This is a genomic window from Flavobacterium zhairuonense, from assembly GCF_004352915.1.
In the GTDB taxonomy this organism is placed as follows: Bacteria; Bacteroidota; Bacteroidia; order Flavobacteriales; family Flavobacteriaceae; genus Flavobacterium; species Flavobacterium zhairuonense.
Map to the genome: position 1 here is coordinate 1 of NZ_SJSY01000075.1, position 230,686 is coordinate 230,686.

The 230,686-nt window shown below is 33.6% G+C and carries 190 protein-coding genes, 4 tRNA genes and 1 pseudogene (1 of these 195 cut by a window edge); 90 read left to right on the forward strand and 105 right to left on the reverse strand.

What is annotated here, in order from left to right; translation table 11 throughout:
* Nucleotides 1-4,635: pseudogene (locus EYY60_RS16655) on the reverse strand (hypothetical protein); the annotation flags it as partial.
* 160 nt (nucleotides 4,636-4,795) lie between these two features.
* Nucleotides 4,796-10,921, reverse strand: a complete 6,126-nt coding sequence (locus EYY60_RS16660) for a leucine-rich repeat domain-containing protein (protein ID WP_132990446.1) — start codon at nucleotides 10,919-10,921, stop codon at nucleotides 4,796-4,798.
* A gap of 293 nt (nucleotides 10,922-11,214) precedes the next feature.
* Here EYY60_RS16660 and EYY60_RS16665 point away from each other — a divergent pair, with 293 nt between their 5' ends.
* From EYY60_RS16665 to EYY60_RS16680, 4 genes are all read left to right on the forward strand, one after another.
* Nucleotides 11,215-12,849: a S8 family peptidase gene (locus EYY60_RS16665; protein ID WP_132990447.1), complete on the forward strand. Its 1,635-nt coding sequence runs from the start codon at nucleotides 11,215-11,217 to the stop codon at nucleotides 12,847-12,849.
* A 62-nt stretch (nucleotides 12,850-12,911) separates the two neighbouring features.
* A complete protein-coding gene (locus tag EYY60_RS16670; RefSeq protein ID WP_132990448.1) occupies nucleotides 12,912-14,792 on the forward strand; it encodes a M1 family metallopeptidase in 1,881 nt (626 codons plus the stop codon).
* A gap of 131 nt (nucleotides 14,793-14,923) precedes the next feature.
* Nucleotides 14,924-15,508: a Crp/Fnr family transcriptional regulator gene (locus EYY60_RS16675; protein WP_132990449.1), complete on the forward strand. Its 585-nt coding sequence runs from the start codon at nucleotides 14,924-14,926 to the stop codon at nucleotides 15,506-15,508.
* A 94-nt stretch (nucleotides 15,509-15,602) separates the two neighbouring features.
* The gene (locus tag EYY60_RS16680; protein WP_132990450.1) at nucleotides 15,603-16,661 is read left to right on the forward strand and encodes an SDR family oxidoreductase; all 1,059 of its coding nucleotides are present in this window, start codon (nucleotides 15,603-15,605) and stop codon (nucleotides 16,659-16,661) included.
* A gap of 73 nt (nucleotides 16,662-16,734) precedes the next feature.
* On the opposite strand, the gene EYY60_RS16685 is transcribed toward EYY60_RS16680, so the two are convergent.
* A complete protein-coding gene (locus tag EYY60_RS16685; protein ID WP_132990451.1) occupies nucleotides 16,735-17,673 on the reverse strand; it encodes an L-threonine 3-dehydrogenase in 939 nt (312 codons plus the stop codon).
* A 345-nt stretch (nucleotides 17,674-18,018) separates the two neighbouring features.
* On the opposite strand from EYY60_RS16685, the gene EYY60_RS16690 reads away from it, so the two are divergent.
* The 13 genes from EYY60_RS16690 to EYY60_RS16750 all read left to right on the forward strand — a co-directional run bounded on the left by EYY60_RS16690 (nucleotide 18,019) and on the right by EYY60_RS16750 (nucleotide 31,126).
* Nucleotides 18,019-18,645 carry a hypothetical protein gene (locus EYY60_RS16690; RefSeq protein WP_132990452.1) on the forward strand — a complete coding sequence of 209 codons (627 nt, stop codon included), beginning with the start codon at nucleotides 18,019-18,021 and terminating at the stop codon, nucleotides 18,643-18,645.
* Complete coding sequence (gene mfd / locus EYY60_RS16695) at nucleotides 18,638-22,003, forward strand: transcription-repair coupling factor (RefSeq protein WP_132990453.1); 3,366 nt, start codon at nucleotides 18,638-18,640, stop codon at nucleotides 22,001-22,003. The genes EYY60_RS16690 and mfd overlap by 8 nt, the downstream gene beginning before the upstream one ends.
* 162 nt (nucleotides 22,004-22,165) lie before the next feature.
* Complete coding sequence (gene tssD, locus EYY60_RS16700; RefSeq protein WP_132990454.1) at nucleotides 22,166-22,558, forward strand: type VI secretion system tube protein TssD; 393 nt, start codon at nucleotides 22,166-22,168, stop codon at nucleotides 22,556-22,558.
* 11 nt (nucleotides 22,559-22,569) lie between these two features.
* Nucleotides 22,570-23,214 (forward strand): hypothetical protein, encoded by a 645-nt coding sequence (locus EYY60_RS16705; RefSeq protein WP_132990455.1) that lies wholly within the window; start codon nucleotides 22,570-22,572, stop codon nucleotides 23,212-23,214.
* Nucleotides 23,211-23,588, forward strand: coding sequence for a hypothetical protein (locus EYY60_RS16710; RefSeq protein WP_132990456.1), 378 nt, complete (start codon nucleotides 23,211-23,213; stop codon nucleotides 23,586-23,588). Before EYY60_RS16705 ends, EYY60_RS16710 begins: the two co-directional genes overlap by 4 nt.
* A gap of 21 nt (nucleotides 23,589-23,609) precedes the next feature.
* The gene (locus tag EYY60_RS16715) at nucleotides 23,610-23,963 is read left to right on the forward strand and encodes a hypothetical protein (RefSeq protein ID WP_132990457.1); all 354 of its coding nucleotides are present in this window, start codon (nucleotides 23,610-23,612) and stop codon (nucleotides 23,961-23,963) included.
* Nucleotides 23,964-24,482: 519 nt separating this feature from the next.
* Complete coding sequence (locus EYY60_RS16720; RefSeq protein ID WP_132990458.1) at nucleotides 24,483-26,327, forward strand: phage baseplate assembly protein V; 1,845 nt, start codon at nucleotides 24,483-24,485, stop codon at nucleotides 26,325-26,327.
* Nucleotides 26,328-26,381: 54 nt separating this feature from the next.
* Nucleotides 26,382-27,455 (forward strand): LysM peptidoglycan-binding domain-containing protein, encoded by a 1,074-nt coding sequence (locus tag EYY60_RS16725; RefSeq protein ID WP_132990459.1) that lies wholly within the window; start codon nucleotides 26,382-26,384, stop codon nucleotides 27,453-27,455.
* Complete coding sequence (locus EYY60_RS16730; RefSeq protein ID WP_132990460.1) at nucleotides 27,455-28,567, forward strand: PAAR-like protein; 1,113 nt, start codon at nucleotides 27,455-27,457, stop codon at nucleotides 28,565-28,567. The genes EYY60_RS16725 and EYY60_RS16730 overlap by 1 nt, the downstream gene beginning before the upstream one ends.
* A 2-nt stretch (nucleotides 28,568-28,569) precedes the next feature.
* Nucleotides 28,570-29,172 carry a hypothetical protein gene (locus EYY60_RS16735; RefSeq protein ID WP_132990461.1) on the forward strand — a complete coding sequence of 201 codons (603 nt, stop codon included), beginning with the start codon at nucleotides 28,570-28,572 and terminating at the stop codon, nucleotides 29,170-29,172.
* Complete coding sequence (locus EYY60_RS16740; RefSeq protein WP_132990462.1) at nucleotides 29,172-29,774, forward strand: hypothetical protein; 603 nt, start codon at nucleotides 29,172-29,174, stop codon at nucleotides 29,772-29,774. The genes EYY60_RS16735 and EYY60_RS16740 overlap by 1 nt, the downstream gene beginning before the upstream one ends.
* Nucleotides 29,775-29,789: 15 nt before the next feature.
* The gene (locus EYY60_RS16745) at nucleotides 29,790-30,557 is read left to right on the forward strand and encodes a hypothetical protein (protein ID WP_132990463.1); all 768 of its coding nucleotides are present in this window, start codon (nucleotides 29,790-29,792) and stop codon (nucleotides 30,555-30,557) included.
* 35 nt (nucleotides 30,558-30,592) lie between these two features.
* Nucleotides 30,593-31,126, forward strand: coding sequence for a hypothetical protein (locus EYY60_RS16750; protein WP_132990464.1), 534 nt, complete (start codon nucleotides 30,593-30,595; stop codon nucleotides 31,124-31,126).
* Between the two features lie 52 nt (nucleotides 31,127-31,178).
* Here the strand turns inward: EYY60_RS16750 and EYY60_RS22465 are convergent, their stop codons facing one another.
* From EYY60_RS22465 to EYY60_RS16815, 12 genes are all read right to left on the reverse strand, one after another.
* A complete protein-coding gene (locus tag EYY60_RS22465; RefSeq protein WP_235832350.1) occupies nucleotides 31,179-34,550 on the reverse strand; it encodes an Ig-like domain-containing protein in 3,372 nt (1,123 codons plus the stop codon).
* A gap of 252 nt (nucleotides 34,551-34,802) precedes the next feature.
* Entirely contained in the window at nucleotides 34,803-36,983 is a 2,181-nt protein-coding gene (locus EYY60_RS16765) for a glycoside hydrolase family 97 protein (protein WP_235832351.1), read from the reverse strand.
* Nucleotides 36,984-37,026: 43 nt separating this feature from the next.
* Nucleotides 37,027-38,421 (reverse strand): alpha-amylase family glycosyl hydrolase, encoded by a 1,395-nt coding sequence (locus EYY60_RS16770; protein ID WP_132990465.1) that lies wholly within the window; start codon nucleotides 38,419-38,421, stop codon nucleotides 37,027-37,029.
* A 123-nt stretch (nucleotides 38,422-38,544) separates the two neighbouring features.
* Nucleotides 38,545-39,621 (reverse strand): SusE domain-containing protein, encoded by a 1,077-nt coding sequence (locus EYY60_RS16775; RefSeq protein WP_132990466.1) that lies wholly within the window; start codon nucleotides 39,619-39,621, stop codon nucleotides 38,545-38,547.
* 15 nt (nucleotides 39,622-39,636) lie between these two features.
* Nucleotides 39,637-41,130: a RagB/SusD family nutrient uptake outer membrane protein gene (locus EYY60_RS16780; RefSeq protein ID WP_132990467.1), complete on the reverse strand. Its 1,494-nt coding sequence runs from the start codon at nucleotides 41,128-41,130 to the stop codon at nucleotides 39,637-39,639.
* 8 nt (nucleotides 41,131-41,138) lie between these two features.
* Entirely contained in the window at nucleotides 41,139-44,414 is a 3,276-nt protein-coding gene (locus EYY60_RS16785) for a TonB-dependent receptor (RefSeq protein ID WP_132990468.1), read from the reverse strand.
* Nucleotides 44,415-44,546: 132 nt separating this feature from the next.
* Complete coding sequence (locus EYY60_RS16790; protein ID WP_132990469.1) at nucleotides 44,547-45,734, reverse strand: FecR family protein; 1,188 nt, start codon at nucleotides 45,732-45,734, stop codon at nucleotides 44,547-44,549.
* A 370-nt stretch (nucleotides 45,735-46,104) separates the two neighbouring features.
* On the reverse strand, nucleotides 46,105-46,668 hold the full coding sequence (locus EYY60_RS16795) for an RNA polymerase sigma factor (RefSeq protein ID WP_132990470.1): 564 nt from the start codon (nucleotides 46,666-46,668) through the stop codon (nucleotides 46,105-46,107).
* Nucleotides 46,669-47,065: 397 nt separating this feature from the next.
* Nucleotides 47,066-47,722 (reverse strand): hypothetical protein, encoded by a 657-nt coding sequence (locus EYY60_RS16800; RefSeq protein ID WP_008466087.1) that lies wholly within the window; start codon nucleotides 47,720-47,722, stop codon nucleotides 47,066-47,068.
* A gap of 120 nt (nucleotides 47,723-47,842) precedes the next feature.
* Complete coding sequence (locus EYY60_RS16805; protein WP_132990471.1) at nucleotides 47,843-48,214, reverse strand: YraN family protein; 372 nt, start codon at nucleotides 48,212-48,214, stop codon at nucleotides 47,843-47,845.
* Nucleotides 48,215-48,368: 154 nt separating this feature from the next.
* Entirely contained in the window at nucleotides 48,369-49,268 is a 900-nt protein-coding gene (locus EYY60_RS16810) for a S66 peptidase family protein (RefSeq protein ID WP_132990472.1), read from the reverse strand.
* Nucleotides 49,269-49,422: 154 nt separating this feature from the next.
* Nucleotides 49,423-50,499, reverse strand: a complete 1,077-nt coding sequence (locus tag EYY60_RS16815) for a serine hydrolase domain-containing protein (RefSeq protein ID WP_132990473.1) — start codon at nucleotides 50,497-50,499, stop codon at nucleotides 49,423-49,425.
* Nucleotides 50,500-50,640: 141 nt separating this feature from the next.
* Here EYY60_RS16815 and EYY60_RS16820 point away from each other — a divergent pair, with 141 nt between their 5' ends.
* From EYY60_RS16820 to EYY60_RS16830, 3 genes are all read left to right on the forward strand, one after another.
* On the forward strand, nucleotides 50,641-51,735 hold the full coding sequence (locus tag EYY60_RS16820) for an endonuclease/exonuclease/phosphatase family protein (protein WP_132990474.1): 1,095 nt from the start codon (nucleotides 50,641-50,643) through the stop codon (nucleotides 51,733-51,735).
* An 87-nt stretch (nucleotides 51,736-51,822) separates the two neighbouring features.
* Nucleotides 51,823-52,362 (forward strand): 3-hydroxyanthranilate 3,4-dioxygenase, encoded by a 540-nt coding sequence (locus tag EYY60_RS16825; RefSeq protein WP_132990475.1) that lies wholly within the window; start codon nucleotides 51,823-51,825, stop codon nucleotides 52,360-52,362.
* 129 nt (nucleotides 52,363-52,491) lie between these two features.
* Entirely contained in the window at nucleotides 52,492-52,803 is a 312-nt protein-coding gene (locus EYY60_RS16830; protein ID WP_132990476.1) for a hypothetical protein, read from the forward strand.
* Here the strand turns inward: EYY60_RS16830 and EYY60_RS16835 are convergent.
* Nucleotides 52,796-53,083, reverse strand: coding sequence for a type II toxin-antitoxin system RelE/ParE family toxin (locus EYY60_RS16835; protein WP_132990477.1), 288 nt, complete (start codon nucleotides 53,081-53,083; stop codon nucleotides 52,796-52,798). The two genes, EYY60_RS16830 and EYY60_RS16835, sit on opposite strands and share 8 nt — an antisense overlap.
* Nucleotides 53,084-53,139: 56 nt before the next feature.
* Entirely contained in the window at nucleotides 53,140-54,096 is a 957-nt protein-coding gene (locus EYY60_RS16840; protein WP_132990478.1) for an MBL fold metallo-hydrolase, read from the reverse strand.
* Nucleotides 54,097-54,277: 181 nt separating this feature from the next.
* Between EYY60_RS16840 and amaB the strand changes: the two genes are divergently transcribed.
* Both amaB and EYY60_RS16850 read left to right on the forward strand, forming a co-directional pair.
* On the forward strand, nucleotides 54,278-55,831 hold the full coding sequence (amaB, locus tag EYY60_RS16845) for an L-piperidine-6-carboxylate dehydrogenase (RefSeq protein ID WP_132990479.1): 1,554 nt from the start codon (nucleotides 54,278-54,280) through the stop codon (nucleotides 55,829-55,831).
* Nucleotides 55,832-55,943: 112 nt separating this feature from the next.
* Nucleotides 55,944-56,696, forward strand: coding sequence for a hypothetical protein (locus EYY60_RS16850; protein WP_132990480.1), 753 nt, complete (start codon nucleotides 55,944-55,946; stop codon nucleotides 56,694-56,696).
* 67 nt (nucleotides 56,697-56,763) lie between these two features.
* On the opposite strand, the gene EYY60_RS16855 is transcribed toward EYY60_RS16850, so the two are convergent.
* The 18 genes from EYY60_RS16855 to aspS form a co-directional block, all read right to left on the reverse strand.
* Complete coding sequence (locus tag EYY60_RS16855; RefSeq protein WP_132990481.1) at nucleotides 56,764-59,610, reverse strand: pectate lyase family protein; 2,847 nt, start codon at nucleotides 59,608-59,610, stop codon at nucleotides 56,764-56,766.
* A gap of 559 nt (nucleotides 59,611-60,169) precedes the next feature.
* On the reverse strand, nucleotides 60,170-60,940 hold the full coding sequence (locus tag EYY60_RS16860) for a Bax inhibitor-1/YccA family protein (RefSeq protein ID WP_132990482.1): 771 nt from the start codon (nucleotides 60,938-60,940) through the stop codon (nucleotides 60,170-60,172).
* Between the two features lie 161 nt (nucleotides 60,941-61,101).
* Entirely contained in the window at nucleotides 61,102-62,493 is a 1,392-nt protein-coding gene (locus tag EYY60_RS16865) for an NADH-quinone oxidoreductase subunit N (protein ID WP_132990483.1), read from the reverse strand.
* 138 nt (nucleotides 62,494-62,631) lie between these two features.
* The gene (locus EYY60_RS16870; protein ID WP_132990484.1) at nucleotides 62,632-64,071 is read right to left on the reverse strand and encodes a complex I subunit 4 family protein; all 1,440 of its coding nucleotides are present in this window, start codon (nucleotides 64,069-64,071) and stop codon (nucleotides 62,632-62,634) included.
* Between the two features lie 10 nt (nucleotides 64,072-64,081).
* Entirely contained in the window at nucleotides 64,082-65,965 is a 1,884-nt protein-coding gene (gene nuoL / locus EYY60_RS16875) for an NADH-quinone oxidoreductase subunit L (RefSeq protein WP_132990485.1), read from the reverse strand.
* Nucleotides 65,966-65,971: 6 nt separating this feature from the next.
* Nucleotides 65,972-66,292: an NADH-quinone oxidoreductase subunit NuoK gene (gene nuoK / locus EYY60_RS16880; RefSeq protein ID WP_012023318.1), complete on the reverse strand. Its 321-nt coding sequence runs from the start codon at nucleotides 66,290-66,292 to the stop codon at nucleotides 65,972-65,974.
* Entirely contained in the window at nucleotides 66,292-66,831 is a 540-nt protein-coding gene (locus EYY60_RS16885) for an NADH-quinone oxidoreductase subunit J family protein (RefSeq protein WP_035108238.1), read from the reverse strand. Before EYY60_RS16885 ends, nuoK begins: the two co-directional genes overlap by 1 nt.
* Nucleotides 66,831-67,376 carry a NuoI/complex I 23 kDa subunit family protein gene (locus tag EYY60_RS16890; protein ID WP_132990486.1) on the reverse strand — a complete coding sequence of 182 codons (546 nt, stop codon included), beginning with the start codon at nucleotides 67,374-67,376 and terminating at the stop codon, nucleotides 66,831-66,833. The genes EYY60_RS16885 and EYY60_RS16890 overlap by 1 nt, the downstream gene beginning before the upstream one ends.
* A gap of 84 nt (nucleotides 67,377-67,460) precedes the next feature.
* Entirely contained in the window at nucleotides 67,461-68,513 is a 1,053-nt protein-coding gene (gene nuoH / locus EYY60_RS16895; RefSeq protein WP_132990487.1) for an NADH-quinone oxidoreductase subunit NuoH, read from the reverse strand.
* Nucleotides 68,514-68,519: 6 nt separating this feature from the next.
* Nucleotides 68,520-69,548 carry a 2Fe-2S iron-sulfur cluster-binding protein gene (locus tag EYY60_RS16900; RefSeq protein WP_132990488.1) on the reverse strand — a complete coding sequence of 343 codons (1,029 nt, stop codon included), beginning with the start codon at nucleotides 69,546-69,548 and terminating at the stop codon, nucleotides 68,520-68,522.
* Nucleotides 69,549-69,719: 171 nt separating this feature from the next.
* Nucleotides 69,720-71,090, reverse strand: coding sequence for an NADH-quinone oxidoreductase subunit NuoF (gene nuoF, locus EYY60_RS16905; protein ID WP_026727112.1), 1,371 nt, complete (start codon nucleotides 71,088-71,090; stop codon nucleotides 69,720-69,722).
* Between the two features lies 1 nt (nucleotide 71,091).
* Entirely contained in the window at nucleotides 71,092-71,622 is a 531-nt protein-coding gene (locus tag EYY60_RS16910; RefSeq protein WP_132990489.1) for a complex I 24 kDa subunit family protein, read from the reverse strand.
* A 146-nt stretch (nucleotides 71,623-71,768) separates the two neighbouring features.
* Nucleotides 71,769-73,007: an NADH-quinone oxidoreductase subunit D gene (locus EYY60_RS16915; protein WP_132990490.1), complete on the reverse strand. Its 1,239-nt coding sequence runs from the start codon at nucleotides 73,005-73,007 to the stop codon at nucleotides 71,769-71,771.
* 18 nt (nucleotides 73,008-73,025) lie between these two features.
* Nucleotides 73,026-73,547: an NADH-quinone oxidoreductase subunit C gene (locus tag EYY60_RS16920; protein WP_132990491.1), complete on the reverse strand. Its 522-nt coding sequence runs from the start codon at nucleotides 73,545-73,547 to the stop codon at nucleotides 73,026-73,028.
* A gap of 1 nt (nucleotide 73,548) precedes the next feature.
* Complete coding sequence (locus tag EYY60_RS16925; RefSeq protein WP_026727108.1) at nucleotides 73,549-74,097, reverse strand: NADH-quinone oxidoreductase subunit B; 549 nt, start codon at nucleotides 74,095-74,097, stop codon at nucleotides 73,549-73,551.
* Between the two features lie 156 nt (nucleotides 74,098-74,253).
* Complete coding sequence (locus EYY60_RS16930) at nucleotides 74,254-74,619, reverse strand: NADH-quinone oxidoreductase subunit A (RefSeq protein WP_026727107.1); 366 nt, start codon at nucleotides 74,617-74,619, stop codon at nucleotides 74,254-74,256.
* 241 nt (nucleotides 74,620-74,860) lie between these two features.
* Nucleotides 74,861-75,055, reverse strand: a complete 195-nt coding sequence (locus EYY60_RS16935; protein ID WP_007137066.1) for a cold-shock protein — start codon at nucleotides 75,053-75,055, stop codon at nucleotides 74,861-74,863.
* 309 nt (nucleotides 75,056-75,364) lie between these two features.
* Nucleotides 75,365-77,116 (reverse strand): aspartate--tRNA ligase, encoded by a 1,752-nt coding sequence (gene aspS, locus EYY60_RS16940; RefSeq protein ID WP_132990492.1) that lies wholly within the window; start codon nucleotides 77,114-77,116, stop codon nucleotides 75,365-75,367.
* Nucleotides 77,117-77,274: 158 nt separating this feature from the next.
* On the opposite strand from aspS, the gene EYY60_RS16945 reads away from it, so the two are divergent.
* Together EYY60_RS16945 and EYY60_RS16950 are read left to right on the forward strand one after the other, a co-directional pair.
* A complete protein-coding gene (locus EYY60_RS16945) occupies nucleotides 77,275-78,270 on the forward strand; it encodes a TlpA family protein disulfide reductase (RefSeq protein ID WP_132990493.1) in 996 nt (331 codons plus the stop codon).
* Between the two features lie 210 nt (nucleotides 78,271-78,480).
* Nucleotides 78,481-78,828 (forward strand): toxin-antitoxin system YwqK family antitoxin, encoded by a 348-nt coding sequence (locus tag EYY60_RS16950; RefSeq protein ID WP_132990494.1) that lies wholly within the window; start codon nucleotides 78,481-78,483, stop codon nucleotides 78,826-78,828.
* A 37-nt stretch (nucleotides 78,829-78,865) separates the two neighbouring features.
* Here the strand turns inward: EYY60_RS16950 and EYY60_RS16955 are convergent, their stop codons facing one another.
* The 8 genes from EYY60_RS16955 to EYY60_RS16990 form a co-directional block, all read right to left on the reverse strand.
* Nucleotides 78,866-79,993: a PepSY-associated TM helix domain-containing protein gene (locus tag EYY60_RS16955; RefSeq protein WP_132990495.1), complete on the reverse strand. Its 1,128-nt coding sequence runs from the start codon at nucleotides 79,991-79,993 to the stop codon at nucleotides 78,866-78,868.
* 218 nt (nucleotides 79,994-80,211) lie between these two features.
* Nucleotides 80,212-81,762 carry a PepSY-associated TM helix domain-containing protein gene (locus EYY60_RS16960; RefSeq protein ID WP_132990496.1) on the reverse strand — a complete coding sequence of 517 codons (1,551 nt, stop codon included), beginning with the start codon at nucleotides 81,760-81,762 and terminating at the stop codon, nucleotides 80,212-80,214.
* A 3-nt stretch (nucleotides 81,763-81,765) separates the two neighbouring features.
* The gene (locus EYY60_RS16965) at nucleotides 81,766-82,068 is read right to left on the reverse strand and encodes a hypothetical protein (protein WP_132990497.1); all 303 of its coding nucleotides are present in this window, start codon (nucleotides 82,066-82,068) and stop codon (nucleotides 81,766-81,768) included.
* Between the two features lie 15 nt (nucleotides 82,069-82,083).
* Nucleotides 82,084-82,416, reverse strand: coding sequence for a hypothetical protein (locus tag EYY60_RS16970; protein ID WP_132990498.1), 333 nt, complete (start codon nucleotides 82,414-82,416; stop codon nucleotides 82,084-82,086).
* Nucleotides 82,417-82,480: 64 nt separating this feature from the next.
* Nucleotides 82,481-84,931 (reverse strand): TonB-dependent receptor, encoded by a 2,451-nt coding sequence (locus EYY60_RS16975; protein WP_132990499.1) that lies wholly within the window; start codon nucleotides 84,929-84,931, stop codon nucleotides 82,481-82,483.
* A 217-nt stretch (nucleotides 84,932-85,148) separates the two neighbouring features.
* Entirely contained in the window at nucleotides 85,149-86,393 is a 1,245-nt protein-coding gene (gene odhB / locus EYY60_RS16980) for a 2-oxoglutarate dehydrogenase complex dihydrolipoyllysine-residue succinyltransferase (protein ID WP_132990862.1), read from the reverse strand.
* A gap of 71 nt (nucleotides 86,394-86,464) precedes the next feature.
* Complete coding sequence (locus EYY60_RS16985; RefSeq protein WP_132990500.1) at nucleotides 86,465-87,037, reverse strand: hypothetical protein; 573 nt, start codon at nucleotides 87,035-87,037, stop codon at nucleotides 86,465-86,467.
* 3 nt (nucleotides 87,038-87,040) lie between these two features.
* Nucleotides 87,041-89,815, reverse strand: a complete 2,775-nt coding sequence (locus EYY60_RS16990; RefSeq protein WP_132990501.1) for a 2-oxoglutarate dehydrogenase E1 component — start codon at nucleotides 89,813-89,815, stop codon at nucleotides 87,041-87,043.
* Between the two features lie 117 nt (nucleotides 89,816-89,932).
* Between EYY60_RS16990 and EYY60_RS16995 the strand changes: the two genes are divergently transcribed.
* A complete protein-coding gene (locus tag EYY60_RS16995; RefSeq protein WP_132990502.1) occupies nucleotides 89,933-90,484 on the forward strand; it encodes a hypothetical protein in 552 nt (183 codons plus the stop codon).
* A gap of 90 nt (nucleotides 90,485-90,574) precedes the next feature.
* Entirely contained in the window at nucleotides 90,575-91,141 is a 567-nt protein-coding gene (locus tag EYY60_RS17000) for a hypothetical protein (protein WP_132990503.1), read from the forward strand.
* 28 nt (nucleotides 91,142-91,169) lie between these two features.
* On the opposite strand, the gene EYY60_RS17005 is transcribed toward EYY60_RS17000, so the two are convergent.
* The 3 genes from EYY60_RS17005 to EYY60_RS17015 are packed head-to-tail and all read right to left on the reverse strand — an operon-like array spanning nucleotide 91,170 to nucleotide 93,293.
* Nucleotides 91,170-91,523: a hypothetical protein gene (locus tag EYY60_RS17005; protein WP_132990504.1), complete on the reverse strand. Its 354-nt coding sequence runs from the start codon at nucleotides 91,521-91,523 to the stop codon at nucleotides 91,170-91,172.
* A gap of 14 nt (nucleotides 91,524-91,537) precedes the next feature.
* Complete coding sequence (locus EYY60_RS17010) at nucleotides 91,538-92,305, reverse strand: hypothetical protein (RefSeq protein WP_132990505.1); 768 nt, start codon at nucleotides 92,303-92,305, stop codon at nucleotides 91,538-91,540.
* Nucleotides 92,306-92,318: 13 nt separating this feature from the next.
* The gene (locus EYY60_RS17015) at nucleotides 92,319-93,293 is read right to left on the reverse strand and encodes a polyprenyl synthetase family protein (RefSeq protein ID WP_132990506.1); all 975 of its coding nucleotides are present in this window, start codon (nucleotides 93,291-93,293) and stop codon (nucleotides 92,319-92,321) included.
* 260 nt (nucleotides 93,294-93,553) lie between these two features.
* Between EYY60_RS17015 and EYY60_RS17020 the strand changes: the two genes are divergently transcribed.
* From EYY60_RS17020 to EYY60_RS17045, 6 genes are all read left to right on the forward strand, one after another.
* Complete coding sequence (locus EYY60_RS17020) at nucleotides 93,554-94,075, forward strand: YceI family protein (protein WP_132990507.1); 522 nt, start codon at nucleotides 93,554-93,556, stop codon at nucleotides 94,073-94,075.
* Between the two features lie 105 nt (nucleotides 94,076-94,180).
* Nucleotides 94,181-94,780 (forward strand): TetR/AcrR family transcriptional regulator, encoded by a 600-nt coding sequence (locus tag EYY60_RS17025; protein ID WP_132990508.1) that lies wholly within the window; start codon nucleotides 94,181-94,183, stop codon nucleotides 94,778-94,780.
* Nucleotides 94,781-94,797: 17 nt separating this feature from the next.
* The gene (locus tag EYY60_RS17030) at nucleotides 94,798-96,129 is read left to right on the forward strand and encodes a TolC family protein (RefSeq protein WP_132990509.1); all 1,332 of its coding nucleotides are present in this window, start codon (nucleotides 94,798-94,800) and stop codon (nucleotides 96,127-96,129) included.
* Nucleotides 96,130-96,138: 9 nt separating this feature from the next.
* Complete coding sequence (locus tag EYY60_RS17035; protein ID WP_132990510.1) at nucleotides 96,139-97,206, forward strand: efflux RND transporter periplasmic adaptor subunit; 1,068 nt, start codon at nucleotides 96,139-96,141, stop codon at nucleotides 97,204-97,206.
* Nucleotides 97,207-97,357: 151 nt separating this feature from the next.
* Complete coding sequence (locus tag EYY60_RS17040) at nucleotides 97,358-100,534, forward strand: efflux RND transporter permease subunit (RefSeq protein ID WP_132990511.1); 3,177 nt, start codon at nucleotides 97,358-97,360, stop codon at nucleotides 100,532-100,534.
* A gap of 214 nt (nucleotides 100,535-100,748) precedes the next feature.
* Nucleotides 100,749-101,999: a TCR/Tet family MFS transporter gene (locus EYY60_RS17045; RefSeq protein ID WP_132990512.1), complete on the forward strand. Its 1,251-nt coding sequence runs from the start codon at nucleotides 100,749-100,751 to the stop codon at nucleotides 101,997-101,999.
* A 56-nt stretch (nucleotides 102,000-102,055) separates the two neighbouring features.
* On the opposite strand, the gene EYY60_RS17050 is transcribed toward EYY60_RS17045, so the two are convergent.
* The 6 genes from EYY60_RS17050 to EYY60_RS17075 all read right to left on the reverse strand — a co-directional run bounded on the left by EYY60_RS17050 (nucleotide 102,056) and on the right by EYY60_RS17075 (nucleotide 115,573).
* On the reverse strand, nucleotides 102,056-108,739 hold the full coding sequence (locus EYY60_RS17050; protein WP_132990513.1) for a T9SS type A sorting domain-containing protein: 6,684 nt from the start codon (nucleotides 108,737-108,739) through the stop codon (nucleotides 102,056-102,058).
* A 106-nt stretch (nucleotides 108,740-108,845) separates the two neighbouring features.
* A complete protein-coding gene (locus EYY60_RS17055) occupies nucleotides 108,846-109,283 on the reverse strand; it encodes a retropepsin-like aspartic protease (RefSeq protein ID WP_132990514.1) in 438 nt (145 codons plus the stop codon).
* Entirely contained in the window at nucleotides 109,235-111,883 is a 2,649-nt protein-coding gene (locus tag EYY60_RS17060) for a CHAT domain-containing protein (protein ID WP_132990515.1), read from the reverse strand. The genes EYY60_RS17055 and EYY60_RS17060 overlap by 49 nt, the downstream gene beginning before the upstream one ends.
* 151 nt (nucleotides 111,884-112,034) lie before the next feature.
* Nucleotides 112,035-113,987 (reverse strand): PKD domain-containing protein, encoded by a 1,953-nt coding sequence (locus EYY60_RS17065; RefSeq protein WP_132990516.1) that lies wholly within the window; start codon nucleotides 113,985-113,987, stop codon nucleotides 112,035-112,037.
* 111 nt (nucleotides 113,988-114,098) lie between these two features.
* Nucleotides 114,099-115,082, reverse strand: coding sequence for a hypothetical protein (locus tag EYY60_RS17070; protein WP_132990517.1), 984 nt, complete (start codon nucleotides 115,080-115,082; stop codon nucleotides 114,099-114,101).
* A gap of 191 nt (nucleotides 115,083-115,273) precedes the next feature.
* Complete coding sequence (locus EYY60_RS17075) at nucleotides 115,274-115,573, reverse strand: hypothetical protein (protein ID WP_132990518.1); 300 nt, start codon at nucleotides 115,571-115,573, stop codon at nucleotides 115,274-115,276.
* Nucleotides 115,574-115,699: 126 nt separating this feature from the next.
* Here EYY60_RS17075 and EYY60_RS17080 point away from each other — a divergent pair, with 126 nt between their 5' ends.
* From EYY60_RS17080 to EYY60_RS17105, 6 genes are all read left to right on the forward strand, one after another.
* Nucleotides 115,700-116,281: an RNA polymerase sigma factor gene (locus tag EYY60_RS17080; RefSeq protein ID WP_132990519.1), complete on the forward strand. Its 582-nt coding sequence runs from the start codon at nucleotides 115,700-115,702 to the stop codon at nucleotides 116,279-116,281.
* Nucleotides 116,282-116,287: 6 nt separating this feature from the next.
* Nucleotides 116,288-117,010 carry a tetratricopeptide repeat protein gene (locus EYY60_RS17085; RefSeq protein WP_132990520.1) on the forward strand — a complete coding sequence of 241 codons (723 nt, stop codon included), beginning with the start codon at nucleotides 116,288-116,290 and terminating at the stop codon, nucleotides 117,008-117,010.
* Between the two features lie 130 nt (nucleotides 117,011-117,140).
* Nucleotides 117,141-118,802, forward strand: a complete 1,662-nt coding sequence (locus EYY60_RS17090; protein WP_132990521.1) for a S41 family peptidase — start codon at nucleotides 117,141-117,143, stop codon at nucleotides 118,800-118,802.
* 255 nt (nucleotides 118,803-119,057) lie between these two features.
* On the forward strand, nucleotides 119,058-119,837 hold the full coding sequence (locus EYY60_RS17095) for a TatD family hydrolase (protein WP_132990522.1): 780 nt from the start codon (nucleotides 119,058-119,060) through the stop codon (nucleotides 119,835-119,837).
* 63 nt (nucleotides 119,838-119,900) lie between these two features.
* Nucleotides 119,901-121,037 (forward strand): 1-acyl-sn-glycerol-3-phosphate acyltransferase, encoded by a 1,137-nt coding sequence (locus EYY60_RS17100; RefSeq protein ID WP_132990523.1) that lies wholly within the window; start codon nucleotides 119,901-119,903, stop codon nucleotides 121,035-121,037.
* A complete protein-coding gene (locus tag EYY60_RS17105) occupies nucleotides 121,027-122,055 on the forward strand; it encodes an asparaginase (protein WP_132990524.1) in 1,029 nt (342 codons plus the stop codon). Before EYY60_RS17100 ends, EYY60_RS17105 begins: the two co-directional genes overlap by 11 nt.
* Nucleotides 122,056-122,235: 180 nt before the next feature.
* On the opposite strand, the gene EYY60_RS17110 is transcribed toward EYY60_RS17105, so the two are convergent.
* Nucleotides 122,236-123,477, reverse strand: coding sequence for an MFS transporter (locus EYY60_RS17110; RefSeq protein WP_132990525.1), 1,242 nt, complete (start codon nucleotides 123,475-123,477; stop codon nucleotides 122,236-122,238).
* A 90-nt stretch (nucleotides 123,478-123,567) separates the two neighbouring features.
* Between EYY60_RS17110 and EYY60_RS17115 the strand changes: the two genes are divergently transcribed.
* On the forward strand, nucleotides 123,568-124,437 hold the full coding sequence (locus EYY60_RS17115) for a LysR substrate-binding domain-containing protein (protein WP_132990526.1): 870 nt from the start codon (nucleotides 123,568-123,570) through the stop codon (nucleotides 124,435-124,437).
* Nucleotides 124,438-124,497: 60 nt separating this feature from the next.
* A tRNA-Ser gene (locus EYY60_RS17120) sits at nucleotides 124,498-124,584 on the forward strand.
* Nucleotides 124,585-124,638: 54 nt separating this feature from the next.
* Here EYY60_RS17120 and EYY60_RS17125 read toward each other — a convergent pair.
* Entirely contained in the window at nucleotides 124,639-125,598 is a 960-nt protein-coding gene (locus EYY60_RS17125; protein WP_132990527.1) for a nitrilase family protein, read from the reverse strand.
* 69 nt (nucleotides 125,599-125,667) lie between these two features.
* Entirely contained in the window at nucleotides 125,668-126,492 is an 825-nt protein-coding gene (locus EYY60_RS17130) for an AraC family transcriptional regulator (protein WP_132990528.1), read from the reverse strand.
* Nucleotides 126,493-126,824: 332 nt separating this feature from the next.
* On the opposite strand from EYY60_RS17130, the gene EYY60_RS17135 reads away from it, so the two are divergent.
* On the forward strand, nucleotides 126,825-127,106 hold the full coding sequence (locus EYY60_RS17135) for a hypothetical protein (RefSeq protein WP_132990529.1): 282 nt from the start codon (nucleotides 126,825-126,827) through the stop codon (nucleotides 127,104-127,106).
* A 159-nt stretch (nucleotides 127,107-127,265) separates the two neighbouring features.
* Here EYY60_RS17135 and EYY60_RS17140 read toward each other — a convergent pair whose 3' ends face one another.
* The 3 genes from EYY60_RS17140 to EYY60_RS17150 form a co-directional block, all read right to left on the reverse strand.
* Nucleotides 127,266-128,027, reverse strand: coding sequence for an SGNH/GDSL hydrolase family protein (locus tag EYY60_RS17140; RefSeq protein ID WP_132990530.1), 762 nt, complete (start codon nucleotides 128,025-128,027; stop codon nucleotides 127,266-127,268).
* Nucleotides 128,028-128,093: 66 nt separating this feature from the next.
* Entirely contained in the window at nucleotides 128,094-128,876 is a 783-nt protein-coding gene (locus EYY60_RS17145; RefSeq protein WP_132990531.1) for a DUF3050 domain-containing protein, read from the reverse strand.
* 85 nt (nucleotides 128,877-128,961) lie between these two features.
* Nucleotides 128,962-130,143 (reverse strand): acyl-CoA dehydrogenase family protein, encoded by a 1,182-nt coding sequence (locus tag EYY60_RS17150; protein ID WP_132990532.1) that lies wholly within the window; start codon nucleotides 130,141-130,143, stop codon nucleotides 128,962-128,964.
* 165 nt (nucleotides 130,144-130,308) lie between these two features.
* On the opposite strand from EYY60_RS17150, the gene EYY60_RS17155 reads away from it, so the two are divergent.
* Complete coding sequence (locus EYY60_RS17155) at nucleotides 130,309-132,054, forward strand: AraC family transcriptional regulator (RefSeq protein WP_132990533.1); 1,746 nt, start codon at nucleotides 130,309-130,311, stop codon at nucleotides 132,052-132,054.
* Nucleotides 132,055-132,173: 119 nt separating this feature from the next.
* Here the strand turns inward: EYY60_RS17155 and EYY60_RS17160 are convergent, their stop codons facing one another.
* Both EYY60_RS17160 and EYY60_RS17165 read right to left on the reverse strand, forming a co-directional pair.
* A complete protein-coding gene (locus tag EYY60_RS17160) occupies nucleotides 132,174-132,311 on the reverse strand; it encodes an rSAM-modified peptide (RefSeq protein WP_132990534.1) in 138 nt (45 codons plus the stop codon).
* A gap of 41 nt (nucleotides 132,312-132,352) precedes the next feature.
* A complete protein-coding gene (locus tag EYY60_RS17165; RefSeq protein WP_235832352.1) occupies nucleotides 132,353-132,481 on the reverse strand; it encodes an rSAM-modified peptide in 129 nt (42 codons plus the stop codon).
* Nucleotides 132,482-132,751: 270 nt separating this feature from the next.
* On the opposite strand from EYY60_RS17165, the gene EYY60_RS17170 reads away from it, so the two are divergent.
* The 7 genes from EYY60_RS17170 to EYY60_RS17185 all read left to right on the forward strand — a co-directional run bounded on the left by EYY60_RS17170 (nucleotide 132,752) and on the right by EYY60_RS17185 (nucleotide 136,388).
* Nucleotides 132,752-134,308, forward strand: a complete 1,557-nt coding sequence (locus EYY60_RS17170) for a vitamin K epoxide reductase family protein (protein ID WP_132990536.1) — start codon at nucleotides 132,752-132,754, stop codon at nucleotides 134,306-134,308.
* A 96-nt stretch (nucleotides 134,309-134,404) separates the two neighbouring features.
* A complete protein-coding gene (locus EYY60_RS22520) occupies nucleotides 134,405-134,539 on the forward strand; it encodes a hypothetical protein (RefSeq protein WP_262711222.1) in 135 nt (44 codons plus the stop codon).
* A gap of 219 nt (nucleotides 134,540-134,758) precedes the next feature.
* Nucleotides 134,759-134,890 (forward strand): hypothetical protein, encoded by a 132-nt coding sequence (locus EYY60_RS22525; RefSeq protein WP_262711223.1) that lies wholly within the window; start codon nucleotides 134,759-134,761, stop codon nucleotides 134,888-134,890.
* A 111-nt stretch (nucleotides 134,891-135,001) separates the two neighbouring features.
* Nucleotides 135,002-135,208 (forward strand): hypothetical protein, encoded by a 207-nt coding sequence (locus tag EYY60_RS17175; RefSeq protein ID WP_132990537.1) that lies wholly within the window; start codon nucleotides 135,002-135,004, stop codon nucleotides 135,206-135,208.
* A gap of 158 nt (nucleotides 135,209-135,366) precedes the next feature.
* Nucleotides 135,367-135,495 carry a hypothetical protein gene (locus EYY60_RS22530; protein WP_262711224.1) on the forward strand — a complete coding sequence of 43 codons (129 nt, stop codon included), beginning with the start codon at nucleotides 135,367-135,369 and terminating at the stop codon, nucleotides 135,493-135,495.
* Between the two features lie 366 nt (nucleotides 135,496-135,861).
* Nucleotides 135,862-136,044, forward strand: a complete 183-nt coding sequence (locus EYY60_RS17180; protein WP_132990538.1) for a hypothetical protein — start codon at nucleotides 135,862-135,864, stop codon at nucleotides 136,042-136,044.
* A gap of 149 nt (nucleotides 136,045-136,193) precedes the next feature.
* Nucleotides 136,194-136,388 (forward strand): hypothetical protein, encoded by a 195-nt coding sequence (locus tag EYY60_RS17185; RefSeq protein WP_132990539.1) that lies wholly within the window; start codon nucleotides 136,194-136,196, stop codon nucleotides 136,386-136,388.
* Between the two features lie 333 nt (nucleotides 136,389-136,721).
* Here EYY60_RS17185 and EYY60_RS17190 read toward each other — a convergent pair whose 3' ends face one another.
* Nucleotides 136,722-137,063 carry a helix-turn-helix transcriptional regulator gene (locus EYY60_RS17190; RefSeq protein ID WP_132990540.1) on the reverse strand — a complete coding sequence of 114 codons (342 nt, stop codon included), beginning with the start codon at nucleotides 137,061-137,063 and terminating at the stop codon, nucleotides 136,722-136,724.
* 212 nt (nucleotides 137,064-137,275) lie between these two features.
* Between EYY60_RS17190 and EYY60_RS17195 the strand changes: the two genes are divergently transcribed.
* From EYY60_RS17195 to EYY60_RS17215, 5 genes are all read left to right on the forward strand, one after another.
* On the forward strand, nucleotides 137,276-137,464 hold the full coding sequence (locus EYY60_RS17195) for a hypothetical protein (RefSeq protein ID WP_132990541.1): 189 nt from the start codon (nucleotides 137,276-137,278) through the stop codon (nucleotides 137,462-137,464).
* 77 nt (nucleotides 137,465-137,541) lie between these two features.
* Nucleotides 137,542-138,651: a TlpA family protein disulfide reductase gene (locus EYY60_RS17200; RefSeq protein WP_132990542.1), complete on the forward strand. Its 1,110-nt coding sequence runs from the start codon at nucleotides 137,542-137,544 to the stop codon at nucleotides 138,649-138,651.
* A 468-nt stretch (nucleotides 138,652-139,119) separates the two neighbouring features.
* Nucleotides 139,120-141,312 (forward strand): peptidase domain-containing ABC transporter, encoded by a 2,193-nt coding sequence (locus tag EYY60_RS17205; protein ID WP_132990543.1) that lies wholly within the window; start codon nucleotides 139,120-139,122, stop codon nucleotides 141,310-141,312.
* A 3-nt stretch (nucleotides 141,313-141,315) separates the two neighbouring features.
* Complete coding sequence (locus tag EYY60_RS17210; RefSeq protein ID WP_132990544.1) at nucleotides 141,316-142,608, forward strand: HlyD family secretion protein; 1,293 nt, start codon at nucleotides 141,316-141,318, stop codon at nucleotides 142,606-142,608.
* 57 nt (nucleotides 142,609-142,665) lie between these two features.
* Nucleotides 142,666-144,318 carry a S41 family peptidase gene (locus tag EYY60_RS17215; protein ID WP_132990545.1) on the forward strand — a complete coding sequence of 551 codons (1,653 nt, stop codon included), beginning with the start codon at nucleotides 142,666-142,668 and terminating at the stop codon, nucleotides 144,316-144,318.
* Between the two features lie 50 nt (nucleotides 144,319-144,368).
* Here the strand turns inward: EYY60_RS17215 and EYY60_RS17220 are convergent, their stop codons facing one another.
* From EYY60_RS17220 to EYY60_RS17230, 3 genes are all read right to left on the reverse strand, one after another.
* Complete coding sequence (locus EYY60_RS17220) at nucleotides 144,369-145,076, reverse strand: tRNA1(Val) (adenine(37)-N6)-methyltransferase (protein ID WP_132990546.1); 708 nt, start codon at nucleotides 145,074-145,076, stop codon at nucleotides 144,369-144,371.
* An 88-nt stretch (nucleotides 145,077-145,164) separates the two neighbouring features.
* The gene (gene rimM / locus EYY60_RS17225; protein ID WP_132990547.1) at nucleotides 145,165-145,689 is read right to left on the reverse strand and encodes a ribosome maturation factor RimM; all 525 of its coding nucleotides are present in this window, start codon (nucleotides 145,687-145,689) and stop codon (nucleotides 145,165-145,167) included.
* Between the two features lie 16 nt (nucleotides 145,690-145,705).
* On the reverse strand, nucleotides 145,706-146,266 hold the full coding sequence (locus tag EYY60_RS17230) for a 30S ribosomal protein S16 (RefSeq protein ID WP_132990548.1): 561 nt from the start codon (nucleotides 146,264-146,266) through the stop codon (nucleotides 145,706-145,708).
* A 195-nt stretch (nucleotides 146,267-146,461) separates the two neighbouring features.
* Here EYY60_RS17230 and EYY60_RS17235 point away from each other — a divergent pair, with 195 nt between their 5' ends.
* Together EYY60_RS17235 and EYY60_RS17240 are read left to right on the forward strand one after the other, a co-directional pair.
* Complete coding sequence (locus EYY60_RS17235; RefSeq protein WP_132990549.1) at nucleotides 146,462-146,947, forward strand: DUF6252 family protein; 486 nt, start codon at nucleotides 146,462-146,464, stop codon at nucleotides 146,945-146,947.
* A gap of 131 nt (nucleotides 146,948-147,078) precedes the next feature.
* A complete protein-coding gene (locus EYY60_RS17240; RefSeq protein ID WP_132990550.1) occupies nucleotides 147,079-147,426 on the forward strand; it encodes an RNA recognition motif domain-containing protein in 348 nt (115 codons plus the stop codon).
* Between the two features lie 134 nt (nucleotides 147,427-147,560).
* Here the strand turns inward: EYY60_RS17240 and leuB are convergent, their stop codons facing one another.
* The 7 genes from leuB to EYY60_RS17275 form a co-directional block, all read right to left on the reverse strand.
* Complete coding sequence (gene leuB, locus EYY60_RS17245; RefSeq protein ID WP_132990551.1) at nucleotides 147,561-148,616, reverse strand: 3-isopropylmalate dehydrogenase; 1,056 nt, start codon at nucleotides 148,614-148,616, stop codon at nucleotides 147,561-147,563.
* 113 nt (nucleotides 148,617-148,729) lie between these two features.
* Complete coding sequence (locus EYY60_RS17250; RefSeq protein WP_132990552.1) at nucleotides 148,730-150,250, reverse strand: alpha-isopropylmalate synthase regulatory domain-containing protein; 1,521 nt, start codon at nucleotides 150,248-150,250, stop codon at nucleotides 148,730-148,732.
* Between the two features lie 33 nt (nucleotides 150,251-150,283).
* Nucleotides 150,284-150,856 carry an O-methyltransferase gene (locus tag EYY60_RS17255; RefSeq protein ID WP_132990553.1) on the reverse strand — a complete coding sequence of 191 codons (573 nt, stop codon included), beginning with the start codon at nucleotides 150,854-150,856 and terminating at the stop codon, nucleotides 150,284-150,286.
* A gap of 122 nt (nucleotides 150,857-150,978) precedes the next feature.
* Nucleotides 150,979-151,575 carry a 3-isopropylmalate dehydratase small subunit gene (gene leuD, locus EYY60_RS17260; protein WP_026727052.1) on the reverse strand — a complete coding sequence of 199 codons (597 nt, stop codon included), beginning with the start codon at nucleotides 151,573-151,575 and terminating at the stop codon, nucleotides 150,979-150,981.
* Between the two features lie 170 nt (nucleotides 151,576-151,745).
* The gene (leuC, locus tag EYY60_RS17265; RefSeq protein WP_026727051.1) at nucleotides 151,746-153,140 is read right to left on the reverse strand and encodes a 3-isopropylmalate dehydratase large subunit; all 1,395 of its coding nucleotides are present in this window, start codon (nucleotides 153,138-153,140) and stop codon (nucleotides 151,746-151,748) included.
* A 518-nt stretch (nucleotides 153,141-153,658) separates the two neighbouring features.
* Nucleotides 153,659-154,579, reverse strand: a complete 921-nt coding sequence (locus EYY60_RS17270; RefSeq protein WP_132990554.1) for a helix-turn-helix domain-containing protein — start codon at nucleotides 154,577-154,579, stop codon at nucleotides 153,659-153,661.
* 249 nt (nucleotides 154,580-154,828) lie between these two features.
* Nucleotides 154,829-155,632 carry an SDR family oxidoreductase gene (locus tag EYY60_RS17275; protein ID WP_132990555.1) on the reverse strand — a complete coding sequence of 268 codons (804 nt, stop codon included), beginning with the start codon at nucleotides 155,630-155,632 and terminating at the stop codon, nucleotides 154,829-154,831.
* Nucleotides 155,633-156,111: 479 nt separating this feature from the next.
* Between EYY60_RS17275 and dnaE the strand changes: the two genes are divergently transcribed.
* A complete protein-coding gene (dnaE, locus tag EYY60_RS17280; RefSeq protein ID WP_132990556.1) occupies nucleotides 156,112-160,650 on the forward strand; it encodes a DNA polymerase III subunit alpha in 4,539 nt (1,512 codons plus the stop codon).
* 178 nt (nucleotides 160,651-160,828) lie between these two features.
* Nucleotides 160,829-161,800 carry an outer membrane beta-barrel protein gene (locus tag EYY60_RS17285; protein WP_132990557.1) on the forward strand — a complete coding sequence of 324 codons (972 nt, stop codon included), beginning with the start codon at nucleotides 160,829-160,831 and terminating at the stop codon, nucleotides 161,798-161,800.
* 192 nt (nucleotides 161,801-161,992) lie between these two features.
* Here EYY60_RS17285 and EYY60_RS17290 read toward each other — a convergent pair whose 3' ends face one another.
* The 4 genes from EYY60_RS17290 to EYY60_RS17305 form a co-directional block, all read right to left on the reverse strand.
* Nucleotides 161,993-162,988: a Gfo/Idh/MocA family protein gene (locus EYY60_RS17290; RefSeq protein ID WP_132990558.1), complete on the reverse strand. Its 996-nt coding sequence runs from the start codon at nucleotides 162,986-162,988 to the stop codon at nucleotides 161,993-161,995.
* A 247-nt stretch (nucleotides 162,989-163,235) separates the two neighbouring features.
* On the reverse strand, nucleotides 163,236-165,344 hold the full coding sequence (locus EYY60_RS17295; RefSeq protein WP_132990559.1) for a prolyl oligopeptidase family serine peptidase: 2,109 nt from the start codon (nucleotides 165,342-165,344) through the stop codon (nucleotides 163,236-163,238).
* Between the two features lie 244 nt (nucleotides 165,345-165,588).
* Nucleotides 165,589-167,796, reverse strand: coding sequence for a TonB-dependent receptor (locus EYY60_RS17300; RefSeq protein WP_132990560.1), 2,208 nt, complete (start codon nucleotides 167,794-167,796; stop codon nucleotides 165,589-165,591).
* Between the two features lie 161 nt (nucleotides 167,797-167,957).
* A complete protein-coding gene (locus EYY60_RS17305; protein ID WP_132990561.1) occupies nucleotides 167,958-168,311 on the reverse strand; it encodes a hypothetical protein in 354 nt (117 codons plus the stop codon).
* A 223-nt stretch (nucleotides 168,312-168,534) separates the two neighbouring features.
* Between EYY60_RS17305 and EYY60_RS17310 the strand changes: the two genes are divergently transcribed.
* Nucleotides 168,535-169,239, forward strand: a complete 705-nt coding sequence (locus EYY60_RS17310) for a porin family protein (RefSeq protein WP_132990562.1) — start codon at nucleotides 168,535-168,537, stop codon at nucleotides 169,237-169,239.
* Here the strand turns inward: EYY60_RS17310 and EYY60_RS17315 are convergent.
* Nucleotides 169,234-169,839, reverse strand: a complete 606-nt coding sequence (locus EYY60_RS17315; protein WP_235832353.1) for a hypothetical protein — start codon at nucleotides 169,837-169,839, stop codon at nucleotides 169,234-169,236. The genes EYY60_RS17310 and EYY60_RS17315 overlap by 6 nt on opposite strands.
* 251 nt (nucleotides 169,840-170,090) lie before the next feature.
* Between EYY60_RS17315 and EYY60_RS17320 the strand changes: the two genes are divergently transcribed.
* From EYY60_RS17320 to EYY60_RS17335, 4 genes are all read left to right on the forward strand, one after another.
* On the forward strand, nucleotides 170,091-172,562 hold the full coding sequence (locus EYY60_RS17320; RefSeq protein WP_132990563.1) for a bifunctional UDP-N-acetylmuramoyl-tripeptide:D-alanyl-D-alanine ligase/alanine racemase: 2,472 nt from the start codon (nucleotides 170,091-170,093) through the stop codon (nucleotides 172,560-172,562).
* A 68-nt stretch (nucleotides 172,563-172,630) separates the two neighbouring features.
* On the forward strand, nucleotides 172,631-173,005 hold the full coding sequence (mscL, locus tag EYY60_RS17325) for a large conductance mechanosensitive channel protein MscL (RefSeq protein WP_132990564.1): 375 nt from the start codon (nucleotides 172,631-172,633) through the stop codon (nucleotides 173,003-173,005).
* A gap of 175 nt (nucleotides 173,006-173,180) precedes the next feature.
* On the forward strand, nucleotides 173,181-174,170 hold the full coding sequence (locus EYY60_RS17330) for an aspartate-semialdehyde dehydrogenase (protein ID WP_132990565.1): 990 nt from the start codon (nucleotides 173,181-173,183) through the stop codon (nucleotides 174,168-174,170).
* Between the two features lie 178 nt (nucleotides 174,171-174,348).
* On the forward strand, nucleotides 174,349-175,029 hold the full coding sequence (locus EYY60_RS17335; RefSeq protein ID WP_132990566.1) for a DUF6058 family natural product biosynthesis protein: 681 nt from the start codon (nucleotides 174,349-174,351) through the stop codon (nucleotides 175,027-175,029).
* 46 nt (nucleotides 175,030-175,075) lie between these two features.
* Here EYY60_RS17335 and EYY60_RS17340 read toward each other — a convergent pair whose 3' ends face one another.
* The 7 genes from EYY60_RS17340 to EYY60_RS17370 form a co-directional block, all read right to left on the reverse strand.
* On the reverse strand, nucleotides 175,076-175,393 hold the full coding sequence (locus EYY60_RS17340) for a 2Fe-2S iron-sulfur cluster-binding family protein (protein ID WP_047777672.1): 318 nt from the start codon (nucleotides 175,391-175,393) through the stop codon (nucleotides 175,076-175,078).
* Between the two features lie 57 nt (nucleotides 175,394-175,450).
* Nucleotides 175,451-175,933: a hypothetical protein gene (locus EYY60_RS17345; RefSeq protein WP_132990567.1), complete on the reverse strand. Its 483-nt coding sequence runs from the start codon at nucleotides 175,931-175,933 to the stop codon at nucleotides 175,451-175,453.
* A 213-nt stretch (nucleotides 175,934-176,146) separates the two neighbouring features.
* A complete protein-coding gene (locus EYY60_RS17350) occupies nucleotides 176,147-176,386 on the reverse strand; it encodes a NifU family protein (RefSeq protein WP_026727037.1) in 240 nt (79 codons plus the stop codon).
* Nucleotides 176,387-176,467: 81 nt separating this feature from the next.
* Nucleotides 176,468-177,595, reverse strand: a complete 1,128-nt coding sequence (locus tag EYY60_RS17355) for an Mrp/NBP35 family ATP-binding protein (RefSeq protein WP_132990568.1) — start codon at nucleotides 177,593-177,595, stop codon at nucleotides 176,468-176,470.
* A 300-nt stretch (nucleotides 177,596-177,895) separates the two neighbouring features.
* Entirely contained in the window at nucleotides 177,896-180,328 is a 2,433-nt protein-coding gene (locus EYY60_RS17360; RefSeq protein ID WP_132990569.1) for an ABC transporter permease, read from the reverse strand.
* 126 nt (nucleotides 180,329-180,454) lie between these two features.
* Nucleotides 180,455-181,162 (reverse strand): ABC transporter ATP-binding protein, encoded by a 708-nt coding sequence (locus tag EYY60_RS17365; protein WP_026727034.1) that lies wholly within the window; start codon nucleotides 181,160-181,162, stop codon nucleotides 180,455-180,457.
* A gap of 144 nt (nucleotides 181,163-181,306) precedes the next feature.
* Nucleotides 181,307-182,554, reverse strand: coding sequence for an efflux RND transporter periplasmic adaptor subunit (locus EYY60_RS17370; RefSeq protein ID WP_132990570.1), 1,248 nt, complete (start codon nucleotides 182,552-182,554; stop codon nucleotides 181,307-181,309).
* Nucleotides 182,555-182,711: 157 nt separating this feature from the next.
* Between EYY60_RS17370 and EYY60_RS17375 the strand changes: the two genes are divergently transcribed.
* Both EYY60_RS17375 and EYY60_RS17380 read left to right on the forward strand, forming a co-directional pair.
* Nucleotides 182,712-184,067: a sigma-54-dependent transcriptional regulator gene (locus tag EYY60_RS17375; RefSeq protein ID WP_132990571.1), complete on the forward strand. Its 1,356-nt coding sequence runs from the start codon at nucleotides 182,712-182,714 to the stop codon at nucleotides 184,065-184,067.
* Nucleotides 184,068-184,225: 158 nt separating this feature from the next.
* A complete protein-coding gene (locus EYY60_RS17380; protein ID WP_132990572.1) occupies nucleotides 184,226-185,551 on the forward strand; it encodes a sensor histidine kinase in 1,326 nt (441 codons plus the stop codon).
* Nucleotides 185,552-185,818: 267 nt separating this feature from the next.
* On the opposite strand, the gene EYY60_RS17385 is transcribed toward EYY60_RS17380, so the two are convergent.
* The 5 genes from EYY60_RS17385 to EYY60_RS17405 all read right to left on the reverse strand — a co-directional run bounded on the left by EYY60_RS17385 (nucleotide 185,819) and on the right by EYY60_RS17405 (nucleotide 190,190).
* Complete coding sequence (locus EYY60_RS17385) at nucleotides 185,819-186,148, reverse strand: MGMT family protein (protein WP_132990573.1); 330 nt, start codon at nucleotides 186,146-186,148, stop codon at nucleotides 185,819-185,821.
* Nucleotides 186,149-186,301: 153 nt separating this feature from the next.
* Nucleotides 186,302-186,940 (reverse strand): LysE family transporter, encoded by a 639-nt coding sequence (locus EYY60_RS17390; RefSeq protein WP_132990574.1) that lies wholly within the window; start codon nucleotides 186,938-186,940, stop codon nucleotides 186,302-186,304.
* A 43-nt stretch (nucleotides 186,941-186,983) separates the two neighbouring features.
* Nucleotides 186,984-187,661 carry a tRNA (guanosine(46)-N7)-methyltransferase TrmB gene (trmB, locus tag EYY60_RS17395; RefSeq protein ID WP_073408106.1) on the reverse strand — a complete coding sequence of 226 codons (678 nt, stop codon included), beginning with the start codon at nucleotides 187,659-187,661 and terminating at the stop codon, nucleotides 186,984-186,986.
* Between the two features lie 395 nt (nucleotides 187,662-188,056).
* Nucleotides 188,057-189,439 (reverse strand): ammonium transporter, encoded by a 1,383-nt coding sequence (locus EYY60_RS17400; RefSeq protein ID WP_132990575.1) that lies wholly within the window; start codon nucleotides 189,437-189,439, stop codon nucleotides 188,057-188,059.
* Nucleotides 189,440-189,701: 262 nt separating this feature from the next.
* Nucleotides 189,702-190,190: a nuclear transport factor 2 family protein gene (locus EYY60_RS17405; RefSeq protein WP_132990576.1), complete on the reverse strand. Its 489-nt coding sequence runs from the start codon at nucleotides 190,188-190,190 to the stop codon at nucleotides 189,702-189,704.
* 188 nt (nucleotides 190,191-190,378) lie between these two features.
* Here EYY60_RS17405 and EYY60_RS17410 point away from each other — a divergent pair, with 188 nt between their 5' ends.
* Entirely contained in the window at nucleotides 190,379-191,038 is a 660-nt protein-coding gene (locus tag EYY60_RS17410) for a hypothetical protein (RefSeq protein WP_132990577.1), read from the forward strand.
* 97 nt (nucleotides 191,039-191,135) lie between these two features.
* Here EYY60_RS17410 and EYY60_RS17415 read toward each other — a convergent pair whose 3' ends face one another.
* The 3 genes from EYY60_RS17415 to EYY60_RS17425 all read right to left on the reverse strand — a co-directional run bounded on the left by EYY60_RS17415 (nucleotide 191,136) and on the right by EYY60_RS17425 (nucleotide 194,565).
* Nucleotides 191,136-191,450: an HPF/RaiA family ribosome-associated protein gene (locus EYY60_RS17415; RefSeq protein WP_132990578.1), complete on the reverse strand. Its 315-nt coding sequence runs from the start codon at nucleotides 191,448-191,450 to the stop codon at nucleotides 191,136-191,138.
* Between the two features lie 100 nt (nucleotides 191,451-191,550).
* A complete protein-coding gene (locus EYY60_RS17420; RefSeq protein WP_132990579.1) occupies nucleotides 191,551-191,997 on the reverse strand; it encodes a very short patch repair endonuclease in 447 nt (148 codons plus the stop codon).
* A gap of 102 nt (nucleotides 191,998-192,099) precedes the next feature.
* Nucleotides 192,100-194,565, reverse strand: a complete 2,466-nt coding sequence (locus tag EYY60_RS17425; protein ID WP_132990580.1) for an AsmA family protein — start codon at nucleotides 194,563-194,565, stop codon at nucleotides 192,100-192,102.
* 264 nt (nucleotides 194,566-194,829) lie between these two features.
* On the opposite strand from EYY60_RS17425, the gene trxA reads away from it, so the two are divergent.
* From trxA to EYY60_RS17480, 11 genes are all read left to right on the forward strand, one after another.
* A complete protein-coding gene (gene trxA / locus EYY60_RS17430) occupies nucleotides 194,830-195,147 on the forward strand; it encodes a thioredoxin (protein WP_008466289.1) in 318 nt (105 codons plus the stop codon).
* A 297-nt stretch (nucleotides 195,148-195,444) separates the two neighbouring features.
* Nucleotides 195,445-198,018, forward strand: a complete 2,574-nt coding sequence (locus EYY60_RS17435; RefSeq protein ID WP_132990581.1) for a M1 family metallopeptidase — start codon at nucleotides 195,445-195,447, stop codon at nucleotides 198,016-198,018.
* Entirely contained in the window at nucleotides 198,015-198,941 is a 927-nt protein-coding gene (locus EYY60_RS17440) for a DUF58 domain-containing protein (protein WP_132990582.1), read from the forward strand. The genes EYY60_RS17435 and EYY60_RS17440 overlap by 4 nt, the downstream gene beginning before the upstream one ends.
* Nucleotides 198,942-199,027: 86 nt before the next feature.
* Nucleotides 199,028-199,101: transfer RNA gene (locus EYY60_RS17445), tRNA-Asp, on the forward strand.
* 563 nt (nucleotides 199,102-199,664) lie between these two features.
* A tRNA-Asp gene (locus tag EYY60_RS17450) sits at nucleotides 199,665-199,738 on the forward strand.
* Nucleotides 199,739-199,802: 64 nt separating this feature from the next.
* Nucleotides 199,803-200,048 carry a GIY-YIG nuclease family protein gene (locus tag EYY60_RS17455; protein ID WP_132990583.1) on the forward strand — a complete coding sequence of 82 codons (246 nt, stop codon included), beginning with the start codon at nucleotides 199,803-199,805 and terminating at the stop codon, nucleotides 200,046-200,048.
* Nucleotides 200,049-200,355: 307 nt separating this feature from the next.
* On the forward strand, nucleotides 200,356-201,177 hold the full coding sequence (locus EYY60_RS17460) for an AraC family transcriptional regulator (protein ID WP_132990584.1): 822 nt from the start codon (nucleotides 200,356-200,358) through the stop codon (nucleotides 201,175-201,177).
* 435 nt (nucleotides 201,178-201,612) lie between these two features.
* Nucleotides 201,613-202,914 (forward strand): TolC family protein, encoded by a 1,302-nt coding sequence (locus EYY60_RS17465; RefSeq protein WP_235832354.1) that lies wholly within the window; start codon nucleotides 201,613-201,615, stop codon nucleotides 202,912-202,914.
* A 132-nt stretch (nucleotides 202,915-203,046) separates the two neighbouring features.
* Complete coding sequence (locus tag EYY60_RS17470; RefSeq protein WP_132990586.1) at nucleotides 203,047-204,099, forward strand: HlyD family secretion protein; 1,053 nt, start codon at nucleotides 203,047-203,049, stop codon at nucleotides 204,097-204,099.
* Between the two features lies 1 nt (nucleotide 204,100).
* Complete coding sequence (locus EYY60_RS17475; RefSeq protein ID WP_132990587.1) at nucleotides 204,101-205,684, forward strand: MFS transporter; 1,584 nt, start codon at nucleotides 204,101-204,103, stop codon at nucleotides 205,682-205,684.
* A 311-nt stretch (nucleotides 205,685-205,995) separates the two neighbouring features.
* Nucleotides 205,996-206,661 (forward strand): HAD family hydrolase, encoded by a 666-nt coding sequence (locus EYY60_RS17480; RefSeq protein ID WP_132990588.1) that lies wholly within the window; start codon nucleotides 205,996-205,998, stop codon nucleotides 206,659-206,661.
* Between the two features lie 208 nt (nucleotides 206,662-206,869).
* Here EYY60_RS17480 and EYY60_RS17485 read toward each other — a convergent pair whose 3' ends face one another.
* The 4 genes from EYY60_RS17485 to EYY60_RS17500 form a co-directional block, all read right to left on the reverse strand.
* The gene (locus EYY60_RS17485) at nucleotides 206,870-207,526 is read right to left on the reverse strand and encodes a 3-keto-disaccharide hydrolase (protein ID WP_132990589.1); all 657 of its coding nucleotides are present in this window, start codon (nucleotides 207,524-207,526) and stop codon (nucleotides 206,870-206,872) included.
* A 26-nt stretch (nucleotides 207,527-207,552) separates the two neighbouring features.
* Nucleotides 207,553-207,975, reverse strand: coding sequence for a hypothetical protein (locus tag EYY60_RS17490; RefSeq protein WP_132990590.1), 423 nt, complete (start codon nucleotides 207,973-207,975; stop codon nucleotides 207,553-207,555).
* Between the two features lie 466 nt (nucleotides 207,976-208,441).
* Nucleotides 208,442-208,915, reverse strand: a complete 474-nt coding sequence (locus EYY60_RS17495) for a YcxB family protein (RefSeq protein WP_132990591.1) — start codon at nucleotides 208,913-208,915, stop codon at nucleotides 208,442-208,444.
* Nucleotides 208,916-209,063: 148 nt separating this feature from the next.
* Nucleotides 209,064-209,145: transfer RNA gene (locus EYY60_RS17500), tRNA-Leu, on the reverse strand.
* 110 nt (nucleotides 209,146-209,255) lie between these two features.
* Between EYY60_RS17500 and EYY60_RS17505 the strand changes: the two genes are divergently transcribed.
* From EYY60_RS17505 to EYY60_RS17535, 7 genes are all read left to right on the forward strand, one after another.
* The gene (locus EYY60_RS17505) at nucleotides 209,256-210,644 is read left to right on the forward strand and encodes a dipeptidase (protein WP_132990592.1); all 1,389 of its coding nucleotides are present in this window, start codon (nucleotides 209,256-209,258) and stop codon (nucleotides 210,642-210,644) included.
* A gap of 4 nt (nucleotides 210,645-210,648) precedes the next feature.
* A complete protein-coding gene (locus EYY60_RS17510; protein ID WP_132990593.1) occupies nucleotides 210,649-211,257 on the forward strand; it encodes a hypothetical protein in 609 nt (202 codons plus the stop codon).
* Nucleotides 211,258-211,411: 154 nt separating this feature from the next.
* Nucleotides 211,412-212,125, forward strand: coding sequence for an energy transducer TonB (locus tag EYY60_RS17515; protein ID WP_132990594.1), 714 nt, complete (start codon nucleotides 211,412-211,414; stop codon nucleotides 212,123-212,125).
* A gap of 103 nt (nucleotides 212,126-212,228) precedes the next feature.
* Nucleotides 212,229-212,666, forward strand: a complete 438-nt coding sequence (locus tag EYY60_RS17520; RefSeq protein ID WP_132990595.1) for a toxin-antitoxin system YwqK family antitoxin — start codon at nucleotides 212,229-212,231, stop codon at nucleotides 212,664-212,666.
* Between the two features lie 3 nt (nucleotides 212,667-212,669).
* Nucleotides 212,670-213,632 carry a DUF6624 domain-containing protein gene (locus EYY60_RS17525; RefSeq protein ID WP_132990596.1) on the forward strand — a complete coding sequence of 321 codons (963 nt, stop codon included), beginning with the start codon at nucleotides 212,670-212,672 and terminating at the stop codon, nucleotides 213,630-213,632.
* 94 nt (nucleotides 213,633-213,726) lie between these two features.
* Nucleotides 213,727-214,098, forward strand: a complete 372-nt coding sequence (locus tag EYY60_RS17530) for a BlaI/MecI/CopY family transcriptional regulator (protein ID WP_026726910.1) — start codon at nucleotides 213,727-213,729, stop codon at nucleotides 214,096-214,098.
* The gene (locus tag EYY60_RS17535) at nucleotides 214,095-215,759 is read left to right on the forward strand and encodes a M56 family metallopeptidase (RefSeq protein WP_132990597.1); all 1,665 of its coding nucleotides are present in this window, start codon (nucleotides 214,095-214,097) and stop codon (nucleotides 215,757-215,759) included. Before EYY60_RS17530 ends, EYY60_RS17535 begins: the two co-directional genes overlap by 4 nt.
* A 210-nt stretch (nucleotides 215,760-215,969) precedes the next feature.
* Here EYY60_RS17535 and EYY60_RS17540 read toward each other — a convergent pair whose 3' ends face one another.
* Nucleotides 215,970-217,334, reverse strand: coding sequence for a saccharopine dehydrogenase family protein (locus tag EYY60_RS17540; protein ID WP_132990598.1), 1,365 nt, complete (start codon nucleotides 217,332-217,334; stop codon nucleotides 215,970-215,972).
* Nucleotides 217,335-217,525: 191 nt separating this feature from the next.
* Here EYY60_RS17540 and EYY60_RS17545 point away from each other — a divergent pair, with 191 nt between their 5' ends.
* Nucleotides 217,526-217,912: a DUF423 domain-containing protein gene (locus EYY60_RS17545; RefSeq protein WP_132990599.1), complete on the forward strand. Its 387-nt coding sequence runs from the start codon at nucleotides 217,526-217,528 to the stop codon at nucleotides 217,910-217,912.
* 300 nt (nucleotides 217,913-218,212) lie between these two features.
* The gene (gene pckA, locus EYY60_RS17550) at nucleotides 218,213-219,817 is read left to right on the forward strand and encodes a phosphoenolpyruvate carboxykinase (ATP) (RefSeq protein WP_132990600.1); all 1,605 of its coding nucleotides are present in this window, start codon (nucleotides 218,213-218,215) and stop codon (nucleotides 219,815-219,817) included.
* A gap of 38 nt (nucleotides 219,818-219,855) precedes the next feature.
* On the opposite strand, the gene EYY60_RS17555 is transcribed toward pckA, so the two are convergent.
* The gene (locus tag EYY60_RS17555; RefSeq protein ID WP_132990601.1) at nucleotides 219,856-220,182 is read right to left on the reverse strand and encodes a helix-turn-helix domain-containing protein; all 327 of its coding nucleotides are present in this window, start codon (nucleotides 220,180-220,182) and stop codon (nucleotides 219,856-219,858) included.
* Between the two features lie 121 nt (nucleotides 220,183-220,303).
* Between EYY60_RS17555 and EYY60_RS17560 the strand changes: the two genes are divergently transcribed.
* The 4 genes from EYY60_RS17560 to EYY60_RS17575 all read left to right on the forward strand — a co-directional run bounded on the left by EYY60_RS17560 (nucleotide 220,304) and on the right by EYY60_RS17575 (nucleotide 225,540).
* Nucleotides 220,304-220,528 (forward strand): hypothetical protein, encoded by a 225-nt coding sequence (locus EYY60_RS17560; protein WP_132990602.1) that lies wholly within the window; start codon nucleotides 220,304-220,306, stop codon nucleotides 220,526-220,528.
* Nucleotides 220,529-220,583: 55 nt separating this feature from the next.
* Nucleotides 220,584-221,321, forward strand: coding sequence for a GLPGLI family protein (locus tag EYY60_RS17565; RefSeq protein WP_132990603.1), 738 nt, complete (start codon nucleotides 220,584-220,586; stop codon nucleotides 221,319-221,321).
* A 50-nt stretch (nucleotides 221,322-221,371) separates the two neighbouring features.
* Nucleotides 221,372-224,032 carry a peptidase associated domain and porin domain-containing protein gene (locus tag EYY60_RS17570; RefSeq protein ID WP_132990604.1) on the forward strand — a complete coding sequence of 887 codons (2,661 nt, stop codon included), beginning with the start codon at nucleotides 221,372-221,374 and terminating at the stop codon, nucleotides 224,030-224,032.
* A 407-nt stretch (nucleotides 224,033-224,439) separates the two neighbouring features.
* Nucleotides 224,440-225,540 carry a DUF4407 domain-containing protein gene (locus EYY60_RS17575; protein ID WP_132990605.1) on the forward strand — a complete coding sequence of 367 codons (1,101 nt, stop codon included), beginning with the start codon at nucleotides 224,440-224,442 and terminating at the stop codon, nucleotides 225,538-225,540.
* A gap of 137 nt (nucleotides 225,541-225,677) precedes the next feature.
* Here the strand turns inward: EYY60_RS17575 and EYY60_RS17580 are convergent, their stop codons facing one another.
* The 8 genes from EYY60_RS17580 to EYY60_RS17615 form a co-directional block, all read right to left on the reverse strand.
* A complete protein-coding gene (locus EYY60_RS17580; protein ID WP_132990606.1) occupies nucleotides 225,678-226,394 on the reverse strand; it encodes a PH domain-containing protein in 717 nt (238 codons plus the stop codon).
* Between the two features lie 72 nt (nucleotides 226,395-226,466).
* Nucleotides 226,467-226,838, reverse strand: coding sequence for an MmcQ/YjbR family DNA-binding protein (locus EYY60_RS17585; protein ID WP_132990607.1), 372 nt, complete (start codon nucleotides 226,836-226,838; stop codon nucleotides 226,467-226,469).
* A gap of 6 nt (nucleotides 226,839-226,844) precedes the next feature.
* The gene (locus EYY60_RS17590; RefSeq protein ID WP_132990608.1) at nucleotides 226,845-227,195 is read right to left on the reverse strand and encodes a DUF4260 domain-containing protein; all 351 of its coding nucleotides are present in this window, start codon (nucleotides 227,193-227,195) and stop codon (nucleotides 226,845-226,847) included.
* Entirely contained in the window at nucleotides 227,192-227,593 is a 402-nt protein-coding gene (locus EYY60_RS17595; protein ID WP_132990609.1) for a GNAT family N-acetyltransferase, read from the reverse strand. The genes EYY60_RS17590 and EYY60_RS17595 overlap by 4 nt, the downstream gene beginning before the upstream one ends.
* Before the next feature lie 53 nt (nucleotides 227,594-227,646).
* Nucleotides 227,647-228,414, reverse strand: a complete 768-nt coding sequence (locus EYY60_RS17600) for a cyclase family protein (protein WP_132990610.1) — start codon at nucleotides 228,412-228,414, stop codon at nucleotides 227,647-227,649.
* An 87-nt stretch (nucleotides 228,415-228,501) separates the two neighbouring features.
* The gene (gene hemW, locus EYY60_RS17605) at nucleotides 228,502-229,638 is read right to left on the reverse strand and encodes a radical SAM family heme chaperone HemW (protein WP_132990611.1); all 1,137 of its coding nucleotides are present in this window, start codon (nucleotides 229,636-229,638) and stop codon (nucleotides 228,502-228,504) included.
* A gap of 87 nt (nucleotides 229,639-229,725) precedes the next feature.
* Entirely contained in the window at nucleotides 229,726-230,280 is a 555-nt protein-coding gene (gene ruvC / locus EYY60_RS17610; RefSeq protein ID WP_132990612.1) for a crossover junction endodeoxyribonuclease RuvC, read from the reverse strand.
* 5 nt (nucleotides 230,281-230,285) lie between these two features.
* A protein-coding gene (locus EYY60_RS17615) for a WG repeat-containing protein (protein ID WP_132990613.1) crosses the window boundary here: on the reverse strand, nucleotides 230,286-230,686 show its 3' portion. 1,282 nt of this gene lie beyond the right edge of the window; only the last 401 of its 1,683 coding nucleotides appear in the window; the start codon falls outside the window, past its right edge; its stop codon occupies nucleotides 230,286-230,288.

The following is a 230,686-nucleotide window of genomic DNA, read 5'->3' on the forward strand; positions in this document are numbered from 1 at the left end:
GATTTCAAAACTTCCAGATGTTGGATTCGGATAAGCCGCTAAAGTTCCAAAAAGATCCAACGTTGCAACTTTTTTAGAATAAACTCCTTCACAAGCTTTTGATGTAGCAACTTCTAATAAACCACCTTTTTCTAAATCTAAAGAGAAATTAGAATCGTTTGTCTGAAATTGAGCTTGACCGTCAACAAAAATGGTAAATGGAGCTGTTCCGTCAATAATTTCAACATTAACTTTTTTATCTGTTATAACAGATTTTCCAGTAATAGTTGTTGCTTTTGCAATTGTAATAGTAAAGCTTTGTTCGAATGTGCGACCAGCAACCGTAATAGATACCCCGTAAGTGCCCGGAGCTAAACCTGAAACTTTTAGGCTGTTATTTGTAAATTCATAAGTTTTACTATTTATTACTGCCGTATAGTTTTGAGCCGATTTTGCAGTAATATTTATTTCGCCATTATTCTCATTTGAGCAAGATTCACTCTTAGATTCAACAGTAAAATTATCAGTTGGTAAAGTTAGGATAGCGCCACAGCTAGTGTTATAAGTTGCTGTATCGTCTTTTCTCATTGACCAGTTTGTGTTGGCAGCTGTTACATCATCAACCTGAATACATGTTAAATCAGGATTTTTTCTAAAATCAAGTTGAAAGTCATAAAGGACAGTATTCAATTTTACATTATTGCCATTTTTGATGTTTAGATATGTCAGTTTATTATCAGAAACATTTAAAAAACCAACTTTTGAATTAGTTGAAATATCAATTGAGGTCAACTGATTTGATTGGCAATAAAACGTATAAAGATCTTTGTTCTTGGTCAAATCTAATTCTGTTAACTGATTATAACTACAAACGAAATGTTGTATATATACTTGTTTAGACATATCCAGCTTTTTCAGTTGATTGTTATTACATGTTAATTGTATTATGCTGTTGTTTGAAAAGTCTAAACTTGTAAGTTTGTTTACCTGACATTGCAGATAAGATAACCCTCTGTTTCCTGAAAGATCAAGAGTTGCTAATTGGTTATGGTCACAATTTAATAAACTCAAATTAGTGCTTTTTGTAACATTTAAATTGCGCAGTGCATTGTTGCTACAAATAATATCAGTTATCGCAGTATTGTTTGTAAAGTCTAATGAGGTTAATTGATTTTCAAAACAATAGATTAAACCTAGAGCGGTGTTTTTAGAAAGGTCTAATTCTGTCAAACGGTTATTATTGATATAAAGTTTTTTAAGCGCTGTGTTTTTTGAAAGATCTACTTTTGAAATATTATTATAAGCGAAACTTAATTGTTCCAGCGCAACAAAATCCTGAATTCCAGTTAAGTCCTTAATTGGATTTACCGGATTGTTAGACGTTTCACTTACATTAAGTTCTTTAAGTGTATTAATCCTTGAAGTAAGCACTCCTCCATTTACACCATCAGTATCAATTCCTAATGCAATTAATTTTTTCTCAAAATTAGCATCTGGAATAACTGTAAAAACAGCTGCAGTACACTCCAAAGAATAATTTGCATTAGCATCTTTTGCATTTGCCCAATTTGCAGTAGCATAATTTATATCATCAACCTGAATACATGTCAAAGAAGGATTGCTTTTGAAATTGCCCAAAGTCATGTTTGTTAAATTGGTGTTTTTACCATTCTTCAGATTTAGGCTGTATAAATTATTTGAAGAAGATTGTACTTGAGTAAGTTCTGTATTTGCCGAAAGATTTAAACTTAAGATTTTGTTTGAATTACAATTTAAAGTAGTCAGTTTAAGGTTTTTTGCCAAATTTATTTCTGCTAAAGAGTTCGAAGAAACGTTTAAGTCTTTCAAAGCAGTAAATCCTTCAATTCCTTTTAAGCTTGAAATATTGCTGTTTGAAACATCAAGAGTAGTTACAGAAGCAATGCTTGAATTCAATACTTTACCATTTTTGCCATCGGTATCTATTCCTAAAGAAATTAATTTGTCTTCAAAATTTGCATCAGGAATCGCTGTAAATGAGTTGCAAAGTTTATTGTAAGAAGCGGTTGCGTCTTTTAAGCTTGCCCAATTTGTATTAGAATAACTTTCATCATCTACTTGAATGCAGATCAAATTTGGATTATTCGTAAACAATGAAGTGTTTTTGTTTAATAAAGTATTTTTTCCGTTGTTTAAATCTAAACTTACAAGTTTATTTTTTGAACAATCTAATGAGCTTAGATTACTATTTTTAGTTAAATCTAAATAGATTAATTGATTGTTTTTACAGATCAAAGACTCTAAAGCAGTAAAATCCTGAATTCCAATTAAGCTGGCAATTGAACTGTCAGAAACATCCAAAGATTTTATATTTGCTATGCTTTCAGTCAATACTTTTCCGTTTACGCCATCAGTATCAATTTTAAGAGCAATTAATTTGTTTTCAAAATTAGCATCTGGAATTGTGGTGTAAGCTCGGCAATCTGTAGAGAAATTTGCCCATGAATCTTTATAACTGGCCCAATTTAAATTGGAATAATTAGCATCATCAACCAAAATACAAGACAAAGCATGATTATTGTTAAATCTTATGTATTGTGTGAAATTTTTGTTGTTTCCATTTTTCAGGTTTAGATCATAAAGCAAATTATTAACAGCATTTACGGTAGTTAGTAATTTGTTTTTTGAAAGATCAAGAGTAGTAAGCTTGTTTCTTTCAATATAAAAACTTTGCAAATTTAAATTAGCCGTAAGGTCAATATTTTCGATACTGTTATTATCAAGATCTAAGCCTTCTAATTTTAAATTTTTAGAGACATCAATCGCTGTAAGACTGTTTACATCACATCTTAAGTTTGTTAATAAAGTATTTTTTGTCACATCAAGAGTGTTTAATCTATTGTATCCTAAATCTAAAACTGTTAATTTTAAGTTTTTAGAAGGATCAAAGCTTGATATGCTATTAGAAAGACAGCTTAGATAAGTAAGTTCTTTATTTTCAGTAGTATTTAATTCTTTTAATTTATTACTTCCACATTCAAGTTTTTGCAATAATGCGCATTTGGTAATGTTGATGTTTGTTAACTGATTGTTGCTACAGGTAACAGTCTTTAAATTTACGTTTGCACTAAGATCTAAAGTCGTCAAAGTATTATTTTCACAATATAGATTCTCCAATGCTGTATTTTTAGAAAGATTTAAAGCTGTTAACTTATTTCCATTCAGTTTTACAATTTTTAATGAAGTGTTGTTGTCAAAATTTACACTCGTTAATTTATTGGCACCAAAGTCTACACTGGCTAATAATGTATTTTGAGATAAGTCGACAGGGTTTACGAAGTTATTATAATAACAATCAAGAAGAGTTAGGCTCTTATTGTTTGTTAGATTTAGAGTTTCAAGTGAATTACGCTGTAAAATTAACGTTGTAAGTTTAGTATTATTTGAAAGATCTAATTTTGTTAATGGATTACTGTTGATAGTTAAACTCTCCAGATTAACATTCTCCGAAAGGTCGATCGCTGTTAATTTATTACTTGAAAGGTCAAGAGTCTTCAGCATTACGTTTTTTGAAAGATCTATAGAAGTTAACCCAAACGTAGTTCCACCATAAGTCAGGCTTTCAAGAGCTGTAAAACCTTCTATTCCTGTTATGTCTTTAATGTTAACAGTAGTAAAATAAATTTTTAATGTTTTTACATTCGAAATTGAACTTGTAAGCACTTTTCCATTTACACCGTCTTTGTCGTAACCAAGACTAATTAACTGTCTTTCAAAATCAGCATCCGGAATTAAAGTGTATTGCTGATCATCGCATGAAATTGCATAATTTGGAGCCGCATCCTTAAGACTTGCCCAATTCAAATTAGAATAAGCAGCATTGTCTACTTGGATACAAGTCAAGTCTGGGTTGTTTTTAAAAGTTGAAGTAGTGGCCAAACGAGTGTTGTTGCCATTTTTTAAATTGATAGTAGTCAGCTTATTTGAAGAACAATCTAAAAACGTAAGACCAGGATTTTTAGAAACGTCCAATGTTTTTAAACTATTACCTTGACAATTTAAACTTTGCAAAGATTGATTAGATGAAACGTCAAGAGCAGTTAAGTTGCTGAAATTACAGTTTATAAAAGTTAATGCTGTATTGTTAGTTAAAACTATTCCGTTTGTAAAATCGTTGGCACTGCAATTAATTTCTTTCAGAAATAAATTTTTAGTAACATTTAAGTCCTTTAGTTTGTTGTCATAACAATTTAAGGTCGTTAAATTTAAATTAGTAGCTAAATCAAGGCTAGTAATTAAGTTGGTCGCACAATTTAGATTTGTCAGAGCAGTATTTTTGCTAACATTTAAACTTGTTAATTTATTCGAAAAACAGTTCAATGTAACCAGCGAAGTGTTGTTCGAAACATCAAGAGCTGTTAAATTGTTAAAAGAACAAATTAACTGAGTTAATGCTTTAAAATCCTGAATCCCGGTTAAGTCGTTAATATTTAGCCCATTGATGTTTAATGTTTTTAAGGAGGCAATGTTTGCCGTTAAAACCTGACCATCAGGAGTTCCAGAATCGTATTTTTCATTAATTAAGAATTTCTCAAAATTAAGATCCGGAATCGAGGTGTATTGCGCATAAAGAGAAAAATTTGCCAAAAACAGCAACAAGAGTAGTTTTGTTTTCATAGAATGAATTTAAAATTTTGTCAGCGCAATTATAGTTGGTTTAAAGGGAAATTCCTTACGGAAAAGCGTAATGGCGTGTTTTTTTTGAAAAAAGTTATGAATAAAAAATGCCCTATTTTCATTTTTAGAAAATAGGGCATTTAGTTTTTTTTTGAATTTATTACTCTACAACAATTTTCTTTGCTGAAGAAGCATCTTGATTAATTAAGTATAAATAATAAACACCTCTTGGCAATCCAGAAAGATCAATTTTAGTATTCGATTCATTTGAATTTAATTGGAATGATTTTACCAATTTGCCATTTGTATCATAAACGGCAACTTTTTCTACAGAAACATTTTGAATGTTAACTTCGCCTTTTGTTGGGTTTGGATAAACCGCGACTTGGTCAAAAACTGAATCTTCAAGGCCTAAAGATTTACATGTTGAAGAATAAGTTGCTGTTTGATCTTTGATCCCAGCCCAATTAGCGTTCGAAAATGCAACATCATCTACCTGAATACAGCTAAGTTTTAAATTATTTAAGAAACTAGTATAGATCGAAGCCGCTGTCTTTTTGCCAGTTTGAGTTGGTAAAATAAAGTTTTTATTATTGCCGTTTTTAACATTCAGTGACACTAAAGGATTAAACTCAACAAAAATAAGTTCTAATAGAGGATTATGAGAAATATCCAAAGTTGTTAACTGATTATTGCTGACATTCAATCTTTTTAGCAATGGATTTTTGCTCAGATCTAAAGTGGTTAAAGCATTATTATAGCAATACAAATTTTCCAATTTTGCATTGTTAGAAAGATCTAATGAAGCAATATTATTTTTTCCGCACACTAAATCAGTCAAATCTGGCATATTTGAAACGTTTATTTGAGTTAGCTTATTATCGCTACAATCAATTGATTTTAATGCTGTATTTGAAGTTAAATCAAAGTTCGTTAATAAATTAGAATTGACATCGACAAATAAGAGTGATTTATTTTGAGAAATATCCAGATTAGTAATTTGGTTTTTTCCTGCACTCAGATTTAGTAACTTAGTATTTTTAGAAACATCTAAACTTGTTAGTTGATTGTTGTATAAATCTAGTTTAGTCAGCAGAATATTTTTACTTACGTCTATTGTAGTTATGTTATTTGAAGAAAGATCCAAATAAGTTAAGGCAGTAAAATTTTCTATTCCTGATAAATCGGTAATATTAGAATTTGATAAATCCAGCGATGTAATAGCGCTAATATCAGAAGTCGCTATTTTTCCATTAAGACCATCTTTGTCAATACCCAAATCAATCAGCTTTTGTTCAAAATTAGAATCAGCAAGCAAAGTGTATGCTGTGCAATCTATATTGTAATTTGCAGAGCTGTCTTTAAAGTTTGACCAGTTTTGGTTTGAGTACGTTTGATCATCAACCTGAATACAGCTTAAATTTGGATTTTGCTTGAAGTTAGAATTGTTGTTAAAATTAGAATTGTTTCCGTTTTTTAAGTTTAGAGTTACTAATTTATTATTGCTACAATCTAAAGAATTCAATTTTTTATTTTGAGAAATATCTAAAGTTGATAATTGATTCCCGCTACAATTTAGAGTTTGCAAATTAGCAAAACCTTTAATTCCCGTTAAGTCTTTGATATTGCTTGAGAAAACATTTAATGATGTTACATTGACGATACTGCTATTTAAAACAGTTCCGTTTTTGCCATCTTTGTCAATGTTCAACTCTATCAATTTGTTTTCAAAAGCTGGATCAGGTATTGCTGTTATTTGAGAACAATCTACAATAGAATAGCTAGCTGAAGAATCTTTGAAGGTAGACCAGTTGGCATTAGCATTTAAAGCGTTATCAACCAAAATACATGTTAGCGATGGATTTTTTGTCAAGTCAATGCTTGTAGAAGTAATTGAACCATTGTTTCCATTTTTCAAATTTACATTTGTAAGCTGTTTGTTTTCAGTACAGAAAATAGCGCTTAAAGAAGTGTTTTCAGAAAGATCTAAATTTGTTATTGAAGTAGATGAACACCATAATGCCGCTAATGCTTTATTATTTGAAACATCTATCGCTGTTATTGGATTTGATGAACATGAAAAATATTGTAAACTAGGGTTATGTGAGACATCAATTTGAGTCAACTCATTGTTAAACGCTGAGAAATTGTCTAAAGCAATATTTTTTGAAACATCAATTGTTGTTAGTTTATTATAGGCAACATTTAAGTTTGTTAAAGCAATATTTTTTGAAACATTTATTGATTCCAATTTATTTGACATACAATTTAAATTGGTTAGTTCTTTAAAATTTTCTATTCCGGTTAAATCGTTAATATTTGTGCCATAAAGATCTAGTTCTGTAACCGAAGTAATATTTGAAGTCAAAACTTTTCCATCTGCAGTTCCAGAATCAATTCCTAATGCGATTAATTTATTTTCAAAATTAGCATCAGGAATTAAGGTGTATGTAGGCAAACAGTCCACTGAAAAGGAAGCTGTGTTATCTTTTTTTGATGCCCAATTTGCACTCGCATAAGCCACATCATCAACTTTTATACACGTTAGATCTGGATTGTTTTTTAGATCTAAAGAGGAGTCTAAAATGGTATTTTTTCCATTTCTCAAGTTTAGTTCAACCAATTTATTGTTTGATACGTTTAAAGTGGTTAATGCTGTGTTTTTTGAAAGATCAAGATTTGTTAACTGATTTCCAAAACCACTTACAAACCATAATAGAGTATTATGGCTCAGATCAATTTCTTTTAAATTGTTATTCTCAAAACCTAATCTTTGAAGATTTGTATTTTGGCTCAAATCTACAGTTGAAATATGATTCTTTGAAAGCTCAAGAGTATGAAGCTTGGTGTTTTTTGTTACATCTATACTTGTGAAAGCATTATCTAAAATACCAATATTTTCTAACATTAAATTTTTGCTAAAATCAGCAGTTGTCAGTTTATTACGGTCGCAGAAAAAGTATTTTAACGATGCAAAATCCTGTAATCCTGTTAAATCTGAAATATTGCTGTCGGCTACATCTAAAGAAATAATATAAGTAATAGAAGCTGTTGCGACTTTTCCGTCTGGAGTTCCTGAGTCAATTCCTAAATCAATTAATTTTTGCTCAAAATTTTGGTCTGGAATTAGTGTAAAAAATTCTGGACAATCTAAATTGTAATTCGCAGTTGTGTCTTTCTTGTTCGCCCAATTATTGTTTGAGTAATCAACATCATCTACTTCAATACAGGTTAATGCAGGATTGTTTGATAAAATAAGCGCCTGACTAAAGATTTTTGTGTTGTTTCCGTTTTTTAAATTTAAACTTTGTAATGGCGGATTATTTGAACAATTCAAAGTGGTCAAAGCCTTATTTTTACTAATGTCTAACATTTTTAATTCATTAGATCCACAAAATAACTGAGTTAGGTTTTTTTGATTTGAGATATCTATTGTTTTTATCTGATTACCGCTAAAATCTAATAAATCCAAAATAAGATTGTCTTTTACATCTAATGTTGTTAATTGGTTATTTTCAGCAGTTAAAGCAAGTAAATTTACGTTTTTGTCAAGTGATAAGTTAGTTAATTGGTTGTTGCTGCAATCTAAAATTTGCAACTTAGTGTTATTGCTTAAATCTAAAGATGTTAGAGAATTGTAAAAACACTGTATGAATTCTAATTCTGAGCATTTACTAATGTTTAAGCTCTTTAATTGATTTGATGAGCAAGTTAATTTTTTTAGCGCTATATTTTTATCTAAGTCTAAAGTTGTTAATTTATTTCCGCCACAATGTAGGTCTGTTAAAGATGTGTTTTTGCTTACGTTTATACTTTTTAGGTTATTTGAATCGCATGATAAATAGGTTAAAGAAGTAAAACCTTCAATCCCAGTTAAATCTGAAATAGAGCTTGAACTTATATTTAAATTGGTAACAGTAGCAATTTTTTCTGTCAAAACTTTTCCGTCTGCAACGCCAGAATCAAGATCTAAAGCGATTAATTTATTCTCAAAATTGACGTCGGGAATCAATGTGTATCCATCTGTGCAATAGGTATTAAAACTTGCTGTTGCATCTTTTTTTGCTGTCCAGTTTGTATTGGCATAAGCGACATCATCAACTTGAATACAAGTTAAATCTGGATTGTTTGTAAAACCAGAATTGTAAATATTTAAATTAGAATTATTGCCGTTTTTGACATTTAATGTAGTCAGTTTATTTTTATTACACGCCAATTTTGTCAAAGCTGTATTTTGCGATACATCTAAACTCGTTAGCTGATTTCCATAACACCAAAAAGTTGTTAGAGCCTTGTTTTTAGAAACATTTATTGTGCTCAATTGGTTTGTCTGGCAATATAAACTTGTTATTAAAGTGTTTTTAGTTATATCAAGATTTGTCAGATTGTTTTCATGGCAATGAAAAAAAGTTAGTGCTGTATTTTTAGAAACATCAATAGCAGTCAATTGGTTTGTAGAGCAGACAAATTCTTTTAAAGCTGTATATTTTGAAATATCAAGCGCAGTAAATTTGTTGCTGTTTAGATATAGTACTTCAAGTGTATTACTTTCAGGAAGCGTTATCGATGTTAATTGATTTTCTCCGCAGTGCAAGGTTTTTAAAGCTGTATTTTTAGAAACATCGAGAGATGTCAAGTTGTTCTTGTCAAGATCTACTCTGGTTAGTTTTGCGTTTTCGTAAAGATTTAAATTAGTAAGCAAGTTAGCATAACAATTTAAGTATGTTAAGGAGGTACATTTAGAAACATCAACAGAAGCAATATTATTCATTGCTAAGTCTAACTCCGTTAATTTTATATTGCTAGAAAGATCAAGACTTGTCAATTGATTTGATGCACAATATAAACTAGTTAAGTTTAAATTTTTAGAAACATCCAGAGAGGTTATTTTGTTATATGTACAGCTTAAACTAAGTAATTTTGTATTTTTAGATAGATCAAGGGATGTCAATGAATAATTCATATCACAGTTTAATGACCTTAAATTGATATTGTTTGAAACATCTAAAGTTGGGATATTAATTCCGCTTACATTTAATGTCGTCAATGTCGTGATTTGCGAAACATCGAATCCTGTTAATTTTGTATTTGAAATATCTAATATGTTTATATTGATGTTTTTAGAAACATCGATTGTAGTAATTGGATTGCTATTAACATCCAGTTTATATAAAGCTACGTTTTTAGATACATCTAGTAATACTATTTTGTTGCCCCCAGCAGTTAAAGATGTTAAAAATGTATTTTTTGAAACATCAAGGGTTGTTAGCTGATTTGCACTGCATTCTAAAGTCTTTAAGTTAAAGTTTTTCGAAAGATTTAGTGCGGTCAGTTTGCCATTGCCACCTTCAAATGGTATATATTGACTACCTCTGCAAATTAATGTCTCTAAAGCTGTAAAGCTTTCAATTCCTGTCAAGTCAGAGACTACCTTGGTATCGATTTCTAGCGATTTAACCGTTTTAAGATTATTTGTGAGTACCTTTCCATCAACTGCACCTGAATCAAGTCCTAATTCAATAAGCTTTTTCTCAAAATTAGAATCTGGAATTAGGGTGTAAAGATCCAATCTTTCAGGTGCATCAACGTACATACCCGAAATTTCTTGTGGCGTTAGTACACGATTCCAAATTCCAATATCATCGATAGTTCCTTTAAAAAACTCACTAGTTGTATCTCCTGAGATTCGTTTTCCTATTCTAAAAATATTGTTTAAAGTACTTAGGTTAGCAACTTTTTCAGATGCTAAAACTCCATTTACATACAACGATACTTTAGTTCCATTGTAGGTAAGTGTAAAAAAGTACCAGTCATTACTTAAGTAGTCAAAATTATTTACATAAAAATCATCACCTATAGCGTTTGGCCCAGTTGAAGTTTGAAGATAACCTTTTGAGTAAATAGTAAGCCCAAATTTTTGTAACCTTGATAAAGTACCATAATTAAAGATACATACATCTCCGTTTTCGCCAGAATTTGGCGTGTTTGTTTTAAACCAGCCAGAAATAGTTCTTGCCGCGTTGCCTTGAGGAATATTGGTAGTAGTAGCATCAATATAGCTGCTTACTCCGTTAAAACTATAAGCACTATTCAATTTTCCTGTTCTGTCTTCCGTCAATACAGCACCATTCACAGTACCATTATTAAGATTTCCGCTTATATCATTTGCATTATTGTCAAAAGGATAGTAGGCAATTAAGCCGCTTTTGGGTACATAAGCAGGTAAAGTTTGTGCAAAATTCGAGAAAGTAATAAAAGAAAATAACAAAAGTAGTTTTGTCTTCATAGGATTAAATTAGTGATAAGGTCGGGCAAGAATAAATATTTTTTACGGACATTCCTTACGGAAAACCGTAACAGTGTATCCAATATCCAATTTTTTACAAAACTCACAAAATATAAAACCTATAAAATTTTATAAGATTAGTTTTAAGTATTTGATACAAAGAGTCTTTTGTAACGTTTCTGTTTCCTTAAAGTAAATTTAAATAATCATAAGACAGTGTTAATCGTTAGTTTTTTGTAACAAAAAGTCCTAATTTAGGCGCATCTTTTAACTTTAACGATACATTTAATCACATGAGTCATATAAAACCATTAAAATTATCTGCTTTTGCTTTATTGGTTTTAGCAGGATGCGGGACCACTTTACAAGCGCAATCTGCTGCTTCTAAAGAATTTATAAAAGCACCTTTGGCTGTTGTGAAAAAAGCACCAGTCACAGAAAATGAACTAAAAAGATGGAGTCACCTAGATTTGGTAAAAGATTCTATCCCAGGAATGAGTGTTGATAGGGCTTACGCCGAATTATTGCAAGGAAAAACAGGCCAGAAAGTAATCGTTGGAATTGTAGATTCTGGTATTGATATCGAACACGAAGATTTGCAAGGAATGATTTGGACAAACCCAAAAGAAATTCCAGGCAACGGAATCGATGATGATAAAAACGGATTTATTGATGATGTTCACGGTTGGAATTTCCTTGGTAATGCAGTGCACGAAAATCTTGAATTGACACGAATTGTGAAAAAAGGCGATGATGGTTCTGCTCAATACAAAGCTGCTTTGGCAGAATACAATGATAAGTACGATGAAGCTTTAAAAAATAAACAGCAAGTAGATGCGTTGTTAAATATTCACAATACTATAAAAAAAGAGTTAGGGAAAACAACCTATAAACTCGAAGATTTAAGTACAATTAAATCAGCAGACCCCAAAGTTCTATATTGTAAAGACGCAATGACTCAGATTTTCACAAATGCAGGCCCGACTTTTGATCCTGAAGCTGATTTTGAAGAGTATAGAGAACAAGTTTACGATGATTTGAACTACAACTTAAATAAAGAATACGACGGAAGAAAAATCGTAGGCGACAATCCAGATGATATCAAAAACAATCATTACGGAAACAATATTGTTTTTGGTCCAGATAAAGAAAAAGCATTACACGGAACTCACGTTGCTGGAATTATTGGACAAGTTCGTGGCAATAATTTAGGAGGAGACGGAATCACAAACAACGTTGAAATTTTGACCGTAAGAGCAGTTCCAGACGGAGACGAATATGATAAAGATATTGCACTTGCCATTCGTTATGCAGTTGACAATGGAGCAAAAGTAATCAACGGAAGTTTTGGAAAAAGCTATTCGCCACATAAAGACTGGGTTTACGATGCTTTAAGTTACGCAGCTAAAAAGGATGTTTTGATCGTGCATGCAGCAGGTAATGACGGCTACAATATTGATGAAACTAAAAACATCAATTATCCAAATGACTCTAAAGACAACGTAAAAGAATTTACAAACAATGTGATTACTGTTGGCGCAATTAAGAAAGAATATGGCGAAAATGTAGTGGCAAGTTTCTCAAATTTTGGAAAAATAAACGTTGATGTTTTTGCTCCGGGAGAAGAAATTTATGCAACAGTTCCAAACAATAAATACAAATATCTGCAAGGAACTTCAATGGCATCGCCAAATGTTGCTGGTGTAGCAGCATTGATTCGTTCGTATTATCCAAAATTGAAAGCAGTTCAGGTAAAACAAATTTTAATGGATTCTGGAGTAGCACTTCCTTCAAAAGTAGTTTTAGGAGAAAATGAAGAAACAGGTGAAAAACCAGCAGCAGTTTCATCGACGGAATCCTCTAGAACAGCTAAAATGGTAAATGCTTACAATGCATTGCTTATGGCCGAAAAAATGTCTAAAAAATAACAAAACAGAATATATTAATCCGATGGAAGGGCGGCGGCTCTTCCATTTTCATTAAAATAACCATGCGAAAAATTGTACTATTATCCTTTCTGAGTTTAGGTTTAAACTCTGCTTTTGCTCAAAGCGCTCCTTATTGGCAACAACATGTCGATTATAAAATGGAAGTATCGATGGATGTAAAAACCTATCAATATAAAGGAAAACAAGAATTAGTTTATACAAACAATTCTCCTGATACTTTAAGAAAAGTTTTTTATCATTTATATCCAAATGCGTTTCAGCCAGGAAGCGAAATGGATGCACGTTTGCATTCTATAAAAGATCCAGATGCAAGAATGGTTAATAAAGTTAAAGATGCTGAAGGAAAAGAAATCAAACAAAGCCGAATTGAGACTTTGAAGCCAAATGAAATTGGTTTTCTGAAAATCAGCAATTTTAAGCAAGATGGCGTTGTTGCTCAAACAAGACTTTCATCTACAATTTTAGAAGTGACTTTGGCTAAGCCAATTTTGCCAAATTCAAAAACAACTTTCACATTAGATTTTGACGGACAAGTTCCGGTTCAAATTCGTCGTTCTGGACGAAACAATAAAGAAGGAGTTGAGCTTTCTATGTCACAATGGTACCCAAAATTAGCCGAATTTGATTTTGAAGGATGGCACGCAGATCCTTATATCGCTCGTGAATTTCACGGTGTTTGGGGAGATTTTGACGTAAAAATCACAATTGATAAAGATTATACAATCGGTGGTTCAGGATATTTGCAAGACAAAAATTCAATCGGACACGGTTATGAAGATGCTGGCGTAACAGTAACTTATCCTAAAAAAGCAAAAACATTAACTTGGCATTTTATCGCACCAAATGTTCACGATTTCACTTGGGCGGCTGATAAAGCTTACACGCATGATATTGTAAAAGGACCAAACGATGTTGATTTGCATTTCTTCTACAAAAATGACGAAAAAACAACTGCAAACTGGAAACAGCTTGAGCCTTTGATGGTAAAAGTTATGGATTATTACAACCACAGAGTTGGAGCTTATCCGTACAAACAATATTCATTTATTCAAGGAGGCGACGGTGGAATGGAGTACGCAATGTGTACTTTGATGCTTGGAAGCGGAACGCTTGAAGGAATTCTTGGAACTGCAACGCACGAGTTAGGACACTCTTGGTTCCAACATATTTTGGCTTCAAACGAATCTAAACATCCTTGGATGGACGAAGGTTTTACAACTTATATCGAAGACAGCGCTTTGAACGAATTAAAAGGAGATAAGAAAGAAGTAAATCCGTTTGAAGGAAATTATAAAGCTTATTACAGTTTAGTAAATTCTGGAAAAGAACAGCCACAAACTACGCACGGTGATCGTTATGACGAAAATCGTCCATACAGTATTTCATCTTATGTAAAAGGAAGCATTTTCCTTTCACAATTGGAATATGTAATCGGAAAAGAAAACCTTGACAAAACTTTGAAAAGATATTACAGCGATTTTAAATTCAAGCATCCAACTCCAAACGATATCAAAAGAACAGCGGAAAGAGTTTCTGGCGCTGAACTAGATTGGTATTTAATTGATTGGGCAGAAACTGCAAACACAATCGACTACGGAATTAAAGACGTTGCTGATAATGCAGGAAAAACAACTGTGACTTTAGAAAGAATTGGTAGAATGCCAATGCCAATCGACTTAAAAGTAGATTATACAGATGGAACTTCGGAGACATTTTATATTCCATTGAGAATGATGAATTTCATTAAGCCAAATCCAAATCCAAATGAGAAAAGAACGGTTCTTGAAGATTGGGCTTGGGCGCAGTCAAACTATAGTTTCTCAATTGATAAAAGCAAAACTGCAATCAAAAAAATCACTATTGATCCAAGCGGATTAATGGCTGATGTGAAACAAACAAATAATGTTTTTGAAGTGAAATAAAGATTATAAATTTTTAAATAATAAAATCCAAAGCTGATTTCTGGCTTTGGATTTTTTTTTAAATAAATTTAAAAGAATTGTAATTTTGATACAATAGGTAATCTAGTAGTTTGAAATTTTAAATAAAAAGAATGACAGTATATGAATCCTTAATAAAGCATTTGCAAGAACGAATAGAACTTTCTGAAGAAGAAGCCAATCAATTTGTTTCTCATTTTAAAATTAAAAACATAAAGAAACGACAGTTTATAGTGCAACCTGATTTTGTAGCTAAGTACAGAAGTTACGTGGTTGATGGCGCTTTAAGGGCTTATGTTGTAAATGATGAAGGCCAAGAACATACAATTGCTTTTGCTATTGAAGATTGGTGGATTTCAGACTACAATAGTTATATTTATCAACAGCCGGCTACGATGTTTGTTGTGGCTTTAGAGGATGCTGTCTTGTTGCAAATAGATTTTGAAACGGAAGCGAAATTAAGGATGGCTAACCCAAAATTTGAAACTTTTTTTCGAATTACGGCAGAACGTACCGCAGCATTTTTTCAAAGAAGAATTATTACAAACCTCACATCTTCGGCAGAAGAACGATATGACAAATTTATAACTCAATATCCTTTAATCGTAAATCGTGTACCGCAATATGCATTGGCTTCGTATTTAGGGATGACAACAGAATTTCTTTCGAAAATAAAAAATAATAAATTGAAAAAATAAACTTGAACTAGTTCAATCTTTTTTCATAATCTACTTCATTTTAAAACTTTTTAGGTTGTCTGAACTTTGTAAAACAATTTTAAATACAAAGAAAATGACAACAAATAGAAATACGGCACTTGTTGTGGGCGCAAATGGCGTTATAGGTGCAAATCTTATAGAATATCTTTTATCTACAAAAAACTGGGACATTATTGGATTGTCTAGAAAAGGAGGTGAAAATGTACCTAATTTAAAATACATATCAGTTGATTTACTGGATATTGAAAACAGTAAAAAACAGTTGGCAGACCTCAAAAACATTACCCATATATTTTATACCGCTTATCAGGATCGTCCATCATGGGCTGAGCTTGTTGAGCCTAATCTTAATATGCTTAAGAATGTAGTTGAGATAATTGAGCCAATAGCTAAAGATTTACAGCATGTTAGTTTGATGCAGGGATATAAAGTATATGGAGCTCATTTAGGACCGTTTAAAACTCCGGCCAAAGAAACAGATGCGGGACACATGCCTCCAGAATTTAACATTGACCAACAGCAATATCTAGAAAAAAAGAAAGAAGGGAAAAAGTGGAATTGGAGTGCCATTCGTCCATCAGTTGTTGGTGGTACAGCAATCGGAAATCCAATGAATCTGGCGCTTTTGATTGCTGTTTACGCATCAATTTCTAAAGAATTAAATCTTCCGCTTCGATTTCCCGGAAAAACAGGAGCGTATGATAAACTTATGGAAATGACGGATGCTGGTTTATTGGCGAAAGCCACAGTTTGGGCCGCAACAAATCCGCAATGTGCTAACCAAGCTTTTAATATTACAAATGGTGATTTATTTCGTTGGACAGAACTTTGGCCTAAAATTGCTTCTTATTTTGATATTCCTGTTGCACCACCACTTCAAATGGAATTAAAAACAGTAATGTCTGATAAAAAAGATTTATGGGAAAACATTCAGGAAAAATACAATTTAGAAAGACACGATTATCAAAAACTAGCCAGTTGGAATTTTGGAGATTTTGTATTTTCTTGGGATTATGATTTTTTTGCCGATGGATCAAAAGCTAGACGTTTAGGATTTCATGAATTTATAGATACAGAAGAAATGTTTTTTGGTCTTTTTGATCAATTACGTCAGAAAAAAATAATTCCTTAATTGTAATAAAATCAAATAAAAACTCCCGTTTAATAATTTAAACGGGAGTTTTTTATCTTAGAAAAATTGAGATTTAGCTCAAATGTTCAATCATATCTTTTGTCATTGATTCCAAATCAAAAGTATGTTTCCAGTTCCAGTCTTCTCTTGCAGACGAATCATCAATACTTGCTGGCCAGCTGTCCGCAATTTTTTGACGGAAATCTGGATTATAAGTAATCTCAAAATCTGGAATATGCTTTTTGATTTCGGCTGCAATTTCTGTTGGTGTAAAACTCATGGCAGCCAAATTGTATGAAGAATGAATTTTGATTTCTTCAGCCGGAGCTTTCATGATGTTGATTGTTGCATCGATTGCATCATCCATATACATCATCGGCATTTTAGTTTCTGATGATAAGAAGCATTCGTATTTTTTATCGGCAATAGCCTTATAGAAAATATCAACGGCATAATCTGTAGTTCCACCACCCGGAGGAGTTGACCAGCTGATTAAACCTGGATAACGAATACTGCGTACATCAACACCATAAATATTATGGTAGTATTCGCACCATCTTTCGCCTGCTTGTTTGCTGATTCCGTAAACCGTTGAAGGTTCCATTACAGTATATTGAGGCGTATTTTCTTTTGGAGTTGTAGGGCCAAAAACGGCAATGCTAGATGGCCAGAAAATCTTCTGAATTTTTTTTGCTTTCGCCAAATTCAAAACGTGAAAAAGCGAATTCATATTCAAGTCCCAAGCAAAAGCAGGATTTTTTTCGGCAGTTGCAGATAAAAGCGCTGCCATTAAATAAACATCAGTAATTTTATGTACTTCTACAAGATGTTCAATTTGGTTAAAATCTAAAGCATTGACTACTTCAAACGGGCCTGAATTAACAACATCAGTATTAAGTTTTCTAATATCAGAAGCGATTACATTTTCGGTTCCGTACAATTTACGCAGTTTTTGCGTCAGCTCTGTTCCAATTTGTCCACAGGCACCAATGATCAATATTTTTGGATTCATTTTTTAATGATTTAAGAGAAGGACAAATATAACGTTTTCGCAATTACATACGTTTTTTTGAATCATAAATTATAAATTCAATAATGAAAAAGTTTGTTCATTGGATTATTCTCTTTTACAGCGGTGTGTCTTTGTGCCTATAAGAGTGTGTCCGTGTGCCTTTGAAAAATCGTTCCTAAAAATCATTTTTATTGATGATAAGAGCTAAAAAAGTATCTTAATTTGTGATTCTAAACACTAATATAAGTGACCAAAAAATAACCTTGATTTATAGAATCTTTAGCAAAAAACAGCCTTCGTAATTGTAAATTTACTTCGTAACTTTGCCACTTAATGTTTTGCCAAATGAAATATAAAATAGCTCTCTTTTTACTTTTGACTTTTCTGCTGCAATCTTGTCAGGATGAAAATGCAAAACGTCTTGCCGAAAATCAAAAAGTAGCCAAAAAGAACGAGAAAATCTTCAATAATATTAATAAAGCCTGGACCTTTATCGACGAGCCAATTAATGAAGCCGCGGAAAAAAATGCGAGCACATGGAATGAATGGCGCGAATTTTTAAAAGAAATTGGAGAGAAACCAAGAAGAACAATTGGTGCATTTCAAAAAAAATCAAAAGCGATTGCAAAAAAAGCAATGGCGCTAAATAATAATATACCAACTGAATTAAATCAACCGGCCATAAAAAGCAGAATTTCTATTTTGATTACCAAAGTCAAAATGATGGATTTGTTTATCAATTTGAGTACAATTCCAGATGATAAAGTAACTTTTTTAATTGGCGAAATCAACAAGGAAATTATTTCATTGGAAAGACAAATGGATAAAATTGTCGAAAAAGCTAAAATTCCTAAAGAACAAGGAGAAGAAGATTTCTTGAGAATGTTAGATACAACGCGTGCGATTCCGAGTTCAGGAGCACCGCAGGTTCCATTACAAAAAACGGATCAAAACACACCAAAAGTTGAGTAAGAACGCCTTATATACCACATACGATAATCTGCCAAAAGCACAGCAGATTGCGACAAGTTTGCTGGAAGGGAATCAGATAAAAATGAATCTTAGTGGCTTGTTGGGATCAGCGGTTTCATTTATAATCCGTTCTGTTTTTAAGAAAACTGAACTGCCTTTTTTGATTGTGTTAGACAACAAAGAAGAAGCTGCATATTATTTGAACGATCTGGAACAAATGATCGGCGAGCAAGATGTTTTGTTTTATCCCGCTTCATTTCGTCGTCCATATCAAATTGATGAAACAGATAACGCCAATGTTCTGCTTCGTGCTGAGGTTTTAAACCGAATTAATTCAAGAAAAAAGCCAGCAGTAATTGTTACGTATCCAGAAGCACTTTTTGAAAAAGTAGTAACAAGAAGAGAACTCGATAAAAACACTTTAAAAGTGGCTTTGAACGATAAAATTTCGATTGATTTTATCAACGAAGTTTTGTTTGAATACGAATTCAAAAGAGTAGATTTTATTACCGAACCTGGAGAATTTTCGGTTCGTGGAGGAATTGTCGATGTCTTTTCTTTCTCAAACGATCACCCATACAGAATTGAGTTTTTTGGAAACGAAGTAGACAGCATCAGAACTTTTGATGTTGAAACGCAATTATCTGTTGAAACACATAAAAAAATCACGATTATTCCGAATGTCGAAAACAAACTTTTTCAGGAAAATCGTGAAAGCTTCTTAGATTATATTGCTGAAAAAACAGTTCTTTTTATTCAAAATACTGAGGGACTTTTTTCTCAGTTGGACAAACAGTTTGCAAGGGCAGAAGAAGCTTTTGAGAAACTTTCGAAAGAAATAAAACATGCCACGCCGGAGCAATTGTTCTTAAATCAGGCTTCATTTATAAAAAGATCTTTGGATTTTTCAGTTGTAGAATTGGCTTCAAGACCAGTTTATAAAACAACTAAAAAGTTTGAATTTCATATTCAGCCTCAGCCATCTTTCAATAAACAATTTGATTTATTGCTGAATAATCTGAGCGAAAATCATTTTAACGGATATGTGAATTATCTGTTTTGTTCGAATGATACTCAGGCAAAACGTTTTCATGATATTTTTGAATCTTTGGACGAGGCCAATTCAGAAAATATCAGAAAGCAGTATCATACGATTGTACTGCCTTTATACCAAGGTTTTATTGATGAAGAAAACCAAATAACGGCTTATACCGATCATCAGATTTTTGAGCGTTATCATAAATTCAATATCAAAAACGGGTATTCTAAAAAGCAGAATATTACTTTAAAAGAATTAACCGCACTTTCGGTTGGCGATTACGTAACACACATCGATCACGGAATTGGGAAGTTTGGCGGACTGCAGAAAATTCAGGTTGAAGGAAAAACGCAAGAAGCGATAAAATTGGTTTATGCCGATAATGATATTGTGTATGTGAGTATTCACTCGCTTCATAAAATCTCGAAATACAACGGAAAAGACGGAACACCTCCGAAAATTTATAAATTAGGATCGAACGCTTGGAAGGTTTTAAAACAGAAAACCAAAGCACGCGTCAAACATATTGCGTTCAATTTGATTCAGCTGTATGCAAAACGTCGTTTAGAAAAAGGTTTTCAGTTTGCGCCTGACAGTTATTTGCAGAACGAATTAGAAAGTTCGTTTATTTACGAAGATACGCCAGATCAAATGAAATCGACGGCAGAAGTTAAAGCCGACATGGAAAGTGATCGTCCAATGGATCGTTTGGTTTGCGGCGATGTTGGTTTTGGAAAAACAGAGGTTGCAATTCGTGCCGCTTTTAAAGCAGTTGACAATAGCAAACAAGTTGCCGTTTTAGTTCCGACTACGATTTTAGCTTATCAGCATTACAGAACTTTTTCGGAACGTTTAAAAGACATGCCCGTTTCTATTGGTTACTTAAACCGATTCAGAACGGCAAAACAAAAAACGCAGACTTTAAAAGATTTAGCCGAAGGGAAACTGGATATTGTAATTGGAACGCATCAATTGGTAAACAAAAATGTAGTTTTTAAAGACTTAGGTTTATTGATTGTTGATGAGGAACAAAAGTTTGGAGTTAACGTAAAAGATAAACTGAAAACTATTGCTGCCAATGTTGATACGCTGACATTGACTGCAACGCCAATTCCGAGAACGCTTCAGTTTTCATTAATGGCAGCGCGAGATTTATCGGTAATTACAACGCCTCCACCAAATCGTTATCCAATTGAAACAAATGTGGTTGGTTTTAATGAAGAAATTATCCGTGATGCGATTTCGTATGAAATTCAAAGAAACGGACAAGTTTTCTTTATCAATAATAGAATTGAAAATATAAAAGAAGTGGCAGGAATGATTCAGCGTTTGGTTCCAAATGCGAGAGTCGGAATTGGCCACGGACAAATGGACGGCGCCAAACTCGAAGAATTGATGTTGGGTTTCATGAACGGAGATTTTGATGTTTTGGTGGCAACCACAATCATCGAAAGCGGATTGGACGTTCCAAATGCAAATACGATTTTTATCAACAATGCTAATAATTTCGGATTATCAGATTTGCATCAAATGCGCGGTCGAGTAGGGCGAAGCAATAAAAAAGCATTCTGTTATTTCATTTGTCCGCCGTATTCATCGATGACAGAAGATGCCAGAAAACGTATTCAAGCTTTGGAACAATTCAGCGAATTAGGTAGCGGTTTCAATATTGCCATGAAAGATCTTGAGATTCGTGGTGCAGGAGATTTATTAGGCGGTGAACAAAGCGGTTTCATCAACGAAATTGGTTTTGATACGTACCAAAAAATCATGAACGAAGCGATTGAAGAATTGAAAGAAAACGAATTCAAAGATTTGTATCCTGAAGAAAATGATATCGATACGAAGGAATATGTAAAAGACATTCAGATCGATGCCGATTTCGAATTATTATTTCCAGATGAATATATCAATAACGTTTCAGAGCGTTTGGTTTTATACAATGAATTAGGCGCAATAAAAGACGAAGCTGGTTTACAGGAATTCGAAAAGAAACTTATTGACCGTTTCGGACCGTTGCCAAAACCTGCTGTTGCTTTATTAAACAGCATCAGAATAAAATGGATTGCAACAAAAGTAGGAATCGAAAAATTGGTTCTGAAACAAGGTAAAATGATAGGTTATTTTGTATCCGATCAACAATCAGATTATTATCAATCGGTGAAATTTAGAAATGTCTTGAATTTTGTTCAAAAGCATAGTAATCTTTGTAAAATGAAAGAAAAACAAACGGTAAACGGACTACGTTTGTTATTGACTTTTGAAAATGTGAAATCGATAAAACGTGCGCTGGAGTTGATGGAGTTGTTTGAGGAGTAATTTTTTGTTTATCTAAAATATAGAAAAGCTTTCGGTTTTAAATCGGGAGCTTTTTTTTATGTTTTTTTCTAAAAAATCACCAAAAGTGGGTATTGTATATTAAAAAACCGCTATTTAAATTGTAAGAAATTTACTTTAAATAATTTAACTAACAATTATAAGATGAGTTTTTTAGCAAAATTAGAATTAGACAATGAAATTTTTAATGTTTTAGAATTTGATGTTACATTTTCTCAAGGTACAGATAACAACGGCAAACCAGCCAATAAAGCAAAAGGCGGACAAGTACGATTAGTTGTTGAGAGTACAGGTACCGATTTGTTCTCAGATTGGATGGTTTCACACACCAGCACCAAAGATGGAAAAGTTATTTTTTATCGCAGAGACGCAATGAGTACCATGAAAAATGTAATTTTTAAAAAGGGATACTGTATTTCCTTTCACGAAAGTTTCCGCAGTGAAGGTTCTGTACCTATGAGAACCGAAATTTTGATTACAGCCAATGAGATCAAAATTGGCAATACTGCATTTGAGAATAACTGGAAGAATTCTTAGAAAGATTAGCTATGGGACATATTGTAAAAAAAACGCCTCGATTAGATATCGATATAAACATCGAAAGTAAAAATATTGTGGTAATCCAGAGGTGGAAGTATAATTGGATCGCAAATGGTTTTGGTGATTGGAATTATATTGAGAAAAAGAAAATTCATGAAGCTTTTGAAAAAGAGATGGATAGAGTGTGGAATCGAAAAGCAAGTTTAAAGGTAGTAGGTAGTTCAACATTTGCAATCGAACATAAGAATGATATTTTTAAATTATTTTTTGATATCAAATGGGCTGTTAATAATAGTCATTGGAATGTTGATGTAATTAAGGTTGCACCAACTAATTTTAGTAACAGACCTTTTGTAAATTGGAATACCCGTCAAATAAAATTATATACTGTTGATATTCAAAACATGACCAAAGTGGGAGCGCCTACGAATGTCTCTCAAAAAAATATTCCCCATGAATTTGGCCATGCAATTGGAAATAGTAGTTCAATTACAGGTATGCATGCGGATGAATATAATCCATCAAGCACCTTTTTTTCTGATAAAATTAGCATTATGAATGTAGGTATGGAGTTAAGAACTAGACATTTCGATTTTATTCTCCAAGAGATAAACACCATGATCGCTAATACAAATTTCAATGTATCGTTATGAAAAAAAAACATTCAATATTCTTCTTTTGCTTGGTATTTGTGATTATAAGCTGCCAAGTTAAACAAGAAAAACCTGTGAATAAAAAACAGGAATTGAAATTAGAGGTTATTTCAAAAATTTCATATGAAAAAGCAACGGCTTTTTATGGAAATCCAATTAAAACAGAAGTTTTTGATAATGCAAAGGAAAATGAAATTTTTCCAGGAATAAGAGCGGGAATTGGTAAATATTATAAGAGTGGAATTAAAATACAAATAAAAGAGGCTATTTGGAATAAAGATGATTCGATACAAATTGCGGTATGGTATACCAGAAAACAAAATCAATGGATACCTTTTGATAGTGTCGAATATAATAAGTATTCGGATTTTTAGCTACTAGGTAAAAGATATAGAATGACAAAAATGATCTCTTTAGTAATAATTAGTCTTCTGTTATTTTCTTGTACTAGTAAAGAAAAAAAGGTAGATGTCCTTTGGCAAAAAGTTTTACAAAGTAAAAATGCAAAAGAAGAAGAGAAAGCTTTACAAAATTTCTGGAGTGATTTTCATTATGAAAGAATTGGTGTTTCAATTTTTTATAAAAAAGAAAATGGTTCATATAAAGGATTAGAAAAATTATCGAAGGAAGATACAGTAAAATCTATAAAAGTAGAAATTAGTTTTGGCAACAATAATTTTCATTTAGTTAAGATAAACGAGAATCCTAAAGATCCAGAGAATTATTTTTTATTGTATAGAGATCATTAAACATTAATACAAAGATTTTTTTAAGATTAAATTACATAGGTTTTGATATGGCAGGATATAAATTTCAAGAGCAAATTGGAGGTTTTCTCTGGTGGTTATTAGTCAGATTTTGCAAAACAAAATTAGAAGATGAACAAACACGTGATAAAATGGCTAGAAATGTTTTTTTTACTTACATGTTATTAGTCATCATAATGTTTATTGATGTGAAATTCTTTTAAAATAAGATCTTAAAAAAACGCCACATAAATTTTAGAGCTATGAGATTTCGAATAGAGAGTGATATCGGAGGTTTTCTTTGGTGGGTTTTAATTCGATTTTGCAGAACAAAGCTTGAAGATGAACAAGCTGATGATAAATGGAGTAGAAATATTTTTTTATTAATTGTTATTGGAGTGATAGCAACATTTATATCGATTAGATTTTTTTAAAATGGTTGAATAAAAGAGATAGAGATAAATTATAATTAGGAAACTTGTTTTCTCTAGTTTAAAAAATTAACACTATAAATAATACAAAATGGCATTGCAAACAAACACAATTATAAAAATTGGCGAAACAATAATTAAAAATTTCAGCCATTTACAAATTAATCAGGAAATACATGATCATCATACATTTTCAATCGAAGTGCGAAATGATTTACTCGTAAGCGAATTTGAAAGTGTTATGCCGGTTTCGCAAAAACTTACCGGCGAAAAAATAAGCATTGAAATAAAAGCCTTGCCAGATTTAGGTGATCTTATGGTTTTAACAAATCCTAAAGATTACATCATGCAGTTTTACGGGATTGTCACAAAAGTCACTATGCGCAAATCCCGTTTTATGGATATGGAGGAAACCATTCTGATTCAGGGTTATAGTGAATCTATAATTTTAGACAGCGGTCCAGAATCGCATTCTTTTACAAAAATGAAAATGGCTGATATTGTCAACAAAGTAAAATCAGGCTATGATATTGATATGGAGGTCAATCCTTTTTACAGCAATATTTTGGCATATACAGTCCAGTATAACGAAAGCGATTTTGATTTTTTAAACCGATTGGCAATGCGTTACGGGCAATGGTTTTTTTACAATGGACGCAAGATGGTTTTTGGAGGCCCGGGAGGAGGTGTGCAACCCAAACTGACTTATGGTATCAATATGCATGATTTTAGTTATGATATCAAATTGGCTCCAGCATTGTTTAAAGTAATTGAAAATGATAATCAAAAAGGAGAATATTCAATAAACAACACTTTGGAACATAGAACAGAAGTTTCTGGATTTCACCAAAATTTTATCAATAAATCTAATCAGGTTTTTAGTAAGGAAACAGTAATTCAGCTCAATCAAAATGCAGTTGGAGGATACGGAAGCAGTGCTTCTGAAGAATATGCCAAAAATAAAATGCGAGCGGCTATAAGCGATATGATGCAGGTTGAAGCTTCAAGCGAGGTTCCAGGCGTTAATATAGGAAGCAATGTAATTATAAACGGTGTCGACCAACAGCTTGAAGGAAATTATAGGATTACTAAAATAACACATATTTGTGATGACGGCGGTGGTTACGAAAACCATTTTACAGCAGTAAATTTTAGCGGTGCCGCTTTTTCTCCTAAAACAAATCCAGACTTGATTCCGCGTTGTGAAAGCCAATCGGCAATAATAATATCTAATAACGATCCAGACGGACTTGGAGGCTTAAAAGTTCAAATGTCATGGCAGGAAGCCAAAGGAGAAACAACACCTTTTATACCAATGGTCCAGCCACATGGAGGAGGAGGAAAAGGATTTTATTTTATTCCCGAAGTTGGTGAAAAAGTCTTTGTTGATTTTCAGTCAGGCAATGCCGAAATGCCTGTTGTCGTAGGAACAATGTCGAGCAATAAAGCAAAAAGTGGTTATCATTCACCAAATAATGATATTAAAGGTATTCGAACAAGAAGCGGTATTGAGACCCTAAGCAATGACGCAAAAGGAAGCTGGAAGCAAAGTACGCCAGATGGTAATTACATAGAACTTGATGGAAGCGGAAATATTACAAATAATGCTGTAGTCAATATGACCCAAAATGTGGGAGAAAAAATGACCATTAATGTCGGTGGAAATGAGCAGTCTCCGACTCAATGTATACTTGAAATGGATAATAAAGGTCAAGTTCTTATGACAACTGAAAAGAATGTTGCCATTTATGCTAAAGAAAATATAAGGTTGCAAGTAGGTAAAAGTAGTATCACTATTACAAAAGGCGGAATAGAATTAAAAAGTGACAGTATTGCTTTAAGAAGTATACAAACTGCTATCTATGGTGAAGGATCAGCGAAAGCTATTTTTAATGGTACAACACAGATAGATGGGGATCAGGTGTTTATAAAGTAGAAATTTTGTTGGACGTATTAAAAATTCGTCATATATCATAAAAAAATAAGAAGAATGGCATACGAAATATACAAAGTAGTTAAGGAAGAAAAAATAGCTGAAGTGGCTGCCAAATTTAAAACTACAGTTGAAGAAATAAAGAGATTAAATCCAGATGTACGTTATTTTACCGCTTTTTTTGGTCCAGAATATATTGGGGCTTTGCAGGATGTAAAAGTTCCTGCAAGAGAAATCCCTCTTAAACAATTAACAGAAGATGCAAAACTGGCAGTAGGTAATTTATCGTTTACAAATGAAGCCAGATACAGATGTGAACAAAGTGTTGTCACGAAAATTAATGGTATAGTTCAAAATCATGCTGATACCAAATCTGAGTTTATAGTAGGAAAACAAGAAACCAAAGACGGGCTTTTTGTAAAAATACAAATGACGGATAACATTTTGCAAATGTATCCGGATCAAATGGAAGAAACTATTACGCTTGTAAACGATATAGAAAATGTGAAAAGTGATGCAATCTTCCTTGTAAACCCAAATACAGGAAAAATACGAAAAGTGATTAACCATCATGAAATAGTGTTTAAATGGAAACAACATCGAGAACATTTGAAAAGTAAATATGCTTTTATACGATCTAAAGAGAACAAAGAGAATCTTGAAAAATTTATAGAAATGGCAGGAAATCAGATTTTGTCTGAGCCAAATTTGATTTTAGATTACGAAAGCAAACTCTTTCATCAGCTGTTTTTTGATAAATACCTTGTAACGAACAAAGATTTACTTGAGCCTTACAAGAAAACTTTTTACTCACAATTGTTTACCGGACTTTCTGTAGGTCTTGAGTTTAGGCAAGATATGCTTTCAGAAACCGAACATACCATTGGGGTGCGAAAAGTAGGTGATATGCCAAAAAGTTACGATCGCAGTAAACTTGAACAAATGTATAATGATAAATTTTTGCCTTTGATTAAATACAAATTCTCTGAATTTAATTTTAGTTACAGACAGCGAGATGTTATTAATACCACAGAAAAATGGATTGAAAGCTCAGATGTAACTATGATTGAACAAGTAAAAAACAATATACAAATCTTGATAGATTATAAACTTAAAAAAATAGAATTATAATGGCACAATCATTTGTACCTCAAGGAACATCGGTAATTTGTACTATGATGACCTGTGGTTCTCCTCAGGAAATAGGAATTACAAGAAATGCTTATAATATACATACTGAAAAAGGGCAACCGCTTCTTAATATTAATGACAAAAAGTTATCTGCAGAATTTGGATGTAAAACAACCAAAAAATTTTGGGGAGGATTAAAAGCATTATGTATTGGAATCGCCATTGCCGCAGCAGTTGTTTTAACTGGTGGCGCAGCAATAGCGGTTGTAGCCATAGCTTTTACAGCAGCAGTAATAGCAACAGGAGTATCAATTTATAAAACAGCACATGCTTGCGATGTTATTTCTTCTTATGAATGGGTATTCTTTCATGAGACAGTTTATATAGAGGGAGCTAGTGCTTTGTTAAATAGCTCTCAGTTAAGTTGTGCAGAAGGAGGTGGATTAATAAACATAATCATGAAGCCAGAAATAGCTCAAGATGCAGCGAAATATATAAGTAATAATAATAATAAAGAAATCTTAGCTCAAGAGGGTTCTATGCTTGCAATGGGATTTATCGGTGTTTACTCGGCTGCAGTTATGGCGCCCGCAGCTTTGGGAGCAGTATCTTCAGCGGCTGCGGTTTCAGCAGTAACAGTTTCTGCTACTGTTGCTGTAGCAATGTATGCTCCTGGTGAATGGATGGGAGATAAAATTTCAAACGAAGGGGGAGCAAATGTAGCATCAAATGTAAGCGGTGACCTCGTTGGTACAGCAGTAACGGCAGGTGAGTCTGGAGTTCTAAAAGACGTAGCAGTAGGAACTGTCAAAAATACGGCTAATAAAAGTATACCAACTATGGCAAGAGGTTTGGCTCAATATGGAGCTGGAAACGTAATGGATAACATAGGGAAAAGTCTTGAAGGTGCTGTACGCTATGCTGTTGGAAAAACTAAATTTAACTTTTCTATAGATACACCAAGTTTAGGTGGCATGTTATGCAATATTCTTATTGGAACTGCTTCTGATAACTATGAGAATGACTTGGCTAAAGATACAATTTATATGAGTGGAGAGTTTGATAAGCAGGATAGAAACAGAGGAATAAATGTAATTGCCTTAACAAAATAATCATGAAAAAAATGATAAATTTTTTAAGAACTGCATTAGTAATGTTAATCATTATGGGAATTATGAATGGTATTATTAACTACTTTTTTCTATGGGAAAATGATGGAGAAAAATATTGTAAAAAATACATTGAAAATTCTAGACAAATTAAAATACGAGTTGATGAAAAAGGTTTTAAGGGGCAATTTGGAGGAACTAATTATTTGAAGTATACAATTTATTATAAAGGTATAACTGGGGGAAGTGAAGATTATATGTTTTTAGACAATTATTCGCACAAATATTTTAAAATTATGCGTTTTGATTTGAAAGATCCCTCTATTACATCTGGTCAGAGTTTGCAAATTGATGGAAAAGAATTATGTATAAAGGTCAATAATGAAGAAATAAATAATCCATCTTATGGCACACTTGCTAATCCAATACATGTTTTTTATTACAAAGGAATTGAAAAGCCAATTCAAAAATATTGGTTTTCAAGAGCAGAAAACAAAGTTGTTTATGAAAGTATCGAACCTACACAAAAAGAATATGAGTATAATGTAATTCAGTACTTGACCTATGTAATGTCAGGAAAAGAGTTTAAGGAAAGGTTTGAGAAATAATGAAAAAAGCACAAAGTTTTTTTATCAGTGCGTTGACAATGTTAGCAATAATTGGTCTCTTAAATGGCATTATCAATTATTTTTTCCTTTGGGAAAATAATGGAAAGAAATATTATCAGCAATACATTGAGAATTCAAAAGAGATTAAAGTTAGGGTTGATGAAAAAAATTTCAACGAAAAATTTGGTTACACAAGTTATCTTAAGTACACCATTTTTTATAAAGGCATTACAGGAGGAAGTAAAGATTACATGTTTTTAGATAATTACACTAACAAATATTATAAAATAATGCGTTTTGATGTAAATAATTTATCAATCACATCAGGACAGCGTAAAGTAATAAAAGGAAAAGAATTATATGTAATGGTAAATAATGAAGAAATATATAATCCGGATTACGGTACGCTTGCTAAACCAATACATGTATTTAGTTTCAAAGGAGTAAACGAAAAAAAACAGATGAATACTGAGACTGATAATGGAACAATAGGCTGGATAAATTTAGAACCTACTCAACAGGAATATGAGTACAATGTTACCCAATATTTAACTTATGTAATGTCAGGAAAAGAGTTTAAGGAAAGGTTTGAGAAAAAATAAACAGAAAAAAAATCTATGAAAATAATTATCTACTCAACAATTTTATGTGTGCTTTTGCCTTTTGTGCTTTTAATTATACATCGATTATCTGCTAAAAAAGACCATAAAAACAAGGAGTCAATTGTACATAAACAAAACTTGAATGTTCAATCAAGAGAATATTTAAAGGAATATTGCAAACAGCTTAATAACCGAAAAAAAATATTTATTTGGTTTTGTATTGCAATTACCTCAATCGGACCAATTTGGTTTTTTATTTATACAGTTTCAGAAACTAATGCTCTTGGTAAAGCTCTTATAGGCGAAGAACGTTATAATTCAAGAATGGACGATAGTTATCTATATTCGTTCATAATATTAGGATTAACTCTTTTAATCTTGAGTCCACTGGTTTATATTTTTAAAAGTTTTATCAATCAGCAAATAAGTCTTATAACTTCATTTTCTGATGTGGATTTATTAAAAGTTAGATTTGTAAACGATCGATTATCATTTATAGAAAAATACTTTCCACCATATATAATTAACGAAAATGTAATAGTTATTACTCATATATTTCTCGGTAAGATTATTATAGATATTAATAAAATAAATGCGGTAAATTTTAAAAGAATGAGAGTGAAAGGAGGTTATGTTTATGTATTTGATATTATAACTTCAACTCAGAAAAAAAGAATTTCTTTATCAGACGATAAAATATTAAAAGAAAATCTACTTAATGAAATACTTAATATAAATCCAAATGTAAAAATGTTTGAAAAAGAACAGGGATTTTTTGGCTGAGTTGTAATAGTTGAGAAAACAAAAGGTTTTTAAAAATGAAAAAGAGAAAAGAATTTGTTTTTAATAATGTAATAACATTTCATTTAGCTTGGATGATTCCTATAAGTATACCATGTATGCTTTTTTACGGATTTTTATATGAATATTTATTTAAAGGATCTTTTACATTATCCTTAGTAATAGTTTTTATTACACTTTATTTTGTTTCTATTTGGGCAGTTCTTAAAATGCTATCATTCAAAGTCATAATCTGGTTTGATGATTATCACTTATATGTGAAGAGAGGTGAAAGGAAATTTGAAAAGTTTTTAAAACAAGATATAATTGGATTTTATTCATATGATTACGAAACCACTACTCCTCAGTTATTAAGCTCAAAAATTTCAATACAGTTTTATTTGAAAAACAACAAAAGAATATATCTATATGATGTAGAATATCGTAACAAATATGAAACAGAAAAAGGTAAGCAATTAAGAAAATTTCTTATTACTGCTCGAGAGGAATTAGGTTTTTCAAAATTAAAATTAAAAAGATTTCAAAATGTTTATTGGTACACTATCAATTAAAAAATGGCGCACGAAAATTTCATGCGCCATTTAATTTTAAACCAAATCGAATTTATTGTATAATCAGTTTTTTAGTCACTTTAAAATCTTTAGAAGCTATATTTACGATATAAACTCCTGAAGATAAATTATGATTGATTTGTCCTGAAGTTGAAAGTCTTTCAGTCAAAACAGTTCTTCCGGTCATATCAGAAACTACAATTTCTGTAGCATCTCCAGATTCCAATTCTGGCATTAAAACATGAAATTCATTTCCAGTTGCAGGATTCGGATAAATTCCAATTATTTTTTCAGTTTCTGATGCATCATTAATTGTTAAAGCAGATTTTCCTGTTCCAACAGTTGTAGGTTCCAATTGCCATTGCGCACTGTACCAGCCATCTTGCGAATTTCCGTATTGAGCAGAACCCGTTTGGTTTTCGATATGGATAATGTTTCCAGTTTGCCATCTGTTTCTTAATCTAACCCAAGTTCCGTCAATATAATCGCTAGACCATTGCGCACTCCAGAAAGTTGTGTCAGTTATATTACATTGTACGGTTCCGGTTTGACTTTCGATGTTCATCAATTCTCCAGTAGCTACATTTTTAAGCACAAAATAAGTGGCGTCGATAGCGATTTTTTGCCATTTATAGTTGTTTCCTGAAACTGTTGTTCCATAACCAACATTTGTTCCAGCATCAGATAAGTAAGCGCCAGTCCATCTGTTTTTGATTGTATAATAATTTCCTCCAGTTGCAGTTGAAACTGTTACGGCACAAGTAGCTGTTTTACTTCCGTCAACTGTTGTCACGGTAATTGTTGCAGATCCGTTTGCGACAGCGGTAACCAATCCAGAGCTGTTTACAGTTGCCACGGCAGTATTACTTGAACTATAATTTACAGCTTTGTTTGTCGCATTTGCAGGATTAACAGTTGGAGTTAGTTGCTGCGTTCCGCCAACATTTAATGAAGCTGATGTTGGACTTAATGTTACACTTGTAACTGCAACATTTGCTGCATTTACGGTTACTGCACAAGTTGCCGTTTTTGCTCCGTCCTGAGTAGTAACTGTGATTGTTGCAGAACCAGCAGCGACAGCAGTTATTAATCCTGATGAATTTACAGTTGCTACAGCCGTATTGCTTGAACTATAAGTTACCGTTTTATTAGTTGCATTTGAAGGATTAACAGTTGGTGTTAATTGTTGTGTTGCGCCAACTAATAAAGTTGCTGTTGTTGGAGATAAAGTAACTCCTGTTACTGCTACAACAGTTCCTGGGTTTGAATCATACCAAGTATTATTCATATACCAGCCATTTTTATCTCGGCTTAAATCGGCAGTTTGGTTGGTTCCGTCGTTAAAGATTAAATTGGTCGAAGTTACATTGGTAAAAGTATAGCTGTACCAACCATTTCCAGCATCGGTCATGTTTACTCCTGGCCAGTTTACAGTTGCTAAAACTCCTGTTGGTAATGCATTCCAATAATAAATTTTAATTCCGGTTCCCCAGTTTGATGGTTTATAGAAATATACCGTAAAATTAGTATTCGGATTTACTGTAATAGTTGCCGAATTCGTTTTATTTCCATCTTGCGTAGTTGCTGTAATTATAGCTGTTCCCGCAGCAACGGCTGTTACAAGTCCGCTTGAATTTACGGTTGCAATTGCTGTATTGCTTGATGACCAAGTTACATTTTTGTTGGTTGCATTTGTAGGCGAAATCGTTGCTGTAAGCTGTTGTGTGTTTCCAGCATATAAACTTGCAGAAGTAGGTGAAACGGCTACAGAAGCAACCGGAATTGCAGCTACCGTTATAGCAGAAGTTGCTGTTTTGTTTCCGTCTGCAGTTGTAACTGTTATTGTTGTAGTTCCTGCAGCTACCGCTGTTACTAATCCAGAAGCGTTTACTGTTGCGACGGCTGTATTGCTCGATGTCCAGCTTACATTTTGGTTAGTAGCATTTAAAGGTGCAATAGTTGCATTAAGTTGTTGCGTAGATCCTAAACCAACCGTTGCTGATGCTGGACTAACCGAAACTCCTGTAACGGCTACAACCGGAGCATTGGTATTGGTTAAAACCAAATACTCATAAGCTGCAAATGTTCTTGTTGCGCCCGTTGTTAAAGTTACTGAAGCATTGTTATTATAAGGATTTACATAAGTTCCTGCTAGTGCCGCGGGAATAACATATGATTTTGAAGCATTTCTCAAATTCGACATTACGATTACTTTTTCTGTACCTAATGTTTTGGTGAAAATACAAATATCATCATTTGCATAAGTCGTTAAATCACCACGTCTGATTGCTGCACTTGAAGTTCTGAAATTTAAGATTTTGGCAAAATCTGCAGCAGCAGTTGGATTTTGTGACCAATTAAATTTGAAGTTCGTCCAAGGCCAGTCTGTTTTTGGCTCGTAGTCGATTTCTTGTCCGCTCATTAAAAAAGGAACGCCTTTCATGTAAGCTGAAACTAAGAAATTGGCAACAATTCCGTTATGGTTTTTGAATACAACAAAAGGTCTTCTCACACCATCATCATTGGTATAAGTATCGTGATTACCAGTGTATCTAACAATTTGCTGATTTCCGGTTGCTTTGGCATATTCATAAGTAGTCTGATCCTGGATTCTTTGAGAAACTGGTCCGCCTCCCGCAATATCATATAAACCAGCATGAAACCATCTGTCGCCATAATTCATATCGAAACCAACCTGAAAGTTTTCTTGTCTGTCACCTTCGGCTAACATTAATAATTTATGAGATGTGATTCCGCGAAGGTTTGTATTTACTTCTGACCAGAAATCCAAAGGAGGATTGTTTGCGTAATCGCAACGGTAACCGTCAACGTTTGCAGCAAAAATCCAGTAACGCATGGCATCTTTTATGGCAGCTCTTGTAGCTGTGCTGTTTAGATCAAGGGCAGCAATATCGGAGAAGTTTCCGAGTTGTTGAATGGTTGTTCCGCTTCTCATGTAATATTCTGGATGTGAAGCGATCCAAACATTATCCCATGAAGTTCCGTTGATGGCAATATCTAAAATAACTGCCATTCCTCGGCTGTGAGCACCATCGACCAAAGTTCTTAAGTCTGAAAGCGAACCATATTCTGATCCTACAGCTTTAAAATCTTTAATGCAATAAGGCGAAGCAGAACTTCTAGAATCAGTACCGTGAGGGTAAATCGGCATTAAATAAATGACGTTGGTACCGAGTGCTTTTATATTGTCTAATCGGGCGGTTACTCCGGCTAAATCTCCGTTGGCACTAAACGGGCGAATATGAACCTGATACATGTTTACATCTCTTGTATCTGGAACACCGGCAAATGGCGTTCCATACTGAGACGGATCTTGCGCATAAACTGAACTTGCAAATAATAACAGAAAACAGACTATTGTTTTCGTAAAATGAAATAATCTTGGGGTAATTTTGATTTTCATAATTTCGGTTTTTGCATGCTTGTCAGCATCTTTAACTAAAATTCATTCTCACTTGCATTGTTTTTAAATTTGACAAACATTTTGTGGTTAATAGTTTTCAAGTCGTAAAATTGTTTTTTGCTCAGAAATGAGCGTAGTTTTTTTCGCCACAAAATGCACGAATTAGCACAAATTTTAATCTGCAGCCTTAATTCGTGACATTCGTGTCAAAAAACTTAGAAACTTAGTATCTCAGCTCCTTAGAAGCTTAAATTATAATTTTTTCAATCCCTTTAATTCTGAAGTACTTCCTTCTTTGATGCTGATTGCAACACCACCGCCCGGAGCTAAATATTGGTTTAAGTTGCTTTTTGAGTTTACAATAACTTTTGTAACCGTATATTTCTGCGGATTTTTGTTCCAATTTGCCTCTTTAGCATCGGCATAAATTGTAGCGATGAAACTTTTTCCTGCAGGTAAATAATCAAAAGAAATGTTGGCAGTTCTTGAGTTTTCATCTGTAATACCACCAATAAACCATTCGTTTTTACCTTTTGCTTTACGGGCAATTGTAATGTAATCTCCTGGTTCAGCTTCCAGAATATAACTGTTGTCCCAATCTACAGCAACGTCTTTAATGAACTGAAATGCATCTGGAAAACGTTCGTAATTTCCTGGAATATCAGCGGCCATTTGCAACGGACTGTACATCGTTACATAATAGGCCAATTGTTTTACCAAAGTTGTATTAACGCGTTGTGTACTTCCTGTTCCATAATACGAAAGATCAGTTTGGAAAATTCCCGGCGTGTAATCCATTGGACCTCCCATTAATCTTGTAAATGGTAAAATTGTTGTGTGATCTGGCGCTAAACCTCCCATAGATTCAAACTCCGTTCCACGGGCAGATTCTTGAGCGATCCAGTTTGGAAAAGTTCTGTTTAAACCTGTTGGACGAACGGCTTCGTGGCTGTCAATCATAATCTTATAATCGGCGGCACGTTTGGCTACATTGATGTAATGATTCACCATCCATTGCCCGTCGTGATGTTCGCCACGCGGAATAATTTTTCCAACGTAACCTGTTTTCACAGCATCATAACCGTTGTCATTCATATACTGAAAAGCACGATCCAAACGTCTTTCATAATTAGTTGCAGATCCTGAAGTTTCGTGATGCATAATGATTTTTACACCTTTTGAAGCTGCATATTCATGAACTGCTTTTACATCAAAATCTGGATAAGGCGTTACGTAATCAAAAACTTCTTCTTTCCAGTTTCCAATCCAGTCTTCCCAGCCAATATTCCAGCCTTCGATCAAAATTGCATCAAAACCATTTTTAGAAGCAAAATCAATGTATTCCTTGGCACGTTCTGTTGTAGCTCCATGTTTTCCGTTTGGCGTAAGTTTTGTGAAATCATCAGTTAATTTTACATTGTTTTCTTTTCCGAAAGCCCAAGTACTTCTTCCTGCAACAAAATATTCCCACCAAATTCCGATAAATTTTACTGGTTTGATCCATGAAACATCTTTATAACTTGTTGGTTCATTAAGATTCAGAATTAATTTTGAAGCCAAAATATCGGTTGCTTTGTCGCTTACTACAATTGTTCTCCAAGGCGATTGTGCATCGGTCTGCATATAACCTTTTGCTCCAAGCGCATCTGGTGCCAAATGACTCATCATTTTGTTGGTTTTAGCATCAACTTCAAGATACATTGCCGGATAATTGATTAATCCAGCTTCGTGAATGTTGATATACAAACCATCATCAGATTTCATCATTGAAGGCGTTTGTACAGACAATTCTTTTATCGGACATTGCGCATTGATTTCAATCGTCGCTTTTTTCATCAGCGAAGGAATTTCTGAAATCTTTGAAGTCGTATACGCATATTCATTCGTATCATAATCTCCCGTAATCCAGAAAATTTTGTGATTTCCGGCCAATTGAAATTCGGTGCGTTCTTCTTTAATTACAAAATAACTTAGATCGTTTTGTTTCGGAAATTCATATCTAAATCCTAATCCGTCGTTGAATAAACGGAAACGAATGCGAATGTATCTGTTATTATTTTTTGCTTGAGCTAAAGTGACAACCAATTCGTTGTAATGATTACGAATTGTTTTTTCTTCTCCTAAAACCGGGTTCCAATTTTCATCAACTGAGGATTGTGCTGTATTTGTTACGGTGAAACCATCCAAAAACGAAGGCATATTTTGTAGTTCTAAACCCAAAGAACTTGGTTTTATAACTGATTTTTGTTTATATGATAATTGGTAAGAAGGAACGCCGCTTTCTTTTAATTCAAATTTTAGAGAAAGATTTTTGTCTGGCGAAGTTATTTCCTGTGCCTGAACGAATAATGTAGTGGCACATGCGAAAAATAAAAGCACAGCTCTTCTGCCCAAACGAATTTGGAACAGCATTTTTTGGGATTGAAAATTCATGTTATTTAGTTTTTTGCAAATCTAATTCTATTAGAGGCTTTTATTATTTTTTAAGTATTAAATATTGGTATGCCGCTAAGTTTATTTCGGATCCAATGGTAACCGGATTTCCCGTTAAGGCATCAGTCCAAGTAGTATTTGCCAATGCAGTCGAAGCTGTATATTTAACTGCTTTATTTTTAACGTTTGCTACAATTAAAACTTTATCAGCAGTGGTTTCCATTGTAAAAACGGTTGCATCATTGCTGCTGTATCCTGTAATTTTTCCTTTTCTCAGCGCTTCACTTGTGTTTCTGAAAGCGATTATTTTTTTGTATTCTTTCAGCATATCAAAATCAGTAGTTGACCAGTCAATCGCTACTTTGTCAAAATAATCGATTCGTTTTGCATAACCAATTTCTTGCCCACCGTAAATCATTGGAACAGATTTCATGCTTGAAGCAATTACAAAAGCAACTAAAGATCCTTTTTTACCTCCAAAAAGTTCTAGTGGAGTTCCGTCAGAAAGATTCACATCGTGATTTGTTATATAACGAACAATGCGTTTTGAACTGTCTAATTGGCCATATTCTTTTGAACTTTCAGATTGCAAATAAGAAGCAGGTTGTGCTTCAGAAAAGACTTTTTTTAATGCATCAAAATAAGCAAATCCAAAAGTATAATCAAATCCTGCGTCATAATGGTTGACTCTTGTACCTTCTGCCATCATAATCATTTTCTGATTTTTGATTTTACGGATTGCGGTAATTGCCTGAGTCCAAAAAGTCACCGGAACAAAGTCGGCGGCATCGCATCTGAAGCCATCAATATTGGCATTGTAAACCCAATATGACATGGCATCGATCATGGCATTTTTCATATCAGTATTGGTATAATTTAACTGTGCTACATCTTGCCAGTTGGTTCCAGGCGGAATTATAATGTTTCCGTTTGCATCTTTTTGGTACCAATCCGAATGCGCTGTAATCCATTGATTGTCCCATGAAGTATGATTGGCAACCCAGTCTAAAATAACCGCAATGTTTTTAGTATGAGCTTCAGTAACTAGTGAACGAAGATCTTCCAGATTACCAAAATCAGAATTAATTGCTTTATAATCTTTTACGCAATAAGGCGAACCGTATTTTCCAGCTGCTTTTACAACTCCAACAGGATAAATAGGCATTAGATAGATTACATTCGCACCTAATTTTTGAATAGAATCAAGACGTTTCTGTACTCCTTTTAGATTTCCTTCCGGACTAAAAGAACGAATATTTACCTGATAAATAACCGCATCTTCATTTGCAGGAACTTTGTCAAAAGCAGTTCCATATTGTTGATATCCCGTTCCTGGATCTGGTTTTGGATCCGTTTTAGGACTGTCGTCTGATGAACTGCAGGAAATAAATGCCAAAGCAAACAGCAAAATAAAAACGATGTTGGTTTTAGACTTCATGATTATAGAAATTAAATTATACAAGACTAGAATTGCAATTTTGTGTTTTTAGATAACCTGCCTTTCGCTCAAAAAAGGCAGGTATCACTCAAACTAATCTAGCTTATATGTATATATGTTAGATTATTTTTTAACTATAGTGCAAGTTGCTGTTGCCGGATAACCTTTTGTTGCCGGATCAGTTTCATCTATAGTAAACGTAACGTCATAAGTTCCCGCTTCGGTAATTGTGTAAGCGCCTTGATCGTCACGGTTGATTGTATTTGTTGATGCATCTTTTGGTCCGTAATTAACGTCCCATTTGTTGTTTAATCTGAATTTTAAAGCTCCCGCAACTAAATCGGCAGTCACTTTCCAAGTTTTTGTTTTATGGTCATATTTCATTGGGGTACTATTATCCCAACCTCCAGATTGAGCTGTACCCACAATTCCCCATGCATAAGGAGTAGCAGACCATTTTAACGTATTTAAGTTTGCTTTTATTTGATATGAACCAGCGCTTGGAAGGAATAAATTGTCATCATCCATTCTTACTAAATCTTCATTAGTAGCGCCAGCACCATAAAATTCAGCCCACGTTCTGGCCGTATTTAATTTGAACGCTAATGCAGTACCTTCAGCAGTCATGTAGCCTTGATATACTCCTTTTTCAATTGCCGTTAAAGACGCAGCAGTTTCAACTGCCCAACCTTGATAATCTCCAGGCATATAAATTTCGCCAAAAACAATTGCTTTTTCATAAGGAGTCACTGTGATTTCGATTGGATCTGAATAAATATTTCTATCCATGACAGCCACGACTCTTATTGCTAATTTTCCTTCTGCATTTGGTTGTATTCCTAAATCAGTTGCAATTTTATTCAAATCACGAACAGTAAAAGATTTAGTCAAAACATCGCTTCCTGCTTCGAAAGCTTTAGCATTTAACCATGCCTTGGCACCTGAAGTATTTGCTGGAAGATCAAATTGAACCGTATATAAAACAGGAGCTTCAATTGGAAAAACAACAGCTGGCCAAGAAATAGTTGTTGCAGTGTTGTCGGCAGCATCTTCTTTAAGCACAATTTTACTTGCCGAAGAGGTAATTGCGCTAGGAAAACTAACCGATTTTAAAACGGTTAATTCGGCATCAGAGTCACAAGAAGTAGCCACAATTACTAATGCAAGTAATGCTACTAATTTATTTATGTATTTTTTCATAGTATTTAGCTGTTTTTAGTAACCTGGATTTTGTTTAAGTCCTGGATTTGCATTTAAAGCTGAAGTTGGGATAGGGAATATTTTTCGAAATGCTTCTGATGCGCCTCTGAATTCATTTGGCAACAAGAATTTATCAAAACGAATCATGTCTTCTCTACGATGTCCTTCCCAGTTTAATTCACGTCCTCTTTCATCATAAATATCATCAAGAGTTGGGTTTGTAGCCAAAGCACCGATACCAGCACGAGTTCTTATGGCATCAACTAGAGGTTTAGCTGCTCCAGCATTGCCCAGACGAACATTACATTCAGCTGTCATCAACATAACATCAGCATATCTGTAAATTGGAAAATCATTTGAAGCTCCTCCGCCATTCATTGAGCCTGCTGGATAAAATTTAACATTTCGAACGCCCTCTTGAGCACCAGCTCCCGGATTATCTAATGAAGCTACATCTAATGTATAATTTACGCTACCTGGTTGTGCTCCTATTAAAAATTGTTTTTTACGAATATCTTTATCATCATATTTTGCATAAAAATCTTTAGGAACAATAGATCCGTTCCAGCCACTATAGCCAAATAATGCATTAGAATGTGGGCCGATCAAACTACGTACAGTAAAAATATTACGGCCTACAACATCAACGGTAGTATAAATAGATAAAATTGTTTCATCTTGAGGACTTGTATCGCCAAACAATTCGTAGTATTTATTCCCTAACGGACTTGAAGCATCTGAAAGTGCAGGATGTAATGAAAATCCGCCGCCATTTACAACGTTACAAGCCGCTAAACATTCGGCCCATTTTGGAGTTCCAGTTAAAACACCAGCATTCAAGTACACTTTAGCAAGCAAAGTATATCCAGCCCATTTGTTGAATCTACCGTAAAATTCACCACCTTTAGTACCTGGCAGTAAATCAACATTGGCTTTTAATTCTGATACTACAAAATCAAATACTACCTGACGACTTGCTTGTGGAATTTTGTCGACAGTAATATTGTTATCTGTATAAAAAGGAACACTTCCAAAGTCATCAATCAATAAATAATAGAAAAAAGCTCTTAAAACCTTTGCTTCAGCAATTTTTGCTGCATCTGCTTTAGAGTCTTCCAATTGCTGTATTGCAAGATTGGCATTGAAAATTGATTTATAAAGCCAGTTCCATGTATTCCCAACAATTTCGTCTGTTGGCAACCATTGGTGTTTGTACAAAATTGCAAATCCTGTAGACCAGTCACCCGTATTTCTATGCGGAATAACTTGGTCATCAGCACACATAGAGTTTAAGTCATACCAGCCCATATCAGCACCAGCATACCCAACGCCACCCCAGTTACCAGCGATTTGTGCATATACACTTGCTAAAGCTATATCAGCTCCTTGAGGTGATCCATAAAAATCTTCTGCAGGGTATTTGTCGTACACATTTTCGTCAACATTGGTACAACCTGTCAAAGCCAGGAAACAAATACTTCCCGCTATAAATATATTTTTGATTTTCATTTCTTTTACTATTTAAATTTAACATTTACACCAAACGAGATGCTTCTGGTACGAGGATAAATTCCTTTATCTCCTCCAAAATATACATTTGGATCTCCACTTCCACTTAAGTTGATTTCAGGATCAATACCTGAATAATTTGTGATAAGGAATAGGTTGTTTCCAGTAAGAGAAAGTCTAATTGACTCTATGAATCGATCTTTAAAACTAAAATTGTATCCTGCAGTAACGTTTTCTAAACGAACAAAAGAACCATCTTCTAACCATAAATTTGAAGAATATTGCGAGGTGTAAATACCTAAGTCAACGGCGCTCTGTAAAACATTGCTTTTACCAATGTTTTCCATATAACTTGAACGTTGATTTACAGTGTTGTAGATTTTGTTTCCTCCAGATCCTCTTAATAATAAAGAAGCATCAAATTTTTTATATCTCACACTTGGATTGAAAGCGAAAGAATAAGTTGGCAAAGCAGAACCTTGCATTACACGATCCGGACTCATACTACCTTGGTCAATAATACCATCACCATTTTGATCTACTACTGTTTCAGCATTTGCAGCATCTTTACCTTGGTGCTGTAAAATATTAAATGTGCCTATTGGTTGTCCTTTTATCAGGTAAGAATTTGGTGCGCCCCAACCTACGTAGTCTGTATTTAATGGTACACCATTAATGCTTCCGCTTAAGTTAAGAACTTCATTACGCATGAAAGAAACGTTTCCTGCTAAAGTAAAAGTCGTATTTTCATTACGGATTACATCATATGCCAAGGCAACCTCTAGTCCTTCGTTTTTAATACTACCAACATTGGCTTTGATTTTATCATATGGATATGGAGGTTGTGGAACTGTATAATCAAATAATAAATTATCTGTAGTTGCAGTGTAAACATCAATTGTACCTCTCAATCGGTTGTCGATGAAACCAAAATCAAGACCAATATTGGTTTGTTTTTTGGTCTCCCATTTTAAATCGTCATTGCCATTTTGAATGATGTTGTAGTTTGGAATTTGTGAACCTCCAAAATAAGTCGTACCAGCAGCACCAACCAAAGAAAGTGAGCTTTGAGGTTTTAGGCCTTGTTGGTTTCCGGTAACTCCATAACCTACACGTAATTTCAAATCATTAATAACAGATTGATTAGCCATAAATGATTCTTTCGCAATTTGCCAAGCTACCGAAGCAGATGGAAAATTCCCCCATTTATTATTTGCTCCAAATACAGAAGATCCGTCACGTCTGATACTTGCTGTAACTAAATAACGATCTAATAAGGCGTAATTTACTCTTGCTAAAAAAGAAACAAGTGTTCTGTCATTTTTAGAAGATTGAATATCGCCTGGTAAAGCTTTAGTTATATCACCTAATTGAAGGTTATTGTAAGTAGCTAAATCATTAACAAAACCTCTTGCTTGAGAGTAGTTTTTTTGCTCACTTTGGTATTGCCATTCGTACAAAGCCAAGGCATTGATGGAGTGAATGCCAAATGTTTTTTTGTAATTCAAGCTAATATCCATTAACTTCTCTTCCTGACGAATATTTTCAATATTTCCAAAGCCTTTTTGGTTAATTGCGTTTGCATCTGTCGATTTAGCTGGGTTATAAAAACCTGTTGAATTGTTTGCTTTTCTCCAGCTTCCAAACCAACCAGCCTGTAAACCATCAACGATATCTAAATCAGCCTTAAGGCTTCCGAATAAATTATCATATTTTCCTTCATTAGTAATTTCTTGTTGAGCCGCATAAGGATTCAAATATTGGAATAAATTAGGATCTGTATAATACGTTGTTCCGTCTGATTGAAACACTGGATCAGTAGGACGCATTTGATAAGCCTGAGAAATCAAGTTTGAAACTTGATTCACTCTACCAATACTTTGTACACTGCTGTTCGTGTTACTAATTCCGTTAGTTAAACTATAAGTCAAAGTTAATTTGTCATCCAAAGCTTTTTGAGTCGCTTGTAAACGGGCAATATATTTTTTATTGTCAGAGTTAATTACAACACCATCTTGCAAAATAGCACTTAAAGAACCGTGGTAACTAAATTTTTCACTGCCTCCACCAAACGAAAGTGTATGCGTTTGCGTAAATCCTGTTTGTGTTAAAATTCCGTACCAATCTGTGTTTGCACCATGATTTGCAGAAGCAGGAACTCCAACACTTTGAGCTGCAGTCCACCATTGATCAGCATTTAGAAAATCCAATTTTTTTGGAATAAAATCGATAGCAGAAGAACCTACATATTCAAAAGTTGTTTTTCCTGATTTATTGGTTTTAGTGGTTACAATGATAACTCCGGCAGCTCCTCTAGACCCATAAACGGCTGTAGCTGAAGCATCTTTTAGAATATCGATAGACGATATTTCTGTTGGAGGAATTGAGTTTAATAAATCTAGATTTCCCTGAATTCCATCTACTACAACCAAAGGATCGCTTCCACCAATTAAAGAACTTACTCCACGAATACGTACACTTGGACCAGAACCAGGTTCACTACCAATTTGGTTAATATTTACACCTGCCGCTTTTCCAGAAATTAATTGCAACGGATTTACAATTGCACCTTGATTCATCTCTTTTGCAGAAATAGTAGAAACTGCACCCGTTACATCTTTTTTAGTAACAGATCCATAACCAACTAAAACTACTTCTTGTAAGTTTGTTGCATCTGGTTCAAGTTTAATGTTGATTGTTTTTTGGTTTGCCGTTACTTTTTTGTCTTTGTAACCAACAAATGACACCACAATTACAGAAGTATTGCTTTCAACAGTGATTGTAAATTTTCCGTCAAAATCAGTAACAACACCGTTTTTTGTTCCCTGCTCATTTACTGATGCACCCGGAAGCGGACTTCCATTTTCATCAGTAACAATTCCTGAAACGGTTTGTTTTTCAAATTCAATAACTTGTGTTTTAAGCTCCGGCTTTTTTAAGATAATCTGTGTATCTCGAATTTTAAACTCAGTTGGGGTACCTTTAAAAAGCTTATCTAGAACCACATAGATTGATTGGTCTTTTACAGAAATAGAAACAGTTCTGTCTAAGTCAATATCATTTAGTTTATAAATGAATCTGAAATCAGTTTTTTGTTCGATGGTCTCAATCACCTTTTCGATTGTTGAATTATTTAATTCCAGCGTTACTTTTGTTTTTTGGGCATAAGTATTCGCTCTAATATTAAACATGGCGACCAAAATAAGTAGGGTAGTTAATTTCAATTTTAGGTCATTTTGGAACACTCGGTATAAAAACCCAGTATTCTTTGATTTTTTTTTCATAATTTTGTTAATTGATTGTAGTTAATTCGTTATATTCAATCACTTAGTTAATCGGAAATTGTTCGCAGCTCTTTCCGATTTTTTTATTCCCGTAATGTTAGTTCCTCATAGATTGTAATTGGTTTTAAGTGGTTATTTAATTAGTATTTGATTGTCTTTGATAGTATAATTAATGCCATGAATATCATTAAAATAGCTCATAACATTTTCAATAGATTCTTCCTTAAAGCTGGCATTGAATTTTTCGTTTGCTAGTTTTTCGTTTTTGTTTACAATTGTAACATTATAGCGTCTTTCCAGTTTTGTAATGATGTTTTTGAACGACATATTTCTAAATGTCAAACCGCCATTTATCCACGAGGTGTAAATGTCTGTGAGAACAGGTTTGGTCGAAATTTTAGCATTTTCTCTATTGAAACTTCCTTTAAATCCGGGTTTCAAAATGGTGTTTTTTGATGCATCAAATTCTTGGTTTGATTGATACATTCCTACTGAACCTTCAACTAAAACAACATCAGTCAAATCATCTTCTGGATAATTAGAAACGTTGAAATGCGTTCCTAAAACACGAACATTCAGGTTGTCAGCATTTACGATAAACGGATGTTTTTTGTCTTTGGCAACATCAAAAAATGCTTCTCCGTCAAGAAATACTTGTCTGTTTTCACCAGCAATAAATTTTATAGGATATTTTAAAGTTGTTCCCGAATTCAGATGAACAAATGTTCCATCAGAAAGTTGAAGACGGAATTTTTTTCCGTAAGGAATTTTGATCGTGTTATAAACTAATTTTTCAGGATCTGAACTGTTTTCATAAACCAGTTTATCTCCCGTTTGATTCCCAACAATATTGCCTTTAGCATCTTTTACAATCGATGAATTTTTTTCAGAAATTACTTGAATATCACCATTTTCTAATTGAAGGACAATATCAGTACTCTTGAAATCGAATTCTTTTTCAGCTGGTTTAGTTGCAAGATTTTGTTTGTAGAAAAAACCAATTCCCAATAAAACAACAACAGATGCAGCAATCGAAATGTATTTTCTGTAATTCGGTTTTCTTACCGGCATTTCAATTACAGTTTCCTCTTTTTCTTCTTCTTTGGAAGCAGATAAAATATTCATAAAAATATCGTCGGCAGTTTGCTTGTCCATTTTTGGCATTTCATCCAAAAGGTTTTGAACATCTTCTACCGTAGGAAAATCATCGGTAAGCTGATTTTTTTTATAATAAGCAATTACCTCGTTTGTTTCTTCGAGTGTACACTGGTTCAAAACAAACTTTTGTAAAAGGCCTTTTATTTCAGAATTTGAATTCATTACGAATTGTTTTAGGTCGGGATTTTATATAATACAGTCGAAATGAAGTTGAGTACTACTCAAACGTTATAAATTTTTCAATTTTAACATTTTTATGAAATATAAAAACGCGGGAAGTATTGATTTTGTTGAGGTTTTGTGTGAAAAATATTTTTAAAAAATTTAATCTTTCTATTAAGCAACCGATTTGTCATTTCGACCGAAGGGAGAAATCACATTAGAAAACCACAAAGAAAATCGCCAATCTTTGTCGAGTTACATGTGTGATTTCTCCCTTCGGTCGAAATGACAAACATGACGGGAAACTGTATGAATTGCAAAAAAAAAATCACCCGAGAAAGGTGATTTTAATGGTTTGTGGTTTTTTGGTTTAGATAATTTCATCATGAACTTGAAAAAAGACTCGCATGGATTCCAGTGCTTTGCTCATTTGGTTCTTGACAGTACTTATAGAGATGCCGAGTTCTTGACTTATTTCTTCGTAACTCATGCCTTTCTTTCGGGACATTTTAAAAATTTGCTTTCGCTTGGGGGGCAATTGTTTTATGGCTTGTTTGCGAAGTTTTTTGCAATCTTCTTCGCGAATCGAATAATCGCCGTATTCATGAGACTTTTGGCTTTCATAAAAAACGGCTTCTTTTAAAACCTGATCATTTGCAGCTTTATTCAAAGTATTAAAAGCTTGATTTCTCGCAATGGTAAAAATGTAAGCTTTAAATGACTGCTCCAGATTCAAGTTTTCACGATGCTGCCATACCTTCATAAAAACATCCTGAACATTTTCTTCGGCAGCTTCTTTTGATTTTAAGAGACTAATGCTGTAACCATAGATGTCTTGGTAATACAAATCAAAAAGGGAACGAAATGCTTTTTCGCTGCCATTTTTTAGTTCGCTTACCAATAATTTGTCGCTATGATCTTTGGCTTCCAACATTAAATTAATTAGTTTGTATTTAAATCTAATTATATTACGATACTATCAAAATCGATACTCTAATGCGTTGAGTGGTTAGCAAATATATAAAAATATAATTCGCATAAAAAAGTCAAAAATCACACTTATTTGTAATTTTTTTAAAACAATATAGCTTGGATGGCAACAAACGCTGAGGTAATATGCTTTTTATCAAGTTGATAACTTTTTGGCTGAAAAATTAAAAATTAACGATTCTGGATTTTTAATTTTGAGAATATTCTTATTGTTAGAAGTAGAAGTTGCAGATTCTTCATTTTTTTTAAATCAAAAAATCCTTTCATCTTTTTACAAAAAAGATAAAAGGATTATTGAAAATTGAATCTATATAATTGATCTAAAATTAAATTCTGCTTAATTAGTTTTTCAAATCTTTGATTACTTTGAAAGCAACGTCAACTTGATCTTCACCAACTAATATTGTAAATTCATTTGAAGTTGAAATTACCTCGTTGATGATAATTCCTTCCCAAGCCAAACGTTGGAAAATGAAATAATAAATACCAGGAACTACGATGTTTTCTTTTGGCAATTTTACTGTAATTGAAGCTAAATTGTCTAATTTTTGAATTAGTTTTTCTCTCATAAAGTGTTTCTCAACTAAATGATTCACACTGCTACTCACTACAATATTGGTTTCATTTACACCACGAGATGAGGTGTAGAAAATATCAGACAAAGCATTAATATCAGAAATTAAATCAGCTTGTTTGTTTAAAACAGTTTCTGAAGCTGCAAAAGTGTAATCTGTAAGCTCAGAACGAACTGTGATTTCGCCTATATTCTTGATTACTTTATTGATTTTGTGGTTTAATTTAAAATCTAATTCCTCTGTCAATCTTTTAAGGGACATTACAACAGCACCTTGTTTTACCTCTTTGCCAAATTCACTTTCTAGCTCAGTCATTATGTTTCGAGAGAGAGAAGTTAAATTGATAATCCCGAGCGATAATGCATTCAATAAAAACGGCTTTGTTTTGATGTAATTTTCGACGATGGAAGAAACGGTTTTCATAATTTTTTTTCTTTTTTTTGGTAACTTAATTGTGTTGGTTTAGTTAATTTGATGTTATAAATCTCTGCAAATATAAATAAAAAAACAAAATGTTACAATTATAACAAGAAAAAAAATATGTTAAAAATGATAAAAAGCGTCAGTAAGATGCTCAATTGCAAATGTTTCCTCGGATTTATGGATGGCAATTATGTCAAAACGAACATTTAAATCATCATCAAAATCCATTTCCCTATCGTTTATGTAGGCATTTACTGCTTTTATGAGCAACTGAATTTTTTTTTGCTTGACAAAATCCTGCGGAGAACCAAAATCCAAACTCGATCTTGTTTTGACTTCAACAATCGCCAAAATGGAATCTTTTTGTGCAATAATATCAATCTCGGCTTTTTGAATAACAAAGTTTCTTTCTAAAATTTCGTAACCATTTTCTTCAAGATAGGAGACAGCCAAATCTTCTCCGAGTTTTCCTAGTTCATTATGTTCTGCCATAGTTTTTGTTTTAAGTTTCAGGTTTCAAGTTCAAGTTTGAGGTTTTTTGCACGCAAAGACGCGAAGTCGCAAAGTATATTTAAAACTTTGCGACTTCGCGTCTTTGCGAGATTTTTATGTGGTATTTTTAGTTTCCCTTTTTAAAGAGTGAATGTTATTTTTGGAAAGTAAGCGTGCTTCCAGAAGCAGTTACATCAATTGTAACTGTATTTCCCATTATCAAAGCTCTGTTATCTCTAATGTGACCAGCTGGGAAATTGAAAATTACGGGAATATTATACTTTTTTGTTACATCGTCAATAATTTCAAGAGCATTTTTTCCCCACGGAACTTCATTGTCTTTCATTTTCGTCATTCCTCCAATAACAATTCCTTTTAGGTTTTCGATACAACCATTACGTTTTAAATTCATCATCATTCGATCGATATGATAAAGGTATTCATCTAAATCCTCAATAAATAAGATTTTGTCTCTGCAGTCAATAGCTGAAGGAGAACCTAACAAACTATATAAAATGGAAAGATTTCCACCGACTAATTCGCCGGTTGCTTTACCAAAACGATTCATTGGAGATGGAGCAACGGTGTAAGATAATGATTCGCCAAATAAACTTGCTTTTAAAGAACTGATCGCCTCTGGAGTTGCGCGCGGGATTGTAATTGGCATTACACCATGAATTGATTTATAGCCCATCGTGTTTAAATGATTATGCAAAACGGTAACATCACTAAAACCGATAATCCATTTTGGATGTTGCTTGAATTTGGTAAAATCCAATAAATCTAACATTCTAACAGTTCCATATCCGCCTTTAACGCACCAAATTGCTTTAATATTAGGGTTGTCTAATTGCTTTTGAAAATCGGCAGCACGTTGTTCATCTGTTCCGGCCAATTGGTGATAATCAAGACCAATTGTGCTGCCGACAACAGCTTCTAATCCCCAGCTGTGCAGCAAGTCCATAGTTGGTTTTAAGTTATCGTCGATATTTTTTCTGGCAGTTGCCAAAAGAGCTATTGTATCTCCTTTTTGTAAATAAGGCGGTGTTATCATGATTTGTTGAGATTGACATGTTAATGATTGCAAAGCAAAAATAAGAAATGCGATTTTACCCAAGGCAAAACTTTTCTTGATATGCTTAAAGCTGTTGATCGTCATAATATCTTTTGCTTAAAAGTTCATTTTATTTTTAAAATTAGGCTAAAAATCAGCCTCCATATTGTTTTTGCAATTCTTCCAAAAGAAGCATTAATCCTTTGTCAGCTTCTTCAGACTGCACATTTGCAAAGATGATAAAAGCTTTATTAATTGCTTTACAAATATAAACTTTAGTTAAAAATGTTCCTGGATTTCCGTAATGAAACGAATATTTTAAACCTGAGTTTTCATTTATTTCAGAATACCATCCAAAAGAAACTTCGGGGAAACCATAATGCATCAAATTAAATTCCTGAGCCGATAATGTTTTCGATTTTCCAGCTAAACCCTGAAGTTGCATTTGCGTAAATTTACAATAATCAGGCAAACTGCAATTTATATTTCCTGCAGATGAGAGCCAGTTTAATTTATAATTGAGGGCGGGCTTTTCGGGATTTAAATTTTCGTCATGTCCCCAAGGCTGATTTTCATCGATTAGATTAGGCGGTCCAAAATCGAAATCAATATTTAGATTCTTGCCTAATTCGGCTACTAATGTTTCATAGCTTTTTCCGGTCGCTTTTTCGAGCATTAAACCCGCAGCAACATAACTCGGATTGGACAAATATGCTTCCTGCTTTTCAGAAACAACTTGTTTTTGGCTAAAAAACCAAGAAATAAATTCATATCGTTGTTGCTGTTTGTCTCCTTTAATTTCTTTTTGAGAAGGCGTTTCATTACCATATGACCAAGTAGGAATTGGCGCTCTAAAAGTTAGGAAATCTTGCAGTGTTACCTTATAAAGAACGGGATTGCTGGTTGATTTTAATTCAGGATAAAGGTCAAAGAATTTAGTATCTAATTTTATTTTTCCCTCCTTTACTAAAGTCATAGCAATATAACTTGTAATGGTTTTTGTTAAAGATCCCAGTCGAAATTTATCATTCTTTTTTGCTTTGTAAGAAGAATTGATTCGTTGATATCCTAAAGTCTGGATTTCAAGTATAGAATCTGAAGAAACTACGGCATATGCTAATTCAGGAATTTTATATTTAATTCTGATATTCTCTGCTAAAGAACTGTTTTTTTGTCCGTAAATAGTAGTAAAGATGCTGAGGAAAAGCAAAAAAACAAGATTTTTTTTCATTTGGGAAAGTGTCGATTTTTATAGGCAAGTTACAAGAGATTTGCACAGAAACAAAGATATAAATCAAAAATAAAACAAAGTAAATTTCTTACAAAAAAAATAATTTCTTAAATTGTGGCTTTAAATGTTTAATTGAAATTTATGCGCCAGTTTATCAAGTTTTATCTTTTATTCCTTTTTTCAATTTCCTCTTTATTTGCACAATCAAAAAAGTACGCTATTCATACGGTTGCTTTTTACAATTTCGAAAATCTCTTTGATACGATTAATGATCCAAGTACAAATGATGACGAATGGACACCAAAAGGAGCACAGCATTGGACAAAAGAAAAATACGAGCAAAAATTAAAAAACCTTTCACGAGTTATTTCAGAAATTGGAACTCCCGAAAATTCAAATGCTCCCACTTTGATTGGTTGTTCTGAAATTGAAAATAGAGGCGTACTGGAAGATTTGATAAAACAAGAAAAAATCGCAGGTTTCGATTACGGAATTATTCATTTTGATTCGCCGGACCAACGCGGAATTGACGTTGCACTTTTGTATCAGAAAAAATATTTTAGGCCGACTTCTTTTTCGAATATTCCTTTAATAATTTATAAGAATAAAACTGTTGTTCAAGAAAATGGAAACGAAGATTTAGGAGATGTTGAAGTTAAAATTGATACTAAAAACCGAGTTTTCACAAGAGATCAGCTTTTGGTAACAGGGTTTCTTGATAATGAAGAAATTCATATTATTGTTAATCACTGGCCTTCAAGATCTGGAGGAGAAAAAGCAAGTAGTCCGTATCGTGAAGCAGCGGGGAAATTAAACAGAAGAATAATTGATTCGCTACAGCAAATAAACCCAGATGCGAAAGTTATAACTATGGGAGATTTAAACGACGGACCTTTCAATAAAAGTGTAAAAATGGCTTTAGGCGCGAAAGCAAAAAAAGTTGAAGTTCCAGAATTTGGTGTTTATAATCCGTTTGAGGAAATGGCCGAAAAAGGTATGGGGACTTTAGCATTTCGTGATTCCTGGGATATTTTTGACCAAATTATGATGACGAAATCTTTCATAAAACCTGATTTTTCAAGTTATGAATTTTGGAAAGCTGCTATTTTTAAAAAACCATATTTGATTCAGACTTCAGGAAAATACAAAGGATATCCGTTAAGAAATTCATTGACCGAAGCAGGTTTTAGCGATCATTTTCCGGTTTATATTTATTTGATACGTGAATTAAAATGAATCGCAGTTTTTAGACTGAACACTTGAGACCGCGACTGTTTACTGAATACTTTTCACTACCTTAGCTTTTCATAAATTCAGAAAAAAATGGCTATAGCAAAACCATTCAATCTAACGCAATGGATTGAAGATAACCGACACTTATTAAAACCGCCAGTTGGAAATAAAAATCTTTATGTTGATTCTGGTGACTATATTGTAATGATTGTTGCCGGACCAAATGCGCGAAAAGATTATCATTATAACGAAACCGAAGAACTTTTTTATCAATTAGAAGGAAGTATAAAAGTGGTAATCCAAGAAGATGGAGAGCGCAAAGAAATGGAATTAAATGCTGGAGACATGTATTTGCATCCTGCTAAAATTCCTCATTCACCTGTTCGTTCTGAGGGTTCGATTGGATTGGTAATTGAGCGCAAACGCGCCGGAAAAGGTTATACCGACGGACTTTTGTGGCATTGCGACAATTGCAATCATAAACTTTATGAAGTGTATTTTGAGCTTCACAATATCGAAAAAGACTTTCTGCCTCATTTCGAGCATTTTTACAATTCTGAAGAATTAAGAACGTGTAATAAATGCGGAACCATAATGGAAACTGATCCTAGATTTACGGCTAAGAAATAAATACACCAAAAAAACCGATAGATTTTAAAAACCTATCGTTTTTTTTTGGTGTATTTTGAGGCAAAAACATGTATTTATATAGTTTTTAATGTATATTTGTATCATATATGATATAAAAAAATATTAATTATGATACAGGAAATTATTGCTTATAAAAACATTGTTAATGATATTGAGGAATTAATGACTAAATCTCCTTTTAAAAAAAATTATATCATTGAACAAATTGGTATTCCGAGTCCGACATTTTATAGAAAATTAAAAACTCAGACTTTCACTCCTGATGAAATGCTTTCAATTGCAAAAATTCTTTCCCCAGAAGAGAATTATATGTTAGAATTGAAGGCAGAGATTGAGCAAGGAAAACTAGATATAAAAAATGGAGATTATATAACACATGAAGAAATGTTAGCTAAACTAAAGAGAAGAAATCTTATATAAAAATATCCATTGGTTTTTGCCGATTGTTATAAAAAGTAATCAATTCGATATAATCTTGCGTAGTTTCATAATATAATGTGACGTTTCTAGAAATGACAATACTTCGGCATTTTAATTTTGGATTATATTTTCCAAGTGAAGGATTATTTTCCAACAAAGTTATAATGTGTAAAACGTCCTTGATAAATTTTTGAGCTATGAGCGGTGACCAAAAATGTTTAAGATAATTCTCAATAGTATCAAGGTTATACTCTGCTTTTTTAGACCAAATAATCTTCATTGTAAATTTTGAATATTTACAAATTTATAAAAATAAACTTACAAAATATTAAATTCTTACAACTCAATCTTCTTCCCTTGCACAGGATAAATAATCTTCAAACCTAAATCATTTTGACTTTTTAATTGCTCTTTAATTTTGGCAATATTTTTAGCAGGCGGTTTTAGATGTGTAATGATGATTTTGAAGTTGTTAAGCGAACTTTTTCCGGCTAATTCTTCTAAAACATGAAGTTCAGTCATTAAATGATTTGGGGTTAAATGCCCGAATAAAAATTTGTCTGGCTGTTCATTTGGGAATGAAACTTCGATAAAAATTCCTTTCAATTGTTTACTTTGAACTAATGGCGCAATTGCCGTCCATAATGCTTTAAGTTTATCGCTTTTTTCAACAGAATCTGGACCAGTGTCACCTAGATATAAAGCATAAGAATCTTCGCTTTTTATTAAAAATGCAGTACTTTCAAACGGATTGACATGACTCAGTGAAAAAGCTTTTACCGTCATTTTTGTATTTGAAATAGGAGTTTCTTCACCTAGGTTTAAAGTTTGAAAATGATATTTTTTCAGTGGAAATCCTACGCCTTTATCTCCAAAATTGGCCCAAGTTTCATCGTTGAAATAGTGATTTTCCATCATTTCCATGCATTTTTCAGTTGCATAAACTGTTTTTGAAGAATCGGCTGGAGAGTTGATTATTAATCCTGAAACGTGATCTAAATGTGCGTGCGAAATAAAATATCCTTTAATGTATTTGCGCAAGACTTCGCTGGTTGAAACTTTAAAAACTTTATTCTCAATTGCTTTTTCGATTCCCGCATTTATAGTTCCGGCGTCCAGACAAATAAAATCTTTTGTATTGGAGGGGGCTATTAAATATGCTGAAAGATTTTTTTCATCGATTCCACCTTTTATTCCGAGTGGAACGACTTGAAATGATGATTTTTCTTTTTGAGAGAAAGCGTTTGTCGAAATCAATAGCAAACAGAGTAAAAGCCTACTGAAAATGGTCATAATTGTTATTTTATGTAATGCAAATTTCACTAAATAAATCCAATAAATAAGACCTGATTTCTGTTAATACTATTAAATAATCTTAATTTTACTCTTATTTATGAATTCATTTCAATTTGAAATTAATTCTAAAAGAATATCTTTACATAAAAATATAACAATTTTAACTAAAAAAGTTACAATGACAACAATAGCATCACAATTTGGCATGAATGAAGCACTGGAAAAGCTAGGAATTAAACTAGTAAACGAAGGAACTTCAACAGGGGTGGAGAATTTTTCATCAGGCGAAATCTTAGATAGTTTTTCTCCTGTAGATGGAAAACTAATAGCATCAGTAAAAACTTCTACACTTGAAGATTATGAGAAAGTAATGCGCGCAGCGACGGAAGCTTTCAAAGCTTTTAGATTAATTCCTGCGCCACAACGCGGTGAAATTGTGCGTCAGTTTGGTGAAAAATTACGTCAGAATAAAGAAGCTTTAGGAAAATTGGTTTCTTATGAAATGGGAAAATCATTGCAGGAAGGTTATGGTGAAGTGCAAGAAATGATAGATATCTGTGACTTTGCTGTTGGTTTGTCACGCCAATTACACGGATTAACAATGCATTCTGAGCGTCCTGGACATAGAATGTATGAGCAATATCATCCGTTGGGAATTGTCGGAATTATTTCGGCATTTAATTTCCCTGTTGCGGTTTGGTCTTGGAACACCGCTTTGGCTTGGATTTCTGGCGATGTTTGTGTTTGGAAACCTTCTGAAAAAACACCTCTTTGTGGTATTGCTTGTCAAAACATAATCGCTCAAGTTATCAAAGAAAACAATTTGCCAGAAGGAATTTCTTGCTTGGTAAATGGAGATTATAAAATAGGGGAGTTGCTGACTAAAGATACTCGTATTCCGTTAGTTTCTGCAACAGGTTCTACCAGAATGGGTAAAATCGTTGCACAAGCTGTTGCTGCTCGATTAGGAAAATCATTATTGGAATTGGGAGGAAACAATGCCATTATAGTTACTCCAGATGCAGATATTAAAATGACAGTTATTGGTGCTGTTTTTGGAGCTGTTGGAACGGCTGGTCAGCGTTGTACATCAACTCGAAGATTGATTATTCACGAAAGTATTTACGATAAAGTAAAAGATGCACTAGTTGCAGCTTACAAACAATTGAGAATTGGGAATCCGCTTGACGAAAATAATCACGTTGGGCCACTTATTGACACCCATGCAGTGGAACAATATGCAGTAGCTTTAAATAAAGTAGTTGCCGAAGGCGGAAAAGTTCTAGTCGAAGGCGGTGTGCTTTCTGGAGAAGGATACGAAAGTGGTTGTTATGTAAAACCGGCAATTGCTGAGGCTGAAAATTCATTTGCAATTGTACAGCACGAAACTTTTGCTCCAGTTTTGTATTTAATAAAATATTCTGGAGAAGTTGACAATGCAATCGAAATTCAGAATGGAGTTGCTCAAGGATTATCTTCAGCAATTATGACAAACAATCTACGTGAAGCAGAAAGATTTTTGTCAGTAACAGGCTCTGATTGTGGAATTGCGAATGTAAATATCGGAACCTCTGGAGCTGAGATCGGTGGTGCTTTTGGTGGTGAAAAAGAAACAGGAGGCGGGCGTGAATCTGGATCTGATGCTTGGAAAATCTATATGAGACGTCAAACAAATACGATTAATTATACAACGAATCTTCCTTTGGCACAAGGAATTAAATTTGATTTGTAAAATAGAAGTTTAAATCAAAACCGCTTTTTCATGATAAATGAAAAGGCGGTTTTTTTATTGCTTGTTTTTGTAGTATTTTACGTATGGTTTTTTAAAATTTCAAAGAATGGGAATGAGATGTAAATTATTTTTGCTATTACTAATGATGGTTATTTTTAGTTGTAATAAAAAGTCTGATATAAAATCTACGACTTCAGTTAAAGACAGTTTAAATCAACATTTTCCTGAAGAAGATTTTGAAGAAGATGGGAGTGATGTAGTAACTATAAAAGATTTGAAATTTCCATCAACAGGAAAAAATATTGAGGATTTTGTTTTAGAGCCTTGTGAAATAAAAATGAAAGCAGAAGGTTTTCTTAATGATGATGAGCTTAAGGATATTGTAATTGTACTACAAAATGAAAATGATAGCCAAGATTCTCGTGCAGTCTTGGTTCTCTTAAAACAGGAAACGGGAGAATATAAACTTCAGGATGTTTCTTGGGAAGCCTTAGATCCTGAATATACGGAAAATGGTTATCAGGTATATACGTCAGAGGAGATTTCTATAGAGAATAAAATATTGCATATTATGCTTCAGAGTGGTGGTGGACCTCCTGGTACAAGAGAAACATTGTATAAATATGTAAATAATGATTTTGTTCTAATAGAGATGCATACTTTTAGTGCTGGAGCTGGTGCTCATATGGTAAGTGATTATAATTTGATGACGGGAGTTGTTGAACATGAAGTAACAAATACGCTAAATGACAGTATTCCAGCTAAAAATGAAATTAAAAAATTTGAATTGAAACGACAAATGTTATTTGCCAAAGACAATCCCAACACTGTTTTAGAAGATCTACCAGGATCAGAGAATTTTTAAATAAGAAAAGGCTTCCATATTTGGAAGCCTTTTACTTTAAAATTAAGTTAGTTAAGTTTGAATTAGTTTATTTTTTAAGAATAGTTTGATTGAATGAACCGTTATTGGTGTAAACTTTTACCAAATAAGTTCCCGAGATTAATTGACTTAAATCGATGCTTTCAGCATTTTTCCCTGCACTGCTTACTAATGTACCAGATATATTATAAACTAAAACTTGTTCTATAGTTTGAGTTGATTTTGCAAAATACAAAATATCAGTCACTGGGTTTGGATATAAAACAACTTTCGAGGTTTCAGGTTCCGCAATAACTTCAGCAGTTTTTGACATTCTTAAAGTACTTCCTGAATTATATACTGTGCTAATATAGAATAAATTAGCAACAGAACCTTTTGTAATAGTGTGAGAACCTGCAGCAATTGATGCAGTTACAATGCCTGCTGATGCAGTATAAGAAACATTGTCAACTTTGATTGTTCCTGTAAAATTTGAATCGAATACTAAAGTTAAAGTTGAAGCACTTGTTGTTGTGTATGTAATAGAAGTGCTAGTTTCAATTTTTAAACGTTTAGTTAAAGTTAGTCCATTGTATGTTACTGAACCATCTGTAGAATTCATATTCCCAGTAATTGAATAGAAAGTACTTGTTTTTCCTGAAGTTGTGAAATTATGAATTTCATCTCCGCTTGGTGTTCCAGTAGTCACTGTAATTGTTCCTGAACCTGTTGCTGGCGTTCCTGTTCCTGTTGTTGCAATTGAGTACGATATTGTTGCTGTTGGAGTTCCAGTAATTGTAATTGTTTTAGCAGTTGTGTTTTTGACAAAACTAATTCCAGATGCTGGCAAACCAGTTACAGTTGCATCTGTAGCAGTTCCTCCCCAAGTGAAAACAATTGAAGATATCGCTGTTCCGCTAGCAACAGTTTGATTGTTGTTTGTTGTAGAAGTCAAAGTTTGAGCGCCTGCAGCTGTAACTGTAATCGTTCCAGAACCTGTTGCTGGAGTTCCAGTTCCTGTAGTTGCAATTGAATAAGATACAGTTGCTGTTGGTGTTCCAGTAATTGTGATTGTCTTTGCGGTTGTGTTTTTCACAAAACTAAGTCCAGACGCTGGCAAACCTGTTACAGTGGCATCTGTAGCATCTCCACCCCATGTGAATACAATTGATGCGATTGCTGTTCCGCTACTTACTGTTTGGTTTTCATTTCCTGTTGAAGTAAGTGTTTGCGAACTCGCGGGAGGATTTCCTTCTCCTTGAACCGAAACTAAAGCTCCACTATAATTTGTCAATGCAGATTTTAGTGCTGTAATTACAAGTGAAGAAGTATCATCGACACTATTGTCAAATACCCATTTTAAATCTCCTCCAGAAACGCGCCCAGCGTATTGTGTTACTTTGGTTTTTGCAATTGCTGGCTCATCAATCACTAAATTTTTCACATATAAAGAGGCATCCGTATCAAAGTTGTTATATGAATTTGCTCCTGATTTTGATTTAATTGTACTGCTTACAGTTTCGCCTCTTGTTGTTGCTACATAAGCATCAAAATCTGTTGTTGAACTTATTTTTCCTGAAATATTATATAACGGATTCGGATCATTATAAGCCACAAATCGCATATTATTTGTTCCGTTGGAAGCATCAAAAGTATTATTGTATGCTTTTATAAATCCGCCGGCTTCGCCTGAGAATGTTCCCATTGTTCCGGCATTGTTTACCTGATTTGCTTCGTCCCAGATATCTGTTCCTTGCAAAGAAGTCAACATTGGATGTTTAGCATTTCTGAAATAATTTCCTTCTACAAAAAGTGAAGATCCCATTGTAGATCCAGCTCCGTATTTCGCATTTCCATCATAGTAATTGTTGTAAATATGAGCTGAATAATAACGAACTCTTGGATGACGGGAATCAGAATGGTCGAACCAGTTGTGATGATATGTGATGTACAAACCGGTTGTTGTTCCTTCGCTTAAGCCCAAAAGACTTGCTTTTCCGTTGTCCCAAAAGTGGTTGTAAGATAAGGTGATATAAGTTGAAGATTTGTTATCCAATGCTCCATCTCCTTTAATTTGATCAGCATCACTTCCTGCATTTCCATAAAATAAGTCGCAGTTGTGAACCCAAATATGATCATTATCTTGTTGCATTCCAACATTGTCGCCGGCTGTACTGTTGCAGTTCATAAAACCAAGATTGCTTACTTCGATATTTGAAGCCGATTTTAAACGAACGCCCCAACCATTTGCAACAGCATCATTTCCAATTCCTTCAATTGTTACGTAGCTTGATGCATTATTTGCATTTTCGATTACGACATCGCCACCTTCCATAACTGTCATGTCTGTGATGTTTCCAATTAATCGGATGATGAACGGACGAGTATCTTTTCCCTTTTTGATTGCATATAAAATATTTTGCAAACCAACGCAAGGATTAGCACTTGCTCCAGTAATGTTCATCGAAATGGTGTTTTTTGTGTTTTGCGTAATGTACAAAATTACTGCATTGTCTTTAGGTGTTCCGTCAGCTTTGTAACCACCCGGAACTCTGCCACTTTCAAAGGCAAATCCGTTTCGATCGTGTGCGGAAACTGTCAACGAACTTGTTGTAGATCCAGTTCCTTCCACTCCAGAAATCACGGGTTTTACTTTTACAGTGTATGATCCAGCTTTCAATCCTGGAATATCAGCTCGAAAATAGCTTCCGTAGCTTCGGATGAGCTGATCATCAATTTTTCTGTCGGTAATTCCATTGCCAGAATAATAGACATTGTAGGTTTGTGCATTACTGACCGGTTGCCATTTTACAAAAGCAGTTTCAAGCCAGCCCGATGCTTCTGTAATTGTAACTTGTTGTGCCCAAGTTTGGACGCAAAAAAGAAAAACGAAAACGAAAAGTAGGTTTTTTTTCATAATTGTTTTGGTTAAGATAGTTAATAAATATTATTTGTGGTTTTGATTCATCTTTTACAATTTTAATTGTAATCGATTACACAAAAATATATAAATTTTTGATATTCGTAATTATTTGATTAAATAAAAATATATTACTTAAAAAAATATGCAAAAATATAATCATTATGTAATAAATTGCATGAATTGTAATTTATTACATAATGATTATATTTATCGTGAAGTCCTATTTTTACTACGTTTTTGTAATCAGTTAAATGGAAGCTGATTCTAAAATTTAACTTTTTTGATGATTTTTTAAATTTTAATGGCGCTTCTAATTTAAATAAGAAATAGATTACTTTTAAAGATTGGTCTTTGAGAAATTTGCTCGAAAAATTATTTTTAATATCTTTTTTTAAGAAGGAAAACTATAGATTTGATTTGTTTTCGGTGAAGTTTTTGAGAAAAAAACACACTTCAGAGAAGATCTTTTTGGAAGGTCATTTTATCAAAATAAATGACAAAAAAAAGCCTTTTTGAATTTTCAAAAAGGCTTAAAATATAAGGTTGGAAAAAATTACTTTTTCGATAATTTAGATAGAAGTCTTAAGAATTCAATATACAACCAAACTAATGTGATTACTAATCCCATAGCTCCGTACCATTCCATGAATTTAGGCATTCTTTGTTGCGCTCCTTGTTCAATTTGATCGAAATCTAAGAATAAGTTTAAAGCAGCGATTACAATAACAAAAACACTGATTCCAATGCTTATCATTGAATTTCCGTAATGAACAGGAGTGAAATTGAAAATTAATGAAGCAATCCAAGAAATTAAATAGTAAGTTGCGATTGCCAATGTAGCTGCAACTACAACCGATTTAAATGTTTCGTTAACTTTTACAATTCCAAATTTATACAAGCCTAAACAAACTAAAAAAGTCACTAAAGTTGCACCAACAGCATTGATGACGATTCCAGGATACATGGCTTCAAAAATTGCAGATATTCCTCCAATGAACAAACCTTCAAATAATGCATAGCCAGGTGCTAAATATGGAGAATATTCTGGCTTGAAAGCTGAAATTAATACTAATATCAATCCAACAATTGCGCCGCCCATTGCAGGCAACATTATGTTCATTCCATTAAAAGCCATCCACCAAGTTACCATGGCAGCACCAGTAAGAATTAAAAATAAAATAGCTGTTTTGTTAATTGTACCAGAAACAGTCATTTCTTGATTGTAATCAATAATTTGTGCTTCGTGTACTTCTTCAGCTCTTGAAACAGCATTTGATGAAAAACGTTTGCTGTTTAAAAATGGATTTTTTGAATTGAAAGCCATAGTTTAAATACATTTAGATGAACTCAAATATAGGAAGTTTTTTTTAAGTCTATTAGTTTGAATAGAAATTTTTAACATGAATTTTTCTTGAAAAAATAAGGCCAAAAAAATGTCCATCAAAAGCAATTCTTAATGGACATTATAATATCTTTTGAAAAATTTTAATTCAATAAATCTAAAACTAAAGAAGGGAATAAACCTAAAACAATGTTTAAAGTAATTGAAACAACTGCGACCGCATAAATTAGGAATGGTTTTCCTGTACGCTCTTCGTTTGGTTCTTTTGAATACATTGCTAATATTAGTTTGAAATAATAACCAACACTGATAATAGAGTTAATAACAGCAACAATAACTAATGCAATATAACCGGATTGGATGGTTTGGCTGAATAAGAATAATTTAGCAAAAAATCCAGAAAAAATTGGAATTCCGGCCATTGACAATAATGATCCAGTCAAAATTGCAGCCAAAAGTGGATTTGTTTTTCCTAAACCGTGGAAGTTTGTAATATCTTCGTTGTCTTGATTTTTGCAAACATATAAAATAACACTAAATGCAGCAATTCCGGCTAATGCATAAGCAGCAGCATAGTACAATAAAACTCCAGCAGAAGTTGCAATAGTCAAAAATGTCATCAACATGAAACCTGCATGTGAGATTCCTGAAAACGCAAGCATACGTTTTACATTTACTTGACGTAAAGCCATTATATTTCCAACCGTCATAGAGGCGATTGAAATGATAACAATGATATGCTCAAATGTTCCTAAAAGATCTTGGTTTTCTAAAGACGGAATTAAATTTAATCCTGCTACCAATTTATAAAGTGTTGCAACTGCTACAACTTTAGCCAAAGTACTCATTAAAGCAGTTGTCAATGCAGGAGAACCTTCATAAACATCTGGAGCCCAGAAATGAAATGGCACGGCGGCAATTTTGAAAAACATTCCGATTGTCATTAAAACCATCCCGATTGGAAACCAGATTGGCAATTCAGCAGATAGAGAGCTTTCATAAATTTCAGTTACATCAAAAGTTCCCATAGCTCCATAAATCAAACAGATACCGAATAAAATGATTCCTGATGCAAAAGATCCCATCAAGAAATATTTCATCCCCGCTTCATTACTTTTTATGTTCAAACGATCACTAGCTGCAAGAATATATAATGCAATTGACAAGATTTCGATTCCTAGGAAAAACATTGCCAAGTTTCCGAAAGAAACCATAGCGACAGCTCCAGCTAATAAAAATACTTTTATAGCAATATAATCAGAGATTTTTGTTTGATGATTTTCGTAGAAATTGTGACTCAACGCTACAAGGAAAATGGTCAAAATAATAAACAACGATGAAAATGCAGTAGAGAACTTGCTTACCACAATCATATTGTTATAATAACTTGCTGTTGATCCAAATTCATAATAGTTAAGTGCCAAAACTCCCAATAAACCTAAAATGGTAAACGGAACAATGCCTTTTCTAAAATTTAGAATTTCAAACAATAGGCAAAAAATACCCAATCCTGTTATAGCTATTAATGTATTCATTTTTGTTTTTTTGATTTAGGAAATCTAAAACGCCCTAATTTATTTTATTTAAAATATATTTTTATTTTTTAGAAGATTAACTTTTCAAGTATCAGATTAAATCTGCAATCAAAAATCGTTAACCTGTATTCTAAAACCTTAATTTTTATTGATAACGTTTAAAATCGTTTCTAAACTTGGTGTAATCAAATCTGTTATAGGTTTTGGATAAAATCCAAAGAAAATCAAAACAGCAATAATAGCTACCATTGAAACACCTTCGTTAAGCGTAACATCAGCAAAAACTTTTGAATTTGTTTCTCCCAACATCACGTTCTGAAACATTTTAAGCATATAGTAAGCTCCCAAAATAATAGTTGTTCCACCAAAAACAGCAAACCAAATATTGATTTGAGATAAACTGTATAATACTGTAAACTCTCCAACGAAGTTAAACGTAGTTGGCAAAGCGACCGAAGCAAGAACCAAAATTAAGAACATTGAAGTAAATTTTGGAGACTGCGTACGGATACCGCCTAATGAAGCAATTTCTCTTGTTTCGAATCTTCTATAAATAATTTCAGCAGCATAAAACAATCCGACTACTACAAAACCGTGAGCGATCATTTGTAAAACAGCTCCACGTAAACCATCAACTGTCAAAGTGTAAGTTCCTGCAGCAATTAATCCAACGTGAGCTAAAGATGAATACGCTAATAATTTCTTTAAATCTTTTTGTCTCAAAGCTACAATTGATCCGTAGATAACTCCAGCAATTCCTAATACAATGAAAATATCCATGTATTCTCTTGCAGCCAATGGTGCAATTGGCAATTGCCAACGAATTACACTGTATAATCCCATTTTAAGCATGATACCAGATAAAAGCATTGTTCCAACAGTTGGTGCTTTTTGGTAAACATTTGCTTGCCATGTGTGGAAAGGAATAATTGGAATTTTGATTGCATAAGCTAAAAAGAAAGCTAAGAATATCCACAATTGCTCATCAGCAGAAAGATTTAACTTGTATAAATCTTCAATTAAGAAACTGCCAGCTTTTTGGTATAAATAAATAAAAGCGACAAGCATAAATAATGAACCTGCAAGTGTATAAATAAAGAATTTAACCACTGCTTTTCTTCTTTCATCAGCATCGCCATTACCCCAAATAAGCGCAATAAAGTAAATAGGAATAAGTGCTAATTCCCAGAAAATATAATATAAAAGACCATCTGCAGCAAGGAAAGTTCCTGTCATTGCAAATGCCATAAATAAAATTAATGCGTAGAATGCCTTAGCATTTTTATATTCATTTCCAAAAGAAGAAAATATAATGATCGGTGTTAAAGCTGCTGTCAATAAAAGCATTGCAAGAGCTAATCCATCAGCATTTAAGGCAAATGAAATTTTAGGTTGTGTAATCCAGCTGTTGATTACGCTGATATTTTCGCCAGCACAAAAATTATTCAATAATACAATTGAACATCCTAAAGCTGCTAAACTAAAAAGTAATGCAACTTTTGAAGCTAGTTTGTCACCAGAAAAATAAGTGGCAAATGCACCAATTAAAAGTATAATTAATATAGTAGAAACGTTCATAGTTATAATATTATTGAGCTAAAAATATATAGGAAACAATTGCACAAAGTCCTAAAACAAAGGCAAAAAGATATAATCCGATACTTCCTGTTTGTAATTTTTTTCCTTGAAATGATAATTCATTCACCACTTTGCCTAATCCAAAAACAAGTGCAGATAAACCAGTTTCAACATAATCTCTAAAGATTTTTGATAAGCCGTTTACAGGACGTACAAATACAGCATCATAAAGTTCATCAACATAGTATTTGTTGTAAAGAACTTTTGCTACACCAGTGATATTTTCGTCGCTTTCTGGTACATTGTCTTGTTTAAAGTATTTTATATAAGCAATTAAAATTCCTAGTAGTCCACCTAAAACTGCAACACCCATTAAAGTATATTCAGTAGTTCCTAAGTGGTGTTCTTCGCCAGCCACTTTTGTGAAAAGAGGAGCTAAATATTCATTCAACCAGCTGTTTCCTGGCAAACTGATTAATCCACCAAAAGTTGCTAAAATTGCTAAAATGATTAATGGAATTGTAATTAATGCGCCACTTTCGTGTAAATGATGTTTTTGCTCTTCAGTTCCTCTAAATTCTTTGAAGAAAGTTAAGAACATTAATCTGAACATATAGAAAGCCGTCATAATTGAAGCTACAGATCCAACAACGTATAACGGAATACTGTGGTGGAAAGCTGTCAATAAGATTTCATCTTTAGAAAAGAATCCTGAGAAAAATGGAACTCCAGAAATGGCTAATGAAGAAATCAACATCGTCCAGAACGTAATTGGCATTGCTTTACGCAATCCACCCATGTTACGCATATCTTGTTCTCCATGTAATCCGTGAATCACAGATCCAGAACCTAAGAATAAACAAGCTTTGAAGAAAGCGTGTGTTATTACGTGGAAAACAGCTACTTCATAAGCTCCAAATCCTAATGCTAAGAACATTAATCCTAATTGTGAGACTGTAGAGTAAGCCAATACTTTTTTGATATCATTTTGTACTAAACCAATGGTAGCTGCAACTAACGAAGTGATCGCTCCGATTACTGCAATTACAGTTTGAACATCAACTGCTAAATCAAAAACAAAGTTTAATCTTGTTACCATGAAAATACCAGCAGTAACCATTGTAGCTGCGTGGATTAAAGCAGAAACGGGAGTTGGACCAGCCATCGCATCAGGTAACCAAGTGTATAATGGAATTTGAGCAGATTTACCACAAGCTCCAATAAATAAACATAAAGCAGCTAAAGAAAGTAATGATAGATCTAAGTTAGCAGCTCCAGCAATTGCTGTTTTTAAAGTTGCATAATCTAATGTTGAGAACATCGATCCAATGATGAACATTCCGATTAATAAACCTAAATCTCCAATTCTGTTCATAATGAAAGCTTTTTTTGCCGCATCATTGTAATCTTGGTTTTTATGCCAGAATCCAATTAATAGGTAAGAACAAAGTCCAACACCTTCCCATCCGATGAAAAGAACTAATAAGTTGCTTCCAATTACAAGCGTAATCATAAAGAATACGAATAGATTCAAATACGCAAAAAACTTGTGCATATTCTCATCATCATGCATGTAACTGATAGAGTATAAGTGAATCAAAGATCCAATTCCGGTTACGAAAAGTAACCAAAGAACAGATAATTGATCTAATAAAAATCCAAGATTGATTTTTAAGTTGCTAATTTGAATCCAATCAAATAAAGTAACTTCAATTGCTTTTCCAGTTGAAGTAATTTGATTAAAAAGTACAAGAGTAACGACGAAAGAAATTGCCACAGCCACAGTTCCAATTGCTCCTGCAACTGTTTTTCCAAGGCTCTTTCCAAAGAAAACATTGATTAAAAATCCTAAAAAAGGAGTTAATACTAATAGTAAAGCTAAATTAATATCCATTTCTTTTTATCCTTTTAAATTTTTTAAGTTATCGATACTAATTGAGCCAATGTTTCTGAAAATAGAAACCAGAATCGCTAATCCAACTGCAACTTCGGCAGCAGCAACGGCCATCGAAAAGAATACGAAAACTTGCCCCTGTGCATCTTGATGATAAGTCGAAAAAGCCACAAATAAAAGGTTAACTGCATTCAGCATAATCTCGATAGACATAAAAACAATGATAGAATTTCGTCTGTATAACACACCAAAAACACCAATACAAAAAAGTACAACACTCAAAAAGATGTAATTTTCAATACCTATTTGATTTAATATATTACCCATTACTTATTTAATTTTTCTTTTTTAGACAATAATACAGTTCCAATCATTGCTACTAAAAGTAAGACCGAAGCAAATTCAAATGGCACCATATATTCGTTCAATAATATTTTACCCAAGACTTTAATCGATTGGAAATCTTCTCCTGTTGAATCGTAATCTCCTACAATTGGTTTAGAGTTGATGAAGATGGCGATCAAAACAATAACAATCAAACAGAATGAAACAATCGCACCCAAGCGTGTAATTCTTGGTCGGTGTACATCTTTTTGTTCATTTAAGTTCATTAACATGATCGTAAACAGGAACAAAATCATAATTGCTCCAGCATAAACGATTATATGAACAATTGCTAAAAATTGCGAGTTTAATAATAAATAATGACCACCAATCGAGAAGAAACAAATCACCAAGTAAATAGCGGAGTGAATTGGGTTTCTGCTAAAAATAGTCAAGAAAGCAGTAATTACGGTAATAAACGCTAAGATACAAAATATCACTCCTACAGGAGTTGCGTTTGCAAGATCTGGAATGTGTATCATTAGTTAGCGTTATTAAGTTGTGAATTTTTCAAAGCCATTTCTAAAGGCATAACAAGTTTGTCTTTTCCAAAAATGAAATCTTCTCTATCGTAGCTTGCAGGAACTAAAACTTTAGATTCTGTCAAGTAAATTGCATCTTTCGGGCAAGCTTCTTCGCACAAACCACAGAAGATGCAACGAAGCATGTTGATTTCATAAATCTCAGCATATTTCTCTTCTCTGTATAAGTGTTTTTCATCTGCTTTACGTTCAGCCGCTTTCATAGTGATCGCTTCTGCTGGACATGATAAAGCGCATAATCCACAAGCAGTACAGTTTTCACGACCTTGTTCGTCACGTTTTAGCATATGCTGACCACGGTAAACAGCACTTCTTTCACGTTCTTGCTCTGGGTAATGAATTGTAGCCTTTTTTCTGAAAAAGTGTTTAATGGTAATCAATAAACCTTTTACAATTGCCACAAGATACAATCGTTCCAAAAAAGTCATGTCCTTGTTTGACACCACTTTTTTTCTACCCGATAATGATATAGTTTCTATTGACATTTTTACTATTATAATTTATGATTTAAAATCTGAGAAGTCAAATTCAAATCTATTTTGTTTTTTATTTGAAGCTGATGACGGTTATTAGAATCCTAAAGCTGCTGCGATATCGTGTCTTAAAATAACAGCGCCCGTAATCATAATATTAACAATCGAAAGCGGAATTAAAATTCTCCAGCCTAAGTTCATTAATTGGTCATATCTAAATCTTGGAATCGTCCAACGTACCCACATGTAGAAGAATATGAAGAAACATATTTTTACAAATAATACAGCAATTCCTAATAAGTTAGCAGTATTTACACCAACATTTTCTACCATCCATTGCATTCCAGGGTAATTGTATCCTCCAAAGAATAAAACAGAAATAATAGTTGCTGAAATAAACATACTTGCGTATTCGGCAAATAAATAGAATCCCATTTTCATAGAAGAATATTCAGTATGGTAACCTCCAATTAACTCACTTTCACATTCAGCTAAGTCGAAAGGTGTTCTGTTGGTTTCAGCAAAAGAACAAATTAAGAAGATTAAGAATGATAATGGCTGATAAAAAACATTCCAGTTCATTCCTTGTTGCTGTAATGACATTTCTTTTAAGCTCATTGTTCCAGTCATCATCAATAACGCAATCATTGACAATCCCATCGCAACTTCATAAGAAACCATTTGAGAAGCAGCACGAACTGCTCCCATTAATGAGAATTTATTGTTAGAAGCCCATCCACCAATCATGATGCCGTAAACTCCAACAGAAAGAACTCCGAAAATGTATAATAAAGCAATGTTTACATCAGTTGCTTGAAGAATTATATCTCTTCCAAAAAGATGTAGTCTGTCTCCCCACGGAATTACAGCACTTGTCATTAAGGCTGTACTCATGGCGATTGCAGGTCCTACAACGAATAAAAATCTATTTGGCGTGTTTGGGAAAAACTCTTCTTTAGAGAATAATTTCATACCATCAGCAAGCGGTTGTAATAAACCTCCCCATCCAGCACGGTTTGGCCCAACACGATCCTGAAGGAAAGCAGCCACTTTACGTTCTGCCCAGGTAGAATACATCGCCATAATCATAGTTACCGCAAAAACGACAACGATAACAACACTTTTTTCTATAATAAATGCACTTTCCATTTCTTACTATTTTTGGTCTTTATCAGTTAATGGAATTGATGCCATACTAATCTTTTTACGGTCAATATCTCTACCTAAAAGAATGTTCTTTTCAGTATCGATTTCAACTTTCTCTAATTTTTGAGTATAGTTGTTTTGGTTGATAACAGAATCTTTTTCAAATTCTCTTGGTCCTTCAATAACCCAGTCGTTCACATCTTTGTGATCAAAACGACAGCTGTTACAGATGAATTCTTCAACTTCGTGATATTCATCTTTACGACCAGTTACACGCTGAATTTCACCACCAAACATCCAAACGGTAGTTTTACCGCAACATCCTGGAGTTGTACATTCTCTGTGTGCATTGTAAGGTTTGTTGAACCAAACTCTTGATTTAAAACGGAAAGTTTTGTCTGTTAAAGCTCCAACCGGACAAACGTCAATCATGTTTCCAGAAAACTCATTGTCGATTGCTTTAGAAATTCCAGTTGAAATATTAGCGTGATCTCCACGGTCTAATACTCCGTGAACTCTGTTGTCTGTCAATTGATCTGCAACTTGTACACATCTTTGGCATAAGATACAACGGTTCATATGTAGTTGAATATTTGGGCCAATATCTTCGGGCTCAAATGTTCTTTTTTCTTCAATAAAACGTGATTTCGGGTTTCCGTGCTCAAAACTTAAATTTTGAAGATCACATTCTCCGGCTTGATCACAAATTGGGCAGTCTAATGGGTGGTTGATCAATAAAAATTCTGTTACAGATTTACGGGCTTCCATAACTCTGGCAGAAGATTTACTGTTTACTTCCATTCCGTCCATACATCCTGTTACACAAGATGCCATTAATTTTGGCATTGGTCTAGGGTCAGCTTCACTTCCTTTCGAAACTTCAACTAAGCAGCAACGGCATTTTCCGCCACTCCCTTTTAATTTTGAGTAATAGCACATGGCTGGAGGCACCAAATCTCCACCAATCATACGTGCAGCCTGCAGGATCGTTGTTCCTGGTTCTACGTCTATACTTTGACCGTCTATGGTTACTTTCATCTCTTTATTTTGTTTTTTTAGTTTCAGGTTTCAGGTTCCACGTTTTCACTTGAAACTAAAAAAACTTGAAACTTTAAACTATTTTAAACTTTTTTGTTGAAAGTCGGAATATTGAAAAGAATTGCTGTCCTTTTTAACATTATGAACTTTTTAACTTTCTGCTTTTTATTTTTATACGATTACTTTACCGCCTACTAAATGCTTCACTTGAGAAAAAGGTTCAGCAACAAAGTGATCTCTATTTTTGATTTTTTCAGGGAAACGAACATGATATTCGAATTCATCTCTAAAGTGACGAATCGCTGCAGCTACTGGCCAAGAAGCGGCGTCACCAAGTGGACAAATTGTGTTTCCTTCAATTTTGCTTTGAATGCTCCACAACAATTCGATATCTTCTTCACGGCCTTGACCGTTTTCAATTCTCCATAAGATTTTTTCTAACCATCCAGTTCCTTCGCGGCAAGGTGTACATTGTCCGCAAGATTCGTGGTGGTAAAAACGAGCAAAGTTCCAAGTGTTTCTAACGATACAAGCAGTGTCATCATAAACGATAAATCCTCCAGAACCTAACATAGATCCAGTAGCAAAACCACCATCACTTAAAGATTCGTAAGTCATTAAACGATCTTCACCATTTGCTGTTTTGAAAATTAATTCAGCTGGCAAAATTGGCACAGAAGAACCTCCAGGAACAAATGCTTTTAATGGACGGCTTGAAGACATTCCTCCTAAATATTCATCAGAATTCATGAATTCATCTACACTTAAACCTAATTCAATTTCGTAAACACCAGGGTTTTTGATATTCCCTGAAGCTGAAATTAATTTAGTTCCAGTTGAACGGCCAACACCAATTTTAGCATAATCATCACCAGAATTGTTTACAATCCAAGGCACAGTAGCAATAGTTTCAACATTGTTTACAACCGTTGGGTTTGCCCAAAGACCAGAAACCGCAGGGAAAGGCGGCTTAATACGAGGATTTCCTCTTTTACCTTCCAATGATTCGATCAATGCTGTTTCTTCTCCACAGATATATGCTCCAGCTCCACAATGAACGTGAAGTTCAAGATCATAACCTGATCCTAATATATTTTTTCCTAACCATCCGGCAGCTTTTGCTTCGGCGATTGCTCTTTCTAAAATTTTGAAAACCCACATATATTCTCCACGGATGTAGATATATGAAAGGTTGGCGCCTAAAGCGTAACTAGAAGTAATCATTCCCTCGATCAATAAGTGAGGAATAAATTCCATCAAATAACGATCTTTAAACGTTCCCGGCTCCGATTCGTCGGCGTTACAAACTAAGTGTCTTGGTTTTCCTGATTTTTTATCAATAAAGCTCCATTTCATTCCGGCAGGGAAACCTGCACCTCCACGTCCACGAAGACCTGATTTTTTTACTTCCTCAGTTACTTCGTCTGGTGTAAGTGTTTTTAAAGCTTTTTCTACAGAAGCATAACCGCCATTTTGACGATAAACCTCGTAGGTTTTAATTCCAGGAATATTGATTTTATCTAATAATATTTTTTGTGACATCTTATTTATCGTGTAATATTATTTTATCATCTCTACAATCAGCGATTAACTGATCGATTTTTTCTTCTGTCAATTTCTCTTTGTAGAAATCTCCCAACTGCATCATTGGAGCGTATCCGCAAGCGCCTAAACATTCTACTCCGGCAATAGTGAACATTCCATCAGGAGTTGTTTCACCCATTTTAATGCCTAATTTTTCAGAAGTGTAATCCATTAAATTTTCGGCACCGCTTAAACAACAACAAGAAGTTTGGCAGAATTCAAACATGTACTTGCCAATTGGCTTTTGGTTGAACATCGTATAAAAAGTAACCACTTCATAAACCTCAATCGGTTTTATCTGAAGAATCTCAGCAACTTTATCTTGAAGTTCAATACTAAGCCAGTTGTTGTGTGCATCCTGAACTTCATGTAAAACAGGCAATAAAGCCGATTTTTGTTTGCCTTCAGGATAATGACTGATTAATTCATTGATGCGTGTCATCAATGCTTCGGTCATGTTTATTTCTTGTTTGTAATGTTTACGTTCCATTTTTATTTTAGATTTTAGATTTTAGATTTTAGATTTTTTCAAATCTTTATCTACAATCCGTATTCTGCAATCTTTGTTTTAGTTTTAGATTTTTCAATCTGAATTCTTCAATTCTATATAAGTCTAGATTTTCAATCTAAAATTTTTTACGCGTCTAATTCTCCTGCAATTACATTTAAACTTGATAAAATAACAATTGCATCAGAAAGCAACGCACCTTTAATCATTTCAGGATATGCCTGATAATAAATAAAACATGGTCTTCTGAAATGTAATCTATATGGAGTCCTACTGCCGTCAGTAGCTAAATAAAAACCTAACTCTCCATTTCCACCTTCAACAGCATGGTAAATTTCTGCAACTGGAACAGGAACTTCTCCCATTACAATTTTAAAGTGATAGATTAAAGATTCCATATTATTATATACATCTTCTTTTGGAGGAAGGTAATAATCTGGAACTTCGGCATGGTATTCATTTCCTGCCGGCATTTTATCCAAAGCTTGACGAATAATGCTTAAACTTTCCCAAACTTCAGCATTACGAACACAGAAACGATCATAAGTGTCTCCTGATTTTCCAACAGGAACAATAAAATCGAAATCTTCGTAAGATGAATAAGGTTGAGCAACACGAACATCATAATCAACTCCTGCAGCACGCAAGTTTGGACCTGTAAATCCGTAAGCCATTGCTTTTTCAGCTGAAATGGCACCTACGTTTACAGTTCTATCAAGGAAAATTCTGTTTCTTTCGAATAAGTTTTCGAATTCTTTCCAAGCAACTGGAAATTCTTCAAGGAAAGTTTCTATTTTTTTGAAAGCTTCTGGAGACCAATCTCTTTCAAATCCACCAATTCTTCCCATATTTGTAGTCAAACGAGCTCCACAAATTTCTTCGTAAATCTCGTACACTTTTTCTCTAAATTGAAAAACGTATAAGAAACCAGTATACGCACCAGTATCTACACCAAGAATCGAGTTACAAATCAAGTGGTCTGTAATACGAGCAAGCTCCATTACAATTACTCTTAAATATTGCGCTCTTTTTGGAACTTCAATACCCAAAAGTTTTTCTAGAGTCATCCACCATCCCATATTATTAATAGGAGAGGAGCAATAGTTCATACGATCTGTAAGAGGAGTAATTTGGTAAAAAGGACGATTTTCAGCGATTTTCTCAAATGCTCTGTGGATGTAACCCACGGTTGGTTCAGCTTCAAGAATTCTTTCTCCATCCATTAATAAGATGTTTTGAAAGATACCGTGTGTAGCTGGGTGTGTAGGGCCTAAATTCAGAACAGAAAGTTCGCTTCCGTCTTCATTGTGTCGCTCCTTAATTATTTTAGCATAACGATGCTCTGGTGGTAATAATAGTTCTGACATTTTATAATGTTGAATTATTTAGCAATTTGATACTGTTCTTCCGAAGAATCTGTCGTCTTTATCAGTTCTTCCGCTGTCTTCCATTGGGAATTCTTTTCTCATTGGGAAAGACACCATTTCGTCCATATTCAAAATACGTTTCAATTGCGGATGACCAATAAAATTGATTCCGAAGAAATCGTAAGTTTCTCTTTCCATCCAATTTGAACTCAAGAAAATATTTGAAACAGATTTTATTTCAGGTTTTTCACCATTTAAATAAACTTTGATTCTGATGCGTTTATTTTCAATCCAGTTGTGCAGGTGATACACTACAGCAAACTGGCGCTCTAGCTCATTGTCTGGATAATGAATCCCGCATAAATCTGTTAAAAAGTGAAATTGTAAGTCAGCATCATTTTTTAAAAATAATATTAATGCTGTGATTTTGTCAGCCGAAGCTTCTAAAGTAAAAATATCTCTTTCTTGATGAAAGCTAAAAACATCATTATTGAATGTTTCTACAAGTTTATCTTGGATCAGGGTATTTTCTAAAGCCATTTTATGAGATATTATATGAAGCTAATAATTCTTGGTATTCTGGAGAGCTTCTGCGTCTAACAGATTCGCTTTTTACCAATTCCTGTAATCTCATTACACCGTCAACAATTTGTTCTGGTCTTGGAGGACATCCTGGAACATATACGTCAACTGGAATTACTTTGTCAATTCCTTGAAGGACAGAGTAAGTATCGAAAACCCCTCCTGAAGAAGCGCAAGCTCCAACAGCAATTACCCAGCGAGGTTCAGACATTTGTTCGTAAACTTGTCTTAAAATCGGGGCCATTTTTTTTGAAATAGTCCCCATTACTAAAAGCATATCAGCTTGACGAGGAGAGAAACTCACACGCTCTGAACCAAATCGTGCCAAATCGTAATGTGAAGCCATTGTTGCCATGAATTCGATACCACAGCATGAAGTCGCGAAAGGAAGCGGCCATAATGAGTTAGCTCTTGCTAAACCAACAACATCATTAAGTTTTGTGGCGAAGAATCCTTCACCAGTAACTCCTTCTGGCGGTGCAACCATATTTACTTTTGAATCGCTCATTTTTATTTTAGATTGTAGATTTCAGATTTTAGATTTTTGATCTTGAAACCGAAATCAATATTTTAAAATTCAATATTGTATTTTGAGATATTATTTTCAAATCTAAAATTCTAAATCAATTTAATTTAAAATCTAAAATCTGAAATCTAATATTCTTTATTCCCACTCTAAAGCTTTCTTTTTGATGATGTAAAAGAAACCAACCAAAAGCAAAGCCATGAAAACAATCATTTTTAGCATTCCTTCGATGCCAAGATCTTTAAAGTTTACTGCCCAAGGGTAAAGGAAAATTACCTCTACGTCAAACAATACAAATAAAATCGCAACTAGGAAATATTTTACCGAAAAAGGAATACGTGCATTTCCAACAGATTCGATACCACACTCGAAGTTTTTGTCTTTCACTTCAGAGGTTCTTTTTGGGCCTAATTTTCCAGAAATAATTATTGTTCCTACTACAAAACCAACTGCTAGAACTAACTGCATTAAAATTGGAATGTAACTGTATTGATCAGATTGCATAAACTTAGGGTTTTTACTTAAAGAATAAGCCACAAAGATAACTTTCAACTATGTAAATCACAAACTAAAGGAGTATATAAGTATGTTCAGAATATGCGTTTATGCCTAATTTTTATTGATTATAAATAAGGTGGTGTTTTTTTAATATTTTTTTAAGAAATAAGCAAAAAAAAACGTCCCGATTCTTCGGGACGTTTTTAAAACCATTCAGAGGCAAAAAAAATAAATTGCTATATTTTTCTTAGATTACTGCTACTTTAGCAGCAACTTTCCCTTTTCTTCCTTCTTCTTCTTCGTAGCTTACACGGTCACCTTCGCGTAATTCTTCCGCGTTAATTCCTGAAGCGTGAACGAAGATGTCCTTTCCTGTTTCTTCGTCTGTAATGAACCCATAACCTTTAGATTCATTGAAAAATTTTACTGTACCTGTACGCATTGTAATTGTAATAATAATTTATAATAAAGCAAATGTAACATATTAACTAATACAAAAGACATGTACGTGTTAATTTTTTGTAAAAATTATTGATTTACAGTGTTTTTACGTGGTTTATTACATCAAAATGCTAATAAAATAGGATAATTTGAGAATCATTAATTGTAAGAATATGCAAAAAGGTATATTGTAGGAATTTTATAATTTATAAATGTAAATTTTGCATTTAAATTTTTACTTAAAAAAGATAAAAAAACGCCGATTGGTTTTTTTCAATCGGCGTTGGTATTTTGAATATTTTGCAAAAAATTATGCGATATCAACTTTAATACGAAGTTCTTTCAATTGTGCATCATCAATTGCAGCAGGCGCATCGATCATTACATCACGTCCTGAATTGTTTTTAGGGAAAGCAATAAAATCTCTGATTGTTTCTTGGCCTCCTAAAATTGCAACTAATCTATCCAATCCAAAAGCTAAACCTCCGTGTGGCGGTGCTCCAAACTGGAAGGCATCCATTAGGAAACCGAATTGAGCTTTAGCTTCTTCTTCAGTAAATCCTAAATATTTAAACATCAATTGCTGTGTCGCTTTATCGTGAATACGAATAGATCCTCCGCCAATTTCGTTTCCATTCAAAACCATATCGTATGCGTTTGCACGAACTTTTCCTGGTTCTGTTTCCAATAAAGCCATATCTTCTGGTTTTGGAGAAGTAAATGGGTGGTGCATCGCATGGTAACGACCGCTTTCTTCGTCTAATTCTAATAATGGAAAATCTACAACCCATAATGGAGCAAATTCTTCTGGATTACGTAATCCTAAACGAGTTGCCAATTCCATACGAAGTGCAGAAAGTTGTGCGCGTGTTTTGTTTGCAGGACCAGAAAGTACAAAAATCATATCTCCAGGATTTGCTTCTGTTACTTTTGCCCAATTTGCCAAATCATCATTATCGTAGAATTTATCTACAGATGATTTGTAAGTTCCATCTTCATTGCATTTTACGTAAACCATTCCAGATGCACCAACTTGCGGACGTTTTACCCAGTCAATTAATCCGTCGATTTCTTTACGAGTATAATTTCCTGCTCCCGGAACTGCGATTCCAACTACTAATTCTGCCGAATTAAAAACCGGGAATTCTTTGTGTTGTGCAAATTCGTTTAACTCGCCAAATTTCATCCCAAAACGAATGTCTGGTTTGTCATTTCCGTATGTTTTCATAGCATAATCGTAGGTAATTCTTGGGAATTTATCTACTTCAATGCCTTTAATTTCTTTTAATAAATGTCTTGTCAAACCTTCAAAAACATTCAAAATATCTTCTTGTTCAACAAACGCCATTTCGCAGTCAATTTGAGTAAACTCAGGTTGACGGTCAGCACGTAAATCTTCGTCACGGAAACATTTCACAATTTGGAAATATTTATCCATTCCACCCACCATCAAAAGTTGTTTGAAAGTTTGTGGAGATTGTGGCAAAGCATAAAACTGACCTTCGTTCATACGACTTGGTACAACGAAATCTCTTGCTCCTTCTGGTGTAGATTTGATTAAGTAAGGCGTTTCAACTTCGCAGAAATCTAAATCAGATAGATATTTACGAACTTCCATCGCTACTTTATGACGGAACAATAAACTGTTTTTTACAGGATTTCTTCTGATATCCAAATAACGGTATTTCATTCTGATATCTTCTCCACCATCAGTTTCATCTTCAATTGTAAATGGAGGAGTTAATGCCGAATTTAGAATCGTTAATTCAGAAACTAAAATTTCGATTTCACCAGTCGGAATGTTTTTGTTTTTTGCTTCACGCTCAATAACAGTTCCTTTTACCTGAATTACAAATTCACGTCCAAGAGTTTTTGCCAATTCAAAAACAGTTTTATCGGTACGACTTTCGTCGAAAATAAGTTGTGTAATTCCATAACGGTCGCGTAAATCAACCCAATTCATAAATCCTTTATCGCGTGATTTTTGAACCCAGCCCGCAAGTGTAACTTCGGTATTAATATTTGAAGCGTTTAATTCGCCGCAATTATGACTTCTATACATGATCTCAATTTTAGACTGCAAAAGTAAATACAAAATTCAAGATAATATAGTAAAGTGATAAACTTGATGCTTAGAAATTTGAAATATTTTGTTAATTCTGAAATTTCGAAGCGGTTATTTATTTAGATTTGATTCACTAAAAACAAATTTTAATATCTATGAAAAAACTTTTTGTTGCAGGAATATTGATTTTTAGCGCCCTGAATGTTATTGGTCAAGCGAAAAATCAAATAAAATTTACGGCTAAAATTGCTAATCGAAATAGTGACACCCTTGTGATTAAGGCAAGAAATGGTTTTAAGCAAGTGATTCCTATTGATAAAAAAGGGGTTTTTGTTGCAGTTTTTGATGCTCCAAAAGGGTTTTATGTTTTTTCTGATGGAACTGAATCGTCAAACTTGTATCTAAAACCAAATTCTGAAATTAACTTAACAATGGATGCCAAAGAATTTGATGAAACTATTGTTTATAAAGGGAAAGGTATCAATGAAAGTAATTTTCTGGCGCAACAGGCGTTGAAAGACGAGAAATTTCAGAACGAGGCTTTTAATAAAGAAGCGAATGAATTTACTGCTCTTTTAGAAAAAAAGAAAAAAACAGATAATGAAAATTTGGAAAAGGGAGATTTTGATCCTGAATTTAAAACGGCATTAAAAAATAGTTTTGAAAGTTTTAATCAATATGCGTCTGCGGAATATGAAAGAGCATCGAAAGCAAAGAGTCTGATAGGGAAGCCTTCACCTGAATTCGATTACGAAAATTTTAAAGGAGGAAAAACAAAACTGGCTGACTTAAAAGGAAAATATGTTTATATAGACCTTTGGGCTACATGGTGTGCGCCATGTAGAGCTGAAATTCCATACTTGCAAAAAGTGGAAGAGAAATATCATGGAAAAAATATTGAGTTTGTGAGCATTTCTATTGATAAAGAAAAAGACAATGAAAAATGGAAGAAGTTTGTAGTAGACAAAAATTTGGGCGGTGTTCAATTATTTGCTGATAAAGATTGGACTTCTGAGTTTGTTGTGAACTATGGAGTTACTGGAATTCCGAGATTCATATTAATTGATCCTCAGGGAAATATTGTGAATTCTGATGCTCCAAGACCATCAGATCCAAAACTTGTTGAGCAATTAAATGCATTATTGAACTAATTTATTTACGAAATCGATAACGTTATCGCAATATTCTGATTTTCATAAAACACCAGCAAAACCAGTGCCTGAGCGCTGGTTTTTTTGTTTTGAAGAAATTTCCAATGTTAAGTTTTTATTCAATGTTACCAAATTGTTAAGCAAAAGTTTTTTTAATGTAAACAATTGACTATATTTGATAAAGATTTCTTAACATTAATACCTACAGATATGAAAAAGAGTGTAATTTTAGCTGCGTTATTGTTCTCTGGAATGTTAGTTGCGCAGGAAGCAAAACCTGAATTAGAAGCCGTTGGAAACAAGGTAAAAGCTACTTATTACTATGAAAATGGGAATGTGCAGCAAGAAGGCTTTTTTAAGGATGGCAAGCTTGATGGTGTTTGGGTATCTTATGACGAAAAAGGAAATAAAAAAGCCGTTGGAGAATACGCAGACGGAGTGAAAACTGGAAAATGGATTTTCTTTACTGAAGACACTTTAAAAGAGGTAGCTTATGTAGACAACAAAGTTAGTTCGGTAAAAAATCTACAGAAAAATGCTTTAGCAAACAGAAATTAATTGATTTCGACAAATTATAAAAAAACCGTCTCGTTTTTTAACGGGACGGTTTTTTTATGTTTTTATGTTTTGATTTTTTGCTGCGTCCAAACCAGATTATAAAACCGGTAATCGGCAAGGCAGAAGCAAGCAGGCTGACGGTAAAAGCGATAATCTTTCCGGACAAATCTAGAACTTGTCCTGTATGGATTCCGTAGTTCATTTCAACGACTTGGAGTCCTAAAGTTTTTTTGTCAAAAGTCTGGCTCTTGATCAATTTTCCGCTTGACGGATGAAAATAATAATTGCTTTGCTGATCATAGCGTAACGTGTGAGGATAAGCGCCCGTGCTTACAATGTCTCCTTTTTGTTGTGGAATCATGACAAAAAACATCTCGGCTTTTGGTTGTAGTTTTATGGTTTCTACAAAAGCTTTGTCAATTGCATCAACAGAATTTGTTTTGAATTTAGTGCTATCAATTGTAGGTGTTTTTGTTTCCGCGGCTTTATCTCCGCCAAAATTGAAGGTTTTGTAAATCCCATCGCCAACCCATTCGTAGGTGAAAGTTAAACCTGTAATTGCTAGAATCAGCGCAATCAGTGCAATGTAAAATCCAGAAGTATTGTGCCAGTCATAATTTACACGGCGCCATTTGGCATTCCATTTAATGGTAAAACTTCTTTTAATATCGCTTTTTCGTTTTGGCCACCATTGAATAATTCCTGAAATCAACAATAAAATAAAGATTATCGTTGCGCCACCAATAATATGTTTTCCAATATAATCGGGCAGAAGCAAATACAAATGAATGTATTCAACGATGATGAAAAAATCGGTTTTTGGATTTTCGGTTTTTAAATATTGCCCTGTGTACGGATTGAAATAGAGGTATAAATTTTCAGTATCGGAATAAGTGTAAACAATAGCTGACCGATTTTTTCCGTAATAAGCAACCATACTGATTTTGTTCTTCGGAACAATTTCTTTGGCTTTTTCTTTTAAAGCAGAAGGAGGAAGGAAAGACTTGTTTTGAGGTTCAATCAAACGCCATTCTTTTCGAGTTATGTCTTTTATTTCGTCATGAAAACAGAAAATACAGCCTGTAATGCAGACAATAAAAACAATAAGCCCGGAAATTAATCCGAGCCATTTATGCAGAAAACGTATTTTCGTTTTGAATCCCATTTTTTGATTAAAAGCGTAAAATTATGCTCAAAATTCATAAGGGACAAATAATTCTAATTATTTTGCGAGAGAGTAAAGTAAAGAGTGATTGTCGAAAAGTATAAATCTTGGCAAGTCGTTAGGTTTTATTTCAAGCAGATTCCGCAGATTGAGCAGATAGTTTTAAAATAAATCTGCTCAATCTGCGGAATCTGCGAGAGAAAAAAAAGAAAAACTTTTTAAGAAACTGTTTGTTTTGGTTTTAAATGATATGCAGTATAAAGCGATATCGATGCTAGGAAAATCCAGAATACATCAATGAAGAAAATCTGAATTTTGTTTTCCATGAATGAAGTCCAAAACCAATTTCCAGAAACAATTCCGTTAGTAATTGGAATTAGGAATCCTAAAATACTTCCTGAAATCAGGCAGAATTTATTGGTAAAAGCATCATTCTTTTTGATGATAAAAAAGATTGTAAGCAATAACCATCCGCCAAAATAAATTGTAAATAAATTAGACTGACTTAAAGGATAAAATATTTTGCTTCCAATAAAGGCCAAAGCCGTAATTGGATACATGCTTAAACAGATTGCTAAATAAATTCGGACAACTGCAGAATTGAAACGTCTTTTCTTTTCAGGGAGATTATTTTTTTGTCTGGCTACTAGCCAAATCATGACTCCAGAAATGATCACAAAACAAGTAATGATTCCTAAAATGAAACTTACTATTTTTAATGCATATCCGCCGTAATCGCCGTAATGAATTCGGTATAAAACATTCTTTACAACATCTAGATAACTAGTTTGTGTAACTGGGTTTTTCTTCGCAACTTCTTTTCCATCGGCAATTCGGTAAACCACTTTTCCGTTACCGGTAAATTTTTTGTGATTCAACATTTCACCTTCAACTAAAACATGCATGTTGGCGTCGCCATAATTTTGGATAAAAACACGCGTAATTTCAAAATCAGCCCAATTGCTTTTTGCTTTTGTAACAAGTTGATTAATATTGAAAGGATTGGCTAATTTTTTATTTTCAAATTTATAATCGGCATCTGTATATTCCAGTTCTTTATATAATTTGTCCTGATCACCGCCGTACAATGCCATTACAGCAGGTGCAACGATTAAAAGTTTGATCATAAAAAAAGCTCCAGTAACAGCATAAATAAATTGAAAAGGAAGACCAATCATTCCTAAGGCTGTGTGCGCGTCTGTCCAAAGTGTTTTTAGTTTTTCTTTTGGACGGAACATATAAAAGTTTGATACAATTTTGTTCCAATGAAGCAAAACTCCTGTTATAATGGCGAACAAGAAAAACAAAGCCGTAAATCCTGAAAGATAATACCCAACAGGATATGGAATTTGAGCAAAGAAATGCAAACGATATAATAATTCTCCTAAAGAATAAGATTCTTCGTAAGTATAGGATTTGAAATTTTTATTGTCTAAATAAAAAAACGAACCTTCTTTTTGTTTGGCTGGAGCCAAAGTATCTTTGGTTCCTTCCATATAAATGGCAACTCTGTCTTCTATTGAAGGTTTAGAGATCGTAATATTTCTTCCGTGTAAAATATATTTTTTGTCAAGATGCTGTAGTGCATTGTTGTAATCTAACTGAATTTCTTTTGTTAAAGCTGTAGATTCACTTCTTTCCCAATTGATGATTTCATCTCTAAAAAAAGAAAAAGACCCAGCGAAGAAAATCACAAAAAGAGCAACACTGATGACAATACCGCTGACAGTATGTGTATGAAAATAGATATTATAATGACGGTTGTTCATAGGTTAGTGCGCCGTTTGATTATAGGTTTGACCCAAGTAGATAAAAAGACAAAATAGAAGACTTAAAAAAATGTAAATGAGCCAGATTTTCAAGCCACTTTTAGCCAAAAAAGCAATGACCATCAATGCGACCCAAAGAATAAATCCGCTGAAAGCCATTGTGATCAATACATTTGCACGATTGAACCAAGCAGCTAAAGCCAGATGAAAAGTGACAGATACAAAGTAACCTCCTAAAATCGCTGCTGTAATTTTGAGAAAACGAGGCAAAAAAGCCGGAGTTAAATATTTTGGATTTGCAGGCATAAAAATTAAGAAAGTTTAGTTGTAATAGAATTCCAAAATAGCAACAAAAACAAGCAATGCTAGAAGTGCTTTACTGTTTACTTTTTTTAATGGAGTCAGAATAATAATTAGACTTCCAACAGTCATCAGCTGAATAAAAAACATTAATGTTCCACAGCCTAAAGATTTTGTAAAAAGCCACATGAAATATGCCGCAGCCAATAGAAATACTCCAGTGATTTTAGTTTGTTTTGGATTTCGCTGCATCCATTTTTCAAACCCTAAATCATACGATAAAGTGGCTCTTTTTGAGGTGTAATAAAGCGTGTAAAAAGCTAAAAAAACGACAAGACTGGCAATTGTTATCATAATTTCGGGAATTTAAAAAACACCTTTCTGAACAAACAGAAAGGTGTTTTTGTTTGATTTTTTATTAGAACTTATAAGAGAAACTTGCGGCGAAAGTTCTAGGATCTTTTGGATGAATTGTTGACCATCCGTCATAGATCTCTTTGTTTGCGATGTTGTTTAACTTAAGTGTAATAGCAAATTTTTCTGTACTGTAAAATAAAGAAGAGTTAAGTTCTGTATATTCTGGAATTGTAAATGTCCCTGAAACAGATCTGTTCATGATTTTGTTGTCTCCAACATAGTTTCCACCAAATCCTAAACCAAATCCTCTTAGTGTTCCGCTAGTAAATTTGTAGCTAGCCCATAAGTTTGCCAAGTTGTAAGCTCCAGCACTTTCTGGTCTGAATCCTACAAAGTCAGCATCTCCTTGTGTTAAAGTAGCATCATTGTAGCTATAGCCAAGAATAATGTTTAAACCTGTAATTGGGTTAGCGATAAATTCAGCTTCAAAACCTTTGTTGTGCTGTCCGCCGTCTTGGTAGTTCGTTACATCAGTTGCATTTGGTCTTACGCTGTACGCCATATTCGAAACTTTAATATCGTAGTAGCTTAAAGTAGCGTATAGTTTATCTTTAAAAATATTCAATTTTGTACCAAATTCGATTTGGTTGGCGTGTTCAGGATCAAAAGTAACAGGAGTTCTTACTGTTCCATTTACATTTTCGCTAGGAGCTACGTTTGAAAATCCGTTCATGTAGTTGGCGAAAATCGATACCTTGTCGATAATAGGTTGGTAAACTAATCCGAATTTTGGAGAGAAAGATGTCTGGTTATAATCATCAGTATCTGTTGAAACGTCACCGCTGTTCATAAAACGATCCGCACGTAAACTTACCATTGCAGAAAAAGCAGGAGTGAAGTTAATTACATCTGAGAAATAAGCACTATAAACTTCTTGTTTTGTTTTGTTGTTGTTTCTTGGAGCATTTCCAACAATTGCATCAGATCCAGCTTTTGTCAAATCTCCTGTATCACCGTTTGAAGGCCCAAAAATGGCATTAAATGCTGCTAAATTATCTCCGACATAAACATAGCCATTTCCAAAATAGCCTGTACCACGATCAAGACCAACTCTGTTATAGTAATCTAAACCAACTACAAGTCTGTTTCTCAAACTTCCGATTTTAAAATCACCAATAAAATTTTGTTGGATATCAAAAGTTGTGTTTTTGTTGTCTTGGTAGTTGAAGTATCTTGCCAATACAATTCCGTCTCCAGGCTTCATTGGTGTATAAGCAGTTCCTTCATATAAATAAGCGTAATTTCCAGTTGACTTAGCGTTGCTTGTAGAGAATATAGTTTGTGAAGTCCATTGGCTAGAAAGCTTATAATTCATTTGCGCCTGAATGTTGTAAGAAGGCGTTTTGATTGTCAATTCGTCGCTTGTGTAAGAACGTTTGTTGTCGTATTTTAATTCAGCGATATTGTGAACTCTTAAAGGGTTTCCTCTGTCTAAAAACAACATTGTTGGGTTTGTTGTTTCATTAGTCATGAATTCTGTATTCACCAAGAATGATAACTTGTCGTTCACTTCATAAGACAAGGATGGAGCGATAAAAAATGACTCTCTAAAACCAGCGTCTTGAAAAGTATTTTGCTTGTTGTAAGCCGAATTAATTCTAAAATTAAGTGTTTTTTTGTCGTTAAGAGAGGTGTTAAGATCTACAGTTGCGCGATTCAATCCATAGCTTCCAACAGTGTAATTTACATCACCGCCAAATCCTTTGTAAGGTCTTTTTGTTGTTGTATTGATCAATCCACCATATGAAATTAAGCTGCTTCCGAATAAAGTTCCAGAAGGTCCTTTAATAATTTCAACTCTGTCAATGTTTGCAGGATCTAAACTTCCATTTGTCAAACCTGGAACACCATTTACAATAGTAGCTTGAACTGGAAATCCTCTTAGAGAGTAGTAACTTGCACCGTCACCTCCACGTCCTGTTGAAGCCCAAAGTTGCGTAACACCAGGAGCATTTTTTAAAGCATCATCAAATGTAGTAACTACTTGTTCTTTTAATACGCTTCCGGTAATTGTTGTATAAACTTGAGGGTTTTCAAGATTTTTAAGTGGCAATCTTGAAACTTGTTGGTTGTCTTTGCGTACAAAACTATTTTTGCGACCATTTACAACTATTTCTGTTAATTCTTCTGAATTTGAAGTAAGGTTTACATTTTCAGTTAACTCTTGTCCTTCAGTAACAGTAATCTTTTTTTCTGTTGTATTATAACCAACTGCTGAAACTTTTAAAGTGTAGCTTCCTGGCTTAACATTTTTGATTTTGTAATTTCCTTGATCATCTGTAATTGTTCCAAACCTTGTGCCTTTTAAAGCTATTGAAATGCCTTCAGGAGATTCATTATTATTTAAAGATATTTTGCCCTTAATAGTTGCTTTTTCTTGCGCAGATAATGTTGTGCCTGTCAATAAGAAAAAACAAAAAGCTAAAACAGAAATTGTAAATTTTAATTTCATTTTTATTTAGAATTAATTTTAATAGTGCAAATTTAAGTGTTGAACACCAACTATACAAGCTATTTTTATTTATTCTAAATAATTCTTTTTTAAAGGGTAAAATTTACATTTATGCAAAAAATTAACATCTTAAGCTAAAATTAAGACAATCTTAAGCAAAAAAAACCTGTTCAAGTTAATGAACAGGTTTTTCAGTATTGTCGAAAATTATTTAAAATTACAACTCTAAAGCACGTTTAGCGTCGCCATTCATCAATAATTCTAATGGATTTTCTAAAGCTTCTTTAACAGCAACCAAGAAACCAACAGACTCACGTCCGTCGATGATTCTGTGATCGTAAGAAAGAGCAACATACATCATTGGGTGAATTTCAACTTTTCCGTTTACAGCAATCGGACGCTCGATGATGTTGTGCATTCCTAAAATTCCTGATTGAGGAGGGTTGATGATTGGAGTAGATAACATACTTCCGAAAACACCACCGTTAGTGATTGTGAAAGTTCCTCCAGTCATATCGTCAACTGTAATTTGACCATCACGAGCTCTTAAAGCTAATCTTTTGATTTCAGCTTCAATTCCACGGAAAGTTAAGTTTTCAGCGTTACGAACAACAGGAACCATTAATCCTTTTGGTCCAGAAACAGCGATAGAGATGTCACAGAAATCGTAGTTGATTTTGTAATCACCATCCATCATAGAGTTAACATCTGGGTATAATTGTAATGCTCTTGTAACCGCTTTTGTAAAGAATGACATGAAACCTAAACCTAAACCACCATGTTTAGCTTTGAAAGCATCTTTGTATTCGTTACGGATATTGTTAATAGGAGTCATGTTTACTTCGTTGAAAGTAGTAAGCATAGCAGTTTCATTTTTAGCTGAAACTAATCTTTCTGCTACTTTACGACGTAACATAGATAATTTTACGCGCTCAGTTCCACGGCTTCCACCAGTTGGAGTTCCCATTGACGGTACTGCGTTTACAGCATCATCTTTAGTGATTCTTCCGCCTTTACCAGTTCCTGTTACAGTTGCTGGAGCAATATTTTTTTCATCTAATATTTTTCTTGCTGCTGGAGATGGAGTTCCCGCTGCATAGCTTGTAGCTGCTGGAGCTGGAGCCGCTTTTGGAGCTTCTGCTTTTGGTGCCTCAGCCTTTGGAGCTTCTGCTTTTGGAGCTTCAGTTGCTGCTGGTGCAGCTGGAGCGCTTCCTGCTGGTTTTGCAGCATCTGTATCAATTAAACAAACTACAGCGCCTACAGCTACAGTATCTCCTTCTTCAGCTTTTAATGTAATTACACCGCTCATTTCAGCAGGCAATTCAAGAGTAGCTTTATCTGAATCAACTTCAGCAATAGCTTGATCTTTTTCTACATAATCTCCGTCTTTTACTAACCAAGTTGCAATTTCAACTTCTTTTATTGATTCCCCTGGTGATGGGACTTTCATTTCTAAAATCATCTTGTTTTTGTTTAAGGTTTTTAAGGTTTCAATCCAGATAGCTATCGGGATTGAAACTTGAAACATTTTATCTAATTGTTGTATGACATTTCAGGAAGTACTTTTGCAAATTCTTCTCCTTTTTCTTTTGATTTATTGTATTTCTCTGTAGATTTTTTAATAATGCTTTCATATTCTTCAAAGCCTTCTTTTAAATCTGCATCAGTTGCAATATATTCTTTTTTTTCTGAAATTGATTTTAAGATAGCAGCCTTCTTCTTCTCAAATTTCTTCGGTGTCTTATAACTATCCGGATTAGGATTGAAAGGAACTAATTTTACACCAGCCTTGATTGCGCCCATTTGCGCTTCAGAATCAACTATGTAAACTTTTCCGGCCTCAAGATCAGCTTCTATAAAATTTGTATTTTCTGATCTTGACCAAAATATATGTTTACCTGGTTCGCATTCATATACTAGGTATTTGCCATAATTGAATTTCCCTAAATATTTTTCTCCATCAAAGTACTTAAAATTTATTAAAGCTCCCATTCCGGAAGATCTTACAAAATAAATGATTGATTTTCCTTCAGTTGGTTTTTTTAATTCCTGAGAATAACCTGCAAATGATAATATTGCAAAAAGAAGAATAAATAGTTTCCTCATATATTATCTAAATAAATTTTTATCGAATACCATTCTAATTGCATCTGCATGACGACGTTTTGCACGTGTGTAACTTCCTGATGCTGGAGCAGAATATGCTTTTAATGAAGCTAATCTCCATTTTACAAGATCAAAATTCATTAACATAAAGCTGTAAGCTCCCATGTTTTTAGGTTCTTCCTGAGCCCAAACATAATCATCAGCGTTTGGATATTTTGCAATGATTTCTTTAATCTGCTCAACTGGGAAAGGGAATAATTGCTCAATACGAACAACCGCAACGTCATTTCTTCCGTTGTTTTCTCTTTCAGCCACAATATCATAGTAGAATTTACCTGTACAGAAAACCAAAGTTTTTACTTTCTTTTTATCTACAGTATTATCGTCAATTGTTTCTTGGAAACTTCCTGTTGCTAATTCTTCAACTGTCGATACGCATCTTGGATCACGTAGTAAACTTTTTGGAGAGAAAACTACCAATGGTTTACGGAAATTCGTTTTCATTTGTCTTCTCAACAAGTGGAAGAAGTTTGCTGGCGTTGTACAGTCTGCAACATACATATTATGTCTTGCACAAAGCTGTAAGTAACGTTCCATTCTTGCAGAAGAGTGTTCAGCACCTTGACCTTCATATCCGTGTGGCAATAACATCACAATACCATTTTGGTTGTTCCATTTGTCTTCTCCACAAGAAATATATTGGTCAATCATGATTTGAGCACCATTAGAGAAATCTCCAAATTGTGCTTCCCAGATTGTTAAGGCTTTAGGGTTTGCTAATGCATATCCGTAATCAAAACCTAGAACACCATATTCAGATAATAAAGAGTTGAATACTCCGAATTTTCCTTTTTTGTTTTCAATTCCGTTTAATAGAATTACTTCTTCTTCAGAATCTTCAACTTTAACTACCGCATGACGGTGAGAGAAAGTTCCTCTTTCTACGTCTTGCCCAGAAATACGAACGTCAAATCCTTCTGTTAAAAGAGATCCGTAAGCAAGTGCTTCTGCAGTTCCCCAGTCAAGTGTATTGTTGTCGTATCCAACTTTTCTGTCTGTAACAATTTTAGTTATCTTGTTGATGAACTTTTTGTCTTCTGGTAAAGTTGAGATCGTATTGATGATAGAATCTAATCTTTCTTTAGAGAAAGTAGTGTCAACTTTTTGAAGCATTTGTGTGTCAGTTACCTGAACAAATCCTTCCCATTCGTTTTTCATGAATGGCGTAATGATAGTCAAATCTTTTTTACGAGAAGCTTCTAAGTTTTCTTCTAATTTAGATTTGTATTGTTTTTCTAAACCGTTTACATAAGAAGCATCGATTACACCGTCAGAAAGTAATTTCTCAGCATAAATGTCTCTTGGGTTTTTATGTTTAGCGATGATTTTATATAAAACTGGTTGCGTGAAACGAGGTTCGTCACCTTCGTTATGACCGTATTTTCTATATCCTAATAAATCGATAAATACGTCGCGTCCAAATTGCATTCTGTAATCTAATGCAAAAGATACAGCGTGTACAACAGCTTCAGCATCATCAGCATTTACGTGTAATACTGGAGATAGAGTTACTTTAGCAACGTCTGTACAATATGTTGATGAACGAGCGTCTAAATAGTTAGTCGTAAATCCAACTTGGTTGTTGATTACAATATGGATTGTTCCTCCAGTTTTGTAACCGTCAAGTTGCGCCATCTGAATGATTTCGTATAAAATACCTTGACCTGCAATTGCAGCATCTCCGTGTACTGCGATAGGCAATACTTTAGAGAAATCATCAGCATAATATTTATCTTGTTTTGCTCTTGTGATACCTTCAATTACAGCTCCAACGGTTTCTAAGTGAGAAGGGTTTGGTGCCAAATTGATGTTGATGCTTTTTCCAGATCTAGTTTTTCTGTCAGCAGTAAGACCTAAGTGGTATTTTACGTCACCATCAAAATATTCTTGATCGTAATCTTTTCCGTCAAACTCACCAAAGATATCTTGAGTTGATTTTCCGAAAATGTTTGCCAAAACGTTCAAACGACCACGGTGTGCCATTCCCATTACAAATTGTTCAACACCTTTTTCAGCAGCTTGCTCGATCAAAGCATCTAAAGCTGGGATGATAGATTCTCCACCTTCTAATGAGAAACGTTTTTGTCCAACATATTTAGTATGAAGGAAGTTCTCAAAAGATACAGCTTCGTTTAATTTATTTAAGATTGTTTTCTTTTCTTCAGTAGAGAAAGTTGGTTGATTAACATTTACAGCTAACTTGTCTTGAATCCATTTTACAACGCCAGGATTTCTGATATACATGTATTCAATACCAATATGCTGGCAGTAAATAGCTTTTAAACGGTTTACGATATCTTGTAAAGAAGAAGGTACCATTCCGATTGTCTGAGCAGCATCAAAAACTGTTGAAAGGTCAGCTGAAGATAAACCGAAGTTCTCGATATCTAAAGTTGGCGAAGATTGTCTGCGGTCACGAACAGGATTTGTCTTCGTGAATAAATGCCCGCGCGTACGGTATCCGTCAATTAATTTTAAAACGTTGAATTCTTTCTTTAGTTTTTCTGAAACCTGACTGTAATCTGTGTTGTCGCTTGTCACATACTCAACAATTGTTTGCACAGGATTTTCGTCATTATAAGTCGTCATTCCAAAGTCAAAACCTTGAAAAAAACTTCTCCAGCTAGGCTCAACGCTGTCTGGGTTAACTAAATATTGATCGTATAATTGTGCAAAAAACTCGGTATGCGCTGCGTTTAAAAATGAAAACCTATCCATAATATGAGTGAATATACTTTTTTGTTATATAGAAACGCAAAAGTACAACAATCACATTTATTTAAATCTTTTTTTTACGTACTTTTACGTAAAAATTTGTTAAAATAAACGTTAACTATGAATAAAAATCAAATTTCAATCGTTTTCAATTCTTTTTTTGTGATTTTGGCAGTTTTATTTTCAACCAATGCGAAAGCGCAGCAAAATTATGTTATAGACAACAGCAACCACTTTTGGGAAAAAGTGCAATTTGGCGGCGGACTTGGATTGGGTTTTGGGTCTGGTTACACCAATATTTCGGTTATGCCGAGTGCTATTTACAACATCAATCCAATAGTTTCAGTTGGTGCTGGATTACAATTTGGTTATATATATCAAAAAAATTATTCTGAATCTTTTGTTTGGGGCGGAAGCGCGATTGTACTAGTAAACCCAATTCCGCAAGTTCAATTATCTGCCGAATTGGAGCAAGTTAGGGTAGATGAAGAATTTAAAGAATATTATAATCAGCCGAGTTATTCTTATGCTTATTGGAATACCGCCTTATATCTTGGAGCTGGTTATAGGACCGGAAGTGTTACCATCGGTGCACGTTATGACGTTTTGTACGATCCTAACAAAAGTCTTTACGGATCTGGATTTATGCCTTTTGTGAGAGTTTATTTCTAAGATACTAAGATACTAAGATACTAAGGTTCTAAGATGCTAAGATACTAAGGTTCTAAGATGCTAAGATTCTAAGGTTTTAAATAAAGGAATTTGAAGAAATATATCATTGTAATTGTAGCAATTTTAGCTTTAAGCTGTAATAATTCCAAAAAAGAAAACTTTGAAAATGCAAAGGTTGCAAAAAAGGAATTGCGACCTTTTTTTGATTCTGATCAAATCAGTCATTATTATTTGGACATTTCTGATGACAATTTTTTTAAGCTCATTAGAAAAGAGAACAAAACTGATAAAGAAAAGGAATTAACTAATATCTACATACATACTTTTCCTGATAATATTCCAAAAGTAGATTTTGAAAAAATACTTTTAAGTCATAATTATAAAAAATCGAATTTATCGATTAAAGATGAAAAGCGTATTGAAAATATATTTAGTGAAAAAGAATCATTAAAAAATGATGCATGTGCCTGTATTGCCGAGTATAAGGATATTTTTATTTTTAAGAAAAATGAAAAAACTATTGGTATAGCAAAGATTTGCTTTAAAAATGCTCGTTTCCAGATTATAGGAAGTAAAATAAATACGGAAGGTTTTGGGCTAATTAATGAATTAGAGAGATTGGAAAGTATTGTTCGTTCCAATGAGAAAAAACCTTAGAATCTTAGCATCTCAGCACCTTAGAACCTTATTTGTAATAATTCCGAAACCAAACCTTCTGCCATTCTCTTTTTAAAATTAAAAAAGAAACTTGTTCAGCTAAAATAACCAAATCTGAACCATCGAGTTGTTTGATTTCGTTTTCAGGAACATCAATAATGTAAAGCAGATTTAAATATTCTGCAAACTTATACTGAATCATTCTATAGACTTTTTCGTGAAGCTGAATCTTTAATTCTTCGGGCAAAATGCTGAGCGGAAAATCAATTCCTTCATTGGCCAAATTAAAATCCTTATTGATCTGCTCAATTAAATTTAGGTATAAAGATTCCTTTTGAGCTTCTTCGAATAATAATTCGGTATTTAAAGGTGAAACATACATAATTTTAGAAATTATTAATGATAATTCTCAGATTCAATAGCAACATTAATGCGTTTATTGTCTGTTTTTGATTTCCAAAGGTCAACAATTTTTGCAAGCAATATATCGCCGCCTGCGTAGAAAAAAACTGCTCCCATTGGCGGGTTTGCAGTTGGGATTAAACTGAACGTTTTTGGCACCCATTTCCAGCATTTAAAAAAGGTTCCAGCCAATTCAATAAATATAACACAAACCGCTATAAAATAGTACAGATTCTGCCATTTTTTTCTCTTTAAAAGCAAAAAGAAAAAGACTCCAAAAATAAGCGAAAAAATATCGTTTAGAAAGAAACCGACGTATAAAAATAAGAGCGAAAATCCAGCTGTAAAATATATTCTAAAAGCTTTTTCGTTGTTGATCGCCCATTTTGTATGGGCATAAACATAACCCGAAGCAAAAACAATTGCGTGTCCAAAAGGAACATAAACAGGAATAAATTCGGTTTTGTAATTGTACATCTCGAGCAACGAGCAGAAAATAATCTCGCCAAGATAAGACAAAAGCACCATCACAAACATCAATTTTCTTAAATGAGAATCAGAAAACCAAAAGAAAAAAGAGAAATAGATGATCGCTAAAATGTTGGTAATATGTTGACCATCAAAAAAATGTGTGCTAAAATAAACGCTATCAATTCCTAATGCTAAAAGTGTGAAAAAAGGGAAAAAGACAGCAAAAAACAATTGTTTTTTGGCATCGTGATTTCTGTCGTCAAAAAAAAGAGCATTAATGATTTGGTTCATAAAATGCCCAATATTAAACTTTACGTCCCATTAAATTTTCTCCAAATGTCCTTAGGATATTTTTCTTTTCAGCATTGATATCCATTTTTTCTAAAGTTTCAAAAGCTTTAAAAGTGTACATTTCTATTGCTTCTTGCGTTGCTTTTGAAGCTCCAGATTCGTTAAAAATGGTTTTTGCAGTTTCGATTTTTTCTGAATTTTCATCCAATTGCAAAGTGAATAATTTTTGTAATTCGGTTGCCTTTTCTGGAGTTGAAAATTCTAAGGCTTTTAAGTATAAATACGTTTTTTTGTTTTCGATGATATCGCCTCCAACTTGTTTTCCAAAAGTTTCTGGATCTCCAAAAGCGTCTAGATAATCATCTTGTAGCTGAAAAGCCAATCCTAAATTCAATCCGAAATTATAAATTAAATCACCTTCTTTTTCTGAAGTTTTGGCTACAATGGCGCCCATTTTCATTGCGGCGGCAACTAAAACGGCTGTTTTGTATTCAATCATTTTTAGGTATTCCGGAATGGTAACGTCGTTTCTTTCTTCAAAATCAACATCCCATTGTTGGCCTTCGCAAACCTCAAGTGCAGTTTTGCTGAATAATTTGGCTAAATCTCTAAAAACAGTTGGTTCGTATTGCTCGAAATATTGATAAGCAAGAATTAACATGGCATCGCCAGACAAAATTCCGGTATTGATATTCCATTTTTCATGTACCGTTTCTTCTCCTCTTCGCAAAGGCGCATCATCCATAATGTCGTCATGTACAAGAGAGAAATTATGAAAAACTTCTACTGCCATTGCTGCCGGTAAAGCGGTTGTGTAATCAGTATCAAAAACTTCTGAGGCCATTAAAGTAAGCACAGGGCGCATGCGTTTTCCGCCAAGTCCTAAAATATATTCAATAGGCTCATAAAGGTTTTTAGGTTCTTTTTGTATGCTTTGTTTTTTTAAGTAACTAACAAAAAAATCTTGGTACTGACTAATATCGTGCATAAAATGGAATTCTGATTTTCGAGGCTCAAAGATACAATTCAATTATGAATAATCTATATTAAATGCGGCTTTGATTTTATTGTTTGATGCAATCGCAGTGATATTTGGGTTCTTAAAATTATTTTTCAAAAAACTTGGAAACTTTTTTGGTATTCAGAGTTTCCCGTGTATATTTGCAGCTGAAAATGGAAACTGCGAACACTGTAAAAGTTTCCATATGATATTTAGATAATTTATAAGTTTTTCAAAATCAGATATTTATGAAAACAACTTGGACTTTAGATTCGACACAATCAGATGTTTTAATAAAAATGAGACATTCTAAAATTGCCTATTTAGGAGGTATTACCAATAAATTTGGAGGTTATGTGGATATTGAAGATAATGAAATTGAAGACGCATCGGTTGAGTTTTCATTGGATATAAACAATAAAAATGAAAGTTTCCAGCAGATAGATTCGCATTTGCAGCTTCAGGATTTCTTTGAAGAAGATGAGCATCCGATAATCAGTTTTAAATCGACTTCATTTCAAAGAGTAAACAATAACATCAACTTCTTTAAAGGCGATCTAACCATAAAAGATGTAACTAGAGTGGTTGAACTGGATGCTGAATTCATTGGCATGAATACCTACAATGGAGAGAAAAAAGTAGCTTTTGAGATCAAAGGAAATATTAAGCGTCAAGATTTTGGTCTTGATTATGATTCTTTTAATCATCAGAGTGGTGAAGCGCTAGGAAAAGATATAAAATTAATTGCAAATTTAGAATTCAGCATATAATTCTTACATAATGAATAAATTAATGTAAAATTATTACAAATATAATGGAAACTATTTTTATGATTTTAGTTTCCTAATTATATTTGCAATACAATGAAAATCAAAATGAAAGAGAAAATTATATCAAAAGCTAGTGAGTTGTTTTTGAAACTTGGTTTTAAAAGCGTCACCATGGATGATATTGCAGGTGAAATGTGTATTTCTAAAAAAACGATCTACAAATATTTCTGCAACAAAGAAGTCTTAATCGAAGAAAGTACTTCGATGGTTCACAGGCAGGTTCACGAAATCATGGATACCATTATAGCAAAGAATTATAATGCGATTCAGGAGAATTTTGAGATTAGAGAAATGTTTCGTGATATGTTTAAAAACAACATTGATACTTCGCCTATTTATCAATTAAAAAAACATTATCCAGAGATTTATCAAAACATTTTGTCTTTTGAAATTGATCAGTGTACACAATGCTTTAGAGATAATATTGAAAAAGGAATTCGCGAAGGTCTTTATAGAAGTGATTTAAATGTAGAGGTTTACGTTAAATTTTACTACACTCTGGTTTTCCATATCAATGAAAATACTGTTTCTGAGAGTGAGGCGCAAAGGGTAGAATTAGAGGCACTTGAATATCATACCAGAGCGATGGCAACTTCAAAAGGAATAGAAGAATTAGAAAAACAACTTAAGAAACTTACCGCTTAATCGTCAATATATAATTTATGAAAAAAATAATTGTAATACTTTTGTGTTCTTTAGGCCTTTCGGCTAATGCACAAGTCACATTAACCTTAAAAGACGCGCTTATTTATGCGCTTCAAAATAAAGCCGAAGCTAAAAAGGCAAAATTACAGGTTGAAAACAGCGAATACCAAATTCAGGAGATTCGTTCTAGAGCATTACCTCAGATTTCTGCAAATGGAAACTTAACTCATAATCCGATAATTCAGACAACGGTTATTGATGGAGCTGGTTTTGGTCAGCCAGGAACTACGATTCAGGCGGCATTTGGTCAAAAATGGACTTCAAATGCAGGGCTTTCATTAACTCAAGCTATATTTGATCAATCTGTTTTTACAGGATTAAGAGCGGCAAAATCTACTCGTGAATTTTATCAAATCAACGATCAATTAACAGAAGAACAAGTTATTGAAAGAGTAGCAAACAACTATTATTCTGTATACGTACAACGTGAGAGATTAAAATTGCTAGATAGTACTTATTTTAATACTACAAAAGTTCATGATGTTGTAAAAGGGCAATTTGATAATGGTTTAGCTAAGAAAATAGATTTAGACCGTATTATCGTAAAATTGTCAAACATTGATACTGATCGTCAACAAGTTAAAAATCAAATTGAATTACAAGAAAATGCTTTGAAGTTTTATATGGGAATGCCGATAGAAACTCAAATCATTATTCCAAAAGAAGAATTTGAAGCAGTTCCTGCATCATTAACTGAAGTTCCAAATGTAGAAAACAGAACAGAATATCTGCTTTTGAAAAAACAAGAAGAACTTTTAGTATTCAATAAAAAAGCGGTTGAAGCTGGATATTATCCAACACTTTCTTTAACTGCTGGTTATAACTATATTGGTCAAGGGCCACAATTGCCTTGGTTTGCAAAGCCTTCAGATGGTGTTTATTGGTCAGATTATGCTGCAATTGGATTGAATTTACACGTACCGATTTTTACAGGATTTGGAACTCGTGCTAAAGTGAGACAAGCTGATGTACAAATCAGAGAACTTCAGGAGAATATTAAAGACACCAAACTGTCTCTTGATCTGGATTACAGAAATGCAATGGCGCAAATCGATAACAATATGGTAACCATCCAAAACCAACAAGAAAATATGCGTTTGGCTCGTGAAATTTTGAGCAATACAAAAAACAATTATCTGCAAGGTTTAGCATCATTAACAGATTTGTTAGATGCTGAAAATGCACATCAAGAAGCTCAAAATAATTACACAAGAGCTGTTTTAAATTACAAAATTGCCGAAGTGGCATTAATCAAATCAAAAGGCGAACTAAAAACTCTTATTAAATAACTAATTACAATGAAGAAGACTATTACAACAATCGTAATCATAATCGCAGCTTTGGGTGTGATTGGGTATGTTTTAAATAACAATAAGAAAAAGAATAAAGAAAAAACAGATGTCGTAGCTGAGAAAAATGCTGCGGTTTCAGTTAAAGTTACTCCAGTAAAAACAGAAGTAGTTTCATTAGACTTCGTTGCTAACGGAAACTTTGCTCCAACTCAGGAATTGACTTTCTCTGCTGAAAAATCTGGAAAAGTAATTAGTGTTTTAGCTAAAGAAGGTGATTACGTGAGAGTAGGCCAGACTTTATTGACAATGAGAGGCGATATTATTAATGTAAATGCGCAACAAGCACAAGCAGTTTATAATAATGCAAAATCTGATTATGCGAGATATGAAAATGCTTTTAAAACTGGTGGTGTTACAAAACAGCAATTAGATCAGGCAAAATTGGCTTTGACAAATGCTCAGTCAAACTTAACTCAAGCGAACATTAATGTTGGTGATACAAAAGTAAAAGCTCCAATCAACGGATTCATCAATAAAAAATACATTGAACCAGGATCTATCTTGACTGGAATGCCAGCAACTGCATTATTTGATATTGTAAATACTTCAAAATTAAAATTGACAGTTACTGTAAACGAAAATCAAGTAGCAAGCTTGAAATTACATGATAATATCAACGTAACAGCAAGTGTTTATCCTGATAAAACTTTCCCTGGAAAAATTACTTTTATCGCTGCAAAAGCTGACGCAAGTTTAAATTTCCCAGTTGAAATTGAAATTACAAACAATTCAAACAATGATTTGAAAGCAGGTATGTACGGAACAGCAAATTTTGCATCGAAACAACAAAAACAAAGCTTGACAGTTGTTCCTAGAAATGCATTTGTTGGAAGTGTGAGCAGTAATGAAATTTTTGTAGCTGAAAATGGTGTTGCAAAATTGAAAAAAGTAGTGGCTGGAAGAATTTTAGGAGATCAAGTAGAAATCATCAGCGGATTATCTGACGGAGAAAAGGTAATTACTACAGGTCAAATCAACTTACAAGACGGTAATACAGTAGAAATTATTAAGTAAGCTTTTTTTAAGCTTTAAGCTTTAGGCAATAAGCTATAAGCATTTAAAAAAAGCCTAAAGCCTATAGCTTACTGCCTATAGCATTAAAAAAGATGAAATTAAACCTTAAAGCTTAAAGCCTACAGCCTAAAGCCTATAGCATTAAAAAAATATGAAATTAGCCGAAATATCCATAAAACGTCCGTCGCTGGTAATTGTATTGTTTACAATTCTGACTCTTGGTGGATTGTTCAGCTACAGCCAATTGGGCTACGAGCTGATCCCGAAATTTGAACAAAACGTTATTACCATTTCTACCGTTTATCCTGGAGCTTCTCCAAGTGAGGTAGAAAATACCGTAACCAAAAAGATAGAAGATGCGATTGCGTCTTTAGAAAACGTAAAAAAGATTGACTCAAAGTCGTATGAAAGTTTGTCGATTGTTTCGATTACATTGACATCAAACGCAAAAGTCGATTTCTCTTTGAATGATGCACAGCGAAAAATCAACGCGATTATTAGTGATTTGCCAGATGACGTAAAAACGCCGGCATTGACTAAATTCTCGCTGAGTGATTTGCCAATTATGACGCTTGGTGCCAATGGTAAAATGGACGAAGCTGCCTTTTATGACTTAATTGACAAAAAAGTTGCTCCAATTTTATCTCGTGTACAAGGTGTGGCTCAAGTAAATATTATTGGTGGTTCTGAGCGTGAAATTCAGGTAAATCTTGATGCAGTAAAAATGCAAGGTTATGGACTTTCTGTTCCGCAAGTACAACAAAACATTTTGACTTCAAACTTGGATTTCCCAACAGGAAACATTCAAACTAGAAATCAAAAAATATTAATTCGTTTAGCGGGTAAATATAAAAGTGTTGAAGAATTAAGAAACCTAGTTGTTTCTTCTCAAAACGGAATCCAGATTCGTTTAAGTGATATTGCCGATGTTCAGGATACACAAAAAATTGCTGAAAAAATATCACGTGTAGATCAAAAAAGCGCAATTGTACTTCAAATTATCAAACAATCTGATGCAAATGCTGTTGCGGTAAGTGAGCAATTATTAAAAACAATTGCAACTCTTGAAAAAGATTATAAAGTAAATCAACTTAAATTAGAAGTTGCAAAAGACAGTACAATCTTTACACTTGAAGCAGCAGATTCTGTTGTTCACGATTTATTGATTGCGGTAATTCTGGTTGCATTTGTAATGTTGTTTTTCCTTCACAGTATCAGAAACTCGTTGATTGTAATGGTTTCGATTCCGGCTTCGTTGATTGCAACTTTCATCGGAATTTATTTGATGGGATATACTTTGAACTTAATGAGTTTATTAGGATTATCTCTTGTTGTTGGTATCCTTGTGGATGATGCGATTGTGGTTTTGGAGAATATTTACAGGCACATGGAAATGGGTAAAAGCCGAATCCGTGCGTCGTATGACGGAACTGCGGAAATTGGTGGAACGGTAACTTCGATCACATTAGTAATCGTGGTTGTATTCTTGCCAATCGCAATGAGTTCTGGATTGGTTTCTAACATCATTACGCAGTTCTGTGTTACGGTAATTATTTCAACGATGTTGTCATTGTTGGCTTCATTTACAATTATTCCTTGGTTGTCTTCTCGTTTTGGGAAATTAGAGCATATTGAAGGAAAGAATTTATTCGGAAGAATCATTCTTGGTTTCGAAAACTATTTAACACGTTTCACTGACTGGGTTTCTCATTTATTGACTTGGTGTTTAGATCACTATATTAAAACTTTTGTTGTTGTAATTGTATTGTTTTTCGCTTCAACCATTGGATTAATGGGTGGAGGTTTCATTGGAGGAGAGTTTTTCGCTTCTTCTGATAGTGGAGAGTTTTTGGTACAAATTGAAATGCCAAAAGATGCTTCGTTGGAACAAACAAACTTCATGACGCAAAAAGCCGAAGCTTATTTAAAAGCTCAAGAATATGTTCACAGCCAAATTACAACGGTAGGACAAACTTCTGAAGGTTTTGGAGCATCGCAAGCTACAGCTTACAAAGCAGAGATCGACGTAAAAATGATCGAGCAAAAAGATCGTACAGATGATGCTAATGTGTATGCAGCAAAAATCAAACGTAAGCTTGAAAAAGTATTAGTTGGAGCAAAAGTAAAAACGGTTCCGGTTGGTATCTTAGGTACTGCTGAAGATGCAACTTTAGGATTGATCGTTACTGGTCCATCAACAGAAGCAGCGATGGCATTTGCTAAACAAGCTGAAGCTGAATTAAGAACTATTCCTGGAACAACAGAGATCAAATTAACGGTTGAAGATGGAAACCCTGAAATCAACGTAAAAGTAGATCGTGATAAAATGGCTGCTTTAGGTTTGACACTTCAAACGGTTGGTTTAACCATGCAGACTGCTTTTAGTGGTAATACTGACGGAAAATACAGAGCTGGAGAATACGAGTACGATATCAACATCAGATACAATTCTTTCGATAGAAAAAGTATCGCTGACGTAAGTAATTTGATTTTCATCAATAATGCTGGACAGCAAATTAAATTATCTCAATTTGCAGATATTACGGAAGGTTCTGGACCTAGCCAATTAGAGCGTAGAGACAAATCGGCGTCTGTAACGGTAAAAGGGCAAAACGTTGGGGTTCCATCTGGAACAATTGTACAACAATGGCAGGTGAAATTAGATAAATTGAAAAAACCAGCCGGAGTAAACTACATTTGGGGTGGTGACCAAGAAAACCAATCGGAAGGATTTGGTACTTTAGGAATCGCATTATTAGCCGCTATTATTTTGGTTTACCTTGTAATGGTGAGTTTGTATGACAGTTTCGCGCACCCATTTGTAGTATTGTTCGCTATTCCGCTTTCGTTCATTGGAGCGATGTTAGCGCTGGCATTGACAAACAACTCATTGAATATCTTTACGATTTTAGGTATCATCATGTTGATTGGTCTGGTGTGTAAGAATGCGATCATGCTTGTCGATTATACGAACCAAAGAAGAGCGGCTGGAGAATCAATCAGAACAGCGTTGATTCAAGCAAACCACGCTCGTTTGCGTCCGATCTTGATGACAACAATTGCGATGGTATTTGGTATGTTCCCAATTGCATTGGCAAAAGGAGCAGGAGCTGAATGGAAAAATGGTCTTGCTTGGGTAATTATTGGAGGTTTGATTTCTTCATTATTCTTAACCTTGATTGTAGTTCCTGTAATTTATAATATTATGGAGAAATTAATTCAGAAATTCTCTAAAGGAGAAAAAATTGACTACGAAGCTGAAATGGTTGCTGATTATACACCAACAGAATTAAGCGAAGACGGTTTTAATCCGAAACATACGCATTAATAGTTTTTAATTTTGATTTGAAAATCCCAGATTCCGCCCGAATGGAATTTGGGATTTTTTTTGAATTAAGAATGAAAGTATTTCACGCAGATTTTGCAGATCAAATTAGAATAAATCTGTGTTTATCTGCTTAAATATGTTCAAAATCTGCGTGAAAAAATTATAAACAGTTTATTAAAAATCTGTTTATTTGCATCTCCTTACTAAAAGTATTATGCTACAAAAAGATAAATCGGCGGCGATTGGTTTCATTTTCATAACCATGTTGATTGACATTACGGGATGGGGAATTATTATTCCGGTTGTTCCTAAATTAATTGAAGAATTGATTCACGGTGATATCAGTGAAGCAGCAAAAATTGGTGGCTGGCTGACTTTCGCGTATGCAATAACTCAATTTGTATTTGCGCCAGTAATTGGAAATTTAAGTGATAAATTCGGGAGAAGACCTATTATCTTAATTTCTCTATTCGGATTTTCATTAGATTATCTCTTGTTGGCTTTTTCGCCAACAATTCTCTGGCTTTTTATTGGTAGAATAATTGCCGGTGTAACGGGAGCAAGTATTACAACAGCTTCTGCTTATATCGCCGATGTTAGTACACCCGAAAACAGAGCAAAAAACTTTGGTTTAATTGGCGCAGCTTTTGGATTAGGATTTATTATCGGGCCAGTTATTGGCGGTTTGTTAGGTCAGTACGGGTCACGAGTTCCGTTCTATGCGGCTGCAATTTTGTGTATGGTAAATTTCCTTTACGGATTTTTCATTTTGCCGGAATCTCTTAAAAAAGAAAATCGTAGGCCTTTTGATTGGAAGCGCGCTAATCCGGTTGGGGCAATTTTAGGTTTGAAAAAACATCCAGAATTAATTGGATTGATTTCAGCGATATTTCTTTTATATGTAGGTTCTCATGCAGTTCAAAGCAATTGGAGTTTCTTCACTATTTACCAATTCAATTGGGATGAGAGAATGATCGGAATTTCATTAGGAATAATTGGTTTGTTGGTTGGAGTTGTTCAAGGAGGATTAATCCGTTTTATTAATCCGAAATTAGGAAATGAAAAAAGTATTTATGTTGGATTAGCTTTATATACCATCGGAATGTTATTATTTGCTTTTGCAACAGAAAGCTGGATGATGTTTGTATTTTTGATTCCGTATTGTCTTGGCGGAATTGCTGGACCTGCTTTGCAATCTGTAGTGGCAAGTAAAGTATCGCCAAGCGAGCAAGGAGAAATTCAAGGAACTTTGACAAGTTTAATGAGTGCCTCTTCGATTATTGGTCCGCCAATGATGGCCAACACATTTTACTTTTTTACTCATAGCGATGCACCTTTTAAATTTGCTGGAGCGCCGTTTATTTTGGGTGGTTTTTTAATGTTATTGAGTACGGTAGTTGCTTATTTTTCTTTAAAAAAACATTCGGTTCCAAAAGTCGAAATAGATTCACAAGAAACAGAATAAAAATAGAAAAGCCTTCATTATCTAAAATGAAGGCTTTTTTTATAGCTTTTGAAAAACTATTTTTTAATGAATTTGATTGTCTTCTGTTTGTTTTCAGATTTTACTTTTAAGATGTAAACTCCACTAGAAAGGTTTGATAAATCAATTTCCGAATGAAGATCATTGATTCTTTTAAAAACAACAGATTTTCCAGAGATATCAATAATTTCTACATCATCAATAGTTGAATTGTTTTCAATATTTAAAATATCAATCACCGGATTAGGATAAAATTGGAACGAAGTCAAATTAAAATCTGGTGCCGAAAGCGAACCATTTACTTTAGCTGTTACTGCAAGACGTTCCTTACTCTCAATTCCGTTTATGGTTTGCGAAGCATAATAAGTAGTTCCGTCGACCAAAACAGTTGTTAAAGGCAAAGGAGTTTCAGCTGTTGATTTGCTTGTTTTGGTTTGTGAAGGACTTGGAGCACTATACCATTTAATGTTTTGACCTTCAACAACAAGATCTGCCAAAGTTGATCCTGGTTTGACATCAACAACTAGGGCTTCTTGTTTGCCTTCAGCTAAAGGAGCCGGTGGATTAATAACGAAATTTAACATTACATAGCATCCATTTGCATCCTGAACAATCGCTGTATATTCTCCAGCTTCTAAATTTGTAAATGTATTATTGGATGAAAACACATTCAAATTAGGAGAAATTGCATATTGAAAATTACCTGTACCACCAGAAGCCGTAATTGTTGCAGTTTGATTCTCAATATTTAAATCTGCAATTATAGGTTGAGGCTGTTCTAATTGTATAGCCACAACTGCTGTACAATCATTATTATCTCTGACAGTTATAATATGAGTGCCTGCATTTACGACAAATGAGTTACTACTTTGAAACGGACCTCCATTTAATGAATAAACAAAAGGGGCACGGCCTCCACTAGTATTTGCTGTTATTGTACCGTTTTGTGAACAAGTTACAGGTGATGTAATAGTTGCTATTAATTGAACAGGGATTACAGGGTCTATTGTAGCAAAAAGTGAAGTAATACTATTTTGAGCATCACGTACTATTATATTATAGCTTCCAGGGATAGCGGTAGTAAATACATTCGAAGCCATATAAGTTGTACCATTATTAAATGAATAAGAATAAGGTGCAGTTCCTCCCGTTGCAGTTACGGTTATAACTCCATTAGTGCTACATGTCAATGGATTTACACTAGCAGTAGCAACAAGCGCTGGTGGTGCTATAATGCTAATTCCTTGTTGTAAAAATGTACACCCTAAGGCATCTCTTACTTCCACAACATAAGATCCTGATGCTAAATTTGCAAAAAGGTTAGCAGTTTGTGACGGAACTAATACTATTCCATTACTCCTTCTAAGAGAATAAGTATAAGGTTGAACTCCGCCCGAAGCATTAACAGCAATTCTTCCATCGCTATTGTATGAAGAAGAAGGATTTACAACGCTGGTTGATGCTGATAAACGAGAAGGTTGTAATATTGTTATGCTAGAAACAGTAGTACATCCTGCAGCATCTTTAGCAGTTACATTATATTGTCCTGGGGATAAATTATTAAAAACATTAGATGAAGAAAATACGGTTCCTAAAGAATAAGTATAAGGCGCAGTTCCTCCGCTTGCAGTTGCGGTTATTGTACCATCTTGAGATCCGTTGCAAAAAATGTTTGTTTTAGTCAAATTGATTGCTAGTGGAACGTATGTTTTTACCTTATAAGAAATCCAGCTTGTATTACCAATAGCATCTTTTACATAAAAAACATAATTAAGACCCGATTTCAAATTTGCAACGCCATTGATTGTTGTATAGGTCTGACCTAAATTAAACGAATAAAGATAAGGCGCTACTCCTCCAGATGCGTTAATGTATAAACTCTCTCCAGGATTTTCACAAGTAATAGGAGTAACATTGCTTATAGTTATAAAAATAGGTGCAGGAAGCACAATTGTAGCATCTACGCTAGCAGACTCGCAACCGTTAGCATCTTTAGCAGTTATAGAATAAGTTCCTTCAGGTAATCCTACATAACCTACTGAAGCAGAATAATCAAATATTAGTTGATTTGTAGTAGCATTTTTAACTTTATAAGTATAAGGGGCAACACCATTACTTGAACTCATAGTTATTACTCCGTCAAGATGACCGTTAGACGTTTCGTATGTAACGGTAGCAATTGTTTTTACAGGAGTATAGGCTTTTACAATGTAATGTGTTTGTGCTTCGTTTCCAATAGCATCTTTTAATAATATAGAATAAGTACCAGGAGTCAAATTAGTTCGTCCGGGATTGTTGCTGGTATAAGTATTACCACTATCATAAGAATAAAGATATGGAGCTACACCTCCTGAAGCAGTTACAGATAATGAAGCATTTGCAATACAAGATATAGGCGCTTTAACAGCATTTAATACTATTGGATTATTAAGTGTAATGTCTATATTGCTTTTGGTTTCCTGACATCCGTTCGCATCAATAACACTAATTGTGTATAAACCTGCAGGCATACCACTATATCTTTTATAAGGGACATTTTTACCGTACTCAACCCCTGTAACTTGATTTTTTACAGAATATAAATAGGGTGCAGTCCCTCCTGCGGCATCTAATTGTATTAAGGCTCCAATTGACCCATCATTATTTAAAGTTTTAATATCAGTAATTAATTGTAAAGTAGCAGGCTCAGTTACTGCAATGTTATTCGTTACAATACAGTTATTTGCATCTTTTACAAAAAAAGTATAAATGCCTGCTGTTAAAGCAATAAAATTAGGATTAGATGAATATGACGCTCCATCTCTTGAATAAGTGTAAGGAGATTTACCACCAGAAGCAGTCAAAGTAACCGATCCGTTATTAAAACCTTTACAAGTAACACTTTTAATTGTTGAAGTCGCAACTAAACTTGTTGGTTGTGTTACAATTGCTGTAGCATTTATTGTACATCCCCGACTGTCTTTAATTCTAATCGTGTAAGTTTTGGCAACAACATTGTTAAAAATATTGCTGGTTTGATAATTAGTACCATCTAGTGAATAAGTATATGGCGTCACTCCTCCGGATGCATTAACTCTTATTGAGCCATTTGCAGTTCCAAAACAAGTTGCATTTGTAACTATTGTAGTAGCACTAACCGGAGTATATGGTTTTAAGGTTATCACTGTAGAGGCAATACAATTGAGGTTATCTTTAACATTTATTGTATAAGTGCCTGCTTGTTTATAGAAAAGAGGTACGCTTGCGGTATAAGGTTCATTGTTAATTGAATATAGATATGGACTTTTCCCTCCTGTAACATCGACTCTGAAAGATCCATTGATGCAATCCACTTCTTTGGTAATAGTAGCTGTTGCAACAAGTGATACAAGAGGATCAACAGTTATGTTTTGCACATTAGAAATACATCCATAACTATCTTTAACAATTATTGAATAAACTCCTGCCACAGCATTAGAAAAAGTATTATTGCTGGAGTAAGTATTTCCATTATCAAAAGAATACAAATACGGACCTTGTCCTCCCGTTGCAGAAACGGTTATAATGCCATTACTAAGACAATCTACTGCTTTTGCAAGTATTGCTGTTGCAAATACTGGAGTTGGAGCAATTAAAGAAATTGTTGTAGATGCTTGAGAATTTTCAGCATCCTTAACTTTAATCAAATAAGTTCCTGGGAATCCGTTATACGTATTCGAAGCACTATAAGTAACTCCGTTATCAAAAGAATAGGTATAAGGAAGTGTTCCGCCTGTTGCCGTAACAGATATTATTCCGTTAGGATTAGTGCATGTAATTTGTGTTGCTGCAGCGGTAGCTATAAGTGCAGGCGGTCCATCAATAATTGAAACTGCTTGCATTGCGATACATCCATTGGCGTCTTTAACCTGAACACTATATGATCCTGCTTGTAAGCCATCAAAAATGTTTGAAGGCTGGAAAATGCTAGAAGGTGTTCCGTCGATTGTCAATGCGTACGTGTAAGGGGCAAATCCACCATTTGCAATAACAGTTATTTGACCATCATTAACACCAACAGTGGATGAATTTTTAACGTTTACAGTTGGTGTTATAGGAGTAGGCTCAGTTATAACTACATAAGAAGAACTCAAACAGCCATTCGCATCTTTTACAGTTACATTATAATAACCAGCAACTAAATTTGTGAAAACATTTGTTGGAAAAAAAGGAGAATTGTCTAATGCGTAAAGAAAAGGTGCTTTTCCACCGGCTGCACTTACAATTATAGTTCCGTCAGTGCTCTGAGAACAACTTACGTTAGTTTGAGTAAAAGCTAGTGTTGGAAAACTTATAGGCGCAATAGTTATACTGTTTGTGGTAGTTACAGCACCATTGGCATCTTTTACAGTAATCGAATAAGTTCCCTCAGTTAAATTGCTAAAAACATTAGCTGACTGAAAACTTACTCCATTTATAGAATAAGTATATGGAGCCGTTCCTCCTGATGCAGCAGTAACTATTTCTGCATTGCTCATACAATCAATATCTTTAGTAATGGCAATCGTAGCTGTAATTGGACCCGTAATTTCAGCCCAAAAACTACCCGGTTCGCAATTATTAGAATCCTTTAATCTCACATGATGCAATCCAGGAGTAACATTTGTAAAAATATTATTAGTTTGAAAAGTACCGTCATCTATCGAATAAAAATAAGATCCTGTTCCTCCTTTCACATTAAGAAGTGATATCGTATTTCCATCAATTACCAAGTCTGCATCTACAAGTGATGGTTCCGTAATCGTATAAGGAAGTGTGTTTATGCAGCCTCCAGCATCGGTAACTTTAATGGTATAATTTTCAGCTTTAAGATTGGCAAAAACATTACTGCTTGTAGAAGGATTATTATTTATTGAATATTGGTAAGGCGCTTTTCCTCCTGTTGCTATAACTGTCAAAGTTGTTTTTTCACCCCAGCATGCTAGTGGAGTATTTGCAGCTGTAATAGTTATAGGAATTGGAGAAGTTACTAAAACTGAGCTTGCATCTGAAATTGTATTTGCAGCATCTTTTACGGTAATAGTATAACTGCCGGGAGTTAAATTACTAAAAGTATTGTTTGATTGAAAAGCTCCTCCATTTATAGAATAAACATAAGGTGATGTACCTCCGTTTGCGGTTACAATTATTTGCGCTTGGGTATCACAGGTCATGGGCACTACAACATTAGAAGTATTCAGTGGTGCAGGTGTATTTAGAACAGAAATATTTGTCTCTGAAAAAACACATCCCAATCCATCTTTCATTTGGTAGCCATATACTCCAGATTTCAAATCTGCAAATACATTTGTTTTTTGAAATGGTCTAATTTCTAGTCCGCTGTCATCTGTTAGGGCAAATGAAAAAGGACCAACGCCAGTTAGAGGAACAATGGTTATTTTTCCATTATCATCATTTGTAGTTGTTGAGTTAGTAATTTTTATTTTTGTAGACATCAAGATTGAGCCCAAAACTTGTGTAGTATAAGAGCTGGAACATCCCTTAGCATCTTGTACAGTCACCGTGTATTCTCCCTCAGCTAAATTGCTAAAAGTATTATTGGACTGAAAACCCTCACCTATGGAATATTGATATGGAGCTTGTCCTCCCGTTGCATTTATGGTTATTTCTCCTTCTTTTGTTCCATGACAAACTAGGTCTTTTACGGTTAAAATACCAGTTGGAGCTTCTGTCATCTCCACTTTTTCTGTAATTAAAGTGATAAGACATTTGTTAGAATCGGTTACATAAATAACGTGAGCTCCGGCACCTACATTCGTAAAAATATTTGAAGTCTGAAAAGGGTTATTATCTATATTGTAAATATAAGGAGGAGTACCTCCCACTGCTAATACAGTAATTGACCCAGAATTTGCACCGCAGGTATTAGAAGATAAAACGGTACTCATTGTTAATGGAGCTGGCTCTGTGATTTCTATCTGTGCCGTTTGGGTGCTGCAGGAATAATTATCACTAACTTTTATTGTATATGTGTCTGGTGTCAGGCCTGTAAAACCAATAGAATTTGACTCAGAGTCTAGAGATGTATTTACAGTTTTGCCCGCACTGTTTATTAAATAATAATTATAAGGAATGGTTCCTCCACTTGCCTGAATCCAGACAACTCCATTCGCTTTTCCAGAGCAAGTGACATCATTTTTTCTGCTAGTAATAGTAAGAGGTGCCGGGTTTTCAATAGTAACACTTTTTGAAGTAATACACCCTAATGCATCTTTAGTATTAAACGAATAGGTTCCTACAGGTAAGTCATAAAAAAAACGATTGCTGGTATAGGTACTGCCATTATCTGATGAATATAAATAAGGTCCAGTACCGCCATCTGCAAATAAAGTAATTCTTGCTGTTGGTTTTGCACAACTAATAGGCTCAACTGTTGTGTGTAAAACTAAAGGATAATTAACGCGAAAATTGATATAATTGCTTGTAATAACGCCATTATGATCAATTCTTGCATAAATTTTTGTTGTTACACCAGGATAACCATTATAAACGGTTGGATCTGCAATTACATTATTGTTATTTAATGCATCCTCTTCACTTAAAAAGTAGCTTACATTTGTCTCATCGGGATTTAAATTACCAATAAATGCTGTCTTAAGAGACGTCAAATTGAATGATTCGCCGGCACAAATTGAAATAGAAGTTACTTGAGCATAAAAAAAGTTAGAAAATAATAAAAGAAAACAAAGTAGAGTTTTTTTCATAGTATTAAATTTGTTAAAATGGCTCACCAAATATAATACAATAAATATTGTTAAAATTGCGGTTTCCCGTAAAGGCGTAAAAAAAATTGAACCTAAAGAAAAACTTTTATTTTAAATACAAATAATGGTTGAAATAATCAATAATCGCTTTTCCTTCTAGCAAAACATCGGCACCAATAATGCCGTGAACTGGTTTTGCTTTATGTGATTCCAAAGCTTCATTTACATGTGAAAGATCAAAAATAACAATACTGAAATCATTGTTTTTCCAACTTCCTAATGCTAATTTATTTTCAGATGAAATTTGCGTTTTCATTCCCGTTCCACCTGCGCCCGATGCTTTTGTTTTTGATTTTTTTGCAGTCAGCTCAAAACGTTCAATGCTTTCAAATCCAACGCAGGAATTCGAGGCTCCAGTATCTAAAATGAAGTCGCCCGAAATGCCATTAATCTTGGCTTTTATAGCAAGATGCTGAGTTCTGGTAATCTTGAATTTTATTTTTTTGTATTTCTCTTTTTTGAGGTATTCGTGAAGATTTTCCATTTTTGGTTCCGATTGAATATCAAAAATAAACCAATTAAAATCAATAAACTAACAATATAATAGATATAATTTGATGATTCTTCTTCATTCGAAACAGAGCCATAATAGACAAACGAACTCCAATAATAAGGTGATTTCTTGACATTCGAAATGGATTTGTTGTTCAGATAATCCAATTTTGCATTAGTATTAGCTTCAAAATAGGAAATATTATGGTTGATGTTTTTATAAAAATCTTCCATAAAAACAGAAGTAGTAAAATCATTTACTTTCCATAACGAAAACAGCAAATTTTGTGCGCCGGCAAATTGAAAACCTCTCGCAACGCTCATAGTGCCTTCGGCTTTGTAGAGTTTTCCAATTCCGGTTTCACAGGCGCTCAAAACCACTAAATCGGGGTTGATATGCAAATTATACAATTCAGAATAGAAGATTTCCTGATCGTAAAATTTAATGCTCGCCGGAGTTTCAAGATCACCCGAAGAGGCGTGTGTACTCAAATGCAGAATGGAATAATTTGGTGCATTATTTTTAAAATTAGCGAAACTTGCATCAGCGTTTTCTAAATATTTTCCCTTAAAATTACATCGAATGGATTCTAATTCTTTCTTCGAATATGTCAGCTCAAAAGTTGTTTTCTCAAAAACAGGAAAAACACCTAAAACTGTCTTTTCTGATTTTGAAACGGGTTTTGAGTTCAAATAAAAAGTAGCCGAAGTATTGTAGGCAATCTTAAAATCATTAAGCAAATAATGCATTTTAGCAAAATTTGTTGTATTTGATTCCTTTGTAATCAATGCTTCAAAAGGAAGAAAATTTAAAATCCCGTCAGGAACAATGATGAGGTTTTTGCAGCTGAAGTTCGAAGGCAATTTTAATAAATCGTAAGTGCTTTTTCCATAATAATTATACCCGACAATATCATTTGTGATAGCGTCTGGAGTTCTGAAATAATCGATGAATTTTAAAATTCTGGAATTTGCATTATCAGTAACATCAAAATGATTTAAGCTAATTTGATTATTTTGAATGGTGAAATAATAGAGGTATTCAGCACCCATAAAATAATAAATCATAATAGCTTTCTCTTTTTTCAACTTGGAAGTGAATGCTTTAAAATCGAAATTCTCAGTAATTGAAATTGAATTTTCAGATTGAATTTTCTTTAGCGAAAGCATCAATTCATTTTGTTTTTTTATGGCCGAATTAATAACTGAAATATTAGCCAAATTTCCTTTTTGCTGTTCTTTTAAAATCGAATTATTGGCATTTTGAAATTCTTGCAAAAGCTGTTTTTCTTTTGCTGAAGCTGTTTTTCTGTTTGAAAGATGACGCTTCAAAATTCCCGATTTTGTTTTTTCTGCCAATTGAAAAGCTTCTTCTAAATATTCCACTTTACTTTCTTTTTTATACAATCGATCGTAAATCAATAGACACTTTTCAGTTCGATTTCTGGCACGGATTTGTGAAATAATTTTAGAGTTTTCATACACTAAACCGCTCATCAATAAGTTTTCAATATGAAACGAAAGTTTATAACCTTCAAGAGCTTTTTTAGGTTGGTTTTGATTGGCAAAAATTGACGCCTGTAAATCCAAAACATCCATTAAAACAGTTTCTGCATATAATTCATTTTCAGTCGGAAGAATGTTTTTTGCAACATAACTCGGAATTAAAATTTTAAAAGCTACAGTGGCTTGTTTAGTGCTTTCAGAATATTTTTTTTCATCAAAAAGCAGTAATGCCTTTTCATAATGCAGTTTTGCAATTTTTCTCGGTTGTTGATTTGGGATTTTCAGAAAGATTTCGGTTGCTTTCTCGAAATAAGAATCGGCAATTTTAAATCGATGGGTTTGCCTGCTTACGTTTGCAAGATTTCGATAAGCATTGGATAAATTCTCAAGATGATCGTTATCGTTTTCCAAATATTTTACAGCATCTTTAAAGACATTTTCGGCTTTTTTATAAAGCTCCTGGCTCATCAGATTTCCTTTAAAAAACAAATAATTATTGCCTAAATTATTCAGCAAAATTCCTTTCTGTGAATTCGATAATTTTTCTGTTTTTAAAGTTTTTTCCAAAAGTTCAATTCCTTCAATGACTCTCCCAGTATTCTGATAAACATTTGACAAATTCAGAATAGCGGCAACTTTTTGAGCTTCGTTTTTTTCGAGATTCGCAATAAAAAAATACTGTTTTATAGTGTTTTCGGCACTATCGTAATCACCCAAAACAGTATATAAATTTCCCAAAGGTTTTAAGCAGAATTCAACAATGTCGTAATTGGAAAGTTTATTCTTTTGATAAATCTGCCAAGCTTTTTCGTAGCTGGAAATCGCGTTTTGAGTTTGCCCAAACAGGTTTTCATAATACGCTTTATTGCAGTTCAAAACCACAATGGCAAGAAATTCATCTTTGGTTTTTGGTTTCGGATTTCTCCAAAAATCACTTTCGGCTTTTGCTAAATTTTGCAACGCTTTCGCGGAAGGATGAGCCACAAAGAGATCAACGGCATTATATATTTTATCTTCCTGATTTTGTCCAAAAACATTCAGATTTATGAAAAGAAAGATTAAACCATATAAGTGATATAAGTTCATATTAATTTTTTTTTTGCCACGAATTACACGAATTTTCACAAATCGAAACTGAAAATAATATTGCTTAAAATTAGTGGAAATTAGTGTAATTCGTGGCAAAATGTTCTTTGCGCGTCTCTGAGCATCTTTGCGAATCTCTGTGGAAAAAAAACTAAAACTTCCATATCCCATAAAGCTGAATATAATTGAAATTTTGTTCAAAATTAATTACATAACGTGCGCCTAAACTTGGCCCGATTCTGGCAAAACCGGCTGTCAAATCAAATAATAGTCCCGTTTTAAAATCGGTAAAAGAGTTTTTAATTGTATTTGAAGTTGTTTTCGAATCAATTAAAAAATTTTCTTTATCGCCTTCGTAAAGATCAGTTTGAATGTTTTGATTTTGTTCCGAAGAAACATTGACATTAAACTGAACTCCGGCACCAATTCCAATATAATTATTAATATTATACCGAATCAAAACAGGAATTTCCCAATTGATGTTTTTGTTTTCGGTTGTGGTGGTTGTGCGCTGCAATTGGCGAACTCCATTAGCATTAGTCAATATTTGATCTTCAACCTTAACTTCACTGTTATATTGATTCAAAGCATTCAGCCATTCAGCCTGCCAATAAAAACGATACGATTTAAAAGGCGAAATTGTCGCGCCAACAAAATAACTTGTCGATTTATCTAAATCAGGATAAATATTGTAACCCGCCTTTGCGCCAATCGAAATTCCGGGCAAAAATCGGGTTGTGGCATAATTGGTAATTATGGGTTCATTTTTGTCAAAAATAATTGCAGTTCGGCTTTTGGTCTTTACTTTATGGAAATCTTCGGCAAACTTCATTGAGTATTTTACAAAACCTTTTGTAGAATCTTTTTCTTGAACATTTTTCTGCTCGCTTCCAGGCAAATAAATGTTTTTGAAAGTGAAAATAATCTGTTTTTGTTTGATTATGGTATCCAGACAACTGACAGTTGGTTCTTCGCCTTTTGGACAAATCGGACATTCAGGATACATGCTTTCAATCTGAAAAGTCTTTTTGTCGAACATATCAGGAACATCTGTTTCTAAACGAATTTTTCTCGCCGGACCTTCGCCATTATTCTGAAAACGGGTTTTGAAATTCACTCTTTTAAAGCGCACCAATCTGTAATTCATAAAACTTCCATTTGAACCCATTTTATTTGGGTCGTGCGAAGTCACAATTTCCATTTCAAGGTTTTTGATTTTATGATTCTTATAACTTCGATTCGGAACAAAAATCCCACGCATCGTAACCGTTGCGCTGGTGTCTTTTATCATTTCGGGAGTTGTTTTGAAGGTGTAAAAAACATTTCGCGTTTCTCCCGGATTGGCATCATCAAATTCTAAAACCGAAACATTATGATAGGTTTTGTTGGCCTCTAAAAGCGAAGCATCCAGATCTTCTTCTGTAGTTGTATTTCGGTATTTTTTGCGCTGAATCGTATTTTCGGCGGAAGCCACAAAATTATTAGAGTCGTCGAGATCATCAACGGAAGCAACTTGATTCTCTTTTACTTCACGCTCGTTTGTATAGGTTCTAAAATCGCTTAATTCGAAGTTGTTGTGTTTGAATTGCTTCTCATTATAAAACAAATACAATTTTCCGCTTGAAACATAATTTTCAAGATTTTGATAACTCACTACAACTATCATTTCCTGATCTGGAATAGGGTCACAATTCTTAATTATGGCAAAACCATTTTGATCTGCAATTGATGCAATGTCTTTGTAATTAGTATCTGTAATATCATTTACAGCAACTTTTTTAGGACGCGTTGCCGGAGGTTTTCCGTTGTCGTAATTGTTGGTTACGGCAAGTCGCGTGGTATAAGTTCCTTTGTTTTTATAGACATGTTTAGGTTCTGCTTCTTTGCTGTAATGGCCGTCGCCGAGTTCCCATAAATACGAATAACTTGGTTTTGGAGCACCAGCAATCGGAATCAAAGGCGGTGTTTCGGGTTTGAAAGAAACAGCATTTCCATTTTGGATAAAACCAATATTGGCTCGTCGGGTTATGGTGTCTTTTACTTTGGTTTGTCCTATTGAGAAAATAGAAAATAGAAGAAAGAAAATAGACAATTGTGGTTTCATAACTAGATAGTTTTGGGTTCTAAAATCTTAATAATCAATTTTAAAACAGGTTTAAATGTAAAAAAAAGTGATGAGCAAATCATCACTTTTTCTTAAAAAAGCATTTCTAACTTATTGAATAGCATTAATTGCTGCTACCAATTGCGCCTCAGTACCGACTACGGTTTCGGCAAGAGTAAAAGTGTAAATATCGTTGGCAGCGACGGTTACAGCTTTGATCGCATATCGCCATTGACCATTGTCTTCGGTAACAAAAATCACATGGCATTTCAGACCAATCGGGATTTGGCCATAATGTTCGCTGAATAATCCTGCAGCGGTATAAGTATCTAATTTTGCAAGCGCATTTGTTCCTTCACCGTCATAAGACAAATAAATTGCGCTATTGTTGTTGTCGTATCCATCAGGAGCATCGGCAAGAATTGTTGTTTTTGGTCTTGGATCACTGTAAAAACGGTCCACATTTGTCCATCCAAAGTTTCCAAAAGTTACATAATAATTGTTTCCTTCGCCCTGTACACCGCCTTTTCCGTTAGCGCCGTCAGCACCAGCTTTTGCTTCTCTCCAAGCCAGTTCTCCAGCATCGTCAATTACGCCAGTCCATAAAGTCATGGTATTGTCAACGCCATCAGTTAAAGTAGCCGGAACAATCATGCTCATTGAACAAGAAGTTTGAAGTTCAACGCCGCCTTGAGTTGCTTTGATGAAAAATTCTCCACCAGAAATCAATAAATTTTTCTTTCCGTCTGCTGTAATTCCCATGGTTGGTTTATTGGTAATCAACATATTTCCTTTGTCAAAAAGCTCAATGTACTCGATATCGATTTGTCCTGTTACGGCATTTCCGTTTTTGGTCAAGCAGTTTCCGTTAATGTTCAATTTTACACCTTTTGCAGATGTTATTGTAATCATTCCGCTTCCGGCAGTTGCAGTAAATTTTTGCGTATTTCCTTTAACTCCTTTTTCGCTGATGCTTTTAAAAGCGGCCGCCGTTGGAGGCATAATCTGGATATCATCTCCATCGCTGTTGTCGCAGCTTACTAAAGAGATTAGCAATAAAAATAATAGACTAATCGTTTTAAATTTTGTGTTCATGATTTCTAGTTTTTAAAAAATCTGACTTGAGTGTTTCAAGTGGTTTTCAGATTTTGGTTGTTACATTTATATTCTTAAATCAATTTGGGTTTGATTTTGTTACCCTTCGTTTTCAAAATATTTTTTCAGGCTTGTATAACGCTATATCAATTCGATTTAAAATTTGTTACCCCTTTTTTTTATTTTTTTATTTAGGCCGATAAACATTTGTCTTCAAAGAGATTTCCGTCTTCATCAACAGCTACTAAAATGTTTTTATTCTGCGAAAGCGTTACAATTAAATACAGCCACACAATTGACCAAAGCCCGAATGTGATGCAGCTGAGAAAAAGATGCAAAGAATGGTTTACGGCTTTTTTTTCTTTGGATAAAACAACATAAGGCAGTTTTTCATTATGTTCGACAACTACAAAACCATTTCGTTTTTTAGCGGAAATCATTTCGTAAAACTGATCCAGATTTTTTTCTTGGGTAAATTGATAGGCTTCCATTTCTTTTAATTTTTTTTAGTTCAAAAGAATATTACAGGTTTATATCAATTTGATTTTGTAATTGTTACCCTATATTTTGAAATTATTTGAGATTCTTTTATAACTTTAACTTATAAAAGTTTTTTTATGGAGAAAATTAAAATACATCATGACCAAATGTATATTGACGGACTTGCAGCAAATGATTCGGCTATAATTGAATCTATTTATAAAAAGTTTGTTCCTAAAGTCGTTTTTTTCGTTCTGAACAACTCAGGCGACAGAGATCAGGCGCAGGATATTGTTCAGGAAGTCATGATATTGCTTTACAATCAAGCCAAAGCAGGAACACTAAAGCTTACTTGTCCGTTTGATGCTTACTTTTTTCTATTATGCAAAAGAAAGTGGCTTAACGAATTCAAAAAAATATCAAACAAAGGGGTAACAATTCATGAAGATGTAGTATCTATAAATGAATCTGCTCTGGAGTTGATTGCTCAAACTGAGGATTTTGAAGAAAAGCAACAGCTTTTCGATACGATGTTTCAAAAACTTGGAGACAAGTGTCAGGAATTGTTGAAGCTGAGTTTTACAATCAAATCAATGGAAGAAGTTGCCGAGAAACTAAACGTTACGTATGGTTACGTGCGCAAAAAGAAATCCTTGTGCATTGGCCAGCTTACAGAGTGGATTCAGGGAGCGAAAAATTTTAATTCTCTAAAAAAATAAGCAGTCATGAACGAAGAACGCTACATATTATTCGATCAGTATCTTGAGGGAGAACTTGCAGTTGAAGAAAAAAATGATTTTGAAAAACAATTAGCAGAAGATGCTCAATTTGCTTCAGAATTTGAAACTTTCAAATCGGTACAGCTTCAATTGCAGAACAAATTTGGATTTGAAGAAGAACGAGAAGCATTCAAAGAAAATCTGAATCAGATAGCTGAAGAACATTTCAATAAAAAACCAAAAGTAATTGGTTTGAAGCCTTGGTATTTGGCAGTTGCAGCATCTGTTGCGGTATTATTTGGGCTTTTCTTTTTTAATTACAATCAGAATCCGACTTTCGCCGATTATAACCATCCGGAACAAGCTTCTTTTGCTGAAAGAGGAAGCGAAGATGGTCCTTTGAAAAATGCCGAAAAAGAGTTTAATGCGAAAAGATATTCATTGGCTATTCCGTATTTTGAGGAAGTTTTAGCGAAAGGGAAAACTCCAGAAATCCAATATTATTATGGAATTTCACTTTTAGAACAAAGCGAATTTTTAAAAGCCGAAGCTGTTTTTAATGAAGTGAAAGCAGGAAATTCAGCTTATAAAGAAAAAGCGATTTGGTATCTGGCATTGTCTAAATTGAAACAAAGAGATTATAAATCATGCAAGGAAATTCTTGGAACAATTTCAGAGGATTATGAAGATTATGATGAAGTGCAATTACTTCTGGATGATTTAGAATAAGTTGCTTTTCAGAAAATATATTCCCTTTTACGGAAAACCGCAATCGAATTTAGAATTTTAGTTCTAAATTCGATTTTCTTTTTGTAAGAAGTTGCTCCCAAAGCTATTTAAACCTAACCGACTTGAATTGATGAAAAAAATTATTTTATTTCTTTTTATTGTAGTTTCTCAAGCCATTTTCAGTGCCACGAAAATTACTGAAACCGAAAAACTTGTTGCAACTTGCAAAGTTTGGGGTTTCTTAAAATATTATCATCCAAAAGTAGCTGCTGGAGAATTCAATTGGGATCAGCAGTTGATCGATATTTTACCTAAAATTGCTAAAGCGCAGACCAGAAAAGAATATTCCTTAATAATTTCAAACTGGATAGATTCTTTGGGAGAAGTACCGCTTATTGCGCCAATTGCAGTCCCGAAAGAAGTAGTTTTTTTTGATAAAAATTTTGATTTATCTTGGATAAATTCAAATGCTTTATTTTCTAAAAATCTTTCTGCAAAATTAAAATTTATAGAAGAAAACAGATTTCAAGGCAAACAGTATTATATAGAAGCTGCAGAGGTAGTTGGAAATGTTCATCAGATCAATGAAAGTGGTTCAAATCCTGACTTTGAGGATAAAAATTCAAAACTGAGAATGGTTTTCATGTATTGGAATTTAATTGAATACTTTTTTCCATATCAATATTTAATGGATGAAAGCTGGGATACAGCACTTGAAAAAGCTATTCCTGAGGTTATCAATTCTAAAGATGATGTTGCATTTTTTAAGGCAATGAAAAAATTAGCATTTAAGCTAAATGATAGTCACGTGGAGTTTTTTACTTATCAATCTTCGGCACCCAAAAAAGACTGGAAATACTTTCCCGCCGATGGAAGAATAATTGATGATAAGTTCGTTGTTACAGAAATTCTGGGAGATAGCCTTGCTCAAGCTTATGATATTAAAATAGGAACTGTAGTTACTAAGATCGACCATAAAACAATAAAAGAAATTGTTGAAGAATACAGAGGCTTGGTTGGTGCTTCAAACGAACCAAAGTTTTTAGACAAAATTAAAAATGCTGTATTGTCGAGCGAATCTGAGAATGTTGAAGTCGAGTTTCTGGAAGATGGGAAATATGTTTCAAAAGCAATGTATTGGGGTAATTATCACGATTCGCATCGAAATGAATTTAAAAAAGGAGCAAAGAAAAAGAAAGAAAAATTCAAGCTTTTAGACGATAATATTGGTTATGTAGATATGGGAATCTTAAAATCTCAAAATGTTCCTGATATGATTAATATGATGAAATCTACAAAAGCGATTGTTTTTGATATGAGAAATTATCCACAAGGAACGATTAGAGAAATTTCAGATTTCATAGATCCACAAGAAAAATCATTTGCCACATATACTGTTCCAGATTTGACGTATCCGGGAAGATTTAGATGGGGTGAAGTATCGAAAAGCGGTTTTGAAAACAAGGATAATTACAAAGGAAAAGTAGTGGTTTTGCTTAACGAAAAATCGATAAGCCATTCAGAATGGTCGGCTATGTGTTTTCGTGCAGCAGGAAGAGCAACAATTATAGGCAGTCAAACTGCAGGCGCAGATGGCAATGTGTCTCAATTTTATTTCGACTCGTTCAGTACGCTTATTACAGGAATTGGCGTTTATTATCCAGATAAAAGTGAAACGCAAAGAATAGGAATTATTCCTGATATCGAGGTAAAGCCAACAATTGAAGGAATTCAGCAAGGAAAAGATGAGGTTTTAGATCGTGCTTTAGTTTTTATTGAAACAGGAAAATAAATTTAGTAAGTTCAGTTTGTCGTCCTGAAGAACGAAGGATCACACTAGTTGATTAGCAGAAAAGATGGGGGTTTTCGATGCGAAACTACTTTTGAGATCCTTTGTTCATCAGAATGATAAATAATTAGATAGAGAAGGAAAATCTGTGAAAATTCGCGTTTTCACGAAGTGAATCGGTGTCATCTGCGTTCCATTCCACACGAAATTGCTATTCTTTTAATATTGTCGTAATTTTGGCACTTTAAAATTACAGACTTGAATTCAACACCCATTATTACCGATACCCACACGCATTTATATTCTGAAGAATTTGATCAGGATCGTGACGCCATGATACAACGCGCCATTGATGCCGGGATTACACGTTTTTTTATTCCTGCAATCGATGCCGCTGCAACACAGTCTATGTACGATTTAGAGAAAAATTATCCTGAAAATATCTTTTTGATGATGGGTCTGCATCCTACTTACGTGAAAGATAATTATCTGGAGGAATTGGCTCATGTTGAAACCGAATTATCTAAAAGAAAATTCTACGCAGTTGGCGAAATCGGGATTGATTTATATTGGGATAAAACACATCTTAAAGAGCAACAAATCGCTTTTAAAAGACAAATTCAGTTGGCAAAACAATACAAATTGCCAATTGTAATTCACTGCCGAGAAGCCTTTGATGAAATCTTCGAAGTATTAGAAGAAGAAAAATCTGAAGATTTATTTGGGATTTTTCATTGTTTTTCCGGAACTTTAGAACAAGCAGAGCGTGCGATTTCTTACAAAATGAAATTAGGAATTGGTGGTGTTGTCACTTTTAAAAACGGAAAAATCGATCAGTTTTTGAACCAAATCGATTTAAAACATATTGTATTGGAGACAGATTCGCCGTATTTAGCGCCGATTCCGTATCGAGGAAAACGAAATGAAAGCAGTTATTTAGTCAACGTTATTGCTAAATTAAGCGATATTTATGGAGTTTCTGCAGAAGAAATTGCCAAGATTACGACTCAAAATTCAAAGGACGTTTTTGGGATTTAACCCAAGCCTTACAAAACTTTAATTTTTTTTTTGTTCTTTTGCCCACTTAAACCCAAATAAATAATGCAGAGATTTGATGCCATTCGACCGTTTTATGATTCCGAAATAAATGAAGCACTTCATGGTGTTGTCAATCATCCGATGATGAAAACCATGATGAACTTTACTTTTCCGGAAGTAGAAGATGAGGTTTGGAAGGAACAATTAAAGAAAACACACTCTATTCGTGATTTTCAGTGCAATTTTATTTACAATACAATCCAGAAAGTTTTAGAAAAAAGCTCTGAAGGTTTGACAACTTCGGGTTTTGAAAAACTGGAACCTAATACTTCTTATCTGTTTATCTCCAACCATAGAGATATTCTTCTAGATACTACATTACTGAATGTTTGTTTATTCGAACATGGTTTGGTCATGACTGCTTCGGCAATTGGAGACAATTTAGTGAAGAAAGCTTTCTTGGCAACTTTAGCAAAATTAAATAGAAACTTTTTGGTTTTAAGAGGATTGACGCCTCGAGAAATGCTGCAAAGTTCAAAATTATTGTCTGAATACATGGGGCAATTATTGCTTCGCGAAAATCGTTCGGTTTGGATTGCTCAAAGAGAAGGAAGAACAAAAGACGGAAACGACGAAACCAATCCTGGAGTTTTAAAAATGATTGGAATGGGGTCTGATGAAGAAAACTTAATGGATTATTTTAAGAAATTGAGAATCGTACCGGTTTCTATTTCGTATGAATACGATCCGACTGATGTTTTGAAAATGCCGCAATTAATGGCAGAAGCAAACAATGAAGTTTATGTAAAAGACAAAAATGAAGATTTCATGACCATTATAAGCGGTATCATGGGAACTAAAAAAAGAATACATATTTCTGTTGGTGATGTTCTAGATACAGAAATCGATCAGATTGTGGCCGAAAATGACAATGCAAACAAGCAAGTTCAGGCTTTGGCGCAAACTATTGATGATGTTATTTTGAAAAACTACCAATTATGGCCGACAAATTTTATTGCGTACGATATTTTAAACGAAACAGACAAATTCGCTCATAAGTATAAAGAGAGTGAAAAACAGCTTTTTGAGCGTCGTTTAGAAATGAGAATCGGAAGCGATAATCCTGTGACAACACAAGGATTTTTGGCAATGTACGCAAATCCTGTTGTCAATAAATTAAAATACCAAGATGTCATCTAAAGCAAAAATATTATTGATTTATACCGGAGGAACCATCGGTATGAGCAAAGATTTTGAAACTGGAGCGCTGAAAGCCTTCAATTTTGGTAAATTAATTCAGAAAATTCCCGAAATCAAGCAATTGGACTGCGAAATCGAATCGATTTCATTTGAGCACCCAATTGATTCTTCAAATATGAATCCTCAAATGTGGACCAAAATTGCCACAATGATTGAGGAAAATTATGCTTCTTTTGATGGATTTGTGGTTTTACACGGATCAGATACCATGTCATATTCAGCTTCGGCATTGAGTTTTATGCTGGAGAATTTAGCAAAACCTGTGGTGTTTACAGGTTCGCAACTGCCAATAGGAGATTTGCGTACCGATGCTAAAGAAAACCTGATTACAGCAATTCAGATTGCTTCTCTTCAAGAAAATGGAAAACCTGTTATTACTGAAGTTTGTTTGTATTTTGAATACAAATTATACCGAGGAAACCGAACTTCAAAAGTAAATGCAGAACATTTTAGAGCTTTTACAGCGCCAAATTATCCTGAATTGGTAGAATCTGGTGTTCATTTAAAGTTGAATAAACATTTATTTCTTCCAATAAATAAAGACGCAAAACTGATCGTTCATAAAAAATTAGACAACCACGTTGCCATCATAAAAATGTTTCCAGGAATGAGCGAAATTGTTTTGGCTTCCATTCTGGCAACTCAAGGTTTACGCGGCATTGTTTTAGAAACCTACGGTTCAGGAAATGCACCAACCGAAGATTGGTTCTTAAATTTAATCGAAAAAGCCATCAAATCCGGAATGCACATTGTAAACGTGACACAATGTTCAGGCGGAAGTGTGAACATGGGACAATATGAAACCAGTACGGCTTTGAAATCCTTAGGCGTTATTTCCGGAAAAGACATTACTACAGAAGCCGCAATTACAAAATTGATGTATTTGTTGGGGCACAATATCCCGCAAAACGAGTTTAAAGATATTTTTGAGACTGCTTTGCGTGGGGAAATCTCGTAAATAGAAATTCCAATAATTAAAATTCCAAATTCCAAAATTGATGAGTACGCTCAAAAATTGGAATTTGGAATTTTTTTATTGAAAGTTTCGCATAGTAAACCCGACAGGTTTTTAAAACCTGTCGGGTTTACTATGCGTATAACATTATTGCCAAAGGTTTTGGGATTTGGATTTTAAAACTTAAAATTTGGAATTTTTATAAGTTACCGGACAACTTTCCAATTCCTCAGAAGTTTTCTGTTTTCTATAATACACATAAACAATAACCGAAATAATACAAATGATTCCTTGAATGGCAACTGTATTTCTGGTTCCGATAAGATGTGAAACATATCCAACAATCAAACTTCCCACAGGAATCATACCTTGATATGCCATTAAATAATAACTAATACTTCTGGATCTCATATTGACGGCACTTTGTGTCTGAACATAAATGTTTATAGATGAAGTTTGAGCCATCATTCCCACGCCGCTCAGAGCCATACAAATAAGCGCTATGGTCAAACTATTTGAGTAAGCAAGTATAATAACACTAAAACCTAATAAAAGACTCGCAGCGACCATTATTTTGCTCATATTGTCCGATTTTTTCAAGTTGGCTAAATAGATTGCTGAAATAATAGAACCAATTCCGGCAGCGCTTTCAAACCAGCTGAAAGTTTGTGCGTTTCCGCTAAAGATATCTTTGGCAAAAACCGGCATTAAAGTGTTAAAAGAAATCACGAACAAACTGCTGCACATTAGCATTAAGAGCATTCTGGCCATTTCGGTTTCTTTTTTGACATAATCAAGGCCCTCAAGAAAATCATCCAGCATTTTGAATTTATCTTCGGCTTTGATATGCGGCGTGATTCTCATCATTAATAATGAAATCAAAACCGGAATATAGCTTAAGAAGTTTCCAATAAAACAAATATCTTCACCATAATTGTGGAGAATAATTCCGGCTAAGGCAGGTCCTGCAATTCGGGCAAAATTATTCAAAGTGGAGTTTAAGGCAACTGCATTTGATAAATCTTCTTTATCGTCGACAATGTCAATCATCATGGTTTGTCTACAGGTCATGTCGAATGCATTGATAATTCCCTGAAAAAGACTTAAAGCTAGGATGAAATTAATATCGTAAATTTTTAGGTAAATCAACAAAGCTAAAAGTCCCGCCTGAAGCATTGCCATAGATTGCAAAAAGATCATGGCTTTGTGTCTGTCATATCTTCCAATAATACTTCCGGCTAATGGCGCAAGAAATAAAGAAGGAATCATGCTCAAAAAAGTCGCTAATCCCAGTAAAAAAACAGATCCTGTCACGCTATATACCATCCAGCTTACGGCTGTTTTTTGCAACCATGTTCCAATTACAGAAACGGATTGCCCGTAAAAGAATAACTTGAAATTTCTTGATTTTAGCGCCTTAAACATAACCTTAAATATTTTTTACAAAGGTCGGGATTATGATTGCATTAGAAAAATTAATAATTTTACTAGTAATAAGTAATAAAACTTATCAATATGGAAATCTATCAACTAGAATATTTTATAAAAACGGCTGAGGTACTGCATTTTACCAAAGCAGCAGAATTGTGTTTTGTCACACAATCCGGACTTTCACAACAAATTAAAAAGCTGGAAGAAGAACTCGGTTTGCCGTTATTTAAGCGAATTGGAAAAAAAGTACAATTGACTGAAGCGGGCTCGGTTTTTTTGATTCATGCGAAAAAAGTAGTCGAAAATGTAGAAAACGGTAAACAAGCAATTGAAGATTTAAACGAAATGATTGGCGGTGAGTTGCGAATTGGTGTTACCTATATTTTTGGTTTACTCATTCTTCCGGTTGTCAATACATTTGCTAAAAAATATCAAAACCTTAAAATTGTTGTTGAATATGGAACAACAGAATCTTTAGAGCAAAAACTTCTTGACAACCAGTTAGATGTCGTTTTGGTTATTTCCTCGCACGAAATCGAATCGCCCATCCAGAAAATTCCCTTGTTTACCTCTCATATGGTTTTGGCAGTTTCTAGAACACACGCTTTGGCCGAATTAGATAAAATTGCTTTTAAGAAAATAGAAGAAATTCCGTTGGTATTGCCTGGTAAAGGATCAAATTCAAGAGAATTTGTTGAAGAATTGTTTCAAAAATTCAATATGAAACCTAAAATTTCAATAGAGCTGCATTCGATACACGCATTATTGCAAATGGTCGAGAATAGTGATTGGGCAACAATCGTTGCAGAAATGGCATTAAAAGGTTGGGATCAGCTAAAAGCATTGCAGATTACTGGCGTTGCAACTAAAAGAGAAGCTTTTATGTTAACAATTGGCGGTTACCAGAAAAAAGCGGTAAAACTCTTTATGGAAGAATTTAGAAAGAGCATTTAAAGTAATCTTGAATTTTGTTTTTGAAACTCAATTTTTTTTGTGTTCTTTGCAGACCAACAAAGAAAGGTGTCCGAGTGGTTTAAGGAGCTAGCCTGGAAAGCTAGTATATGGGAAACTGTATCGAGGGTTCGAATCCCTTCCTTTCTGCTGAAAAAACAAAACCCTTGCGAAATTGCTTTGCAAGGGTTTTGTTTTTAATTTTTATTCTCCTGCATCAGGATTGAGCCAGACTACATTTTGTTCTGATTTGTGATCTTGACCAATAATGTCTTTGTATAATTCTGGTCTTCTAGCTTTTATATATCGGTGTCCTCCAGCCTGAATGCATTTTTCAGGCGTAAGTACAGCTGTTGCAAAAGAATCGTCAAAAGTTCTGCATTCGGCAAGTATATCGCCAAAAGGGTCTATAATCATAGAACAGCCATTTTTTAATTGGTCGTCATCCATGCCAATTGGGTTTGAAAATATGGCGTAAATTGCATTGTCGTATGCTCTTGCAGGCAACCATTTCATTAGCCAGTCACGGCCCTTCATTCCGTCAAATTCTAAACGTAAAGAAGTTGGGTCGGTTTCTCGGTTTTCCCAAAGCTGAGGTGATACAAAACCAGCGCCAGGTCGTGTAGAAGGCGTACACATAGTAACATGGGGCATAAAAATAATATCTGCTCCTAAAAGTTTCGTAGCGCGAACATTTTCTATAATATTATTGTCGTAACAAATTAGAATACCGCATTTCCAACCCTTAATTTCAAAAATGCAATAACTGTCTCCAGCCGTTAAGTACGGATTTATGAATGGATGCAGTTTTCTGTATTTTGCTACTAATCCATTTTTGTCTACACAGACATAAGCTTTAAAGAGATTGTTGTTTTTATCTTTTTCAAAAAGCCCAGCCAATATTACAATGTTATAGTTTTTAGCAATTTCAATCAGTTTTAAAATGCTTTCTCCGCTCGGAATTAATTCTGCCAAGTCCAACATTTGTTCTTTGGATAAACTCCTTGCAAATGTATATCCGGTTATAGAACACTCATGAAATGAAATCACATCGCATCCTTCAACAGATGCTTTTCGGCAAAGGTTTTCAATTACAGATAAATTATAGTTTTTATCCCCGCTTTTGTTTTCGAACTGAGCGGAGGCTATTTTTAGATTTTTCATTTTATATGCTATTAATTTTAATCAAAAATAACAGCACAAGTATTTTATAAATTGTATAAAACCGACATTTTAGAATATTGGAGAAGGAAGAGTTTTGATAAGATTATTGGTAAGTTTTTTGCTGTTGCACATGTATTCGGTTGGAGTGATTCCAGTATGTTTTCGAAATTCTTTTATTAAATGGGATTGATCTGAAAATCCTGCATCGTAACAAATTGATGTTAGATTTACATCTTCAGTTTTGTCTTTTAATAATTTTAGAAAATGATGTAATCTTATTACATTGCCAAATTTCTTTGGATTTAATCCGATGCATTCTTTAAATTTTCTTTCAAGATGTCTTTCAGTATAACCTGTATATTCGACTAATTGTTTTATAGAAAATTGACCTTTATTGTTGATAATAAAGTTTAAAGAATGATCTATTATGAATTGATTTGAAGCTGGTTTTGCATTGATTAACGAGCTAAAAAAATGATTTAAAAGATCAATACGTGTTTGATTGTTTCCTTCAGATAATTTCTCCTGAAACACCATGATTTTTTTGTCAAAAATATCTTCAATAGGAATAATAGAATCGTGAAATTCATTAGCTGGAATTCCTATTAATTGATGTATTCCGTTAGGCTGAAAAACGACAATGATAAGTTTAATTTCATTTTCAGAGTAAAGATCTTTATAACTGTTTAATTGTCCGTATAAAAATGACGTTGGAAGATAATCTTTTATCCCATATTTATTAATTCCGGAAATAAGCCTGTTTTTTACGGAGAACAGAATACCAGTATTTCCGTCTGAAAATAAGCGGAATTTTTGCAAAGCAGTTTCTGCATCATCTAAAAACAGATAATGTTTGATATAAGGTGATAAATCTTTTGGAACAGAAATCTGCATGCTAATTATTTTATTGCAACATGTAAAAGTAGTTTTATTTTGGTGTAAAATATTTTACGAAATGTTAATTATAAAATGTATTTAATTCTGCAAAACCATTTTCACTTTTGGGAACATGCGCTCTAGAAACATTTTATAAGTTTCAGGACTTATTTTCTGTAGAAAAAATTCTACAGAAAAGTGGTTAATATGTTACAAAATGCTAGTCTTTTCTGAGGTATCTTTGTAAAATGGATATAGAAACAAATTGACTGTTGAAATAAAAATAGGCAGATTTAAAAGTTTTTAATTCTGCTGGTTTTTTATAGGTGTTTAATTATAAAGAGATAACAATGATAAAGAAAAAAGTACTTTTATGTGGAAACCAAAAAAGCTTTTCAAGGCTCTTAAAACACAAGTTTGATGATGTTTTAAATATTGAGCTTTGTAGAGATTTTAAAGAAGCAGATGTTCAGTTAAATGTTTATCAGGCAATAGTAATTGTTACGCATAGAGAAGAAGACTTTCTTGATTTTTTTAAGGTTTACGAAAGAAAAATTCCTCTTGCAGTTTGTCGTTTCAATAAACCAGCATCTGATACTTTAAAGAATGACAACAATGTTTTTTTTTATTGACACGTCAAAAGTTAAATCGCAAATTATAAGTCAGTTAAGCGTTTATTTTGAAAAAAACGTGCTCGATTCTCAAAACCTTATTGCAAGTTAAAATTCCAAAATTTTACATAACGAAATTGGGGATTTTTTATTTTATAATTTTTCTAGCCTCAAAAAAATTTAATCCTGCAAAACCATTTTCACCTTTGGGAATATTCTTTCAACAAACATTTTGTAAGCGGTTTCAGAAGGATGCAAGCCATCTGAAGCAACTAAATTTGGATTGTTTAAGCCTTGTCTTGTGATATCGGTAATGGAAATAAAGGCAACTTGTTTTGTGATACAATAACTCTCTGCAAAAGAATTATAATGATCTAATTCGGTTGAAATTTTCATACGGTTCTCATCTGTATAATTCTTAGTAAAGGGCGTGTAAGCGTAGTCTGGAATCGAAAGTACGATTACATTTTTGTTGTCGCCTTTTGCTAATGCAATTGCTTTGTTGAGTAATCGCGGGAATTCTTTTTCATAAACCGAGAAGTCCTGATGCTGATATTGATTATTGACGCCAATTAATAGCGTAACCAAATCATAATTGGAGTCTGGATTTTGAGTATTTATTGCCGAAATCAAGTCACTTGTTGACCAGCCGGTTTGAGCAATAATTTTTAGTGAAAAAGCAGTTTCGGGATAAATTGTTTGCAACTTAGCTTTGAGCTGTTCAGGATATCGGCAAGTTTCGCACACGCTTTGCCCAATAGTATAACTATCGCCTAAAGCGAGATAATTAATGGATTTTGATATAGGAGTTGTTGGAACTTCTGTGGTTGGTGGAGTTGTTGCCGGCGGAACAGTATTATTCTCCGAGTCTGATTGCTCAGCACTGCAACTCACAAATATTGAGAAGATAACAATAACTATTTGTTTGAAATGCGGTTTCATAATTTTGATAAATTAAATTTGAAGTCATTTTAAACAAATAGTTACGTTAAATATTTGAGTTCGGTTTTAGACCATTTCGGCTTTTAAAAGAATTTCTTCCTCAATGGCATTCCAAAGTCCGATTCGTTTTTCTAGGGCTAAAATTGAAACTTCTTCAACTTCTTTCCATTTTTGAGCGTCGTCTTCACATAAATCTGTGATCATTTGCATCGCCATTGGTCCGTGTTCATCAGCATCAAGTTCAATATGTCTTTCGAAGTAATAAAGCAATTTTGCCAAATTGACTTCAGGAAGATTCTTTTGAAAGTTTTTCAGAATTTCAGTAAACATGCTCGGAATCAAATCTTCTCTCCCAAAAGTAAAAGCTGCAGCTATTTCATGTGGCTTTCCTTCTTCAATAACTCTAAAAGTAAAATCTAAGAAAGCTTTTACATCAGGATGAAGCGAACTTTGTTTGATTGCAACAAAAATATTATGAAGTGAATTTACTTCTGACAAGAACTTGTTAATTCCAGTTGTATCGGCGCCACAGTCTTCCATAGCTTCAATATACATTTCATAATGGCTTTGTCTTCTTCCGTCAATTGTTAAATCGGTTTCTTCAGCAAGAACAATTTCATTAATTAAATATCTTGTTTCTGGATTTTTTGTTGCAAACCAAGGCGTTGTTGTACAGGTAAGTTTGGCTTGCAAAGCTTTTAACAACGACATAAAATCCCAAACCGCGAAAACATGATTTTCAAGAAAACTGTGCAAATCATCAATGTTTTGAATTTTGGCGTATAAAGAGTGTTGTAAAAGCTGGTCTTTTTGAGGTTGAATGCTATTGTTTATAGTTTCAATATTCATTTATGTAAATTTTGGTGCAAAGATAAAAAGCTTCTCGTTTAGAAGAAGCTTTTTAAATTGATTTTGTATATATTTTAATAGTTGTTTATGATTTAAATGCTGGAATTCCAGTTACATCCATTCCGGTAATCAATAAATGAATGTCGTGAGTTCCTTCATAAGTAATTACGCTTTCAAGGTTCATCATGTGGCGCATAATAGAATATTCGCCTGTAATTCCCATTCCGCCTAACATTTGTCTTGCTTCGCGCGCAATTTCAATTGCCATATTAACATTATTTCGTTTTGCCATCGAAATTTGAGCAGTTGTTGCTTTGCCTTCGTTTCTCAAAACACCTAAACGCCAGGTTAATAATTGTGCTTTTGTGATTTCAGTAATCATTTCTGCTAATTTTTTCTGCTGTAATTGAGTTCCTCCAATTGGTTTTCCAAACTGAATTCTTTCTTTAGCATATCTTAAAGCGGTATCATAACAATCCATTGCAGCTCCAATCGCGCCCCAGGCAATTCCGTAGCGAGCAGAATCTAAACAGCCAAGTGGTGCGCCTAAACCGGATTTGTTCGGTAATAGATTTTCTTTAGGGACTTTTACATTGTCAAAAATCAATTCGCCAGTTGATGATGCACGAAGCGACCATTTGTTGTGTGTTTCTGGAGTTGTAAAACCAGCCATGCCACGTTCAACAATTAGACCATGAATTCTTCCTTCTTCATTTTTTGCCCAAACTACGGCAATATCAGCAAAAGGAGCATTCGAGATCCACATTTTTGCACCATTTAAAAGATAATGATCGCCCATATCTTTAAAATTCGTAATCATGCTTCCAGGATCAGAACCGTGATCTGGCTCAGTCAAGCCAAAACAACCCATCCATTCTCCTGTTGCTAGTTTTGGTAAATATTTCATGCGTTGTTCTTCGTTTCCGTATTTCCAAATTGGATACATCACTAAAGAAGATTGCACAGATGAGGTTGATCTTACGCCAGAATCTCCTCTTTCGATTTCCTGCATAATCAAACCGTATGAAATTTGGTCTAAACCAGCACCTCCATATTCTACAGGAATATAAGGGCCGAAACCGCCAATTTCTCCAAGACCTTTAATAATTTGTTTTGGAAATTCTGCTTTTTGAGCATATTCTTCTATGATAGGAGAAACTTCTCTTTTAACCCATGCACGAGCAGATTCGCGAACCAATTTGTGTTCGTCAGTTAATAAATCGTCAAGGTTGTAATAATCTGGTGCTTGAAATAAATCTGGTTTCATTTTTGATATGTTTTACGAAAACAAATTTACGTAATAAAAATATAACAAAACAAAGCTAAATTGTTATATTTTTTTAATTTTGTTGTAAAATTAACAAGACTATGGCAAATAAATTTTAGTATATTGAAAATTTATGCGTTATTTTTGGAATCCAAAAACAAATTAATGAGGCTAATCATCTCTTTTTTTATTTTTCTTGTTTTTAATACGAGTTTTTCTCAACAAACTCAAATTAGTGAACAGGAATATTTAGTCCTGCAAGACAAAATTCGATTCAGTTTTAATGACAATGTCGATAAAGGTCTTGCATACACTAGAGAATTGATGAAATCAAACGATAATAAGCACCTAGCATTTGCTAATGGTGCAGCTTGTTATTTGTACCAAATGAAAGGCAATATTCCAAAGTCTGACGAGAGTTATAAAAAAGCATTTCAGTATTTAGAAAAAATGCCTGAATCTTCAGAAAAAACCAAACTTACAGCCTATCTTTATAATTTTCGAGGATTGACCGAATGGAAAAGGGGCAATTTAAGCGCTGCTATCGAAAATTATCAAAAAGGTATTAAGTTCTCAATTAAGGTTGAAGACGTTATCCAAATTGTTAAATTCAAGAGCAATATTGCAATTGTTAACGAACAAGTTGGAAATTATCAATTATCAATCAAAAATTTAAGACAAAACAACGATTTCATTGATAAAAATGAAAGAGTTTACCCAAGGGAGCAGTTTCAAAATAGTAAAAGCAACATTAATTTGGATTTAGGTGGTTCTTACGAGGGCTATTTTATGAAAAATCAAGATAAAAAGTATTTGCTTGACTCGGCTGAATATTTTTATAAAAAAGCGGTTACTTATTCTCAAAATTTCACTAGTAATACAATTGCCGCTAAAATGAGTTTAGGGAATATTTACCTAATGAAAAGTGACAATAAAAATGCTGAAAAAATCTATTATGATATTTTGTTTTTGGCAAAACAAAATAATTCGGAAAGCTTTTATCATACTGCGAGTTATAACTTGGGAGACTTGTACTTCTATACGGGGAAATACGAGAAGGCTTTGGTTTGGTTAAAAAAAGTGGATTCTATTTCGTTGAAAAACAAAACTTTGGATGAGAGTTATTTGAAATCAAATTATCTGCAAGCTAAGATCTATAGCGCACTTAACAAACCAGAAGAGGCTTATAAATATTCTAAAATTTATTTAAATGCTTATGAAAAATCTCAGACAAAATTTAAAGATGAAGCCCAAGAGGTAAATTATAAATTAGGTGTAGAAGATTTGGGTGCGGAAATGCTTACCATTCAAGAAAAATATAAATATGATGTCTTAGTAAGTAAGGCATTAAAGGTGTTTTATGTACTTCTTGTTTTAGGAATTGTATTTTTTCTGATAAAAAATATTCGAGACAAGAACAAGGCTCATAAAAAAATGAACGCCTTAATTGAAGAGTTCAAAGCGAATATTGAGAAAAAAGAAAATCCTCCAATTTTAGCAGTGGAAGAAGTTTTAGAAGCCGAAGAAATTCATCTAAAAAAGGAAAATGCCAATCTAAGTATTGACGAAGCGAAGGAAAATAAAATTGTCGAAAAACTATTGGCACTTGAAAATAAACTCGAATATCTCAATGCCGATTTTACATTGCCTTATGTGGCTAAGAAAATTAAAACCAATACGACTTATTTGTCTTATGTAGTAAATAAACGATTTGGCAAATCATTTGGAGAATATTCAAATGAGCTTAAAATCAATTATGTCATCAATGAAATGATTACCAATCATATGTATCGCAAATACTCTACACAGGCTATTGCAGAAAGTGTTGGTTTTAAAAATGCAGTTTCATTTGCAAAATCATTTCGTAAACGAACAGGCGTTTCTCCAGCTCAGTTTGCAAGTAATATTTAGAAATAACATTTTGCACGATAAAAATTAATTAGTGCTATTTATTGATTTAAAAAAAAATACAGCTAAACTTGATATTTTAGTTTAGCTGTAAATATTTTATTTCCTTATAAAAAATGGTTTTACCCATTTCCAGTAGATCCTTTTCCAGGTTCGTTTTTCGAATCCGTTTCACCTTCTCCTCCTTGAATAGCTTTTTGTTGGTTTGAAGATAATTTTAAAGTTTCAAAATCTTCAATTCTCATTTTTGTATTTTTCATGATATTTTTAATTTTAAGTGTAAAATGATTTTTAAAAAGTATTATCCATTTCCTCCTTTTCCATCTTTTCCTGGTTCATTTGGTGGATAATCACCATCGCCGCCACGAACAAATTTTTGCTCATTTTTTGATAATTTTTGGGTCTCAAAATCTTCGAATTTTAATGTCATATTTGCCATGATTTTAATAATTAGGTTATTGATATGTCAAAGCTAGATAAAAAGGAAAACGCTTGGTCGAGATTTGGGTTTTGACAATTTTTGAACAAAAAAAATCTATGTAAATATTTGATTTTCAATTAATTAAAACTTTACCAATGACTGGTATAATTTATAAATTGTATGTAGTATAATTGATAAAATGTCTACCAAAGGTCACTTTTTCTCGATAAAAACCACAATCTTTGTACTGTAATAATGATTTAAACGCAGTCGAAAAAGATGTTGAAACTAGTCCAAAAATTTCTACAAATAAATAGATACTCAGAGATCAAAAATGAGTTCAAGGATTTGTTTTTGTCTCATCCTAATTATCCAAGTTTATTTGCGATAACAGATTCGTTGGATTTATTGTCAGTAGAAAACGCAGCCATCAGAGTTCCGAAAGAACAAATAGTAGATTTGCCTTCAAATTTTCTAGCTTATTTTAAAGAAGAACTTGCTTTAGTCGAAAAAGCTAAAAATTATGTTCGCATTACTACTATTAAAAAAGGAGTTCAAAAATTAGCATACGAAAAATTTCTTTTAGATTGGAATGGTGTTATTGTGGCAATTGAGCCTAATAATGTTATTGCAAGAGAAAATTTTAAAGTAGAATACAATTGGTTAAAGTATTCGTTGCCGTTTTTGCTTTTGATTGGCTTGTCTTTCTTTTATAATACATATGATTTTTTTAGTGTTGTTTTTTTAATAACATCAACATTAGGATTTATAGTGAGCGTATTTATTGCTCAAGAAAAATTAGGTTTTAAAAATAGCATAATAGCGAAGTTTTGCAATTTGAGTTCCGATTCGTCTTGCAATTCGGTAATCAATTCAAATGAAGGCTCAGAAAATAAAGCTTTCAATTTTTCTGATTTACCATTAATGTTCTTTACATCAAGTTTTGTAGCGATATTAATTCAGCCATTAAGTTCATCAATTTTTATTGGTTTTTTAAGTCTTATGGCCATTCCTATTATAGTATCCTCTATTTGGATTCAAAAATTTGAACTTCAGAAATGGTGCGTAATGTGTTTGATGGTGTCATTTTTGATTTTTGTTCAAAGCTTTATCTGGTTTTCATCAGATTTATTCACTTTGACATTTAGTTTCGAAAGTGTTTTCCCATTCGTTTTTTCATTGGCTTTATTAGTTCCAATTTGGTTGGCAGTGAAACCTATGATTAAAAATGTTTTGAAAAGTGAAAACTCGCTTAAAGAGCTGAAAAAATTCAAAAGAAATTATTCGTTATTAAATTTCTTAGCTAAAAAAGTGCCTGATGCAGATGGATTGGAAGAGTTGAGAGGTTTGAATTTTGGAAGCCGAAGTGCAGCGATAAAATTATCAATAATAATAAGTCCAAGTTGTGGACATTGTCACAAAACATTTCACGAAGCATTTGATCTTGTTTTAAGATTCCCAGATAAGATTTATTTGAATGTTTTATTCAATATAAATCCAGAAAATACAGAGAATCCATATAAAATAATTGTGGAAAGAATCTTGACAATCAACAGAACAACGCCAGGAAAAACTGTTGAAGCGATTTCAGACTGGCATATCAAAAAAATGAGCCTTAAAAAATGGTTGAAAAAATGGCATGTTGAGCCTGTAAGTATCTTGATAAACCAAGAGATCAACAAACAATATGAGTGGTGTTCTAAAAACAATTTTAATTATACCCCAGTTAAGATTGTAAACGAAAAATTGTTTCCAAACGAATATGAATTGAGTGAACTAAGATACTTCTTAAACGATTTTGCTGAAGAAGTTGAAGTTCTAGAAAAAATAGCTTAGCGGCTTTACTAAAATTCCTGCGCAGGGATAGACACAAGCTTCAAGTGTCTTAAAGTGATTGAAGTCCTATTTAACAAGAAACAAAAACCACAAATCATGTTAGAAAAATTTTTAAAATCGGAAGGGACTAAAAAACTATCAAAAGAAGAGCAAAAAAATATTGCAGGCGGAACCTTCCCTGAAGTTGGAATGTGTTGGGATATTAATAGAGGATATTTTAAATGTCCATAAAAAGAAAATAGTGCGAAGAAGTTTAAAAGCCTCTCTTCATTTCACAAGTATGAACTGAGCGAACTAAAATACTTCTTAAACGATTTTACTGAAGAAGTTTAAGTTCTGGAAAAAATAGCTTAGCGGTTTTATTAAATTCCGGCACAGGGATAGACATAAGCTTCAAGTGTCTTAAAATGATTGAAGTCCTATTATCAAAAAACAAAAACCACACACATCATGTTAGAAAAATTTTTAAAATCGGAAGGGACTAAAAAATTATCAAAAGAGGAACAAAAAAATATTGCCGGCGGAAATATGCCTCCAGGATTGTGTTGGGATTATTGGGCACAAAAAGAATACAAGTGTTAATATACTTAGTAATGAGTGCAAAGAAGTTTGAAAGCTTCTTTGCATTTCATAAGAATTGAAGAATAGAATATAGATTGCCGTTTTGAAGAATAAATGAAGGAGAACTAAAAATTGAAGATTATGCTAAAGAATATTTTAAATCTAGAAGGGACACAGGAAATAACTGCCAACGAGCAAAAACTGATTCTTGGTAATTATGCAAAAGAGAATGTGTCTAAATGTAACGCATGGGATTATGTGTCATCAATGTCATATGAAGACTGTACAGACTATTTTGCGTTAGAAATGAGCTATTCTGACGCTTTGGTTGCCGGGTAGGTTTTAAGCTTTTAAAAAGCCTAAAATAAGCCAATAACTTGAAGTGTTGAGGATGTTTCAGAAATAAAAAAGACCTAATAGTAAATTTAAATTTTATGATAAAGAAAATTTTAAGTCTGAAACATACGCAAAAGATCAGTAAAAATGAGCAAAAGACAATGAAGGGAGGTATTCCTGAATGTTGGATTCATGCTCTTGAGGCAGGATGTATTTTAATACCAACTGGCGGAGTTTGTCCAATGGATACTGTGCCAGGTATTTGCAACACAGGCCGATTATGCTGCTAAATATTAAATTTCATAAATAAACAATATAAAGCCTTTCAAAAATTTAGTCATGTTTTTTTTTGAATCTATAGGCGCTCGATCGTGGAACATTGAGCAAATATCCCAACATTGATGATTGGTGTCGGGATTCTCAGGAAATTAGCCGCTGCGTTGATTTTATTTGGTTAGGTTAACCAGCGGCAGATCCTAGAGAAATTAAAGTTATCGAATAATTGAAATAATTTGAGCAGTAAGAAAAACATTTCTAACTGCTTTTTTTTTAAACTTATTTCATTCAGATTCAAATAGAATTTAACAGAAAAGACAGAAGCTTCAAATGTCTAAAAAGGATTGAAGCATTAACAAAAAACCCAAAAAAGCCACAGTATGTTAAAGAAAATTTTTGAATTAAATGGAGCCGCTGAATTAAGCAAAGAAGAACAACAAAGAATTATAGGTGGTAATGCACCAGTTTGCGAAAACAATACGACCGCTAAAAGATGTCCGCGAACAGCAACTTCACCAGCTTATTGGATTTGTGTAACAGATCCTAATGAGCCATGTGAATAAGCATTTTAGATAAAGTAAACTTGCCAAAATAAAGATGTCTTTTTGATATTGTTTTAAATTTTGGCAAATTTTTTAAGATCTAAGAGAAGTGAATATAATTATATTGTTCAAAATAAATTATTCTATTAAAAATCAAACAAAAATCAATTATGAAAGAATTAAAAAATTTAGCGGGAGTTGAAATTTTAAGTATTAATGAAAGAAAAAATATAGTTGGAGGTGGAGATCCGGGCACTGAACTTTGCTATTGTCCAGGAACACAGATTCTTTTAGGAATTATACATACTAGAGATGGCGAAAGTTGTGAAGTGCTTATTGATCAGAAATGTCCAGCAGACTCTTAGAGTTTATACTAAATAATACAAGAAAGCTTTGCTATTTATTTAGCAAAGCTTTTTTATGTTTTCATAACTTAAATCGGTAAATAAATCTATTTGATAAAACAGTTTTAATAAAATAAAAACATTAATTATTTCAAAGCGAATCAGTATAATTTAGTCATTGCTTTTTTGTTTTTTTTAGGAATTTTTGTATAAAATCGCTATAAACTTGAATCTCATCAGAAGTTGGATATTACTGCATCTTTCAACCAGAATCAATATTTCTTGGATTTAAGATTTTTTCATCAAGCTGATGGATCTCCTAATTTCATTTTTTTAATAGTAAACAGAATTGATTTATTTCTTTTCTGTTTTTTGTCTTTGTCTATTTAGTAATTCCTTTAACAAAAAGTTTTCTTCCTCTAGTTTTTGAGTATATTTTATTATTATTTCAATAACATTAAGATTGGTTATGTGATTAGATTCATGATTACTAGTTAAGTCTTCCATTTTTCCTTTGATAGCTTCAATATCTTTGTCTAAAATTTTAGCAAAACTTTCCCATTCGTTTTCGCGTATACGTGAAATTCCTCTTTCCTTTTTAGAATAAGTAGTTTGCTCCATGGCAAGCATTTCTGCCATTTCTTTTTGTGTAAAACCTTTTTCTTTTCTGGCTTTTATCAATTTTTCATGTTCCATAGTTGTTAAATAAAAGCCAATATACAGTAATTTCTTAATAAATTTTAAACTTTTTTCTGAATTTCCTAAAAATAGCCTAAAAAATTCCTACAAAAAATGGTTATCTAGCCTTTAAGCTTGTTATTTTTATAATACAAATCTTAATATTTAATTGATCGCGACAATTTCATTTTTGATTTTTTGAAATGTATAATTCTTAAATTTTAAAAACTATGAAAATTCAAAAAATGTCTCTTGAATTAGCTAAAGAAAAATTATCAAGAAAAGAAATGAAAACTATCATGGCAGGTAGTTATAGTAGTAGTAGAGCTGTTTGTGTGTCAACTCGTGCTTGCACATCTGGATGCGCTACAACTATGGATGGACAAGTTGGGGAATGTAATAGTTGTTGCATCGCATAATGTTGAATTATCGTAAATGTAAAAAACAAATTTCACTACATATTAGTTGTAAAGTTTGTTTTTAAATGATTTAAAGAATGTTAAAGAAAATAGTTATAATTTGTACTTTATTTATTTCTGGATTGATTTATTGTCAAGTTAAAGTTATTATGCATGGCAAAGTTGTAGTAAAAAAAAATATTAAGGATACTATTTCTTTTATTCCTGGATTATTTTTGGATGAAAAATATTATGAAAATAATTTTCTAAGCTCCCCAATTATTCAAAATGAATTTCATTTAAAGTTTAGTGTTCATTATCCTCAAATGTATGTAATTAGTTTAACTAGCGAAAGAAACAGTGGCAAACTTAGATTTGATTATTGCTTCATTGATAGTACAACCACGGAAATATCTTTTGATTCGGATTACAGAATAAAAAAATCAAATGGTGTAACCAATAAAGAGTTTATAAATAGATTTATTCCATATATTTTTCAAGACAAAAAAGAAAGTTTTCATTTTTATAGTTTTGATGAAAGCTTAGATGAACGTCTTTATGATTATATTAAAGAATATCCAGATTCGTATGTTGCTCTTTGGTTTTTAATAGGAAGGTTTAATAAAGAGGGATATACGGAATTATATGAAAAAAGCCTGCAGTCTTTTTCCCAAAAAATTAAAAATGATATTCTTTGGAAAAAAATAAACGAGGAATTTTCAGGTATTATGATTAAAATAAATTTAAAATTTCCTGAGATAATACTAAAAAACATTGATTTGACAACTGAAAGATTGGAAATACCCAAGGCTGAATATACTTTAATAGATTTTTGGTTTAGCCGTTGTCGTCCTTGCTTAGAAGAAATGCCAAAGTGGATTAATCTTTATGAAAGATATAATTCAGTTGGATTGAATATAATCGGTATTTCTACTGATAAAACAGAAAACATAGAAACATATTGGCAGAAAAGGATAGTTGAAAAGAAAATACCTTGGAAAAATTATCTTGACGAAAATGCTGTTTTTGCTTCTAGAGAAAAAATAACAGCATTTCCAACTAATTATCTGCTTAATAGTAAAGGTGAAGTTATTCAAAAAAACATTAGACCGCAAGAACTGGAAAAACTGCTGATTGATTCTTATAAAATTAAAAAACAGTTTGATAATTATGACAGACGAATTACAGTTCCTATTTCAACATTTTAAAAAAAAATGATATTAGAATAGATAAAAATGAATTTGCATTTCAAATGCATTCACATCCTAATTTTCCATCTTTATTGTCTATTACTGATACTTTAAGTTTTTTTAATATTAATATAATAGTCAAGCTATACATTTTCCCTTTTCTGACATAGAGTTATTGCCAAATCATTTTGTGACACAATTAAAAGAACAGAATAAAATGCCTCGATTATGTTTTATCGAAAAAAAAGGCAGAACAAGGAAGGGAAATTAAGGCTCATTTTGATTTTATTCTTCTGGAGGGATTAACTGGTAGAATAACGTTTGATAATGGTAGAATTTATTATAAAAATCAATTTGAAGGAATAATGTATTATTTATTTTGGTTTAAAAAGAATTATAATGGAAGTAAAAAGTTCTAAAAGTGCCCGATAAATATTACATTAGCAGAACCAAAATTTACCATTCAACGTAGGAAATAATTAAAAATTGAAAAAATTCCCTCATTATAAACAAGCAGATCATAAAGATTGTGGACCGACATGTTTAAAAATTGTAGCGAAACATTACGGAAAAACAATCAAAATTCAGGAGTTGCGTGACAACAGTGAAACAACTCGTGAAGGAAGCAATTTGCTTTTTTTGAGCGATGCGGCCGAGAAAATTGGTTTTCGAACACTGGGTGTAAAATTAAGTGCTGAAAAATTAGATGAAGCGCCGTTGCCTGCTATTTTGCATTGGAATAAAAACCATTATGTTGTACTGTATAAAATAAAAAAGGGAATTTATTATGTCTCAGATCCTGCTTTTGGAGTGATTGAATACAACAAAGAGGATTTCTTAAAATTCTGGATTGGTAATAATGCTGATGATGTAACCAATGAAGGAATTGCATTATTGATGGAAGCAACACCAAAATTCTTCCAATCTGATTTTGATAAAGAGGACAATAAAGGACTAGGTTTTGGTTTGTTGTCGCAATATGTTTTGCGCTATAAATCATATTTGATGCAGTTGAGCATCGGATTGCTGGCAAGCAGTATGATAATGGCAATTGTGCCTTTTTTGACCCAAAGTATTGTTGATGTCGGGATCCAAAATCAAAATCTTCATTTTATTTATCTGATTCTTTTTGCGCAATTGTTTCTTTTTGCCGGAAGGACAGGTTTAGAACTCATCAGAAGCTGGATATTGCTGCATCTTTCCACCAGAATCAATATTTCTCTGATTTCAGATTTTTTCATCAAGCTGATGGATCTTCCCATTTCATTTTTTGATGTGAGAATGACAGGAGACATCATGCAGCGCATCAATGATCATCGCCGAATCGAAAAAATTCTTACTACCTCTTCTCTAAGTGTTTTATTTTCGGTTATAAATATGTTTGTTTTAGGTGCAGTTTTGGCATATTTCAATTGGCAGATTTTTTTAGTCTTTTTTGCCGGAAGTATTCTTTATTTTGGCTGGATTACACTTTTTTTGAAAAGAAGGGAAGTTTTGGACTACAAACGTTTTGCGGAAGTTTCGCAGGAACAAAGCAAAGTGATGGAGCTCATCAACGGGATGCAGGAAATCAAACTTCACAATGCCGAAAAACAAAAACGCTGGGGCTGGGAGTATGTACAGGCAAGATTGTTCAGGGTTTCTATAAAAAGTTTGGTTTTAGAGCAGACACAGACTATAGGTTCGTCAGTGATTAATGAACTCAAAAATATTTTCATAGTTTTCCTTTCTGCCAAATTAGTGATCGACGGATCTATTACGCTTGGAGTTATGTTGGCTATCAGTTCGATTGTTGGAAGTTTGAATGGGCCAATTACCCAGCTTATTGAATTTGTTAGAGAGCTTCAGGATGCTAAAATTTCATTGGCAAGATTATCTGAAATTCATGAAAAAGAAGATGAAACACAACAGGAAAGCAGTCAGACAAGCGAAGTTCCGTATGATGCCGACATCGAAATAAAGAATCTAAGTTATCGATATTTAGGATCTGATGTTCCTGTTTTGAAAGATCTAAATCTAACGATTCCTGCCAACAAAGTAACCGCTATAGTGGGAACCAGCGGTAGCGGAAAAACGACTTTGATGAAACTGCTTTTGAAGTTTTACGAGCCTGAAACAGGCGAAATTACGATAGGGAATGCCCAACTTAGAAATATTTCGCAAAGAGCTTGGCGTTCAAATATTGGAGCGGTCATGCAAGAAGGCTTCATTTTTAGTGATACAATCGCTAATAATATTGCAGTTGGAGTTGATAAAATTGATAAACAACGGTTGCTGTACGCGGCTGATGTAGCCAATATCAAGGAATATATAAGTGAGCTTCCGCTTGGATACAATACAAAAATCGGTGCAGAAGGAACGGGGATGAGTGCAGGGCAAAAACAACGATTGCTTATCGCGAGAGCGGTTTATAAAAATCCTGAAATATTGTTTTTTGATGAAGCAACTTCAGCATTAGATGCCAATAATGAAAAGGAGATTATGCGAAAATTGGATATTTTCTTTAAAGACAAGACCGTAATTGTGATCGCGCATCGTTTGAGCACGGTAATGAACGCAGATCAGATTGTCGTGCTGGATAAAGGGAAAATTATTGAAATCGGAAATCATTCTGCGCTTGTTGAGCAAAAAGGGAATTATTTTGAACTCGTTAAAAACCAATTACAATTAGGGAATTAAGTCATGGAAGATCATAATGCATTAGAATTAAGAAGCGAGGAAGTTCAAGACATCCTAACAAAAGTGCCTCACTGGATGATTAGGTGGGGGACTGTTCTTATTTTTGTCATCATTGTCATGCTTTTTTTTGTTTCTTGGTTTGTGAAATATCCGGATGTTGTAAATACTGAAATCGTGATTACAACTAATATTCCGCCAGAAAAAATCGTTTCGAAATCATCTGGGCGAATTGAGGCTATTTTGATTAAAAACAAAGCAACAGTTGCTAAAAACACTACACTGGCGATTATCGAAAATACGGCAAATTACAAGGATGTTTTTTTGCTGAAAAGTATTGTGGAGAATTATAATATCAACGATTCGAATAAAGAATTTCCATTTGCTAAATTAAAAAATCTACAGTTAGGCGAAATTGAGAGCGCTTTTGGGGTTTTTCAGAAAGATTATGAAGCTGAAAAATTAAACGAAAATTTAAAACCTTTTGAGGTTGAAAACCGAGCACAAATTTCGGAAAAAGTACAGATCAAGGAAAGATTGGAAATTCTGCAACAACAAAAGATAATCAACGAAAGCGAGCTACAGCTTCAGAAGAATGAAATTGCCCGTTTCGAGACTTTGTACAATAAAGGAATTATTTCGGCTCAGGAAATGGAAGCCAAAAAACTGGGCTATTTGCAAGCGCAAAAGAGCTATAAAGGTCTTTTGTCTTCAATTTCACAATTGAAATCGGCTTTGATTGATAATACAAAACTAAGCCAAACTTCTCAGATAAGTGGTACTAAAGAAGAGGTTAACTTGGGACGAAACATGGCGCAGTCATTTTATCAGCTTAAAAAAGTAATCAAAGACTGGGAATTGGCATATACACTAAAATCATCAATTAGTGGCGTTGTAACCTTTTTGCAGGTTTGGAATGAAAGTCAAACTATTAATATAGGTGATAATGTGTTTTCGATTATTCCTGATGCTAAAAATGGTTATATCGGAAAAGTAAAAGCGCCGGCATTGAATTCGGGTAAAATAAAAGTTGGCCAGCGTGTCAATATTCGCTTGTCAAATTATCCAGATCGAGAATTTGGGGTTTTGAAAGGAGAAATAAGAAATATATCGTTGGTTCCAGATAAAGATGGGAATTTATTGCTTGACGTAGCATTGCCAAACGGACTTAAAACATCATATAACAAACAGATTGTTTTTCAGCAGGAAATGAAAGGAAGAGCAGAAATTGTAACCGAAGACTTGCGCTTGATTGAACGAATTCTGTATCAGTTTAAAAATATTTTTGAACAGGTTTAAGGCAATTTTTAATCCAAAACTATCTATAACTATATAACCAAAACCACAAAAAATTAAATGAAAAAAGTATTACTTATTGTCTTTGTTTTATTATTTCAAATTTCTTTTTCAAAACCTATAAATGAAACCCAAAAATTAGCGGCAGTATGCAAAGTTTGGGGATTTCTAAAATATTATCATCCCAATGTGGCTGATGGAAGTAAAAATTGGGACGAACAATTGTTTCAAATTTTGCCAAAAGTAGAAGAGGCTCAAACCTCTGAAGCTTTTTCTCTTGTGATAGAAAATTGGGTTGATTCTTTAGGAGAAATTAAAAAGCAGGAAACTTTAAAACCTGTTGTAAAAAAAGAATATTTTGATAAAAACTTCGATTTGTCCTGGGTTAATAATAAAGAATTGTTCTCGAAATCACTTTCGAAAAAATTGAAATTTATTGAAGAAAATAGAATTCAGGAAAAACAGTATTATGTTGCTTATGAATTTGGCAGTAATGGCCCTCCACTACAATTTAAAAATGAAGTAAAATATGCAGATTTTAAATGGACGGACAAAAATCTTCGTCTGTTGACGTTATTCAGATATTGGAATTGCATCGAATATTTTTTTCCTTATAAATACCAAATGGATCAAAATTGGGATAAATCATTAAATGAATTTCTTCCTAGAATTATTGCGCCAGAATCAGAAAAAGATTTTGCTTTAGCAATGCGCGAAATTTCTATAAAAATAAATGATACGCACGCTTCTACTCAAGTGCCTCAGATGTTCGAATATTTCGGTGATAAATTTATTCCTGTTGATGTTAAAATTATTGATCAAAAAGCCGTTGTTATAGGTTTAAAAAATGACTCTTTGGCAAAAATCAGCGATCTTAAAATTGGCGATGTAATCACAAAAGTAGAAGGAAAAACGATTGCTCAGCTTCTAAGAGAAAATTCAAAATATGTTGAAGGGTCAAATGAACCTTCGGTTTTAAGAAATGCCTATTGGACGATTTTTAATGGAAAAACACCAACTTTTAAGATCGAATTCATCAGAGACGGAAAAACAGCAGAAAAAACAATAAATCGATATAAATATCAAGATTTAAAAATTCAATTTCCTAAACAGGAAAAATGGAAAATTCTAGAAGGAAATATTGGCTACGTAAATTTTGGAGGAGTTAACGAAGAAGATATTCCAAATTTGGTAGTTGCTCTTAAAAATACAAATGCTATAATTTTTGATGACAGGCAAAGACCTCATGATGTTATATATCCGCTTGCAGATTGGCTTAATCCTCAGCCTGTCGAATACGTGAAATATATTGATCCCGATGTTAATTATCCAGGTCGTTATATTTGGAGAGAAGAGGAAGAAAAAATAGGAAAGATTAATTCCGATAATTATAAGGGAAAAGTAATTGTTTTAATTGATGAAAATGCAGTTAGTCACGGCGAACATACTGCGATGGCGCTGCAAACAGTTCCTAAATCGACTGTTATTGGTTCTCAAACAGGAGGTGCAGATGGCGCAAATGCCAGATTTTTGATCATTAAAGGATTTTCTTCGTCGTTTACTTGTTACGGTGTTTTTTATCCAAACAAAAAAGAAGTGCAACGCATCGGAGTTGTTCCTGATATCGAAGTAAAACCAACTATTTTAGGTATTCAGCAAGGAAAAGATGAGATTCTGGATCGAGCCATTCTTTTTGCTAGAAATGGTAAATAATAAATTACAAATCTTTGTCAAAGTTTGAAACTTTGACAAAGATGTTTTTTTTACATCTTCAAATAAAACTCTTTAGTCAATTCGATATATTCCGGTGTATAAACATGTCTATCAATTTCGATAACTAATTCATCAATTTCAATCTCAGAAATTTCATTTCGGCTAAAAGCTAATAAACTGCGTTTGATTTCTGTTTTTGGAGTGCCTTTTACTCGAGTAATTTTTAATGGATATAATTCAAATTCTTTTGCAAGCGCGATGAATTTTTCTTCTTCTTTAAAAGGGATAATAACTGCTAGAATTCCGTTTTCTGAAAGCAATAAATCGGCTGCCTCAACAATTTCTTCAAAAGGCATTGCATCTTGAAAACGTGCTAAATCACGTTGTTCATTGTCGGTTTTATAATCTTCCGAATAAAAAGGCGGATTTGAAACAATTAAATCATATTCGTCTTCCGGTTCTTCAATAAATTCATCTAAACCAGCATGGAAACAGAATAATCGGTCGCCCCAAGGAGAAGCTTCAAAATTTTCTACGGCTTGTTCGTAGGCGTCTTCATCAATTTCAAGTGCATCAATTTGTTCTGCATTTGTTCTTTGCGCCAGCATCAAAGCAATAATTCCTGTGCCTGCGCCAATATCTAAAACACTAAATGGATTGTGAAAAATTGGAGCCCAAGAACCAAGCAAAACGCCATCAGTACCAACTTTCATTGCAGTTTTGTCTTGTTTTACAGAAAATTGCTTGAATGTAAACATTTTGATTTAGTATTATTAATGAAGATTTTGAAAGGAAATGAAGTGTGGCTTTTCGATTAAACAATTAACCGATTAAACAAATCAACTTTTATAAGTACATTTCGATAAGACCTTCAGGCAAATCCATGATGACTTTTTTGTTCTCGCGATCGATTTTAACCAAGAAATGGTCGATCATTGGGACAAGGATTTCAACTTCGCCATTTAAAACTTCGAAAAGTGGCTGAGCAGTAGAATCATTTATAGAAGTTATTTTTCCGAAAACACCCAAACGTTTGTCTTCAATTTCAAAACCAATAACTTCGTGGAAATAGAATTTGTTGCCGGAAAGTTTTGGCAACATAGTTAATGGAAGATAAATACCGTTTCCAACAAGAGCATCTGCATCCTCTTCGGTATTGACATCTTCAAAACTAACTCTTAAAAAGTCGTTTTTATGTAAAGAACTTTTTTCAATAAAAAAAGGAACCAAGTGTTTGTTGTGTTCAACAAACACTGATTCCAGGTTTTCGTATAACTCAGGTTCGTCTGTATCTAAATAGATCAGAACTTCACCTTTGAAACTAAATTTTTTAGCGATTTTACCTAAATAAAAACAGTCTTCTTTACGCATTATCGCTAAGGTAAAATTATGCTTCAGTTGTTTCGTTATTCTCTTCAGCAGCAGGAGCTTCTTCAGTAGCTTCAGCAACTTCTTCTGTAGCCTCTTCAGCTTGCGCAGCGGCAGCAGCTTCAGCTTGTGCAGCAGCAGCGTCAGCGATACGTTTAGCGTTAACTTCTTTTTCTGCTTTTAATGCTGTAGCTTTAGCATCAGCTTTCGCTTTAGATAAACCATCTTTTTTAGCATCAACTTTTCCAGCTTTAGCCTCTAACCAAGCTGCTAATTTAGCATCTGCTTGCTCTTGAGTTAAAGCTCCTTTACGGATACCTCCATCAAGGTGGTGTTTCAATAAAGCACCTTTGTAAGAAAGGATAGCTCTTGCAGTATCAGTTGGTTGAGCACCATTGTGTAACCATTTAACTGCGCTGTCAAGGTTTAACTCAACAGTTGCTGGGTTAGTGTTTGGATTGTAAGTACCGATTTTCTCTAAGTATCTACCATCTCTTTTTGAGCGTGCATCTGCAGCTACTACCCAGTAAAAAGGTTTTCCTTTTTTACCGTGTCTTTGTAATCTAATTTTTACTGACATAATCTAGTGATTAAATTTTGAGGTACTCGACCTCTGTTAATTAAGGGCGCAAAGATATAATTTTTTTATGAAATATACGTTCCAAACATTATTAAATGTTGTTAAAACAAAAATCAGTCTTTTTTTTATTGTTTTTAGAGTGAAATTTTAGATATTTATTTCAAATGCAATACTTTTGCATCAAATCCACGGAATATGAAAAAATACTTTTATTTTTTATCGCTTCTATTTGTTGTTGCATCTTGCACGGAAGATATAAAATTTAATAATCCAGCGTTTCAAGGCTTAAAAGACAATGTGTTTTGGAGGGCTGTTGGCCACAATGCGGCATTTTCGATAGAAGGAAATTTTGTAATTGAAGGTTCTTTGGGTTATGAAAAAGTGATTCTGCAAGTGGATAATAATCCTGTAGAAAAGACTTATATATTAGGTGTAAATGATATTGTGAAAGCGTCTTACGCCAATACTTTTCCAGGGAAAGAAAGCGAATTTTCTACAGGGACAAAAAAAGGAAGCGGCCAAATTGTAATTACGGATTATGATATGGAAAATAATACCATTTCAGGGACATTCAAATTTAATGCTGTAAATAACAACACATCAGACTTAGACAATCCGAAAGTTGCTTTTACAGAAGGCGTTTTCTATAAAATTCCAATTACGCCAAGAGCTTTGTTTTAGTTTTTTCTTTTTTGTTGCATGATTTCAAAAAGATTTGGTTTTAAAATCTAAATAAAAACATAAATAAACTAGAATATAGTAGATTAGAAAAAAATAAGACTACATTTGTTTCTTATTATAAATAAATATCTATGAATATTTTTGTTGGAAGCCTTCCATTCAGTATTGAGGAAGCAGATTTAAGAGAGTCTTTTGAGGCTTATGGAACAGTTGACTCTGTTAAAATTATTACTGATAAATTTACTGGAAGAAGTAAAGGCTTTGGTTTTGTTGAAATGCCAAATGATAGCGAAGCTCAAAAAGCTATCGACGAATTGAACGGTGCTGTTGTATCAGGTCGTACAATCGTTGTAAATAAATCTGAGCCAAAACCAGAAGGAGAAAGAAGAAGTTTTAACAACAACCGCGGAGGAAACAATCGTGGTGGTTACGGAAACAACCGTGGAGGAGATGATCGCGGAAACAGAGGAGGATATTAATATTTTTTTTCTAAAATATAAAAGGGATCAACGAAAGTTGATCCCTTTTTTTTGTTGTTTTTTGTAGAGACGCACCGCAGTGCGTCTAATATAACGAGAAGACGCACTGCGGTGCGTCTCTACGATTTCTTTAATTATACATTCGCAGCTAACCAGTCTCCTACTTCTTTGGTACCGTATGCTTTACCTCCATTTGCCAAATCTTCAGTAACTACGCCAGCTTCTAAAGCTTTATTTACGGCATCTCTCATTGCTTTTCCTTCTTCCATTAATCCGAAGTTTTCGAACATCATAGCAGCAGATAAAACCGTAGCCATTGGGTTGGCAATATTTAATCCGGTAGCTTGTGGATAAGATCCGTGAATAGGTTCGAATAAAGATACTTTAGCTCCCATAGATGCAGAAGGCATTAATCCCATTGAACCAGAAATCACAGAAGCTTCATCTGTTAAGATGTCTCCAAATAAGTTCTCCGTAATTAATACGTCATAAGAATTTGGCCATTGAACCAAACGCATTGCAACAGCGTCAACAAATTCGTAGCTAACTTCAACCTCTGGATAATCTTTTTCCATTGCCTGAACAGTTTCTCTCCATAAACGTGAAGTTTCCAAAACGTTAGCTTTATCAACGCAGCATAATTTTTTAGAACGAGTCATTGCTAATTCGAATCCTTTTTTAGCTAAACGCTGCACTTCGACTCTTGTGTAAACACAGTTGTCATAAGCTGTATCTCCGTTGTCTTTTCTTCCTTTTTCACCAAAGTAAATTCCACCAGTTAATTCTCTTAGGAAAACCAAATCAGTTCCTTCGATTCTTTCTCTTTTTAATGGAGATTTATCTAATAAAGATGGGAAAGTAAAAGTTGGTCTTACGTTTGCGAACAAACCTAATGCTTTACGCATTTTTAATAAACCTTGCTCTGGTCGCACAGGCGCAGAGGGATCGTTGTCGTATTTAGGGTGTCCGATTGCTCCAAAAAGAACCGCATCAGCATTTTTACAAACTTCGTGTGTTGCATCTGGATAAGGTTCGCCTACTGCGTCAATTGCAGCAGCGCCGGTTAAAGCTGGTTTCCAAGTAATTTCATGTCCAAATTTTTGTGCAATTGCATCTGATACTTTTACTGCTTGCTCAATTACTTCTGGTCCGATTCCGTCTCCGGCTAAAAGGGCTATGTTTAATTTCATTTTTTAATATTTATTATTTTAAGGTTCAAAGTGACAAAGAGACAAAGGTTCAAAGTTTTAAAAGCAGACTAAAATCTTTGTCGCTTTGTCACTTTGAACCTTTGTCACTATAATTAAGTTATAATGTTAAGCATTTTCTGCGTTGCAATAATCGCAGCAACGGTTTGGTCTGAATCTAATCCGCGGGTTTTGAATTCTTTTCCGTTGTTGACCCATGTAATAATGGTTTCGCACAACGCGTCAGAACTACTTCCTGGTGGGATTCTCACGGCATAGTCAATCAATTTTGGAAGAGTTAGTTTTTTGCTTTTGTAAATCTTGGATAAAGCATTCATAAAAGCATCAAACTGACCGTCTCCTTGTGCGTTTTCTTCAATTATTTCACCATTAAGATTTAAGGACAAAGTGGTTGACGGACGCATTCCTTTTGAGTGGACTAATATATAAGATTCGATTTTAATTTTCTCTTCGTAAGTATGGCTGTCCAAAACATCTGAAATAATGTATGGAAGATCTTCTTTTGTTACGGTCTCTTTTTTGTCGCCCAATTCGATAATTCTTTGTGTAACCAATTTCAAATCTTCGTTGTTAAGTTTTAAACCTAATTCCTGAAGATTTTTTTCGATATTGGCTTTTCCAGAAGTTTTTCCAAGAGCGTATTTTCTTTTTCTTCCAAAACGCTCCGGGAGAAGGTCATTGAAATAAAGATTGTTTTTGTTGTCGCCATCAGCATGAATTCCAGCTGTCTGCGTAAAAACATTATCCCCAACAATTGGCTTATTTGCAGGAATTCTGTAGCCTGTAAATGTTTCAACCAATTTGCTTACAGAGTATAAAGAAGTCTCTTTAATGTTGATGCTAACTTCTGGCAAGTAATCATTTATTACGGCAACAGTGCTTTCAAGCGGGGCATTTCCTGCTCGTTCTCCCATTCCGTTTACGGTAACGTGAAGTCCGTTTATGCCGGCTTTTATAGCTTCCATAACATTAGCAACACTTAAATCGTAATCGTTATGAGCATGAAAATCAAAATGAATTTGTGGGTATTTTGCTCTAATTTTTGAAATAAATTCAAAAGCCAAAGACGGAATTAAAACACCCAAAGTATCAGGAAGTAAAACTCTTTTAATTGGCTGAGTTGCTAAAAAATCTAAAAATTGAAAAACGTAATCTGGAGAATTTCGCATTCCGTTGCTCCAATCTTCCAGATAAACATTGGTTTCAATATTGTTTTCTTTGGCTAAAGCAATGATTTGAGCGATTTCAGAAAAATGCTGTTCTGGAGTTTTTTTTAATTGATGTGTTAAGTGATTCATTGAGCCTTTGGTCAATAAATTCTGTACTTTGGCACCGGCTTTTTTCATCCAATCGATTGAAACACCTCCATCAACAAACGTAAGAACTTCAATTCTTCCTATATATCCTTTTTCTTCAGCCCATGAAGTAATGCCTTTTACGGCTTGAAATTCTCCTTCGCTCACGCGCGCTGAAGCAATTTCTATTCTATCAATATGTAACTCCTCCAGCAACAATTGCGCAATGGTTAGTTTTTCTGCAGCAGAAAATGATACTCCTGAGGTTTGTTCACCATCACGAAGCGTCGTATCCATTATTTCAATTTTTCTTTTTTCCATTATTATATTGTTAGCTTTTGAATGCTTACTGTTTTATTTTTTTGTTATCAGAATTAAGCCTGTTGACCAACACATTTTTGTCAATTGAATATCTTTTCTGTTTTCAAGCTTTTGAATAAGCATTTCGACATTTTTATCGTGATTTTGAGGCCAATTTGATTGCGGAAGCATGTCATCAATCAGGTAAATTCCGCCTGATTTCAATAAATTTAATGTTTCCTCTAAAACCGAATATTTTCCGGGCCACGCATCGGCAAAAATCAAATCAAACTTTGAATCTTTATAATTTAAAATCCAATTTTCGGCATCTTCACAAACAAATGAAACGTTTGAATTCTGAATATGACGTTTTGCAACGCTTTGATATTCTAATGAATTATCAATTGTAATCAATGTTGAGTTTTCACTCATTCCTTCAGCCATCCAAGCTAGTGACAATCCGGTTCCGGTTCCTAATTCTAAAAAATGGCCATCTTTTTTTGTGGCAACCAATGTTCTAAGAAGACTTCCTGTTTGAAGATCAGAAGGCATTGAAAACGAAATTTTTTCTGAGTCAGTCTTGATCTCTGAATACGATTTTGGCAATTCAATGTTAGTGTCGATCATTTAGAAAGTCGTTAGTTGGTTTTATTTATTCGATAGCAATTCAATCTTAAAATTATAAAGCAGTTACCCCAGATCAACCTTTAAAGTCGAGCTTGGGTAACTGCTTCTTAGTTGGTTGATTGTTAGTAAGGAAGTTTATCAGCAAAAGCTTTAATATCTTCCTTCATATCTTGTAAGTAATCAATGTCGTCAAAACCATTAATTAAATTGTTCTTTTTGTAACCATTAATAGCAAATGACTCTTGCTCACCAGTTGACAATAAAGTAATTGTTTGGTTTGGAAGATTGATTTCTAATTCTGTATTTGGATCAGCTTCGATAGCTTTGAAAATATTAGCTAAAAATTCTGGGCTGATTTGCACTGGCAAAACACCAATATTCAAACAGTTTCCTTTGAAGATATCAGCAAAGAAACTAGAAACAACAGCGCGGAATCCGTAATCGTAAACCGCCCATGCGGCGTGCTCTCTAGAAGATCCTGAACCGAAATTTTTTCCTCCAACAAGGATTTTTCCGCTATAAGTTGGGTTGTTTAAAACGAAATCAGCTTTTGGAGTATCGTCTCCATTGTATCTCCAGTCTCTGAAAAGGTTGTCTCCAAAACCTTCACGTTTTGTAGCTTTTAAGAAACGAGCTGGAATGATTTGATCTGTATCTACGTTCTCAATTGGCAACGGAACTCCGCTGCTAGTAAGTATATTAAATTTATCGTATGCCATTTTGATTTTTGATTTTAGATTAACGATTTCTGATTTTAGATTTGTTGTTGTGTCTTAAAATTGTAATCGTTAATGTTTTTTATAAAATGTAAATTGAAATTTTAGAAGGTTTTTTAATGAAGCTTAGCGAAATCTGAAATCAAAAATCGTTAATCTTCATTCATAAATCTTTAAAAAAGCTCTCTCGGGTCTGTTAATTTTCCAGTAACTGCCGCCGCCGCCGCCATAATTGGAGAAGCTAAAAGCGTTCTTGAACCAGGACCTTGACGACCTTCAAAGTTTCTGTTTGAAGTACTTACAGCATATTTTCCAGCAGGAACTTTATCATCGTTCATTGCTAAACAAGCAGAACAACCTGGTTGGCGTAATACGAAACCAGCTTCTGTCAAGATATCTAAAATTCCTTCTTCTTTAATCTGAGCTTCAACAACGTGAGAACCTGGAACTAACCAAGCCGTAACATTATCTGCTTTTTTTCTTCCTTTTACAATTTCAGCAAAAGCTCTAAAATCTTCAATACGTCCGTTTGTACAACTTCCTAAGAAAACGTAGTCGATTTGTTTTCCGATCATTACGTCGTCTTCATTGAAGCCCATGTAAGCCAAAGATTTTTTGTAAGTTTCCTCACCGCCTTCAACTTCTTTAGCATTCGGGATATGTTTTGTGATACCAATTCCCATTCCAGGGTTTGTACCATAAGTAATCATTGGTTCGATATCTTCAGCTTTGATGTTCAATTCAGCATCAAACACAGCATCAGCATCCGTTTTTAACGTTTTCCAATATTCAACAGCTTTTGTCCAAGCCTCTCCTTTTGGAGCGTAAAGTCTTCCTTCTAAGAAATCGAAAGTAGTTTGGTCAGGAGCAATCATACCTCCACGAGCACCCATTTCGATACTTAGGTTACAAACTGTCATACGGCCTTCCATAGTCATGTTTTCAAAAACATCACCAGCATATTCAACAAAATATCCTGTACCTCCAGAAGTAGTTAATTGAGCAATAATATAAAGTGCAACGTCTTTTGGACCAACACCTTTGCTTAATTGACCATTTACGTTAATACGCATTTTCTTTGGTTTAGGCTGCATGATACATTGCGTAGAAAGCACCATTTCAACCTCAGATGTTCCGATACCAAAAGCAATAGCTCCAAAAGCACCGTGAGTAGACGTATGCGAATCTCCACATACAATAGTAGCACCTGGCAAAGTAATTCCGTTTTCAGGACCTACTACGTGTACAATTCCATTTTTTTGGTGACCTAATCCCCAGTGCGAAATTCCGTATTCAGTAGCATTGTCTTCAAGAGCTTTAAGCTGGTTTGCAGAAAGCGGATCCTGAACTGGTAAATGTTGGTTTATGGTTGGTGTATTGTGGTCTGCAGTTGCAAAAGTACGTTCCGGATATAATACGTTAACGCCTCTTGATTTTAATCCTAAAAAAGCAACAGGACTCGTAACTTCATGAATGAAATGGCGGTCAATAAAAAACACATCTGGTCCATCTTCAATTTTACGCACAACATGTGAATCCCATACTTTGTCAAATAATGTCTTACTCATTTTTTATTTTTTTTAATTGTAATTTCTATAACCACAGCAATTTCCTGTTCATTATAATAGCAAAACAAAAGTAAAAAAAGATAAAAAAGCGTCAATTTCAATATTTCATTATATACGATACCCAAACCAATTTACAAATTGCCAAATGGCTTTTGCAGACTAAAATTTGAAAGAAAAATGATTAAGAAACAGATTTAGCTTTTCTTTTTTGGCTTTAATTTTACCTGATTGTTTTTTGTTTTAATAGTTTGCAAATTTATCTCAAAATCAATATAAAATATAAGAATTTGTTTGAAAAAATCTAACAAAATGAATAAAAATAGTAATAATTGTTAGTTTTGATTTCTTCGCAAAAAGTATGTTTTTTGGGTTTTTTAAGGCTTTTTAAGGTGTTTTTTGGGTATTATTTTGATTCAATAAAACATCAAAATACTACGACATCCAAGAAGTGTATTTTTATGAAATTTTATGATTTTTTGAAGCAAAAAAGGATTTCTTAAGGACAATATTTTTAAAAATTAGTTCAATGAATTTTTAAATTCTAATGGAGTAAGACTGGTTTTCTTTTTGAATAATTTACTAAACGATTGCGGATATTCAAAACCTAACTGATAAGCAATTTCTGCCACTGAAAGATTGGTAGTAATCAAAAAATCTTTTGATTTTTCGATCAATTTCGAATGAATATGCTGTTGTGCATTTAACCCCGTTAAATTGCGAAGCATGTCGCTGAGATAATGACTTGAAACATTAATCTGCGAAGCCAGAAATTCTACTGTTGGCAATCCTCTTTTTAAGGTTTCTGCATTGCTAATATAGTTATCCAGAGTTTCTTCGACTTTTAATAATAAATCGTGACTGATGGTTCTTCTGGTAATGAATTGGCGCTTGTAAAACCGATTGCTGTAATTCAGCAAAACATCGATATAAGAAACAATTACATCCTGACTCATTTCGTCAATTGCGGTTTTGAGTTCATTGTCGATACTTTGCAATAATCCAATAATAATTGTTTTTTCACTATCAGAAAGATGCAACGCCTCATTGGTATCATAAGAAAAGAAGCCATATTTTTTGATGCTTTTTCCCAAAGGATAATTTCGAATAAAATCGGGATGAAATAAAAGTGTATAGCCACCGTATTCAACGCCTTCCTCATTTTCAGTAAAAATTAACTGAGTTGGGGAAGCAAACATAAGTCCGCCTTCGTTGAAATCATAATAACCTTGACCGTAGCCCATTTTTCCTTTGGTAGAAAACTTATAAGAGATCTTATAAAAATCAAGCAAAAAGGCATGATTCGCTAAATCTTCGTTGATGACCAACTGCGTATTGTCTACCAAACTCACCATCGGATGAAGTGGTTTTGGCAGTCGAAGCAAGTCATGAAACTGCGATATAGAAGAGATTTTTGCTGGATTATTGTTTTTCTTTTCCATGATATAAATGTATGAAAATTTGAGAGACTAAAATCAGCTTCGGAGAAGCGAAATATTTATAGAAATCATGTTTATTATTGAGAGCAAAGCTCCAGCAGAGCGACATATTCATTGCGATAAATATGTCGCTCCGCTGGAGCTTTTTTGTGTCCGGATTATTGAATTTCTATAAATATTAAGCCCCAGTGGGGCTTAATAAAAACAAAAAAACAATGTTTAATGCTTTTTGGGTAGCTTTATAAGGAATTATTATTCCCCAAAAAATTGTTTGCCAAATTCAGAACGAAAAACTTCGTCTCCAACTTCCAATCTTTGTTTGTAAAGCGCTTTTGCATCTTCACCTGCAACATATCTTAATTGGTTTTTTCCATCTGTAGCAGCTTCATATACCACATCGGCAATTTGCTCCGGAGTTGATGCCATTTCAAACATAACGTCAACGTTTCCAAACATTTTATTGGTCATTGTTTCGTATTCAGGCAAAGTGCTTGTGTCAAGTGAGCCATGCAAAAATTCTGTTTTAATTGCTCCCGGAGAAACAGTTTTAATGTTTATTCCAAACGGATTTAATTCGTAAGCCATACTTTCGCTCCAACCTTCTAATCCCCATTTTGTTGCATGATAAATTGATCCTAAAGGAAAAGCAATCAATCCGCCAATAGATGTTGTTGAAATAAATGAGCCATTTTTTCTTTCTCTGAAATATGGAATAAATGCATTCGTAACGCGAATTACTCCCAGTAAATTAGTGTCTAATTGTTTGGTGATTTGCGAATCGGAAAGGCTTTCTAAAGGGCCAATTAATCCATAACCAGCATTGTTAAAAACGATATCAATGTCACTAATTTCAAGCGCTTTTTGAACGGTAGCTTGGATTTGATCATAATTGGTAACGTCTAAGGGTAAAAGGGTTATGTTTTTTAATTGAGAAAGCTCGGTTTCTTTTTCAGGATTTCTCATTGTTGCGATTACATTCCATCCTTGCTCGTGGAATAATTTTGCTGTTGCTTTTCCTAAACCTGATGATGCGCCTGTGATAAAAATTGTTTTCATGATTATTATTTTTTTAATTGTTATAATTTGATGAAGCAAAGTTCAGAATACACTGCAGTTTAAAAGTGTTCATTTTGGTGCAATGAGTATCCAAAATGAATAATTAGAGTTTTTGGATTAAAAAGTTTTGAGTTTAATTGTTTTAAACACATAGAAACATAGTTTTTCTTTGTCTACAAAGGCGTTTCACTTATTTTAAAAACACATAGCTATGTGTAAAAATCTAGATTTTTTTAATTATCTTTTTAGAAAACTTGAATCTATGTTTCTATGTGTTTAATTTTTTTACGAATCGAATTCATGGAGTTTTAATTAACGTTTTTGTTAACAACTTTAGCTTCTTTATTTCTCTAAAAAAAGTGTAAATTTGAATTCCTCCGATTTTTCATTACGCATTTGGCTATGTTTCATGTTGTCAATATTTTACAATGTGAAAGATATGAAATTTTGGATTTTAAAATTTGACTTTTTACAACTCTATGTATTTAATATTCGATACCGAAACAACCGGGTTACCAAAACGCTGGGATGCCCCGATTACCGATTCTGACAACTGGCCTCGCTGTATACAAATTGCTTGGCAGCTTCATGACGAAATGGGACAGCTTATCGAGCATCAGGATTATTTGGTAAAACCAGAAGGATTCAACATTCCCTATGATGCTGAACGTATTCACGGAATCTCTACTGAATTGGCTGAAGCCGATGGAATCACTTTGGCCGAAGTTTTAGAGAAATTCAATATTGCTTTAAGCAAAACCAAATATATTGTTGGGCAGAATTTAGGTTTCGACGTTAATATTATGGGAGCCGAATTCCATAGAATGGGAGTGGAGTCTCAAATGAGTTCAATGCCAGTTTTGGATACTTGTACCGAAGTTACAGCTTCGTTATTACAGCTTCCTGGAGGTCGTGGAGGAAAATTCAAATTGCCAACTTTGACCGAATTACACAGCTATCTTTTCGATCAGCCATTCGCGGAAGCGCACAACGCAACTGCCGACGTTGAGGCAACTACGCGTTGTTTCTTAGAATTGGTTAGAAGAGAAGTTTTTACCAAAGAAGAATTAGACGTTCCGAAGGAATATTTCAAAGATTTCCAAGAACAAAATCCAGAGCCATTTAAGTTAATTGGTTTAAAACACATTAATTTAAAAGCAGCTTCTGATAAAATCAGAGAACAGCTTAAAGCTTTAGCTGGAGAAGGTAAAGAAACGGTTGTATCAGAAGAAGATAAAGCCGATTTTAAAGCAGCAAAATTTGCGCATTTACATAATCATACACAGTTTTCGGTTCTTCAATCGACTATTGGAATTGGAAATATTGTAGTCGCTGCCGCTAAAAACGGAATGCCAGCCGTGGCCATGACAGATACAGGAAACATGATGGGAGCTTTCCATTTTGTGAGCGCCGTTATGAATCACAACAAAGCCGCATCTGGAAAAAATAAAGCTTTAGTTGAAGCAGGAGAAGAACCAACAGAAACTGAAGTAAAGCCAATTGTAGGTTGTGAATTTAATATTTGTGAAAATCACTTAGATAAAAGCAAAAAAGACAACGGTTATCAGGTTGTTTTGATGGCTAAAAATAAAGCCGGTTATCATAATTTGGCTAAAATGGCTTCGATCGCTTATACAGATGGTTTCTATTATGTTCCAAGGATTGACCGCAAGATTGTCGAGCAATACAAAGGCGATATCATGGTTTTGTCTGGGAATTTATACGGAGAAATTCCGAGTAAAATCTTAAATATTGGAGAAAACCAAGCGGAAGAAGCTTTAATTTGGTGGAAAGAACAATTTGGCGAAGATTTCTATCTGGAAGTGATGCGCCACAATCAGGAAGATGAAAATCGTGTCAACAAAACCCTGATTGAGTTTTCGCAAAAGCATAATGTTAAATTAATTGCGACAAACAATACTTATTATTTAAATAAAGAAGATGCCAATGCGCACGATATTTTGCTTTGTGTAAAAGACGGTGAAAAGCAGGCAACGCCTATCGGACGTGGACGTGGTTACCGCTACGGACTTCCAAATCAGGAATACTACTTCAAGTCGCAAGACGAGATGAAAAAACTCTTCGCTGATTTGCCAGAGGCGATTATCAATATTCAGGAAATTATTGATAAGGTTGAAGGATATTCATTGTATCGAGATGTATTACTTCCGAAATTTGAAATCCCCGACGAATTTATGGTTCCCGAAGATGAAGAAGACGGTGGTGTACGTGGAGAAAATAAATACTTGAGACACCTTACTATGGAAGGTGCCAAAAGAAGATATGGAGAAATTACGGAATCGATTCAAGAGCGTTTGGATTTTGAGTTAATGACGATTTCGAATTCAGGTTATCCGGGTTACTTTTTGATTGTACAGGATTTCATCGCCGAAGCAAGAAAAATGGATGTTTCGGTAGGTCCAGGACGTGGATCTGCAGCGGGTTCTGCCGTTGCATACTGTCTCGGAATTACCAATATTGATCCAATTAAATACGACTTACTTTTTGAGCGTTTCCTAAATCCTGACCGTGTATCGATGCCCGATATTGATATCGACTTTGATGACGAGGGTCGTGGACGTGTAATGGAATACGTAATCAACAAATATGGTCAAAAACAGGTAGCTCAGATTATCACGTATGGTAAAATGGCGACCAAATCGGCGATTCGTGATACGGCTCGTGTATTGGATTTACCATTATTTGAAGCCGATAGAATTGCGAAATTGATTCCCGGAATGATGCCGTCAAAATGGAATCTGGCGCGTTTTATTTCTGAAAGTGAAGAAGAAGTTAAAAAAGCCCTTCGTTCGGACGAATTTGATAATGTAAAAGAATTAATCGCGATTGCCAATGAAGATGATTTGGCAGGAGAAACGATTCAGCAGGCAAAAATCTTGGAAGGATCGATGCGTAACACGGGAATTCACGCCTGCGGGGTAATTATTACGCCATCGGATATTACGAATTATGTTCCTGTAACAACTGCAAAAGATTCCGATTTATATGTAACACAATTTGACAACTCGGTTGCAGAAAGTGCCGGATTGCTGAAAATGGACTTCTTGGGTCTGAAGACCCTTACGCTGATAAAAGATACTGTAAAACTGGTAAAATACAGAACAGGAATCGAACTCGATCCAGATACTTTCCCTATTGATGATGAAGAAACGTACGCGCTTTTCCAAAGAGGTGAAACCGTTGGAATCTTCCAATATGAGTCACCTGGGATGCAGAAATACATGAAAGATCTTAAGCCAACAGTTTTTGGAGATTTAATTGCCATGAACGCATTGTATCGTCCGGGACCTTTGGAGTATATTCCGTCTTTCGTTCGAAGAAAAAATGGTGACGAAGAAATCAAATACGATTTAGATGCATGTGCTGAATATCTTTCTGAAACCTACGGAATTACAGTTTACCAAGAGCAGGTAATGCTTTTGTCTCAGTCTTTGGCAGGATTTACAAAGGGTGAGGCCGACGTCTTGCGTAAAGCGATGGGTAAAAAACAAAAAGACGTACTAGATAAAATGAAGCCGAAGTTTGTTGAACAAGCGGCTGCAAAAGGTCATGATGCAAAAGTTCTAGAGAAAATCTGGAAAGACTGGGAAGCCTTTGCGAGTTACGCCTTCAACAAATCGCACTCGACTTGTTATGCTTGGATTGCGTACCAAACGGCTTATTTGAAAGCGCATTATCCGGCAGAATATATGGCTGCGGTACTTTCGAATAACATGAACGATATCAAACAAGTTTCGTTCTTCATGGAAGAATGTAAACGTATGGGATTACAAGTTTTGGGTCCAGATGTAAACGAGTCGTACTATAAATTTACGGTAAACGATGATTATGCGGTTCGTTTCGGAATGGGAGCGATTAAAGGTGTTGGTTCTGGAGCCGTTGAAACGATTGTAGAAAACAGAAAAGACGGAAGATATAAATCGATTTTTGATTTGGCGAAGCGTATTGATCTTCGCGCAGCCAACAAAAAAGCGATTGAGAATTTAGCACTTGCCGGAGGTTTTGATTCTTTTGAAGGAACAACCAGAGCGCAATATTTCCACGATGATGGTGACGGAATTACTTTTTATGAAAAGGCAATGCGTTACGGATCGAAATTTCAGGAAAATGAAAACTCGTCTCAGGTAAGTTTATTTGGAGAAACTAGCGAAGTGCAAATCGCTGAACCAGTCGTGCCTCCGTGCGAAGACTGGAGTACAATGGAAAAACTGGCCAAAGAAAAAGAAGTTGTTGGAATCTATATTTCGGGGCATCCGCTTGACGATTTTAGATTTGAGATGAAATACTTCTGCAATTCTCGTTTGGAAGCACTGAAAAGCATGAATGAATATGTCGGCAAGAATTTAATGTTTGCCGGAATTATCAATAACGTACAGCATCGTGTTGCTAAAAACGGAAAAGGTTGGGCGGCATTCAATCTAGAAGGTTATGATGAAAGTTATGAGTTTAAGATTTTTGGAGAAGAATATTTGAAATTCCGCCATTTCTTGATTCAGAATAATTTCGCCTACATAAAAATTTTGATAAAAGATGGCTGGGTAAACCACGATACAGGGAAGAAAACAGAACCACGAATGCAATTTGTTGAGGTTCGACAGTTGCAGGATATTCTCGAAGCATTTGCCAAAAAACTAATCTTGTTGTTAGACATCAAGGATCTCCATGAAGAATTCATTCATAAATTGAGTCATTTGTTTAGCGAAAACAAGGGTGATAATACGGTGAGTTTTGATATTATGGAAATTGAAAATGTCAAACGTTTAGTCGAAGTCGAAACTACAAGTGAGTTTGAAGACAGTGAAGATGCTGTTTTTGAAGATGAAAATGATGATAACGAAGCAGTTTCGGGAGAAGCCAAAATGAAGGAAATGAAAGAGGTTGAAGAGGTGAAAGTTGTTACCAAATTAACCATGCCAAGCCGACGTTTAAAGGTGAAAATTTCAGCTGAATTACTACAAGAATTAGAAAAAATGCAGATTAATTTTAAACTGAACTAAAAAATTAACAGTTAAAATTTAACGGAATGTAGAATTTTAATGTTAAAAATATGCATGCATAATACTTTTTTAGTAATATTGCCCGAAATTACAACGATTTCGTTCCAAGTCTAACCATACAGGCTAAAAGAATATGTTAAAATACTCTAAGTTTGTATAAATTAATTAAATCAGAATTATGAAAAAGAACCTATTTTTATTAGGATTATTAGTTTGCTCTATGGCTACAATGGCGCAGACAGAAAAAGCAGACAAGCCAGAAAGCTGGTATTTTAAATTAGGAGGATCTTATTTTAACCAGACAGCTTCAACTGAGTTTCCAGAAGTTGGAGGCCAAGCACCAAACAGAGATGTTTATTCAGGGACTTTAACAAATAATAAATTAGTTTCAAGAGAAAGTGTAACAGGTTCTTTCGGACAAGGTTTCAGAAGCGGAATTACTGGAGGTTACCGTTTTTCAACACGTTTAGGAGTTGAATTGTCAGCTAATTACTATATCAGTAATAGCAAAACAATGGCTCAAACAACTGACAGACTTATTTCATATAACCCAAATACAACAGTTGCTACTTACGTAAGTTTTACTGCAGAAGGACAAATCAAAGCTTTTGATTTGGCACCAGCTATTGTAATGTTTTTAGGAGAAGCTCACGGTTTTGAACCATATACTAAAGTTGGAGTTATTGTTCCAGTGCATGGTACATTAGATATTGAAACTACAAGAGATTATGTAAGTTTTGCTGGAGCTAATCAAGCTCAAGTTGCAGCTACTAAAGCTTATTCAAAAGATGTAGTAAAACCAAATGCAACAGTTGGTTTTATGGCGTCTATTGGTACTTCTTATAAATTAGGAAAACATATTTCTGCTTTTGCTGAATTAGAATACCGTAACTTCACAGTACACGGAAAAACTAAAGAAACTACAGAATATACTGAAAATGGAGTAGATAAATTAAATACTTCAACTTCATTTAGAGCAGCTTCATATTCTGCTAATCATACTAATTACCATAGTTCAATTGATGCTAATTCTAACAGTATGGTTACAAATGCTGCTGGTTTTGATAGCACAAAAGCTACAGATGATTTAAGTTCATACGTTGGAATTTCAGGTTTAGGTTTGACTTTAGGAGTTAAATATAGCCTATAATTTTCCAGAGTTTTTATAGTTTATAGTTTAAAAAAAAGAGGATATTCGAAAGAATATCCTTTTTTTATGCGTTTTTTTTTTGTCATTTCGAGGAACGAGAAATCACACGCGGAATCGACAAAGATTAATAATATATGTTGCAGAATTTCTAGTGTGATTTCTCCTTTCAGTCGAAATGACAAACAGTGGCGTTTATTTTGAAGCTTCTCTAAACTCTTTCAAAACTTGATCAATAACCCAAGTCGTTCTTGCACCAGAAATTCCTTTTGAAGGAGAAGCATTTTCTTCTCCTAAGAGCTCGGCAATAACTGTTTCAATAAAAGGTTGTTGAATATGCAACGGATTTTCAATTAAAATGCTTTCTTTTTCACCATTTGTATATTGAATGTGAATTGGATCATTCCCAAAAGTAGAGAACGAAATTTTTCCCTTATCACCAACAATTTCGGTATTGTCGTAACGCTCGAAACTGGCAAAATTCCAAATTCCAGATCCGTGAATTCCGTTTTCAAATAAGAATGACATTGAAACTGAATCTTCGGCAGGATAAGCTAATAATTGAGAAGTCGCATGCCCGCGAACTGATTTTATCGGACCTAAAACAAAATCTAGGAAATCTAAAGTGTGACAGGCTAAATCAACAAAAATTCCGCCTCCAGAGATATGCGGTAAAACCGTCCAAGGAAGATTGATTTCGTCATCATAACGTGCTTCAAAAGGATGATATAAAACACAGTTCACATGTCTAATATTTCCTAATTTTCCTTCATCTATTATTTCTTTTATTTTTAAAAAACGAGGCAGACCTCTTCTATAATAAGCAACAAACAACGGAACATTGTGTTCTTTGCAAGCACTAATCATTTCGTTGCATTCTTCAAAAGTCAGGGCCATTGGTTTTTCGACATAAACTGGCTTTCCAGCTTTGGCACATAAAACAGTATATTCTTTATGGGAGGATGGAGGAGTAGCAATATAAACGGCATCAACTTCTGGATCATTTATTAAATCTTCAGCATTCGAATACCATTTTGGGACATTGTGACGTTTGGCGTAATCTTCGGCAAGAGCTGCGTCTCTTCGCATAACGGCAACTAAAGCTGAATTTGGAGCTTTTTGAAAAGCCGGTCCGCTTTTTACTTCGGTCACATTCCCGCAGCCGATAATTCCCCATTTTATAATTTTCATGGTCTAAGTTTTTAGTTTCTCAAATTTAAAAAAGGTTTGCCACGAATTGCACGAATTACCACGAATTCTTTTTTTTGCCACAGATTAAAAGAATTTTCACAGATTATTAAAGTAAACGCATAGATATTAAAATCATTTTAATCCTTTTAATCTGTGGCAAAAAAATAACCACGAATTACACATTTCTCACAATTTAAATTCGTGGAAATTAGTGTAATTCGTGGCTAATAAAAATTAGTTTAAAGTCTTATTTCGAAGGCAAGGCTTTGAAACCCATATTGTAAAGTGTAAAAGCTTGAATATCTACATTTTCTTGAATTGTAGCAGCAACAGATTTTCCTGCTCCGTGCCCCGCTTTAACATCAATTCGAATTAAAACCGGATTTTCTCCAGCTTGTTTTTCCTGTAATTCAGAAGCAAATTTGAAGCTATGTGCCGGAACTACACGATCATCATGATCTCCTGTTGTTACAATTGTTGCAGGATAATGCGTTCCTTGTTTAACATTGTGAACAGGAGAATATCCTTTTAAATACTCGAACATTTCTTTGCTGTCTTGAGCAGTTCCATAGTCAAAAGCCCATCCTGCACCTGCAGTAAAAGCGTTGTAACGAAGCATATCCATAACTCCAACTGCTGGCAAAGCTACTTTCATCAAATCAGGACGCTGTGTCATAGTTGCACCAACTAATAGACCTCCGTTTGATCCTCCACGAATAGCTAAATAATCAGATGAGGTATATTTTTGAGCAATTAGATATTCTGCAGCAGCGATAAAATCATCAAATACATTTTGTTTTTGCTGTTTTGTTCCTGCATCATGCCATTTTTTTCCGTATTCACCTCCACCTCTTAAATTAGCAACAGCATAAACGCCACCGTTTTCCATCCAAACTGCATTTCCAATACTGAAACTTGGCGTTAAGCTGATATTGAATCCGCCGTAACCGTAAAGGATAGTTGGATTTTTGCCGTCTAATTTTGTTCCTTTTTTATAGGTAATAATCATTGGAACTTTTGTACCGTCTTTTGAAGTATAAAAAACTTGTTTTGACTCATAATCTTCGCTTTTGAAATCTACTTTTGGCTTCTGATAAATTTCAGATTTTCCAGATTTTGGCTCAAATGAGTAAATACTGATTGGCGTTGTATAATTAGTAAAACTGTAATACAAGAGTTTTTCGTTCTTTTTTCCGCCAAATCCAGCAGCGGTTCCAATTGCAGGAAGTTTGATTTCACGAACTAATTTTCCGCTGTAATCATATTGCTGTACAAAAGAAACTGCATCTTTTGTGTAATTAGCAAAGAAGTATCCTGCTCCTGTTGAAGGCGATAAAATATTCTGAGTTTCTTTGATGAAATCTTTCCAGTTTTCTGGTTTCGGGTTTGACGCATCAACTGTTACAACACGTTTGTTAGGAGCATTAAAATCGGTTTCGATGAACAATTTGCTTCCTTCATTTTCAATAATGCTGTTGTCGCTGTTGAAATTGTCAACAATAGTCACAATCGGACTGTTTGGTTTAGTCAAATCTTTGATGTACAATTCATTTCCGTAAGTCGAATTGGCTGCCGAAATCACTAAATAATGATTGTCTTCAGTTACATAGCCGCCAACATATCTCCTTTTTTGATCGGCGCCAAAAATTACTTTGTCTTCTTTTTGAGCAGTTCCTAATTTATGGAAATACAATTTATGCTGATCTGTTTTTGCAGAAAGTTCGCTTCCTTTTGGTTTGTCATAACTTGAGTAATAGAAACCTTCGTTTTTGTGCCAAGAAATCCCACTGAATTTTACATCAACCAAAGTATCTTCTAAAACTTTTTTAGAAACAGCATCAATGATAATTACTTTTCTCCAGTCGCTTCCGCCTTCAGAAATTGCATAAGCTGCTTTTGTGCCATCTTCAGAAAAATCCAATCCACCAAGCGAAGTTGTTCCGTCTTTAGAGAATGTATTTGGATCTAAGAAAACTTCTTCTTTGCCATTTTGATCTTTTCTGTAAACTACTGATTGGTTTTGAAGTCCATTGTTTTTGGAATAATAAGTAAACTTCCCTTCTTTAGATGGAGCGCCTATTTTTTCATAATTCCAAAGCTTTTCCATACGAGCTTTTAACTCATTTCTAAACGGAATTTTATCTAAATAACCATAAGTAACATCATTTTGAGCTTTAACCCAAGTTCCAGTTTCGGCAGATTTGTCATCTTCCAGCCAACGATACGGATCGCTTACTTTTGTGTCAAAATAAACATCGACAGTTTCACCTTTTTTTGTTTGCGGATATTGAATTTTATTTTGACCAAATGAAATTCCTGCAGTTGTAATTGCCATTAGTAGAAATGTTTTTTTCATATTTAAGTTTGTCGGTTTTAACAAAAATAGCATTTTTTGTGAGAGTAGTAAAAAATTAACCGCAAAGCACGCAAGGAGTTTTTACGCAAAGCACGCAATAATTAATCTCGCAAACGCGCCAAGTCGCAAAGAATTTTAAAACTTTGCGTCTCTGCGACTTTGCGAGATTTTTTAAACGCTAAGCTAAAATAAAAACTTTGCGAACATTGCGTAATTCTTTGCGCGCTTTGCGGTTAAATAAAAATTATAAATTGAAATTAACCCCTAAAACGATGTTTCTTCCAATATTTGGAATACCATCCGTTTTTAATCTTGAAAGGTGCGCAATGTATTTTTTATCGAATAAATTGTTTCCGTTTAGGTTTACATCAAAAGCTGTTTTTCCTAGTTTTACAGTTCCTCCAAAACCTAAATTTACCAAAGTATAACCTTTAGAAGCTGTTTCAAATCCGCTTACATTATCTTGACTGAAAGTAGAAGAAACATTCAAAGAAGCAAAACCTTCACTTAACCAATTTTTGATATTGAATTCTGTTCTAAGCGTGTTGTTCCAATTGTTTGCCGGAATCAAAGGCAAATAATCATCATTGTCTTTTTTGCCTGTTACGGTTTCAAAACTAGTTTCAAAGTGCAACCAATCTAAAGGATGCGGATGAATATGCAAACCTGCTTCGCCTCCAAATAATTTTGCATTGTCTTGAACATAAGCAAAAACGTCATTGTTGTCTAAAGTCTCTCCTGTTGGTGAAGTGTAGATATAATTGTTGACGTGATTGTAAAATCCGTTGATGAAAAATTCAAAATGCGAATTTTTGTATTCTAAATTAACATCAGTCTGAACGTTTTGTTCTGTTTTTAAATTTGCGTTTCCAATTTCGTAACGATTTGTTCCTTCGTGAACACCATTAGAAGTCAATTCAGCTAAATTTGGCGCTCTAAATCCTGAAGCAACATTTAGACGAAGAGTAAGTGGTTCAGCCAATTTTGTTTTATATCCCAAAGAAGCATTAAAACTGTCAAATGATCTATCCAAAGCTTGAAAATAGCCTTCTTCGCCTTCAGTTCCGTGCGCAATAGAATTGATATTTCGGTTGTCAAAACGCAATCCAGCTTGTAAAACGCTGTTATCCCATTCGTAATTCGCCGTTCCAAAAACGCCAAAATCGTTAGTTGTTGCGTCCGGAATCAAATATTCTTCTCCCGAATTTGTATTCGTTTGATGCATTCCCTGAACGCCTAAAATAGTTTCAATTTTTCCGAATTTTGGGAAATGATATTTTGCATTATAATTGAAAGTGTTTAATTTCATGTGAAGAGAAGCTTCGTTGCTGTCTTCAAATTCGCTTCTATCATTGGCAATATAGCCTAAATCAACATCCAGTTTTGAGTTTTCAAAAAATACGGTATTGTTCAAGCTCAATAAATGATTAAAAATACCTTGTCTCGGAAATTCAGTGTCTTTGCTTGACGATTGTTCCGCAATTCCTTCTTCCGGAATTCCAATATCAAGTTTGTTGTAATTGTACCTTAAAACGCTTGAAAAAGTTGAATTGCTGTAGCCAATTCCAGTTTTAAAATCGGTTTCGTTGTAACGCGAATTGGTCACGCGATCGCCTCCTGAAATTTTATAATCAGAATGTGTGTTGTAACTTCCGCGTGCTAAAAATTTCCAGTTATCTGTTGAAGTTTTTAATCCGATAGAAGAATTGCTTCCCTGTGTATTGGTGAAATATTTCTGGCTGAAATTGGCTTTAAAATCACCAGCATCAGCAAATTTTTCTGGATTGAAATATAAAACACCGCCTAAAGCATCTGAACCATACAATAAAGAAGCTGGTCCTTTAATCACTTCCACACTTTCAATTCCGGCATCATTTAAACCTAAACCATGTTCGTCTCCAAATTGTTGGTTTTCGATACGAACGCCTTGTGAATAAACCAAAACACGATTGCCGCTAAGTCCACGAATTACCGGTTTTCCGATAGAAGTTCCAGTTGAAATTTGAGCAACTCCAGGAATCGTCGCCAAACCTTCAATCAAAGTAGATGTTCCTTTTTGTTGTAATGTTTTGATGCTTTCGTGCTCAATTTTCATTACGTTTTGCGATTGTAGTTTGTTGAATGGAGTAGAAACGACTACTTCGTCCATTTCCATGATTGATTGTAAAAGCGTAATGTTTAAAGTGTTTTCTTTTGCGAGTTTTGCAATGGTTTGATTTTGATTGGCATAACCCACAAAATTGAAAGCAAGGCGTAAACTTCCGTTTGGAAGATTGTTTAATTCGTATTTTCCGTTTGTGTCTGTTGTTGTTCCTTTATGTAATTCGGGAGCATATACTGAAACGCCTGGCATTGGCTGATTTTGATTGTCGGTAACAATTCCTGAAACCGAATTTTGAGCAGAAAGCATGCTCGAGAACCCTAAAATTAGGGCTAATAGTATTTTTTTCATTTGGAAATGATGCTATAGTTAATTGATTTTTCTTTCGAATAAGAAAACAAAACAAACAATAAAGCATTCTGATCCTGATTGTTTAAAATAGGATTAGAAAACTCAATGAAATCTGAATTTTAAATTGAAAGAAATGAAATTTGTTTTCGAATAATCGAAATCTAAGAAACTAAAGCAACTGGAGGTCCCCGAAGTAAATAAACGCTTTTTGAAAAGGAGCGGATATTTTCTGAAAACGAAAAGAAATAAGGAATTTCTCTATGAAAAGAATGAAACTGAAAAGAAAAAACTTCGGCAACAGTATAACTTCCAAAAGCAAAACTACAAACATAACACAAATCGTAATTATGATGCTGATGTGTTATTTCTCCGCTTGGATCATTGTAAGCGTGATGACACTGTTTTTCTGAAAGTTGTTTTACAATATGCTCAAAACTGTGCAACGACTGAAACAATATTGTGAACAATATTGTCAGCGTCATGGAAACACTTAATATGAGCTGTTTTCTTTTCATGCTAGGCAAAGGTATAAAAGCGGATTGAAAAAATGAGTCCTTTTTCGATTTCTGTTGCAGATTTATTGAAAAAAGTGCAACAAATGCTTTTGTTCACTCTGAAAAAGAGAATAATTGTTTTCAAATCGCATCTTCAACTGGCATTATATTATATTTGTATGTAAAATAAACTTACGGCAAAAAACGTTTAAACTTGAAAACCTCTTTAAAACCAAAATTCGATATGCGATTATTTTTTACTTGTTTGTTTTTTGTTTCATTTTTGAATGTCTTTTCGCAGCAAGAAGTGAAACCTGAAATCAAGCCAGTAATCAAAATCGATTCTTTATATCGAGAGGATCAATTTTATTTTTCATTGACATATAATCTTTTGGTAAATACACCAGAAAGATTGAAACAAGACAAATTTTCTGCTGGACTTTCTGGCGGATTTTTACGCGATATGCCAATTAATAAAAGCAGAACTGTCGCCATTGCAGCCGGATTTGGATTGACTTATCAGAACTTTTACCAAAATTTTACAGTTTCAGAAGATACAAACGGTGCACCTATTTATGGCGTAAATGACTATGGTGAATTTGTTTCCAACCGATACCGACAATATTCTGTTGATCTTCCAATAGAATTCAGATGGAGAAATTCAACTTATGAAAGCACCAAATTTTGGAGGGTTTATGGTGGTGTAAAATTGAGCTATGTTTTCTCAAGCAAATCAATTTTAGACGATGGAGAAAACACTTATAAAATAAAGAATAATCCAGATGTCAATACATTTCAGTACGGAATTTATCTCGCAACGGGTTACAACACCTGGAATATTTATGCCTACTACGGTTTAAATCCTTTGTTTGATTCGGTTTCAACAATTTCTGGCGAAAAAGTAAATATGAAAGCCATGAATGTTGGGCTTATTTTTTACATTTTATAGCCATAAAAACAAGAAGAGCAATTGCGGCAAGACGCCAATTGATAATCCAATAAAAATTTCTTTCGAGGTATGTGCCTGCATTTCTAATCGCGATGAGGCAACAATTCCGGTCAATAAAATTAATAATGCTGGCCAATATGGATTTTGCATTTGCAAATGCATATTCATTCCAATTACAAAAATGCAGCAACCACTAATAGCGGCTACATGCAGACTTGCCTTTATTTTAAATAAAGAGCATACCAAAGCTAAAATTGTAGTGAACAATGCGCCCAGAAAAAAGAAATGCAGTTCTGGATAACGCGTAATGATAATACTTCGTTTTACTAATAAAATATATAAAAAACATTGAAGTATCAAAGGAATTTTTCGTTGCGAGGTCTCGTGAACCATTATAGAAGTCACGTGTCCTGTTGATTTTAAAAGTAGAAAAAACAAAATCGGAACTAAAATCGTAATAATCAGAATTTGAAATAAAACAAAGTATTTTTCATTATTCGAAAACGCATCTTCTTTACAAAAAAGATAAAATAATGTGGTGTACATCGCGATAAAAATCGGATGAAAGATATAAGAGAATAAAGGCAATATTTTTTTCAAAACGCGGTTATTTGTGGGTATTCAACAAATATAATGAAATAATGGTTTTCGCCACGAATTACACGAACTTCCACAAATCCTATTTTGTTAATTAACATTTCATTTGATTTTTAGCTTGAGATTAAAAGATTTTTACAGATTAAAATCATTTGAATCCTTTTAATCTCAAGCTAAAAATTAAGTTATAATTCGTGGAAATTCGTGTAATTCGTGGCAAACCTTTTTTTAAATTTGACAAAAAGAATTTCTAAATGAGCATAAATCTTAAAAGCCTTATCCCGGTTCTTGATGCCGAATGGATTGGCTCAAATTCGGATGTTTTTATCGATCATATTTCAATTGATAGCCGTTCACTTCAAAATGGATCTAAAACTTTGTTTATTGCGTTGTCGGGCATAAACAATGATGCTCATTTGTATATTGAAGAACTTATTGAAAAAGGAGTTCAAAATTTTGCTGTTCAATATGTTCCTGAAAATGTAAAAGGAAAAGCTAATTTTTTAGTCGTAAAAAACACTTTAAGCGCTTTACAGCAATTTGCCAGTTACTACAGAGATTTATTTGATTTTCCTATCATTGGTTTAACTGGAAGCAACGGAAAAACAATCGTAAAAGAATGGCTTAATTTCCTGTTAAGCCCGGATTATAACATCATCCGAAGTCCAAAAAGTTATAATTCTCAAGTTGGTGTTCCATTATCTGTTATTGCAATAAACGAAAAACACAATTTGGGAATTTTTGAAGCTGGCATTTCGACAGTAAATGAAATGGAAAAACTTGAAAAAATTATCAAACCTAATATTGGTGTTTTAACAAGCATTGGTTCTGCGCACGATGAAGGCTTTGAGGATTTGGAGCAAAAAATAAAAGAGAAGCTTTTGCTTTTCAAAAAAACCAATGTCATTATTTATCAAAAAAACGAACTTGTTGATAAATGCCTTGTTGCTTTTTCCGCAGAAAATCCAATTCAGGATAGAACATTTTTTTCATGGAGTTTTAGTGATAATTCTGCCGATGTTTTTATTCTGAAAAAAGAAACTAAAAATGAATCAACAATCATTCAATATCAATATGAAAATAAAGTTTCCGATTTAGAAATTCCGTTTAATGATTCGGCTTCAGTTGAAAATGCGATTTCATGTTTATTGGTTTTGCTTTATTTTAAATATGATTCCAAAACCATTCAAAACCGTGTGCAAATGCTGTATCCGGTTCAAATGCGTCTTGAGGTCAAAAACGGAATCAACAATTGCAGTATAATCGATGACAGTTACAGTTCCGATTTTCAGTCGCTTAAAATAGCTTTGGATTTCCTGGAAAGCCAGCAAAAAAAGAACGCCACAAAAACAGTAATTCTTTCAGATATTTTTCAAAGCGGATTTTCGAATGAAGAATTGTATTCGAAAGTTTCGCAATTGGTTTCAGCTAATAAAATCAATCGCGTAATTGGCATTGGCCCAACGATTTCTTCTTTTAAAGATAAGTTTTCAAATTGTATTGCATTTCAGGATACAGCATCATTTATTGAAGCATTTGAAAGTTTGAATTTCCATAATGAGACTATTTTAATTAAAGGTGCAAGATCTTTTCAGTTTGAAGAAATTGTTTCGCTTCTTGAAGAAAAAACGCATGAAACGGTTCTCGAAATCAATCTCGATTCTATTAGTCATAATTTGAATTATTACAAATCAAAACTTGCCGATGATGTCAAAATCATGGTGATGGTAAAAGCGTTTGGTTACGGAAACGGAGGTTTGGAAATAGCCAAATTACTGGAACATCATAAAGTAGATTATTTAGGTGTGGCTTTCGCCGATGAAGGAATTTCCCTGAAAAATGGTGGAATCAAATTGCCAATTATGGTTTTGAATCCAGAATCTACAAGTTTTCCGTCGATAATTCAATATAAATTAGAACCAGAAATTTATAGTTTAAAAGGATTAAATGCCTTTTTGAAAATTGCCAAAGAAAAGAATTTAAAAGATTTCCCGATTCATATCAAAATGGATACAGGAATGCATCGTTTAGGTTTTGAAGAAAATACAATCGACGAATTGATTCAGACTTTGAAAAACAATTCAACCGTTCGGGTTCAAAGTATTTTGTCGCATTTGGCAACAAGTGATGATCCAAAACATTTTGAGTTTGTCGAAAAGCAAATCGGTTTGTTCGAAAAATTATCTTCTAAATTAATGTCAGAATTAAATATAAATCCGATTCGTCATATTCTGAATACTTCGGGAATCAGCAATTTCCCGGATGCACAATATAATATGGTACGTTTAGGAATTGGTTTGTACGGAGTTTCTAATGATTCATCGGAACAAAAATATTTGGAAAATGTTGGAACACTAAAATCGATTATTTCACAAATCCGAACTATTCCAAGTGGTGATAGCGTTGGCTACGGACGCCGTTTTATGGCCGAAAAAGAAACCAAAATCGCCACAATTCCAATAGGTTATGCTGACGGAATTTCAAGATTATGGGGAAATGAAGTTGGTTTTGTAACGATTAAAAATCAAAAAGCCAATATTGTCGGAAGTGTCTGCATGGATATGCTGATGGTTGATGTCAGCCATATCGATTGTAAAGAAGGTGATTCAGTTATTATTTTTGGTGAAAGCCCAACTGTTATTGAAATGGCCGAAGCTTTAAAAACAATTCCGTACGAGATTATGACCAGTATTTCCCAGCGCGTGAAACGGGTATTTTTCAGATAATTTTAAGAACTTTCAAGAAAATTGCGTATTTTCGGTATTCACTAATTATAAATGTAAATAGATACGATATGGGATTTTTTTCAGAATTTAAGGCATTTGCAATAAAAGGCAACGTGGTTGATCTTGCTGTTGCAGTAATTATTGGAGCGGCATTTGGTAAAATTGTAAGTTCATTTATTGAAGATGTAATTACACCACTAGTATTAAAACCGGCTTTAGAAGCTGCGCATTTAGAAAAAATTCAAGATCTTACCGCTTTTGGCGGTGTAAAATATGGTCTCTTTCTGTCGGCAGTAATTAACTTTATTATTGTTGCTTTTGTTTTATTCTTGGTTATTAAAGGAGTAAACAAACTTAAAAAAGAAGAAGCTCCAGCTCCACCAGCTGGCCCAACGCAAGAAGAATTGCTTACTCAAATTAGAGATTTATTAAAAAATAAATAAAAATATAATACCGCTACACTAAGTCTAATTTAACCACCTTCTAAAGAGGTGGTTTTTTTACAAATTGTTTATTTTATAACATTTTGTTATTTTTTGTGAATCGCCTTGCGGAGACTTTTATTATACTTATTTTTGCCATACAAATTTGATTATAGAATTATTTAAAAATATAAAAATGAGAATTGCAGTTGTAGGTGCTACCGGAATGGTTGGCGAAGTAATGCTTAAAGTTTTAGCAGAAAGAAATTTTCCTGTTACAGAATTAATTCCTGTTGCTTCTGAAAGATCAGTAGGAAAAGAAATTGAATATAAAGGAACAAAATATAAAGTTGTTGGTTTGCAGACTGCTGTAGATATGAAAGCTGACATCGCAGTTTTTTCTGCTGGAGGAGATACTTCATTAGAATGGGCTCCAAAATTTGCGGCTGCTGGAACAACTGTTATCGACAACTCATCAGCATGGAGAATGGATCCGACTAAAAAATTAGTAGTTCCAGAGATCAATGCTTCAGTTTTAACTAAAGAAGATAAAATTATTGCAAACCCAAACTGCTCTACTATTCAAATGGTATTGGCTTTGGCGCCTTTGCATAGAAAATACAACGTTAAAAGAATTATTGTTTCGACTTACCAATCAATCACAGGAACTGGTGTAAAAGCGGTAAAACAATTAGAAAACGAGTACGCAGGAATTCAAGGTGATATGGCTTACAAATATCCAATTCACAGAAATGCGATTCCTCATTGCGATAGCTTTGAAGAAAACGGATACACTAAAGAAGAAATGAAATTAGTTCGCGAAACTCAAAAAATCCTTGGTGATAATACGATCAGAGTTACAGCTACCGCAGTTCGTGTACCGGTTGTTGGCGGGCACAGTGAGGCAGTAAACGTTGAGTTTACAAATGATTTTGATGTGAACGAAGTTCGTGAAATTCTACACCATACTGATGGAGTAGTGGTGCAGGATAATTTAGATACATTCACTTACCCAATGCCATTATATGCTGAAGGTAAAAATGATGTTTTTGTTGGAAGAATCCGTCGTGACGAAAGCCAACCAAACACATTAAACATGTGGATCGTTGCTGATAACTTAAGAAAAGGTGCAGCAACAAACACAATCCAAATTGCTGAATATTTAATTCAAGCTGGTTTGGTTTAAGCCGAGATTAAATTAAATTGTTATAAAGAAAAAGCCGTAATTGCAGTGATGTTATTACGGCTTTTTTGATTTAAAGCTGTTCAAATTAAAATCTTATTTTGATATTTTTAATTATCTATTTGGTCTATTTTTAATATTAAATCCTTGTATTTTTGACATCATATCAATTAGAAAAATAATGGATAAAAACCTTAACTACATAGAAGATCATTATATTGAATGGGAAGAAATAATTAAAGCAACAAATATTTCTTCAGAAAAATTAAAGCAACTTATTGATGATAAGCTTATTCCAAATGCTTCATATAATATAGATTCTGAAATAACAATAACTTCACCTTTAAATGACAGCTTCAAGATTATTGTTTCAAAGCAATACTTTGCAAAAAACATAATAGATCTGATCCATAATAATCAAACAGAAACGTATGAAAAACTAAGAGGAGAGTTCAAAGAAAAGTTGCTATTCAATTTAAAAAATCATGATTACAAAGAATTTGCTTACGGAAATATACTTAATGAAAATGATGAAATAGATCTTAAAAAAGCAGATAAAATATTTGATGAAGAATGGGATTATTTCTGTAAAGGAGTTTATGGAATCTGTACTTTAAATAATAATGAGAATGCTGTAATTGAAAAAGAAATTGTGATCAAAAGAATTTTAAATTTTATTGAGCAGAAGTCTTCAATATTGAGGAATGAAGAGAAAATACTTTTAAAAGAACTAAATGACGAACTAAATAAATCAACAAGTAACTTTGCGCCGTATCAGCGAGAATTAAGTAGTAGAGGAAAATATTTGGATAAGTTGCTGAGAGAGTTTTCTCTAGATGATTTGATTAAGAAATATGATTAAAATATAATTAAAAAGGCGAGAATCTAAATTCTCGCCTTTTTTGATATTAATATTCTGGAGCCAATTCTAATTCCAGTCCTTCCAAATCAGTTGTGATTGGAATCTGGCATCCTAAACGGCTATTTGATTTCACATAAAATGCTTCTGAAAGCATGGCTTCTTCTTCATCTCCCATTTCTGGCAAGGCAACATCATTCAGAACATAACATTGGCAAGAAGCGCACATCGCCATTCCGCCACAAGTTCCTTCAACAGGAAGTTCATATGCTTTGCATAATTCCATTATGTTCATTGCCATATCAGTAGGAGCCTGTAATTCATGAATAACTCCTTCTCGATCTTTAATCTTTATTAATACGTCCATTTTAATTATGGGAATTTTAATTTAGGATTTTATAACGTGAAAAAATCCTGGTTCAATTTAACTTGTTGGTTTTAGGCTGAATGCATATTCTTTTTGAGTGTTCTCTTTAAGATGCATTTTTACACCCAGCATATTGCCACCTTTTTCAAGCAATGTTACAACTGCAATTACAGAATAATAATCTCTATCGCCTTGAAAGATTAATGTTCCTTCGTAAGTTGAATTTACAACTCCTTGCTTATCTGTTGTAACAGAAACTTTTCTAGGATGTGCAAATTCAGCTGTGCTGTATGTTGCTTTGTTGGCAAATTTTGCTTTTCCTTCGGCAAAATCATATAAAAAATCATAATTGCCAATTCTCAAACTTCCCTCTTCATTTGATGTATTCGTATTAAATACAATCTGACCTGAAAACTTAAAATCTGACCATTCTTCAGATTCACTTACCCAAGCCTTGTCAACAATTAGAGTTTGTGCTTGCTGAGCATAATTTACAGATACAAAAAACAACAATAAGAATAAAGTGTAATAGTGTTTCATAAATTTAAGATTTAGGGTTATTTTACAAAAATAAGTTAAATTAGTAAAAACAACGCAACTAAAACTCTTAAATCTTTATATTGTTTTTTGTCGAATTCGCAATATTTGATATGATTTTGAACATTTTCATTGAAAAATAAAAGAAAAACATTCAAAAGAAATATTATTCTTGTTAATAATCAAAAATCATAAATGATTGCAAATTTTGATTTGCTACATTATGTTCACCACAGTTTCAATTTGTGGTGCATATTTTTTTATAGTAGTTTCAACGCCTGCTTTCAAAGTCATTTGATTAACGCTGCAGCTAATACAAGCGCCTTCAAGACGAACTTTGACATGCTTATCCTCATCGATAGAAATTAGCGTGATATCACCTCCATCAGATTTCAAAAAAGGCCTTATTTCATCTAAAGCCAATAAAACGTTATTTGTTAATTCTTCTGTTGTCATAATATTAATGTGTCAATTAGAAAATGTGTCAATTAGAAAATTTAATTCATTATCTAATTGGCACATTATCTCATTATCTAATTATTTTTTCACTGCAGAGCATCCAGCCATCGTTGTAATTTTAATGGCTTCAGTTGCTGGCAAGCTTTCGTTTCTGTTTACAGTTTCTTGTACAACATTTCGAGTGATTTCTTCAAAAACAGATTCGATTACTGAAGCTGTTTGCAAAGCTGCTGGACGACCGTAATCTCCTGCTTCACGAATAGATTGTACGATTGGAACTTCACCTAAAAATGGAACATCTAGGTCGGCAGCAAGATTTTTTGCTCCTTCTTGTCCAAAAATATAATATTTGTTGTTTGGTAATTCTTCTGGTGTAAAGTATGCCATGTTTTCAACAATTCCTAAAACCGGAACATTGATATTGTCTTGCATGAACATTGCTACTCCTTTTTTAGCGTCAGCAAGTGCAACAGCTTGAGGCGTACTTACTACAACCGCACCAGTTATTGGAAGCGATTGCATGATCGAAAGGTGAATGTCTCCTGTTCCTGGAGGCAAATCTAAAAGCATGAAATCAAGTTCTCCCCAATCTGCATCAAAAAGCATTTGATTTAACGCTTTTGCGGCCATTGGACCTCTCCAGATTACAGCTTGGCTTGGTGCTGTAAAAAATCCAATAGAAAGTATTTTGATTTCATAACTTTCAATTGGTTTCATTTTTGATTTTCCGTCAACTGTAGTCGAAATTGGTTTTTCGTTTTCAACATCAAACATAATAGGCATCGAAGGTCCGTAGATATCAGCATCTAAAATACCAACTTTGAATCCCATTTTTGCAAGAGTTACAGCAAGGTTTGCAGTAACAGTTGATTTTCCAACTCCTCCTTTTCCAGAAGCAACGGCAATAATATTTTTGATTCCTGGAATAGCACGACCTTTGATTTCGACTTTTTCAGGAACTTCAACTTTAATATTTACTTTGATTTTTGCATCAGCAGAGATTAAGTCATGGATTGTTTTTTTAACATCGTCTTCTGCTCTTTTTTTGATGTGCATTGCTGGAGTGTGAAGTACTAAATCTACTACAACTTCATCGCCAAATGTAATAACGTTGGCAACGGCGCCGCTTTCCACCATATTTTTACCTTCTCCTGCTATAGTGATAGTTTCTAGAGCCTTAAGGATTTCTTTTCTATCTAATTTCATTTTTAATGTAATTGTTTTCTATTGATGAAACTTGTTTAGATACTATATTTATTTAAACTTGTTTCAGAGTGCAAAGATAACAGATTAAGTTCGGATTCTTACTTTTTTTGAATCGTATTTATTGATATTGAAATTATTCAAAATGATGATGTTGTATTTTTTTTAAGCGATTTTAAAATGAAGAAACAAAAAGAAGTAATTTTTTGACTAAAGAAAAGTAAAATTTAAGCTTAAAATTGAAAAAAAGAAACCCGCCAAGATTCTGATTTGGCGGGTTTCCTAAAAAAAATGGTCTACAAGTTATTCGTATTTTAAATATTTCAAAACATCAATTTTAGTTACTTGATAGGCTTTTGTCAAGACAATCAGCAAAGTAAAAAACAGTAATGAAACTAATGCGATTGAAAATGGCAAAGTCGAAATGTTTATTCTGAATGCATAATCTTCAAGCCATTTTTGTAATAAAATATAAGCTGGAACAATTCCGATTCCAAATCCAAGCAAACAGAACAAGATATATTGTTTTGATAATTCTTTCAACAAAATATCAGTTTCTGCACCTAAGGTTTTTCTGATTGCAATTTCTTTCAATCTTCTCTCCATCGAAAATGATGCCAAAGCGAATAATCCGAATACAGCAATTATGATTACAACTAAATTTAAGATGAAAAACAAGTTCTTTTGCTTGATTTGTTCTTGATATGTTCTTGCAAATCCCTTATTAACAAATTCATATTCGAAAGGATAATCTGGATTTACATTTTTTGCCCAATATGTTTTTAATTTTTCTAATGTTTCAGTCAAATTATTTGGAGAAACCTTTACAAAAACGTTGTTGAAGTTGTTCCATCCCAAAGTTTTGATGTTTACAAAAACCATTGGAGGAACTTTATTTTGTAAACCCGTAATGTGAAAATCTTTTACAACGCCCACAATTTTGAATTTCAAATTACCGCTGTCGTTTTTAGACCAACCCGAGGTAATTATTGTGTTTATTGGGTTTTTTAAATTTAAAGTTTTAGCCAATGTTTCATTAATAAGCATGCTGCTTACGGTGTCTGAAGCAAATTTTGGAGATAAATCACGACCTTCAACGATTTTGATTTTCATCATTTCAAGAAAGCCAAAATCCATTTCTACATTTCGAGGTTGCACGAAAATGCCATTATGTGTGAATCCAGAGCTAGAATTTGTACTGCCTCCAAAACTTCCTGCAAAAGTAGAAACATCAACAACTCCAGGAATTTTTTTGATTTCGGGTTTATCAACGCCATATTGTTGTGTTCTTTTTTGTCTGTCTGGTTTGTTGTACGGAATCGAAATTACTTGATCGCCACTAAAGCCAAGATCTTTGTTCATCATATAATTTACCTGCGAATTGACAATCAAAGCGCCAATGATAAAAAACGCCGCAATTCCGAATTGAAAAATAAGCATCGAGTTACGAATCCAAATTCCGCTTTTGCTTCTTGAAAAATTACCTTTCAATACTTTTAAAGTCTCGAAATTTGAAATGTAAATGGCTGGGAAAATACCTGCAAGAATGATTACTAATCCAAAAATCATAATAAGTTGCAGGTAAAATTCGCTCCCATTCATGGTTAAAGTCTTCTTCAAAAATGTATTATAATACGGCAACGAAAGTTCTACTATTGCAAGTGCAAACACTATGGCAAGTACAACAATTATGGCTGTTTCAAATATAAATTGAGTGATAATCTGGTTTTTGGTAGCACCCACAATCTTGCGCACACCAACTTCTTTAGCACGTTTGATTGCCGATGCAGTCGCTAGATTGATGTAGTTTACCAATGATAAAACCAAAATCAAAATAGATAAACCAGCCATGATGTAAAGCAGTTTTAAATTCCCAACACCTTCTGGGAAGTTTTGTCCTGCTGAACTTTTTGTTCCGTGCAAACGTGACATTTGCAATTGGTCTAAAATAACAGTGATTTCGCCATTTTCTTTTACATATTGTTCTGGAGTTTGGCCATTTTCTTTAGCATCTTTTAAAGTTCGGTTTACATAATTTACGTTTTGCATTTTCTTTAAAACAGCAACAGGATCAGCATCTTTTTTGATTTTTACCAATAAACCGTAATTGAAATTTCCCCAGCTGTTAATGTCGTTTTCGCGTTTTACACCGCTAAAAACATAATTTGGCTCCATTGATGAAGGTTTAGTAATGCGATAAACTGATTTTACAGTATAGGCATTTGTGCCATAAGTGATCGATTTGCCAATTGGGTCTTCGTTCTTAAAAATCAATTTTGCTTGATCTTCGGAAATTGCAACGCTGTTTTTTTCTTTTAAGATATTGGTTTTAGCTCCGTTCAAAATTTCAAAAGGGAAAAAATCAAAGAAACTTTCATCGCTTACGGTAATCTTTTTGGCCATTAATTTTTGACCTTGATATTTGATAATATCTTCGTCATACCAAGTGTTGAAAAAACATATTTTTTCGATTTCTGGAATTGTCGCTTTGCAGGTTTCTCCAAACGGAATCGAGTTTGATCCCCAAGTATCGCCTGTTGCACCAATTTTATTCAGTACCATATAAGCATTTTCTTTGTTTGGATTCCATTGGTCGTATGAATGTTCATTATTCCAATATAAAATCGCAAAGATTACGCTGGCAATCCCAATGCTTAATCCTAAAACATTTAAAAACGAAAACAATTTGCTTTGCTTTAAATGATATATAAATATTTTAAACCAGTTAAAAATCATGGTGGTATGTTTTGTAGTTATTTAGGTTTTATAACCCGATTAGTTTTTTAAATCAAAGCCCATATTTTGCAGACAAATTCTACCAGAATTACGATTGCTGCTACGATAAATTTTACCATCATTTCCTTATTTAGCGTCCATAAAAACATCTACATTTCTCTGGTTTAATTTTTCAGAGAATATCACACCGTCTTTCATATGAATGGTTCTTTGTGAGAACGAAGCATCATAATCAGAGTGGGTTACCATCAAAATTGTTGCGCCTTTTGCGTGCAAATCGGTTAAAAGTTCCATTACTTCGTTACCGTTTTTACTGTCTAAGTTTCCTGTTGGCTCATCGGCAAGAATGATTTTTGGATCATTTACCAAAGCTCTTGCAACGGCAACTCTTTGTTGCTGACCTCCCGAAAGCTGTTGCGGGAAATGTTTCAAACGGTGCGAAATATTTAGTTTCTCAGCAATAGCTTCAATTTTTTGTTTTCTTTCTGATGCTTTTACATTGTTGTAAAGCAAAGGCAATTCAATATTATCGTAAACAGAAAGCTCGTCGATCAAATTGAAATTCTGAAAAATGAATCCGATATTTTCCTTGCGAACCTGCGCTCTTCCTTTTTCTTTAAGACCAATCATTTCTTGGTCTAATAATTTATAACTTCCATCAGTAGCGCTGTCTAAAAGCCCGATGATGTTTAATAAAGTCGATTTTCCACAACCTGACGGCCCCATGATAGTTAAAAAGTCCCCTTTTTTAATTTCTAAAGAAATACCGCTCAATGCTGATGTTTCTACTTCTTCTGTTCTAAAAACTTTGGTTAAATTTTGAATTGTTATCATTTTTTGTAAAGGTGTTAATGTTGTTAATTACGTTTTTTGATTGATGATTGAAACTTTTATAATTGTGAATTATTAATTGTGAATTGTGAATTGTGAATTGAAAAACTGTAAACTGTGACTGAAAACTGACTACTAAATACCTGATCACTGACCACTACTAATAGAAAGTTCTTCAATGTCCTTGTAATCTGTATACGATGAAGTAACTACAGATTCGCCTTCTTTTAATCCTTCAAGAACTTCATAATACGAAGGGTTTTCTCTTCCTAGTTTTATATTTCTTCTTTCGGCTTTATTTCCTTTTACCACAAAAATCCATTTTCCTGCAGTTTCTTGATTGAAGCTTCCTTTTGGCAGAACCAATATTTTATTTCTTTCAGATAAAATTAGTTTTACTCCAAAACTAAGTCCGTCTTGCAACACAATATTTTCTTTTGATGTAAAAGCCAATTCTACTGTGAAATGTCCGTTTTTAACTTCCGGAATTACTTTGGTCACAATAACTTCAAGGTTTTCTCCTTTAAATTCTACTTGACCTTTTAAACCTTCGCGTACTTTCTCCAAATAAAATTCATCAACATCGGCAGCGAGTTTGTAACCGCGTTTTGAATCGATTTTCCCTATGCTTTGACCTGCCTGAAAATTTTGTCCTAAGACCGCTTCAAATGATGTCAATCGGCCAGATTCTGGAGCAGTGATCAAGAAATTCTTTTTATTGTTTCTCAAAATATCCAAACTTTTTTCCATTGTCTGAATCGAGCGGTTGATTTGAGAAATCTGAACTTGATTGGATTGTTTTTCTTTCTGAATACTTTGTTGAATCGTTCTTTTTCGTTCTTCCTGAAAACGCAGGCTTTCTTTAAAAGTGTTCCAGTCATTTTTCGAAATCACATCTTTATCATACAGTTTCGAATTCATGTCGTACAATCTTTTTGCATCATTATAATCGTGTTCAATCAAAACTAAATCTTTGTTCAAATTCAATTCTTGATTTCTGATGTTCAGTTTTCCGGTATTCAAATTATTGATTTGCTCAATAATTGCAGTTTCTTGAGTCAAGTAATTCAGCTCTGTATTTGGGTTGTATAAACGAGCAAGTGATTGTCCTTTGGTAACCATTGCGCCATTTTCAACAAAAATCTCTTTTACAGATCCTCCTTCTGTAACGTTTACAAGCATCACGTTCAAAGGTTCGACTTTTGCTTGAAAAACCACAAAATCTTCAAAAAAAGCTTTTTCAACTTTTTGAACTGAAATTTCTTCGGCTTTTACATTCAAGCTTCTTTTGGTATTAAAAGAAAAAAAGATGATTGCGCCCAAGGCTAAAAAAACTCCAATTGCTATTGTGAGATATCTAAATTTTCTATTTTTACGAGGAATTACCTTGTCCATTTTTTTAATATTTTACTGATAATCAATAGGTAAATACTGTGCCATAAAATTTATTATTTGTAAAGTATTGATTTTAAAGAAGCTTTAAAAACCACTTAAAAAAAGTAGTGTTCGATAATGAACAGTTGACCGTTCAAAATCGGACAAAAAAATCAACATGAGAAAAAAACAAGCTCAAATATTAATTGTTGACGATCAGGAAGAAATTCTTTTTTCGGCAAAAATGATTCTGAAAAAATATTTTGAAACCATTTTTACCACCAGCAGTCCGAAGCAAATTATTTCAATTTTGAATGAAAATGAAATAAATGTGGTTTTGCTCGATATGAATTACCGAATTGGTTTTGAAGATGGGCGCGAAGGAATTCATTGGCTAAAAGAAATCAAAACACTTTCTCCCAATACCATTGTGATTTTAATGACAGCTTTTGGGAAAATCGATACCGCAGTCGAAGGGATTAAAATGGGTGCTTTTGATTATGTTTTGAAACCTTGGAATAACGAAAAATTGCTCGAAATAATTGATAAGGCTGTCGCCGAAAGCCGAAAAAATAGTAAAAAGCCAATTGTTGAAAAAGTTGAAAAAAGATATTTTGTTGGAACTTCTCAAAAAATAAAACAAGCGTATTCAATTGCCGAAAGAGTGGCAAAAACCGATGCTAATGTTTTGATTTTAGGCGAAAATGGAACCGGAAAATATGTTTTTGCTGAGTTTATTCATCAAAATTCAGAAAGAAAAAACGAGCCTTTTGTGCATGTTGATTTAGGTTCTTTGAGCGATAATTTATTCGAAAGTGAACTTTTTGGATACGTAAAAGGCGCGTTTACCGATGCTAAAACCGATACTCCAGGACGATTTGAAAATGCACAAAACGGAACTATTTTCTTGGATGAAATAGGTAATATTCCGCTTCATTTACAATCGAAATTATTGCACGTTTTACAGACAAAGACAGTGACACGTTTGGGCGAAAGCAAAGCAAGACCTTTGAATGTTCGAATTATTTCGGCAACTAATAATGATATTAAAACCGAAGTAAAGAATAAAGCTTTTCGTGAAGATTTGTTGTACCGAATTAATACGATGGAAATTAATTTGCCTCCCTTACGCGAACGAAAAGAAGACATTGTTCCGATGGCAAATTTTGTTTTGGAGCAAATTGCCGAAAAATACAATCATAGTCCCGAAACTTCGGGATGGCGTTTTGAAGAAAATGCGGCACCATATTTAGAAAAATATCCGTGGAAAGGAAATGTTCGGGAAATGGAAAACAAGATTGAACGCGCCTTGATTTTGGCTGATAATAACACGATTTCTGTTCATGATCTGGATATTTTAGATTTTGAAGAAATTCACGAAAACGATGAAAACCCATTATCTGAATTGGAAAAAACAGCGATCGAAAAAGCACTTTTTAAACATCATGGAAATATCTCAAAAACTGCTGAAGAATTAGGGTTGTCAAGAGCGGCCTTGTATAGAAGAATTGAGAAATACGATCTAAAAAATTAAGGTAAAAGCATTAATTTAACCGCAAAGCACGAAAAGTAATTTTTTGTAGTGTTTGTAATTGCTTTATTAAGTTCGCAAAGCTATATGTAGCGTTCCTTGCGTAAAATTCTTGCGACCTTTGCGGTTAGATTTTCACCAGCATAAAAAAAATAAATACAATGAAAAACTGGAAATTTTATAACGCTTTGTTTGTGAGAGTTTTGTTTGTGATGATTCTCTTTTTCTTCTGCGTTTTTCTGATTTATAAAATGTTTTATTATAACGCAATTTTGGTTGGCGTTTTTGTTTTTATAATGCTGGCCGAAATGTATTTCTATGTCAAAAATCAATTGCAGTTTTATGATAGAACGTTGCTTTCGATCTTGAAAAATGATTTCACAACGAATTTTCCCGAAGAGAATAGAAAAGACAATTTTGAGAGTTTGTATCTTTTGTATGAAACATTGAAAGTGCAACAACAAGAACAAACATCAAAAGAATTGATTTATCGTTCACTTTTGAATAATATTGACAGCGCCGCTTTGATTTTGGAAAAAGAAAACGACGACTGGAATATTTTTTTGATGAACGATTGTTTTTCGGATATGTTCAAAGTGCCAAAAGTGAGCCATTGGAAATACCTTAAAAATTATCTTCCCGCGCTTTGTTTAGAAATTGAGAAAACAGAATTCAGTGAATTAAAATCGGCAATTTCGATAAAAATTGAAGAACAGGATTTGCAGACTTTTATGCTTCAAACTTCAAGAACTCAAAGTTATAACAAAGAATATTTTATCATTTTATTAGATAGTATTCAGCGCGTTATAGAGAAAAAAGAGAAAGAAGCTTGGATCAATTTGATGAAAATTATTTCGCATGAATTGATGAATTCCTTAACGCCAATTCGTGCGCTTTCGCAGAATTTACTTCACATTGTCGATCAGGAAAAACTAGAAGAAGATGATTTTGATGATATAAAAAGCAGTATTTCTACGATTATAAATCGAAGCGATCATTTGCAGGTTTTTGTCGAAAATTACCGCAAATTGGCCATGTTGCCAACGCCAACAAAAGTAATGACACCAATAAAAGAACTTTTTGACGATTGTCTTAAAGTGATGAGTCCGATTTTGAAATCTGAAAATATCGAATTGATTAATGATATTCATAGTTCGCGTTCTATTTTGATCGATAAAAACCAAATGGAACAAGTAATTATTAATTTGATTACTAACAGTATTTATGCATTAAAAGAGAAGACAGAGAAGAAAATGTTTGTCTCAAGTTATACAGAAAACAACCGTTTTTTCATCTCCATTTCTGATAATGGAAAAGGGATTCCTTCTGAAATTCAAGACAAGGTTTTTCTTCCATTTTTCACCACCAGAAAAGATGGCGCCGGAATTGGCCTAACACTTTCTAAAAACATAATCGAAGCACACGGCGGTTACTTAAGCTATCAAACCGATGAAGATAAAACAAGTTTTGTGATTTGCTTGATTTAAAAAAATGAAACATATAAGTTATATAAGTTCATTTTATGCTTTATCAAAAATGAAAGTCAAAAGTATTGCACGCATTTTTGTCATCCCGAGGAAGGAGGGATCACACGCGAGACTCGACAAAGATTGTCTATTCACGTTACGGAGTTTCTAGTGTGATCCCTCCCTCCTCGGGATGACAAGATTGTGTTTGTTTTGTTGTATAAAGAAAACTTTAAAGAAGAAGCTTTGCGAGATTAAAAGAACAAAGTAAGAATGGACTTATATCACTTATATGGTGGAAATTTCAGGTTGCCAAAAGTGTTTTTCGAAGTCAACGATTTGATTATCTATAACTTTAACGCCTTCGTTTTCTAAAAGTTGCTGCATTAAATTGGTTCCGTCAAAATGATGTTTGCCGGTCAAAAGACCTTTTCGGTTAACGACTCTGTGCGCGGGAACATCATCCATGTTATGACAGGCATTCATTGCCCATCCAACCATTCGGGCAGAGCGTGCGGTTCCTAAAGCTTTTGCAATTGCGCCATAAGAAGTCACTTTCCCAAACGGAATTTGTCTGGCAACTGCATAAACTCTTTCAAAAAAATTTTCCTCAGCCATAGGTTTTGCCACAGATTATAAGATTAAAATGATTTTAAAAAAAAATGGTTTCACGCAGATTCAGCAGATTTTAGCAGATTAAAATTAAATAAAAAATCCATTTAGATCGGCTAAAATCTGGTGAATCTGCGTGAAATATTACAAGTAATTTTTTTATCCGAAATAATAATTCAGAATATTGAAAAGTGTTGCAACAGCGACTAATCCGGTAATACTTCCGATAATCGTATTCATGTTGCGCATAAAGTAATCGGTTTTCTTTTCTATTCTTCCGAAGAAAGCAATATAGCTGTATAAAATTCCAAAAGCACCAAGGACTGAGCCTAATACAAAAGTCAAAATAATTGTGTTTTCGAATACAAAAAGATTGTACGAAGCTAATGTAACACTTACAACAACGTAATACGGAATTGGGAAAAAATTCAATCCAGAAAGGAGCATTCCAAGAAAGAAACGGCTTTTTTTGCTGCTCTTTTTGATTTTCGTTTTTTTCTTTGCTACAGGGTCTTTTGCAAAAAATAAAAAGTAAATGGTTAAGATCGAAAAAATGACAAAACCAACTTCGCGTAAAAGCGTTACAACATCTGGACGATTATCTATAACACGAGCAAATAATACAGCAACAAAAGCTTGGAAAAAAATAACAAAAACAGCACCGATTACAAATGACAAAGCATTCTTTTTTCCCTCTTTCATTTTTATTTTGGCTGCGGTCATATTGAGCAATCCCGGAGGAATAGTCCCAATTGCAGCGGCAATAAAACCTGAAAGTAATGGTGTAAGGTAAGTCATTTAGTAATTAAAATCGGTTAAAATAAAGGTTTCAAAATCAAGGTTAGTCCTTAATTTTGAAACGAATATACGTAATTGCCTTGTTAATTTCTAAATATTGTTTTTCGTAAAATGTCTGAATTGAAGTTACGACTTCTGGACTTCCTTCGTTTTTGTAAACATTATGGTTGGCATAAAGTACTTCATGTCCTTCGCCATGAAGCAATCCAAGCGTATACCCGTGCATAAATTCGCTGTCGGTTTTTAAGTTTACGACACCGTCTTTTTTCAGGATTTTTTTGTATAATTTCAAGAACTCAGAATTCGTCATTCTGTGTTTTGTTCTCTTGTATTTGATTTGTGGATCTGGAAAAGTAATCCAGATTTCATCTACTTCGCCTTCAGCAAAAATATGATTGATCAATTCGATTTGAGTACGAACGAAAGCAACATTATGAAGTCCGTTTTCAACAGCAGTTTTAGCGCCTCTCCAGAAACGAGCGCCTTTAATATCAATTCCGATAAAATTTTTGTTAGGATATTTTTCAGCTAGTCCAACAGAATATTCACCTTTTCCACATCCTAATTCTAAAACTAATGGATTATCATTTTTAAAGAAATCAGAATTCCATTTTCCTTTCAAAGGCATTAAATCGCCTACAACTTCCTCTCTGGTTGGTTGAAAAACATTTTGAAATGTTTCGTTTTCTCTGAATCTCTTAAGTTTATTTTTACTTCCCACTTTTACAAAAATTTTCCGCAAAATTAAGGAATATAAACGAATGAAATGCTGTAAGTAGGTTTAAATGTTTTTCGCTACAGATTTGCTTCGCCTTTTCGCTATCGCTCGGGTCACAGATTAAAAAGATTTTTTTAAAGCATATTTATATAGTCCCTACGGGACAAGATCAAGATAGTGCATTATTTGTTTTTACCAATGTTTAATCTTTACGAGATTTATCTGAGTTAAGAAGTATTTTTATAGTTATTCCGTTAGGAATAAAATATCGGTAGAAAACAATGTATATAAATAAAAAATGTCCCGTAGGGACTATATGTTTAAAATGTTTCCGCCACAAATTCACGAATTTTATTTTAAAAATAATTCGTGAATTCGTGGCGGAAAAAAAAATATTTTTAACCGTAATGCGGTTCTGTAATTGGTTTTGATTTTGGATCTAAAGTTTCATCATGCTGTGATAAATCCAGACCAATATGTTCTGATTCTTCTGAAACTCTTAGCGGAATAATAAAGTTGGTTACTTTAAACAAGAAATAAGCTCCGAAGAAAGTGAAAATTGAAACTAACACTAATGCCATCATGTGATGTCCGAAAACATTCCATCCGCCGTGAAGTAAACTTGCGTCTTCGCCGTGAGCAAAAATCGCAGTTAAAATCATTCCCATAATTCCTCCAACACCGTGACAAGCGAAAACGTCAAGCGTATCGTCGAATTTTTTTGAGTATTTGCAGTTTACAGCAGTGTTAGAAACCAAAGCTGTTACAAATCCGAAAAACATACTTTCTGGAACAGACACAAATCCGGCAGCAGGCGTAATAGCAACAAGGCCAACTACTGCTCCAATACAAGCGCCAAGTGCCGAAACTTTTCTTCCGTTCATTCGGTCAAAGAAAATCCAAGTCAACATTGCGGCAGCAGATGAAGTTGTGGTGGTCGCAAAAGCCATAGCGGCAGTTCCGTTGGCAGCAAGCGCAGATCCAGCGTTGAAACCAAACCACCCAAACCAAAGCATTCCAGTTCCTAATAATACAAATGGAATGTTTGTTGGAATATGCTGGTTGTTTTTTCTTTTTCCTAAAACAATAACTCCGGCCAAAGCTGCGAAACCAGAACTCATATGAACTACAGTTCCTCCAGCAAAATCTTTAACACCAAAATAACTTCCTAAAACTCCAGTTGGATACCAAACGGCGTGACATAAAGGAGCGTATATAAAAACGGTAAATAAGCTGATGAAAATCAAATAAGAGATAAAACGAACACGCTCAGCAAATGAACCTGTGATAATTGCCGGCGCAATAATGGCAAATTTCATTTGAAACAAAGCAAAAAGCATAAACGGAATCGTGCTGGCCAATTGTTTATGAGGCAAAACGCCTACATAATCCATAAATGCAAAAGTGGTTGGGTTTCCGAAGAAACTATAAAAATGATCGCCAGAACCAAAACCGACCGGTTCTCCAAAAGCCAAACTAAAAGCAACCACAACCCATAAAAGTGTCACAACGCCTAGACAAATAAAACTTTGAAGCATGGTTGAAATCACATTTTTCTTGCCGACCATTCCGCCGTAAAAGAAAGATAATCCAGGCGTCATGATTAAAACCAGACAAGAAGAAGTAAGCATCCAAGCAACATCGGCTGGAACGATGTGATCTGTTGTGCCAAATTCAGATAATACATAGCTGTTTTCAGTCATTGTTGGCCAAAATGCACCTGTGATGCAAACAATGCTTATCATAAGAAAGGAAATGATCCAGCGTTTTTCTATTTTCATTTTTCAAATACTTAATGGAACCCTATTTTTTTTGGGGTCAAAGTTAAAAAAAATTAAATATTTTGATTTAGAGGGCTGTTAAAATAGTGGTACGATATTTATTTTAGCTGATTTTGTAATTTATGGATTGGTTTTTTGAGAGTATTTGATTTTCGACTTCTAAATTTACGCTAATATTGTCAATTTTGCTATAATTATTTTGATAATATGTTTTGTAAAGCCTTCTAAAAGTTAGGATTATAAGAATAAAACTGAAAAATGTTTATTTTTTTTGAAGCTTCGCAATCAAAGCATCTTCAATAGGCGCTTTTATTTTAGTTACAGCATCGACTTCATCATTCGGAATCGTCATGGACAGCACATAATGTTGGATTTTCCATTCTTTTCCAATTTTAACCAAAACGCCAGAACCACGACAAATTTTCATTTGCGTATTCAGTAATTCATCAAACCAAGCGATAGTTCCTGTTTTGTCAAAAAATATGTGACGTTCTAAAGCGGTAAAATTCCAAGTTTTTCCTTTATCGAAATGTGGTTTTGCCCAGATTTTGAAATCCTTTTTGGTCCAATTTTCGGTAGCGTCTGTCCCAATGAAAATTGCATCGTCAGCCATTAGAGCAAAATAGGGTTCAAATTTGACATCGGCGGCAGCTTTGTGCCAAGTATCTAAAGTTTGATTGATTTTGTCTTTGTCGGTTTGAGCATTTGCAAAAGAAGCAACGAATAAAAGGAGTAGAATAGTTTTTTTCATGATTAATAGTATTTGACTTTAAAGGTAAGAATGATTTTGAACAAGTGTAAAATCTGTGTGAAAAAACTTTGGATTTTTTGTCTTTGCAAATTCAAAAGTCAAAGTAATTTACGGCAAAACTTAAATTGTCTTACATTACTTATATGGTTTAAAATTTTTATATTTGAGAGCTTTAAAAATACCACATTATGAATCCGAAAATCTTTATAAGTTCGCTGGCTCTTTCGTCTTTGCTTTTTATTTCTTGTAAAAAGGAATTAGAGCCTCAAGAAAACACGGCAACATCAGAATTGGTTCGATTAGGACTTGCAAAAGATACTGCAAAAACCGCAACAACAACACCAGTTGTACAAACTCAAACAGCAAACCCAAATACAGTTTTAGGAGAAACAAAAGGATTAAATCCTGCTCATGGACAGCCAGGGCATCGTTGTGATATTGCCGTTGGTGCGCCATTGAATTCTGCGCCGCCACAACAAGGCCAAGTTGTAGCGCAACCGCAAATGGTTCAGGTAAATCCGAATCAGAAGAATGTGGTAACTACAACAACTGCTCCTGTAAAAGTAGCAAAAGGAATGAATCCACCACACGGACAGCCAAATCATAGATGTGATATTCCTGTTGGAGCGCCATTAAACTCACCAGTAGCAAAACCTGCTGCAACAAATACAGCGCAAAGCGGAACGGCTTCACAATCGTTTACCGTAACGCCACCAGCAAATAATCCAACTCCGGCTTTATTAAGCACAGAAACAACACAAACAGTTGCCGAAGGAATGAACCCGCCACACGGACAAGCAGGACATAGATGCGATATTGCAGTTGGAGCTCCTTTGCCGAAATCTTAAAAAAGTAACAAAGGTGCAAAGCGACAAAGGTTCAAAGTTTTCCCCCTTTGTTACTTTGCACCTTTGTGCCTTTGTCACTTTTTATATATTTTGAGATTTAAAAAGCTTTTTGTTTTTCGAAGGTTGTTGTTAGTGATTTTTTGATTTTGCTTAAAGCACCGCTAAAAGCTTTTTCTAATGTTTCGGCGTGTTCTGTAACAGTAATAGGTTGTAATTTTTGCGGACGTACTTCGATTAAGCATTTTTTGTCGTGCAAACCAAATTTTTCTCCATTTTCATCCCCAAAGTGAACTTCAATGCGGGTAATTTTGTCTTCAAAACGGGTTAAACCTTTTTCTAATTCTGCAGAAAAGTAGCTTTCTAATCTCGCGTGTCCCTCAATGTTTTTGTCGGTGTTGATTTGAATCTTCATAATGGTTTAAATTTTATGATTGTCTCTCAAAGCTATCTTTTTTGACCGAAAAAGACAAGAGAGTTAAGGAAAGATTATGAAAATTTTGTTTAGTTTTTTATTATTCCCAAGAAGGCGGAATCTTTGCTAATTGTTTTGTCCTTAAATTAACTACATTCAGAATTTCGACCATACAAGAACCTAGATTTTTCTTGATATCATTGCTCCAAAAACGTAAAACTTTCCAGTTTTGAGATTCTAAATATGCATTAACTTCGAGATCTCGTTGCATATTTCGCTCGATTTTTTTGACCCAATATTCTGAATTGGTTTTTGGTTTTTTCTTGGTTTCCCAATCTTTACCGTGAAAGAATTCGCCGTCCACAAAAATGGCAATTTTTAAAGAAGTAAAAGTCAAATCTGGACAACCAAAAACTTTCTTGTTGTTTTTCCGATATCTCAAACCTATATGCCATAACGCTTTAGCCAAACGAACTTCATCTTTGGTATTCGTGCCACGAATCATGCTCATGACTTTGGAACGTTGTTCTGGCGTAAAACAGTCCATGGAAATTTAATTATTAAAGGTTTGAAATTTAATAATTAGTGGTATTTAATTGGTAATAGGTTGATCACGCTAAGATTGCATGATTTCAACAAAGTTAAGGTTTTATTTCTCTTTCTCCTTCTTCCCCCTCTTAATCTTCATCTTCCCATTATCATCATAAGCCACTAAACGCAGAATAATCCCTTTTTCACGCACTGCATCACGTTCCGCTTTAGTCGCAAGTTTGGCATCGTTTTTAGAATTTCGGAGTGGAATTGTCAGGGCTAGATTTGTGCCTCGGCCAAAAGAATAAACGCCTTTTGCATCCATATTTAAAACGCTTGAGCTTATTGTCAATTTATTAATATCGACCATTTCACCACGCAGTTTAAAATCACCGGACAAATCACTGAACGTAATATTCTCGACATCGCGAAACGGAAAAGCATATTTTCCCACTTTCATAATAGGTTCAAAGTTGACTAAAGCGCCTTGTGTAACAGTGAAATTTAAACTTCCGTGAGTAGAATTGGTAATTAATTCGCCATTGCTGTTCATTAAACCCGTAACATTTGCGTTGCTGGTTAATTTTCCATGAATGTTATTGGGAGAAAAAGATTTGATTCCGAAATTGTTGAACGATCTTAAAAAACTTGCAATATCAACTCGGTTTACTTGAGCATTTGAACCAAAAGCGAAATTTTTCCCGCTAGGCGAGATTTCTGCATTAAAAGCGATATTACCTCCTGAAGTCTGCAGAAAACCGTTTTTAATAACAAGTTTTGAATTCAGCATCTGAACTGTTGCCGTTGTATTGGTCGCAGTCAATTTATTGTAATTCATTTTATCTGCTTTAATATCGATTACGACGGAACATTTCTCAATTACATCTCGCAAATGACTCGAAATAGTAGGTTTTCTGTTTTTCATATTCGATTTCCTTTTTTGGGAAGTGGCTAAAACGCCCAAAAATTGTTTGATGTCTAAATTTGGGCAATAAATTTTCCAGTTTACAACCATGCTTTCAGGCGCATCATAATACAAGTTCAGGAAATTGTCGATTTTGCCTTCCATGAAAATGGTATTTTTTTTATGCTTGTAGGCAATTTTTTTGATCAAGAGCGCTTGTTGAGTAAACTCCAGCTGTACGCTGACTTTTTCGGCATGAACATTCTTCGGGATAAAATGAAATGATGTATTCGTGATGTTTACATTTCCCAAAAACTTGGGTTTATTAATGTACAAATCAACAATGTCAAACTGAAAATTCAAGTTGGCTGTTGCGTGTCCTTCTGTAAACTGAATCCATTTGTCGTTGCTGATTTCGTTGAGCTTATCGACGTCAAAATCAGAACTTACGGTTCCTGTGGCAATTGGTTTTTCGAGATTATTGATCGACAATTGCGGAATCCTCAAAGGGATATTTTGATAAGTTGCCGAAAATCGGGTCAAAATTACGGCCGAATTGGCATCGGTAAAACCTTCTTTCGGTTTGAAATTATTGGTAAAAATCCCTTTGAAAGTGCAATCATTCAGCTGTCCGTCGGGAATGCTTAATTCGTTGTCTTTAATAATGGCCTGAACGACAATTTTTGGATCGCCTTCGGCATTCAAATCGCCTTTTATATCGCAATTTACATCAATTGGCTTTTTTAAATTAAACCGATTCAGTTTTGAGCTGATGTTTCCCGACAATAAATTAGAGGCATTTTGCCATAAAATGGTTGTTCCGATGTTGATTCCGAACAAAGAATTGCTTTTTCCAATATTGAAAAAAGCAACAATATCAAAAGAATCAGTTCCAATTTTTAAGCCGTCCGTTTTAACGTCGATTTTTTGTTTGTCCGAAGCATAAGCAACATGTAATGTTCCTTTAAGCTGTTTTTGTTTGGCAAAACTTCCGTGAATGGTATTGAAAGCAAGACTGTTGATTTGGGTGTCCAGAAAAAGATCGGTCTCCCAATTGTCTTCGTCGTAATTTACTTTTGATTTTAAGCTCGCCACTTCAAAATCAAATAATTTATGACCAACATGGTTGTCAATCGTAAAACGAACATTGTTGAGATCAATCTGGTCGATTGTGGTTTCGGGCTTCTCCTTATTTTCGGGTGTTTTTTTCTTCTTTGGTTTAAAAATATTAGAGTTCGAATATCCGTCAGGCGCTTTGTAAATATAAATTTGAGCGTCGTTAATGAGGATTTTATGAATATTGATTTCTTTTTGAAGCAAACTCACGACATTCAAGCGTACTTCTATTTCTTTAGCTTTGAGTAAAGTATGTTTGTGTGTATTCCATTTGTTGTCTTTTAGTTCAACATCTTTTAAAGCCAGAGTAAAATTGGGAAAACCAGCTAGGAATTTATATTGAAAATCGCCAATATGAAATTTTCCATTAATATTATCGTTGATTTTGGTATTTACTTTGGCTATTATTTCGGCTTTATTTCGATTGAAATAGATCGACAAACCTCCGCAAGCAATCAGCAAGAGCGCTATTAATCCTAAAATAAAAAACCCAAAACGTTTGGCATATTTTTTAAAACCAGCCGATTGGAAAAAGACTTTTATGCGATGTAAAGTTTCTTTCATTTGGAAAATTTTAATAGTTGATTAAAGATACTACAAAAAAGAATCATATTTAATAAATTGATTTTCAAATTACTGCAATGTTAAATTTGCGATATCAAACCTAAATTTATGATATAATTATTTACAATACTTTTATAATCAAAACTAATTTACGAATGGTGTTTGATTAGTTTTTAATTTTTAACTTTGTACCTCAGTTTAGGAAATAACAAAAAACGAGTCTCTCGGGACTAAAGCTGAAATAACATTTAAAGATAAATTATTATGGCATTAGCAATAACAGATGCTACTTTTGATGAAGTAGTTTTAAAGTCAGATAAACCAGTAATGGTAGATTTTTGGGCAGCATGGTGTGGTCCTTGTAGAATGGTTGGTCCAATCATTGACCAATTAAGCGAAGAATATGCTGGTAAAGTAGTTGTTGGTAAAGTAGATGTAGATGCTAACCAAGAATTCGCTGCAAAATATGGTGTGCGTAACATACCAACCGTTTTGGTGTTTCAAAATGGTGAAGTAGTAGGAAAACAAGTAGGAGTAGCTCCGAAACAAGCCTACGCAGATAGCTTAGACGCTTTGTTGTAATCGTAAGATTATGATTTATATAAAAGAGGTTTGACGAAAGTCAAACCTTTTTTATTTGCTCTTTTTTTGCCACTCCCGATGGTTATCGGGATATACAGATTAAAAGGATTTGTTTCACGCAGATTTAGCAGATTTCAGCAAATTTAATTTTGATATAGCTATAAATAAATCTGCGCTCATCTGCTTAAATCTTTTAAAATCTGCGTGAAAAATTTTAACCTTTAGATTTGCTTAGACAATTGTCTATCAAAACCGATCCTTTTTTTTATTTTTAACGAATCTTATATTCCTTTAAAAATGAAAATTCTTCACAGCCTTTTTGCTTTTCTAACAATCACTACAATTGGTTTTTCGCAATCAAAACTAAATGAAAAAGATTTAACCCAAAATGGTGTTTCAGAGCAATTAGCTCAATTTCGTAAAAAACAGATTTCTGATGTTCAATACCAATTGTCTTTTGAAATTCCGAATCAGAAAAACGAAGATATTAATTCGAGTTTAACGGTAAATTTGAATTTATCAGACGTAAGTAAACCGCTTGTTTTGGATTTTAAAGAGAAAACTCAAAACATAAAATCAGTTTCGGCAAACGGGAAAAATGTTTCAATCATTCATGAAAACGGACATATTGTTGTTCCTGTTGAAAATTTAATTTCAGGGAAAAACGCCATTTCAATATCCTTTATCGCCGGAAATTTATCTTTAAACCGTAATGATGATTTTCTATACACTTTATTAGTTCCAGATCGTGCGAGTACTTTGTTTCCGTGTTTTGATCAGCCCGATTTAAAAGCGACTTACAAATTGAGTCTTTCTGTGCCAAAAGATTGGGCAGTTTTGGCTGGAGCCGATGTAAAAGAGAAAGTCGAAAAAGGAGATTTTACTTCGTACACTTTCGGAGAATCGGATAAAATGAGCACGTATTTGTTTTCATTTGTGGCTGGGAAATTCAATAGCGTTACACAGAAACCAGGTTTAGAAATGACATTTTTATATCGTGAAAATAATCCTGAAAAGATCAAAATAAGTACCGATACCATTTTCAATCTGCATCAGCAATCATTAGATTTTTTAGAAAAATATACCAATTATAAATTCCCTTTTCAGAAGTTGGATTTCGCTTCAATTCCGGTTTTTCAATATGGCGGAATGGAGCATGTTGGAGCAATTCAATACAGAGAATCGACTTTGTTTTTGGACAACAGCGCAACCGACAGTGAAAAATTAAACCGTGCAAAATTAATCGCACACGAAACCTCACACATGTGGTTTGGAGATTTGGTAACGATGAAATGGTTTGATGATGTTTGGATGAAAGAGGTTTTTGCCAACTTCATGGCTGACAAAATCATGAACCCGATTTTCCCGAAAATCAATCATAATCTACAGTTTTTTAGTACGCATTATGCCAGCGCTTACGCGGAAGACCGCTCTTTAGGAACACATCCGATAAGACAACATTTGGCGAATTTAAAAGATGCCGGTTCGCTTTACGGCGCAATGATTTACAATAAAGCACCGATTATGATGCGTCAATTAGAAGCTTCGATGGGAAAGGAAGCTTTTCAGAAAGGAATCCAAAAATACATTCAGAAATATGCCAACGACAATGCTGATTGGAATAATTTGGTAGAAATTCTGGATGCCGAAACGCCTTTAGACATGAAAAAATGGAGTGAAGTTTGGGTAAACAAATCTGGAAGAGCAATTTTTTCAGATAAAATCGAATACGATGCTAAAAACCGAATCAAAAATTTTGAAATTACACAGCAAGCAGAAGACAAATCAGATAATATCTGGCCTCAGATTTTTCAGATTGGATTAATTTATGCTGATAACGTAAAGATTTTAACGGTCAATATTACAGACAAAAATTTGGTTTTAAAAGAAGCAATCGGGCTTAAAAAACCGCTTCAGGTAGTTTACAACTATAATGGTTTTGGATACGGTGTTTTTCCGCTTGACGAGAATAATTTAAGTGACATTACGACGCTGAAAGATGAAGTTGCAAGAGCATCTAGTTACAGCAATCTTTATGAAAATATGCTTATTGGAAATGTTTCTCCAGAAGAGGCCTATGCATATTGTTTTAAAGGGATTCGAGAGGAAGAGAATGAATTGGTTTTGCGAATTGTGTCAAATAATCTGAATGCAATTTATTGGAAATTTTTGACAGCAAAACAGCAGAGCGAATCTCAAAAATTACTTACTTATGCTTTGTTCGTGCGCTTGAATACTGTTTTACCAGCAAATATTAAAAAGACATTATTTAATTTGTTCAGCTCAATTGCATATTCAGATTCTGGAAAACAGCAATTGTATAAAATTTGGAATAAAGAAATTGTGATTCCAGGCTTGAAATTAAACGAAGACGATTTTACCAATATGGCAATGAGTCTGGCAATTTTCAAACATGAAAAAGCCCATGAAATCTTAGAAAAAACTAGAACGACAATCACAAATCCAGACAAGAAGAAGCGATTTGAATTTTTGCTTCCGTCCTTATCAAAAGACGAATCCGTTCGAAATGCATTTATAGAATCGTTAAAAGACGATGCCAATCGTGAAAAAGAAGCGTGGGTTTCTGTTGGTTTGGCTAATGTAAATCATCCGCTTCGTCAAGAAAGTGCTCAAAAATATATTAGATTTTCACTAGATTTGGTAGATGAAATCCAGCGAACGGGAGATATTTTCTTTCCGAAAGATTGGTTGGATAATACAGTTGGAAGATATTCTTCGAAATATGCTTTTGATGAAGTACAGCGATTCTTAAAAGAAAACCCTAATTTTAGTCCGATCTTGAAACGCAAGTTGTTTATGGCGACAGATTTGCTTTATAAAGCGCAAAATATTAAAAAAGAAACCGAATGAAAATTGAATCGGAAATAGAAAAAGTCTCGAGTTTTCAGCATCTTGAAATGCTGGCGAATCAGGTTGTGGAAGGTTTTATATCCGGAATGCACAAGAGTCCGTTTCATGGATTTTCGGCCGAATTTGCCGAGCACAAAGTCTATAACGCAGGAGAAAGCACCAAACATATCGACTGGAAATTGTTTGCCAAAACCGACCGTTTGTACACGAAACGTTTTGAGGAAGAAACCAATTTGCGCTGTCATTTGATTGTCGATAATTCGTCGTCGATGCATTATCCGGAATTGAAATCGAATCAGCCTTTTTATGAAAAGAAGATTGGTTTTGCCGTTTTGGCTTCGGCAGTTTTAATGAATATTTTAAAGAAACAGCGCGATGCCGTTGGTTTGAGCGTTTTCTCAGATAAATACGAATATTACGCCCCAGAAAAAGGAAGCGATCGTCATCACAGAATGCTTTTAAACAAACTGGAAGAATTATTAGTTCAGCCAAAAGTCAAAAAAACGACCGATACAATTACGTATCTGCATCAAATAGCAGAGAAAATGCATCGTCGTTCGATGATTATTTTGTTTACCGATATGTTTCAAACGGAAGATGAAGAGAATTTATTCAACGCTTTACAGCATTTAAAACATAATAAACACAAAGTGGTTTTGTTTCATGTGGTTGATAGTCAAACCGAAATGAAGTTTGATTTTGATAATGCACCAAGAAAATTTATCGACTTAGAATCGGGAGAAGAGGTTTCAATTTTTGCCGATAATGTAAAAGCAGCATATGAAAAAAGGGTAGAAGCCTATTTTAAAAACCTGGCTTTAACCTGTGCAAAGAACCAAATTAAGTATGTTTCGGTAAATGTAGGCGATAATTTTGAAAAAATATTGACTACTTATTTGGTTGAAAAACAAAACTTTGGATGATGATTAAAAAAAATATTTAATTTTTTTCACAAAAAGGCTTGCAGAAATGAAATTCTGTTATATCTTTGCAACCGCAATAACGCAGAGGTTTGGTAGTTCAGTTGGTTAGAATACATGCCTGTCACGCATGGGGTCGCGGGTTCGAGTCCCGTCCAGACCGCAATATTGGGAAAAGCCTTTCTATTAAGAAAGGCTTTTTTGCCCAAAAACGGTATCTAAGATTAGTTGTGTTGTTTTGCTACGACTTTGTAACTCGTAGCTGGTTTAGTAGTTAGACCAATGAAAAGCTTTCCACTTTTGTGGATGGCTTTTTTGATTTAAGACACTTTTGTATTTAACCGCAAAGAGCGCAAAGATTTACGCAAAGTCCGCAAAGTTTTTTTTAAGCTTTGCGGATTTTGCGTTTTGTATCCATTGTATTTAAACATAGCCCGTGGTTTCAACCATGGGCTATGTTTGTTTAGATGATAAATTATCTATATGAAAAACCTTTGTCAAAGTTCAAAACTTTGACAAAGGTTGCAAAGATTAACAAGCCTTGTAGTCTTAGCGTAAATCTTAGCGCGCTTTGCGGTTAAAAAGAAAGAAAATACTTCTTTTTTAAATTTATTATCAATTTTTAAAATATTGGAATTTAGTCAATTAAAAATTTCTTTTTTTTTATTTGAAAAAACGCTTGCAGAAACGAAATTCTGTTGTATTTTTGCACTCGCAATAACGCAGGGTTTGGTAGTTCAGTTGGTTAGAATACATGCCTGTCACGCATGGGGTCGCGGGTTCGAGTCCCGTCCAGACCGCCTAAGTTGTTTAAAATGCCTCTCATTATGAGAGGCATTTTTTTTTACCATTAAGTTTTGATTTATGTTTTACGTTTATATAATTTATTCTAAAACTTTTGATCTTTATTACAAAGGGTTTAGTGAAGATGTTGCTCAAAGATTATTATATCATAATGAAAATAGAAGCAGGTATACTTCAAATAAAGGGCCATGGGAGCTGGTTTATTCAAAAGCATTTGAAACTAAAAAAGAGGCTTTGGTTGAGGAATTGAGATTGAAAAAGCTAAATAGAAAATCAATAGAAGCTTTAATTTTCGATCAGAAATAAGAAAGGTAAACTGGTTAGAATACATGTCTGTCATCTCGTCTAGAGACGAGACGGGTTCGAGTCCTCTCGTTTTCAAGAACGAGACCAAGTTGTTTAAAATGCCTCTCATTATGAGAGGCATTTTTTTTTGATATATTTTGCGAGGTTTAACCGCAAAGAGCGCGAAGATTTTACGCAAAGTTCGCTAAGGATTTTTTCAGCAAGATTTATAAAAGTTCGCAAAGCTTTATCATAGCTTTGCGAACTTTGCGGTTAAACATTTTTTAGGTTCCAGTTTTGGAATTTATTTCTTTCCTATCTTTATATTATGGAACAATCAACATTCAAAGTAGACAAATATTATCTCCATAAAGTAGATGCCGATAAAAAAAGCATTTACTGTCATCATGATATAATGGGTGAATTGTTTGTTCCGTGGCATAAACACGATAAAGCGCAAATGCTATATGCCGAAGGCGATGTCGTTTTTGTGACAACAGAAACAAAATCATATTTTTTGCCTGCAAGACATTTTATTTGGATTCCGGCTGGATTGGAACACAGCATTGAGCCAAAATCGGAACATGTGATGATGCGAAATTTGTATTTTCCGATTGAAAAAGATGAAGATCAATTCTATAAAAGAGAAGGCATTTATCCAGTTAATAATTTGTTGCTCCAAATGATGATGTTTACCAATCAATGGAACGGAGATTTAAAAAAAGGCTCTCCGAGTTTTACAATTGCAAAAGCCATAAAAGCGATTCTTCCGCAGATATGTCATACCAATTTACCTCTAGAACTTCCTCAGCCTAAAGATAAACGATTGGGAAAAATTCTTCGATATATTGAAAATAATTTGGGTGAAACAATTCTCTTTGCTGATGTGGCGCATGAATTTGGCTTTAGCGAACGCTCTCTGTATCGCTTATTTCAGAAAGATCTCAAGATGTCTTTTATTCAATATTATACCATTCGAAGAATCCTCAAAGCAATCGAATTGTTATTAGAAAGAAAGCTTTCGGTAAAGGAGGTAGCTCAAGAAGTTGGTTATAATAGTGTTCCAACCTTTAGTAACACTTTTTTTAAGATTTTAGGCCAAAGACCTTCCGATTACTTAAATGGCGAGGAGATTTTAGAAAGAAAATAGTTTTTATTTCACGCAGATTTTAATAGATTTTAGCTGATTTTGCAGATTCTTTTTTATTCCATGTGTAAAAAAGTTCCTCTCGCAGTCCCGATAGCTATCGGGAGCAGATTTCAGAGATTTTTAAATGCTTTATAATCTGCACAATCTGACAAATCTGCGAGAGTAAAAAGACAAATCTGCGCGTATCTGCTAAAATGTATTAAAATCTGCGTGAAATATCACAATCAAAATCTATTTTGTAATAAATTGTTTTTCAATGTTTTAATATAACGTTTTCGGAAAACACGACTTTAACATTTGTCCGAAATGAATACGTTATTGACTTTTTAGAATCATCTGCCAAGAAAAAAATGAAGGAACTTTGCACCATAAAATATTTATGTATTCATGTTCCTTACAAATTTAAAAGAAGATTGTTTCCCCAGAAGCTTGTGGTTGTTAATAATTGTTTTGACATTCAGTAGTTTACAGGCGCAGGAAGTTCATACAGTTTCTTTACAAGAAGCGATGAAACTGGCGAAGGAGAACAACAAAAAAGTACTTAAATCTCAAATGGAGATTACGCTCGCTGAGCAAAACATCAAAGAAAGAAAAGAACTTAGGTTGCCAGACGTACAACTAAACGGAATGTACTCTAGAATTACCAACATTACAGAATTTAAAGGAGATGGTTTCTTGAGTGGAAAAGAAGTTACAAAAGCAATTCCCGAAATCTATGAGGTAAATTCAACTTTTAAAATGCCAATTTACGTTGGAAACAAGATCAACAACGCGATTAAAATTGCGAATCAAGAAAACGAAATTGCGAAAATAAAATCGGAAAAAACAGAAAATGATATTGAACTAGAAGTTGTTGCCAACTATCTGGCGATTTATAAAATGATGGAACTTCAAAAAATATTTGAAGAAAACATCAAAGAAGAAAAAAGCCGATTAAAAGAAGTGCAATCCCTCCAAAAACACGGAACGGTAACCAAAAATGAAGTTATTCGTGCCGAATTACAGCTCTCAGATCGTGAGTTGAACGCGCTTACAAACTCCAAAAACATTAAAATTGCGCTTCACGATCTGAAAACTTTAATTCAGATTCCGGAAAACGAGGAAATTGCAATTGATACCACTTCAAGTCTGGATGAAATGAACGGTTTAGATCCGTATGATTTTTATTTGAATAAAGCTTTTCAAAACGAAGAAATGCGAATGGCAAGTCAGGAATTAGACATTAGCAAAACTGAATTGAAATTGGTAAAAGGTAATTATTTGCCAACTGTAGATTTCTTCGGGAATTATGGTTTTTATTATCCAAACTACAAATTCTTTCCGCCAAATCCGTATTTGTACACTTTAGGTCAGGTAGGAATCGAGGCGCGTTTTGATCTTTCGGCTTTGTATAAAAACAAAACGAAAGTGGCAAAAGCGAGTACTAAAATCGATATGCAGAAAATGCAGACTGAAATTATAAAAGAAGAAATTCAGGATCAGCTTTACAAAGAACATACACAATATCAGGAAATCCTTGAAAAGTTTGTTGTTGTTGACAAAGCTTTGGATTTAGCTGAAGAAAACTACCGAATTGTAAAGCTGAAATACTTAAACCAATTGGTTTTAATTACCGAAATGGTTGATGCTGATAATGCTTTGCTTCAGGCGAAATACAACAAAATCTCCACTCGATTGGATGCTGTTTTGAAGCATTACCAAATGATGCATACGGCTGGGATAATGCCTCAGAGTTAGGAGTTAGAAGCAAGAGAAAAGAAGTAAGAGAATAGAGTAAAGGATATAGATTTTCAGTTCCAAAGGAACGATTCATATTGTAGCGCGGGATTTTAATCCTGGGGAAATAGATAAAAGAATAGAGAAAAAGATATGGTTAAGATAAAAAATGAAACTAGGAGAAACAAAACGTTTCATATCATAATAACAATAATCGCTTGCGTTTTGGTTGCGAGCGGAATTATTTTAGGAATTTGGTTTTATGTTTTCAACCGAAACCATGAAGAAACCAATGATGCTCAAGTTGAACAATACGTTACGCCAATTATGTCGAGAATTACAGGTTATGTGCAAGAGGTTCGTTTTGACGAAAATCAATTTGTGCACAAAGGAGATACTTTGGTAGTGATCGATAATAGAGAATATAAATCGAAATTGAATGTGGCTCTTGCCGATGTTCAAAATGCACAGCAAAATAGTGTTGTGGCTCAAAAAAACGCCATTAATACAGCGAGTGCAACAGCAATTAACGAATCGCAATTAGAGGCTGCAAAATCGAATCTTTGGAAAACCAAACTAGAATACGAAAGATATAAAGCTTTGGTGAGCGAAGAAGCTGCAACTTCTCAACAATTAGAAAAAGTAAAAGCAGATTACGAGTCGGCGCAAGCACATTTTTCGGAAATGAGAAACAGAATTCATTCGGCAACTTTAAGCACTTCTGTTGCTGAAGCGAATGTTCCGACAACGCAAACGAATATTGCTTCGAAACAAGCTGTTGCAGACAATGCGGCATTATTTCTTTCGTACACAGTAATTACAGCGCCTTATGACGGCTGGGTTGGAAAAAGAACTTTACAGCCAGGACAAATGGTAAAAGAAGGGCAATCTTTGCTTTCTATTGTAAGTAAAGAAAAATGGATTACAGCTAATTTTAAAGAAACTCAATTGCAATATTTAACGGTTGGCCAAGAAGTAGAAATCAAGGCTGATGCTATAAACGATAAAGTTTTTGTGGGAACAATTGCTTCATTATCGCCTGCAAGTGGTGCAAGATTCTCGTTGCTTCCTCCGGATAATGCAACCGGAAACTTCGTAAAAATCGAACAGAGAATTCCAGTTAGAATTCAGTTAAAAGAACAAGACAAACAAACCGATTTTTTAAGAGCAGGAATGAACATTACGGTTGTTGCTGCACACAAATAAAATGGAAGATAAAAGTATATTTAAATCATGGGTTCCAAGATGGGCGATCATTATTATTTTGTTCGTTTGTTTGCTGCACTCCATGATTTTATTGGGAGTTTATACGTCAAACGTAACGTATGCGGCGAGTTTTCTGGACATTGAGCCAGAAGATTTGCAGTTTGCAATGTGCGTTACGTACGGAACTCTACTGGCAACCATTTTGATAGAAGGTCGATTTTCGAGTTTTTTCCCTGCAAAAAATTACTTGATGGCCGTTTACTCCTTAATCGGAATTACGATTGTTTCATCAGCTTATATTACCAGTTTTCCGGTTTTTTTATTGATGAGAGTTGCCGAAGGAATCCTAATGGCACTTCCTGTAATCACGATCAGGCAATTGCTTATTGAGCAGTTCAATACAAAAAATGCCATTATTATTGGGTTTTCATTTTACTACGGCGCGCTGTTGTTGTCTACGCCTTTTATTATGAATATCGCTGTGTGGTTTCTCGATCATTACGACTGGAAATATATGTTGTATGTTTCGGGCGGACTACAGGTTTTAAACGTCTTTTTAATCTTAGTTACTTTCAGAGGGCACCGAATTACAAAGAAGATTCCGTTGTATCAAATTGATTGGATGAGTTATTTTTTGGTTTTAATTTCTATTCTTTGCGGTGCCTACTTTTTTGTCTATGCTGAGAAAAAATATTGGCTACAGTCTTCAGAAATGGTTTTAATCTTGATGATTTCGCTCATTACAGGCGGATTGTTCATTTTTAAAGAACGTTTGGTAAAAAGGCCAAGTTTTGATTTTGAAGTGATAAAATACGCTAATCTGCGAATAGGATTTTTATTGTTTTTCCTTTTCTATATCAGCAGAGCAACGTTGAGTCTTTGTCATTCGGCGATGTTTTCCATTTGGAACTGGGATCCATCGCGTGTGGCGGGCGTACAGTACATCAACGGATTAGGAAATGTAATCGGACTAGTTCTGGCGGCTTTTTTCCTGATGAAATCTGTTTCGACTAAAATAATTTTCATGATTGGTTTTACGCTCATTGCTATTTTCCATTTCTGGTTCACGTTTCTTTTTGTGCCAGATATTGCATTGAGTGATATTATCATTCCCTATATTTTGCAAGGAATCGGTGTGGGGTTTTTATTTGTTCCGCTCATCTTATTTACCACATCATCGGTTCCAGCAAATATGGCGGTTTCTTCGGGAATTGTTGGGGTTTCGGGACGTTTTTGGGGCAGTACAATTGGTTTCTGCGTAATGCAGAATGCAATGGTTTTCTTGAACAAAAAACACTTCTTGAAACTAAGCCAATTTGTAACAGGCGAAAATCCCGAAGCACAGCAAACTATTGCTTCAACAACGCAAAGTTTTATTGCCAAAGGATATTCGGCAGATAATGCAAATGTTCTAGCAATGAAAAAGGTTTTCAGTACAATTACAAAACAATCGACTTTATTGGCCGATATGGAAATTTATACGATTGTAGGTTATGGTTTGGTGGTTTTGATTATTCTAATTGCGTGCAATCAGCATTTGAGACAGACGATGACTTTGGTGAAAAGTAAGATTTGGATTGGATGATGAATTAATCTCGCAATCCCGATAGCCATCGGGAGCAGAGGCGCAAAGTTTTTGTATATGGCCACAGATTAATAAGATTTAAAGGATTTTATTTCACGCAGATTCTGCAGATTTTAGCAGATTTAATTTATAAGATTTTTGAAATAAATAATCTGTATATATCTGCTTAAATCTTTTTAAAATCTGCGTGAAACAAAAAAAACTTTGCGTCTCTGCGACTTTGCGAGATTAAAAAAAACTCTACGAGAAACCTCGGTCCAACTCTACGGAATTAAGTATCTTGCAACCGTTAAAAACAACAAAACAAAATTATGAGCCAGCAATGTGTAATTTTCGATATGGACGGCGTTATTTGCCATACCAATCCCGATCATGCAAAAGCTTTTCAAGCATTCTTTGACAAATATCAGATTCCTCATTCAGAGAAAGAATTTGAAGAACATATGTACGGAAAACATAACGGATATATTATGACACATTTTTTCAAGCGCCCAATTACAGGAGAAGAATTGGCTAAACTTGAAGATGAAAAAGAAGGAATGTTTCGTGACATTTATAAAGATAAAGTAGAAACGATTCCACACTATTTGGAGTTTTTAAGCGAACTAAAATCTCGCGGATTTAAAACGGCAGTCGGAACATCTGCGCCTCGCGCGAATTTGGATTTGATTGCGAATGCTTTGAAACTAGGTGAAAAAATGGATTCGATGATGTCATCAGAAGATGTTAAATTTCATAAACCAAATCCAGAAGTGTATCTAAAATCGGCAGAAAGAGTTGGTGTTTCGCCGTCGGATTGTGTGGTTTTCGAAGATTCTTTTTCGGGTGTTACGGCGGGATTAAATGCCGGAATGAAAGTGGTTGGTGTTTTGAGTTCGCATACAAAAGAAGAACTTCCGCCGTGTGATTTTTATATTAATGATTATAGTGAAATTAATGTCGATAAAATTTTGGAGTTATTAAACCTAAAATTTTGAACCATTTAAGAAATATAAGTTCATTTAAATAAAGGAACATAATTTAAATTGCCTCCAGTTTTAACTGGAGGTTTTTTTTATGAATGATTAGCAAACCCGACAGGTTTTTAAAACCTGTCGGGTTTCGCTGCGTAATCTTTGTCGAGATGCGAGTGTGATTTCTCTCTCAAAGCCTTGGGATCGAAATGACAAATTAAACGGATAGCCTTTACTCCTTAGAAATATTTTTTATCTGAATATTTCTAAAATCAATTGGCGAACGCTCATAATTCAAAGAAATTTTACCTTCTGTAGAAGAAGCTTCGGTACATTCATTTACTAATTTTCCGTTTAAATATTGCTTGATTTTTCCGTTTAAAGATTTAATGACAACTAAATTCCATTCGCCATAAGGTTTTTCATTTTCTAAAAATTTAGGAGAAACTACACTTGCGCCAGCTTCAACTAATTTTCCATTCACTTTTGCTGTTACGTTATCCAAAAAGATAAAGTCGCCAGTAACGTTTTCTTTTATTTGAAACTGAATTCCTTTTGGCCAGATTTTATCAGAAGCATCTAACGGAATATTATACATCACACCGCTGTTTTTTGTGCCTTTCATTTTGTATTTCTCGTCGAGATTCCATCTGTATTCAAGCGCAAGTTCAAAGTTTTTATAGCTTTTTTTGGTCATCAAACAGCTAGGATCTTCGCCGTGCATGCGAATCATTCCGTCTGTGAATTCATAAACATTTGATGGTTCCTGTTGCGCTGTATTTGATTTTGTAAAAGCATACCAATCGTTTATTTCTAAACTTTTTTGCTGAACGAGACATGAATTTAGAATAAAAAGTAGAGCAAAAGCAAAAGTTGATTTTTTGAACATGATTGTGAATTTGAAATGAAGTTGATTTATTTTTCTTCCCAGAAGATTTTTTGATTATGAGCTACAAGATATAGATAAGATGTGTCTTTAATCCTAGTGTCTTTTTTCAAATCAAAAATATAAGACCCTTTAGATTGTGTATTTCTTTCTGTGCCGCACCAGCTCCAATTGAGTTGATTAACTTTTTTGTTGCTGATAATTCCGCTAATTTGTTCGTATGGAATACTACCATCAAATTTAAATTGTTTGAAGCTAATATATTCTGTTGAACTACCATTCTTTAAGTTGCCAATTAAAGTTCCTGCAATTACTAATGAATCAATATCTTCTCCTGTTTTATTGTGAAATTTTACATGGATACTTCTGAAGTTTATAAAACTACACAATACAATTATACTTAATAATGTAATAATAAAAAATGTAGTTTTCTTTTGTTTCGGTATTGTCATATTCTTACTCGAATGATTTAGTTGATAAACAAATCTAGGAATAAATGAAATTGCCTCCTGCTTTAGCTGGAGTTTTTTTTATGTTTTAAAGAGAAAAGGCTTTACCTGAAAATTAGCTCTATTTGAACATTACATTTGTCATTCCAATTGCTATAAAAAGAAAAACAGATGCGCTAAGTAAAATCCATAGGAGTTTTGGAATTAGCTTCATTTTTAAACCAAACATTGAAATTGAATTTACAAAAGAAAAAATAACAAGCAAACAGCATAGTGATAAAGAACCTATGCTACCGTATTTGTATATCCATCTAAATTCATCAGAAAATCTAAATCTTTGTACATAATATTTTATTAAGCAACTTAAGATAAACAAGGCAGGAATTGCAATTGCAAATTTTTGAGTTAAGTCAAGATTTCTGAGATTTTTCAATATGAAATTTATTAAGAGAAAAGATTTTGGTTTTAATCATTTGTTTTTAATCTTTAGAAAAACTTCATTTCTAAACCAATTTTCATCCTCTTTAGTTTCAAAAATTCGTTTAGGAAAATATATGCATTGATCCTTTGATAGGTATAAAAGAAAAAGATCATTTAATTCTAAAACTTTTATAAAGCTCTTTAAGTCAATTGTGCTTTCAGATATTTCACCTACAGTAGAAACAATTTTATCTTTAAAAATTTCATGTTGCATTTCTCTAAAGAAATTTTCATTTTCCTTTGAGTTTGCAAACCTCCAATATCGAAAAAATGTAATTGTTGGAAAGAGGAATCCAAAGACAATCATAAAAACATCGAGAGAATCTTTTTTATCCTTAAATAAAATTGCAATAGAGAGGAATAACATAAAAGCATAAAACCACCATTGCTTTTTTAATAGAATTCTAATAATAAATAAGAAATATTCGTTTTTAGTAAGTTGAAATTTTTTGGTTTTGATCATAATTTATTTGTAAAAATCGGGATAATCTTTAGACTCAAATATAATAAAAAAGAGTTTTTATAAAAGTAAAAGGATTTTATAAGTATAAATCAAAATACACCAAAAACAACAAAGCTTCTGAAGAAAATCTTCAGAAGCTTTGTTTAAGTGCGGATAATAGGACTCGAACCTACACGCCTTGCGGCACCAGATCCTAAGTCTGGCACGTCTACCAATTTCGCCATATCCGCGGTAATTGTGGGTGCAAAGATAAGCATACTTTCGAATATTCAAAGAAAAATTTCAAAAAAATTATTAATTCTCTTTTTCGTACTTTTGGGTTTCTATAAAAATAATTTAAATGGAAAATATTAAGTCCTACGTTCAACAACATAAAGATCGGTTTATCAATGAATTGATCGAATTATTAAAGATTCCGTCGGTAAGTGCCGACACTGCATATTCACAAGATGTTATTGACACAGCAGAGGCTGTAAAAGAAAGTTTATCAAAAGCAGGATGCGATTATGTCGAAACTTGCGACACTCCAGGTTACCCAATTATCTACGGAGAGAAAATAATCGATCCAAATCTTCCAACAGTTTTAGTTTACGGACATTACGATGTTCAACCGCCAGATCCATTAGAATTATGGACTTCACCACCTTTTGAACCGGTTATCAAAACTACAGAAATTCACCCTGACGGAGCCATTTTCGCGCGTGGAGCATGTGACGACAAAGGTCAGATGTATATGCATGTAAAAGCGCTTGAATTAATGGTACAAAGCAATACGTTGCCTTGTAACGTAAAATTCATGATCGAAGGCGAGGAAGAAGTAGGTTCAGCAAGTTTGGCTTGGTTCGTAGAACGCAATCAGGAAAAACTGAAAAACGACGTTATTTTGATTTCTGATACCGGAATGATTTCAAACCAACAACCGTCAATCACGACAGGTTTGAGAGGTTTGAGTTATGTTGAGGTTGAAGTTACAGGTCCAAATCGCGATTTGCATTCAGGATTGTACGGTGGAGCAGTGGCGAATCCAATTAATATTTTGGCAAAAATGATTGCTTCGCTTCACGATGAAGACAATCATATTACGATTCCGGGATTCTATGATAAAGTTCAGGAATTATCTGCAGAAGAAAGAGCTGAAATGGCAAAAGCGCCTTTCAACTTAGAAAAATATAAAAAAGCATTAGACTTAAATGATGTTTACGGCGAAAAAGGTTACGTAACAAACGAAAGAAACTCAATTCGTCCAACATTAGACGTAAACGGAATCTGGGGCGGTTACACTGGTGAAGGCGCAAAAACAGTTATTGCGAGCAAAGCTTTCGCTAAAATCTCGATGCGTTTGGTTCCGAATCAAGATTGGGAAGAAATCACAGAATTGTTTTCAAAACATTTCACAAGTATTGCTCCGGCGGGAGTTACAGTAAAAGTAACGCCTCACCATGGAGGTCAAGGTTATGTAACGCCAATAGACAGCATTGGTTATCAGGCAGCAAATAAGGCCTATACAGAAACGTTTGGCGTTCCCGCAATTCCGGTTCGTTCAGGAGGAAGTATTCCAATCGTAGCTTTATTCGAAAAAGAATTAAAAAGCAAAACGATTTTGATGGGATTTGGTTTAGACAGCGACGCAATTCACTCGCCAAACGAGCATTTCGGAATCTTTAATTACTTGAAAGGAATTGAAACGATTCCGTTGTTTTACAAGTATTTTGTGGAATTGAGTAAATAAGAAGATGAAGATTAAAGTTGCCTTTTCATTAGTTCTAATTTTCTTTTTATTTTCATGTGGAAATTCAGAGAAAAGATCTATCCCTGTAAATTCAGAGAAAGAATCTGTTTCAGTAATTAAGCAAGTAAAACCTGGTGAAAAAGTAAAGGCTTATTCTTTGGGCGAAGTGTTTACTGCTGATGGTATACCGTTAGGGTCAGAACAAAATCTTAAAAATGAATTAAATGAAAGAGCTCTTGGTAAAATAAGGGAACTTAGTCCGAAAGAAAACGATTTTATTTGTAATTGTGTTATTGAAGATGTTCGAAATTCAAAAGATTGTGATTCTATTCTTCTTGTGAGTTTAAAGAGATGCAATGCACTTTTGAAAAAGCAGCGACAAGAAAAACCGGATTTTTACTTTTATTCAAAAGATGGTGATTTTATTGGTACTAAACCAACAGTAAAAAAACAAATTCAACAAGAATTAAAAGATGCAAAAGTAAAAGCTATTTCAGATCCACTTTTAGATGATGCTTTAGACTGTCTCGGAAGGCGATACAGAAAAATGACAACAAAAGAAATTAATAATCATGAAGATATGCTTCTTGAGTGTTTAATAGATAATTCCTAATACAGAGAATAAAATCTTTTTTTTAGGCTTAAATATTAGAAAAATCCGTTCAGCAATGAGCGGATTTTTTTGTTTACAGAGTTTTGGAATTTAAATATTGCAATTTCATGGAATTTAGTATTTTTATAAGAAAAATAACTAAAAAAATACCACGATGCTCCCAAAATCAGATTTAGTTTTTAAAGCGAAAATACTTTTGTGTTCGGCTTTTATTTTGTTTTTCAATGTCAGAACCATCGCGCAGGAAGCAAAGCCAAAGCCTACTTCGGAGGAAGCACAAAAAATGCGAAATGACATCGAAGCCTATTATGCGAATACTACTTTTAAAATTAAAAATTACGAAGGAGTTTTTGTTGGAGAAAAGAAATTTACTGCTCTTAACGAAATAGAAAAAATAGCGGTTCTAAAAGTATTTTTTGAAAACAGGAAATTATCTAAAGAACAAATTGCCGAAAAACTTAAAAAAGGCGGTCCAGAGTTTGAAGAAATCACGCTTTCTAAAGTTGCTCCAATTAAGGAAATAAAACCTCAAAACGGCTATTATCTAACAGCAGATTTAACCGAAAAACCAACTTACCCAGGCGGAATGCCTGAGTTTTATAAATTTGCTGGTCATTTTTTTAAAGTGCCATCAACACCAACAGGAATTGTGTTAAAAGGAACCATACGTGTTACCTTTATCGTACAAAAAGATGGCTCACTAACCGATATGCAAGTGGTAAAAGATCTTGGTTACGGCACGGGCGAAGAAGCTTTGAGAGTACTACGATTATCCCAAAAATGGATACCTGGCAAACTAAACGGCCAAGTAGTCGCCGCTAAATTTCATCTTCCAATTTCTATTCAAGAACCTGATAAAGAACAGTAAAATTATAATTGATTAGAAAATTTTGATCATAAAAGTTGCACGTTTGATTTTTATCTCTACATTTGTAGAACAATATCTATAACTGTAGAACAAATCCTTTTTTATGAAAAACTTTTTTTTAATATTTTTATTCGGATTTATGCTTTTGAGTTGTAAAAGCAAACCAGTCAATCAAAAAATTGATCATAAGAAAGAAGGTGTTTGGATTGATAATTATACACAAGACGGCACAGTATACAAATCTTATGAATATTATAAACACGATGTTCCGGTTAAAAAATGGAAATCGTATATTAACGGAAAGCTTTATAAAACCGAAAAATACAAAAACGGAATTTGTATCATGAAAAGTTATTACGAAAACGGAAAATTAGAATCAAAAGGAAAAACAAAATTAGAAGCGAATTCGGTTGAAACGCATTGGTTTTATTTTGGAGAATGGAAATTCTATTCGGATAATGGAAAATTGAAAAGCATCAAAAATTATAATAAAGGCGAATTAATCTCAGAACAAAAATACCCAATAATAGGCCAAAATTAAACCATGAAAAAAATAATTGCTTTTAGTTTTATTGTCATGATTTGTCTTTCCGCGAAAGCGCAGACTTATAAAGAATGGATTCGCAAAGCAGATTCTTGCTACGGAAAAGAAGACTATAAAATGGCTGTTGCGTATTATGAAAAAGCGTTTAAAGTGGAACAAAAATCTGCGAAAAATTTATACAATGCAGGCTGTTCTGCATCTATGGCAAAAGAGACCAAAAAAGCATTTAAATGGCTCAATCTGGCCATTGACAATGGATTTCAAAACATGGATGAACTTCAAGTTGATAGGGATTTAATGGCATTGCATTCAGAAAAAGAATGGAAAAAAACAATTGAGAAACTCCAAAAGAAATTAGAGATTATTGGAGTAAATTACGATAAGGTACTGGAAAAAGAACTTTCGGAAATTTATATTGAAGATCAGGAAATTCGCGGGGAATTTATGAATGTTTATAAATCTCCAAAACCCGACAAAAAGAAAATTGATAGTATTGGCAAAATCATGATAAGAAAGGACAGTATTAATCTTATCAAGGTTATGAAAATACTGGACGAAAGAGGGTGGTTAGGAAAAGATGTTGTTGGTGTTCAAGGAAATAAGACTTTGTTTTTGGTTATTCAGCATTCTAATTTAAAATACCAGCAAAAGTATTTGCCAATGCTGAGACATGCGGTTAAAAATGGCAATGCAAGTCCAATAAATTTGGCATATTTAGAAGATAGAGTGGCGTTGAGAGAAGGAAGACATCAAATTTATGGAAGCCAGAGTGCCAAGAATAAAAAGACAAATAAATGGTACATATCGCCGCTGATTGATCCAGATAATGTAGATAAAAGACGCGCAGAGGTCGGGCTTGGACCTATAGCAGATTATGCCGCAAAAATGAATATTGAATGGAATTTAGAAGAGTACAAAAAAGAATTACCTGAATTGGAAAAACTTGAAAATATTAAAGAGTAAAGAGTAAAGAGTAGATTTTATTCTTCAGAAAAAAAACAAACAGGAGAGAAAACCTTAGAAGCTTAGTATCTCAGAACCTTAGAACCTTAAAAAAATGCAACTATCAAACGCAGAAGAACAATTAATGGAACATTTATGGAAACTTGAAAAAGCTTTCATGAAAGATTTGCTTGAAGCGTATCCAGAACCAAAACCGGCAACAACAACCGTTGCAACATTGCTAAAGCGAATGATCGACAAAAAATTCGTTGCTTACAATGAATTTGGAAATTCGAGAGAATATTATCCTTTGGTGAAGAAAACAGATTATTTTTCGAAACACGTAAAAGGATTGATCAGCAATTTCTTCAATAATTCGGCATCGCAGTTTGCTTCGTTTTTTACGACCGAAACAAATCTATCTGCTTCAGAATTAGAAGATCTTAAAAAAATAATCGATTCAGAAATTCAAAAGAAGAAAAAATGATAGGCTTTCTTGTAAAATCAGCTATTGCTTTAGGTGCTTTTCTTGCCTTTTACCATTTTGTATTAGAGCGCGAAAAAATGCATCAGTTTAATCGATTCTTTTTGCTTTTTGCGATTGTGTTTTCGTTGGTTGTTCCTTTTGTTTCATTTGAAATTATCAAAGAAATTCCGGTAAATGTATCGAATCAAATTGTTGTGAATCAGCCATTAATTCTGATGCAGAATGTTGTCGAAGAAACCAATTATAAATTGATTTTTTTGTGGAGTTTCTATGCATTGGTGACTTTAATATTGATGCTGAGGTTTGGAAGAAATATTAAAAATTTTAGATCTAAAATCAACAGTAATCCTTCAGTAGATTTTAAAAATTCAAAATTGGTTTTGGTAGAAGAAAAGGTCTTGCCATATACTTTCTTGAATTATATTTTTATTAATGCGGATGATTTTAAAAGCGAAAATATCGAAGACGAATTATACTTGCATGAGTTAGTTCATGTCACTCAAAAACACACATTGGATATTTTGTTTGTGGAGTTTTTGAAAACTATTTTTTGGTTCAATCCTATATTTTTATTTTATAAAAAAGCAATACAACTCAATCATGAATTTCTTGCCGATCAGGAAATTGTGAAAACCTATAATGATGTTCCATTTTATCAAAATCTTCTTTTAAGTAAAGCAAGTGGAAGTCAAACGATTTACTTGGCCAGTAATTTGAATTATTTAGTAACAAAAAAACGATTAATTATGATGAAAAAAAGAACATCAAAAAACACAGCGTTTCTAAAAAAAATTGCTGCCTTGCCTGTCGCCATTGGTTTAATGTTTCTCTTATGTGTGGAAACTATTGCTCAAGAAATTAAAGCAGATACAGGAAACAAAAAAACACAAAATGCTTCGTCTTCAGACAAATATTATGCAAATACAAACTTTGTTTTCAAAAATAAAAACAATACTGTATTTGTTGAAAAGAAATATTCTGAATTGACAGAGCAAGAGAAAAAGCTTATTCCGCCTTCGCCATCTCTTGCAAAGAAAACCCCTGCTTTAAAGGAGTATGAAGGTTTTAAAAACAGCGAAAATTATGCTGTTTGGATTGATGGAAAACACGTCCCGAATTCGGAATTAAATAAATATCAGGCAAGTAATTTTGTTTCTTACTTTAATAGTTTTGTGTATAAAAATGCAAGAAGCAAGAGGTTTCCGCAAAGGTATCAAGTAACATTGTTTACTGCTGAAGGTTATGATAAAGTGTATGGTCAAAATCAAGTGCGAGATGCTGGAACCATAACAATTATGGCTAGTGAAGACTCACATAAAGATAAAATTCAAAAAACGCCAGAAAAAGAAACCACAGTAACTGTAAACGATGTTGAAAGACAGCCAGAATTTCCAGGCGGAATATTGGAATTCTACAAATTTGTAGGCAAAAATTTTAAAACACCAGCAGAGAAAATTGAAGGAAAAGTCATAGTAGAATTTATGATTGAAACAGATGGTTCGCTTTCAGAATTTCAAGTAATAAAAGATTTAGGTTTGGGATTAGGCGATGAGGCAATTCGTGTTTTAAAACTTTCTCCAAAATGGAATCCAGGAATTCAAAAAGGACAGCCAGTTCGTCTGTTGTACACGTTACCGATAACTATTCAATCGGAAAAATAATTTTTAGGTTCAGAGTTACAAAGTTACAAAGTGACAAAGGTTTTTTCTCTTATAAGTTAGACGCACTGCAGTGCGTCTCTACAAAAAACTCTGTCACTTTGTAACTTTGTTTCTTTGTCCCTTCAAAAAAAAATCCGCTTCTTTGCATCAGAGAAGCGGATAAAATAAACTAAAAAAAAATTCTAAAAAATAAAAATTAAAAAAAATGGACTAAAACAAGTCCGGATTATATCCAAAATAGGGTACGATTTGTTCATTGAAAATCACGCCGTATTCTTCTAATTCTTTTAAAATTGGCTCATAAACTTCTTTTTTAATTGGAAGTTGAACGCCAGGAGTTGTAATTTTTCCGTTCAAAATCAACAATGTTGCCATCGCTACTGGCAGACCAACGGTTTTTGCCATTGCGGTGTAAGTTTGGTCATCGCCAATGCAAACCATTTTTGAATCAATTTGTTTTTTTTCTCCGTTGCATTCGAAGCCAAATTTATGATACATGACAATCATGTCTTTATCATCTGGTTCCAAAGCCCAACTATCGGTCAATATTTTTTCTAAAATTTGAGCTGGAGTTGCATTCGGCAGATTTACTTTTTTATTTGCGTTGAATAAATCCAATTCCAAAAGTTTGTCCCACATAATATCGTCTTGATCAATTTTTAAGATGAATCTCGTTTTGATTTCAACAGAATCCGTTGGGTGATAAGGCAAAAATGAATTCATGAATTGACGATAACTCATGTTTTCAGAATCTTCTATAATATAACTGTCGTCAGTCATTCCGAGTTGTACAAACATATTCCAAGCCTTTGAAAAACCAACTCTCCGTATAGTTCCTCGGTATAAAGTCAAAATATCGTCAAGTCCGTAAACTGATCTGTATTTAAGGGAATCTCGGTTTGAATACGCTTCAAATTTTCCGTAACCTTCCACTTCCAAAAATTCAGTTCTGCGAAACAAAGCGCTATACGGAATGTATTTATAAGTTCCTTCTTGAATAAATTTCGCCGCACCGCCTTGTCCGGCTAAAACCACATTTCTTGGTGCCCAAGTAAATTTGTAATTCCATAAATTATTGTCAGATTCTGGCGCTACAAGTCCGCCACAGAAAGATTCAAACAAAAGCATTTTGCCGCCTTTTGATCGGATTTCATCAATTACTTTCATGGCACTCATATGGTCAATTCCAGGATCAAGGCCAATTTCATTCATGAAAATCAAATTGTTTTCTTTCGCTTCATTGTCAAGTGCTTGCATAGCGTCGCTTATATAAGAAGCTGTGACAAGATGTTTTTTGAAATGAAGGCAATCTTTTGCAATTTCAATATGTAAATGTGCCGGAAGCATCGAAATAACAATGGAAGCTTTTTCAATTGCCGATTTTCTTTCTTCAGCATTAAAAATATCTAAAGCAATTGGAGTTGCATTTGGATGCTTTTGTGTCTTTTTTTCGGCCAAGGCCAAAGAAAGATCGGCGACAACCAAATGAAGGTTTTCGCTCTCAGATTTTGAAAGTAAATAACGAATCAATGACGACGCTGAGCGACCCGCTCCAAAAATTAATATGCTTCTCATATTTTATATTTATAACACAAATATATTAAAATGTTATAATTATAACAATATAGAATAGAAAAAAATGCAATTTATTTTTGAAATAAGTTAAAAACCAAATTTTTCAGTTTCGGCCTTATTTTTGGCAAAAAGCAAACACTTTTTTCTAATTGTATTGAGTATTTTTGTGGGGTAATTAGAAAAACAGAAACATGAAAAGAAGAATAGTTTTGACGGGAGCTTTTATCGGAATGTTAGCTATTATTTTAGGCGCTTTTGGAGCTCATTTGCTTAAAAAATATTTATCTGTAGAAGAACTGAATACTTTTGAAGTTGGAGTTCGTTATCAAATGTATCATGCTTTCTTTTTGTTTTTCATTTCGACTCGAAAAGACATTTCTGAAAAAACGTTAAAAACCATTTATAATTTGGTCGTGGCAGGCGTTGTTCTTTTTAGCGGTTCGATTTATTTATTGGCTACAAAAAACTTCACTTTATTCGATTTTAAATTTATAGGATTCGCAACACCTTTAGGCGGAATGCTATTAATTATTGCTTGGTTGACCTTATTTGTTACTATTTTGAGGCAAAAATCATAAAATCCCGAATAAAAAATTCTATCTAAAAATTAATATTTAATTTTGTCTCATAAATAACATATAATCTCATTTGTGTGAATTTGTTTTGTTTTTCACTTTAAAAAGAGAAAAATATAACAAATTGACACAAAAGGTTATAAGATAACAAATTAGAAGCTCTTATTTTTTTATTTTATTGAATTTAAAGTTCAAATTTTGCTTTTTTGACATAAATTAAAGTGAAATTGAAATATTTTTAAAGGATTTACAATAAATCTGTAATTTTGCATTCTATCAAACATCACACACAACTTAAAATTTATGGACACTAACACACTTTTCTCGCAATCGATTTCGTTAAAAGAATTAGGAATTGAAAATGCTAAAGTTCGCTATCAATTATCCCCAGATGAATTGCATGCCATTACTTTACAATCAGGCCAGGGTGTCGAAAGCTCAACAGGAGCATTGGCTATTAATACAGGTGAATTTACAGGACGTTCTCCACAAGATCGTTTTATTGTAAAAGATGCGATTACAGAAGATAAAGTATGGTGGGGAAATGTAAATATTCCTTTTGCACCAGAAGCTTTTGAAAAACTATATAATAAGGTAACAAAGTTTTTATCAGACAAAGAAGTTTTCGTTCGCGATTCTTATGTTTGTTCTGATGCAAACTATAGACTAAATGTTCGTGTTGTAACCGAGACGGCTTGGTCAAATTTATTTTGCTACAATATGTTTCTTCGTCCAGAAGATTCAGAATTAGCAAACTTTACTCCAGAATGGACGGTAGTTTGTGCGCCAAGTTTCATGGCAGATCCTGCTGTTGACGGAACTCGTCAGTCTAACTTCGCAATTTTAGATTTTACTAAAAAAATTGCTCTTATTGGCGGAACTGGATATACAGGTGAAATGAAAAAAGGAATTTTCTCTGCGTTGAATTTCATCTTGCCAGTTTTCAAAAATACACTTCCAATGCACTGTAGTGCCAACGTTGGTAAAAACGGAGATACTGCAATTTTCTTCGGATTATCTGGAACAGGAAAAACTACTTTGTCTGCAGATCCAGAACGTAAATTAATTGGAGATGACGAACACGGATGGACAAGCGAAAATTCAGTTTTCAACTTTGAAGGCGGTTGTTATGCGAAAGTAATCAACCTTTCTGAAGAGAATGAACCAGACATTTACAGAGCAATCAAAAAAGGTGCACTTTTAGAAAATGTGGTTTTCAAAGCAGGAACTAACGAAGTGGATTATGATGATGTTTCAATCACTCAAAATACACGTGTTAGTTACCCAATATCTCATATTGACAATATTCAGCCAGGTTCAATTGGCCACAATCCTAAAAATATATTTTTCTTGACGGCAGACTCTTTCGGAATTTTGCCTCCAATTTCAAGATTAACTCCAGGTCAGGCGGCTTACCATTTTATTTCTGGATATACTGCAAAAGTTGCTGGAACTGAAGCTGGTGTAACAGAACCACAGCCAAATTTCTCTGCTTGTTTTGGAGCGCCTTTCATGCCTTTGCATCCAACAAAATATGCTGAAATGTTAAGCAAAAAAATGAAAGATGCAGGAGTAAAAGTTTGGTTGATCAATACAGGATGGACAGGCGGTCCTTACGGAACTGGAAGCCGAATGAAACTAAAATATACTCGTGCTATGATTACTGCGGCATTAAACGGAGAATTGGATAGTGTAGAGTACAAAGATCACGCTGTATTTGGAATTGCAAAACCACAATCTTGTCCAAATGTTCCAGAGGAAATTTTAAATCCAAGAAATACATGGGCAGATAAAGATTTATACGATAAAAAAGCGTTAGAATTAGCTCAGAAATTCAAAGCTAATTTTGCCAAATTTGAAGAATTTGCAAATGCTGAAATTTTAGCAGGAGCACCGATTACAGAATAAAGGGGCAATTACTAATTCAAAATTAAAAAAGCTGTTCGTTATGAACAGCTTTTTTTGTTTTTATACTCATTCTTTTCTCGAAACTCTTGAACTATTTTGTTGAGTTCATTTAAAATAACGAGAGTAGAGTTCTCAATATTAAATTCACCTTGTTTTTTTTGGGTCATTTCTCCTGCAACAAAAAAGTCTAAATTTTTACTAAAATAATTGCATACTTTGACGACAAAATAAAGATCTATTTTTTTTAATCTTCCATTTTCGATCTTAGATAATTCGCTTTGAGTAATTCCCAGATCATCGGCTAATTTGCTTTGTGACAAATTATTTTCCTCTCTTAATTTTTTGATTTTAAATCCTACTGGCATATAGATATTTTTTTAGTTTGAAATAGTATAAATTTTATTCGAAATCAATATAGTAAGAAAAATAACAAATAAATAAGTTTGTAATATATAAAATATAGTATTAATATTACAAAATTTAATTATGGAAAAATTATTATTTACAGTTTTTGCTGTTGTTGGATTTAGCACAATTTCAGTTGCTAATAATTATTTACAGGTAAAAAAACTTCAACCTGAAGTTGTTGTTTTATCAGATTGCACTCAAGATCAAGAAGCCGCATTTGATGAGTGTATGTCCAATGGATGTGGTTACTTTGAATCATACTTTTTTGGTGCAGCCGCATGGGGTAGATGCATGGGAGCATAATTCTAATAATAATGGGCTTTCTACGATGAAAGCCCATCAATAAACAGTATAAATTATGACAAATAGAGTAATTATTATCTTGATTTTTTTTACAGTTTTTATTTCTTCTGCTCAGATAAGAAATGGAAGAATTGAATATGGCGTAAATATTGAAATGCTTGAGGGGCTTAAAGAAAATGGACCTCTCAAAAATACATATGCAGAGACTGTTGAAAATGCTAAATATTTAAGTTTTGTGTTAAATTTCGATAAAGAAAAAGCTGTTTTTTCTTTTGATGAAGGTTTGGCAGTTGCAAATTCAGATCTTTTTATGGCGAAAATTTCTGCTGGTTATATGAATGTAGTCTATCAAAATAAGGAATATTCACTCTGTGCGGTTAATGGTTTCGGTAATTATTTGCTAAAGACAGATGCTATAAGCGAGTGGATATTAGAAAATGATACCAAAGAAATTCAAGGCTTTTTATGTTATAAAGCAACTTCAACAAAGAAAATAAATAATGGAAAAGGAAGTTTTGTTTTTCCAATTATTGCTTGGTACTGCCCAAAGATTCCTGTTTCATTTGGACCAAATGGGTATGGTAATCTGCCTGGTCTTATATTAGAGTTACAAGTGCGAAATGTTGTTTATGGGGTTAAAAAAATTGATTTGAATTTAGCAAAGCCACCAATAATGGATAATCCGAAGGAATATCCTGTAATTAATCAGCAAGAATTTGATGAAATGGTAATGACTGCATTCAAAAACAGAAATGCTGTAAATGGATTTAAAAAGCCAGATGATAAATTTTAGATTTTGTTCACTTAAAAATAATCCTCAGCATCTCTAATGAGGCAATAGTAATGCTTAAAGTAATACTTTTCTTTTTATTTCCTGTAATTTGTTTTTGTCAAATAAAAATTTTAAAAGGAACAATATCTTCTGAAACAGGTATTTTTTTGGAATCAGCCAATCTCATAGCTAGACCTTTGCAAGAAAAAGCAGGCTTAAAATTTGCAATAACCGACAATAAAGGGAGATATATTTTAGAACTCGATAAAAATATTGATTATGAAATTGTTGTTTCGTACATTGGTTTTAAAGATCAATTACTTGAACTTAAATCTAATTCTGATGTAACAATATATAATTTTAGTTTACATTCAAGTGGTGAGAAATTAAAAGAGATTGTCATAAAGCATGAATATAAAGCCATTAAAATAAGGAAAGATACAATTACTTTTACTGTTAAAAGTTTTGCGAACGGGAATGAACGCAAAATGAAAGAAATCTTAGAAAAACTTCCAGGAATAGAGGTAGACAAGAATGGGATAGTAACAGTTCAGGGAAAAAAAGTTACTCAAATGTTGGTTGAAGGAAAACCTTTTTTTGGAGGAGGTTCTAAATTAGCTGTTGAGAATATTCCAGCGGATGCTCTTGACAAAATTGAAGTCATTGATAATTTTAATGAGGTTGGTTTTATGAAAAAAGTCTCTGACAGTGAAGATCTGGCAATGAATGTAAAACTCAAAGAGGATAAAAAGAAATTCGTTTTTGGAGACATTGAAGGTGGTCTTGGTGTAGGGATTAATGAGTCAAATTTACTTCATGCAGGATTGTTTTATTATGCATCAAAATTAAATGTAAGTTTTATAGGCGATGTAAATAATATTGGTAAAAGTACTTTTACATATAGTGACTTAAGAAGGTTTACAGGCGGATCAAGCAATTATCTGTTAAAAAGAAAAACAATTAATAACTTGTATGCACTTACTAAAGATAATACAGATGTTGTACATAATAAGTCGCAATTTGAAGCGATAAGTCTGAGCTATAATTTTTCTCCAAAATTTACTGTTTTAGGATTTTCAATTTTCTCAAAAATTTTAAGTAATGCAAGAAATGTGATTCAAAATGAATATTTAGAAAACACAAGTCAGACTTATGAAAACAAAATTGAAAACAATCAAAATTCGAGTGTTTTGAATATTACGAATCTAAAAATGGATTATGCTCCTAACAAGAATCAAAAAGTATTTTATAACGGACAATTTCAATCCAGTACAAATGATTTAAAAAGCGTAATGGATTCTTTTACCAAAGCAGATTCAAGTATATTTAAAACACTTAATAATGCTGATAATACCTCTTTTAAGCAATATCTCGAATGGCATAAAAATTATAACCTGACAAATACCACAACATTTGTACTAAGCCAATCTTATGAAAATAGTAAACTAGGGAATCAATGGCTAACCAATGAGCCTTTTTTAGAAGGATTTATTCCCCTGCAAGAAGATAGAAGTTATAAAGTAGACCAATTAAAAAAGTTAAGAGCCAATATTGTTGATGCTATTTTTAAACATTATTGGATTATTAATAGTCATAATCATATTTATATCAATATTGGTAACAATTTTGAAGATTCAAAATTCGAAACAGCCGAAATGCAATTGCTAAGTGATAATACAATTAACAATTTTGATAAGGCAGGATTTGGGAATAATACAAAATATCAATTTAATGATTTTTATCTTGGGTTAGAATACAAGTTTAAAATAGGAAAGTGGACTAATAAAACAGGGCTATATTATCACTGGTACGAATTGAAAAATAAACAAATAGGCGGAGATTACAAATTTTCGAAGAAAATATTACTACCACAATGGAATATCGACTATGAATTTAGCCAATCTGAAAAAATAAGCTTAAATTATAAACTAGAGGCAAATTTCCCCGAAGTTAATCAGGTCTCAAATCGATATACGTTGCAAAAGTACAACCTTGTTTACAAAGGAAACGAACTATTGCAAAATGGTAAGTATCATACTTTTAATTTGTTTTATTCAAAAATGAATATATATAAAGGGATTTTTTGGAATGGGTTTTTAAACTATATAAGGAAAAACGAAGTCATTAGGAATCAAATAGGAATAGATGGTATCAATCAGTTCAATACGCCAGTTTTAAGAAATGATCCCGAAACTAGCGTACTTTTTAACGGCTCTTTTAAAAAGAAAATTTATCGGTTTGAACTTATCTTAAATGCTAATTTGAATTGGTTGAATTATTTCCAAAAGTTAAATAATTCAATAACATTAAATAATAGAAATAACCAAAATTTTGGAGCAATATTTAAGACTGCTTATAAAGAATGGCCGAATCTAAGTATTGGGTATGAAAAAGGATACAGCCATTTTACGGGGTTAACAAGCTCAAGTTATCAATCTGATGCTCTTAATAGTAATCTCGAATTTACGTTTTTTAAATTTTGGATTTATAAAGTAGATTATCAATATCTAAAAAATATAAATTCAAATAATCGTAGTGATTCTTATGAAGTAACAAATATGAGTTTGCGTTATCAGAAAAAAAACAACCCTTTTGGATTTGAATTGATTAGTAATAACTTATTTGATGTTCGAAGAAAGAATAGTTATTCTTTTTCAGATTATATTATTAGTCAGCAGTCAACCTATATTTTACCAAGAGTAATGATGTTTTCGGTTAGCTATAAATTATAAAAAAGCTGTTCAATTTGAACAGCTTTTTTTGTTTCCAATCGCAAAAAATAAATTTAACACTGAAAAACAGCGATTGGGAAACTTGAAATTTATTTCTTTTGGCTGGTTGATACTTTTAGACAAATCTTAAGCACAGAATCAGCTTTGTAATTTTTGATTGTAATTTGTTCATTATGATTTAAGCTGATATGGTGCGAAACTAGAACCTTAATGTTATTTAAAAAGTTGAAAAAAATTAATTTAATGTTATGATTAGCCTGGTGAAAAACAAACTTATTAATTTTAAAATAACACTTGTTAAATAGAAATTTTTTAAGGCGTGAACAAAAACAAATTGACTATTTGCCTCATAATTAAATTTTTGGCGCTAAATTTGTTTGATCAATCACAATCAAAAATCATCAATCATGTTAAAACAATTTTTTATCCTATGTTCAGGAGCCGACCGCGATCTCTTGAAAGACTGCTCAGAGGGCGAGCAAACCAAATATGTTGGAATTGGCGCCACTGTATTTTTTACTGCTGTAATGGCATTTTTAGCGAGTGCTTATGCACTTTTTACCGTTTTCGATTCTATTTATCCCGCTTTGATTTTTGGATTTGTATGGAGTTTGCTGATTTTCAATTTGGATCGTTTTATTGTTTCGACTATCAAGAAAAGAGATCGTTTTCTGGATGAATTTCTGCAGGCAACTCCTCGTATTGCATTAGCAATTATTATTGCGATTGTAATTTCAAAACCTTTGGAAATTAAAATCTTCGAAAAAGAAATCAATACCGTTTTATTGAAAGAGAAAAACGAAATGGAATTGGCCAATAAAAAGCAAATTGGAACTTATTTCAAAACGGATTTAGATAAAAATAAAGCTGAGATTGCGGCTTTAAAAGCTGATATTGTAAAGAAAGAAAAAGAAGTGAACGCTTTATACTCTACTTATATTACAGAAGCAGAAGGAACTGCAGGAACTAAAAGACTTGGAAAAGGCCCAGTTTACAAAGAAAAAAGAGAAAAACACGACGCATCTTTAAAAGAATTCGAAGCCCTAAAAACTACAAACGAAGCAAAAATCGCCGAAAAAGAAAAAATCGGGAAACAATTGCAAGCTGATTTAGACAAGAAAGTTTCGCAAACACAACCAATTATTGAAGGCTTCGATGGATTAATGGCGCGTATAAATGCGTTGAACAAACTGCCTTGGCTTCCGTCATTTTTCATTATGCTGTTGTTTTTGGCAATTGAAACATCGCCAATTATTGCCAAATTATTAGCGCCAAAAGGTGAATTTGATTTCAAGCAAGAAGAGGCCGAAACTGCCATGAAAGCAACTTTGGCACAAAACAAATACCAACGCGATTTATTAGTGAAAACCAGCGCCGAAATGCACGACAGAGTTTATGCTGACATTGCAGAAGACAAAGGTTTATTTGATTTACAGCGAAAGAATGCAAAAGAATTGCTGGAACTACAATCGCATAAATTTGTAGAAAAACAGAAGGCGACTTTGTAAATAAGTACAAAGTGCAAAGTTTCTAAGTATAAAGTTTAAATGCAAAGCCCGAAATAGAGATTCTATTTCGGGCTTTTTTATTTTAGACAACGTCAAAAATCTTTGTACTTTGTTCTCAGAACTTTGTACTTTAAAAATTACATGTAACTTAAAATCTCTTTTTTGTACGCATCATATTCTCCTTGCATGATCAAGCCATTATCAAGAAGTTTTTTGTAATTCTGTAATTTGTCGAAAAGCTCTTCTTTAGACAAATCACTTAATTTGCGTTCTCCTGTTGATTGTGAAGGTTGTGTTGGCAATGGTTCGTAAGTTTCTGTAACAGCAGGCGCAGCTGGTAAGATTTCTGCAAAGCTTGTCACTTCTTCTGTTTCAACTTCTTCAACTTCATCTTCGTCTTCAAAAACAGGTTCTTCAACTTGTACTGTTTCTTGAACTGGAGTTGCAGTTTGAACAGGATTTTTCAATAAATCCAATTGTTCTTTAGCGTAAGTATAAATTTTTCTAGCTTGGATTTTTGGAATGTAATCGATAGAAATAGCTAAATCTGTTTTGGTGCCAAATGAAAATTCAGAACCTAAAATATTTTCTTTTACAAACGTACTTGCAATATCATCCCAAGTATAATCTGTGAAGTCCATAGAAAGACCTAAATTTTTAGGCTTGCAGATGATAATACGTTTATTTGTTAATACAATGCTGTCAGGAAAAACAGTAATAGCAGGTTTTTTTTGCACTGCAATGTATCCAACTTCTTCGCCTTTCATCAATAAATCGTTAAGTTTCGAAGTGATTTTTTCAATCGCTTTTGGATCTTGTTCTTCGTTCAGAAATTTTTTAAATTGTTCTTTCATGGTGTTATAAGTTGCTAAGTTACAAAGTAACTAAGTTGCTAAGATTTTTTTCTAACGTTGCAAATGTAATGCCTAATTTTCTAATTCAGTTATTTCATTTTGAATTTTCTTTGTCAAACTTTTGAAAACCAATTCATACGAATGATCAATAAGTTCTTTCACAAATTTATCTGGTAAGTTTCCATTTAAAGCTACGGTATTCCAATGTACTTTACTCATATGAAACCCTGGTTTTATTTCGTCGTACTCGGCTCTGAGTTCTTCAGCGCGGTCTGGGTCGCATTTTAAATTGACTGAAGCTTCATTTTTTTCCCATTGAGAAAGCGAAGACAAAGCAAACATTTTTCCGCCTACTTTAAAAACCAAAGTATCTTCATCAAAAGGAAAATGCTCGCTGACACCTTTTTTCGAAAGACAATATTCGTAATACGTTTCTAAATTCATGATTGTTTATTTACCAATTTCACCTAAATGTGTGTATTTAAAACCTTTTTCGTATTTGAGGCCGTAACCAAAAATACGATCCATTGCCGAATGTGAAAATAAAATAATTCCTGCTAATTGCAATAACTCATTTTTGAAATAAAAACCTAAAACATATAAAAGAATTGCAATTCCTTTATGATGAAAGATATTATAAAGAAAAGCTCCAACTTTGTTTCCAAAAGCATAACCAATCATTGATAAATCAGGCGCTAAAATTAGTGCCAAAAACCACCACCATTTGTAATGTAATTGATGGAATAAAAAGATGCCGAAAATAAATAAAGCTATTTCTTCAAATTTTAAGACTGTTTTCATTTGACTATTTTTTCCATCATCTTTTCAGGATGATTCAGTTTTGTAAATCCGAATTTTTCATATAAAAAGTGAGCGTCGCTTGTAGCCAATCGCCATATTTTGACTTTTTGCAATTGCGGTTCGTTCATCATCGCTTCAATTAGAATTGACGAATAACCCTTTCCGCGATGTTCTTCATCAATAAAAACATCCATCAAATAAGCGAAAACGACATAATCAGTTATCACGCGAGCAAAGCCAATCTGTTTGTCATCCAAATAAATTCCGAAGCAAACCGAAGCATCAATTGTTCGCTGGACTTCTTCAAGAGTTCGTCCTGCAGCCCAATAAATGTCTTTTAAAAAGTTCTGTATAAACGGAACATCGAGTTTACTTTTATCTGTAGAAACACTAATCATTTTAATTTTAGATTTTAGAGTTCAGATTTTAGATTTTTTGCAGGAATAGAAATCTAAACTCTACAATCTAAAATCTTAAATAATATAGGTTTGCTCGGACTTGCATCATTTTCAAACGAAGCGATTTGCAGATTTAGTATATAATTTCCATCTTCAATTTCGTCTGGAACGTAAATCATTTCGGTAATTGTAGCATTGAATCTTGCGTCTGGATTTACATTGTGCGTGTCTTTTACATTCCAAAAAGCTTTATGAGCCAATAATTTCCCTTCGTCATGTTCTTTATCAACACTCGGAAGATCAATCAACAAATGCTTAATTTCGCTTTCGCGGATGAAAATCGCAGCATCTTCAGACAAATATGGCGGATTTGTATTAGAATATTTTCTTGATTTTTTATCCAGCTGATTTGGAATTGTTCTAATGATCAAAGCTTCTGTTTTTTCAGTAAGTAAGTTTATAATCTGATCTTTTGTAATTACTAAATCATCTCCAATTTTCTCAGGTTCAATCGTAATCAATTTAGCAAAAAAGAAAAACTGCTTCAACGATTGATTAATACTATAAAAATCATTTGTAATATGCCCGAGACATTCCGTATGTGTTCCATGCCCATGCGGATTGAAGAAAATATTATTAAAATTCGTAGATGATTTTCCTTCCGAAACTTTCCCAATCCAATCTCCAAAAACGACAGGTTCAATAACTGGTTTTTCAATGTACCAAGCGATCGGATTTTCATCTGTATTGGTTAATGGAATAGAGATATCGATAGGTTTAGATAAGTCGATTTGATATTTATTGTCGAGAATTGCAATCATTTGGGACACGGATTTTACGGATATACTAACGCGGATTTAAACGGATTAATCAGCGTTGCTTGCATCCGTTTTATCAGCGTTCAATTTTTAGTCTTCCAAATTTAAATAAAATAAATCTGAAGCAATTCCATCCGTTAAAAATTTTCCTTTTGGAGTTGGTTTTAAAATGTTGTTTTCGATCGATAGCAAATCGTCGTTTAAGAATTTTTGAGATTGCTCTAGTAAATAATTCAAATATTCTGATCCGAATTCCTTTTCAATTCTGTCTAAAGAAACACCCCAAATAGTTCTTAATCCTGTCATGATATATTCATTATAACGATCTGAAATGGTAAGAATTTCAGTTTCAATAGGTAGTTCGTCGTTTTGAATCGCTTTTAAATACAGAGAATTATTGGCAATATTCCAGCCTCTTTTTTCACCGTCATAACTATGTGCCGAAGGTCCGATTCCGATATATTTTTTACCTAACCAATAAGCCGAATTGTTTTTGGAGAAATAATTCTCTTTCCCAAAATTGGATAATTCGTAATGAATAAAACCGTTTTTTTGAAGCATTTCGACCAAAATCATAAAATGGTTGGAAGCCACTTCGTCTTGAGGCTCAGCAACCTTTCCGGTTTTAATTAATTTGCTTAAAGCTGTTTTTGGTTCCACTGTCAAAGCATAACTCGAAATATGCGGAATGCCAAAATCTAAAGCAGTCTGGATATTCTGTCTCCACATTTCGTCACTCATTCCTGGAATTCCATAAATCAAATCAAGCGAAATATTATCAAAATATTTTGTCGATTTTTCCAAACATTTTTTGGCTTCCGCCGAATTATGGGCGCGATTCATCATTTTCAAATCGTCTTCATAAAAAGACTGAATTCCAATGCTTAAACGGTTTATTGGGCTTTTAGAAAGTTCTAAAATTCTTTCGGCAGATAAATCATCAGGATTGGCTTCAAGCGTAATTTCGGGATTTTCGACAACTTTATAATTCTCATAAACTTCAGAAATTAAAAAGTTGATTTCGTTATTTGACAGAACAGAAGGAGTTCCACCACCAAAATAAATGGTTTCTACAATCTCATTCGTGAATTCGTTTTTGCGCATAGCAATTTCTTTGGCTAAAGCCACAACCATTTCATCTTTCTTCTTCATCGAAGTAGAAAAATGAAAATCGCAATAGTGACAAGCCTGTTTGCAAAAAGGAATATGAATGTAGATTCCCGACATTTTTAATTAGATAATTAGAGAATGTGTCAATTAGATAATTTATTCGTTGTCTACAGAATTATCTAATTATCAAATTGGCACATTGAATTATTTTTTCACTCGATCCTCGTTTTGTTTCACAAAAGCATCCCAACCCGAGTAACTTTTTCCCGCGACAACTTTCCCCGAATTAAAATGATGACAAACCGCTGCCGCCAAACCATCTGTAGAATCGAGGTTTTTTGGCAATTCTTTTAAACCTAAAAGCTGTTGGAGCATTTTGGCAACTTGTTCTTTGCTGGCATTTCCGTTTCCGGTAATCGCCATTTTTATTTTTTTAGGTTCATATTCTGTGATTGGGATTCCTCTTGAAAGTCCCGCTGCCATGGCAACGCCTTGTGCGCGACCTAATTTTAGCATCGATTGAACGTTTTTGCCAAAGAAAGGTGCTTCGATAGCAATTTCATCAGGACAATGCGTTTCGATAAGTTCGATCGTTCTTTCAAAAATGATTCGTAGTTTTTGGTAATGATTGTCGTATTTGGAAAGTTGCAATTCGTTTAATTGCAGAAATTCCATTTTTTTATTGGTAACTTTAATCAATCCGAAACCCATAATAGTGGTTCCGGGATCAATACCTAATATGATGCGTTCTTGTGCCACTTTTTTTAATTATAATAGAAAGAGAACTTTTTCTCTATTTTATCCTTCGAAATATTCGATTTTAGGACTTCATTTTTATCATTCACAATATAATATTTGCCATTATTCAAAACATAAAATTCAGTTTCTTTTTTCTTTGAAAAGAGACTTGGCTCCAAATAAATTTTTTCATAGGCAAAAGGAATTACTTGTTTGTTTTGAATCGTTACAATGCCGAATTTACCATTTTTAGATAGAATAATTATTTTATCACTATCATAAAAAAGACTATCATAGATTATTGGAATAACTGTTTTTCCTTCTTTTGTAATCAAACCGTGTTTGTTGTTTTTTGTTACGAAATGATAATTTTCACCTGGACCATATTCAACCCAATTTGACATATCGCTGTATTCAAAAGGAATGA

Excerpts from the sequence above, each read along its gene's own strand:
- EYY60_RS16660 (WP_132990446.1), bottom strand. The coding sequence starts at position 10,921 with ATGAAGACAAAACTACTTTTGTTATTTTCTTTTATTACTTTCTCGAAT.
- EYY60_RS16665 (WP_132990447.1), top strand. The coding sequence starts at position 11,215 with ATGAGTCATATAAAACCATTAAAATTATCTGCTTTTGCTTTATTGGTT.
- EYY60_RS16670 (WP_132990448.1), top strand. The coding sequence starts at position 12,912 with ATGCGAAAAATTGTACTATTATCCTTTCTGAGTTTAGGTTTAAACTCT.
- EYY60_RS16675 (WP_132990449.1), top strand. The coding sequence starts at position 14,924 with ATGACAGTATATGAATCCTTAATAAAGCATTTGCAAGAACGAATAGAA.
- EYY60_RS16680 (WP_132990450.1), top strand. The coding sequence starts at position 15,603 with ATGACAACAAATAGAAATACGGCACTTGTTGTGGGCGCAAATGGCGTT.
- EYY60_RS16685 (WP_132990451.1), bottom strand. The coding sequence starts at position 17,673 with ATGAATCCAAAAATATTGATCATTGGTGCCTGTGGACAAATTGGAACA.
- EYY60_RS16690 (WP_132990452.1), top strand. The coding sequence starts at position 18,019 with ATGAAATATAAAATAGCTCTCTTTTTACTTTTGACTTTTCTGCTGCAA.
- tssD (WP_132990454.1), top strand. The coding sequence starts at position 22,166 with ATGAGTTTTTTAGCAAAATTAGAATTAGACAATGAAATTTTTAATGTT.
- EYY60_RS16705 (WP_132990455.1), top strand. The coding sequence starts at position 22,570 with ATGGGACATATTGTAAAAAAAACGCCTCGATTAGATATCGATATAAAC.
- EYY60_RS16710 (WP_132990456.1), top strand. The coding sequence starts at position 23,211 with ATGAAAAAAAAACATTCAATATTCTTCTTTTGCTTGGTATTTGTGATT.
- EYY60_RS16715 (WP_132990457.1), top strand. The coding sequence starts at position 23,610 with ATGACAAAAATGATCTCTTTAGTAATAATTAGTCTTCTGTTATTTTCT.
- EYY60_RS16720 (WP_132990458.1), top strand. The coding sequence starts at position 24,483 with ATGGCATTGCAAACAAACACAATTATAAAAATTGGCGAAACAATAATT.
- EYY60_RS16725 (WP_132990459.1), top strand. The coding sequence starts at position 26,382 with ATGGCATACGAAATATACAAAGTAGTTAAGGAAGAAAAAATAGCTGAA.
- EYY60_RS16730 (WP_132990460.1), top strand. The coding sequence starts at position 27,455 with ATGGCACAATCATTTGTACCTCAAGGAACATCGGTAATTTGTACTATG.
- EYY60_RS16735 (WP_132990461.1), top strand. The coding sequence starts at position 28,570 with ATGAAAAAAATGATAAATTTTTTAAGAACTGCATTAGTAATGTTAATC.
- EYY60_RS16740 (WP_132990462.1), top strand. The coding sequence starts at position 29,172 with ATGAAAAAAGCACAAAGTTTTTTTATCAGTGCGTTGACAATGTTAGCA.
- EYY60_RS16745 (WP_132990463.1), top strand. The coding sequence starts at position 29,790 with ATGAAAATAATTATCTACTCAACAATTTTATGTGTGCTTTTGCCTTTT.
- EYY60_RS16750 (WP_132990464.1), top strand. The coding sequence starts at position 30,593 with ATGAAAAAGAGAAAAGAATTTGTTTTTAATAATGTAATAACATTTCAT.
- EYY60_RS22465 (WP_235832350.1), bottom strand. The coding sequence starts at position 34,550 with ATGAAAATCAAAATTACCCCAAGATTATTTCATTTTACGAAAACAATA.
- EYY60_RS16765 (WP_235832351.1), bottom strand. The coding sequence starts at position 36,983 with ATGAATTTTCAATCCCAAAAAATGCTGTTCCAAATTCGTTTGGGCAGA.
- EYY60_RS16770 (WP_132990465.1), bottom strand. The coding sequence starts at position 38,421 with ATGAAGTCTAAAACCAACATCGTTTTTATTTTGCTGTTTGCTTTGGCA.
- EYY60_RS16775 (WP_132990466.1), bottom strand. The coding sequence starts at position 39,621 with ATGAAAAAATACATAAATAAATTAGTAGCATTACTTGCATTAGTAATT.
- EYY60_RS16780 (WP_132990467.1), bottom strand. The coding sequence starts at position 41,130 with ATGAAAATCAAAAATATATTTATAGCGGGAAGTATTTGTTTCCTGGCT.
- EYY60_RS16785 (WP_132990468.1), bottom strand. The coding sequence starts at position 44,414 with ATGAAAAAAAAATCAAAGAATACTGGGTTTTTATACCGAGTGTTCCAA.
- EYY60_RS16790 (WP_132990469.1), bottom strand. The coding sequence starts at position 45,734 with ATGAATTCAAATTCTGAAATAAAAGGCCTTTTACAAAAGTTTGTTTTG.
- EYY60_RS16795 (WP_132990470.1), bottom strand. The coding sequence starts at position 46,668 with ATGTTGGAAGCCAAAGATCATAGCGACAAATTATTGGTAAGCGAACTA.
- EYY60_RS16800 (WP_008466087.1), bottom strand. The coding sequence starts at position 47,722 with ATGAAAACCGTTTCTTCCATCGTCGAAAATTACATCAAAACAAAGCCG.
- EYY60_RS16805 (WP_132990471.1), bottom strand. The coding sequence starts at position 48,214 with ATGGCAGAACATAATGAACTAGGAAAACTCGGAGAAGATTTGGCTGTC.
- EYY60_RS16810 (WP_132990472.1), bottom strand. The coding sequence starts at position 49,268 with ATGATAACACCGCCTTATTTACAAAAAGGAGATACAATAGCTCTTTTG.
- EYY60_RS16815 (WP_132990473.1), bottom strand. The coding sequence starts at position 50,499 with ATGAAAAAAAATCTTGTTTTTTTGCTTTTCCTCAGCATCTTTACTACT.
- EYY60_RS16820 (WP_132990474.1), top strand. The coding sequence starts at position 50,641 with ATGCGCCAGTTTATCAAGTTTTATCTTTTATTCCTTTTTTCAATTTCC.
- EYY60_RS16825 (WP_132990475.1), top strand. The coding sequence starts at position 51,823 with ATGGCTATAGCAAAACCATTCAATCTAACGCAATGGATTGAAGATAAC.
- EYY60_RS16830 (WP_132990476.1), top strand. The coding sequence starts at position 52,492 with ATGATACAGGAAATTATTGCTTATAAAAACATTGTTAATGATATTGAG.
- EYY60_RS16835 (WP_132990477.1), bottom strand. The coding sequence starts at position 53,083 with ATGAAGATTATTTGGTCTAAAAAAGCAGAGTATAACCTTGATACTATT.
- EYY60_RS16840 (WP_132990478.1), bottom strand. The coding sequence starts at position 54,096 with ATGACCATTTTCAGTAGGCTTTTACTCTGTTTGCTATTGATTTCGACA.
- amaB (WP_132990479.1), top strand. The coding sequence starts at position 54,278 with ATGACAACAATAGCATCACAATTTGGCATGAATGAAGCACTGGAAAAG.
- EYY60_RS16850 (WP_132990480.1), top strand. The coding sequence starts at position 55,944 with ATGAGATGTAAATTATTTTTGCTATTACTAATGATGGTTATTTTTAGT.
- EYY60_RS16855 (WP_132990481.1), bottom strand. The coding sequence starts at position 59,610 with ATGAAAAAAAACCTACTTTTCGTTTTCGTTTTTCTTTTTTGCGTCCAA.
- EYY60_RS16860 (WP_132990482.1), bottom strand. The coding sequence starts at position 60,940 with ATGGCTTTCAATTCAAAAAATCCATTTTTAAACAGCAAACGTTTTTCA.
- EYY60_RS16865 (WP_132990483.1), bottom strand. The coding sequence starts at position 62,493 with ATGAATACATTAATAGCTATAACAGGATTGGGTATTTTTTGCCTATTG.
- EYY60_RS16870 (WP_132990484.1), bottom strand. The coding sequence starts at position 64,071 with ATGAACGTTTCTACTATATTAATTATACTTTTAATTGGTGCATTTGCC.
- nuoL (WP_132990485.1), bottom strand. The coding sequence starts at position 65,965 with ATGGATATTAATTTAGCTTTACTATTAGTATTAACTCCTTTTTTAGGA.
- nuoK (WP_012023318.1), bottom strand. The coding sequence starts at position 66,292 with ATGGGTAATATATTAAATCAAATAGGTATTGAAAATTACATCTTTTTG.
- EYY60_RS16885 (WP_035108238.1), bottom strand. The coding sequence starts at position 66,831 with ATGATACACATTCCAGATCTTGCAAACGCAACTCCTGTAGGAGTGATA.
- EYY60_RS16890 (WP_132990486.1), bottom strand. The coding sequence starts at position 67,376 with ATGTCAATAGAAACTATATCATTATCGGGTAGAAAAAAAGTGGTGTCA.
- nuoH (WP_132990487.1), bottom strand. The coding sequence starts at position 68,513 with ATGGAAAGTGCATTTATTATAGAAAAAAGTGTTGTTATCGTTGTCGTT.
- EYY60_RS16900 (WP_132990488.1), bottom strand. The coding sequence starts at position 69,548 with ATGAAAGTAACCATAGACGGTCAAAGTATAGACGTAGAACCAGGAACA.
- nuoF (WP_026727112.1), bottom strand. The coding sequence starts at position 71,090 with ATGTCACAAAAAATATTATTAGATAAAATCAATATTCCTGGAATTAAA.
- EYY60_RS16910 (WP_132990489.1), bottom strand. The coding sequence starts at position 71,622 with ATGGAACGTAAACATTACAAACAAGAAATAAACATGACCGAAGCATTG.
- EYY60_RS16915 (WP_132990490.1), bottom strand. The coding sequence starts at position 73,007 with ATGTCAGAACTATTATTACCACCAGAGCATCGTTATGCTAAAATAATT.
- EYY60_RS16920 (WP_132990491.1), bottom strand. The coding sequence starts at position 73,547 with ATGGCTTTAGAAAATACCCTGATCCAAGATAAACTTGTAGAAACATTC.
- EYY60_RS16925 (WP_026727108.1), bottom strand. The coding sequence starts at position 74,097 with ATGAGCGATTCAAAAGTAAATATGGTTGCACCGCCAGAAGGAGTTACT.
- EYY60_RS16930 (WP_026727107.1), bottom strand. The coding sequence starts at position 74,619 with ATGCAATCTGATCAATACAGTTACATTCCAATTTTAATGCAGTTAGTT.
- EYY60_RS16935 (WP_007137066.1), bottom strand. The coding sequence starts at position 75,055 with ATGCGTACAGGTACAGTAAAATTTTTCAATGAATCTAAAGGTTATGGG.
- aspS (WP_132990492.1), bottom strand. The coding sequence starts at position 77,116 with ATGTATAGAAGTCATAATTGCGGCGAATTAAACGCTTCAAATATTAAT.
- EYY60_RS16945 (WP_132990493.1), top strand. The coding sequence starts at position 77,275 with ATGAAAAAACTTTTTGTTGCAGGAATATTGATTTTTAGCGCCCTGAAT.
- EYY60_RS16950 (WP_132990494.1), top strand. The coding sequence starts at position 78,481 with ATGAAAAAGAGTGTAATTTTAGCTGCGTTATTGTTCTCTGGAATGTTA.
- EYY60_RS16955 (WP_132990495.1), bottom strand. The coding sequence starts at position 79,993 with ATGGGATTCAAAACGAAAATACGTTTTCTGCATAAATGGCTCGGATTA.
- EYY60_RS16960 (WP_132990496.1), bottom strand. The coding sequence starts at position 81,762 with ATGAACAACCGTCATTATAATATCTATTTTCATACACATACTGTCAGC.
- EYY60_RS16965 (WP_132990497.1), bottom strand. The coding sequence starts at position 82,068 with ATGCCTGCAAATCCAAAATATTTAACTCCGGCTTTTTTGCCTCGTTTT.
- EYY60_RS16970 (WP_132990498.1), bottom strand. The coding sequence starts at position 82,416 with ATGATAACAATTGCCAGTCTTGTCGTTTTTTTAGCTTTTTACACGCTT.
- EYY60_RS16975 (WP_132990499.1), bottom strand. The coding sequence starts at position 84,931 with ATGAAATTAAAATTTACAATTTCTGTTTTAGCTTTTTGTTTTTTCTTA.
- odhB (WP_132990862.1), bottom strand. The coding sequence starts at position 86,393 with ATGATTTTAGAAATGAAAGTCCCATCACCAGGGGAATCAATAAAAGAA.
- EYY60_RS16985 (WP_132990500.1), bottom strand. The coding sequence starts at position 87,037 with ATGAGGAAACTATTTATTCTTCTTTTTGCAATATTATCATTTGCAGGT.
- EYY60_RS16990 (WP_132990501.1), bottom strand. The coding sequence starts at position 89,815 with ATGGATAGGTTTTCATTTTTAAACGCAGCGCATACCGAGTTTTTTGCA.
- EYY60_RS16995 (WP_132990502.1), top strand. The coding sequence starts at position 89,933 with ATGAATAAAAATCAAATTTCAATCGTTTTCAATTCTTTTTTTGTGATT.
- EYY60_RS17005 (WP_132990504.1), bottom strand. The coding sequence starts at position 91,523 with ATGTATGTTTCACCTTTAAATACCGAATTATTATTCGAAGAAGCTCAA.
- EYY60_RS17010 (WP_132990505.1), bottom strand. The coding sequence starts at position 92,305 with ATGAACCAAATCATTAATGCTCTTTTTTTTGACGACAGAAATCACGAT.
- EYY60_RS17015 (WP_132990506.1), bottom strand. The coding sequence starts at position 93,293 with ATGCACGATATTAGTCAGTACCAAGATTTTTTTGTTAGTTACTTAAAA.
- EYY60_RS17020 (WP_132990507.1), top strand. The coding sequence starts at position 93,554 with ATGAAAACAACTTGGACTTTAGATTCGACACAATCAGATGTTTTAATA.
- EYY60_RS17025 (WP_132990508.1), top strand. The coding sequence starts at position 94,181 with ATGAAAGAGAAAATTATATCAAAAGCTAGTGAGTTGTTTTTGAAACTT.
- EYY60_RS17030 (WP_132990509.1), top strand. The coding sequence starts at position 94,798 with ATGAAAAAAATAATTGTAATACTTTTGTGTTCTTTAGGCCTTTCGGCT.
- EYY60_RS17035 (WP_132990510.1), top strand. The coding sequence starts at position 96,139 with ATGAAGAAGACTATTACAACAATCGTAATCATAATCGCAGCTTTGGGT.
- EYY60_RS17040 (WP_132990511.1), top strand. The coding sequence starts at position 97,358 with ATGAAATTAGCCGAAATATCCATAAAACGTCCGTCGCTGGTAATTGTA.
- EYY60_RS17045 (WP_132990512.1), top strand. The coding sequence starts at position 100,749 with ATGCTACAAAAAGATAAATCGGCGGCGATTGGTTTCATTTTCATAACC.
- EYY60_RS17050 (WP_132990513.1), bottom strand. The coding sequence starts at position 108,739 with ATGAAAAAAACTCTACTTTGTTTTCTTTTATTATTTTCTAACTTTTTT.
- EYY60_RS17055 (WP_132990514.1), bottom strand. The coding sequence starts at position 109,283 with ATGGAAAATCTTCACGAATACCTCAAAAAAGAGAAATACAAAAAAATA.
- EYY60_RS17060 (WP_132990515.1), bottom strand. The coding sequence starts at position 111,883 with ATGAACTTATATCACTTATATGGTTTAATCTTTCTTTTCATAAATCTG.
- EYY60_RS17065 (WP_132990516.1), bottom strand. The coding sequence starts at position 113,987 with ATGAAACCACAATTGTCTATTTTCTTTCTTCTATTTTCTATTTTCTCA.
- EYY60_RS17070 (WP_132990517.1), bottom strand. The coding sequence starts at position 115,082 with ATGAACACAAAATTTAAAACGATTAGTCTATTATTTTTATTGCTAATC.
- EYY60_RS17075 (WP_132990518.1), bottom strand. The coding sequence starts at position 115,573 with ATGGAAGCCTATCAATTTACCCAAGAAAAAAATCTGGATCAGTTTTAC.
- EYY60_RS17080 (WP_132990519.1), top strand. The coding sequence starts at position 115,700 with ATGGAGAAAATTAAAATACATCATGACCAAATGTATATTGACGGACTT.
- EYY60_RS17085 (WP_132990520.1), top strand. The coding sequence starts at position 116,288 with ATGAACGAAGAACGCTACATATTATTCGATCAGTATCTTGAGGGAGAA.
- EYY60_RS17090 (WP_132990521.1), top strand. The coding sequence starts at position 117,141 with ATGAAAAAAATTATTTTATTTCTTTTTATTGTAGTTTCTCAAGCCATT.
- EYY60_RS17100 (WP_132990523.1), top strand. The coding sequence starts at position 119,901 with ATGCAGAGATTTGATGCCATTCGACCGTTTTATGATTCCGAAATAAAT.
- EYY60_RS17105 (WP_132990524.1), top strand. The coding sequence starts at position 121,027 with ATGTCATCTAAAGCAAAAATATTATTGATTTATACCGGAGGAACCATC.
- EYY60_RS17110 (WP_132990525.1), bottom strand. The coding sequence starts at position 123,477 with ATGTTTAAGGCGCTAAAATCAAGAAATTTCAAGTTATTCTTTTACGGG.
- EYY60_RS17115 (WP_132990526.1), top strand. The coding sequence starts at position 123,568 with ATGGAAATCTATCAACTAGAATATTTTATAAAAACGGCTGAGGTACTG.
- EYY60_RS17125 (WP_132990527.1), bottom strand. The coding sequence starts at position 125,598 with ATGAAAAATCTAAAAATAGCCTCCGCTCAGTTCGAAAACAAAAGCGGG.
- EYY60_RS17130 (WP_132990528.1), bottom strand. The coding sequence starts at position 126,492 with ATGCAGATTTCTGTTCCAAAAGATTTATCACCTTATATCAAACATTAT.
- EYY60_RS17135 (WP_132990529.1), top strand. The coding sequence starts at position 126,825 with ATGATAAAGAAAAAAGTACTTTTATGTGGAAACCAAAAAAGCTTTTCA.
- EYY60_RS17140 (WP_132990530.1), bottom strand. The coding sequence starts at position 128,027 with ATGAAACCGCATTTCAAACAAATAGTTATTGTTATCTTCTCAATATTT.
- EYY60_RS17145 (WP_132990531.1), bottom strand. The coding sequence starts at position 128,876 with ATGAATATTGAAACTATAAACAATAGCATTCAACCTCAAAAAGACCAG.
- EYY60_RS17150 (WP_132990532.1), bottom strand. The coding sequence starts at position 130,143 with ATGAAACCAGATTTATTTCAAGCACCAGATTATTACAACCTTGACGAT.
- EYY60_RS17155 (WP_132990533.1), top strand. The coding sequence starts at position 130,309 with ATGAGGCTAATCATCTCTTTTTTTATTTTTCTTGTTTTTAATACGAGT.
- EYY60_RS17160 (WP_132990534.1), bottom strand. The coding sequence starts at position 132,311 with ATGAAAAATACAAAAATGAGAATTGAAGATTTTGAAACTTTAAAATTA.
- EYY60_RS17165 (WP_235832352.1), bottom strand. The coding sequence starts at position 132,481 with ATGACATTAAAATTCGAAGATTTTGAGACCCAAAAATTATCAAAAAAT.
- EYY60_RS17170 (WP_132990536.1), top strand. The coding sequence starts at position 132,752 with ATGTTGAAACTAGTCCAAAAATTTCTACAAATAAATAGATACTCAGAG.
- EYY60_RS22520 (WP_262711222.1), top strand. The coding sequence starts at position 134,405 with ATGTTAGAAAAATTTTTAAAATCGGAAGGGACTAAAAAACTATCAAAA.
- EYY60_RS22525 (WP_262711223.1), top strand. The coding sequence starts at position 134,759 with ATGTTAGAAAAATTTTTAAAATCGGAAGGGACTAAAAAATTATCAAAA.
- EYY60_RS22530 (WP_262711224.1), top strand. The coding sequence starts at position 135,367 with ATGAAGGGAGGTATTCCTGAATGTTGGATTCATGCTCTTGAGGCAGGA.
- EYY60_RS17180 (WP_132990538.1), top strand. The coding sequence starts at position 135,862 with ATGTTAAAGAAAATTTTTGAATTAAATGGAGCCGCTGAATTAAGCAAA.
- EYY60_RS17185 (WP_132990539.1), top strand. The coding sequence starts at position 136,194 with ATGAAAGAATTAAAAAATTTAGCGGGAGTTGAAATTTTAAGTATTAAT.
- EYY60_RS17190 (WP_132990540.1), bottom strand. The coding sequence starts at position 137,063 with ATGGAACATGAAAAATTGATAAAAGCCAGAAAAGAAAAAGGTTTTACA.
- EYY60_RS17195 (WP_132990541.1), top strand. The coding sequence starts at position 137,276 with ATGAAAATTCAAAAAATGTCTCTTGAATTAGCTAAAGAAAAATTATCA.
- EYY60_RS17200 (WP_132990542.1), top strand. The coding sequence starts at position 137,542 with ATGTTAAAGAAAATAGTTATAATTTGTACTTTATTTATTTCTGGATTG.
- EYY60_RS17210 (WP_132990544.1), top strand. The coding sequence starts at position 141,316 with ATGGAAGATCATAATGCATTAGAATTAAGAAGCGAGGAAGTTCAAGAC.
- EYY60_RS17215 (WP_132990545.1), top strand. The coding sequence starts at position 142,666 with ATGAAAAAAGTATTACTTATTGTCTTTGTTTTATTATTTCAAATTTCT.
- EYY60_RS17220 (WP_132990546.1), bottom strand. The coding sequence starts at position 145,076 with ATGTTTACATTCAAGCAATTTTCTGTAAAACAAGACAAAACTGCAATG.
- rimM (WP_132990547.1), bottom strand. The coding sequence starts at position 145,689 with ATGCGTAAAGAAGACTGTTTTTATTTAGGTAAAATCGCTAAAAAATTT.
- EYY60_RS17230 (WP_132990548.1), bottom strand. The coding sequence starts at position 146,266 with ATGTCAGTAAAAATTAGATTACAAAGACACGGTAAAAAAGGAAAACCT.
- EYY60_RS17235 (WP_132990549.1), top strand. The coding sequence starts at position 146,462 with ATGAAAAAATACTTTTATTTTTTATCGCTTCTATTTGTTGTTGCATCT.
- EYY60_RS17240 (WP_132990550.1), top strand. The coding sequence starts at position 147,079 with ATGAATATTTTTGTTGGAAGCCTTCCATTCAGTATTGAGGAAGCAGAT.
- leuB (WP_132990551.1), bottom strand. The coding sequence starts at position 148,616 with ATGAAATTAAACATAGCCCTTTTAGCCGGAGACGGAATCGGACCAGAA.
- EYY60_RS17250 (WP_132990552.1), bottom strand. The coding sequence starts at position 150,250 with ATGGAAAAAAGAAAAATTGAAATAATGGATACGACGCTTCGTGATGGT.
- EYY60_RS17255 (WP_132990553.1), bottom strand. The coding sequence starts at position 150,856 with ATGATCGACACTAACATTGAATTGCCAAAATCGTATTCAGAGATCAAG.
- leuD (WP_026727052.1), bottom strand. The coding sequence starts at position 151,575 with ATGGCATACGATAAATTTAATATACTTACTAGCAGCGGAGTTCCGTTG.
- leuC (WP_026727051.1), bottom strand. The coding sequence starts at position 153,140 with ATGAGTAAGACATTATTTGACAAAGTATGGGATTCACATGTTGTGCGT.
- EYY60_RS17270 (WP_132990554.1), bottom strand. The coding sequence starts at position 154,579 with ATGGAAAAGAAAAACAATAATCCAGCAAAAATCTCTTCTATATCGCAG.
- EYY60_RS17275 (WP_132990555.1), bottom strand. The coding sequence starts at position 155,632 with ATGAAAACAATTTTTATCACAGGCGCATCATCAGGTTTAGGAAAAGCA.
- dnaE (WP_132990556.1), top strand. The coding sequence starts at position 156,112 with ATGTATTTAATATTCGATACCGAAACAACCGGGTTACCAAAACGCTGG.
- EYY60_RS17285 (WP_132990557.1), top strand. The coding sequence starts at position 160,829 with ATGAAAAAGAACCTATTTTTATTAGGATTATTAGTTTGCTCTATGGCT.
- EYY60_RS17290 (WP_132990558.1), bottom strand. The coding sequence starts at position 162,988 with ATGAAAATTATAAAATGGGGAATTATCGGCTGCGGGAATGTGACCGAA.
- EYY60_RS17295 (WP_132990559.1), bottom strand. The coding sequence starts at position 165,344 with ATGAAAAAAACATTTCTACTAATGGCAATTACAACTGCAGGAATTTCA.
- EYY60_RS17300 (WP_132990560.1), bottom strand. The coding sequence starts at position 167,796 with ATGAAAAAAATACTATTAGCCCTAATTTTAGGGTTCTCGAGCATGCTT.
- EYY60_RS17305 (WP_132990561.1), bottom strand. The coding sequence starts at position 168,311 with ATGAAAAGAAAACAGCTCATATTAAGTGTTTCCATGACGCTGACAATA.
- EYY60_RS17310 (WP_132990562.1), top strand. The coding sequence starts at position 168,535 with ATGCGATTATTTTTTACTTGTTTGTTTTTTGTTTCATTTTTGAATGTC.
- EYY60_RS17320 (WP_132990563.1), top strand. The coding sequence starts at position 170,091 with ATGAGCATAAATCTTAAAAGCCTTATCCCGGTTCTTGATGCCGAATGG.
- mscL (WP_132990564.1), top strand. The coding sequence starts at position 172,631 with ATGGGATTTTTTTCAGAATTTAAGGCATTTGCAATAAAAGGCAACGTG.
- EYY60_RS17330 (WP_132990565.1), top strand. The coding sequence starts at position 173,181 with ATGAGAATTGCAGTTGTAGGTGCTACCGGAATGGTTGGCGAAGTAATG.
- EYY60_RS17335 (WP_132990566.1), top strand. The coding sequence starts at position 174,349 with ATGGATAAAAACCTTAACTACATAGAAGATCATTATATTGAATGGGAA.
- EYY60_RS17340 (WP_047777672.1), bottom strand. The coding sequence starts at position 175,393 with ATGGACGTATTAATAAAGATTAAAGATCGAGAAGGAGTTATTCATGAA.
- EYY60_RS17345 (WP_132990567.1), bottom strand. The coding sequence starts at position 175,933 with ATGAAACACTATTACACTTTATTCTTATTGTTGTTTTTTGTATCTGTA.
- EYY60_RS17350 (WP_026727037.1), bottom strand. The coding sequence starts at position 176,386 with ATGACAACAGAAGAATTAACAAATAACGTTTTATTGGCTTTAGATGAA.
- EYY60_RS17355 (WP_132990568.1), bottom strand. The coding sequence starts at position 177,595 with ATGAAATTAGATAGAAAAGAAATCCTTAAGGCTCTAGAAACTATCACT.
- EYY60_RS17360 (WP_132990569.1), bottom strand. The coding sequence starts at position 180,328 with ATGATTTTTAACTGGTTTAAAATATTTATATATCATTTAAAGCAAAGC.
- EYY60_RS17365 (WP_026727034.1), bottom strand. The coding sequence starts at position 181,162 with ATGATAACAATTCAAAATTTAACCAAAGTTTTTAGAACAGAAGAAGTA.
- EYY60_RS17370 (WP_132990570.1), bottom strand. The coding sequence starts at position 182,554 with ATGGACAAGGTAATTCCTCGTAAAAATAGAAAATTTAGATATCTCACA.
- EYY60_RS17375 (WP_132990571.1), top strand. The coding sequence starts at position 182,712 with ATGAGAAAAAAACAAGCTCAAATATTAATTGTTGACGATCAGGAAGAA.
- EYY60_RS17380 (WP_132990572.1), top strand. The coding sequence starts at position 184,226 with ATGAAAAACTGGAAATTTTATAACGCTTTGTTTGTGAGAGTTTTGTTT.
- EYY60_RS17385 (WP_132990573.1), bottom strand. The coding sequence starts at position 186,148 with ATGGCTGAGGAAAATTTTTTTGAAAGAGTTTATGCAGTTGCCAGACAA.
- EYY60_RS17390 (WP_132990574.1), bottom strand. The coding sequence starts at position 186,940 with ATGACTTACCTTACACCATTACTTTCAGGTTTTATTGCCGCTGCAATT.
- EYY60_RS17400 (WP_132990575.1), bottom strand. The coding sequence starts at position 189,439 with ATGAAAATAGAAAAACGCTGGATCATTTCCTTTCTTATGATAAGCATT.
- EYY60_RS17405 (WP_132990576.1), bottom strand. The coding sequence starts at position 190,190 with ATGAAAAAAACTATTCTACTCCTTTTATTCGTTGCTTCTTTTGCAAAT.
- EYY60_RS17410 (WP_132990577.1), top strand. The coding sequence starts at position 190,379 with ATGAATCCGAAAATCTTTATAAGTTCGCTGGCTCTTTCGTCTTTGCTT.
- EYY60_RS17415 (WP_132990578.1), bottom strand. The coding sequence starts at position 191,450 with ATGAAGATTCAAATCAACACCGACAAAAACATTGAGGGACACGCGAGA.
- EYY60_RS17420 (WP_132990579.1), bottom strand. The coding sequence starts at position 191,997 with ATGGACTGTTTTACGCCAGAACAACGTTCCAAAGTCATGAGCATGATT.
- EYY60_RS17425 (WP_132990580.1), bottom strand. The coding sequence starts at position 194,565 with ATGAAAGAAACTTTACATCGCATAAAAGTCTTTTTCCAATCGGCTGGT.
- trxA (WP_008466289.1), top strand. The coding sequence starts at position 194,830 with ATGGCATTAGCAATAACAGATGCTACTTTTGATGAAGTAGTTTTAAAG.
- EYY60_RS17435 (WP_132990581.1), top strand. The coding sequence starts at position 195,445 with ATGAAAATTCTTCACAGCCTTTTTGCTTTTCTAACAATCACTACAATT.
- EYY60_RS17440 (WP_132990582.1), top strand. The coding sequence starts at position 198,015 with ATGAAAATTGAATCGGAAATAGAAAAAGTCTCGAGTTTTCAGCATCTT.
- EYY60_RS17455 (WP_132990583.1), top strand. The coding sequence starts at position 199,803 with ATGTTTTACGTTTATATAATTTATTCTAAAACTTTTGATCTTTATTAC.
- EYY60_RS17460 (WP_132990584.1), top strand. The coding sequence starts at position 200,356 with ATGGAACAATCAACATTCAAAGTAGACAAATATTATCTCCATAAAGTA.
- EYY60_RS17470 (WP_132990586.1), top strand. The coding sequence starts at position 203,047 with ATGGTTAAGATAAAAAATGAAACTAGGAGAAACAAAACGTTTCATATC.
- EYY60_RS17475 (WP_132990587.1), top strand. The coding sequence starts at position 204,101 with ATGGAAGATAAAAGTATATTTAAATCATGGGTTCCAAGATGGGCGATC.
- EYY60_RS17480 (WP_132990588.1), top strand. The coding sequence starts at position 205,996 with ATGAGCCAGCAATGTGTAATTTTCGATATGGACGGCGTTATTTGCCAT.
- EYY60_RS17485 (WP_132990589.1), bottom strand. The coding sequence starts at position 207,526 with ATGTTCAAAAAATCAACTTTTGCTTTTGCTCTACTTTTTATTCTAAAT.
- EYY60_RS17490 (WP_132990590.1), bottom strand. The coding sequence starts at position 207,975 with ATGACAATACCGAAACAAAAGAAAACTACATTTTTTATTATTACATTA.
- EYY60_RS17495 (WP_132990591.1), bottom strand. The coding sequence starts at position 208,915 with ATGATCAAAACCAAAAAATTTCAACTTACTAAAAACGAATATTTCTTA.
- EYY60_RS17505 (WP_132990592.1), top strand. The coding sequence starts at position 209,256 with ATGGAAAATATTAAGTCCTACGTTCAACAACATAAAGATCGGTTTATC.
- EYY60_RS17510 (WP_132990593.1), top strand. The coding sequence starts at position 210,649 with ATGAAGATTAAAGTTGCCTTTTCATTAGTTCTAATTTTCTTTTTATTT.
- EYY60_RS17515 (WP_132990594.1), top strand. The coding sequence starts at position 211,412 with ATGCTCCCAAAATCAGATTTAGTTTTTAAAGCGAAAATACTTTTGTGT.
- EYY60_RS17520 (WP_132990595.1), top strand. The coding sequence starts at position 212,229 with ATGAAAAACTTTTTTTTAATATTTTTATTCGGATTTATGCTTTTGAGT.
- EYY60_RS17525 (WP_132990596.1), top strand. The coding sequence starts at position 212,670 with ATGAAAAAAATAATTGCTTTTAGTTTTATTGTCATGATTTGTCTTTCC.
- EYY60_RS17530 (WP_026726910.1), top strand. The coding sequence starts at position 213,727 with ATGCAACTATCAAACGCAGAAGAACAATTAATGGAACATTTATGGAAA.
- EYY60_RS17535 (WP_132990597.1), top strand. The coding sequence starts at position 214,095 with ATGATAGGCTTTCTTGTAAAATCAGCTATTGCTTTAGGTGCTTTTCTT.
- EYY60_RS17540 (WP_132990598.1), bottom strand. The coding sequence starts at position 217,334 with ATGAGAAGCATATTAATTTTTGGAGCGGGTCGCTCAGCGTCGTCATTG.
- EYY60_RS17545 (WP_132990599.1), top strand. The coding sequence starts at position 217,526 with ATGAAAAGAAGAATAGTTTTGACGGGAGCTTTTATCGGAATGTTAGCT.
- pckA (WP_132990600.1), top strand. The coding sequence starts at position 218,213 with ATGGACACTAACACACTTTTCTCGCAATCGATTTCGTTAAAAGAATTA.
- EYY60_RS17555 (WP_132990601.1), bottom strand. The coding sequence starts at position 220,182 with ATGCCAGTAGGATTTAAAATCAAAAAATTAAGAGAGGAAAATAATTTG.
- EYY60_RS17560 (WP_132990602.1), top strand. The coding sequence starts at position 220,304 with ATGGAAAAATTATTATTTACAGTTTTTGCTGTTGTTGGATTTAGCACA.
- EYY60_RS17565 (WP_132990603.1), top strand. The coding sequence starts at position 220,584 with ATGACAAATAGAGTAATTATTATCTTGATTTTTTTTACAGTTTTTATT.
- EYY60_RS17570 (WP_132990604.1), top strand. The coding sequence starts at position 221,372 with ATGCTTAAAGTAATACTTTTCTTTTTATTTCCTGTAATTTGTTTTTGT.
- EYY60_RS17575 (WP_132990605.1), top strand. The coding sequence starts at position 224,440 with ATGTTAAAACAATTTTTTATCCTATGTTCAGGAGCCGACCGCGATCTC.
- EYY60_RS17580 (WP_132990606.1), bottom strand. The coding sequence starts at position 226,394 with ATGAAAGAACAATTTAAAAAATTTCTGAACGAAGAACAAGATCCAAAA.
- EYY60_RS17585 (WP_132990607.1), bottom strand. The coding sequence starts at position 226,838 with ATGAATTTAGAAACGTATTACGAATATTGTCTTTCGAAAAAAGGTGTC.
- EYY60_RS17590 (WP_132990608.1), bottom strand. The coding sequence starts at position 227,195 with ATGAAAACAGTCTTAAAATTTGAAGAAATAGCTTTATTTATTTTCGGC.
- EYY60_RS17595 (WP_132990609.1), bottom strand. The coding sequence starts at position 227,593 with ATGATTAGTGTTTCTACAGATAAAAGTAAACTCGATGTTCCGTTTATA.
- EYY60_RS17600 (WP_132990610.1), bottom strand. The coding sequence starts at position 228,414 with ATGATTGCAATTCTCGACAATAAATATCAAATCGACTTATCTAAACCT.
- hemW (WP_132990611.1), bottom strand. The coding sequence starts at position 229,638 with ATGTCGGGAATCTACATTCATATTCCTTTTTGCAAACAGGCTTGTCAC.